Source organism: Stutzerimonas kunmingensis (genome assembly GCF_032106285.1).
GTDB classification, from domain to species: Bacteria; Pseudomonadota; Gammaproteobacteria; order Pseudomonadales; family Pseudomonadaceae; genus Stutzerimonas; species Stutzerimonas kunmingensis_B.
Window position 1 is genome coordinate 1 of record NZ_DAMCPO010000008.1, and the last position, 163,380, is coordinate 163,380.

Sequence of the window (163,380 nt, forward strand, 5' to 3'; positions counted from 1 at the left end):
CAAAAGCAGCGAGGGCTGAAGTCGACCGGAAATACAGGGCTACTTCAGACCTTCCCTAATATCGACGCAGGACAGGAGTGACTGTGCAATGAGTACACAGACAAGCATCGAATGGACGGAAATGACTTGGAACCCCGTGGTGGGATGTACCAAAGTTTCGCCAGGCTGCAAGCATTGCTACGCCGAAAACATGGCGCACCGGCTGCAGGCGATGGGGACGCCAGGATATGAAAACGGTTTTCGCTTGAGTCTGCGACCGGAGAAGCTTCAGGAGCCGTTGCAGCGCAAGAAACCGACGATTTACTTCGTGAACTCAATGTCTGATCTGTTCCATGAACATGTGCCAGACGATTACATCGATCAAGTCTTCGAGGTGATTCAGAAGGCCTCTCAGCACACATTCCAAATACTCACTAAGCGTGCCGAGCGCCTAGCTACATACTTCGGCAGCCGGACACCGCCTGCCAATGCCTGGCTGGGGGTGTCTGTTGAGGATCGCGAGTATGGAGTGCCAAGGATCGACTGTTTACGCCGTGTAAACGCCACTATTCGCTTTCTCTCTGTTGAGCCACTGTTGGAGGATTTGGGAGAGCTGGATCTGACTGAGATTCACTGGGTGATCGTTGGTGGTGAGTCAGGGCCGAAAGCCCGGCCGATGAAACAAGAATGGGTGGATAACATACACCAGCAATGCGATTCATTCGGCTCAGCCTTCTTCTTCAAGCAATGGGGCGGCTGGGGCTCTGATGGAGTGAAACGCTCGAAAAAGGCCAACGGGCGGCTGCTGAACGGCCAGACCTGGGATGAAATTCCGCTACTCAATCTCGCCTGATACCAAAATAAGGAATGCAGATGGCCAAGGATGAAGAGAAGTATCGTTGGGATTGGGGAACGCAGACCTTCCCGACCATTGATCCGCACAGCAGGATCAAACATCAGATTATTGATGATTACATACAGGCCTACATTGATGTTCTGATGCGGAATCAGCAGATGCCGGAGCTGGGGCTATCCATAGTTGATGGTTTCAGCGGCGGCGGCATCTACCATGACGGCGCTGGCGGCACCCACTTCGGCTCTCCAGTAATTGCACTGGAGGCCATTCAAGAATCAGAGGTGCGTAACAACCAGGGTCGCATCAAGCCGCGCACCATTCGCTCGCAGCATTATTTCGTAGATGTGAAACCTGAAAACATTGCTTGCCTGCACGCTGTACTGGCCGCTCGCGGCCATGCCTCTCGAGTGGGTAGCGATGTCCACCTGCATAGTGCCGAATTTACCCAGGCCCTGCCAATCATTGCGCAAAAGCTCAAGTTCTTCGGGAAAGGCGAACGCGTGCTTTTTCTCTTGGATCAGTATGGATACGGCGACGTACCATTTCCCAAGATCAAATGGATTTTCCAGAATCTGAGCAGTGCAGAGGTTCTGCTTACATTCAATGTCGACTTCCTGGTTACGTACCTTGCTGACCGACAGGCCAACCGCAAAGCTATTTCCAATATCGGCTTAGATCACCATGTGCCATGGAGCACGCTGAAGGAGTTGAAGGCACATCAGCCTCGAAATTGGCAATACATCATTCAGCGCTTCCTTTCGGAGGGAATCAAACAAGAAAGCGGCGCGGAGTACATGACCGTATTTTTCATCCGTCCAGCTGGCAACAACCCGATGGCCTATTGGTTTATCCACCTGGCGAACAACTACCGTGCCAACGATGTAATGAAGAAAATTCACTGGAAGTACGGCAATAATTTTTCCCATATGCTGTCACCGTCCAGTTTTTTCGGATATGACGCCAATCGCGATATCGCCGTAACTGGGCAGCCTGATCTTCTTTTGGATGAACACCATTTTGATGACGCAACGGCCGATCGCATCCGTGATGAGCTCTCAGAACTCCTCCCCAGGCAGGTTTATGATCGTGAGCGGCAGCCGTTCAGCGGACTAATGACCGGACTGACGAATTACACCATGGCCGACGAGCTACGTGTAAAGCAGGCTCTGGATATGGCGATCGCTACAGGTGATGTGCTTGCGGTCGGAAAGGACGGAAAAACGAAACGCCGCAAAGGCACAAGCATCAAATCCACTGACACGCTGATTGCCCCTCCACAGAGGCCAATGTTTTTTCTGCCGCCGGTGAAGAAGACCAAGCCCGAAAGCTGATTGCAATCGACGTGCGCACGCGCGAAGGCGGATCACGGCTCATGGTTTGCTTAAAGATTAACCAACGGAGCTTGAACCTCGGCCCGAACACAAGCATTCGTGGCGCGCGGCGGGTCAACCTTTAGTAGCGCAGTGTGGCTGCCGCTATCTGCAGGCTGCCGGGGCACTCTGGAATGAGCTTTATAGGCGATTATAAAGTGATTATAGAGCGATTATAGAATCTGATTTTTTGGCCCAATTTGAAGGCTATTAGTCCAGATAAGTCGGCTTCCAGCGCTTTCTGCGCAGGGATGTGCTTGATGCCCTGGCTGTCATTCCTGGCCACTGAGACTCCGATCCGCTTCGAGCAGGTAAGCGGTCTGGCCTGTTTACTCAGGGGTTTTGGTGTATTGCGCTCCAGCCTCAATGAGGCCTATCAGGGCCCGCGTCGGTTATGCAGGCTGTTGGATGCCAAGATCTTCGGGCTCTCGCACGGCAAGTCATGGTTACCATCATCGAGGATACGATTAGGCAGGAGCAGCCATTTCCTCAGGACTGGCTCGGGCAGCGCGTCTGCTATGTCTACGATGAACCCATTATCGAGGGCGTGACTCTGTGACCAGCACTATCAGTCTGCGAATCCTCTTGCGTGAGCGCTGGCGGGAGTGATCGTAGATGGCGATCCCGCCATGGTGGGGTTGTAGGTTTAATGGGCCCAACAGTACGCATCATAGGCACTTATGGTCTTGGCTTCGGGGCTAGTTGACTACCATAAGCGATCCCGTGCTTGAGCAGATTACCCAAGCGACTGAAAAGACCTACGAGGCATCGAGACCGGTTGCTTCAAATAACCAGTTGCTGGCCTGAGGGGGCATAGCTGCGAACAACACGAACCGGACGCATAAAAGAAAGCCGCCCGAAGGCGGCGCTGAGCGACAGGCGCTCGGACTCTTGGTTCCGCTTACTTCTTCAGCGATTGCAGGTAGTCCTTCAGGGTCTGATCGTCCGCAGATTTAACCGTCATGCCATTCGGGCCGCTACCGATGTCGGTGAACTGCTTGGCCGGCTCGCCGGTTTTCTTGAATTCTTCCAGTTCCTTAGAGCCTTCGCGGAACACCCACAGGCGGCCATCTTCGACTTCGGTGACAAAGCCAGGCTTGTCGTACTGACTGGCGAAGGCGGCGGTGGCGAACAGGCTGGTTAACAGCATTGCAGTCAAAGTCATTTTTTTCATCGCAAGGTTCCTGCTTGGGTTAGAGATGCGATGAAGCCTAAGGCTCTTCTGATGACGAAAAGATTACAACATTCATATATGTGATTAGGCAGATGTTACTGAGTATTTCTAGCTCACGATATCGGTCTGACGGCAGCAGGAAGCCAGCAAAACCAAGCTATTGACATCACTTTCCGGGGAGCTCGTGCACCGGATGATGATTTTCGCTTTACTGTATATTCGATAAAACATATATTTGCTAAACCATATTCGATTCGAGATTTGGCAATGTCTAACAAGACCCGCGTGCTGTTCGTTTGTGTGGCTAACGCTGCTCGCTCGCAACTGGCTGAAGCGCTGCTGCGACACACTGATTCCGAACGTTTCGAGGCATTCAGCGCCGGCACTGAGCCTGGTGAGGTTGATCCGCGCACCCTGGATGCGCTTGAGCACCTTGGCGTAAGCACCGAGGGGCTGCGCAGCAAGTCCATTGATGAGTTTGCCGGCGAGCGTTTCGAATACGTCATCACACTGTGCGATAAGTCGTCTTTGGAGTGCCAGGCCCTTCCAGGTGCTGGTGAGGTACTGGCGTGGAACTTTGAAGACCCGGTGACCAGCACCCAGCCCGACGCATTCCGCCACACCCTTCACGAGATACACGAGCGCATCAAGATGTTCGTGCTGGTGAAAACTAAACGTTGAGACCTTTATGGCTGACCACCTGACACCGACCACCGTATTCAAATGCCTGGCTGACGAGACCCGCGTTCGCCTGATGCTGCTCATCACCCGCGAGGATGAGTTGTGCGTTTGTGAGCTGACCTGCGCGCTGGATGAAAGCCAGCCGAAGGTTTCCCGCCACCTAGCACAACTGCGCAACTGCGGTCTGCTGGAAGATCGCCGACAAGGCCAGTGGGTCTATTACCGCCTGCACCCCAGCCTACCGGACTGGGTGATCGCTGTTCTGAAAACCACTCTGGATGCCAATCAGCATTGGCTCAGCCCGGATGCCAAACGCCTCGATGTGATGGGCGACCGCCCGCAGCGGCTCGCTGCCTGCTGCTGAGCCGCACTCTACTTTTACGAGATAGCTCGATGAAGATTTTGTTTCTATGCACCGCCAACAGCTGCCGCAGCATTCTTTGCGAGGCTGTGTTCAACCACTTGGCACCGGCTGGCATGAAAGCCTACAGCGCCGGCAGTCAGCCGAAAGGTGTAGTGCATCCGCTAAGCCTGAAAACGCTGGAGAGCGCAGGTATCTCGACTACAGGGCTCTTCAGCAAATCCAGCGATATTCACGAGAGTCTAGCCCCTGACTTCGTGATCACGGTCTGCGACAAGGCTGCCGGCGAAGCCTGCCCGGTATTTTTTGGGCCGGCGACCAAGGCTCACTGGGGGCTGGCTGATCCATCGGAATACCAGGGCAGTGAGGACGAGATCGAAGCCGCTTTTGCCGCCACCCTGGAGCAGATTAAAACCCGCGTTGAAGCCTTCCTGGCTTTACCGCTGCAGATGGATGCCGAGCAACTCAAGGCTGAGCTGGCCTTGATCGGTACGCTCTAACTCTGGAGGCATGAGGATGAGCAAAAGCCGCCTTTCATTTCTTGATCGCTACCTGACGATCTGGATCTTTCTCGCCATGGCCATTGGGGTCAGCCTGGGCAGCCTGTTCGAGGGCCTACCGGCCAGGCTCAACAGCTTGTCGGTAGGCTCGACCAATATCCCGATCGCCATTGGCCTGATCGTGATGATGTACCCGCCGTTGGCCAAGGTCAGGTATGAAGAGCTACCCGAGGTGTTCAAGGACAAGCGCATTCTCGCGCTGTCGCTGATCCAGAACTGGGTGATTGGCCCGGTACTGATGTTCGCCCTGGCGGTGATCTTCCTGCGCGATTACCCCGATTACATGACAGGCCTGATCCTTATCGGCCTGGCGCGCTGCATTGCCATGGTACTGGTGTGGAACCAGATCGCAGGGGGTAATAACCAGTACGTTGCTGGCCTGGTCGCGTTCAATAGCATCTTCCAAATCGTGTTTTTCAGCCTGTATGCCTGGATCTTCCTCGGCCTGCTGCCACCTTTGTTCGGACTACAGGGCAGCGTGATCGACGTGAGCTTTGTCAGCATCGCCGAGTCCGTACTGATCTATCTCGGCATTCCGTTTCTGGCTGGTTTCATGACGCGCAAGCTCCTGATCAGCCGCAAAGGCGAAGAGTGGTTCAACCAGCGTTTCATCCCCCGCATCAGCCCGCTGACGCTGGTCGCTTTGCTGCTGACTATCGTGGCGATGTTCAGCCTCAAGGGCGACATGGTGCTGCAACTGCCGCTGGATGTGCTGCGCATCGCCATCCCGCTGACCATTTACTTCGTGGTGATGTTCTTCATCAGTTTCTGGATGGGCAAGCTGTTGGAGGCTGACTACCCACGTACTACCGCGCTGGCCTTTACCGCTGCCAGCAACAACTTCGAACTGGCTATTGCTGTGGCTATTGCCACGTTCGGTCTGGCTTCGCCGGTGGCCTTTGCCACGGTGATCGGCCCTCTGGTGGAAGTGCCGGTGCTGATCGCCCTTGTCTGGGTGGCGCTGTGGCTCAAGCGCCGCTGGTTCGACCAGCCTCGCGCAGTACTCGCTCAGGAGTAGACGTATGTCTGAAGAACACATCCCCAATCTCGATGCTCAACTAGTCGATCTGCCCACCCTCGACAAACTCGGCGGCCCTCTTACCGTCAGGCACAAGCCGCGCATCTTGCTGCTCTACGGATCGACCCGCGAACGTTCGTTCAGTCGCTTGCTGACTGAGGAAGCCGCTCGCCTGCTGGAGCACTTCGGTGCCGAAACTCGAATATTCAATCCATCTGGCCTGCCACTGCCGGACGATGCTCCAGATAGCCATACCAAGGTGCAGGAGCTGCGCGAGTTGATGCAGTGGTCGGAAGGACAAGTCTGGTGCTCGCCGGAGCGTCACGGCTCGATGACTGCCGTATTCAAGGCGCAGATCGACTGGGTTCCGTTGGCCATGGGTGCAGTCCGCCCAACTCAAGGTAAAACCCTAGCGGTGATGCAAGTCTGTGGAGGCTCGCAATCCTTCAACGTGGTCAACCAACTGCGTGTACTTGGCCGCTGGATGCGCATGTTCACCATCCCGAACCAATCGTCTGTCCCGAAGGCTTTCCTGGAGTTCGATGAGACTGGCCGGATGAAACCCTCGGCTTTCTATGACCGCGTAGTGGACGTGATGGAGGAGCTGGTGAAGTTCACCCTGCTGCTGCGTGAGCGTTCCGACTACCTGGTTGACCGCTATTCCGAGCGAAAGGAATCGGCAGAAGAACTCTCGAAACGCGTTAATCAACGTTCCATCTAAAGGATTTTTTGATCGTGCAACAGCATCCGTACTCCGTGTTGACCTCCGAGCAGGTCAAAGGCCAACTGATCTTCACGCCGTGCCCTGGTACCAAAGACACATCGGTCGCTGAGGCGCTGGACACTCTCAAAGAGGCCGGTGCTTCAGCCTTGCTGACCCTGATGCCCACCGAAGAACTGACCCAGAACGAAGTCGAAAATCTGCCTGGGCAGTGTCAGCAGCGCGACATCGAGTGGTTCCACCTGCCGGTGGAGGACGATCAGGCGCCCGGTGAGCGATTCCAGGCGGCGTGGGACGTTAATCGCGAGCGGATCAAGCAGTTGCTCACGGAAGGTAAGAACATTGCCATTCACTGCAAAGGCGGGTCGGGTCGTACCGGCCTGATTGCCGCACAGCTGCTGATCGAGTGCGGGGTGCCATTGCGCGAGGCAGTCAGTGAAGTGCAGGCGCTGCGCCCCCGTGCGATTCAGCACCCAGCGCATACCCACTACATCAGCCAGTTTGACTCCGCCCAGTCGTAATTGCCCGCAGCTAGCCGCCCCGAGAGAACACAAACATGAGCATCAAAGTAGGTATCAACGGTTTTGGTCGTATTGGTCGTCTCGCCCTGCGTGCAGCCTGGAGCTGGCCAGAGTTCGAGTTCGTGCAGATTAACGATCCGGCAGGTGACGCAGCGACTCACGCCCACCTGATCAACTTCGATTCGGTGCATGGCCGCTGGAACAACGAAGCCAGTTCCGAGGGTGATCATGTCGTGATCGGTGGCAGGCGCATCAAGGTCACCGCCAATAAGGCGATTGCTGACACCGATTGGTCGGGCTGCGATCTGGTCATCGAAGCCAGCGGCAAGATGAAAACCGTTGCAGTGCTGCAGGCCTACTTGGATCAGGGGGTGAAGCGTGTGGTGGTGTGCGCGCCGGTCAAGGAGAAAGGTGCGCTGAATGTGGTCATGGGCGTCAACCAGCATTTGTTCGACCCCGCTCAGCATCGCATCGTTACCGCTGCGTCCTGCACCACCAACTGCCTAGCTCCTGTGGTCAAGGTCATTCACGAGAACCTGGGTATTCGCCACGGCTCGATCACTACGATTCACGACCTGACCAATACCCAGAGCATCCTCGACCAGCCGCATAAGGATCTGCGTCGTGCTCGTGCCTCGGGCATGAGCCTGATCCCGACTACCACGGGTTCGGCCACGGCCATCGCAGAGATCTTCCCCGAGCTGCGCGGCAAGCTGAATGGCCATGCCGTGCGCGTACCGCTGGCAAACGCTTCTCTCACCGACTGTGTGTTCGAAGTCGAGCGCGCCACTTCTGCAGATGAGGTCAATGCGCTGCTCAAAGCCGCCGCCTATGGCCCGCTGAAGAATATTCTCGGCTACGAGGAGCGCCCCCTGGTCTCCATCGACTACCGCACCGATCCGCGCTCGTCGATCATCGATGCGCTGTCGACCATGGTGGTGAATGATACACAGGTGAAGATCTACGCCTGGTACGACAACGAGTGGGGATACGCCAACCGTGCTGTAGAGCTGGCCAAATTGGTCGGTTTGGCCGATTAACAGGGAGCGATCATGTAGGCGTTGTCAGCCCTTTCCCCGGAAGTGCGCCAGTATCTGCTGGTCACCGGCAATTACTGGGCCTTTACCCTCACCGACGGTGCGCTGCGCATGTTGGTGGTGCTGCACTTCCACACGCTGGGCTACACGCCGCTGCAAATCGCTGCGCTGTTCCTGTTCTACGAGATCTTCGGCGTTATAACCAACCTGGTCGGCGGCTATCTCGGGGCTCGGCTGGGCTTGAATCGCACCATGAACATTGGCTTGGGCCTACAGGTTGTGGCGTTGTTGATGCTCACTGTGCCCGTCGCCTGGCTAACCATCCCTTGGGTGATGGGCGCGCAGGCCATGTCGGGTATCGCCAAAGACCTCAACAAGATGAGCGCCAAGAGTTCGATCAAGCTGTTGGTGCCTGACAACCAGCAAGGCACGCTCTACAAGTGGGTGGCGATCCTCACTGGCTCGAAGAATGCGCTGAAAGGAGTTGGCTTTTTCCTCGGCGGTGCGTTGCTGGCATTGATGGGGTTCACGGGCGCAGTGCTGGCGATGGGCGCCGTACTGGCCCTGATCTGGATAGCTAGCCTGTTCCTGCTGAAGAAAGACCTGGGCAAGGCCAAAGCCAAGCCCAAGTTCCGCGACATCCTCTCCAAGAGCCGGGCGATCAACATTCTCTCTGCGGCCCGGCTGTTCCTCTTCGGTGCCCGTGATGTGTGGTTCGTGGTGGCCTTGCCGGTCTACCTGAGCACCGTGTTTGGCTGGGACTTCTGGCTGGTGGGCGGCTTCCTGGCGGCTTGGGTCATCGGCTACGGCATCGTGCAGTCGTTCGCCCCGAACATCACCGGGAAAAAACGTGGTCATGTCCCCGATGGGCGAGCTGCTTTTGTTTGGGCGTCACTGCTGGCTGGCTTACCTGCGGCTATTGCCCTTGGTCTTTCGGCGGGGTTGTCGCCTCAGGTTGTGCTGCTGGGTGGGCTGATGCTGTTCGGCGTTCTGTTCGCTGTGAACTCGTCGCTGCACAGCTACTTGATCGTCAGCTACGCCAAGGAGGATGGCGTGTCGCTGGATGTGGGCTTCTACTACATGTCCAACGCGCTGGGGCGACTGATCGGTACGTTACTCTCGGGCTGGGTATTCCAGGCTTATGGTCTGGAGGCCTGCCTGTGGGTTTCCAGTGCGTTTGTGCTGGCCGCTGCGCTGATTTCCATCGCCTTGCCCAGGCACCTCGATGCGGCTCCGCAGGCCTGATCAAGCGGCTCAGAGCGGAGGCCCTCAGGCCTCCGCCGTTGCCAAAAACTGTTCGATCTCGGTTGCGGTGCTACGTGCCGTACGGGTCACCCCGATCAGGGTTGCTGAAGCCGATCCCGTCCATTCGCCATAGCCCACCAGCCAGAGCCTGGGTTCGTGGACGGCGCGAGTCCCCTCAACCTCGACTCGCCCCTCATCGTTGATCAGCCCCAGGTTGGTCAGGTGACCCAACGCGGGTTTGAAGCCGGTGCACCAGATCACTGCATCGACCATGGTCTCCGTGCCATCGGGCCAAACCACACCATTACGGGTGAAGCGTGTGAAGGGGCGAACTGCGTGCAAGACGCCACGTTCACGCGCTTCGACCACGGGCAGTACCATCACCACATCGCCCAGCCCGCCCACTGGTTGTTCGATGACGCGACCTTCCTGCTGGGCTTTCCAGCGGTCGGTCGCTCGCTCGAACAACACACGACCATCGACATCATCGGGCAGAAACAGCGGCTCGGTGGGCGTCACCCAGGTGGCATCGGCCACTTTGGAGACCTCTGCCAGGATCTGTGCCCCGGAGTTTCCACCGCCTACCACCAGCACCCGTTTGCCTGCGAACGGCTGGGCCTCGACATAGTGGGCCGAATGCAACTGCTGGCCGCGGAAAAACTCGGTACCCGTATAGTTGGGGATATGGGGATTGCTCCAGGTACCAGTAGCACTGACCACTGCCTTGGCATCCCAATGCCCTTGCTCGGCATGGACGCGCAGCGCGCCATTGATGCGTTCGACCGAGGTGACTCGCACTGATCGCTCGACCGGGAACTGGTAACGCGCCTCATAGCGTGTCAGGTAGTCGATGACGTGATCACGCGTCGGGTAACCCTCTTGAACTGGCGGCATCATCCAGCCGGCAATCGAACTCCAAGTCGCCGGCGAGAACAGTCGCAAGGAGTCCCAGCCATGACGCCAAGCCCCGCCAGGGCCATCCTCGGCATCGAGCATCACAAACGACAACCCCGTACGCCGCAGAAAGTACGCGGTGGTCAACGCGGCTTGGCCGCCGCCGATGATGACTACATCCCACTTATTTTCAGGGCGAGCTTCCACTGAGGGACTCCAAACAGACCGATTGCGCAGTGTAATCGCCCGAGTCAGCCTGAACGCTGATCTATCTCAGGCAATTACCTGCTCAGTTGCCTTCGCGATCTGACAACTCATTTACTCTATGTTCTGGAACCAGATCGACCAACGGAGCGATCATCATCTGAGCAGTTCGAACCCAGGAACTCAACGTCTCGAGATCTAATAGCACTGATTCGGCTACCTCCCAGACGGAGGACTCCTCGGTCGTAACTGGCGGTAGAGTGCCTTCGACCAACGCCTGGGCCATCGTATGCAGCTTCAGCAACTCGTCGCGTATAGCAATCATCCCACCCAGCTCAGCCAGGCTAGTGTCGAGTCGATCGACCAAACCGAGTAGCTGTGACGTATCGAAGCTGTTGCGTAGCTTCTCCAATGCGGCGGCGTCCACCTCGCCGCACGGCGTAACGTGAAAGGATGCGGGAGGAATTTTGATCATGGGGCCAACTCGGTATCGGCCTGGCGGGGCGTGCTGACACGCAGCGAGCCGGCGGCTTGTTGAAACACCGAATCCTTGATCCAAGGCTCCGGTGGCCGATTGAGCTTGAGGTTGAACTCGCCGAAGCGTTTGACGTTGCTGGTCAGGTAGGGACTTAGGAACGACACGTCCTCATCAGTAAACTGCCAGCCCTCGCGTGCCAGTTTCTGCAGGATACGCATCATGTCCACAGTGTTCTGCAGGATCACCGACGAGGCCACCATGTCGTTGTAGCGCAGTCGCTTCTGTTGCTCGTCCGGATCGTTCTCAGCAATCACATCGCCGCCGAAGGACAACCACTTGGAGAATCCGTTGTAGGACTCGATCTTGTTGGTGTTTGCCGTGACTTCCTGGCGCAGCTCGCGGCTACCGATCCAGTTGAGCAGGAATATCGTGCGGATCACGCTGCCGAGCGCCTGTGCCGCGTGGTAGAGCTTGTTGCGCCTGCTGTAGGAACCGAGTTTTCGCAGCAGCATAGGCGAGGAAATTTTGCCGGCCTGGATTGATAGCGCGACCTGCATCAGATCCTGCCAGTGGGTTTCGATCAGGTGCCAGTCGGCAGTATCGGTGAACAGGCGGTTGATGTGCTTGTATGATACGCCGCGATCCGGCCGGCACATCACTAGGTCGCGCCAGTTGCGGATACGCGGCATCAGGTTGATGCCCAGCAGATGGGTGAAGGCAAACACCGTGGCCGACTGCCCTTGGGTGTCCGAGTACACCGTATCGGGTTCGACGCTGAGGTCTATTTTGAGTAGCCCCTCGATCACATAGATCGCCTCCCAGATACCCGGCGGGATGAAGTGCTGGAACACGGCGATGTAGTTGTTGGCCACATGCCGGTAGGCCACAGCCCCCATTTTGCGGTAGCGGAAGTGGTAGCCGGCCAGCAGATTGTCGTCATAGAAGTCGAACTGCGTACCGTCCGCGGCCACTGCCTTGCCATCGCCCCAGAGTTTGGGCAGGTCAAGCTGTAGGTAGAGTTCCACCAACTCGCGGTTGGCCTTGTCCAGCTTCTCCAGCGAGAGGTGACGGCGATTCGTGTAGGACAGCATGTGTGGCGTTACATTACCGGCCAGATGCCGCGCGGCTTGGTTAGGGCCTAGGTTGCAGCCCATGGCGAAGATCGTCATCAGGTAGCGCTCGGCAGGTTCTTTGAGCTTCGGCTCGTTACCGGACATAGGCCCGAAATGCCGAGTGAACTGAATCCAATGCTCGATGTTGGCCATTATGTCGAGCACATGTCTGGCCGGCATGCGCTGCATGAGCGCAGTCTGTAGCGAGATAGCCGAGGGCGGGATATCTCGAGCGGTCACTCGGCGGAGAACCGGCTCGCCGGTTTCGTTGATCGATACGTCCCCTCGGCATGATGGGAATTTCTCGTCTAGTTGCTGCGCTGTTTCCTCAAGCTGGGCCTTGAGAGAGGCAACAAACTCCTTCGCTGTACCAGGCATCCCCATTTTTTCGCAGTAGGCCGGTAGTCGCTGGAGACATTCTTCCCAGGGCAGCAACTGCTTGCGATAGTCGGCGAAGGATTCCGACCCTTGCACGCACATGTCGCCGGATCGCAGCTCGCTGGCCAGGTAAGAGAAAACGCAAACCTCCAGATAGCGCCGGTTGGTCGGTGGTCCCTCACTGGAAGGACGGCGAACGACCTTGACCCAGCGATCCGACGCAAACGACAAGTCAACGTGCTCGTCGATCCACTCTCGGTGTAGGTTCTCGCTGTCCTGGATCAATTGAAGTGCCTGAATCAGCGACCGATCCTGAGTCGTGGGCTCCAGTTGAAGAAGGTGGCTGAGGCGGAACAACAGCGATCGATGGGATCTGAAGTGCTTCCAGATCAGCGGCAGGTAGTTGTTACCACCGGTAGCCTGAACTTCGGCGCAAGTCTCGCGCAACCGATCCAGATTGCCATCGGGGGAGAGGTATTCGCGAATCAGGCTGCCGGCCTCCTGATCATCCGGTTCTTGAACCAGAATCTGCACCACGCCGTCCAGGGTCGCCGCCAACTGCTCCAGCTTCTGGCGTTGCCTAGCCTGGATTTGCTCCAACTCCTCCTTGGCGCGTTTATGAATCGTCGAAATCCGTCGGATGAACATCTCGGCCAGGTGATCTCGTGTCCGCACGCGCATGCGATAGATCAAAGCCAGCATCAGCGTGTAGCGTTTCGGTAGCGAGCAGTCTTTCAGCTCGGAGACGTCCGATGCTGCTGCCTGGGCAGCGAAGTGGCGGATCTTAGTATCGACGATGCCCTCAAATATAGCGTCGAGATTCCCGAAGCTTTCCAGCCAGGCCAAGTGATCGATCAGTACTTCCAAGTGCTTGCGGGACGGCTTCTTGGGCGCCTGCTTCAGGGCATTGAAGTCGCTTTGGCGTCGGCCGAAGTCAGTGTCGAGCAGTTCTTTCAGCTTGTAGATCACCTCGATTGGGGTTCTGGTTACCACCAGGTTGAATATTTTGTCCTGGGCGTCTGCCCGCGCGTGCTCCGCCAGGTCGTTCAGGGTCGAGTAGGCGGGCAGCTCATAATTTTGACGCAGTAGTTCGTCGATCACCGCATTGATAATGTCCGCACGCTGTTCGAGGAGAGGAGCCATCAACTGCGCATGCGCGACTGCAATGCCCTGACCATCAGAGCCATAGAACGGCTGCACCCCGAGCCGCTCTCGCACTGCGTTCATATGACGGTAAAGCTGCATCCATTTGTAGGGCGATAGGGCGACCTTACTGCGCAGGCCTATTTGAGTACGGATGAAATCAACGACTGGCTCAGGTACCTCAGCGATTTCTGGAAAGTATCGGAGTACCTGGAAGGTCTTGAACAAAACAGCGAGGTTCAGTCGGAATGCAGCATTGGCGCGACTTTTGATCCAGGTAACTTCTTCCTCGGAAAATGTGAATTCGCGCTGCAGCTCGGCCCTTGAATACGAGCGCGACAGAACTGGATAGGCAGTACGTTCGAGGGATGCCATGGATCACTCCTTTCCTGAGTCAACTGGAAAAGATAGACCACGCATCTGAAACAGCCTTTTCTGTAGAAAATATCCTTTAAAAACATAACTCTACAGACCAAATGAATGAATTTTCTCCTTATCTCGGCATGACCCCAATACCAGAGAGGGAAAGGACCAGAAGGTGGCGATGGCAAGCACGGCCATTACCACAAACTCAATTTAACATAATATAGATTATGCGAAACACTACCTTGCGCCTTAGGCGTTGCCCACCACCAGATCACCTCCAGCTTTTCGCCTCAATATCTCCAAAGCGCTTCAGCTCTCAGGTGAATCCTTTGCCTGCGCATGCTGGCTGTTCGGCTGATTAGTTTCCGCATTTCGAAACGTCGAGCGAAATTCGCTGGGTTTGAGTCCGGTCTGCTTCCGAAAGAAACGGCTGAAGTATGCCGCGTCGTCGAACCCCAGGTCGCGGGCGATCTGCTGGATGTCGAGCGTGGTATACGCCAGCTGACGTTGTGCTTCGCGAACGACTCGCTCGTTGATGATCGCAGTCGGTGATTCACCCAGACCTTCGCGGGTGGCTCGGCCCAGTGTGGCTGGCGTGATTCCCAGCGCTTCGGCGTACAGACCAAGCGGCCAATGCTGTCTGAAATGCGTGTCGACCAACGCGCGAAACTGAATCAGCAGCTGGGACCGCCTGCCATTGGCTGGGCGAGCTATCGGCACTGGCTGTTCCAGCCGGACGACATGTACGAGCAGCGCGAGCAACAATGCGTGCCCTGCGGCGACATTGCCGCGTTCCTGACTGTGCGCTTCCGCCTGGATCAGCTGGATCAGCGGCCATATCGGCTCTTCGCCGTCTGCATCCCACGGCAGCGGCACCACTGCCGGGCGTTGCATCAAGGCCAGCAGGTCGCTGGACAAAATCCGCGCCATCGACTCCAGCGGTCGCTGTGCTGCCGTGATGACCGGCCCGTCGGTTTCGGGACTGTAGCGAAAGGCATGCACGGTGCGCTGCGGCAGCAGGATCAGGCACGGCGCACGGAAGCCCATGCGGCTGTTCTCCAGGGAAACTTCGCCCTCGCCACTTCGTACATAGACGATCTGCAACAGTGAGTCATGCTGATGCGGCTTGATTTCGCGCTGATGCATGTCGCCGCGTTCGTTGATCCATTCCAGATGCAACAGGTCCTGCCATACGGGCAATGCAGCCTGGCCGTACAAGGCGTAGTTGGGAATGCGTTTGCTCATGAATTCCTGCCGTGGTGCCGGTATCCGGCGCGGAAAAATGCACTAATCGTCCTAGTGGTTGTTCAGTCTGTCATACGTCTTTGACGTTAAATGTAACCATCTGTGTTGCAGCGTGACGGCCGCGCCCTCTCCCGCCCTTGGTCCACGCCCCAAAAAACGAACTCTATGAATATGCCAACCTGGCGCGAATGGCTGTTTTCGGCCAAGGCGCTGATTGCCGCCCTGCTTGCGCTGTACATCGCTCTGGCGATACCGCTGGAAAACCCTTACTGGGCCATGGCCTCGGTTTACGTCGTGTCGCATCCGTTGTCCGGGGCGACACGTTCGAAGGCGATCTATCGCGCGCTGGGCACGCTGCTCGGTGCAGCCGCATCGGTCGTGCTTCTGCCGACGTTCGCTCAGCAACCGGTGATGTTGAGCCTGGCGATCTCGTTGTGGATCGGCGCCCTGCTCTTTCTCTCATTGCTGGACCGCTCGCCACGCAGTTACATCTTTCTACTCGCCGCCTATACGGTGCCGCTGATCAGTCTCGCCGAGGTCAATCACCCATCGACCATCTTCGATGTCGCCCTGGCGCGTTCCGAGGAGATTCTGCTCGGTATCGTCTGTGCCAGCGTGGTAAACGCCGTGCTGTTTCCCAGCCGCATCGCGCCGACCCTCGCGGCGAAGATGCACCTGCTGCTGCGCGATGGGCGCGGTGCCGTCAGCCGGATGCTCAATACCCACCACCTGGGCGAAGCCGACCAACGTGCGCTGAATGCGCTGCTGGTGGATGTGATGGGGTTGGATGCAATGATCAGCCATCTGAGCCACGACAGCAGCAGTCATCTCTCCACCGTCCATGCTCGCGAATTTCGCGCGCGTATGGCGATGTTGATGCCGCAACTGATCTCCACCGCGGACTCGCTGCACCGGCTTCAGGCTGAGCTACAGGGCTTGCTGCCGGAACTGGTGGATTACCTGCAGCAGGTGGATCGCTGGATTCAGTCCGATGCCGAGGCTGTGCACGGCGAGCACCTGCGAGAACGCAGCCTGCAGCTGGCAGCCTGGCTGGGCGACAGCCATCCGGCGCATGCCCTGGCGATCGACAGCGGCCTGCGCCAGCTAGGCGCGTTGATCGACCTGTGGCAGGACTGCCTCGACCTCTACCAGCAGTTCCATGAGGGCCATCCCGAGGCGGCACCGGCGCTGCGCTATCACGTACAGCAACTGGTCGGCGGGCCACGCCACTATGACTACGGCCTAATGGCATTCACCGCGGCTTCGGTAGCGCTGTCGGTGTTCTGCCTGAGCATGCTGTGGTTCGTTTCCGGTTGGGAGCACGGCTATAGCGGCGTGTTCATCGCCGCGGTGGCAGGCTGTTTCTTCGCCAGTCAGGACAATCCGGCGCCGTTCATCAAGTCGTTTATGGTCGCCACGCTGATCTCCTCCACGGCCGCCGGCGTCTACCTCTTCGCGTTGATGCCCAACGTGCACGATTTCGGCAGCCTGGCCATCCTGCTCGCCGTGCCGCTGCTGTTGCTCGGCACCCTCGCCGGTCGGCCGCAACACGCCGGGACAGTGATCGTGATTGCGGTGCAGACGATCTCCAACATCACCCTTCAGGACAGCTACCGCGCCGATTTCCAGCTGTTCGCCGACATCGCACTGTCCACTGCGCTGGGCGTGCTCTTCGCCTTCGTCTGGGCCCGCCTGACCCGGCCGTTCGGTACGCTCTGGGCTGCGCGGCGATTGGTACGCCACGGCTGGCTGAGCCTGGCGGCGCTGGCAGACCTGCGACGTTGGCGCAACGAAGCCGATGATGCCTCGAGTTTCATCGACCGTATCGCCCAGCTGCTGCCACGCCTGGCTCAGCTGGATGACGATCGCCTGGCGCTGAATGACGCCACGCGCGAGCTGCGCGTCGGTTTTCGCCTGCTGGAACTGCGTGAACTGCGGCCGGCGCCCGCCATCGAGCAGAAGCTGGAGCCGGTGCTGGGCATGATCCGCGCGCATTTCCTTGCGTGCGCCACCGCGCGTAGCCAACTGCCGGCACCGGAGCCCTTACACGACGCCCTCGAGGCCGCATTGCTGGATCTGCAGCGCGATGCTTCGCCCAGCGCACACCAGGCGGCGCAGGTGGTGCAGGTGGTGCACGGCTTGCGACTGGCGCTTTTCGCCGACGCATCGGCCAGCGTGCGTGCGGCACCGGGAGGCCCGCCACCCGAAGCCGGCCTTTCCCCCGCTGGAGCGCACGCATGACCGGTCACCTCGATGTGTACGGCGTCTATGTGCCGGTCCTGCTGGTTGCCATGCTGGCCGCCTATGGCATCAAGAGCCTGCTCGCCACCGTGCTGCAGCGTACAGGCTTCTACCGCTGGGTCTGGCATCCGCCGCTGTTCAACCTCGCCCTGTACATCATCGTGCTCGGGGCCCTGTTCAATCTCCTTCCCCGGATGTGAATCGTGAAGAAATGGATACCCGCCGCCGGCTCGGTGCTGCTGACCCTGCTGGCGGTCGTCATCGCCGTCGTCGTCAGCCTGCACCTGTGGGACTACTACATGGAGGCACCCTGGACCCGCGACGGCCACGTGCACGCCGACATCATTCAGGTCGCACCGGATGTTTCCGGGCTGGTGACCGAACTGCACGTGCGCGACAACCAGAAGGTCAGCCGCGGCCAGGTACTGTTCGTGATCGACCGGGCACGCTTCGAACTGGCGGTCGACGAAGCCCGCGCCACAGTGCTCGAACGCCGCGCGCAGCTGGACCAGGCGCAACGCGAAGCCAGGCGTAATCGGGTGCTGAAAGAGCTGATCGCCGCGGAAACCGTCGAGATCGGCGACACCCAGGTCAAGCGCGCCGCTGCCGCCCTGTCCACGGCTGAGGCCGCCCTCGGCGTGGCGCGTCTGGATCTCGAACGCACCACCGTGCTCAGCCCGGTGGATGGCTATCTCGGCGACCAGACGATGCGCGTGGGCGATTACGTGAAAACCGGTACACCGGTGCTGTCGATCGTCGATACCGATTCACTGCGCGTCGAAGGCTACTTCGAAGAAACCAAGCTGCACGCCATCGAGATCGGGCAGCCGGTGGACATCCACATCATGGGCGAAGCGCAGCATCTGCGTGGCCATGTGCAGAGCATCGCCGCAGGGATCGAGGATCGCGACCGTGTGCGCGGCAACTCGCTGCTGCCCAATATCGACCCGAGCTTCAACTGGGTGCGCCTGGCGCAGCGAATTCCGGTTCGCGTTGTGCTGGACGACGGCCAGCAGAGCGACATCCGCCTGGTGGTCGGCCGTACGGCGACGCTGTCCGTGCTGCCGTGGTCGCGCGACACATCGGCGACGGTCAGCCAATGAGTCGCGCGGCATACGCACTGCCGTTCGCGCTGACTGCGCTGCTCGCCGCATGCAGCGCGGTGGGCCCGGACTACCACGTGCCAGACCAAGCCGTGGCCTTGCAGGCTGCTGCGCAGAAACCCTTCGATCTGGCCGGCAACGAGCGGGTCGAACAGGCGCCGCTGCCAGACGACTGGTGGCAGCTCTATGACGACCCGACGCTCAATCGGCTGGTGAGTGAAGCCCTGATCGGCAATGCCGACGTGCGCCAGGCCTATCACAACCTGCATCGCGCCTATGAAGGCTTCCAGATGGCGCACCACGCGCAGGAGGTCGTGGTCGGCGGCAACGGCTCGGCTGCACGCGGCCAGCTGTCCAGCGAAGCCCTGGCCCTGGAGGAAAAACTTCCAGTGATGAACCTCGCCGACGCCGGCCTCAGCGTGGGTTACCAGCTCGATCTGTTCGGTCAGCTGCATCGCGCCGCGGAAGCTGCGGGGGCCGATGCCGACGTCAGTGCGGCGCTGCTCGACACGGCCCGCATAACTGCAGTGGCCGGGGTGGTACGCAGCTACATGACGGCCTGTCATGCCAGCGAGGAACTGACGATAGCGAAGCATTCACTGGCGATTCAGCAGCAACAGCTGGATGTCGCCGAGCGCCTGTTCGTGGGCGGTCGTGGCAGCGAAGTCGATGTGTCTCGCGCCCACGCCCAGCTGGAGGCTCTGCGTGCCGAGCTGCCGCCATTCGAATCGAAGAAGGCGGCCGCGTTGTATCAGCTCGCCGCCCTGCTCGGCCGCACGCCCGGAGCCCTTCCCGAGACGGTTACCGCCTGCAGTCACGCACCGCAGCTGCGCCAGGCGATTCCGTTGGGTGATGGCACCGCCCTGCTCAAGCGCCGCCCGGACATCCGGGCGGCCGAGCGCGCACTCGCCTCCGCTACGGCACAGATTGGCGTCGCCACGGCGATGATGTATCCGCAGGTCAGTCTCGGCGCTGCGGCCGGTTACACCGGAATGCTCGAACACCTCGGTAATCCGGTAACCCGTCGCTGGGAATTCGGCCCGTCGATCAGCTGGCATTTTCCGACCCGGGTTGATCGCGCGCGCGTTCGCGCCACCGAGGCCGGAGCCGCTGCCGCCCTCGCCCGCTTCGACGGAGTTGTGCTCGACGCACTGCGGGAAACCCAGACCCTGCTCACGCACTACGCTCACGACCTGCATCGTGACCAAGCGCTGCGCGAAGCGCGCGATGCCGCGCGAGACGCCGCGGACCACACGCGCCGGTTGTATCAGGAAGGACGACTGGCCTATCTCGACAGCCTCGACGCCGAGCGCACCCTCGCAACGGCCGAATCCGCCCTGGCGGCGTCCCAAGCCCAACTGTCGCAAGACCAGGTGAACCTGTTCCTCGCGCTGGGCGGCGGATGGCAAGGCACGCCAACCGCATCGGCGCACGCTGAAAATCCATCGCCGGGCGTGCCTGGCCAATAACCCAGAGAGGCCTTACTCGATGGACATGCTGCAAGCGATGCGGGTATTCGTCCGGGTAGTCGACGCCGGCAGCTTCACCGCCGCGGCGAAGCTGGCCGACACGTCCACCGCGCAGGTTTCCCGCCTGGTGGCGGAGCTGGAGAACCACCTCCACGCGCGCCTGCTCAACCGCACCACGCGGCGGTTGGCGCTGACCGAGGTCGGCGCACGTTTTCTCGAACGATCGCGCGAGATCCTGGCTCAGCTGGACCAGGCACAGGAGGAAGCCTGCGGGGCCCATCTGACCCCGCGCGGGCGCCTGCGCGTGCACTCGACGACGGGGCTGGGCATCCAGCTGCTGGCAGGGCTGGCCGGAAGATACGGTGAGCGCTACCCCGAAGTGAGCCTCGACCTGACCCTTTCGCAACATCAGCCCGATCTGCTGGAAGCCGGACTCGACGTCATCATCACGCTTTCCCGCGAGCTGCCGGATTCCGAGCTGATCGCCCAGAGACTGGGCGAGGTTGGCAATGTTGTCTGCGCGGCGCCCGGCTATCTCGAGCAGCATGGCGTACCGCAGCAACCGCGTGACCTGCAACAGCACCGCTGTCTGCGCCTGGCGGACCCGGTCTTCGCGGATGAATGGCGCTTCATCGCAGACGGTGCCGAAGACGTGATTCGCCCTGGCGAAGGGTTCAAGGTCAACGTGGCTGAAGCCATGGCCAGCGCGGCAGAAGCCGGCATGGGCATCTGCCTGCTGCCCGACTATGTCGCGGCTCCGGCGCTGCAGCGCGGCGCACTGCTGCGCCTCTTGCCGCGCTATCGTCTGCAGGAAAAGCAGATCCACGCGCTCTACCCGTCCCGGCGTTTTCTCGACGCGAAGATCAAGACCTGGGTCGACTTTCTCGCGCTGGAGCTGCCGCGCGCATTCGCCGACTACCGCCGCATCCTGCAGGACCCGGCCCATTGGGCCTGATTGATTGTTGCGCGGCGGGTAAAGGTGCTTCACCGCTCGCGCGGTTTTTCCCCTCCTGGTCGCTCACTAAAATTGCCGGGTGGCAACGGACACTAGAAGCCAGTCCGCTCCTTCGCCGGTCGAGCGCTCCTTCGATCGGGCGTCCTGCCACCTTTTGGCTGCTTTTCCTCGTGGCAGCCTCGTTTATTTCCCGGCGTCTGCCATCCGGCAGGCGCTGCACGCAAGAAACGCCTGCCTTCGCCCCCGTCGCAGCGACCTGGGCCCGCAGGCACTCTGGAGGTTACCTGTGAACAAACTGATCTGGATTGCCGGCCTGGCACTCAGTGCCCAGCTGGCGTATGCCGCCGATGAACCCAAGGCCTATCAATATGGCGACAAGCTGGACATCGCCAAGGTCATATCAATGGACGTGCCTGCTGGCGGCTGCGAGGTCGTGACCGCCCGGATGACCTATGTGGATTCCAAGGGCGAAACCCACGAAACCACGTACCTGCGTCAGGGCCCGGATTGCCACGATTTCTGAGTCCGGCGCGAGCTGCTACAGCTAAGCGTACGCCGCTTGCGGCACTGGCACAGGCTGTGCGCGGCAGGTCAGGTGCGCGCCGGGATTCGGCACGCGAACCAGACGGTTTTGAATCGCGGTTCTGAAAGAGGCAGAACGGTTTCGGCTGTTTTACTGTCCGAGCCCCAGGCGCTCATTACATTCAGGACCGCATGACCATTTCGATTTCAACCTTCCGCTCGGCATGCAGCCCTGCCGCTACCCGACCAGTTCCTGGCAACACCCGCCCATTCATGGCGGCAATCGTCGCAGCAGCGTTGCTCGGTCTTGCCGGTTGTGGAACCCAGCAGCCGACGACTCCGGCGCCCAAGCCGGAAGAAGTCCGGGCCAGGATCGCTCGCCTGATCCCCGCCAACATTCCTGATCGTCAGGGTTGGGCTCAGGACATCTACACAGCCTTCGATGCGCTGGATATCCCGCCGAACGATGAGAACATCTGCTCGGTACTGGCCGTGACGGTGCAGGAGTCGACATTCCAGGCGACCCCGCCCGTGCCCGGCTTGGCGAAGATCGCGCGAGAGGAAATCTACCGTCGTGCCGGCCGCCTGCACGTCCCGCAGTTCGTGGTGGATGCGGCGCTGGACGTGAAGTCGCCCAACGGAAAGACCTATAGCCAGCGTCTCGCGGCCGTGCGCACCGAAGAGCAGTTGAGTGCGATCTTCGATGACTTCCTCGGCATCATGCCGCTCGGCAAGCAACTGTTCGGCACGCTCAACCCGGTCAAGACCGGCGGCCCGATGCAGGTCAGCATCGCCTTTGCCGAAGACCGCCGATGGACCTACCCCTATGAACGGCAAGGCTCGATTCGCGACGAAGTCTTCACGCGCCGCGGTGGCATGTATTTCGGCATCGCCCACCTGCTCGACTACCCGACCAGCTATCGCGAACCGCTGTACCGCTTCGCCGACTTCAATGCCGGCTGGTACGCCAGCCGCAACGCCGCGTTTCAGGCCGCAGTCAGCCGTACCAGTGGCATCAAGCTGGCCCTCGACGGCGACCTGATCATTCACGGCAGCAGCAAGGCCGGCCAGACCGAGCGTGCAGTTCGCGCGCTGGCAGGCAAACTGGAAATGAGCGATACGGCGATTCGCAACGCACTGGAGCGCGGTGACACCCATGGTTTCGAGAAAACCGACCTCTATGAAAAGGTCTTCGCACTGGCCGAAAAGCGCGCGGGTAAGCCGCTGCCTCGGGCGGTGCTGCCGGGAATCCGGCTGGAAAGCCCGAAGATCACCCGCAACCTGACCACCGCCTGGTTCGCCAACCGGGTCAATGACAGGTACCTCGCGTGCATGAAGCGCGCCCGCTACTAGTGAGTAGCCTGCATGGCCGGCGATCGCTGCATGGCACCACACTGAAGTTGTCACTGGCCCAGGCCGTAGCGCGCATAACGAGCGCTACGGCAACCGACCATTGAGAATGTAGCGCGGCCGTCTGACGGCCGCATCAGCGCGGCTCAGCGCTGGGTTATGGACGTGCTGTTGCCAGTGCCGTTCTGGATGATGGCGGCGCTCGGCGGCGCGGCGAATTCCGTCAGTTGATTGAGCACGGCGACGTTGGCATCGCCGGTCTGGCTGATCGAAGCCGTGCCATAGGCGGCATGTTGCACCACATCGATCTCGTTGGCCGAACCGTTCTGCGCGATGTCGAGCACCGGACCGTCAAAACTCTGGTCAATGTTGACGCGATTGTCGTTGCCGGCCGAGGTCCCTCGAATCGTTCCGGTTCGCGTGCCCTGCCTCGCCGTCAGCTCGTTGCCGATTCCGTTCTGGGTAAAGCTGAGGTTGCTGAACCCCGCCCATTGCACCACTTGCGCACTGTTAGCGCTGCCGACCTGCGCCAGGTTGACCTCGCCCGTGTAGTAACGGCCACCCACCTGGGTAACCGCGGCCTCGTTGAAAGCGCCGTCCTGATCAACGGTGACTCCCCCGCCATAGGCGAACACGTTCTGGTCGATGGTGATCCGGTTGCCGCTGCCGATCTGCTGGGTAGTGGCTGTCGCAGCACCGGTCTGAGTGACTTCGGTGAGATTGTTCGTGCCGAATGTGCGACTTTCCAGCCCGTTGGCATAGAACAGCTGCTGGACCCGATGGATGTTGCGTGCGCCCTGCTGGTGGATGGTCGCTTGGGAGCCGTTACCGTCGGCCTGCACGACTTCGGCGACATTCTCATCTCCCAGCTGTACGACCGCCGCCGAATGCCCGAAGTTATAATCGCTTGCCTGATACACCATCGCCTGGTTGCCCATCCCCCGTTGGAGGAGCTCCAACTGCGTGGGCTGCAGCGTGGTTTCGCCGCCGCCCTGCTCTACTCGCGAGAAGTTCGCATCCCCTTGCTGCAGCAATAAGGCCGAATTCGAGCCCCCACGCTGCTCGAGGATGACCTCGTTATCGTTTCCGGTCTGGGTGGTTACGGCCTGTGCCGAGGCCAAGCCCGGCAACGAGCCGAGCAGGAAACAGGCGATAAGCGGTTTATGCGCGAACATGCGGGACACTCCTTTGAATATTGTTGTTGGCCGACATCATGCTGGCCTTGTCTGGCGCCTCCCTCACCGTTACCGCTCCCCTGAACAGGCCGATTGTTTGCCCGGTGGCGCCACCCGGGTATCGCCCTATCGGTGTAGACCGACCAGTGTTTAGACGAGCGGCGGATTAAGTCGACATGCCCAGACGTTCGCGCATCTGCGCGGTGATGGTCTGCCTGACCCGCGTCATATCCGCCCAGGGATCATCGTCGCCCTGTTCCTGCAGGCGCTCCAGCAGGTTGCGTACGGTCCAGAGATTGGCGCCCTTGAGGTCCGCCAGTTCTTCGCGGTGGATCGGCACGGAAACCGGCAGGCCCTCGCGGGCACGCACCGAATAAGGGGCGACGGTACTGGCGCCACGGCTGTTGCGCAGGTAGTCGATGAAGATGCGTCCAACCCGGTTCTTCGGCCCGCTTACGGCGGAAAAATGCGACGGCAGCAGCTTTGCCAGGTACTTGGCGATGGCCTGACTGAAGGCCTTCACCTCGCTCCAGCCGTGTACCGGATCGAGCGGTACGACGATGTGGATGCCTTTGCCCCCGCTGGTCTTGAGGAACGAGGTCAGGCCGATCTCGTCCAGCAGCGTCTGGGTCAGCTGAGTGGCTTCGAGCATGCTCTTCCAGGGCAGCGCCGGGTCCGGGTCGAGGTCGAGCACGAAGCGATCCGGATGCTCCAGTTCGGGCGCTACCGCGTTCCAGCAGTGCAACTCGATGGTGCCCATCTGCGCGGCTCCGACCAGCGCTTCGGCGCTGTCGATCACCAGTAACGCACCGTGCTTCGGGTCTAGCCCCGGGTCGAGTTGGGTGATGTGCGGGATGGCCAGTTTGTCGGCGTGCTTCTGGAAGAACAGCTCGCCGGTGATGCCCTCCGGGGCGCGCACCAGGGCCAGCGGGCGCGCTCGCAGCTGCGGCAGGGCCCAGGGCGCGATCTGCGCGTAGAAGCGGGCCAGTTCGATCTTGGTGATGCCGCTGCTGGGGTCGATGACCCGCTCGGGACTGGATATCTTGATCCGCCCGCTGCCGATGGGGTCGGTCTGCCGCTGCTCGGCTTTGCTGCTACGACTGGCGGGCTTGGCTCGTTCATGGGTAATGGCGTCGGCGGGTTTGTCCGAGCGCAGGCCATGGAATACCGAATGGCGGACCACGCCTTGGCGGGTCATCTCCGCGTAGGCAACCTCGCACATCAGTTCGGGTTTGAGCCATTGCGCGCCGCGCACATCGGCAGTAGGTGCCGCCTTGGCCAAAGGACTTTTGTCGGTTTCCAGCTTCTTCAACTGCTTGTGCAGACTTTTCAGCGTGGCCTGATTGAAGCCCGTGCCGACCTTGCCTGCATAGAGCAGTTTTCCGCTGTCGTCATGCAGCCCCAGTAACAGCGCGCCGAACCCGGTACGCGTGCCTTTCGGCTCGGTGTAGCCGACGATGATGAATTCCTGCCGGTTGCTGCACTTGATCTTGACCCAGCTGCTGCTGCGCCTGGAGGTATAGGAGCTGCCCGCTCGCTTGCCAATCAGGCCTTCGAGCTTCATCTGGCAGGCACTTTCCAGAATGCTGTCCGGCTGCTCGGTGAAATCCTCGGAGAAACGCAGCAATGCACTGTCGCTGCCTTCCAGCACTTCACGCAACGCCGCGCGACGCTGTTCCAGCGGCACATCCCGCAGGTCCATGCCGTTCAGATAGGGCACGTCGAACAGGTAATAAAGAATGCTCCCACTGCGTCCGGCTTCGAACGCGTTCTGCAATGCCTGGAAGTCCGGAGCGCCCTCCTCGTTCGGCACCACCACTTCGCCGTCGAGCCAGCCGGATTCAAGCCCGAGTCCGGCAAGCGCGGACGCCTGCTGCGGCATCTTCGCCGTCCAGTCATGGCCGTTGCGGGTGAACAGCGCGACCTTGCCGGCGTCGATACGGGCGAGCATGCGGTAGCCGTCGAACTTGATCTCGTAGCGCCAGTCGCCGCTCGGCACGGCGTCCACCAGCGTTGCCAGCTGCGGCTTTAACGTCTCCGGCAATTCGGCCGGGACGGCCCCTTCCAGCTTTACCGCGTCGCTCTTCTTGCGTGACGCTCGCTTTCTTGCCGGCGCCTTGACTGGCTTGGCCGGCGCTTCCGCAACGCGAGCCTTGGCCGCTCCGCGTTTGCGTGGGACCAGCGTGCGATCGCTGAGCACGCTGTTCGGCTCGGCGGTGACGACGTCGTACTCACCCTCCTCGCGCGCGGCCTCGTCACGGGACTTGATCAGGAACCACTGCTCCTTCTTGCCATCGATGTGCGTGCGCACCAGATTCCAGCTGCCGGCGAGTTTTTCGCCCTCGAGGCTGAACTTGAGCTTGCCCTTGCGATAGCCCTCTTGTGGATCACCCTGCGGTATCCACACGCCGCGATCCCAGACGATCACATCGCCCGCGCCGTAATGCCCGGCCGGAATGGAGCCCTCGAACGTGGCATATTCCAGCGGGTGATCCTCCACATGCACTGCCAGCCGGCGCACGCTCGGGTCAAGGCTGGGGCCCTTGGGGATCGCCCAGCTCTTCAGCGTGCCATCCAGCTCCAGGCGAAAGTCGTAATGCAACCGCGTGGCGTCGTGCTTCTGGATGCAGTACTGCAGGCTCTGGACCTTGCGTGACCTGCCGCGTGCCTTACCCGACGGCTCGGGCGTGGCGGCAAAATCGCGCATGCGCTGGTATTCGTCGAGCGCCATGGCTGACCTCCGGCAATGTCCCGCGATTACTCGAGCTTGCCAGCGTCGGTGGAACTGTCGTCAGCCCCGCCGGGCGCCGAATGCCGGCTCGGGTCAGTGGATTTTTCCTCGCTTCCCGGCTGCGGCGCCACCAGCCGGCCATCTTCGGTCACGGTGCGTCCCTGATCGTCCTGGCGGGTTTCGACTTCCTCCTGCGGCGTCGGGTTGCCCATGGGGCTCGGCCGTGAGCCGGTGTCGTCCCGCGGAGTGCCAGCAGGAAACTGGGCCATGGCCGGTAGCGCAACCATGGCGCTCAGGATTGCCGTGAGCATCGTTTTCTTCATCTCGGTTCTCCGCTTAAGGACGACGTACTTAATTTGGTCATCCCCTGCTGGTATGAAGTTCAGCAGGGACAGATCGAGCCGTCCGACGGGTTCCGACAAGCGGCACTGGCCGGAAACTGCCGTGTAGAGCAGTTGCCGGACTTAATCCGCCGGATGGACAGATCGCCGCATTTACAACCGGACAAGCACTGCTACGGTTGAATGACGTTGGGAAAACCAGGGGTGCGCAGCGATCGCTTTACTGCGCTCAAGTCACCTTCCTACATAGGGAGGATTTATGAATACGCGTCTTCCGCTGTTCAAGATCGAAGCGATCCTGCACACCTACCTTCGCCCATTCCAGTGCGAATGCCGCGACGATTCCGACAACTCACTCCGCGTGCGCCTCTTTCAGGAATCGCCAGACGAAGAACTGACCGTTCTCGGCATTTCCTACGATCAGTGCCGCGATGCCGCCAATCTGGTGCGTCTGGCGCAGGAACTGCGCATTGAAATGTGCGTCACGCGTAGCTCGCTGCCCGCCGAAGGCAAACAGCTCAGTCACGTCGAATGAGCCTCGCTTAGCGAGGCGTGCGGACGATCCGGCTGCTGGCGGTCTGGCCGCGCGCCATGTATTTCAGGAATAAGTCGTGGCCATAGCTGTGGCTGTGGGTGGCCTTCTGGCGGCCGAAGCGTTGCCAGGCGCGTTCATGGAGATAGAACACCAGGGTGTTGCACAGCGGCTCGATCAGCGCGACCGCCCCGCCGATCACCAGGCTCCCAGTGAGGGCATAGACGACGATGAACGCTGTCGCGAAATGCAGCACAGCGAAGGTCAGGGTTTTCAGTAGTGGGCGTTGTCTCATGGGCAGCTTCCACCAAGCGCGTGGCCGCGAGTGGTCACGCGCTTCGGCTCCAGTTGAAAGGATTCGCACCCGGCCGATCAACAGCCGGGCGCTCGGCGCAGGTGCTTAGCGCTTGGCCTCGACATGCGGCTCGGCCGCACGAGTGAGATAGGCCTGGGTCAGCTCGGCCAGGTGGTCGCGTAGCCAGTCGGCCATGGCCACCTCCTCCACCAGGATGCGCTCGCACACTTCCTTGGTCTGCATGTCACCGACCGCTTCGGCGGCGGCGATGAGGATCTTGTAGGAGGCGATCTCGAGGTTCTCGAACACGTAGCCCATCTGCGCGCCCTTGACGATCTCATCATTGACCATCATGCCGCCCATGGCCTGCCCCATCGCCATCATCTTGCCGCCCAGGTCCTTGAGGCCGGAGTAGGACTTGTCATAGCGCTGCAGGCAGCCTTCGATCAGCTTGGCCTGGTTCTGGGTTTCGGTAATGTGCTGTTCGATCCGCGCCTTGAGTTCGGGGTAGTGCTCGATGCGGCTGGCCTGCTTGTTCAGCATGGTTTCGGCCTGCGCCTCCATCGCGTGCGCATCGCGCAGCCATTCGATGAGGCGTTCGGTACGGACGTCATTGCCGGTCTGTGCACTCTGCATGGTTCAACTCCAATCGGGTCAGAAAATCGGGTCGTGCTCTGCAACCCGCTTGGAATTTGTGAAACATCCCGCCCATAGGAGTTCCGCCCACCCGTCCGGCGCACCTCTCGGCTGCACGCCCTGAACTTTCGCCGCCGGCTGTCTGTCTCTGCCCCAGACCTCTGGCCAACCGGAACGCCCGCTATCGAATTTCCAGCCTTTCTCCTGCAGTGGGATCACTACATCAGCCAGCCGGCGCTGCGCACCATAGCCGCGGCGCTGTTCGTGGCATTGGTCCTGAGTCTCTTCGGCCGGCTACTGACCGCCCTGACGCTACGCCTGGCGCGAGCCTTCCTGTTTACCCGGGAGCTGTCCGAGCAACTGGAAAAGCCCGTCCGGCTACTGTTGCCACTGGTAGGGGTGCAGGGCGTATGGACGTCTGCGCCGAACGATCTGCATTTCATCGACGCGGCACGGCATGTCACCACGCTGCTGATAATCGCCACCCTCACGTGGCTGGTGATGCGCTCGCTGCGTGGGCTGCAGCAGTTCATTCAGCTGCGCAATCCGGTGGATGTGGTCGACAACCTTCGCGCCCGGCAAATACAGACGCAATCACGTGTGCTGCTACGCACCCTGACCTTCTTTGTGCTGTTGATTGGCGCGGCGGCCATGCTGATGACCTTTCCCGGTGCCCGCCAGTTCGGTGCCAGCCTGCTTGCCTCGGCGGGCCTTGCGGGCCTGGCGGTGGGCTTTGCCGCGCGGCCAGTGCTGGCCAACCTCATCGCCGGCGTGCAGATCGCCATGACCCAGCCGATCCGCCTGGACGATGTGGTCATCGTCGAGAACGAATGGGGTCGCATCGAGGAAATCACCGGCACCTACGTCGTCGTGCGGATCTGGGATGACCGGCGGCTGATCGTGCCGTTGCAGCACTTCATCGAGAAACCGTTTCAGAACTGGACCCGTCGCGGGTCCAGCCTGATCGGCACGGTTTTCCTTTGGGCCGACTATTCGCTGCCACTGGAGCCGCTGCGCGAAGAGCTGCGCCGGCTGTGCAAGGAAGTGCCCGAGCTGTGGGACGGCCGGGTCTGCGTACTGCAGGTCACCGACACCAGCGAGAAATCCATTCAGCTGCGGGCCCTGGTGAGTTCGCCGGATTCGTCGCGCAACTGGGACCTGCGCTGCCACATTCGCGAAAGCCTGCTGAGCTTCATCCAGCGGCAATACCCGCACTCGCTGCCGCAACTCCGCGCTGACCTCAGCGTCGGCCACAAGCAGCGCGTCGATACATCGCAGCCCGAGCATGTCGAACCGGAGCGCCAGCCGCCGGTGTGACTAGTCGCCCTCGAGTCCCTCCAGCTTTTTCAGCAACTCGGCGTATTTAACCGGTAGCTGGGTGAGTCCGTGTCGCGCGGCCTGCTTGCGGATCGCGACCCGGTCGCCATCGAACTGCACCGTTTCGCTCACCACCACCTGCCGCTCGCCCCGCATCAGTGCATAGGCGTAGCACTGGGTGCCACCCTCATCCTCCTGGTCATCGTCCGCAACACCGGTATTCGACACGGCAAGGGTGGCGACGCTGGCGTTCAGCGCGCCGATAGCCATCTCGCGCGCGACCTCCTCGCTGGTCAGGCCGAATCGCTCGATGGTTTCGAAGTCCACCTTGAGCAGGCGGTTCTTTGCCTTGGGTGAATAGACCACGAAGCCGCTGTCGAGCACCTGGCCGCAACCCGGAATATCGCCCATCAGCGAAGCCATCAAACCGCAGGTACAGGACTCCGCGGTGGTCAGCGTCAGTTCCTCGCGTTGCAGAAAGTCAACGACTCGTTCGATCTCTTGCATGTTTTTTGCTCCGACCATTCCAGGTTCAACGCCTTCACGACTCTGTATTCGGAGCAAGTTGGCTGGTTGCGAGTTCCGGCAGTGGTAGTTGATCGGGTTTTCAAGAACTTCTACCGCGACGCCGGGTCTGGTTTCTGGTAGGGCCAGTGAAGCCCCACCTGCCTTCGCGGCAGCTCCGAACTAGATTTCAGCCTGGTCGTGTTCATGGTATGTGGCGGTCATCAGATCGTTGCATAGGAGAAATATGCTCGTAGCTGGCGCCGGCACCTGGAACGCCGGGGCTCTGGGGAGATCGTGATGAGTATTGCCGCTGTGAACGCCCTGCCTGTCGGACTACCGAAGGCGCAACCCGCCATACCCCTGGTTACTCGCCCTGCCCTGCAGATTCGCAGTAGCCACGATGACAAACGCAAGATTCTGTTCGTCACCTCCGAACTGACCGATCTGGTCAAGACCGGTGGGCTCGCCGACGTGTCGGCGGCACTGCCCCGGGCATTGGGCGCACGCCACGATGTGCGCGTGCTGATCCCCGGCTATTCGCAGGTAATCAACAGCGGTCACGCCATCCGCACGGTTGGCTCGCTGGGCGGCTATGCCGAGATTCCCGGCTGCCGCATCGGCCGGATGGACATGCCCGACGGCCTGATCATCTATGTGCTGATCTGCCCGGAACTCTATGAGCGCGAAGGCTCGCCATACGGTGACGCCGATGGCAACGACTGGCCGGACAATCCGGTGCGTTTCGCTCGCCTCGGACTGGCCGCTGCGGAAATCGCCGCCGGTACCGCCTGCATCCGCTGGGCGCCCGAGCTGGTGCACGCCCACGACTGGCCAGCCGGTCTGGCGCCCGCCTACATGCACTGGCGCGGGTTGAACACGCCCAGCGTCTTCACCATTCATAACCTCGCCTACCAGGGCAACATCGATATGGCGCAGCGGCGTCTGCTGGGAATCCCCGCCGAGGCCTGCGACCCGGAGCGCATGGAGTTCTACGGCAAGCTGTCCCTGCTCAAGGCCGGGATCGCCTATGCCAACCGCGTGACCACGGTGAGCGCTACCTACGCCGAGGAAATCACCACGCCGGAATTCGGCTGCGGCATGGAAGGCTTCCTCAGCATGAAAGCCCGGCAGGGACTGCTCAGTGGGCTGCTCAACGGCATCGACGAAAGCTGGGAGCCGGAAAGCGATCCCTATCTGGTTAAGGGTTTCAGCGCACGCAACTGGGAAGGCAAAAAGGCCAATGCCGCGTATATCCGCGACTCGTTCGGTCTCGAGCATTGCCATGCACCGCTGTTCGCCGTGGTCTCGCGCCTGGTGCACCAGAAGGGTGTCGACCTGACCCTCGACGTGGCGCATGCCATCGTCGAAGGCGGCGGCCAGCTGGCCATCCTTGGCCAGGGCGATCACCAGATCGAGCATCAGGTTCGCCAGCTCGCGGCCCAGTACCCCGGCCGTGTCGCGGCCCACATCGGCTTCAACGAAACCGATGCGCGCCGCCTGTTCGCCGGCAGCGATTTTCTGCTGATGCCGTCGCGCTACGAGCCGTGCGGCCTCAGCCAGATGTATGCCCAACGCTATGCCTCATTACCGGTCGCACGTCGCACCGGCGGGCTGGCCGACTCCATCGATGACGGCATCACCGGGTTCCTGTTCAACGAATCCAATGTCAACAGCTACCGGCAGGCCGTCCAGCGGGCGCTGGCGATCCATCAGCATCCTCAGCTGCTGGCCGCCATGCGTTGCCGGGCGATGGGGGCCGGCTTTTTCTGGCGTCACGCCATCGAACCCTATGACGCGCTGTACCGGAAATTGCTCGGAGAGCGCCGCGAGGTTCGTCTTTTAATCTGAAGAGGTCGTTCAATGCAGAAGCAGCGTGCCCATATCGGGCATCACGGGCCAGAGTTGCTGGAAGACGGGACCACCCGCTTCCGACTCTGGGCGCCCGATGCGCAAAACGTCAGTCTGATCGTTGTAGGCGCACAAACGCTGCCGATGACCGCCACTGAAGAAGGCTGGTTCAGCATCGATGCCCCTTACGGGGCCGGTACGCTCTACCGGTTTCTCATCGACGACGAACTGCATGTGCCCGACCCCGCCTCGCGGGCGCAGGCGGGTGACGTGCATGCGCCGAGCCTGGTGGTCGATACCCATGACAACTATCTGTGGCGCAACAGCAGCTGGCTCGGTCGTCCCTGGCACGAGACGGTGCTGTACGAAACCCATGTCGGTCTGTATGGCGGTTTCGCCGAGATGGAAAAGCACCTCGCCGGGCTTGCCGACCTCGGCGTGACGGCCATCGAGCTGATGCCGATCGCCGAGTTTCCCGGCGACCGCAACTGGGGTTACGACGGCGTTCTGCCCTACGCGCCGGAAGCGGCCTATGGCAGTCCGGAAGATCTAAAGCATCTGATCGATACCGCCCACGGCCTCGGCCTGATGGTGTTTCTCGATGTGGTCTACAACCACTTCGGCCCGGACGGCAATTACCTCGGCCGCTACGCCAAACACTTCTTCCGCCACGACCAGCAGACGCCCTGGGGCGATGGCATCGATTTCCGCCGCCGCGAAGTCCGCGACTTCTTCATCGACAACGCGCTGATGTGGCTGATGGACTACCGCTTCGACGGGCTGCGCTTCGATGCCGTGCATGCCATTCCCGACCGCAGCTTCCTCACCGAGCTGGCCGAGCGCGTGCACGCCACCGTGGAACCCGGTCGTCATGTGCATCTGGTGCTGGAGAACGAGGACAATCGCGCCAGCCTGCTGACCCAGGGCTTCACCGCGCAGTGGAACGATGACGGCCACAATGTGCTGCATGCGCTGCTCACCGACGAAAGCCAGGGCTATTACGCCGACTATCACCAGGACGCGACCAGCAAACTGGCGCGCTTTCTTGGCGAAGGCTTTGTCTACCAGGGGCAGAACAACCGCCGTGGCGAATCCCGTGGCGAGCCCAGTGCGCACCTGTCACCGACCTCGTTCGTGCTGTTCCTGCAGAACCATGACCAGACCGGCAACCGCGCCTTTGGCGATCGCCTGGTTACGCTGGCCGATGCCGACGCGCTCAGGGCTGCCACCGCCGTCCTGCTGCTTTCCCCCATGGTCCCGCTGTTGTTCATGGGCGAGGAATGGGGCTCGCGACAACCTTTCCTGTTCTTCACCAGCCATCACGGCGAGCTGACCGATGCAGTGCGTGAAGGCCGCCGCAACGAATTCGCCGAGTTTTCCGAGTTCGCCGACGAAGCCACCCGCGAGCGCATTCCCGATCCCAACGCCGTATCCACGTTTGAGCAGTCGCGGCCGGACTTCGGTGCGCAGACGCAACCGGGGCACGCCGAGTGGCATGCGCTGTACCGCCAGCTGCTGAGCATCCGCCATGCCGAGATCGTGCCGCGCCTGCCCGGTAGCGCCTTTCTCGGTTGCAGCGTGCTGGGCGATGCCGCTGTGCTTGCACGCTGGCAGCTGGGTGATGGCAGTCAGCTGCGCCTTGAGCTGAACCTAGGCGAACAAGCCGCTCTACTGCCCGCCTCGTCTAGCGCAGCGCAGCTGCTGTTCGCCAGCCGTGCGTTGGATGCCACGCCCGACCAATTGCCGCCTCGTATGGCCAAGCTGTATCTGGAGAAAGCCAAATGAGCGACGAATCCCTGATCCGCCTGGCGGAAGCCGCCGGGCTCTCCATCGACTGGGTCGATGCCGACAACCGCGAACAACGGGTCGAGCCGGCCGTACTGCGTGACGTACTGACCTGCCTCGGGCTGGCGGCGGAAACCGATGCAGATATCGAAGCCAGCCTCGAGATTCTCGCTCACAAGAACAACCACGGCGGCGTGCCGCCGCTGCTGACCTGCGATCAGCACGCTGCACTGGACCTTTCCGCCTACTTTCCGGCGACCAGTCGTTTCGAGTTGCAAGCAGAAGATGGCGGTGTTCAGCAGGGCACGCTCGACAACCAGGCGCGCCTGCCAGCCATCGACACGCCCGGCTACTACCGGCTGACCATCGACAAGTATCAGCTGACCGTGGCTATCGCCCCGCTCTCCTGCCCCACAGTCGCCGAGATCGCCGGGGCGGACGCCTGGGGCCTGACGGTGCAGTTATACGGGCTGCGCCGCGCGGACGATGGTGGCCTGGGCGACACCCAGGCACTGGAGGCGCTGGTCAGCAACGCCGCTGCCCACGGAGCCGATGCGCTTGGAATCAGTCCAGTGCACGCCATGTTCGGCGCGCATATCGATCAGTACAGCCCTTACTCACCGTCGAGCCGGCTGTTCTTCAACGTGCTGCACGCCGCGCCGGGTTCGATCCTTGGTGAGCGGCCGTTGCGCCAAGCGATCGAGACTTGCGGGTTAGGTGAGGAATTGAAACGGCTCGAGCGCCTGGAGCTGATCGACTGGCCGGCCGTGGCGCAATCGCGGCATCGCCTGTTGCGGCAGCTGTTCGACGACTTCAGCAAGGGCGGCAACGCCCTGCAGGTGGATTTCGACAGCTTCCGCGCGAGCGGTGGCGAGGCGTTGGAAAACCACTGCCGCTTCGAAGCCCTGCACACTCATTTGCGGGACGCACAGGGCCACACGCAGCACTGGAACGACTGGCCAAGCGAATACCGCGATCCCTCCAGCCCGGCCGTTGAGGCCTTTGCCCGGGAACATGCCGATGAGGTGAGTTACCACGCCTTTGGCCAGTGGTTGATGGCCCGCGGCCTGGAACGTGCCCAAGTCGCCGCGCGCAGCGCCGGTATGCGCATCGGGTTGATTTCCGATCTCGCCGTCGGCGCCGATGGCGGCGGCAGTCAGGCCTGGAGCCGCCAGGCCGAGCTGTTGGCATCGCTGAGTGTTGGCGCGCCGCCGGACATCATGAATCGCGATGGCCAGAACTGGGGCATTTCCGCTTTCTCGCCTTGGGGCCTGCGGCAGAACGGCTTCCGTGCCTATATTGAAATGCTGCGCGCCAACCTCGCCCATGCCGGCGGCATGCGTATCGACCACGTGCTGGGCCTGAAGCGTCTCTGGGTTGTACCCGCCGGTGCCGACCCGAAGCGCGGCGTGTACCTCAACTTTCCCTTCGACGACATGCTGCGCCTGCTCTGCCTCGAGGCCTGGCGCCACCAGGCGGTGATCCTCGGCGAAGACCTCGGCACCATTCCCCACGGCCTGCGTGACGTACTCGCGGCACGGGGGATCCTCGGTATGCGGGTGCTGCTGTTCGAACAGCACGACGGCCATTTCCAGACGCCTGCCCAGTACCCGGCGCAGGCGCTGGCAACCAGTACCACCCACGATATCCCGACCCTGACGGGCTGGTGGCACGGTCACGATATCGACTGGCGCATCAAGGTCGGCCAGGTGCCCGAATCGGACCGTGATGCCCAGTGGCAAGCGCGTGAGAAAGAACGCGCAGGGCTGAATCGTGCGTTGTGCGAGTACAGCGGCAAGAACCCGGACGTGCTGCTGAACGCCGAGGAGGCGGTCGATGCCGCCATCTGCTTCCTGGCGCACACCCCTGCGCCGCTGGTACTGGTTCCAGTTGAAGATGCGCTCGGTCTGGAAGAACAGACCAACATGCCCGGCATCGTCGAAACCCATCCCAACTGGCGTCGCCGTTATCCCGGCGACAGTGCAACATTGCTCGACAGCCCGGCCAGTAGCCGCCGGCTGGCGTCCTTTGCGCAGGCCCGTCGTAACCATCGTGGAGCTGCGCATCGATGAAAGACCTAACCGCAACCCTGAGACTGCAGTTTCACCGCGACTTCACCCTAGACGACGCTACTGCGCTGGTCGACTACTTCGCGGAACTCGGCATCAGCCACATCTATGCGTCCCCATTGCTGACCGCCCGCCCCGGTTCCATGCACGGCTATGACGTGATCGACCCGACCCGCATCAACCCTGAACTGGGCGGCGAACCGGCGTTGCAGCGTCTGGTGGAGGCCCTGCGCGGCAAGGGCATGGGGCTCATCCTCGACATCGTCTCCAACCACATGGCGGTCGGTGGCTCGGGCAACGCCTGGTGGCTGGACGTACTCGAGTGGGGCCGCCGCAGCCCGTACGCGCAGTTCTTCGACATCGAGTGGAATTCGCCGGACCCCCTGCTCGAAGGCCAGTTGTTGGTGCCCTTCCTTGGCAGCGACTATGGCGAGGCGCTGCAGCAGGGCACCGTGAAGCTGCGCCTGGACGTTGATAACGGCTCGCTGTACGCCGAGCATTACGAGCACCGTTTTCCGATCACCCCGCCGAGCTACGGCGAGGTGTTGCGTGCCGCCGATCATCCGCAGCTGCGTACCCTGGCGCAGCACTTCGATGCCCTGAAGACCGAGCCCGCGCCGTACCAGGCCGCTCGCTTGCTACGCACCGAGCTCGCCGAGCAGCTCCAGGACGCCAGCGCCCGCCAGGCGCTGGAGCAGGCGCTCAACTGCTACGACTCCACTACCGATGACGGCTTCCGCCGCCTGCACAGCCTGCTTGAACGTCAGAACTATCGGCTGGCCAGCTGGCGGACCGCGGGTGACGACATCAACTGGCGGCGCTTCTTCGACATCAATGAGCTGGGCGGCCTGCGCGTCGAACGTCCGGTGGTGTTCGAGGAAACCCACGCCAAGATTTTCGAGCTGATCGGCGATGGCCTGGTCGACGGCCTGCGCATCGACCATATCGACGGGCTAGCCGACCCGCGCGGCTATTGCCGACGCCTGCGCCGGCGTGTCGATCGGCTGAATGCCGGGCGCCCGCAGGACGCGGTGCAGGATCACGTGCCGATCTACGTCGAGAAGATTCTCGCCGGCGGCGAGCGGCTGCATGACGACTGGGGCGTGGACGGCACCACCGGTTACGAATTCATGAATCAGGTGTCGCTGCTGCAACATGACCCGGCTGGCGAATCACTTCTGTGCTCTTTTTGGAGCGACACCAGCGGACGCACCACCGATTTCATGGAAGAGGCTCGCCAGGCTCGCCAGCTGGTGCTGACCGGCCCGCTAGCAGGCGACTTCGAAACCGTCGCCCTGTCGCTTTTGCAGGTCGCCCGCGGCGACGTGATGACCCGCGACATCACCCTCGGCGCGATTCGCCGCGCCCTGCTGGAGCTGATCGTCCATTTCCCGGTGTATCGCACCTACATTGCCGCACCGGGACGCCGCGAGGCCGATGAACCGTTCTTCCAGCAGGCGCTGGACGGCGCGAAGACGACCTTGAGCGAAGCCGACTGGCCGTTGCTCGAGCATCTGCAGCGCTGGCTCGGCGGCGAAAGCCTGCGGCAACTGCCGCGTAGCCTGCGCAAGATTCGCCGCTACGCCTGCACACGCTTCCAGCAGCTAACGTCGCCGGCTGCGGCGAAGGCCGTGGAGGATACCGCCTGCTACCGCTCCGGCATTCTGCTGTCGCGCAACGATGTCGGCTTCGACCCGCAACATTTCAGCGCACCGCTGCAGGCCTTCCACGACGAGTGCCTGCAACGCGCCGAGCACTTCCCGCGCAACATGCTGACCACCGCGACCCACGACCATAAGCGTGGCGAAGATACCCGCGCGCGCATCGCGGTAATCAGCGAGCGCGCCGAATGGTTTGCCGGCAAGGTGCGGCGCTGGCGCGAGATGAGTGCCAGCCACATCCAGCAGCTTGGTGACGGTGCGGCGCCCTCGCCCGGCGATGAGCTGATGCTGTTCCAGATTCTGCTCGGCAGCTGGCCGCTGGACCTGCGGGCCGACGACAAGGCGGCGATGGAGCAGTACTGCACACGCATCCTGCAATGGCAGGAGAAAGCCCTGCGCGAGGCCAAGCTGCGCACCACCTGGAGCGACCCCAACAGCGATTACGAAAGCGCCTGCCGCCAGCACGTCGAGTACCTGCTACTCACCGGCGAAGGTGCACCATTACGGGACGAAATCGCTGCGGCCGCTGCCGAACTGGCCCCTGCCGGTGCGTTGAACAGCCTTGTGCAAAGTCTGCTGCGCATGACCACCCCCGGCGTGCCCGACCTCTATCAGGGCACCGAGTACTGGGACTTCAGCCTGGTCGATCCCGACAATCGACGGCCGGTGGACTTCACTGCACGGCAGCACAGCCTCGCCAGCGCGGCCTCACTCGATGAGCTGCTGCAAAGCTGGCACGACGGTCGCATCAAGCAAGCCGTGATCCGCCGCACACTGCAGCTGCGTCGACGCTACCCGCGGCTGTTCAGCGAAGGCCGCTATCTGCAGCTTGCGGTTTCTGGCGAGCAGGCCGAGCAGCTGCTGGCATTCGCCCGCGAGCTGGAAGGCGAGTGGGTGGTAGTCGTGGTGCCGCGGCTGGCAGCGGATCTGCTGGGGGATCGTGGAGTACCGAGCATTCCGGCGCAGCGCTGGAGCAACACCCGGATCGAACTGCCCGAGGCGCTAAACGGTAGTGAATTCGAGCGACTTTTCGACGGAGCGACAGTCTCATCCCAACAAGCCAGCCTAGAGGTTGCGCGCGTTCTGGACGGACTATCGGCGGCCGTCCTGCATACGTCTATGACCGCAAATGGAGAATCCCAACAATGAGTTCAGAAGAGCAACGTATCCGCGAGTTCGCTTATCAGATCTGGCAATCCGAGGGTTGCCCGGTAGGGGAAGATGAGCGCCATTGGGCCATGGCGCGCAAGCTGGTCGAGGCCGAACACGGCGCTGCCGATGCCAAGCCTGCCAGCCGTCCACGCAAGACCGCCACCAAACCCACCGACGCCACACCCAAAGCCAAGAGCAAGACCAAGGACGTTAAGGATGCGAAGGACGCCCCGGCGGCCAAGCCCCGCGCGAGCCGTGCTGCACCCAAGGCTGGCACCGATGCCAAGGCCGGCACCCCCGAAACCATCAAGAAAACACGCACCCCGCGGGCAAAGAAGGAAAGCTGACCGGCGGCAGGCATCTTGTCGGCGTGGGACCGGTCGAATGATCGTTCGCGCCGATACCCGCCTCGGCACGCCATCCGGAATCCGCCTTTGGAGATTTCATGAGTAAGAAGAAGCCCTACGTGCCGCAGGTTACGACCCCGTCCAGGATCAGCGAGGGCTTGCCCTTCCCGCTCGGGGCAACCTGGGACGGCCTGGGGGTCAATTTCGCGATTTTCTCCGCCCATGCCACGAAGGTTGAGCTCTGCCTGTTCGACTCCAGCGGCGAGGTCGAACTCGAGCGTATCGAGTTGCCCGAGTACACCGATGAGATCTGGCACGGCTACCTGCCGGATGCGCATCCCGGGCAGATCTACGGCTACCGCGTATACGGTCCGTACGACCCGGAGAACGGCCATCGTTTCAACCCGAACAAGCTGCTGATCGACCCCTATGCCAAGCAACTGGTAGGCGAGCTGAAATGGTCCGAAGCGCTGTTCGGCTACACCATTGGCCACCCTGACGGCGATCTCAGCTTTGACGAGCGCGACAGCGCCCCCTTCGTGCCCAAGTGCAAGATCATCGATCCTGCCTTTACCTGGGGCCGCGATCACCCCGTGCAGGTGCCTTGGGACAAGACGATCATCTACGAGACCCATGTACGCGGTTACACGATGCGCCATCCGGCGGTAGCGGACGATGTGCGCGGCACCTTCGCCGGCTTCAAGACGCCGGAAGTGATCGACTACATCCGCAAGCTTGGCGTCTCCTCGATCGAGCTGCTGCCGATCCATGCCTTCGTGCAAGACCAGCATCTGCTCGAAAAAGGCATGGCCAACTACTGGGGCTACAACAGCATCGCCTTCTTCGCGCCGCACCCCAAGTATCTGGCCAGCGGCAAGATCACCGAATTCAAGGAGATGGTCGCGCACCTGCACAACGCCGACCTCGAGGTGATTCTCGACGTGGTCTACAACCACACCGCCGAGGGTAACGAGCGCGGCCCGACCCTCTCCATGCGCGGCATCGACAACGCCTCGTACTACCGCCTGATGCCGGACGACAAGCGCTACTACATCAATGATTCCGGCACAGGCAACACGCTGGACATGAGCCACCCGTGCGTACTGCAGATGGTCACCGACTCGCTGCGCTATTGGGCGACCGAGATGCACGTGGATGGCTTCCGCTTCGATCTGGCGACCATTCTCGGCCGCGAACACGATGGTTTCGACGAGCGCCACGGCTTTCTTGTCGCCTGTCGCCAGGACCCGGTCCTGGCCAAGACCAAACTGATTTCCGAGCCCTGGGACTGCGGCCCCGGCGGCTATCAGGTTGGCGGTTTCCCACCGGGCTGGGCCGAGTGGAACGACCAGTTCCGCGATACGGTGCGCTCGTTCTGGAAAGGCGACGACGGCCAGCTGGCTGATTTCGCCAGCCGTCTCACCGGCTCCGGCGACCTGTTCAACCAGCGCGGGCGGCGCCCGTTCAGTTCGATCAACTTCGTCACCGCCCATGACGGCTTCACGCTGAAGGACCTGGTGTCCTACAACCACAAGCACAACGAGGACAACGACGAAGACAACCGCGACGGCAGCGACAACAACCTGTCGTGGAACCATGGCGTCGAGGGGCATACCGACGACCCGGAGATCAACGAGCTGCGCTATCGGCAGATGCGCAATTTCCTCGCCACGCTGCTGTTCTCCCAGGGCACACCGATGATCGTCGCCGGTGACGAGTTCGCCCGAACACAGCACGGCAACAACAATGCCTATTGCCAGGACAGCGAGATCGGCTGGGTCAACTGGGACATCAGCGAAGACAGCTACGGCCTGCTGGGTTTCGCCCGTAAGCTGATCCGCTTGCGCCAGCGCTTCCCCATGCTTCGCCGTGGGCGCTTTCTGGTCGGCGCCTACCACGAAGAGCTCGGTGTGAAGGACGTGACCTGGCTGGCGCCGAATGCGGAGGAAATGTCCATCGAACAGTGGGAGGACGCACACAACCGCTGCATGGGCATGCTGCTTGACGGTCGAGCCCAGCCCACGGGCATCAGACGCGCAGGCTCCGACGCAACGCTGCTGATCATCGTCAACGCGCATCATGACCTGGTGAATTTCACGCTGCCGGAGGTGCCGCAGGGTATCTACTGGAATCGCCTGATCGACACCAACCACCCGACCGCTCGACCGGAACGGTTCGACTTCAACGACGAATACGCCGTGACCGGCCGTTCGCTGCTGCTGCTCGAACTGATCAAGTCCGACGAGTGAGCAAAGGCGCCTCGGCCCAGTGGCCGGGGCACTTATGCTGGCTTTCTCCGGGACCGCGTGCCTGGCATTCACTGCTGCCCCTTCCACACCAACTTGTTTTGTGGGGAGCGCGGGGCCGCCAGGCCTCGACCGCGAAGCGGTGCTTCAACAGTTCAGTGGCACGGCTGGCTTGGCGTCCCTGAATGTCGCCGCGCGGAAATCGAGCTATAGACGCCCTTCCCACCTCACGCCAAGCCCATAACGGATGTGGGAGCGGTCTCGACCGCAAAGCTCCTGTACCGCCACAGACTTAGTCCCGCGCCCACGCGCAAAAAACGACACGCGGTAGTGAACCTCATCGCGTGACTCAAGTCCCAAAACCAGCGCGGCCCCCTAACCAACCCAACGGATTCGTTCTGCTCGTCGCCGGCAGCCTTGTCTTTTCCGTGATGGATCACACGTCATGCTCTCTCTGCGACCGCTTTTTTATCCCTTTCTATTACTGCTCGGGCTGGCACCTCTGGTGCCGGCCGTGGCCGCCAACAACCAGGCAAAAGCCGATAAACCGGGCTCGGTGCGCCTGTTCATCAACCGTGCCGGCAGCGGCAAGGCGATGGACGTCAGCAACACGCTGGAAGTGCCGGTCGAGGTCACCTTGCGGCTGACGCGCATGGTCAATGTGGCCGGCGTCGGCAAGGGGGTGATTCGCAAGACCATTCCGGCCAACAGCCGCGTTCGCGTGGCTACCCTGAGCAAGCGCAAGGCCGGCGGGCCAATCATGTTCAAGCATTCGTTCAGCTACGCGATGCTGTTCTCGCCGGAGCCGGATCAGCCTGACTCGGTTTCGGTCGAAGGGCCGGCGTATGCGCTGCCCTGGCAAGGCGGGCCGTTCCGCATATCCCAAGGCGCTGGCGGCGACTTCAGCCATAACTCGCCGAGCGGTCGTTATGCGGTGGATATCGCCATGCCTGTCGGCACCCCTATCGTGGCGGCTCGGGCGGGCACCGTGGTGAAGATTCGCAACGGCCAGGGCGGCCGGTTTCCCGACCCGGCCGGCAACTACGTGCGCATCGAACACGAAGACGGCACCCACAGCGCCTACCTGCATCTGAGCCGCGGATCGGTGCGGGTCAAGCCAGGGCAGCAGGTCAAGCTCGGCACGCTGTTGGGCAAGTCCGGCAACACCGGCCGCAGCACCGGACCACACCTGCACTTCGTGGTGCAAAAGGCCTATGGCAGCTCGATGTTGTCGATCCCCTTCCGCTTCAACCAGCCGGTCAGCTCGCTGCCCAACTTTGCGCTGAGCAGCCAGTGAAGCCAGACCCTCCGGTTGCGCGGCAAATGGCGCCATGCGGCGTTGCGGGACTTGGCAAGGGAACTCCATTACCTGTGTCCCGCGCCTGCGGAACGCCGCCCGGCCATGGCACCGTTTGGCGCAGCGACGCGGCTTGCGACGAAACGGGAACAGACCCTAGAGCATGCGCTGCATGATGTCGTCGCGCTTGACCAGGCGGTGATACAGCGCAGCGCCGATATGCCCGAGCACCAGCAGAACGGTGAGCCAGGCCAGCGGTGAATGCACGCTGCCGAGCGAGGCGGCCCAGGCGATCTCCGGGCCTTTCTCCACCAGTTGCTGGCCGAACACCTTGACCCCGTAGCCATTGCCGATCAGATACAGCAGACCGCTGATCGGCATCAGCAACATGCAGCCGTACAGTGCCATGTGACCGCCCTTGACCAGCCATGCTGTGGCCGGGTCGTGCGGCGGGCGCTGTTTGAGCTGGCTCGCCGCCCAGACGATGCGCACCACCATCAGTACCAGCAGCACCGCGCCAAGGGAAACATGCCAGGGCACCAGGGTCTGCCCGACCCAGTGCTCGCCTTCGGCGATGCGGTCGCCCAGCTTGAGAAACTGCCAGACGATCAGCAGTGCCATCAGCCAGTGGAATGTTCGCGAAACCGTGCCATAGCGACTTCTGGAGTCGACCGCCGTGTTCGCGTTCGCAGCGGCTCCGGGCGGCTGGCCCGCTTCGGATTGCCAGTCGATCTGCAGGCGCTCTTCTCCCGCCATGCGCGCCAGGTGATCGGCCACAACCTTCTGCAACTGCTGCGTCTTGTCCTGATCGGCTGATTCCAGGTGCGCGTTCAGGTATCCCTCAACGGCGCGCAGATCGCAGCGGCCGATCGGCAGCTCGATGACCCCGCCCTGCTCGTCCAGCTGTACGGGAAACTTGTGCCGCCAGTGGTTGCAAAGCCGCTTGATCAGCCGCTGCGGGTTCTCGGCCGCGATACGGGCATGTGATCGATACATCGCTTGTTCTCCTGTAGAAATTTGCCCTGTCAGCCGAAGCGATAGGCGGACAGCATGGTGTGCATGACGCGGTCACTGAAGACCTTGCGTCCGATGGAGTCTCCACCCGCGCCGGCCGCCACCAGCAGCGGAAGCAGATGTTCCTCGGCGCGCGGCGGATGGCAGAGGCGTGCCGACGGCGCCTGTTCCCAGCGTTGCAGCGCGAGATCGCGTTGCTCGGGCGCGGATTCGACCGCGGCGCTCAGCCAGCGATCGAACTCGTCGGAGATCGGTGCAAAACGCGGGTCGCCGTAGCCGCGCATGTTGTGAAAGCTCATGCCGCTGCCGACGATCAGCACCCCGTCCTTGCGCAAGCCCTGCAAGGCACGACCGGCCTCGATATGTGCCTGCGGGTCGAGGTCGCTGCGCAGCGAAAGCTGCACCACCGGGATATCCGCGTCGGGAAACATCAGCTTCAGCGGGATGAACATGCCGTGGTCGAAGCCGCGCTGTGCGTCCTCATGGCCACCGAGCGAAGCGTCTTCGAGCAGACCGGCGATACGCGCAGCCAGCCACGGCTCACCTGCAGCCGGATAGCGCAGCTCATAGGTGTGCGGCGGAAAGCCGTGATAGTCGTAGACCAACGCCGGCCGCGCAGCGCTGGTGACGCTGAACGTCGGCTGCAGCCAGTGCCCGGAAATCAGCACGATGGCCGTCGGTTTCACCGGCAGTGTCGCCGCGATGCCCCTGAGGAAATCAGCCATGGCGTTCCAGGCGGTCGGCGGGTTCCACTCCATGAAGAAGCAAGGCCCGGCGCCATGCGGCACGAACAGCGTCGGCATGGTTCGATCAGTTGCAGGATCACTGGCAATCATCAGCGGACTCCGTGAAGGACGTGCGACCAAGCATGACCTACACTCGGCGGTGAGAGAACCTGCTAAAAAGAACACACAGTTTTAACCAGGAGTAGGAACCGCGATGCTCGACAGAATCACTGGCATGCGCGTATTCGCCCGCGCTGCCACGGCTGGCAGCCTCTCGGCGGCGGCGCGCCATCTGGAAATGTCGCCAGCGATGGCCAGCAAGCATGTCGATGCGCTGGAGGCCCGTCTCGGGGTCAAGTTGTTCCACCGCAGCACCCGTCGCCTGAGCCTGACCGAGGCCGGCAGCAACTATCTGGAGGCCTGCCAGCGCATCCTCCCGGAGATAGAGGAAGCCGAGGCCAGCGTTGCGTCGCAGCGGATCGAGGCCACCGGGCTGTTGCGCATGAATGTGCCGCTGACGTTCGGCACGCAATTCATCGCCCCGCTCATTCCGGAGTTCAGCCGTCGCCATCCCGCGGTGAAAGTGGAACTCGGCCTGACCGACAGCCGGATCGACCTGATCGATGGCGGCTGGGACATGGCCGTTCGCATTGGCAGGCTGCAGGACAGTCCCATGCAGGCCCGCCAGCTTGCCGATTCCCCATTGCTGGTCTGTGCCGCGCCGCGCTATCTGGATGAGCGAGGCGTGCCGCGCAGCGTCGCCGACCTGGGGCAGCACAACTGTCTCGGCTACAGCCTGGCGAGCCTCGCCGCGGGCAAGGTCTGGCCGTTCGGTCGCAATTCCGAAGTGCGGATCGCAGTCAACGGCGACCTGGTCGCCAACAACGGTGAAGCCCTGGTGGCCGCCGCGGTCGGTGGACAGGGTGTGATCTACCAGCCGCAGTTCATTGTCGCCAAAGCGTTGCGCAGCGGTGAACTGGTCGCCCTCGAGCTGGATCAGCCGTGCGTCGAGCTTGGTGGAATTCACGTGGTCTACCCGCCCGATCGACGTCCTCCGGCCAAGGTCCGGGTGATGATCGATTATCTGGTCGACGCATTTTCCGCTGACCTGCCGTGGAGCCTGTCGCCGGACTGAATCCGCTCTACTTCAGCCGCAAGACCACGGTCCAGAGCGCAGCCCGCACGCTAAAACTGCCACCACCGCGATAGAAAAGGTGAACCGCTACTGCGCGCAAAAGTCGGAACAGATGTGCGTATCGGCGATTGCGCACCTGTCTGGGCGAATTGGAGTGGTTATGAAAGCGGTCAACCCCATTACCGGTGCAACGCCCTGCGTAGCAGCTACCGCCGCCAGTAATCCGGCACGCGCCTCGTCTGTCCTGATTGCACGGTAGGGCCGGCCCATGGCGAACATTCATATCGGCATATCCGGCTGGCGTTACGCGCCCTGGCGTGGCGATTTCTACCCCAAGGGGCTGACGCAGAAGAAGGAACTGCAGTTCGCCTCGCGCGCGTTGAGCAGCATCGAGATCAATGGCTCGTTCTATTCGCTGCAGACCCCGGAGCGCTATGCCGACTGGTACGCCGATACGCCAAAGGGCTTCGTTTTCAGCATCAAGGGGCCGCGCTACATCACCCACGTACGCCGTCTTAACGACGTGGAGAAACCGATCGCCAACTTCTTCGCTTCGGGAATCTTCCAGCTCAAGGAAAAACTCGGGCCGATCCTCTGGCAGTTCCCGCCTTCGTTCAAATTCGATGCGGAACTGTTCGAGACTTTCCTTCGCCAGCTGCCCCACGACACCGAAGCCGCGCTGGCCATCGCCAAAGGATGCGAGCCCCGCATGGAGGGGCGCAGCTACCTGTCCATCGACCGCAAGCGGCCGATGCGGCACGCGGTGGAAATCCGCAACGCCAGTTTCGCCGAGCCCGAATTCATCGACCTGCTGCGCAAGTACCGGGTCGCGCTGGTGGTGGCAGACACCGCCGGCAAGTGGCCGCACCTAGAAGACCTCACCAGCGACTTCGTCTACATCCGCCTGCATGGCGCCGAGGAGCTCTATACCAGCGGTTACACCGATGCCGCGCTGGACCACTGGTGTCAACGCATCCAGCGCTGGAGCGACGGCGACCAGCCCGATGACGCGCGACTGACCAGCCCGCGCAAGCCGCGGCCGCGCAAATCCCGCGCGGTGTACTGCTATTTCGACAACGACGTGAAGGTTCGCGCGCCCTATGACGCGCGGCAACTGCTGCGCCGGCTCGGCCTGGATAAACACCTGCAGGCCACGCCTGGCCAACTGGAAGGAGCAATGGTTTGACTCTGGACAAAAATCACCCGATCGAAAGCGCCGACCTCGATGCCCACATGGCGACAGCGGTCAATTCGATCCGCATTCTCACGGTCAATACGCACAAGGGCTTCACCGCACTCAACCGTCGCTTCATCCTCCCCGAGCTGCGTGAAGCGGTGCGCAGCGTCTCGGCGGATGTGGTGTTCCTGCAGGAAGTTCTTGGCACCCACGACAAGCACGCGTTGCGCTTTCACAACTGGCCGTCCACGCCACAGTACGAGTTTCTGGCCGACAGCATCTGGACCGATTTCGCCTACGGCCGCAACGCGGTCTACCCGGACGGCGACCATGGCAACGCCGTGCTGTCGAAGTTTCCGATCATCCGCTACGAGAACCTCGACATTTCCATCGCCGGCCCGGAACGCCGCGGCCTATTGCATAGCGTGCTGCAGGTGCCGGGGCACGACGAGTTTCACGCGATCTGCGTACACCTTGGGCTGCGCGAGTCGCACCGTCAGCAGCAGCTGGAACTGCTCTGCAACCTGCTCGACTCGCTGCCCGAAGGTGCGCCGGTGGTGGTCGCGGGAGACTTCAACGACTGGCGACTCAAGGCCACCAGGACCCTGGACCGCTGTGCTGGCCTGTATGAGGTCTTCGCCGTTTCCCAGGGTCAGGTGGCGAAAACCTTCCCGGCACGCTGGCCGATGCTGCGCCTGGACCGCATCTATGTGCGCAATGCCAGCAGCCACGATGCGCGAATCCTCGGTAACAAACCCTGGACGCACTTGTCCGATCATCTGCCCCTAGCGGTGGAGATACATCTATGAGTTACCACTGGAGAGACGGGAATCGCCTTCAGTTACTGGAAAACGGCGAAGAGTTCTTTCCTCGAGTGTTCGAGGTCATCGCCCAGGCCAAGAAAGAAGTGCTGCTGGAAACCTTCATCCTGTTCCAGGACAAGGTAGGCGCAGAGCTGCAGAAAGCGCTGATCGCCGCCGCGGAAAACGGCGCCAGCGTCGATGTGACCGTGGACGGCTACGGCTCGGCGGACCTGTGCGGTGATTTCGTCACCGCCATGACCCGCGTCGGCGTGCGTATTCACATGTTCGATCCCGGCAAGCGCCTACTCGGCCGCCGGCTCAACGTGTTCCGGCGCATGCATCGCAAGATCGTCGTGGTCGATGGCGAGGTCGCCTTCATCGGCGGCATCAATTTCTCCGCCGATCACCTGGGTGACTTCGGCCCGGCCGCCAAGCAGGACTATGCCCTGCAGGTGGAAGGTCCCGTGGTGCGTGATATCCACCACTTCGCACTGGCGCAGATCGCACCGGACAAGCCGACCCATCGCTGGTGGCGGCGGCGCATGCGGCATCAGACGCCGGGTTACGGTGGCGTCAGCCGTGGCGAGGCGCGGGCGTTGTTCGTCATCCGCGACAACGACCAGCACCGCAACGACATCGAGCAGCACTACCTGCAAGCGATTCGAGATGCTCGCTCCAGGTTGTTGATTGCAAACGCCTATTTCTTCCCCGGTTATCGTGTGTTGCGGGAAATCCGCAACGCCGCGCGGCGCGGGGTGCGGGTGCGGCTGATCCTCCAGGGCGAGCCGGACATGCCCATCGCCAAGTTCGGCGCGCGCATGCTCTACAACTACCTGATGCGCGACGGCGTGGAGATCCACGAGTACTGTCGCCGCCCGCTGCATGGCAAGGTCGCGCTGGCCGACTACGAGTGGTCCACTGTCGGCTCGAGCAACCTCGATCCGCTGAGTCTGTCGCTCAATCTGGAGGCCAACCTGATCATTCGTGATCATGTGTTCAACCGCCACCTGCACGAGCGCCTCGATCACCTGCTGCAGACCGACTGCCGGCGTATTCCGCTGGAGCGGATCGTCCGCGGTTTCTGGTGGCGTGCGCCGCTGGCCTTCCTGATCTTCCACTTCCTGCGGCACTTCCCGGGGCTGGTCAGCCTGTTCCCCGAGCACAAGCCACGCCTGGAGCTGATCGATCCGGACACCACCCGCCCACTCGATCCCGTCCCTTCTCCCCTGCAGCGAGACCACCAATGAGCCAGACCAATCAGGCCGAGGCAAAGAGCGGCTGGCGCCGACGCTGGCCGCTGATCAAGAAGATCCTCACCTATGTGTTCTTCGCACTTGTCGTCGGCCTGCTAGTCGGTCTCGCGCGCAACCTCGATTGGGGTGAGGTCTACAAGACCCTGCGCAACTACCAGGCACAGACGCTGTGGATGGCTGGCGCTGCCGCTTTTGGCAGCTACCTCGTGTACTGCTTCTTCGATGTGCTGGGCAAAGGCTACGCACGGCATGACCTGCCGATCCGACAGATCCTGCCGGTCACCTTCGTCTGCTACGCCTTCAACCTCAACCTGAGCGCCTGGGTCGGCGGCATCGCCCTGCGTTTCCGTCTGTACTCGCGCCTGGGGCTGAAACCCTCGCAGATCACCCGGGTGTTCACCATGAGCATCCTCACCAACTGGCTGGGCTACATGTGGCTGGCCGGAATGATCTTCGCCATGGGCTGGATTCAGCCGCCGGCCAGCTGGGAAATCGGCTTCACCGCCCTGCGGGTGCTTGGCGTCGGCCTGCTGGTCGCGTGTGTGGTGTATCTGTGGCTGTGCGGCTTCTCCAAGCGTCGCTCGTGGACCATTCGCGGCCACGAGATTCAACTGCCTTCGCTGCGCCTGGCGCTGATCCAGCTGGTGCTGGGCGCCGCCAACTGGTCGCTGATGGCGCTGGTGGTGTACTTCATGCTTTCCCAGAAGGCCGCCTATCCCGAAGTGCTGGGTATCCTGATGATCAGCAGCATCGCCGGCGTGGTCACCCACATCCCGGCCGGGCTCGGCGTCATCGAGGCGGTATTCGTGGCAATGCTCGCCGACGAGATGAGCAAAGGCGCCATCGTCGGCGGTCTGATCGGCTACCGGGTCATCTACTTCCTGATCCCCCTGCTGTTCGCCACCCTCGTCTATGTGGTGCTCGAAGCCCGGGCGAAGAAGCTGCGCAGCAGCAACCAGGCCGGCGACCAGCAGACTGTCTCTCAGGAAACGAGCTGAAGGTCAGCGAGGGCGATCTCCGAAAGACCGCGATTCGAGATGTGCTCCGTTCGCGGCCAGGGTCGCAGCCATAAATGCGGATACCTGAACGGAGCCAAGGGGAACAGCCTCACCGGTCGGTTCTGTCAGCAGCTCTATCCACGAAAGGCTCGAACGCAGCGTCCGTGGCAGTGGCAGTGGCAGTGGCAGTGGCAGTGGGCTTGACCGCTAGTTGGAATCCGCAACTCGTCCTCCAAGGCCACACACTCAATGAGTGCTAGACCGTGACCATCGCGGTGCAGCCTAGCCGCATCGCTCTGCAAGTGCCTTAGAGCGCACAAGCCGCGATAAAGCGGATTGTCCTACCCGCAAAAAAACGCCGCTCAGGTTGCCCCGAGCGGCGCTCTTCAGTGCGGCAGCCTTACACCTGCGGCCGCAGTACCAGGACGCCGAGCGGCGGCAGGGTCAGTGACAGCGAGACCTTCTCGCCGTGGCTCTCGATCGGCTCGGCGAGCATGCCGCCGCCGTTTCCGGTGTTCGAGCCGCCGTAGCAGGCCGCGTCGCTGTTGAAGACCTCCAGCCACTTGGCCTCTACCGGAACGCCGATGCGGTAGGCCTCACGTACCACCGGCGTGAAGTTGGCGACCACCAGCAGCGGGTGCCCGGTCGAACTCTTGCGCAGCCAGGCGAACACGCTGTTGGCGCGGTCATCGCCGATCAGCCACTGGAAACCCTGCGGGTCGCTGTCCAGTTCGTGCAACGCCGGCTCCTGGCTGTACAGTCGGTTCAGATCACGCACCAGGTTCTGCACGCCACGGTGATCGGCCTCTTCGAGCAGATGCCAGTCCAGCTCGCGGTCATGGTTCCACTCGCGCCACTGGCCGAACTCGCTGCCCATGAACAGCAGCTTCTTGCCCGGGTGCGTCCACATGAACGACAAGTAGGCGCGCAGGTTGGCGAACTTCTGCCAGCGATCCCCGGGCATCTTGTCGACCAACGAGCCTTTGCCGTGGACCACTTCGTCGTGGGAAATCGGCAGGACGAAGTGCTCGGAATAGGCGTAGACCATGCTGAAGGTCATCTTGTCGTGGTGGTACTGCCGATTGATCGGGTCTTCCTGGATGTACTTCAGCGAGTCGTGCATCCAGCCCATGTTCCACTTGTAGGAAAAGCCGAGGCCACCTTCGCTGGTGGGCTTGCTGACCCCCGGAAAGGCTGTCGATTCCTCGGCGATCACCAGCGCGCCAGGGGTTTCCGTAGCCACCACGTCGTTCAGATGGCGGAGGAAGTCGATCGCCTCGAGGTTCTCGCGCCCGCCGTGGCGGTTGGGAATCCACTCGCCGTCCTTGCGCGAATAGTCGCGATAGAGCATCGAAGCCACCGCATCGACACGCAGGGCATCGACGTGGAATTCGCGCAGCCAGTGCAGCGCCGAAGCGAGCATGAAACCGTGCACCTCGGTGCGGCCGAGGTTGTAGATGTAGGTATCCCAGTCCTGATGGAAGCCTTCGAAGGGGTGTGCGTATTCGTACAGCGCGGTGCCGTCGAATTCGCCCAGGCCATGGGCGTCGGTGGGAAAGTGCGCCGGCACCCAGTCGAGGATCACACCGATGCCGGCGTTATGGCAGGCGTCGACGAACTCGGCGAAATCATGGGCGTTGCCGTAGCGCGCGCTCGGCGCGAACTGCGAGAGCAGCTGGTAGCCCCATGAGCCACCGAAGGGATGCTCCATGATCGGCATCAGCTCGATGTGGGTGAAGCCCATGTCCACCACGTAGGGAATCAGCCGCTCGGCCAGCTCGTGCCAGTCGTACAGGCGGCCATCGTCACCACCGTCACGTCGCCAGGAGCCCGCATGCAGCTCGTAGATGCTCATCGGCGCCTTGACCGACTGGCGCGCGGCGCGCTGCTGCAACCAGCCATGGTCCTTCCACTGGTAGTCCAGCGGCCGGGCGATGACCGAAGCGGTGCCCGGCGGGTGCTCGGTTGCCAGGGCGATCGGGTCGGCCTTGAGCGGCAGGATGCCGTTCGGCCCGAGAATCTCGTACTTGTAGGTATCGCCCGGCTGCAGGCGCGGGATGAACAACTCCCACACGCCGGACGGAAAGCGCAGCCGCATCGGGTGACGGCGACCGTCCCAGCCATTGAAGCTGCCGACGATCGACACTCGGCGCGCGTTGGGCGCCCACACGGCGAAGCGCACGCCCTGCACACCGTCGACTTCCAGCACCTGCGAGCCGAATACCCGGCCGATCTGCCGGTGATTGCCTTCCGAGAATAGGTGCATGTCCAGCTCGCCCAGTTGCGGGCCGAAGCTGTAGGGGTCTTCGGTGATCTGCTCGCCGCCGGCCCAGCGAATCTTCAGCAGGTAGGGTTGCTGATGTGGCAGGCGGATAAAGAAGAATCCGGGCACCTGCCCCTGCTCCATCACGGCAAGCAGTTGCTCATCGCGATCGAGCACTTCGGCACCCAGGGCATTGGGCAGGTAGGCGCGAATCACGATTCCCTCGCCGTCAGGATGTGGCCCGAGAATGGAAAACGGGTTGCCATGCTCGGCTCGCACCAGTGCGTCTACATCGGCGTCGCTGGGCATCAGGGTTTCCCCTGGCATGGTCAGAACCGGACGATCAGTCATTGGAGCCTCCATCGAAAAGCTGTTGTGCCAGGGCCAGCAATCCCTGTAGCGGGACGGGCAACCAGGTTGGTCGGTTCTCCGCTTCGTAAACGATCTCGTAAGCGCATTTTTCCAGGCTGAACAGCAGCAGTGCAGCATTCGCGCCATCCGCGTCGCGCCAGTCGTGCGGCAACTCGGCGGTGGCCTCGCGGTAGGCTTCGAGGAAGGCCGCCTGCGCACTGCTCTGGTAACTCGCCGCGATACGCTGCCGCGCCTGATCGGCCTCGGGCGTACTGTCGCTGATCTGCGCCCCGCGGATGGTCATGGCCGCGGCGTACTCGAACGAACGCAGCAGGCCTGAGACATCCTTGAACGGACTATGTTTGGCGCGGCGCTCATCCAGCGAGCGGGCCGGCTCCCCTTCGAAGTCGATGAAGTAGGCATCACCCTGCACCACCAGCACCTGGCCGAGGTGCAGGTCGCCGTGGACACGGGTCCGCACGCCACCAACGGTTCTAGCAGCCAGACGTTGCACTTGTTCGAGCAGCTTGTCGCGCCGCGCCAGCAGTTGGCCGAGCGCGGTAGCCTCCTTGCGATCGAAGCTCGAGCGATGTTCCTCGAGGCGCTGCAGAGCTTGCTCCAGCTGCGCGCTGACGCTCTGCTCCCACTGCTTGGTGTCGGCTGTGCTGGTGCTTTCGTAGGCGAAGGCCGGATCTTCGGTCTGCGTGGCCAGCGCCATGTGCATCTCGCCGAGCCGCTGACCGAGCAGGCGATTGAAGGCCTGCAGTTCGTCGAGGGCGCTGAACTGGTTCTCGTGCATCGACACGCCGCCCGCGATTTCGTCACGCACCGCGCGGTCGAGGTTGTTCAGCGTCCACACCCAGGCATCGCCCTGGCTGTCGAGGAAGTGCTGGATCACCATCAGGGCAACCGGCTCGCCCTGCTTGTTGATGCGGCTGACCTGACCGAGCATGCCGGAGATATGAGCGAAGCCGCGTTCAGTGAGGAAACCGCCCATTTCCAGTTCAGGGTGGACGCCCGGTGCCACGCGACGGAGCAATTTGATCATCACCTTGTTGTCGATGATCGCCGAGCTGTTCGACTGCTCCGCAGAGATGAAGCGCACCTCGGGATGCGCCGGCAATTGCAGGTCGGCCAGTTGCGGCATCGACACGAAGCGGATCTCACCGTCGTTGCAAGGCAGCACCAGCTCGTCGCGCAGGCCCTGAATGACCGCGGCGCTGAACTGCTCGAGGGCGAAGGCATCGGTCATCAGGCCGACCTGCGGCCCGCGGCGTACCCGCGCCAGGGCCAGTTGCTGCGGCAATGCGACCTCGAATTCGGTCTCGGCCAGAAAACCCAGCGGCAGCTGGTACAGATCGCTGCGCCCGGCGGATTCCACGCAAAGCTCGCTGAGCAGAACCGGGCGATTCGGGTCGCCGAATGGCACGCAGTAGCTGATGCGGACCAACTCGATCGCCACGTCCTTGGCGGCAAACCAGCGCCGTTTCGGCAGATAGGCTGGTAGCGCTTCGGTTTCCAGAATGCGCCGGTTGGCGGCGGTCAGGGTATCCAGGCGCTTGAGTACCAGCGTCTGGAAGTCCGGCATGGTATCCACCGGCTCCTGGTGCCAGCTCGGCATCTGGTTGGTCAGCGCGAGCTGGAACCAGTAGAAGCCGTATGGCGGCAAGGTCAGCAGATACGGCAGCTGACCGATGGGCGGGAAGGCACTGCCGCCGACCATCTCCACCGGCACCATGCCGGCGTACTGCGACATTTCCAGTTCTGCGGCCTGGGCCGAGCGCGAGACGTTGGCGACGCAGAAAATGATCTCGGTTTCGCCGTTCGCTCCGGTGAACTCGCGCATGTAGGCGAGGATGCGGCGGTTGCTCGGCGCGAGCATCTTCAGGGTGCCGCGGCCGAAGGCCTTGAACTGCTTGCGGATGGTCAGCATCCGCCGCGTCCAGTTGAGCAGCGAATGCGGATCGCGCTGCTGGGCCTCGACGTTGATCGTGTAGTAGCCGTAAAGCGGGTCCATCACCGGTGGCAGCACCAGGTTCGGTGGGTCGGCGCGGGAGAAACCGCCGTTGCGGTCCACCGACCACTGCATCGGCGTGCGTACGCCGTCGCGGTCGCCGAGGAAGATGTTGTCGCCCATGCCGATCTCGTCGCCGTAGTAGATCACCGGAGTGCCGGGCATGGAGAGCAGCAGGCTGTTGAGTAACTCGATCCGCCGGCGATCACGCTCCAGCAACGGCGCCAGGCGCCGGCGTATGCCCAGGTTGATCCGTGCACGCTTGTCCGAGGCGTAGTAGTTCCACAGGTAGTCGCGCTCCTTGTCGGTCACCATCTCCAGCGTCAGCTCATCGTGGTTGCGCAGGAAGATCGCCCACTGGCAGTTCTCCGGGATGTCCGGGGTCTGGCGCAGGATGTCGGTGATCGGGAAGCGGTCCTCCTGAGCGATGGCCATGTACATGCGCGGCATCAGCGGGAAGTGGAAGGCCATGTGGCATTCGTCACCCGGGCCGCCGTCTTCGCCGCCGAAATACAGCTGGGTGTCTTCCGGCCATTGGTTGGCTTCGGCCAGCAGCATGCGGTCGGGATAGTTGGCGTCGATCTCGGCGCGGATCGCCTTGAGCACCGCGTGGGTTTCCGGCAGGTTCTCGTTGTTGGTGCCGTCGCGCTCGACCAGATAGGGAATCGCGTCAAGGCGCAGACCGTCGATGCCCATGTCCAGCCAGTAGCGCATCACCGCCAGCACGGCCTTCATCACCTGCGGGTTGTCGAAATTGAGGTCCGGCTGGTGCGAATAGAAGCGGTGCCAAAAGTACTGCTTGGCCACCGGATCCCACGTCCAGTTGGATTTCTCGGTGTCGAGAAAGATGATCCGTGTGCCGTCGTACTTCTTGTCGGTATCCGACCAGACGTAGAAATCCCGCGCTGCCGAGCCCTTCTTCGCCTTGCGCGCACGCTGGAACCAGGGGTGCTGGTCGGACGTGTGGTTGATGACCAGTTCGGTGATCACCCGCAACCCGCGCTTGTGTGCCTCGGCGATGAAGCGCCGGGCGTCGGCCATGCTGCCGTATTCCGGATGCACGCCGCGGTAATCGGCGATGTCGTAACCATCGTCACGCCGCGGCGACGGATAGAACGGCAGCAGCCAGATGGTGTTCACCCCAAGGTCGGCGATGTAATCCAGCTTCTCGATCAGGCCGGGGAAGTCACCGACGCCGTCGTTGTTCGAGTCGTAGAAGGACTTCAGGTGCACCTGATACACCACCGCGTCCTTGTACCAGAGCGGGTCCTTGATGAAAGCGGCGGGTTTGCGCGGTTTTGCCATGTTCTTCATTCCTGTCGCGGTGTGAAGGCCCAGGCCGGATCGGCGCATTAGGCAACGGCAGAGCAACAGCTGAATTCACATCAACAAAGCGTTATAAACGTATGATTCAAATGAATTAACAGCTGCGCCCGAGAAATTACTTGAGGTCCGGGTCCGGCTCCTGTGCGGTCAGGCGCCAGATGCCGAACGGCAGATGCCAGGGTTCGATCCGCATCCACTGGGTCTTGCCGTACCAGCTCCAGCGATGGCCATTCATCAGGTCCTCGCCCTGGGTATGGGCGTCATCCGGCAGGCCGAGCTCCCACAGCGGCAACTCGAAATTCGCTTCCTGGGCGTTGTGCGGATCGAGACTGATGGCCACCAGAATGAAGTTCGACAGGTCTGGTGTGCGCTTGCCGAAGTAGAGGATGTTGTCGTTCCAGGCCATGTAGGCCTTGAAGCCCAGGTGCGTCTGCAGTGCCGGGTTCTGCCGTCGGATGCGGTTGAGCTGGGCGATCTCGGCGATGATGTTGCCCGGTGCGTGGTAGTCGCGGACGCGAATCTGGTACTTCTCCGAGTCCAGATACTCTTCCTTGCCCGGAATCGCCGCCGACTCGCATAGCTCGAAGCCCGAGTACATGCCCCACAGCCCCGAGCCCATGGTCGCCAGCGCGGCGCGGATCAGGAACCCGGCGCGGCCGGAGTCCTGCAGGAAGAACGGATTGATGTCCGGCGTGTTGACGAAGAAGTTGGGCCGATAGCAGTCTCGCAGCGGGGGCTCGTTCAGTTCGGTGAGGTACTCGCTCAGTTCCGCCTTGGTGTTGCGCCAGGTGAAGTAGGTGTAGCTCTGGCTGTAACCGATCTTGCCCAGACGCGCCATCATGCCGGGGCGAGTGAAGGCCTCGGAGAGGAACATCACGTCGCGGTCGCGCTCGCGGATATCGGCGATCAGCCACTCCCAGAACGGCAGCGGCTTGGTGTGCGGGTTGTCGACCCGGAACACCTTCACGCCCTGCTCCACCCAGTGCCAGACCACGTCACGCAGTGCCAGCCAGAGGTCTGGCATGGCATCTTCGGCATAGAAGTCGACGTTGACGATGTCCTGATACTTCTTCGGCGGGTTCTCGGCGTATTTGATCGTGCCGTCCGGGCGCCAGGAGAACCAGCCCGGGTGCTCTTTCAGCCAGGGGTGGTCCTGCGAGCACTGGATGGCGAAATCCAGGGCGATCTCAAGGCCATGCTCGCGAGCCGCTGCGACCAGCTCGCGGAAATCATCCAGCGTGCCCAGCTCGGGATGGATGGCGTCGTGGCCGCCCTCTTCGCTGCCGATGGCATAGGGACTGCCCGGATCGTTCGGCCCGGCGTGCAGGCTGTTGTTCGGACCCTTGCGGTGCTGGCGACCGATCGGGTGGATCGGCGGGAAATACAGCACGTCGAAGCCCATGTCGCGAATTGCCGGCAGACGCTTATGCACATCACGGAAGGTGCCGTGGCGATTGGGATCGTCGGTCTCCGAGCGCGGGAACAGTTCGTACCAGCTGGCGAACTGCGCCAACGGGCGTTCCACGTCCAGCGGATACACACGGCTGCGGCTGCAGTGCTCGCGTGGGTCTGCGGCAGCCATCGCCACGGCCGTCTCCGGTGCGAGCAGCAGTGACACGCGCTCGTCATCGGTATGCGCCATGCCGAGGCGGTGCATCAGATCGTCAAGCACCGCGCGGTTCTCGCCCTGGGCGCGGGCGGTGGCCTTCTCCAGCAGCAGACGCCCTTCTTCCAGCTCCAGATGCACCGGCACGCCGGCCGTGTGCTTCTTCGACAGCTCGTAGCGGTAGCTCTCGAACACATCCCACCAAGCTTCGATGACGAACTCATGCTCGGCGACCTGGGTGGGCGTGAACTGGCCTTGCCAGGCGTCGTTGCCGAGCAACTTCAGTCGTGCCCGCCGCCAGCTGGTTTCGCCTTTTTCACGCCAGCACACGGCGGCGGCCAGCTGGTCGTGGCCGTCGGCGAAAATCTTGCTGGTCACGACCACTGGCTGGCCGATGACCGCCTTGGCGGCAAAGCGCCCCTCATCCAGCACCGGCAAGGTGGATTCGATGGCGATGCGCGGCATCTGCAGGGCTTCTTCGAGTCGAGGGTGAATCGTCGCGGTAGGCTGTGCATCGCTCATCGAACGGGCTCCTGGGGCGCATGGGTTCGGGTTGCCCGAGCCGCCTCTGGACGCGTCATCGTGCGGTTCGGGAGGCGACCGGTACGGTTTTCGTCGGCTCTTTCTTCCGAGCCAAGTGACCCTGGAAAGTTCAGCCCCGGGCGGCCGTTAGCCAGCCCGTCCGGCGACCGGTCGAGCCTGGTGGAGCGCAATACGGCAGCTGCCGGTTTTAAGCCCCCCGTGAGTGTGTGCCGAACCCGACCACGCCGACGGTCGCCAGCGCCGCGAGCAGCGACGATTGGCCGGAACCTCGCCTACGTGGGCCGATCAATGCAGAACGGCCGCCAAGGCTGAGCGGGCGAACACCAGGAGAACGACGATGACTCACGTGCGACCCGATGTGCCGCAACCCGACCCGATCGTGCATGACAAGCCGGGCGATGTGCCGCAGGTGCCTTGTGCCGAGGAGCTGGACGAACACAAGCCCGGAGCGCCATATGGAAACCAGACCGTGGCGGATACCGACGATCCCCAGACGACCTGATCGTTCGCCGCCACACTGATGTCTCAACCTTTCTCCAGGCGCTTGAGCAGTGCCTGCGTCAGCCCCTGTCGAACGGCGCCGTAGCGGGCCCACGGGTCGCTGCGTAATGCCCGCAAACGCTCATCCAGGTTGCCGATGTTCCAGCGATCGGCTCTCTCCAGCTGCGCCAGCTCCTCACGCTCGACAGGCACGGATACCGCCAGCCCCGGACGCGCTCTGACCGAATAGGCGGCAACGGTGCTCGCCCCGCGCTGGTTGCGCAGGTAGTCCACGAAAATTCGCCCGACCCGATTCTGCGGGCCCATCTTGTCGACGAGCAGCGTTGGCGCCTCGCGCGCCAGCCGCTCGGTGACCGAGCGAGCGAACTGCCGGGCCAGGTCCCAGTCGTGCCGACGGTCGATCGGCACCACGACATGCATACCGCGGCCTCCGCTGGTCTTGAGAAAGGCCTGCAGCCCCAGGTCGTCCAGCAGCCGCAGCGTCAGCTCGGTCGCCTCCACCATGCTCGACCAGGGTAATGCGGGATCGGGGTCGAGATCGAAAATGACTCGATCGGGCCGCTCGACGCGATCACTGCGCGCGTTCCAGGTGTGGAACTCGACGGTACCCATCTGCACGGCCTCGATGACCGCGGTGATGTTGTCCGCCTGGATCAGCCGCGCATGCTCGGGATCGAGGTTTTTTGGCAGTGCGCGCATGTGCGGCATCTTCAGCCGACCGCAATGGCGTTGGAAAAAGCTTTCGCCGTCGACGCCTTCAGGTGCACGAACGATGGACAGTGGCCTGCCAGCCAATTGCGGCACCAATCGGTCGGCGACCGCCAGGTAGTACTCGGCCAGCGCAAGCTTGGTCGCGCCGCTGGCCTTGTCGATCACTCGCTGTGGATTACTGATGCCGACGCCGCCCACCAGCGGGCGGCCGGCGCTCTTGCGCTGCTCTGGCATGGGCTACCCCGATCAGCTCGCCTTTTTGCTGGATTTGCTGCCCGCCGCTGGCGCCTTGCGCGTGCGCGAAGCCGCCGAGGAAGATTTGCTAGTTTTGGCCTTGCTCGCAGTCTTGGGCTTGGCCGGCGCCTTTTCCTCCTCCTCGTGGTCGTCCTCTTTGCTGGCCTTGCCCGGCTTGGCAGCGAGGCTGCGCTTGAGCAGTTCGGTAAGGTCGATGACATCCGCCGAACGACGATCCACCGCTTCCTCCGGCCCGCCGACCGCTTCCAGCTTGCCTTCGCGGGCCTTCTTCTCCACCAGCTCCATGATCTGGTCCTGGAAGGTGTCCTTGTACTGTTCCGGCTTCCACTTCTCGGTCATGTCCTCGACCAGGCGCTTGGCCATGTCCAGCTCACGCTCGGCCAGGTCCGGATCGAGCGCTTCGTCCTTCAGCTCCAGGTATTCGACCCCGCGCACCTCGTCGGCCCAGCGCAGGGTGTTCATCACCAGCGCCTTACCCAGCGGCATTACCACCGCCAGGTGCTGCTTGTTGCGCAGCACCACATTGGCGATACCGACCTTGCCGGTCTGGATCAGCGTCTCGCGCAGCAAGGCGTAGACCTTTTCCCCGCGGCGGTCCGGCGTCAGGTAGTACGGCGTGTCGATGTAGAGAAAGGAAATGTCCTTGGCATCGACGAAAGCGACGATATCCACGGTCTGGGTCGCCTTGGGGTGCGCGCCTTTGATCTCGTCATCGCTGATCACGACGTAGTGGCCCTTCTCGTACTCCACGCCCTTGACGATGTTCTCGCTGTCAATGTCTTCGCCGGTGGTCTTGTTGATGCGCTTGTAGCCGACCCGGTCCATGCTGCGTTTGTCCAGCCAGTCGAAATCGATGCCCTGGCGGGTGGTGGCCGGTACCAGCGCCACCGGGATGTGTACCAGTCCGAAACTGACTGCGCCTTTCCAGATCGTGCGTGGCATGGTCGTTCTCCAAGCGTTGATGTGGCCGAGCCATTCGTTGGCCCGGCAATGGGTCAGCCGTTGACCACGGTGCCGCCGTTGACGTGGATCACCTGGCCGCTGACGTAGGCTGCATCGCTGCTGGCCAGGTAGACATACGCTGGCGCCACTTCAGCGGGCTGGCCGGGGCGCTTCATCGGCGTGTTGGAGCCGAATTCGGCGACCTCGTCGGCATCGAAGGTCGACGGAATCAGCGGCGTCCAGATCGGTCCCGGCGCGACGCCGTTGACGCGGATGCCACGCTCGGCGAGGTTCATCGACAGCGAACGGGTGAAGGCCGTGATCGCGCCCTTGGTGGCCGAATAGTCCAGCAGCTGCGGGCTGCCCTTGTAGGCGGTAACCGATGTGGTGTTGATGATCGAAGCGCCCTTGCCGAGATGCGGTAGCGCCGCCTTGGTCATCTGAAACATACCGAAGATGTTGGTGCGGAAGGTCTTCTCCCACTGCTCTTCGCTGATGTCTTCGAGCTTTTCCTGCGGGTGCTGCTCGGCGGCGTTGTTGACCAGGATGTCGAGCTTGCCGAACGCGGCGAGGGTTTCGTCGATGACCTTGCGGCAGACCTCGCGATCGGCCACGTCACCGGCGAAGGTCAGGCAGCGACGGCCGTACTGTTCGACCACGGTGCGGGTTTCCTCAGCGTCCTGATGCTGGTCGAGGTAGAGAATTGCCACGTCGGCGCCCTCACGGGCGTAGAGCACGGCCACCGAGCGCCCGATGCCGCTGTCACCACCGGTGATGATCGCCACCTTGCCTTCGAGCTTGCCCGCCGCCTTGTAGTCTTCGCCGCGGTATTCCGGGCGCGGGTTCATCAGCCCTTCCTTGCCGGGCTCGGGCTGCTCCTGCGGCGGTAGGGTCTGATTGTCTTCAGCCATGGAAAATCCTCCGTCAAGGTTATGAGCCTGTCTTCGGAGGACTTGAACGGCGCGAGAAAAGTTTCTGCGGGGCGATGAGAGGGCCCTGTACAGGGCCCTAGAAGGGTCAGTTCAGCGTCAGCACGACGCGCCCGCGTGGCACGCCGCTTTCGACATACTGGTGGGCTTCGACTGCCTGCTCGAACGGGAACTGGCGGTCGAGCTGCGGCCAGATCAGCCGGTCCACGGTGAGCTGGTTGATATGCTGCAGCGCACGCTCCACGGCTTCACGGTTCTGCTCGATGCCCAGCTCCGGCTGCCCGGTGAAGTCGCACAGGCAGTGCAGGAAGAACTTGAAGTTCTTCTTGAAGGCCGCACACACCGGCAGGGCCGTTTCGTTGCCGCCGTTCATGCCATAGAGGATCAGCTTGCCCAGCGGCGCCATGACGTCGCCGAGCAGTTTCATCTGCGAACCGCCACAGGCATCCAGCACCACGTCGACGCCGCGGCCTTCGGTCACCTTCTGCAGGCGGCCGACCAGGTCTTCCTCTTCGGTGACGATCACCGTCTCCGCGCCCAGCTCGCGCAGGTAGTCGCGGTCCTCGCTGGTGTCGCAGGTGGCGATCACCCGGCCGCCCAGCGCGTTGGCCAGCTGTACGGCTGCCGGCCCAGTGCAATGAGCCGCCTGGTTGATCAGCACGTACTGGCCGGGTTCCAGCTGAGCCAGTTCGACCAGCGCGAAATAGCTGACCAACATCGGCGTGTAGTGGATCGCCGCCTCACTGGCGCTGAGCATGTCCGGGTAACGCACCAGCGCCTGCTGCGGCAACAGCGCATGCTCGGCGTAGAGCGGATACTGATTGAGATCGTGGGCCGGGAAGCCGGCAACATGATCGCCGACACTGAAGCCCTGAACGCCCTCACCCACCGCCAGCACCTCGCCCGCCACCTCGCTGCCGACCCCGGCAGGCAGACGCGCGTGTCGTGGCGCGAGGTCCTGGCGCCAAAGCACGTCATTCCAGCTGACGCCGATGGCGCGCACGCCAATCAGCACCTCGCCTGGGCCGGCAACCGGCATCGCGCGTTCCTCGTGGCGCAACACGTCGGCCGGGCCGAACTGATGAAAACGGATGATGCGGGACATTTCGACCCCTCACTTACTACTGTGCGAACGGACTCTATCGTCAGTATCGTCACAACTCCAGTGAACGGCGTGGATTCCCATCGATAGTTCCCATGCGCAGTAATGATGGAACTACGTATGTATGCTTGCCGGCGCATTGCAGCTTTGTGCATTTCGAAAGCGGGATCGGGCATGCCGTTGGTAGCCGAAGCTGTCTAGAATGCAGACCACCCTCCAGAGCCGGACGCCTCCTGGTCCGGCTGCAGGCTCGACGTGAACCAGGTATGAATCGCAACGACCTTCGCCGTGTTGACCTCAATCTGCTGATCGTCTTCGAAACGCTGATGCACGAGCGCAGCGTGACCCGCGCAGCGGAAAAGCTGTTTCTCGGCCAGCCGGCGATCAGTGCCGCCCTGGCACGACTGCGCACGCTGTTCGACGATCCGCTCTTCATCCGTACTGGCCGCAGCATGGAGCCGACCGCCCGCGCGCTGGAGATCGCCCAGCTGCTTTCACCGGCGCTGGACTCGATCTCCACCGCCGTTAGCCGCGCCTCGACCTTCGACCCGGCAACCAGTAGCCAGGTGTTTCGCATCGGCCTGACCGATGAAGTCGAGTTCGCCCTGCTACCGCCGCTGCTGCGCCGCCTGCGCGCCGAAGCGCCGGACGTGGTGCTGGTGGTGCGCCGCGCCAACTATCTGTTGATGCCCGGCCTGCTGGCGTCCGGTGAGATATCGGTGGGCGTCTGCTACACCGAGGAGCTGCCGGCCAACGCCAAGCGCAAGGTACTGCGCCGGCCCAAGCCGATGCTGCTGCGTGCCGACAGCATTCCCGGCCGGCTGAGCATGGAGGACTACTGCAGCCGTCCGCATGCGATGGTCTCCTTTGCCGGCGACCTCAGCGGCTATATCGACGAGGAACTGGCGCTGCACGGCTGCAAGCGCAAGGTGGTCCTGGCGGTGCCGCAGTTCAACGGCCTTGCCAGCCTGCTTGCCGGCACCGACATCATCGCCACCGTCCCGGACTACGCCGCCGCGGCGCTGGCGGCCAACGGCGGCGTGCGCGCCGAACCGCTGCCGTTTCAGACCAGCCAGGATTTCGAGCTGTCCATGGCCTGGCGCGGCGCCCAGGACAACGACCCCGCCGAGCGCTGGCTGCGCTCGCGCATCCAGATGTTCGTCGGCGATCCGGATAGTCTCTGACAGGCCCGACGCCTGGGGCTTCGCGGCGCGTGCCGGGTAGCCAGGCCTGCTCACGCCAGTGATGCGCTGACCGGTTTTTCGTGGCTTCCAGCGTGGTCGCTGGGGAATGCCGCTCCGAGGCTTCGGCGGCGGCAGGGTTCATTCGCGGCCAATACTGCTCCCACGCATAGGTGAGCAATATCCTCGCGCTGCGCTGATAACGAATGCGCAACCATCACCGCCAATGATATTCACCTTTGCCTCGTTCGATTTTTGCTGAACGGCTTGACCACGCAGACTCCTGCCATCAACAAATCCGACTTGCGGAGTCAAGCATGGAACGTTCGTTCAACGCCTTGCGTTTTCCCCTTATCGCCCTGACGGTGCTGATCACCGCCGCTTGTGGCAAGGCACCGGAGGCCACCCAGTCGGGCATGCCGCCGCCCGCCGTCAGCGTCGCGGAAGTCATCGAGCAGCAGGTGACCGAGTGGGATGAACTCACTGGTCGCCTGGAAGCGCCGGAGTCGGTGGAGATTCGCCCGCGCGTGTCCGGTTTCATCGACAAGGTGGCCTTCGAGGAAGGCGCGCTGGTGAAGAAAGGCGACCTCTTGTTCCAGATCGACCCGCGCCCGTTCCAGGCTGAGGTCAAGCGCCTGCAGGCGCAACTGCAACAGGCTCGCGCCAACCAGCAACGCACCGTCGCCGAAGCCGAACGCGGCGAGCGCCTGCGCAAGAAGAACGCGATTTCCGACGAGCTCGCCGACGCCCGCGTCAGTGCCGCCAGCGAAGCCCGCTCGGCAACCGCGGCGATTCAGGCGCAACTGGACCGCGCGCAGCTGGATCTCTCCTTCACCCGCGTGACCGCACCCATTGACGGCCGCGTCGGCCGGGCGCTGATCACCGCCGGCAACCTGGTCAACGCCGGCGAGGCGCTGCTGACCACGCTGGTCTCCACCGACAAGGTCTATGCCTATTTCGAGGCTGATGAGCGTACCTACCTCAAGTACCGCGAGCTGGCGCGCAACGGCGACCGTGGCGAGGCGACCCCGGTCTACCTCGGCCTGTCCAGCGAGGACGGTCACCCGCACCTGGGCCACATGGACTTCGTCGACAACCAGGTCGACCCGCGCACCGGCACCATCCGCGGTCGCGCCGTGTTCGACAACCGTGACGGCAGCTTCACCCCCGGCCTGTATGCACGCCTGAAGCTGGTCGGCAGCGCGACCTACGACGCCGTGCTGATCAAGGACGTCGCCGTCGGTACGGATCTGGGCAAGAAGTTCGTCCTGGTACTGGCCGAAGACGGCACTGTCGCCTACCGCCCGGTCGAGCTCGGTCCCAAGCTGGAAGGGTTGCGCATCGTCCGCAGCGGCCTGGCCAAGGGCGAAAGCATCGTGGTGAACGGTCTGCAGCGGGTGCGCCCGGGCAGCCCGGTGCAGCCGGATTCGGTGCCGATGGCCGACGCCGAAACGCTGGCCACCCTGCGCCAGCAGAACCGCGCGATCAGCGAGGCGATGAAACCGCAGGTCGTCGAGCGCAGCCTGGCTCAGCGTCCTAGCAGCTGAGCACCTCCCGCAACTGACCTGAACTCCGGCGCGCCTGCCGCGCCAATCCGATCGATCCGCCAGGGCGCCAGACGCGCGCCCTACCCCGGAGTGCGCCATGAATTTCTCGCAATTCTTCATCAAACGGCCGATTTTCGCCGCCGTGCTGTCGCTGGTGATCCTCATCGGCGGGGCCATCTCGCTGTTCCAGCTGCCGATCAGCGAATACCCCGAAGTCGTCCCGCCCACCGTGGTGGTGCGTGCCAACTTCCCCGGCGCCAACCCCAAGGTGATTGGCGAAACCGTCGCCTCGCCGCTGGAACAGGCCATCACCGGCGTCGAGGGCATGCTCTACATGTCGTCCCAGGCGACCGCCGACGGCAAGCTGACCCTGACCATCACCTTTGGCCTGGGCACTGATCTGGACAACGCCCAGGTGCAGGTGCAGAACCGCGTCACGCGCACCATGCCGACCTTGCCCACCGAGGTGCAGCGCCTCGGCGTGACCGTGGACAAGGCGTCACCGGACCTGACCATGGTGGTGCACCTGACCTCGCCGGATCAGCGCTACGACATGCTCTACCTGTCCAACTACGCCGCACTCAACGTCAAGGACGAGCTGGCGCGACTGGATGGCATCGGCGATGTGCAGCTGTTCGGCATGGGCGATTACTCCCTGCGCGTCTGGCTCGACCCGGAAAAAGTCGCCTCGCGCAACCTCACCGCATCGGACGTGGTCAATGCGATTCGCGAGCAGAATCGCCAGGTTGCTGCAGGTTCTCTGGGCGCACCGCCGGCACCGGGCGCGACGGACTTCCAGCTGTCGATCAACACCCAGGGCCGTCTGGTCACCGAGGAAGAATTCGAGAACATCATCATCCGCGCCGGCGAAGACGGTTCGATCACCCGCCTGCGGGACATCGCCCGTGTCGAACTGGGCTCCAGCCAGTACGCGCTGCGTTCGCTGCTGAACAACCAGCCCGCCGTCGCCATTCCGGTATTCCAGCGCCCGGGTTCGAACGCCATCGAGATCTCCGACTCGGTGCGCGCACGCATGGCCGAGCTGAAACGCGACTTCCCGGAAGGCGTGGACTACGAGATCGTCTACGACCCGACCATCTTCGTGCGCGGCTCCATCGAGGCAGTGGTGCATACGCTGCTCGAGGCCATCGTGCTGGTGGTGCTGGTGGTGATCCTGTTCCTGCAGACCTGGCGCGCCTCGATCATTCCACTGGCCGCGGTGCCGGTGTCGCTGATCGGCACCTTCGCGGTCATGCACCTGCTCGGTTTCTCGCTCAACGCGCTGTCGCTGTTCGGCCTGGTGTTGGCCATCGGCATCGTGGTGGACGACGCCATCGTCGTGGTGGAAAACGTCGAGCGCAACATCGGCCTCGGCAAGTCGCCTGAGGAAGCGACCCGTCAGGCCATGAAGGAAGTGACCGGGCCGATCATCGCCACGGCGCTGGTGCTCTGCGCGGTGTTTATCCCGACGGCGTTCATTTCCGGCCTCACCGGGCAGTTCTACCAGCAGTTCGCGCTGACGATCGCCATTTCCACGGTGATCTCGGCGTTCAACTCCCTGACCCTGTCGCCGGCACTGGCCGCCGCACTCCTCAGGTCGCACGACGCACCAAAGGACGGCTTCTCGCGTCTGCTCGATCGGATTTTTGGCGGCTGGCTGTTCGCCCCATTCAACCGCATGTTCGACCGCGCCAGCCACGGCTACGTCGGCCTGGTGCGGCGCATCCTGCGCGGCAGCGGCATTGCGCTGGTGGTCTATGTCGGACTGGTCGGCCTCGGTTACATGGGCTTCGCCAGCACGCCGACCGGTTTCGTGCCACCGCAGGACAAGCAGTACCTGGTCGCCTTCGCCCAGTTGCCGGACGCCGCCACCCTGGACCGCACCGAGGACGTGATCAAGCGCATGTCGGAAATCGCCGGCAAGCACCCGGGCGTGGAGAACACCGTGGCCTTCCCGGGCTTGTCGATCAACGGCTTCACCAACAGCCCGAACAGCGGCATCGTCTTTACTCCGCTCAAGCCCTTCGATGAGCGCAAGGATCCGTCACTCTCGGCCAATGCCATCGCGGCAGATCTGAACGGCCAGTTCGCGCAGATCCAGGACGCCTTTATCGCTATCTTCCCGCCGCCGCCCGTGCAGGGCCTGGGCACCATCGGCGGCTTCCGCGTGCAGGTGCAGGACCGCGGCAACCTCGGCTATGAGGAGCTGTACAGCCAGGTGCAGAACGTCATCGCCAAGAGCGCGGACTATCCGGAGCTGGCCGGCCTGTTCACCAGCTATCAGGTCAACGTGCCGCAGGTGGATGCCGACATCGACCGGGAGAAGGCCAAGACCCACGGCGTGCCGATCGACGAGATCTTCGACACCATGCAGGTCTATCTGGGCTCGCTGTACGCCAACGACTTCAACCGCTTCGGCCGTACCTATCAGGTCAACGTCCAGGCCGACCAGAAGTTCCGCCTGGCACCGGAGCAGATCGGTCAGCTGAAGGTGCGCAACAACCGCGGAGAGATGGTCCCGCTGTCGACCTTCGTCAACGTCACGGACAGCGCCGGCCCGGATCGGGTGATGCACTACAACGGCTTCCTCACCGCCGAGATCAACGGCGCGGCCGCGCCGGGCTACAGCTCCGGTCAGGCCGAGGCGGCCATGGAGCGTCTGCTCAAGGCTGAGTTGCCGAATGGCATGAGCTACGAATGGACCGAGCTGACCTACCAGCAGATCCTCGCCGGCAACACCGCGATATTCGTCTTCCCGCTCTGCGTGCTACTGGCCTTCCTGGTGCTGGCAGCGCAATACGAGAGCTGGAGCCTGCCGCTGGCGGTGATCCTGATCGTGCCGATGACGCTGCTCTCGGCGATCACCGGGGTGATCCTCGCCGGTAGCGACAACAACGTGTTCACCCAGATCGGCCTGATCGTGCTGGTGGGCCTGGCATGCAAGAACGCCATCCTCATCGTCGAGTTCGCCAAGGACAAGCAGGAGGAAGGCATGGACCGGCTGGCCGCAATCCTCGAAGCCTGCCGCCTGCGTCTGCGGCCGATCCTGATGACCAGCTTCGCCTTCATCATGGGCGTGGTGCCGCTGGTGCTTTCCAGCGGGGCCGGTGCCGAGATGCGTCATGCCATGGGCGTCGCGGTGTTCAGCGGCATGCTCGGCGTCACCTTCTTCGGCCTGCTGCTGACCCCGGTGTTCTATCTGGTGATTCGTGCCTTCGTCGAGAAACGCGAAGCCCGCAAAGCGGTTTACAAGGAGGCCCGCGCATGAAGTTCTTCGCCCTTTCCCTGCTCACTCTGGCACTGAGCGCCTGTGCGGTAGGCCCCGATTACCGGGCACCGCAGCCGGAACCGGCGCGTATCGATAGCGCTTCGGCTGGCGAATACGACCACTCACGCTTCGAAGCGGCCTGGTGGCAGCAGTTCGACGACCCGACGCTGGACGCCCTGGTCGGCGAAGCCCTGGCCGAGAACCGCGAACTGCGCATCGCCTATGCCCGCCTACGGGCGGCACGGGCTATTCGCGATGACGTCAGCAATGATCGTCTGCCCACTGTCACTGCCGGCGCCAGCGCCGATATCGGCAAGGCCCAGCAACCCGGCGTGACCGAACAGCGCGTGAATGCCGAGCGCTACGACCTCGGGCTGGACATGGCCTGGGAGCTGGACCTGTTCGGCCGCATCCAGCGCCGCCTGGAATCCAGCGAGGCGCAGGCTGATGCCGTCGAGGCCGAGCTCTACCAGCTGCAGGTCAGCCTGATTGCCGAGCTGGTGGATGCCTACGGTCAGCTGCGCGGTGCCCAGCTGCGTGAGCGCATCGCCCGCGACAACCTGGCCAACCAGCGCAATTCCCATGAACTGACCGAACAGCTGCGCGAAGCGGGCGTCGGCAGCGAGCTCGACGTTCTACGCGCCGATGCCCGTCTGGCGGCCACCGAGGCCAGCCTGCCACAGCTCAGGGCGCAGCAGGCGCGTGCGCGCAACCGCATCGCCACCCTGCTCGGCCAGCGCGCCGATCAGCTCAGCGTCGACCTCTCGCCCCGCGAGCTGCCGGCAATCGCCAAGCCGCTACCGATTGGCGATCCCGGCGAGCTGCTGCGCCGGCGCCCGGACATTCGTGCAGCCGAGCGTCAGCTGGCTGCGGCCACTGCCGATGTCGGCGTGGCGACGGCCGACCTGTTTCCGCGCGTGAGTCTGTCGGGCTTTCTCGGCTTCGTTGCCGGGCGCGGCTCGCAGATCGGTTCCAGCGCGGCGCGGGCCTGGGGCGTGGCGCCGAGCATCAGCTGGGCAGCATTCGACCTGGGCAGCGTGCGGGCCCGCCTGCGTGGTGCCGAAGCCGACGCCGATGCGGCGCTGGCCAGCTATGAGCAACAGGTATTGCTGGCACTGGAAGAGTCAGAGAACGCCTTCAGCGACTACGCCAACGCCCAGCAGCGCCTGCTTTCTTTGGTCCGCCAGTCGACAGCCAGCCGCGCAGCCGCGCAGCAGGCGGAGATCCGCTATCGCGAAGGCACTGCCGATTTCCTCGTGCTGCTAGATGCCGAGCGCGAGCGCCTGACGGCCGAAGACGCTCAGGCGCAAGCCGAAGTGGAGCTCTATCGCGGGGTGGTGGCGCTGTACAAGGCCCTTGGCGGTGGCTGGGAAGTCCCCGAGCAGACGCCGCGAACGGCCGCGGCAGAGCAGTTGCAGTCCGAGGGAGGTCGCGCAGAAATGTGACACGGTGCCGCTCCCGCCGGGTTGGTTGGGGAAAGCGCTTTCAGTCGTCACCTATCTTTGGCATAAGGAGCGGCTGAAAGCCTAGAAGCGTCCTCGCGGTCGGTCCGCCTGGATGCACTGCCAACCAACCAGAATAAAGAGTCTTTCATGAAGCCGATCATTACCCTTGCCGGGCTTGTGCTGGCGGTCACCAGCGCATTCGCCCAGGCGGAGCCCATCGTCATCAAGTTTTCTCACGTAGTGGCCGAAGACACGCCCAAGGGCAAGGGTGCGCTGATGTTCAAACGCCTGGCCGAAGAGCGCCTGCCCGGCCAGGTAAGCGTCGAGGTCTACCCGAATTCGACGCTGTTCGGTGATGCCACGGAGCTGGAGGCATTGCGCAACAACGAAGTGCAGCTGCTGGCACCGTCACTGGCGAAGTTCGAGCAATACACCAAGCAGCTGCAGGTATTCGACCTGCCCTTCCTGTTCGACGATATCGACGCGGTAAACCGCTTCCAGAAGCGCACCAAGGGCAAGCAGCTGCTGCGCTCTATGGAAGACCAGAACATCACCGGCCTGGCCTACTGGCACAACGGCATGAAGCAGCTCTCGGCGACCCGCATGCTACGCCAGCCGAGCGATGCCTCGGGGCTGAGCTTCCGCATTCAACCGTCGGCCGTGCTCGAGGCGCAGTTCGGTGCTGTCGGCGCATCGACCCAGAAGATCGCCTTCGCCGATGTCTACGACGCCCTGCGTACCGGCACCGTACAGGGGGCGGAGAATCCCTGGTCGAACATCTACAGCAAGAAGATGCATACCGTGCAGCCCTACATCATCGAGAGCGACCACGGTGTGCTCGATTACATGGTGGTCAGCAACACCCGTTTCTGGATGGGCATGCCGCACAAGATCCGTTTCGAGCTGGAAGCCATCCTCGACGAGGTGAGCTACATGGTGAACCGCGAGGCCGAGGAGCTTAATCAGGCCGACCGCGAGCGCATTCGCCAGGCGGGAACGACCGAGATCGTCAGCCTGACCCCGGAAGAGCGCGAACGCTGGCGCGAAGCGATGCGTCCGGTTTGGCAGCAGTTCGAGCCGGTGATCGGCGCGGACATCATCAAGGCAGCCCAGACCGTCAATCGCAAGCAGCGCAATTGACCGCCGAAAGCGACGCCGCATAAGACGCAAAAGCCCCGCCGATCCGGCGGGGCTTTTTTTTTGGTGCCGGCTTCGCGGCCGGAATCAGGGCGCGTCCGGCGAGGTCGCAGCCGTCGGTGGCTGGTCCAGCTGCTGGCTATCCCAGCCACCGCCCAGCGCGGCGATCAGCAGCACACTGGCGGTCAGCCGATCGCCCAGCAGGGTCAGGTTGGTGCGCTCGTTGTTCAGCGCTGTGGTCTGCACCGTGGCAACGCTGAGGAAATCGACGGTGCCTGCCCGGTACTGGTTCTCGATCAGACGCAGGGACTCCTGTGCCGCCTCCAGCGCCTCGCGCTGCACCACCGCCTCCTCTTCCAGCACCCGCAGCTGCACCAGGTAATCCTCCACCTCGCGGAAGCTATCGAGCACGGTCTGCCGGTAAGTGGCCACGGTCTGGTCGTAACTGGCTTCGGCACGCTCCAGTTCGGCGCGCCGGCTGCCGAAGTCCAACAGTGTCAGCGCGAGTTGCGGGCCGAGCGACCAGAAACGGTTGGGCACACTGAACAGGTCGCTGAAGCTGCTGTTGCGGTAACCACCGCTCGCCGAAAGCGTCAGGTCCGGGTACCAGGCCGCTTCGGCAACGCCGATGTTGGCATTAGCCGCCATGACCTGGCGCTCGGCGGCGGCGATATCGGGGCGGCGTTCCAGCAGCTGTGACGGCACGGCCAGCGGCACGCCTGGCAACCCGGGGATGTCCTCGCGCACTGCAATATCCAGCTCCGAGGGCGCAACGCCGATGAGCACGGCGATCGCATGTTCCATCTGCGCCCGCTGCCAGCGCAGGTCGATGGCCTGGGCCTGGGTGCTCTTGAGCTGCGTCTGCGCCTGGGCGACGTCGGATTTCGGCACGATGCCGGCCCGATACTGGTTCTCGGTCAGGCGCAGCGAGCGTGCGTAAGCCGCGACGGTCTGGTCGAGCAGGCGTTGATGTTCGTCGATCACCCGCAGCTGCAGGTAGGTCTGCACCAGCTCGGCCTGCAGGCTCAGCCGCACTGCGGCCAAGTCTGCGGCGCTGGCCTGCATGCTGGCGCGGTTCGCTTCCAGATTGCGCCGCAGCCGGCCCCAGATATCCGCCTCCCAGGACGCACTCAGGCCCGCTTCGTAGCTTTCGCTGACGCCACTGCCGAACGAGCCGCCGCTGGTGTCAGAGCTGCCGCTGCCCTGCGCCGAACGGGTCACGCCGGCGCTGCCGGAAAGGATCGGGAACAGCTGAGAGCGTGCACCGCGTACCAGTGCCCGGGCCTGACGGAACTGGGCCTCGGCCGCGGCCAGGTTCTGATTGTCGACATTCAGTCGGGCGACCAGGGCGTCCAGCTCGGCATCGCCATAAAGCCGCCACCACTCGCCACGCTCCAGCACATCGGCCGGCGCCGCGGCTTTCCAGCCTTCGGCCTGTTTGAATTCGGTAGCCACGGGCAGCTCTGGACGTTGATAGTCCGGCCCCAGGGTACAGGCGCCCAACGACAGGGCCAGCACGGCAGCAGCGAGGGGCCGCAGGGCATGCTTCAGCGATGAGGGGTTCAGCGACGACGGATTCATAGCGGGTTTTCCAGGGCGGCATCGGTGCGAATACCGCGCCAGCTGTTGAAACGATGACGCAGGCGGTCCAGGTACAGATAGACCACCGGCGTGGTGTAGAGGGTCAGGATCTGGCTCAGCAGCAGGCCGCCGATGATGGTCAGACCCAGCGGCTGGCGCATCTCGGCGCCCTCCGCGCCGCCGAGCAGCAGCGGCAGCGCGCCGAGAATGGCAGCCATGGTGGTCATCAGGATCGGCCGGAAACGCAGCAGGCAGGCGCGATGGATCGAATCGGCGGGCGACAGCCTGTCGTTGCGCTCGAACTGCAGGGCCAGGTCGATCATCAGGATCGCGTTCTTCTTCACCACGCCGATCAGCAGGAACAGCCCGAGCAGCGAGATCAGGCTGAACTGGTCGCCGGTAAGGATGATCGCCAGCAGCGCGCCGACCCCGGCCGATGGCAGTGTCGAGAGAATGGTCAGCGGATGGATGTAGCTCTCGTAGAGGATGCCCAGCACGATATAGACCAGCAGCAAGGCGCCGAGAATCATCAGTGGCTGGCCTTGCTGGGTGCTCTCGAAGGCGCTGCCGGTGCCGCCGAGGCGGCCCTGTACCTCACTCGGCATGCCGATGGCGGCTACCGCGCGCTCGATGGCCAGGGTCGCCTGATCGAGGCTGACGTCAGGCGCGAGGTCGAAATCGATGTTCTCCGCAGCGAACTGCCCGTCGTGGCTGACTCGATCCTCCTCCAGGCTGCGTTCGTAGCGGGCGAACGCGGCGAGCGGCACGCGTCGGCCATCCTCGGTGATGATGTGGATCTGCTCCAGTACCTCGGGGTACTGCGCGTAGCTGGGGTCGATCTCCATCACCACCTGGTACTGGTTGAGCGATTCGTAGATGGTGGAAATCTGCCGCTGGCTGAAGGCGTTGTTGAGCAGCGTGGTCACCGTGCTCATGTCGATGCCCAGACGCTTGGCCGCATCGCGATCGATCTTCAGGCTGATCTGCTGCGCGCCCTCGCCGTCATTGGCGTCGATGCTGGTCAGTTCCGGCAGCGCCGACAGTGCCTGGGTGACCCGCGGCACCCAGGTGCGCAGGTCGTTCAGGTCGCTCGCCAACAACGTGTAGGAATAGGCCGAGCTGCTCTGCCGGCCACCGCCGAACTGCAGGTCCTGATCGGCCATGAGGAACATGCGCCCGCCAGGCACCTTGGGCTGGTTCTTGCGGATGCGCTCGATGACCTTCTGCGCCGAGATCTTCCGCTCGCTCAGCGGTTTGAGGCGCACGATCATGAAGGCGTTGTTGATACCGCCCTGCCCGCCGATGAAGCCCGCCACGCTCTCCACCGCCGGATCCGCCAGCACCGCCTTGCGGAAGACTTCCATCTTCGGCTGCATGACCTGGAAGGACAGGCCGTCATCACCGCGGATAAAGCCGGTCAGCTGGCCGGTGTCCTGCTGCGGCAGGAAGGTCTTTGGCACCTGCACGTAGAGCACAACGTTCAGCGCGATGGTCGCCAGCAGGCTCAGCAGCGTGATGCGACGGTGCCGCAGTGCCCAGCTCAGCGACCGGTCGTAGTGACGCAGCAACCACTGATGGGCCTGGTGGCTCCAGCGCTGCAGGCGCCCTTCCTGCGCGGGCTGATGCGGTTTGAGCCAGCGCGCGCAGAGCATCGGTGTCAGCGTCAGCGAAACCAGCAGCGAGACCAGGATCGCCGCCGCCAGGGTGATGGAAAACTCGCGGAACAGCCGCTCGACGATGCCGCCCATGTAGAGGATGGAGACGAATACCACCACCAGTGAGAGGTTCATCGACAGCAACGTGAAACCGACTTCGCGGGTGCCGACGTAGGCGGCCTTCAACGGCGACATGCCGTCGTCGATATGCCGGGCGATGTTCTCCAGCACCACAATGGCGTCGTCCACCACCAGGCCCGCGGCCAGGATCAGCGCCATCAGCGAGAGGATGTTCAGCGAGAAGCCGAACAGGTACATCACGGCAAAGGTACCGACCAGCGACACCGGCACCGCCAGCGCCGGGATCAATGCAGTACGCAGGCTGCCGAGGAACAGGAACACCAGCACGATGACCAGCGCCACCGCGATCAGCAGCGTGCGTTCGGCCTCGTGCAGCGTGGCGCGGATCACCGGCGAGCGGTCCATGGCGATGTTCAGATCGACGCTGCCGGGCATGATCGCCTGCAGCGCCGGCAGTTCGCGGCGGATGCCCTCGATGGTTTCGATGATGTTGGCGCCGGCCTGGCGATTGACGATCAGCAGCACCGCCTGCTCGTTGTTGAAGAAGCCGCTGTTGTAGCGGTCCTCCACCGAATCGCGCACCTTTGCGACATCGCCCAGGCGCAGCGCTGCACCGTCCTGGTAGCGGATGATCAGCGGTGTGTAGTCGGCCGCCTCGTGCAGCTGATCGTTGGCGCGAACCTGCCAGTGGCGGTCCGCGTCCTCGACCATGCCCTTGGGTCGGCGCACGTTGCCGTTGGCGATGGTCTGGCGCACTTCGTCCAGCGACACGCCGTACTGCTCCAGCTGCTGCGGCTGCAGCTCGATGCGCACGGCGGGCAGCGAGCTGCCGCCGACCTGGATTTCGCCGACGCCGGACACCTGCGACAGCTTCTGCGCCAGGATGGTCGAGCCGATGTCGTACAGCTCGGCCTTGTCCAGCACGTCCGAGGTCAGCGAGAGCACCATGATCGGTGCCTGGGACGGATTGATCTTGCGGTAGGTGGGCATGCTGCGCATGCCGCTGGGCAGCAGGTTGCGCGCGGCGTTGATGGCCGCCTGCACGTCGCGGGCGGCGCCATTGATCTCGCGGTCCAGGTCGAACTGGATGATGATCCGCGTCGAGCCCTGGCTGCTGCGACTGGTCATCTGGCTGACGCCGGCGATGCTGCCCAGCGAGCGCTCCAGTGGCGTGGCCACGCTGGAGGCCATGATCTCCGGGCTGGCGCCGGGTAGGCTGGCCTGCACGGTGATTACCGGGAAATCCATGTTCGGCAGCGGCGATACCGGCAGCAGGCCGAAGCTGACACCACCCAGCAACAGGATCGCCAGACTGAGCAACATGGTCGCCACGGGACGGGCGATAAAGGGTGCGGAAAGGTTCATACCCGCCCCCGCACGATCGCAGGCCGGCTCACGCTTGAGCCTCCGCCAGCGGCTCGCGGCGACGCCCAAAGCGCTGGCCGAGGCGGTCGAAGAACAGGTAGATCACCGGTGTGGTGAACAGCGTCAGCAGCTGGCTGAGCAGCAGACCGCCGACCAGCACCAGGCCGAGCGGCTGGCGCAACTCGGCACCGGAGCCGGATGCCAGCATCAGTGGAATCGCACCGAACAGCGCCGCCAGCGTGGTCATCAGGATCGGCCGGAAACGCAGCAGCGCCGCGCGATAGATCGCGTCCTGCGGACTCATGCCCTGCTGCCGTTCGGCCTCCAGGGCGAAGTCGATCATCATGATCGCGTTCTTCTTGACGATGCCGATCAAGAGGATGATGCCGATGATCGCGATCAGCCCGAGGTCGTTACCGGTCAGCAACAAGGCTAGCAAGGCACCGACCGCCGCCGAGGGCAGGGTGGAGAGGATGGTGATCGGGTGGATATAGCTCTCGTAGAGCACGCCGAGCACGATGTACATGGTCACCACCGCGGCGAGGATCAGCAGCAGCGTGCTCGACAGCGAGGCGCGGAACGCCTCGGCCGCACCCTGGAAGCGCGTCTGGATACCGGCCGGCAGGCCGATCTCCTGCTCCACCGCTTCGATCACTTCCACCGCCTTGCCGAGCGACACGCCGCTAGCCAGGTTGAACGACAGGGTCACCGCCGGGAACTGGCCGATATGGTTGATCAGCAAGGGCGCGTTGCGTTGTTCCAGCGTCGCCAGGCTGGACAGCCGCACCGGCGTGCCACCTTCGCTCTGCACGAATAGTTGCTCCAGCGCCTGCGGGCCGAGGCGGTTGCCCGCCTCTGCCTCCAGCACCACGCGGTACTGACTGGCCTGGGTGAAGATGGTGGAAATCTGCCGTTGGCCGAAGGCGTCGTACAGCGCATCGGTGATATCCGCAACCTGGATGCCCAGGCGCGCCGCGGCGTCGCGGTCGATGTCCAGATAGATCTGCAGACCGCTGCTTTGCAGGTCGCTGGCCACATCGGTCAGCTCCGGCCGCTCGCGCAGCGCCTCGACCAGCCGCGGCGTCCACTCCTGCAACAGCTCGCCGTCCGGCGTTTCGAGGCTGAACTGGAATTGCGTGCGGCTGATCCGGTCCTCGATGGACAGATCCTGCACCGGCTGCAGGTACAGCTCGATACCTGGCACCTTGGCCAGCTCCGGTCGCAGCCGGTCGATGATCTGGCTGGCAGTCAGGTCTCGCTCGCCGTGGGGCTTGAGATTGATCAGCAGGCGGCCGCTGTTGAGCGTGACGTTGTCGCCATCCACGCCGATGTAGGACGACAAGCTGTCCACCGCCGGATCGGCAAGAATCACCCGCGCCAGTGCCTGCTGGCGCTCGCTCATGGCGCGGAAGGAGATCGACTGCGGCGCCTCGCTGATGCCCTGGATCACACCGGTGTCCTGCACCGGGAAGAAGCCCTTGGGCACGGCGAGATAGAGCACGACGGTAAGGCCAAGCGTCGCAACTGCGACCAGAAGGGTCAGCGTCTGGTGGCGCAATACCCAGGTCAGCCAGCGCGAGTAACCGCCGATCAGGCGCTCGACCCAGTCAGGCTTGGCGTCGGCGGCCGTCTGCGGCTTGAGCAGCTTGGCGCACATCATCGGCGTCAGCGTCAGCGACACCACCAGCGAGATCAGAATCGCCACCGCCAGGGTGATGGCGAACTCGCGAAACAGCCGGCCGACGACGTCCTGCATGAACAGCAGCGGGATCAGCACGGCGATCAGCGAGAAGGTCAGCGAGATCAGCGTAAAACCGATCTGCCGTGCGCCCTTGAGCGCGGCGTTGAGCGGTGTCTCGCCCTCCTCCAGGTGCCGCGCGATGTTCTCCAGCATGACGATGGCATCGTCCACCACGAAGCCGGTGGCAATCGTCAGCGCCATCAAGGTCAGGTTGTTCAGGGAGAAACCGCAGACGTACATCACCGCGAAGGTGCCGACCAGTGACAGCGGCACGGCAATTGACGGGATCACCGTGGCCGAGAGCTTCTTGAGAAAGACGAAGGTGACCATCACCACCAGGAAGGTGGCGAGCATCAGCTCATGCTGCACATCGGTGACGGCGGCGCGGATGGTCTGGGTACGGTCGGTGAGCACCACCACATCCAGGCCGGCCGGCATGCTGGCCGTCACTTCCGGCAGCAGCGCCTGGATGCGTTCGACCACGTCGATGACATTGGCACCGGGCTGGCGCTGGACGTTGAGCAGCACCGCCTGGCTCTCGTTGGCCCAGGCCGCGAGGCGCTCGTTCTCGGCGCCGTCGATGATGTCGGCGACATCCTTAAGCCGCAGCGCGGCGCCATCCTCATAGGTGAGGATCAGCTCGGCATATTCCTCAGGCGTTTTCAGCTGGTCGTTGGCGTCGAGCATCGACACCCGGGTCGGGCCGTCGAAGTTGCCTTTGGGCTGGTTGACGTTGGAGCTGGTGATCAGCGAGCGCACGTCGGCCAGCGAAAGGCCGTACGCGGCAAGTGCTTCCGGGTTGGTGCGGATACGCACCGCCGGGCGCTGGCCACCAGCGATACTGACCATGCCGACGCCGTTGATCTGCGCCAGTTTCTGCGCCATGCGCGTGTCGACCAGATCATGCAGTTTGGGCAGCGGCAGCGATTCGGACGTCACGGCCAGGGTCAGCACCGGCGTGTCGGCCGGGTTGACCTTGTTGTACACCGGCGGCGCCGGCAGATCGTTGGGCAGCAAATTGTTCGCCGCGTTGATCGCGGCCTGCACTTCCTGCTCGGCCACATCCAGCGCCACGTCCAGCGAGAAACGCAGGGTAATCACCGAAGCGCCGCCGGAGCTGGTGGATGACAGCTGCTCGAGCCCCGGCATCTGCCCGAACTGGCGCTCCAGCGGTGCGGTAACGGCGCTGGTCATGACTTCGGGGCTGGCCCCGGGATACAGCGTCATCACACGGATCGTCGGGTAGTCCACCTGTGGCAATGCCGCCACTGGCAACAGCTTGTAGGCGATCAGTCCTGCCAGCAGGATTGCGATCATGCTCAGCGTGGTAGCAACCGGTCGCAGGATGAACAACCGCGAGATGTTCATCGCTCTTCGCGCTCCGCAGCCTCACCGCCCCCGAGCACCGGATTTTCCGCAGCCTGCTCGGCCATGCGCTGGCTGCCGACGACCTCCACTTCAGCGCCATCGCGCAGTCGGTCGGTGCCTTCCATCACCACCCGCTCGCCCACCTTCAAGCCGTCGAGCACCACCGTGGTCGCGCCGTTGGTAGGCCCGGCCTGCAACGTCCGTAGCTCCACCTTGTTGTCGTCGCCGACGACATAGGCGAAGGTGCCGCGCGAACCGAACTGCAGCGCCGCAGACGGAATCAACACGGCGTCACGCAGGGTCTCCACCCGCAGGCGCACGTTGACGAACTGGTTGGGGATCAGCAGCTCCGCTTCATTGTCGAAACGCGCCTTCAGTCGCAGCGTGCCGGTAGTCGCATCAATCTGGTTATCGATGCTCTCCAGCACGCCCTCGCCAAACTGGATCTTTTCACCGCGATCCCAGATCTGCACTGCAAGCTCATCGCCCTGGCGATAGCGCGTCAGCACCGGCAGCAACTCGCCTTCGGGCAGGGTGAAGCTGATGGACATCGGCTGGGTCTGGGTGATCACCACCAGCGGCGTGGTGTCGTTGGCAGCGACCAGATTGCCCACATCGAGCTGGCGCAGGCCGACCCGACCATCGATGGGCGAGCGAATCTGGGTGAACTCGAGATTCAGGCGCGCCTCGTTGACCGACGCCTGATTGGCGGCCAGCGTGCCCTGGTACTGGCTGACCAGCGCTTCCTGGGTATCCAGGGTCTGCTTGGCGATGCTGTCATCGGCGTAGAGACCGCGATAGCGCTCGAAATCCACCTGCGCGTTCTTCAGCTGCGCGCGGTTCTGCTGCAAGGTGCCCTCTGCCTGCTGCAGCGCGACCTTGTATGGGCGTGGGTCGATCACCGCCAGCAGATCGCCCTTCTTGACACGCTGCCCCTCCTCGAAACGCAGCTCGACCAGCTCGCCACCGACCCGGCTGCGCAGATTGACGGTATTCAACGGCGTCACGCTGCCGAGCGCCTTGTTGAAGACCTCGAATTCACCCTGCTCCACCTTGGCCACGCGCACGGGCACAGGCCCGCCAAACGCGCCGAAGCCCGGACGCCCGCCCGGCCGCTGAGGGGTTTCCTGAGGTGCAGGCCACAGCCACCAGACCAGCAGCCCGATGGCAGCTACGGCGAGGATGATGAGCAGCCAACGAAGGCTGGAACGCGCGGAAGAAGGATGAGCCACGGTCATGAACGGGGTTCGCTTGAAAAGGAGCGTGAACCATAAGCAGTCGCGAACCGCTCGCAAAGTGCCTTTACGGCATTTTTACGTATCGGCATGTATGAAGAGCCCCAGACAGGCCGGTGCGCGTCGGAACCATGTGCCGGGTCTTAAGTCTATTTAGCGTTCTTCTCGGGCACCGAGCTGCGAGGGGAAGAGCTGTAAGCAGGCCGTGTGGTCTGCCAGCACGTCGAATCGGACATTGTCGTGTCGCTAACGGGCCATCATCGATGGCCAGCAAGGATCAAGGAATGAATGTATCGCTGGTCATTCTGGCGTTGACCGTCGCCAGTTTTCTTCTCGGGTTTCTTCGCGATCTGTTCATCGCCCGCTCCTTCGGCCTCAGCTGGGAAGCGGACCTCATCTTCGTCGCCCTGATCCTGCCGCTGTTCTTCGAGAACTTCCTCGGCCTCGCCTTGCGCGACGCCATGATCCCTTACCTGCAGAAGCTGCGCAGCCAGTCGCAATCGCTATTCGAGGCGGTCGCGCGCTGGCTTTACTGGCGCATCATGCTGCTCGGTGGCGCGGCCTGCCTGCTGATACTGCTGACCAGCTACTGGGTGCTGAACGCCCTGGCACCGGGCTGGACACCGGAACAGGTCGCCAACGGACAACTGGTTTTCTGCGTCGGCGCGCTGCTGATCGGCGTACAGGCCGCGCTGTACTGCCAGGGCGCGTTGCTCAACATGGACAACGTGTTCGTCATGCCGATGACACGAACCCTGCTGCTCAATGCCGGGGCCATCATCGGGATTCTGCTGTTCGAACCCAGCGGCATGGTGATCTTTCTCGGCATGCTTTTGCCGCAGTTGGCCCTGATCGTCGTGCAGCACCGCCGTATTCATTACCTGCGGGGAGAGGCGCAACCGCTGGAAAAAGGTCACGGCAGTCAGTTCGGCCTGGCATTCGCCCCGGTACTGATGGCCGCTGGCGCCCAGCAGGCGTGCATTTTGGCCGAGCGGATGTTCGCCTCATTCCTTGAGGAAGGCAGCATCACCATGCTGTCGTTCGCCTTCCGCATCGTCACCATCCCGCTGACGCTGTACGCGATGTCCGTGCTTTCCGTGCTCTTTCCGCAGTTCTCCTCCAGCTGGAACGAGCAGGATCACAGCGCTCATGCCGCGGTGATTCGCAAGGGGCTGCTGGCGACGTTGCTGTTCCTCGTGCCGGCCACCGTCGTGCTTTGCTCCTTCCCGGAAGCGGTGGTCGCGGTACTGCTCGAGCGCGGCGAGTTCGGCGCCACGCAAACCCAGGCAACCGCCTCGCTGATGGTCATCTACGCGCTTGGTCTGCCGTCGATGGGGCTCGCCCTGCTCTGGGGCCGCGCCCTGCTCGCCCAGCACCAGGTTCGCCTGTTTCTGGTGATCACGCTGATCAGCTCGGCCATGACCATCGCCCTGGATGCCGCGCTTTACAAGCACTATGGCGCCGCAGGCCTGGCACTGGCCTTCTCCAGCGGTGTCACGCTGCAGGCGCTGTTCATGGGGTTGTTCGTCTATCGCGCCTCGCCCAAGGGCGCCGGTGTGGCTGTGCTCGCGCGCTGGGCCGCGACAGCAGCGGTACTGGCCGCCGCGCTGCACTTCGTGCCCCAGCCACAAGGCTTTATCGAACTCTGCGTCTATATCGGCCTGGTGCTGATCGGTTTCGCCGCCGGCGTGACCTTGCTCGGCGAGCGCGACCTGTTCAAGCCACGCTACTGGTCCATGCGCAAGGCCTGACGGCAACGCGGCGGTCCTGCATCGCCGCTCTTTCGATCATCACCGACAACAGAAACAAAAAGGCCGCTGACGTCAGACAGCGGCCTTTTTGTTTGAGCGTCGTTCAACCACCGAAGGCGAGCATTCCCATGGTGCTGATGCCTGGTGCGGTCGACCCTTTGCTCTCGACCTGGGTCATGCGCGGCTTGCGCTGCTCCAGCACGATATCCAGCGCGCGACTCGGCAAAATGTCGATGTCGTCGAAGGTGATGATCTGGCCAGGCTCGACGGCGCGTTTGAGCGCAGTCTTGCGCAGCAGACCGATCGGCACGTGATCCGGGTGCTCGGCCAGCTTGATCGCCTCGCCACGGAACTGGAAACCGCCGATGCCGCGCTCGATCAGCTCACCCGGCTTCATGGCGCGCTTGGCGATGGCCGCAACGCCGAGGGTCGGCTCGGTCGAGTTGTTGAGCAGCACACCACCGCCATTCAGCACGCGGCGCACGGTCTTGCCCACTTCCAGCGAGCAGAGGTGGAACGGACGCACCAGCGTGTAGAACGGCCCGCGGCCCAGCTTGAAGTACTCGATTGCCTGCGCCTGATCCTCGTCGTGCCTGCCCACCAGGAACACGCCGCCGGCCGGGTAGCCGGAAGGTATGACGTAGTCGACGATTGGCTGCCCTGCTCGCTCGGCCATCATGCCGAGCAGGCTGGCGCTGTCGTCCAGGTTGGTCGAGGCCAGCCCCTCCATGCCCCGACGGGTAATGGTGGCGCCCAGGCCGTTACCGATGATCACCTGCTCGATCTGCACCTTGGTGCCGTCGGTGAAGGACGTGGTCTGATCGACGCTGATCCCCTGTCGATTGGCCCAGTAGGCCATGTCTTCCGGTGACGGATCATGGTTCAGATAGCCCTTCATGTTGCCGTACACCAGCGGCTGAAAGCCCATCTGCAGCGCGTCTTCATGCAGGGCCGCAAGCGAACCTGGCTGGTCGCCCTCGGCTTCGGTGAGGAAACCCCTGCCAGCCAGGAAGGAGCCCGTGGTCACCTGCAGTTCGGCGTTGACCGTCACCACCTGTAAGCCCGCTTCGAAAGCGCGTTCGATAACTGAAGTCCCATGGAACACGTCACCGCTGCACTCGACAATCAGATCGGAATGATCGATCAGCTCGTCCAGCGAATTGGTGAGGACGTCTGCCAACGGGAAGTCAGCCATCGTTGAGAGCGGTCGGCGTGTCAGGACGCGCGAGATTTCCATGTCCGGATAGTGTTTCTTGATTAACCGCACAAAGCCGTGGGCGATCATTCCGGTTCCGGAAACACCGATTTTCTTGATCTCTGAGGTAGGCATAAACTGAATCCATTCAATGGGCATCAGCGCTATGACAGCAGCTGAGCGAAAAGATTTTTGAAAAGCTGCCTATTTGCCACTTTTGCAGACTTCTCCACACCCGCGACGCTGAAGCCGGGCGGCATGCCTGAAAGTAGTTGTCTCGGAGGGTTCACGCTAATTGACGACGACGGGCGGTTTCGCACCAACCGATGGATTTCTGTCGCCAGAAAACGAAACGGCGAGTGCTATTGAAAGCCACTCGCCGTTTCGTCGTAGCAAGGCAGATCAGCCAAGCGAGGCGATGGCTGCCTCGTAGTTCGGTTCACTGCCGATCTCGTTGACCAGCTCGCTGTGCAGGACGCGATTCTGTTCGTCGAGCACGACTACCGCGCGAGCCGCGACCCCTGCCAGCGGGCCGCTGGCAATCGCTACGCCGTAATCCTTGAGGAACTCGGCACCGCGCATGGTGGACAGGTTGATGACATTCTCCAGCCCCTCGGCGCCGCAGAAGCGCTTCTGCGCGAACGGCAGGTCGGCGGAGATGCACAGCACCACGGTGTTTTCCAGGGCATTGGCCTGAGCATTGAACTTGCGCACCGAGGTGGCGCAGGTCGGTGTATCGATGCTCGGGAAGATGTTGAGAATCTTGCGCTTGCCGGCAAGGCTCGACAGCTCGACATCGGAAAGGTCAGCGCCCACCAGGCGGAACGCCTTGGCCTGCTGGCCGGCCTGGGGAAAGTCACCGGCCACTTGGATCGGTGTGCCTTTCAGGGTGATTTCAGTCATTTGCTTCGCTCCTCGATATGAATAGGCATAAAAAAGGTCGTGGAACGCGCAGCTCCACGACCTGGGTGGTCGACACGGGCTCGTTCCAGTTGCACGACCGATGCAGCGCTGGCTGGCCTGCACCGGTCGCTATCGGACATCAGCTACGTGCGAAATATTCCTTGGTCAGCTTGACCACTACCGGACTCAGCAGCAACAGCGAAACCAGGTTGGGGATCGCCATCAGGCCGTTGAGGGTATCGGCCAACAGCCAGGCGAAGTCGAGCTGGGCGATGGCGCCGAACGGCACTGCCAGAACCCAGATCACGCGGAACGGCCAGATGGCTCGCGTGCCGACCAGGAACTCCCAGCACTTCTCGCCGAAATAGCTCCAGCCAAGGATTGTGGTAAAGGCGAAAACCACCAGCGCGATAGTCAGGATGATGCCACCGATGCCCGGCATGGCCGACTCGAAGGCTGCCGCGGACAAAGCTGCGCCGCTTTCGCCGCTGGTCCAGACCCCGGTGCAGATGATCGCCAGGCCGGTCATCGAGCAGACGATGATGGTGTCGATGAATGTACCCAGCATGCCGATCATGCCCGAGCGCACCGAGCTGGTGGTGGTTCCGGCCGCCTGAGCGATACCAGCGGTACCAAGGCCCGCCTCGTTGGAGAAGATGCCGCGAGCAACACCGAAGCGAATCGCCGCCATGACCGCTGCGCCGGCGAAGCCACCGGTTGCGGCGATCGGCGTGAAGGCGTGGGTGAAGATCAGGTCGAATGCCGCCGGAATGGCCGAGGCATTGACTACCAGCACCACGGCAGCGGCGATCAGGTACGCCAGGCACATGAACGGTACGAGCGACGCGGCGACCACACCGATGCGGCGAATACCGCCGAGAATCACCAGGCCGACGATCACCATTGTGATCAGGCCGGTCGCCCACAGCGGTACCGAGAAAGTGGTTTCCAACGCGTGGGCCATGCTGTTGACCTGCACCATGTTGCCGATGCCGAAGCCGGCCAGGCCACCGAAAATGGCGAAGGCGGTACCCAGCCAGATCCACTTCTTGCCCAGACCGTTCTTGATCGCGTACATCGGGCCGCCAACGTGCTCGCCGCGGTCGTCCTTCTCACGGTAGTGGACCGCCAGTACGACTTCGCAGTACTTGGTGGCCATACCCACCAGCGCGGTGCACCACATCCAGAACAGCGCACCCGGCCCGCCGAGGAAGATGGCCGTGGCCACGCCTGCGATGTTGCCGGTACCCACGGTCGCCGCCAGCGAGGTCATCAGCGCCTGGAAAGGGCTGATTTCGCCAGTAGCTTCGTCACCCTTGGTGCGTCCGCGCCACATCAGCGCAAAGCCGGTCGGGATGCGGGTCAACGGCATGAACTTGAGGAAGATCATCAGGAACAGACCGGTACCAAGGATCAGCACCAGCATGGGTGGGCCCCAGACGAGGCCGTTGACGCTATTGACGAGGTTATTCAGAAATTCCATTCGAGCACCTTATTTCTTATAGGCGAGTTCCCTCGCGTTAGGGTCGCGCTACCGTGGAGCCGTTGAAAAACATGACGCTTGTGGCGGTGGTTTTTCAGCGACCAGGTAACGGCGATTCCGATACGCCTCTGGAGCTTGCGCTGCGCTGAGGTCCGCGAGCGCTTTGCAAGACTCGTGCTAGAGCGTTGCGCGGTTATGACCGCGACGTTCGGAAGCGTGGATGCTACCACTGCATTCGCCCATTGGGCTCGGGGCAATCGCGCCAGATTCGATGATCGAATCGACGCGAAAACCAGACCGAACGGTCAGACCCCGACAGCTCGACTCAGTCGAGCCAGGAATGGCATGGAAAGCGAAATCAGCGTAGCCCAGTCTGGTGCGCCCGCCAGTGTGGATTGATGCAGTTTGGTGCGCCCGGCCGATGACAGCGCGAATGCTTCATCATGCCTCTGCGCCTCCTCGATCATGGCGCACCAGCGGTGTTCCGGCGCCGCGCAATCGATCAGAAGTCGCGGCGATAGAACAGGTCCAACGAGCTGGCCAATCCGCTGGCGGCTTCGAGGAAGATTCGCCGCGTCAGCTGATAGCGCAGCGCAATGGTATTCGACGGCTCGAACACGCCGACGCCATAGCGCAATGCCAGCCGTTCCGTCAGCCGCCCGGTAGCGACCACGCTGGTGCCAACGCCGGTGCCTTCGGTGTCCAGCTGGAAGTCCTGTATACCCAGGCGCTGCGCCAGGCCACCGGTGATCGACGAGCTACCCGCCAGGCCAAGGCCCAGCGCCGCCTGTGCCAGCAGGTTGCTGTCCCCGGTATCGGCACCCAGCGGCCGCCCCAGTACCAGATACGCCAGTGCCTGCTCCTGACTCATGGCAGGCTCGGAAAACACGTCGATGCGTGGCTGCTCGGCGCTGCCGGTGATGCGCAGGCCGGCGATCACATTCTCCGCATCGATACGGCGAATCGCCTCGATGTTGAGGAACGGCTGGCTGATCACGCCAGTGAACAGCAACTCGGCGCGGCGGATGGTCAGTCGCTGGCCGTAGGCTCGGTATCGGCCGTTCTTCAGCTGCAGCTCGCCACGTGCATCCAGGTTGTCGCCAATGTGCAGATAGCCGGCGAGATCGGCGGTCAGGCCGAAGCCGGAGAAGCGCAGGCGGTCCTGGCCCACCTCGACATCAATGTCCATCTTCACTGCCAGCGGGGTCGCCGGCTCCTCGGCTTCGCGGCCGATGATCACCGTGTCCTCGGAGACCTTGACCGTCGCCGGCGGTAACTCGCGAACCGTGATAGCTCCTCGCGGCACTTCGACCCGACCGCTGACCGCCAGGTCCTGCCCGCTAAGCACGATGCGCAGGTCGGGCTCGACTTCCAGGTCGGCGTAAGGCTCGACCACCACTGGCAGGCGACTGCCCTTGATCGCCAGATCCAGATCCAGTTCGTTCCGCCAGTCCAGCGAGCCGGCCAGACTGCCACGCCCCTGCTCACCGGCACGCCAATTGCCGTCGATGTTCAGCCGCTCACCCTCGATCAGCATGCGCACCCGCAGGTCTTCGAACGTCGTCGGCAACTCGCTGCCGGCGATTTCACCTTCACTCAACAGCAGCTGACCGTTGAGTGACGGCTGCCGCAGGGTGCCGGCCAGCTGGCCACTGCCATTCAGTTCGCCGCGCAAACGCTCGACCATCGGCACGAATGGGCGCGCCACCGACAGATCGAGACCACTCAGGCGAAACTCGCCATCGATCGGCTTGGCCGCGGGCCGCGGATCGATCTTCAGCTGCACGTCAAGCTCGCCCAGCTCGCCGCCCAGAAAGCGCAGCTGGCTGTCGATCCGCTCCGGCAGCAGTCGGCTGTTCAGCACCAGGGTCTGATAGGGGAAGTCGTGCCACTCGTCCACATCGCGAATGCGCAGCACGCCGGGGCCGGCGTCGACCCGAACCCGGCCATTGGGCCCGCCAGCGGGAAGATCCAGTTCGATATCGGCATTCAGTTCGCCCTGCCAGCGGAAATCTTCGGGCAGATACTCGGCCAGGGTCTGCAGTGAGAAATCGCGCAGGCGATAGCGAATCTGCGGCTCCGGCAGCAGACGCTGGTTCTCCGCGCAGAGGCTGGCGGGCCCGGAGCGCCAGCAATGCGCACCGAATTCCAGTCGGCCATCGGCGAAACGCTGCAGTGTGGCCGGCCGTTGCAGGGCCCAGTCTTGCTGCTGTGCGCTGAGCTCGCCGCGCGTCAGCCGGCCAAGCCAATCCTCACCGCGCAATCCACCATCGAAAGCCAGCGCCAGGTCGACCAAGGGACCTTGCAGCTGCAGCTCGGCCTGATGCCGTTCCGCCGTGCCTTCGGCATTGATCCGCAGTGCGCCGAGGTCCGTCTCGCCTGTGCGGACTCGCTCGGCGTTCAGCGCAAGCCGACCACGTTCCCCATCGGATAGCTGACCCTGCACGTTGAGGCGACGCAGCCGATTGTCCTGATAAGCGAGGTTGCGACCGTTCAGCTCGAGCTGCGCGCTCGGCGCCGCTGCGGTTCCCGCCAGCGTGACCTCACCGTTCACTCGCCCCCTGAGACCGGGCCACAGCTGCGCCAGGCGGCCCAGTTCCAGTTGCAGTCGACCATCCAGCGTCTGTGCCCAGGTGCCGTTGCCCTGTACGCGGTTATCGCCCATGCGCAGGTCGATGACCGGCAGATCCCAGCGCTCGCCCTCGCCGTTGGCTTGCAGCTGCAGACGAGTGTTCTGACCGCGCAGGCGCCCGGCGAGGTCGAGGCTCGCCTCGGCCTGCAGCTGCTCGTCACGCAAGGCGCCCTGGCTTTTCAGCGAACCGCCGAGATTGCCCGGCAGTTCGGCCAGCCAGTACGCCGGATCGAGTTCGCTCAGCGTCAGGTCGGCTTTCCAGTCGATGCCCGCGGCGAAGCCGACGCTCAACGAACCCGTCGCACTGCCCTGCCCGGCTTGGAGCTGCAGTTGCGGCAGATGCACCGCTTCGAGATTGCCGCTGACCGGGCTGTTCAGTGTGAAATCCCCGGCCGGGCCGGTCATGGCCGATTCGAAATTGCCGAGATAGCTGCCGTCGTCGTACTGAATCTGCGCCTTGAGCTCGCGCAGCGTCACCGGCGGCTCTTCGATCGCCGGGTAGAGCAGTCGCCAGGGAAAATAGCGCCAGAGCAGATCGGCATTCGCGGTCAGACCGTCCTGCCAGTCGACATCGCCACTCAGCCGCACATCGCGCTGCTGCCCCGCATCCAGCTCGAGCATCTCGATCTGCGCTCCGCTCGGACTGACGACGCCCTCCAGCGCCAGCCGCACTGCGCCGCCCTCGCCCGGCAGTTCGGTGGTACCGAGCAGCCGGTAGCCGTCCTGCAGGTTGCCACTCGCTGTCAGCTCCAGATCGTTCAGACGCAGGGTGTCTGGCAGATCGGGCAGCGGCTTGAACCCGTCGGCATTCAGCCGGAGCGTCGCCGGCAATTGCTCATCGAGGGCCCGCAGCTGCCCGCTGAGGGTGCCGTCGAGATAGCCCTGGCTTTGCACCTGCAACTGCAGCTGCTCGCGCAGGGCGCCATCCACGGCGATCATCAGCGCCCACGGCTGTTCGTCCGGCGACTGCAACGCGGCCTGCCCGTCCAGCGTCAACGGCCAATCACCGCTGGGCTGCAGTCGACCAGTCACTGACAGGTCCACATCCGCCCTGCGCAGGTCGAGGCGCTGGATATCCAGGCCATCCGCACGCCAATTTGCCTGCAGATGCAGATTTCGCACCTGCTCGCTTTCATTGAGCGTCACCCGGCCGATTTCGATGCGTTCGACTTGCAGCGCCAGCGGCAGATCGAGCTCAGGCAAGCTGAAGGGCTCCGCCGCCGGGTCAGGCTCGCTGGGCGGGAAGCTGAGGTCGATGTCGCCAGTGACCAGCTCGTCGATGCACAGCGTGCGCTTGAGCAGGCATACCGGCGACCAGGCAAGACGGGGCTGTTGCACTTCGACACGGCTGCCGTTCTGCTCCCAGATCAGCCGCTCGGCCTGCCAGCGCTGGCCGAGTCGGCCCTCGAACGCTTCGACCGTCAGCCCCGGCACTTGCCCCAGCAGCCAGCGGCTGCCGCTAGCGGTGCCGAGCAGCACGGCGGTGACGATGAGCACGAGCAGTATCAGCCCAAGCAGCGTCCAGCCAAGCCCACGCAGTACCCGCATCACAGCTCCGGCCCCATGGAGAAATGCAGGCGGACGCCACCGTCGCCGTCCAGCGGATGAGCGACATCGACGCGAATCGGGCCAACCGGCGATACCCAGCGCACACCGACGCCAACGGCACTTTTCAGCGTGGGAATTTCCAGCGAGTTGAAGGCGTTGCCCTGATCGACGAAGGTCGCGACACGCCATTTCTCGGCGATCGAATACTGATACTCGGCGCTGACCGCGAACTGATAGCGGCCGCCGATCTTGTCGCCATCGGAGTTGGTCGGTGACAGGCTCTGGTAATCGTAGCCACGCACGCTCTGATCACCACCGGCGAAATAGCGCAGTGATGGCGGCACGTTGACGTATTCATCGGTCCAGTTGCCGCCAAGCTGCACGCGACCGAGAAAACGATGCCGCTGGGCCAGGGTGGTCAGCCCCCGCAGCTGCACGTTGGCGTGGACCAGGTCGGCGTCGGAAAGCACCCCGGCCTTCGCTGCGGCCACTTCGAACTGCAGGCGATAGCCGCGGCTCGGATCGATACGGTTGTCGCTACGCAGGTAGCTGTAGGCGACGCCGGGCATGAGCAAGGTGCTGGTTCCGGAATCGTCCCCGAGGCGATATTCCTCGTGCTGCCACTTCAGCGACAGCACGCGCAACCAGCCGCTGGGCAGCTGGCTGTGCCATTCCGGCCCGACCTTGAGCAGGCGGCTGAGGCTGTCGGTGCCGGCGATCTCTTCATACTGGTAGCCGCCGACGAAGCGCAGCTTGTCGGTCAGTGGCGGGTCCAGCGGGATGTCGTACCAGAACCCGACGTTCTGCCGCGGCGCCGACAGTTCCGCCTCGGCCCCGTAGCTATGGCCTTGCGGGTTGACCCAGTGGCGCGTCCAGTCCAGCCGGACCCGCGGGCCGACATCGGTGGAATAACCTAGACCGAAGCCAAAGGTGCGCGGCTTGCGCGTGGTGAGCGCGACCGAAACCGGGATGCGCTGCTGGTTGGCGCCACTCGGGTTGGCATCGACGCGCACGCCCTCGAAATAGCCGCTCGACTGCAGCGCCTGGCTGAGTTCGGCGATCAGTTCGGAGTCGTACGGGGTATCCGTCTCGAACGGCACCATGCGCGCGAGCAGGTCGTCATCGAATGGCGAATCCCCCTCGAAGCGCACGTCGCCCAGGCGGTAGCGCGGCCCGCTGTCGAACACCAGCTCGACGTCGGCGACGTTCTCCCGCGGATCGACCGCCAGCCGCTGCTGGGTGAAGCCGCCACCGAAATAGCCGAAGCGCGAGGCCTGGTTGAGAAACTGCTGCTTCACCTCTTCGTACCGTCCGTGGTTCAGCACATCGCCCTGACGCAGGGTGCGTTCGGCGACGCGAAAGCCGGAGAACTCAGCGGCAGGCCCGTCCAGGCGGACGGTGACGTTGCGCAGCTTCACCGGCTCACCGGTTCGCACACGCAACACCAGCGCCGGTTCCTCGCCCTCACGCACATCGGTGCGGATGCGGCTGCGGTAGTAACCCAGCGCTTGCAACGCCTTTTCCGCCTGACTCTGCGCGACCCGGCTATAGCGCAGCAGCTCGCGCGCGTCACGGTCGCCCAGGTCGCCAATGTAGTTCTCGATATTTTCCCGGAGCGCCCGGTTCTCGGGCTCGATGCGAACGTCGAGTTCAGCGGCGCTGGCATGGATGCCGCTCAACATCACGAGTGCGGCTACCAGCGGGCCGATTCGGTTCGATTTGCACATGGCCAGCGATGCTAGCACGTGTTTCCGAGCAAGCCCGAACGTGCGGGCTAGACAGTGTGTAAGGCGATCTTGCGGCGGGGCGGGCATCGGCTGACATCGCGTGGCTTCAGACCAGTCAGACTGGCCCGCCCGGATAAAATTCGGCCACACCTAACGCGCCGCTTCCATCCGCCTGGGCGCCGGATGAAAGAAGATGTGTTCGACCACCGGGCCGACGGCGATCTGGCCGATCTCCTCGTAGCCCTGCCGCTGGTAGAAATTCAGGTAGCGTGGGTTGCCGGTATCGATAACCAGACCCTGGGAGGTTTCATCCTCGGCGCACCACTCGTGCACCGCCTGCAGCAGCTGCTCACCATATTGCTGCCCCTGAAACTGCGGATGCACACCGAGCAACGGCAGCAGATGCACTGCGCCGGTCGGCAGACACGCCAGTACCGCCGCGTGGTAGTCCAGATAGCGCCTGGTGCAGCGGAACCCGGCGGTCAGCAGCATGCGCGCGCGCCAGGCCCAGCTTTCGGTGACATCCAGCCGCCGTTGCGGCGGCGCAATCAGCGCGACGGCTATCAGCCGGTCGTCCAGCAACAGCCCGAGTGCTGGTTGCTGCTGCAGAAAATGCTGGTTTACCAGCTCCCGTACGGTCGCGCGCACGCGCTGCTGATAGCCGGGCCGGTCCGCCTCGAACAGGTAGGCAAAGGTCGGTTCGTGACGGTATGCGTGATACAGCAGCGAACGGGTTTCGCGGTCATAACCACCATCGAGCGTGCGAACCTCGGCAGACATCGGCATGGCAACTCTCGGCTTTTTCCAGAGGGATGCTTGCAACTTAGCAGCGCTTCGCCCGCCCCGCCACGCCGCCGGAGCACCTGCCGTTCACGCTGTTCCAAAGACAATGCCGTTGCTGTCCGTTTCAGCGCGAAACTTGGTAAGCACGGCGCCGCGGCTCTAGAATCGGCATTCTTTGCCCACGACAGATCGGCATCGGCAGCGCCGCGCCGGGTGTCCTTCCCCCTTGAGCCTCTGCCAGCCTTCACGGAATCCCATGAAAATCGTTTCCTTCAATATCAATGGATTACGCGCAAGACCTCACCAGCTTTCTGCGATCATCGAAAAGCACCAGCCGGACGTCATCGGCCTTCAGGAAACCAAGGTTTCTGACGAACAGTTTCCCCAGGCGGAGATCGAAGCACTCGGCTACCACGTCCACTACCACGGGCAGAAAGGCCACTACGGCGTCGCCCTGCTCTCGCGCCAGGCACCACTGGAGATCCACAAGGGCTTTCCCAGCGATGGCGAGGAGTCGCAGAAGCGCTTTATCTGGGGCCGGTTCGCCGACGCGAATGGCGAGCCTGTTACCGTGATGAACGGCTACTTCCCCCAGGGTGAAAGCCGCGCCCATCCGGTGAAGTTTCCCGCCAAGACCAAGTTCTACGCCGACCTGCAGGCGTTGCTCGAACAGCAGTTCCGCCCTGAGGAATCGCTCGCGCTGATGGGCGACTTCAATATCTCCCCGCAGGACTGCGACATCGGCATCGGCGACGTGAACGCCAAGCGCTGGCTGCGCACCGGCAAATGCAGCTTTCTCCCCGAGGAGCGCGAGTGGCTCGAGCGCCTGAAGGGCTGGGGACTGCAGGACAGCTTCCGCACCCTCAACCCGGAAGTCGTCGATCGCTTCAGCTGGTTCGACTATCGCAGCCGCGGTTTCGAGGACGACCCGCGCCGCGGCCTGCGCATTGACTACATCCTGACCACCGCAGCGCTGCACCAGCGCGTGATCGATTGCGGCGTCGACTACGACATCCGCGCGATGGAGAAGCCTTCCGACCACTGCCCGGTGTGGATCGAGCTGCGCTGACGACCGCTGCGCAATTCCGGCAGCGCCGCCCGCGCTGTCATTTATTGGTAACCGAACCGTCTTAATCTCGCGGCCTTCTACAAGGAGGTCGCGAGATGACGTCACGTGTGTTTGGACGGTTCTGGAATCGGGCACTGCCCCTGCTGCTGGTCACGCTGGGCAGCGCCTCCGGCAACAGCCTCGCCGCCCCGCCCACCCCGCCAGACGGATCGGCCCTGCTGCGCGTCCACGGCTCCAATACCGTGGGTGCCAAGCTGGCACCGATGCTGGTGGCCGGCCTGTTCGAGGCCAAGGGCCTGCAGTCGGTCCGCATCGCCCCGGCCGGCAAGGAAAACGAGCAGCGCATCACTGCCCTCGACGAGCGCGGTCGGACCGTGCAGGCACTGGTCGCCGCGCATGGCACCGGTACCGGATTCGCTGGGCTGAAAGACGGTACTGCCGATCTCGCCGCTGCTTCGCGACCGATCAAACAGAGCGAAGCGCAGAGCCTCGCCGCCCTGGGCGACATGCGTAGCGCCGGGAGCGAACAGGTCATCGCCATCGATGGCTTGGCGGTGATCATCCATCCCGACAACCCGGTGCAGTCCCTCAGCGTGGAGCAGGTGGCGCACCTGTTCGCTGGGCAGATCGCCAACTGGCGGGAACTGGGCGGCGCGGACGTTGCCGTCGAGCTGCACGCGCGTGATGACCAGTCCGGCACCTACGACACCTTCAAGGAGCTGGTGCTGAACAGTCAGGGGCAGGCATTGGCCACCAGCGCCGTGCGCTATGAATCCAACGACGCCCTGTCCCAGGCGGTCAGCCGCCGTAGCGGCGCCATCGGCTTCGTCGGTCTCGCCTCCGTCGGCAAGTCGAAAGCGCTGGCAATCACCGACGGCGATTCCCAGCCCATGCCGCCGAGCCAGGCGCTGGTCGCCACCGAAGACTACCCGCTGTCGCGCCGGCTGTTCCTCTACGCCGATCCCCAGAAGCAGTCCGCATGGACCCGCGAGTTCCTGAGCTTTGTGCACAGCCCGGAAGGACAGGCCATCGTCGAGAAATCCGGGTACGTGGCCCAGGCCATTGCGCCGATCAGACTGCCGCTACAGACGACGATGCCCGAGGCCTATCAGCAGCTGGCCAAGGAGGCACAGCGACTGACCGTCAACTTCCGCTTCGCCGAAGGCAGCGCGCAACTGGACAACAAGGCCCAACGCGATGTGCAGCGTTTGATCGACTATCTCAACAGGCACGACAAGCAGATGAACGCTGCGGTGCTGGTCGGCTTCGGCGACGCCCGCAACGATCCCGCGCGGACTGCATTGCTGTCCAAACTGCGCGCCATGGCGGTGCGTCGCGAACTGGCGCGTGGCGGCATCCTTGTAAAGGAAATCAATGGCTTGGGCGATCAACTTCCAGTGGCATCTAACAGCGAAGCGGGTCGCATCAAGAATCGCCGCGTCGAAGTCTGGGTGTACTGAAACGAGTGCAAGATCGTATCGGCCGCCAGCCGCGGGCGTACTGTCCCGGTGCAGGCGGCGGGTTTAAGCTCGGGCGATTTCCGCCAGCAGGAATCGTCCATGTACCTCGTCTGTGGTGAAGCGCTTTTCGATGTATTCGCGGCCTCGACCGACAGCCGCAGTCGCCTGCATCTGGAAGCCGTTGCAGGTGGCTCGCCGTTCAACGTTGCCGTCGGGCTGGCCCGGTTGGGCGCGCAGGCCGCGCTGCTCGGTGGGCTATCCCGCGATCATTTCGGTCAGCGCCTGCTAGCGCTGCTGCAGGAAGAAGGCGTTGCCACCGAGCATCTCGCCATCTTCGATGCGCCGACCACCCTGGCGATGGTCGCCATCGGCGCCGATGGCAGTCCGGTCTACAGCTTTCGCGGCGAAGGCTGTGCCGATCGCCTGTTGCATACCGAACAGCTGCAGCCGCTGCCTGCTGGCATTCGCGGCATCCATTTCGGTTCCTATTCGCTGGTGACGCCGCCGATTGCCGATACGCTGCTGGCGTTGCTGCATCGAGAGCATGCCCAGCGCCTGATTTCACTCGATCCGAACATTCGCCTCAACGTCGAACCCAGCCTCGAACGTTGGCGCGAGCGGGTCGAGGCATTCGCCGAACGCGCACATCTGATCAAGGTCAGCGACGAGGACCTGGCCCTGCTCTATCCGGGCGTTGCGCCAGCGAGCATCGCCCAGCGCTGGCTGGACCATCACGCAGAGCTGGTGGTGCTCACCCGCGGTGCCGACGACGCACACCTCTTCAGTCGCAAGCACGGCCAGCTTCACGTGGCAGCGCATGCGGTGACGGTGCGTGACACCGTGGGAGCCGGCGACACATTCCAGGCCGCGTTGCTCGCCTACCTGGCCGAACAGCAGCTTGACTCGCCGCACGGGCTCGCACAGATGGGACCTGCGCAACTGCAGGCCATGCTCGCCTTCGCCAGCAGCGCCGCCGCCATTACCTGTTCCCGGCGTGGTCCGGACCTGCCCTACCGATACGAAATTGTCTGACCGGTTTGGCCGTTGCGCCCTCAGCAGCTATAACCCTTCGTGGCCTTTCACGACAACGGACCCTGCATGAGAGCGTTAAAGATTACCGACCCGTCCTACGAGCTGATGGACGACCACCACGGCAACTCGCTGATCTATCGCGAGCACGGGTTCCCCTGCCCGCTGGTGCGCTGGCACAACCACAAGGAGTACGAGCTGCATCTGATCGTCGCCAGCTCCGGCAAGGTGTTCGTCGGCGACTACGTAGGTAATTTCGGCCCGGACAGCCTGTTCCTCACCGGCCCGCACCTGCCGCACAACTGGATCAGCCAGGTCGAGGACGGCGAGGTCGTGGCCAAACGCGACATGCTGGTCAACTTCACGGACGAGATGCTCGAAGCGGGCCACGCTGTCTTCTCCGAGCTGCGGACCTTCACGCCGATGCTCGAGCGCTCGCGCTACGGAATCGAGTTTCGCTGTCCGCAGACCATCGCCCAGGCACGCCAGCTGATGCAGCAGATCGCCGACAGCCGCGGCGCCACCCGCCTCGGCTATTTCCTGATCATGCTCGAGCTGCTTGCCAGGTGCGACGACTACCAGCTGCTCTCCGGCGCCACCTCGGCACAGTTGAGCGACGAGCAGCAGGCCGACCGGACCAACATGGCGGTCAATTACATCTTCGAACACTACATGCGCGAGCTGCCCCTGGAGGAAGTCGCCAGCCATCTCGGCATGAAACCCACCTACTTCTCGCGCTTCTTCAAGCGCGCCACCGGGCGCTGCTACGTCGAGTTCGTCAACAGCCTGCGCATCAGCAAATCCTGCGAACTGCTGCTCGATCAGGACAAGCCGGTCACGGATGTCTGCTTCGAATCGGGTTTCAACAACCTGTCCAATTTCAATCGCCGCTTCCAGCAGCTCAAGGGCATGACCCCATCGTGCTATCGACGCCTCGTCGAACAACGCCTGACCGAGCAGAACCTGCCCAGCTGATACGCTTCCGGCCGGCCGGCTCCAGCGCCCTGTTCCTCGCCCGCTGCTCCACTCGCGTCTTTATGATCGTGGCAAAGCCCCGCTCTTGAGCCCCTGCGACAGGTCTGGACGGTGCCGCTGCGGGCAGCCCAACGCGGTCAAGCGAGTGCAAAAAAGTATCGAAGCGAGTGCAGTCACGGCTTTGTCGCGCGGCCACTGCCGGCGTTGTAATGCCTGCCAGACGCTCGTAGCGCAGTACGCGGGTAACAACAAAAACAATAAGTGCTTCCAGGCCCTGATCTGGAAGAGGAGTCCACGAATGAAAGCATTCAACTTGCTGCTCGGTACCGCCTGCATGGCCTCGATTGCGCTGGCCCAGGCCGCCGAAACCCTCACCGTTGCCACCGTCAATAACGCGGACATGATCCGCATGCAGCGCCTCTCCAAGACCTTCGAGCAGCAGAATCCCGATATCAAGCTCAACTGGGTGGTGCTCGAAGAGAACGTGCTGCGCCAACGCCTGACCACCGATATCGCCACCCAGGGCGGCCAGTTCGACGTGCTGACCATTGGCATGTATGAGGCCTCGCTCTGGGGCGACAAGGGCTGGCTGGCGCCAATGAAAGATCTGCCAGAAGGCTACGATCTGGACGACGTATTTCCTTCAGTCCGCGAAGGCCTGTCGGTAGATGGAACGCTGTTCGCCCTGCCGTTCTATGCCGAAAGCTCCATGACCTATTACCGCACCGATCTGTTCGAGCAGGCCGGTCTGGACATGCCCGAACATCCCACCTGGACGCAAATGGCCGGGTTCGCTGAAAAGCTGCACAAGCCCGGCGAAGACCAATACGGTATGTGCCTGCGCGGCAAGGCCGGCTGGGGCGAGAACATGGCGCTGGTCACGACGGTCGCCAATTCCTTCGGCGCGCGCTGGTTCGATGAGAAGTGGCAACCCGAATTCGACGGCCCCGAGTGGACCAAGGCAGCCAATTTCTATGTGGATCTGTTGAGCAAATACGGGCCGCCGGGGGCATCGAGCAACGGCTTCAACGAAAACCTGGCCCTGTTCAACAGCGGCAAGTGCGCCATGTGGGTCGATGCAACGGTAGCGGGCTCGTTCGTCACTGATACATCGCAAAGCAAGGTCGCCGACAAGGTGGGCTTCACCTTTGCCCCGCAGGAAGACACCGACAAGGGCTCTGCCTGGCTTTACTCCTGGGCGTTGGCAATCCCGACCAGTTCGCAACAAAAGGACGCCGCCAAGCTGTTCGCCGCCTGGGCGACCTCCAAGGACTACGCCAAGCTGGTTGCTGAAACCGATGGCGTCACCAACGTGCCGCCAGGTACTCGCGAATCTACCTACAACGACGAGTACATGGCCGCAGCGCCGTTCGCCAAGATCACCCTCGAGTCGTTGAAGCAGGCTGATCCCGCCTCGCCATCGGCCAAGCCGGTTCCTTATGTCGGCATCCAGCTGGTTACCATTCCGGAGTTCCAGGCCATCGGTACCCAGGTCGGCAAGATGTTCTCCGCGGCGCTTACCGGGCAGATGCCGGTCGAGCAGATGCTGACTGCAGTGCAGCAATCCACCACGCGGGAAATGAAGCGCGCCGGCTATCCCAAGTGAGCATCCCAAAGTAGGTAACCCCTTCAACCGAAGGTGAACACCGGACAGGGCTCGCCCGAGCCCTTAAGGCCTTCTTACAGCCGGAGCACCCCCATGGCCACCTCATCCGCAGCCTTGCCCAAGGCACCTGTCACCGAAACGGCAAGCGAGCCGAGCGAGCGTAAGCCACGCCGCTTCGGCCCCAGCTGGTTCCTCGTCAGCCCGTCCGTTGCACTGTTGCTGCTGTGGATGCTGGTTCCGCTGTCGATGACCGTCTACTTTTCGGTGATCCGCTACAACCTGCTCTATCCCGGCGACAATGATTTCGTCGGGCTGGAGAACTTTCACTACTTTCTGACCGACGCCGGCTTCATGCCTGGCATGACCAACACGCTGATCCTGGTGGGCAGCGTGTTGCTGATCAGCGTCGTACTTGGCGTACTGATTTCCGCGCTGCTTGAGGCGGCGGACTTCACCGGGCGCGGGATCGTCCGCGTCATGCTGATCTCGCCGTTCTTTATCATGCCGACGGTCAGCGCGCTGGTCTGGAAGAACCTGATCTATCACCCCGTATCCGGCATTCTCGCCGCGGTCTGGAAATTCTTCGGTGCCCAGCCGATCGACTGGCTTGCCCAGCACCCGCTCGCCTCGATCGTGATCATCGTGTCCTGGCAATGGTTGCCCTTTGCGATCCTGATCCTGATGACCGCCATGCAGTCCCTCGACCAGGAACAGAAGGAAGCCGCCCGCCTCGATGGCGCTGGGCCCATCGCGATCTTTTGGCACCTGACCCTGCCGCATCTGGCACGCCCGATCGCCGTGGTGGTGATGATCGAAACCATCTTCCTGCTTTCGGTATTCGCCGAAATCTTCACCACTACCAGCGGCGGTCCCGGCTATGCCTCAACCAACCTTGCTTACCTGATCTATACCCAGGCACTGCTCCAGTTCGACGTCGGGATGGCATCGGCCGGCGGGTTGATCGCGGTGGTCATCGCCAATATCGCGGCGATCATCCTGGTGCGGATGCTCGGCAAGAATCTCACCGAAAAATACTGAGGACAGACCGATGCTGACGCTCAAACAAAGTCGCCGCCTCAATACCCTGGTAGTCGGGCTGTTCGCCTGGGCCGTGGCGCTGCTGCTGTTCTTCCCGATCTTCTGGATGCTGATGACCAGCCTGAAGACCGAGATCGACGCTTTCGCTACTCCGCCGCAGTTCATCTTCACGCCGACGCTGGAAAACTACCTGCAGATCCAGGACCGCAGCGGCTACTTCAAGTACGCCTGGAACTCGGTGATCATCTCCTTCGGTGCCACAGCCCTAGGCATGCTGATTGCGATTCCTGCGGCCTACTCGATGGCCTTCTACGAGACCAAGCGCACCAAGGGCACGCTGTTGTGGATGCTCTCGACCAAGATGCTGCCGCCGGTGGGCGTACTGGTGCCGATCTACCTGCTGGCCAAACAGTTCGGCATGCTGGACAGCCGCGCAGTGCTGATCATCATCTACACGCTGATCAACCTGCCGATTCTGGTGTGGATGATCTACACCTACTTCAAGGACATCCCGCGCGACATCCTCGAAGCGGCGCGTATGGACGGCGCAACCTTGATGCAGGAAATGGTTCGCGTGCTGCTGCCAATCAGCAAGGGCGGGCTGGCCTCGACCATGCTGCTGTCGCTGATCCTGTGCTGGAACGAGGCATTCTGGTCACTGAACCTGACGTCCTCCAATGCTGCCCCGCTGACCGCCTTGATCGCGTCCTACTCCAGCCCTGAAGGGCTGTTCTGGGCGAAGCTTTCGGCCGTATCTACCCTCGCCTGCGCCCCCATTCTGATATTCGGCTGGATCAGCCAGAAGCAGCTGGTCCGCGGCCTGTCGTTCGGCGCCGTGAAATAACGCCGCTGAGCTGAGAAGAACAATAGAGGATTCCGAACATGGCAGACCTGAAAGTCCACAACCTGAAGAAAAGCTTCGACGGCAACGACATCATCAAGGGCATCGATCTGGACATTCGCGATCGCGAATTCGTGGTCTTCGTCGGCCCATCCGGCTGCGGTAAGTCCACCCTGCTGCGCCTGATCGCCGGCCTCGAGGAGGTCAGCAGCGGCCGGATCGAACTGGATGGACGCGACATCACCGATGTCAGCCCGGCCAAGCGCGACCTGGCCATGGTGTTCCAGACCTACGCGCTGTATCCGCACATGACGGTACGCAAGAACATGTCCTTCGCCCTGGATCTCGCCGGCGCGGACAAACAGGAAGTAGCGCGCAAGATCGAGGCAGCCGCCCGCACCCTGGAGCTGGAACCACTGCTCGAGCGCAAACCACGCCAGCTCTCCGGGGGCCAGCGTCAGCGTGTCGCCATTGGCCGCGCCATTGTGCGCAACCCCAAGGTCTTCCTGTTCGACGAGCCCCTGTCCAACCTCGATGCCGCCTTGCGCGTGCAGATGCGCCTGGAGCTGTCGCGCCTGCATCAGGAGCTGCAGGCAACCATGATCTACGTGACTCACGATCAGGTCGAAGCCATGACCCTTGCGGACAAAGTGGTGGTACTCAACGGCGGACGCATCGAGCAGGTGGGTTCACCCATGGAGCTCTATCACAATCCCGCCAACCTCTTCGTCGCAGGCTTTCTCGGCACACCGAAGATGGGCTTTCTCAAGGGCCGCGCAAGCCGTGTCGAAGCCAGCGGCTGCGAAGTCGAGCTCGACGCCGGTTGTCGTCTATTCCTGCCGGTGAGCGGCGCCACGCTGAAGGCGGGCGATCCGGTCACCCTCGGCATCCGCCCGGAACACCTCAACCGTGGCAGCGAAGGCAACTGCCAGTTGACCGTGAAGGCCGACGTCAGCGAGCGGCTGGGCAGCGACACCTACTGCCACGTGGTCACCGGCAACGGCGAGCAGCTGACCATGCGCATCCGCGGCGACTTCACCCCGCGCTATGGCGAGTCGCTGTCGCTGACATTGGAAGCCAACCATTGCCACCTCTTCGACAGCAATGGCGTCGCAGTCGGCCAGTCGCTGCAACAGGCGGCCTGACCGACCCATAGCCACCCGAGCCCTGACTTACCGACAGATCGCTGCGCCCGCAATGGCAGCGATCCCGCCCCCGGCTTTTCCACATTCAAGCCCAGCGAGGCCCGAGATGAAGTTGAACGAAGCGAATCTGCCACAGCTGCCGGGCCCTATCGCGCGCCCCGACTACCGCCTGGCCGAGGTCACCACCGGCATCGCCCATATTGGCGTGGGCGGTTTTCACCGTGCCCATCAGGCAGCCTACACCGATGCGCTGATGAACACCGGCGAGGGGCTGGAGTGGGGCATCTGCGGCATCGGCACACGCGCCGAGGAGCGCGCGATGCGCGATGCACTGACCGCGCAGGACTACCTCTACACCCTGGTCGAGCTCGATGACCGGCCCGATACCGAGGTCCGCGTGATCGGCAGCATTCGCGACATGCTGCTGGTGGGCGAGGATGGTTCCGAGGCGGTGGTTGCCCGCCTGGCCGATCCGGCGATTCGCATCGTCTCGCTGACCATCACCGAGGGTGGCTATTGCATGGATGACAGCACCGGCGAATTCAACGCCAAGCTGCCGCATATCCAGCACGACCTAGAGAATCCTCGAACCCCGATTAGCGTCTTCGGCCTGCTGTGCGCAGCGTTGGCCAAACGCCGCGGACAGGGCCTACCGGCATTCACGGTGATGTCCTGCGACAACCTCCCCCACAACGGCGACGTGACCCGCAAGGCCACACTGGCCTTCGCCGGCCTGGTCGATGCCGACCTGGCCGGCTGGATCGAGCGCAACGTCAGCTTCCCCAACGCCATGGTCGACCGCATCACGCCCATGACCAGCGCGGCCCATCGCCAGGATCTGGAGCGTCAGCACGGCCTCGATGACGCCTGGCCGGTGGTCTGCGAACCCTTCGTGCAATGGGTGCTGGAAGACCGCTTCGTCGCCGGCCGTCCGGCCTGGGAAAAGGTCGGCGTGCAGTTCACCGATGACGTTTCGCCCTACGAGGAGATGAAGATCAAGCTGCTCAACGGCAGCCACCTCGCGCTGACCTACCTCGGCTTCCTGCGCGGTTATCGCTTCGTCCACGAAACCATGGCCGATCCGCTGTTCGTCGAGTACATCCGCCGCTACATGGACGAGGACGTCACCCCACAACTGGCACCCGTGCCCGGCATCGATCTCGCTCGCTACAAGCAGACGCTGATCGAGCGCTTCTCCAACCGTGCCATCGCCGATCAGCTGGAACGGGTGTGCTCCGATGGCTCGTCGAAGTTTCCCAAGTTCACCGTGCCGACCATCGACCGCCTGATCGCCGATAACGCCGCCCTGGACCGCGCCGCCCTGGTGGTCGCCGCCTGGGCGCTGTATCTGCGGGGCGCAGATGAAAACGGCGTGCCGTACCACATCCCCGATCCGCGCGCGGATTTCTGCCAGTCCCTTGTTGCGGAGGACGACGGCCTCGCCGAACGTCTGCTCGGGCGCGAGGAGATCTTCGGCACGCAGATTCCCCGTTCGCTCGCCTTCCGCGAAGCCTTCGAGCGCAACCTGCTGCGGCTGCGCACGTTGGGGGTCAGCGGCACCCTTGATCTGTTGCTGACGCAGTGACGGGGTGCGGCATGTTTCTCGGGATCGATTGCGGCACCCAGGGCACCAAGGCGCTGTTGCTCGACGCCAGCAACGGGCGCGTGCTCGGCCAGGGCTCGGCCGGCCACGATTTGATCAGCGGACCCAATGGCCGGCGCGAGCAGGACACCGAGCAGTGGACCGCCGCCTTCGCTAGCGCCACCGCCGCGGCACTCGCCGAGGCCGGAGTCGACGGCGATGCCGTGCTGGGCATTGGTGTATCCGGGCAGCAGCATGGCTTGGTTACGCTCGATGCCGCGGGCCGCGTGTTGCGCCCGGCCAAGCTCTGGTGCGACACGGAGTCGGCTACGGAGAATCAGCGCCTGCTCGACTGGCTGGGCGGTGAACAGGGTTCGCTGCAACGCCTCGGTATCGTCATCGCACCGGGCTACACGGTATCCAAGCTGCTGTGGATGAAGGAGCAGCACCCCGCGCTGTTCGCTCGCATCGCCCATATCCTGCTACCCCACGACTACCTCAATTACTGGCTGACCGGGCGTTGCGTAAGCGAATACGGCGACGCCTCCGGCACCGGCTATCTCGATGTGCGCACCCGGCAGTGGGCGTTCGACATCCTGCGGTATGTCGATCCCAGCGGCCGTCTGGAGGCGGCGCTGCCGGAGCTGATCGAACCCCATCAGCCGGTCGGCCGGCTACGCCCCGAACTTGCCGTCCGGCTGGGCCTGAACTCCCAGGCCATCGTGGCGAGCGGCGGTGGTGACAACATGATGGGCGCCATCGGCACCGACAACATCCGCCCCGGCGCGATCACCATGAGCCTGGGAACCTCCGGCACGCTCTACGCGTTCTCCGGGGAACCTCGAATCAGTCGACAGCCATCAGTTGCGACGTTCTGCTCGTCCAGCGGGGGCTGGCTGCCGCTGATATGCACCATGAACCTGACCAACGCCAACGCGGCGATACGCGAACTGCTGGAGCTGGACCTCGATGCGTTCAACGCGCTGGTGGCGCAGGCGCCGATCGGCTGCGAAGGCGTCACGATGCTGCCGTTTCTCAACGGCGAGCGCGTCCCCGCCCTGCCCCAGGCCAGCGCCAGCCTGCACGGCCTGACCGCCGACAACCTGAGCCGCGCCAACCTCTGCCGCGCCGTGCTCGAAGGCGTGACCTTCGGCCTGCGCTATGGGCTGGATCTGCTACGCGAAAGCGGCATTCGCAGCGAAAGAATCCAGCTGATCGGTGGCGGAGCGAAGAATCCGTTGTGGCGGCAGATCGTCGCCGACATGATGGCGACGCCTGTGGTCTGCACGTTCCATAGTGAGGCTGCGGCTCTGGGCGGGGCGATACAGGCCGCGTGGTGTCATGCCAGACAGCGCGATCCCGCGGCGAGCCTCGCCGAGCTGTGCCAGCGCTGTGTCAGCCTTGACGAGACCACGGCGGTCGCGCCTGACACCGCCGCGGTTCTGGCCTACGAGCAGGCCTATCGGCGCTATCGACAACTGGTGGCCAGCATCTACGGTCAGCAGACGCCACCGGACCTGACGCCGGTCGCCTCCTGAGGCGCAGCGCTCGGTTGGCAGGCAAATAGCTCATAAAAAAAGGCAAAGCCACGGCGTGTGGCTTTGCCTTTGGTCCTGCGCGCCTGGGACGACGCCTCAGCGGCTGCGCAGCGCCTCGCGCGGCACATACTTGCCCAGCTCGTGACGGGCGATGGCCACCCGATGCACCTCGTCCGGGCCATCGGCCAGGCGCAGCGTGCGCTGCATCGCCCACCAGTGCGCCAGCGGGAAGTCCTCGGAAACACCGGCGCCGCCGTGAATCTGGATGGCGCGATCGATGACCTTCAACGCAACATTGGGTGCGACCACCTTGATCTGGGCGATCTCGCTGGCGGCAATCTTGTTGCCTACGGTATCCATCATGTACGCCGCGTTCAGCGTCAGCAGGCGCGCCATGTTGATCTCGATGCGGCACTCGGCGATGTAATCGAAGTTGGCACCCAGCCGGGCCAGCGGCTTGCCGAAGGCGGTGCGGCTGACGGCGCGTTCGCACATCAGCTTCAGTGCACGTTCAGCAACGCCGATAGAGCGCATGCAGTGGTGGATGCGGCCTGGGCCAAGACGGCCCTGGGCGATCTCGAAGCCGCGCCCTTCACCGAGAATGACGTTCTCGTAGGGCACTCGCACGTTCTCCAGCAGCACCTCAGCGTGGCCATGCGGGGCATCGTCGTAGCCGAACACCGGCAGCGGGCGCAGCACCTTGACGCCGGGGGTGTCCATCGGCACCAGGATCATCGAGTGCTGGGCATGGCGCGGCGCGTCCGGGTTGGTCAGGCCCATGAAGATCATGATCTTGCAGCGCGGGTCGCAGGCACCGGAGGTCCACCACTTGCGACCGTTGATGACCCACTCGTCGCCCTCGCGCACCGCGCGGGCTTCCATGTTGGTGGCGTCGGACGAAGCCACGCCCGGCTCGGTCATGCCGAAGGCCGAACGGATTTCGCCGCGCAGCAACGGTTCCAGCCACTCGCGCTTCTGCGCCTCGCTGCCGTAGCGCACCAGCACTTCCATGTTGCCGGTATCCGGCGCCGAGCAGTTGAACGCCTCCGGGCCAAGCCCCGAGCTACCCATGATTTCCGCCAGCGGCGCGTATTCGGTGTTGGTCAGGCCGGCGCCCAGTTCCGATTCCGGCAGAAACAGGTTCCACAGCCCTTCTGCCTTGGCCTTGGCCTTGAGCTCCTCGACGATAGCGGTCGGCTGCCAGCGGTCACCTTCGGCGACCTGCTGGTAGAACACCTTTTCGGCGGGATAGACGTGAGCATCCATGAACGCTTGCACGCGCTCTCTCAGCTCTTGAACCTTCGGGGAGTAGGCGAAATTCATGGGCGACAACCTTCTGGCAGGTAATGTTTTGTAGTTTTGAATGCTAGAGGAGGCCTGGTGATTTATCTAAGCTATTTTCCTCGTGTATAAACATTCATCACCGATATATGATCGGCGAATTCCGATACACGCCGGAGAGCACAACAATGAACCTGAACAAGGTCGATCTGAATCTATTCATCGTCTTCGATGCCATCTACACCGAAGCGAACCTGACACGCGCCGGGCAGATCGTCGGCATCACCCAGCCCGCCGTTTCCAACGCCCTCGCCCGCCTGCGCGAAACCTTCAACGACCCGCTGTTCGTGCGCACCGCCCAGGGCATGGTGCCGACGCCAATGGCGCAGAACATCATCGGCCCGGTGCGCAATGCGCTGCAGCTGCTGCGGGTGTCGGTGCAGGAAAGCCGGACCTTCAGCCCGGCGCAGGCGAACAAGACCTTCCGCATCAGCATGACCGACCTCACCGAGGCGGTGATGCTGCCGCCGCTGTTCCAGCGCCTGCGCCGTCTGGCACCGAACGTGAAGATCGAGAGCATGCTGGCCAAGCGTCGCGAGACGACCAAGGAACTGGCTGCCGGCCGCCTGGATTTCGCCATGGATGCACCGCTCAATACCGACCCGCAGGTGCGCCACGTCAAGCTGCTGGAAGATCGCTACATCTGCGCCATGCGCCGTGGCCACCCGCTGGCCAAGGACAAGCTGACCCTGGAGCAGTACCTGTCGCTGTCGCACATCCATATTTCCAGCCGCCGCAGCGGGCTCGGTCTGGTGGATCTGGCGTTGGGCAAGATGGGTCTGCAGCGCAAGATCGCCCTGCGCTCACAGCACTATCTGATGGCGACCCAGGTGATCGACCAGACCGACATGGCGGTGACCGTTCCCGAGCGTTTCGCCCGGCGCCACAACCTGCACCAGGTCGATCTGCCGGTGGACATCATGCCGCTGGAAACCCACATCTATTGGCATGAAAGCACCGATCAGGACCCGGCCAACCGCTGGATGCGCGAGCAGATGATCGAGATCGCCCAGCAGGTCACCGCGCAGCAGGATCTTTGACGCGCTGGCGGGTGAAAGCCCGCCTCAGGCGCTATCGCGCATCACCACTTCGAAACCCACATCGATACAACGCTCGGCAGGCTGCTGACCTCGCATCAGGCTCAGCAGCATCTGCGCCGCCAGCTCGCCGATCTCGCCGCGGCGGGTGCGCACGGTGCTCAGCGCCGGATGCATCCATGCCGCCGCCGGCAGGTCGTTGAAACCGGCAATCGCCAGCCGCCCCGGCACGTCGAGCCCCAGCTGATGGGCGCGAAACAGCGCCCCGAGGGCCAGGTCGTCGTTGTTGAAGAACACTGCGTCGATCTGCGGATGCTGCGCCAGCAGCCGATCCAGCAACTCGGCACCAAGGCCGATGGACGACAGCTGCGGCGTCAGCAGTTCCAGGGTCGGCTCATGGCGCCCGGCCTCGCGCATCGCCTGGCGATAGCCTTCGGCCCGCTGCAGGGTCCGCGGGTCCAGCTGCGCCGCGGCGAAGGCGACGTGACGGTAGCCGCGCTCGAGCAGAGTACGGGTCATGGCCACGCCGGCTTCCAGCTGCGAGAAGCCTACGCAGTAGTCGTCCGGCCGCTCGCTCAGCTCCATCAGGGTGACCATCGGAGCCGTGTAGTTGGCCAGCACCGCACGGGCAGCTTCGCTGCGCTCGAACCCGGTGATCAGCAACCCGGCCGGTTGGTGCGCCAGATAGGCGCGTAGCAAACGCTCGTCCTCTTCGGGCCGATAGTGGCTGACGCCGATCATCATTTCGTAGCCCGCGGGCATCAGCACGCGCTGGATGGCCTCGACGGTGTCGACGAACACCGCGTTGGACAACGAAGGAATGATCACCGCCACGAGATTGGAACGCGAACTGGCCAGACTGCGCGCCGCCGGGTGCGGCACGTAGCCAAGCGCCTTGACCGCCTGCTCGACACGCTCGCGCAGAGCGTCGGATACCAGCTCCGGTTGCGACAGCGCGCGGGACGCCGACATCAGCGAGCAGCCAGCGCTGCGTGCGACATCGGACAGGGTGACCCGCTCGGCGGAGCGGCGACGGCGTGTGGTCATGCGTGATCCATTGGTTGAATGCGGCGAATTCTAGCAGCGGGCAGGCGCAGGTCACGCCCTAATGCGCAGCCTTCTCCACCTCGGCCTGCACCTGGTCGAACAGCTCCTGGCCGACCGCGTCGATCACCGTCTGGATCGCCGGTTGCGCCTGCTCGCGCATGCGCTGGATCTGTTCCGGGCTGACCTCGTTGATCTGCATGCCCCGCTCCTTCAGCGCCGCCAGGGCCTGGCTGGCCTCGTGCCGAGTATCCTCGCGTTCGGCATCACGGGCCTTTTCCGCGGCGTTCATGAGGATGCCCTGCTCGGTCGCCGATAGCCCGTCCCACCAGCGCTTGGAAACCGTGACGATCCACGGGCTGTAGACGTGATTGGTCACGCTCAGGTACTTCTGCACCTCATAGAACTTGGAGGACAGGATGGTGTTGTAGGGGTTCTCCTGGCCGTCGACCGCCTTGGTTTCCAGCGCGGTGAACAGCTCGGAGAACGGCAGCGGCACCGCGTTGGCGCCCATGCGCTTGAAGGTGTCGATGAACACCGGATTGGGCATCACGCGCAGCTTGATGCCATCGAAGTCCTCGAGCTTCTCGATCGGTCGCGCACTGTTGGTCACGTTACGAAAACCGTTCTCCCAGTACACCAGCCCGACCAGGCCCTTATCTTCGAGCTTGTCCATCACCTGCCGGCCTACCGGGCCGTCCAGTACCTGATCGGCCTGGCGCGGATCGGTGAACAGGAACGGCGTATCCCACACCGCCATTTCCTTGCTGATGCCGACCAGCGTCGCGGTCGAGCCGACCATCATCTCCTGCGCGCCGCCGATCAGTGCGTTCTGCATCTGGTCGTCGGAACCGAGGCTGGCGGAGGCGAAGGTGCGCACCTTCAGCTTGCCGCCCGAGGCCTTGGCCACTTCATCGGCCAGCAGCTTGGCCGCCCTGCCCTGATTGCTGTCTTCGTTGAGCCCGTAGCCGAAGCGGATCATGCGTGGGCGGATGTCGTCCGCGGCCTGCGCGTAACCGAGGCTGAGCGTGCTGCCGAGCAAGGCGGCAGCCAGGGTGCTGATGAGGAGTCGTTTCATGTCGGGATACCTTCTTGTTGTTGGATGTTGGGTTGTTGAACGCTGGGATTGCACGACCGGCGTTACCGCAGCCAGGCCAGCGGTACGGTGATGATCGAGGGCACGGCGATGAGCAGCCCGACGATGACCAGATAGATAAGGAAGAACGGCATCACGCCACGCACCAGGGTCTCCATGCGCAGCCGGCCGATGCCGCCGACCACATTGAGCACGGTGCCCACCGGCGGCGTGATCAGCCCGATGGAGCCGATCAGCACGAACATCACGCCGAAATACACCGGATCGATGCCGGCCTTGATCGCGATCGGCGCCAGCACCGGACCGAGGATCAGGATGGTCGGGGTCAGGTCCAGCACCATGCCGACGGCGATCATCAGCAGCATGATGGCGATCATCAGCAGTTTCGGGTCCTGCGCCAGCGGGCCGAGCATTGCAGCGATCTCGTCGGGCAGCTGCGCCAGGGTGATCATGTACGCCGACACCGTCGCGGCGGCGCAGAGGAACATCACCGAGGCGGTGGTGCGACTGGCACGGGTCAGTACCTCGACCAACCCGGCCCAGTTCAGCTCGCGGTAGAGCAACATCGAAACGGCCAGGGCATAGACCGCGGCGACCACCGCCGCTTCGGTCGGGGTGAACAGGCCGCCACGCAGCCCGCCGACTATGATCACCGGCAGCATCAGCGCGGCGGCGCCATCGACCAACACACGACGGCGCTCTGCAGCGCTGGCCTTTTCCTGCTTCGGTTCGTCGATCCGCCGGGCGATCAGCGTCCAGGCAACGATCAGGCCCATGCCCATGATCAGCCCCGGCACCATGCCGGCGAGAAACAGCTGGCTGATCGAAGTACCGGTGACCACGCCGTAGATCACGAACGGCATGGAGGGCGGGATGATCGGCGCGATGATCCCGCCCGCCGCCACCAGACCCGATGACGAACTCAACGGGTAGCCGCGCTCGCGCATCATCGGCAGCAGCAGCGTCGCCAGCGCGGCGGTATCGGCCAACGCCGAGCCGGACATGCTGGCCAGCAGCACCGAAGCGGCAATAGCCACGTAACCCAGGCCGCCACGCTTGTGACCGAAATAGGCCTGCGCCATGGCGATGATGCGCCGCGAGATGCCGCCGGCATTCATCAGTTCGCCAGCAAGGATGAAGAACGGCACCGCCAGCAGCGGGAAGCTGTCAGCACCGGCCTGAAGATTCTGCGCCAGCAGCTGCACGTCCCAGAAATCCAGATACCACATCAGCACCGAGCCAGTGAGCAGCAGAGCGAAGGCGATGGGCATGCCAAGCGTCATGAAACCCAGCAGCGATGAAAGGAAGACGACGACGGTCATGAAAGGTCCTCGGTTGGGCAGTGCCCGTATTGTTCTGAATGCGGCATCGCTTCAGTCCGCGGTGACATTCGCAGCGGCGGTGGCCGATGGCTGATCGCGCCGCCAGACATTGACCAGCTGCACCAGCGCCAATACCGCCAGCGCGACCATGCTGGCAGCCACGGGCAACATCGCCAGGCCCAGCGGGTAGCCGACTACCGGGCTGTTGATGGTCCAGCCGAACTGCATCTGATTCCAACCGCCCCAGGCCGCCAGGCAGCTCGCAGCTGCCACCAGCAGCCAGCTGAGAGAGTCGACGACGCGGCGGAACAGCCGCGGGAAGCGGTCGCGCAGCATGGAAAAGCTCATCAGCTCGCCGCGGCGCATGCTCGAAGCGACACCGACGAACACCAGCCAGACGAACGCCAGCCGCGACAGCTCCTCAGCGCCGGTCCAGCCAGTGCCGAAGGCATAGCGCAGCACCACGCTGGAAAACACCACGATGACCATGAACGCCATCAACGCGGCCATCAGCCAGTCGGTCAGGCGGTCGAAGTGCTGGGCGACCGTGCCGCTGTAGATCGGCTCGTTGGTCAAAGGTGGCGCCGTGGTAGCGCTATCAAACGGACGCGAGGAAAGATCGGCCCGGGTTTCAATAAGCTCATCCAGACCGGCGCCCTGCATCCAATCGACGATGTGGCGCAGAACGTCTTCGCGGGGCTGGCTGGCATCCACGGTCAATACGCCGGGTTCGCCCTCGGGTGATTCGAGGGTGGCGAACTGGCTGTCGACCAGGGAAATAGGCATGAAATGTCCCGGCCTGCCGCCGACGCGCTGCACGGCGGTTTCGTAATCGATGGCCAGATGGGCGAAACGCAGCTCCGGAACCGCACTGCGCAGCAACTCCCGGTAGCTGCGCTTGAGCGCCGAGCAAGCCAGCACGAAGCCGCTGCCTGCCGCTAAAGTGCGCTGCATTTCAGCGATCAGCGCGTGCAGCCACTCCACGCGGTCGGCATCGGACAGCGGCGTGCCGGCACGCATGCGCGCCACGTTCTCTGCCGGGTGAAAGTTGTCCGCTTCGATGTGCGGCAGACCGAGCGCATTGGCTACGGCGTGGCTGGTGTCCGTCTTGCCGGAACCGCTGACGCCCATGACGACCAGCACCGGAAGCGCGGAAGCCTTTGAGGTATGCACTGAAGGCATGCGAGAAATCCATTGTTTTGCTTGTTTGGCCGAATGTTAGCGCTATCACGCGGAGCGATAAAACTACCACTCGTCGACCGATCAGTCACAAATCGGCTGCATCGAAGCGGTATCCGGGTCGACATTCGCGGCGGCACGACTACAATCGCGCCCCTGTGCAATCGAGGACACCGAGCATGCCCAAAGCCATGTGCCGCCACATTCTGGTCAAGACTGAGGCCGAAGCCGCGCAGCTGAAAAAGCGCATCGCAAATGGCGAGGCATTCGACGTGCTGGCGCGCAAATACTCGACCTGCCCGTCCGGCAAGAAAGGTGGCGACCTCGGCGAAGTGCGCCCGGGGCAGATGGTGCGCAGCATTGATCAGGTGATTTTCAAGAAGCCGCTGCGCGAAGTGCACGGCCCGGTAAAGAGCCAGTTCGGCTACCACCTGGTGCAGGTGTTCTACCGCGACTGAGCCAGCGCTCAGCCAAAGCGCTGCAGCTGCATCTCCCGCAGACGGCTGAGCGTGCGGCGGAACGGGAATGCCAGATAGCCCTCGGTATACAGCTCGTCCAGTGCCACCTCGGCTTCGATATAGAGAGGAATCCGCCGGTCGTAGCACTCGTCCACCAGCGCGATGAAGCGGCGCACGGCATCATCCCGCGCGGCGAGCCTGGGCAACTGGCGATCACCCGCCGCCACCCGCGCGGCTCCATCCTCGGTGCCGCGGGCAATGCGCCCATCGCGCTGCGTGCCGCCGAGCCTAGGCACCTCACCAATCAGGATCGCTGCGAAGCGGTCGCACAGTTCAATGAAATCCAGAGCCGAGAACGGCTGCTCGCAGAGATCGGCGAAGCGGCACCAGAGCACCGATTCGCTGCGCCGCACGACGTCGAGCTGGCGACGGCTGAGGACCAGTGGCTCGATGCTGAACGCTCCATCGATCAGCGCCTCGAACGTCGCGACCAGTGCGCTGCCACTGTCGGACGGGGCGATCCAGTAGCGCTGCAGCGCAGCGCCAGGACGCAGGCGGTGATCGGCGCCACCATCCACATTCAGCACATGCATGTGCTCCACGATGGCATCGATGGCCGGCAGAAAACGCTCGCGATTGAAGCCGTCTGCGTACAGCTGCTCCGGCGGCTGGTTGGAGGTAGCAACGATCACCACGCCGTGCTCGAAGAGCACCTGGAACAGGCGTCCCAGAATGATCGCGTCGCCGATGTCACCGACGAACAGCTCGTCGAAGCAAAGCACGCGAATTTCTTCCGAAAGCTCTTTGGCCAGGGCCTTTAACGGATCAGCCGTGCCGTTGAGCTGGAACAGCCGGATATGCACCCAGCGCATGAAGTGATGGAAATGCTGCCGCCGCGACGGAACCGTCAGGCTTGCGTGAAACAGGTCCATCAGCCAGGTCTTGCCACGCCCGACCGGCCCCCATAGGTAGACGCCAAGCGGCAGATCCGCACCTGAAATCAGCGCCTCATGACAGGCCTGAAGTCCTGCAACGGCGCGCTGCTGAGCCGCGTCGGGCAAGAAACCGTCTTGCACGATGGCCTGCTGATAACGTTCAAGGGGCGAGTCGGCGTGCATGATCGTCCGGCGCAAAAGCCGCCATGGTAGCGCGCGACTGCTCAGTTGTGCCTATCCTGCAGCAGTCGCTCAACCTGGGCGCCGAGCTGCTCGAGCAGCATCGCCTGCGCCGGCAGCAGCTGCTCGTGAACACGGGTCAACGCATAGACCGGCACGCTGATGGCCGGCTCGAGCAGACGGGCCTGCACCTCGCCGCCAGTGGCGGCCAGCGCGGTGAACGGATCGACCAGCGCCACGCCCTGCCCCGCGGACACCAGCTGTCGCGCCAGCTGATAGGTCTGCACCCAGGTAACGACGCGCGGCGGCGGATCCAGCTCCTCGATGTGGCCGCGCAACAGGCTGCCCAGCGCATCGCGGGCGTCGATGCCGATCAGCGCTTTACCCGCCAAGGCCTGCAGCCGCAGCGGGCTGTGCAGTTCATCCAGCGGCCACCAGCCAGGCGGCGCGATCACGCGCATGCGTCCCTCGGCCAATAACTGACTGCTCAGTCCCGGATGCTCCACCGCCTGTGACGTCAGCCCGAGATCGGCTTCACGCAGCAACAGGGCTTCGACGATTTCCGCCGTGTGCTGCGTGGCGAGCTGACAGACCGTCCGTGGAAATCGCTCGCGCCAGGCGCGCAACGCCTGTGGCAGCAGCGCCTGAGCCAGCGCCGGCGTGCAGATCAGGCGCAGTGCGCACTCCTCGCCCCGGCCGAGGCTGTCTGCAAGCCGCCGCAGATTCTGCAGGTCGATGGCCAGGCGTTCGGTCTGCTGCTGCAACACCCGCGCCTCGGCGGTGGGCTGCAGCTTGCCGCGCACCCGGTCGAACAGCGCAAAGCCAAGTTGCTGCTCGGCATGCTTGAGAATCTTGCTCGCCGCCGGCTGGGAGATATGCAGCAGCTCGGCCGCGGCCGTCAGGCTGCCGGTTTGCAGGATCGCCTGGAACAGTTCGATATGACGCAGCCGCATGCATGTCCCCTCTTCAGTCGACCGAGCATAACCGCAGGTTATGGGCACGCTCCATCCTTTCATTGGCCGCCTCGCGGGCCCGCGGCCTAGGCTGCGCTGATCGACTCGGAGGAGCAGTTGCATGCGGGTAGCAGTCATCGGCGCAGGCGTCATCGGGCTTGCCACCGCCTATTCACTGGTGCGCCAGGGGCACAGCGTGGTGCTGATCGAACGGCGCGACGATGTCGCCCTGGAAACCAGCTTCGCCAATGGCGGGCAGCTCAGCTATCGCTACGTTTCGCCCCTGGCCGATGCCGGCGTGCCGCTGCAGGCGATTGGCTGGATGCTGCGCGGAGCCGATGCCCCGCTGCGCTTCCGGCCGCAGGCGAGCCTGCATCAGTGGCGCTGGTGTCTGCAGTTCCTGCTGGCGTGCCGGCGTTCGGTCAACCGGCGCAACGCGGCTCACTTGCTGCGGCTCGCCCTGCACAGCCAGCAGATCCTGCGCAGCTGGCGCGAGCAGGACCAGCTGGACGGCTTCGCCTGGCGCGCCAACGGCAAACTGGTGATCTATCGCGATCAACACAGCCTGCACAAGGGCGCAGCGGCCATCGACGACGAATCAGGGCAGCGGCTGCTGGACGCCGCGCAATGCGTCGACGTCGAGCCGGCGCTGACGCCGTTGGCGGCATCGCTGCACGGCGGCATCTATTCGCCCGGCGACGAGGTTGCCGATTGCCATCTGTTCTGCACCGAGCTGCTGCAGCGACTACGCGCATCACCTCGGTTTCGTCTGCATACCGGGCAATCGGTAAGCGCATTGCGCACCGAAGGCAAGCGCGTCCGCGCGGTCGTGCTCGGACACGATGAAGTCGCCGTCGACCATCTGGTAGTCGCGGCCGGCACCGGCAGCGTCGGGCTGCTTAGGCCACTGGGTATCGACCTGCCGATTTACCCGCTCAAGGGCTACAGCCTGACCGTTGGGCTGGCCGACCAGGACCGCGTGCCGCAAACCAACGTCACCGACTACGACAACAAGGTCGTCTACGCCCGCCTCGATGACCAGCTGCGCGTCGCGGCGATGGTGGATATCGCCGGCTGGGATGCCGGGCTCGACCAGCAGCGCATCGCCACCCTGCAACGTCTGGCCGGTGCGGCCTTCCCCGGCGCCGGCGACTACCAACGCGCGCGGCAATGGGCAGGCCTGCGCCCGGCGACGCCCCAAGGTACGCCGCTGATCGGCCGCAGCGGATTCGACAATCTCTGGCTCAACGTCGGCCACGGCAGCCTCGGCTTCACCCTGGCCTGTGGCAGCGCCGACCTGCTCGCCAGCGTAATCGGCGGATCACCACCCGCTGTCTCCCTGGACGGCTTGAGCCTGCCCGCCTGACCACTCAAAGAGGAAACCGATATGCCCGTTCAACGCATCGAGAGCAATCCGCGAATGTCCGCCGCAGTCGTTCATGCAGACCTTGTGTTCCTCGCCGGCCAGGTGCCGGACGACCGCAGCCTGGATGCCGCAGGACAGAGCCGCGAGGTGCTGGCGAAGATCGACCGGCTGCTGGCCGCCGCCGGCTCCAGTCGCGAAAACCTGCTCAGCGCGCAGATCTGGCTGAAGGACATCGACGCCGACTTCGCCGCCATGAACGAGGTCTGGAGCGACTGGCTGCCAGCAGGCTGCGCACCGGCACGGGCGACGGTACAGGCGCGCCTGGCCTCCCCCGAGGTGCTGGTCGAGATCATGGTGATCGCTGCGCGCGCCTGACCACAGCGGTCTATCGTTCCTGCGCCGGCCAACCACAGTTGCAACCACCCACAATACAAACAAGAGGGAACCGCAATGAACCACCAGATCCGTAACGGCCTGTTCGGCATCACCCTGGCCGGCGTGCTCGCCAGCGCCTTGGCCAGCACCAGCGTGCTGGCGCAGGAGCGCTTCGTCACCATCGGCACCGGAGGGCAGACCGGCGTGTATTACACCGCCGGCCAGTCGGTGTGCCGCTTCCTCAATCGTGCCGAGGTGAAGCCCGCCATCAAATGCAACGCACCCTCGACCGCGGGCAGCGTGACCAACATCGTGTCGTTGCACAAAGGCGAGTACGACTTCGGCTTCATCCAGTCCGACCATCAGCACAAGGCGCTGCAGGGCCTGGCGCCCTTCGACAAGGAGGGCGCCGTCGAACTGCGCGCGGTGTTCTCACTTCAGTCGGAGATTCTCACCGTGGTCGTTCGCAACGACAGCGGCATCACCGACCTGGCCGGACTCGAAGGCAAGCGGGTAAACATCGGCGTGCCCGGCTCGGGCAGTCGCGACACTTTCGAGGAGGTCATGCAGGCCAAGGGTTGGACGAACGCGAGCTTCTCCCTGGCCGCGGAACTCAAACCGGCGGAAATGGCCTCGGCGCTGGGGGACAACAACCTGGACGCCATCACCTATGTGGTCGGCCATCCAAGCGGTGCGATCCAGGAAGCCTTGACCAATGTAAAGGCCAGGATCATTCCGGTGCAGGGCGCCGAGATCGACAACCTGCTGGCCAAGGCCGATTACTACAGCGCCGTGGAAATCCCCGCCGGGCTCTACCCGGGCGTGGACGGCGCCATTCCGTCGATTGGCGGCAAGGCCGTGCTGGCGACCACCAGCAGGACCGATCCGGAGGTCGTCTATCAGCTGGTCAAGTCGGTGTTCGACAACCTCGACAGGTTCAAGCGCCTGCATCCGGCATTTGCCGATCTAAAGGCCGAAGACATGATTCGCGTCGGACTGACTGCGCCACTGCACGAGGGCGCCGAGCGTTATTACAAGGAGAAAGGTTGGCTGTAGGACGCCCACATCAGCGGGCGACAGCGCCCGCTGATGCACAGACTCAGAGCTCCACGGAGAGGCTAACGCTCAGGTTGCGCGGCTCACCCGGCATGACCCAGACATTGCTGTAGGAGCGCTCGTAGTAGGTCCGGTCGAAGGCGTTGTTCAGGTTCACGCCGAGGGTCAGCTTTTGCGTCGCCTTGTAGCGCGCCAGCAGGTCCACGGTCGTGTACGACGGCAACTCGAAGTCGCTATCGGCCTGCCCTGCCCGATCACCCACGTAGTTCACCGCGCCGCCAAGGGAGAGCCCGCTGAGATCGCCATCGAGGAATTCGTAGGTAGTCAGCAGGCTGCCGCTGTGGCGTGGCACGTTGAGCAGCCGGCTGCCACTGGCCAGGGTGTTATCGCGAGTCACCTCGGCATCCACGTAGGCATAGCCACCGATCACGCGAATCGCGTCGGTCAGCTGCCCGGCCAGCTGCAGGTCAATCCCGCGGCTGCGCACCTCGCCGGCGGCAATCTGAAAACCGTCGTTCGCCGGATCGCTGGTCAGGACGTTTTCCTTGGTTAGATGGAACGCTGCGGCGGTGAGCCCCAAACGGCCGTCGAACAGGTCGAGTTTGACCCCTGCCTCATAACCCACGCCTTCTTCCGGATCGAAAGTGGCGCCGCTGACGTCCGCACCGTTGTTCGGTTTGAATGACTGCGAGGCGTTGGCGAACAGCCCGACCTCCGGCATCAGCTGATAGAGCGCACCAACACGCGGCGTGACCTTTTCGTGGGTCTGCTCGGTGCGCCGGCCAGCAACCTCATTGTCCAGGCCTTGTTCGTAATGATCATAGCGGGCGCCGATGACGCCAAAGAGCTTGTCGGTAAAGCGAATCTGGTCCTGCAGATTCAGTGCGCGGCTATGCACCAGCTCATTGCGGTTAACCGTACGCGCGGGATTGAACGCCGGACGCGACGCACCGTAGACCGGGTTGTAGAGATCGATGTTGCGCAGATTGTTGGAGCGCAGCATGAATTCGCTCAAGGCGTAACGCTCGTACTCGGTGCCGATCAACAGCTGATGCTCGATCGAGCCGGTATCGAAACGCCCGCGCAGCTCCAGCTGGGTGATCGCGTCCTGCCAGTCGTAGTCGCGATAGCGCAGGTTGCGGGTCAGCGTGCGGCCGTCTGCTGCGACCTCTGCCGCTTCGGTGGCGTAGCCATCCATCCGGCCCTGCTTGTAGTGGCTGGCCAGGCGCAGCGTCCAGACTTCGTTGAGGTCGTGTTCGAGTTCGGCCTGCAGCGTTTCGTTGTCGTTGCTGATCGGCCCATCCGAGGGTTCGCCATAGAACGCTGAGCGGGACACCTTGCCCAGGTCGCCGCCGGGTGCAACCACGCCGCGATCGAAGATCTGGCGGTTGCGCACCACTTCTGCCTGCACCAGCAGCCGCGTATCAGGGCTCAGCTCCCAGCTGAAGGACGGCGCGACGAACTGGCGCTCAGCCTCGCGGTGGTCGCGAAAACTGTTGTTGTCTTCGATGGCGATGTTCATGCGATAGAGCATGTTGCCGTCTTCATCGAGCGGCGTGTTCACGTCCAGCGCAGTGCGATAACGGTCCCAGCGACCGGCGCTAAGATCGAGACGGGCAAAGCTGTCCAGCTGCGGGCGCTTGCTGACGATATTGATCGTGCCGCCCGGATCACCGCGTCCGTAAAGGCTGGCCGAAGGCCCCTTGAGCACTTCGACCCGCTCGATGTTGGAGGCGTCGGGCGGGTTCATGAAGCCGCGGTTGACGCTGAAACCGTCCTTGTAGAATTCTCCGGTGGTCAGCCCGCGCACGCTGTATTCGTACATGGTCAGGCCGCCGAAATCGTTCTGCCTGGCGACGCCGCCGGCGAAGTCCAGCGCCTTCTCGACGCGCGGGCTGTCCAGATCCTGCAGCACGGATGCTGGAACGACGCTGATCGACTGGGGTATTTCCTCGATGGATGTGTCGGTTTTCGTCGCGCTGCGCGAGCGTTTGGCTCGATAGCCCTGAACCGGTCCATCGGCGCGCTCCTGGTCAGCCGTGATCACGACCGAATCCAGTACCGCCGCGTCCTCTGCCACAGCCAGCGGCGCACCAGCCAGGATCAACGCCGCTCCGCAACCCGCCCATTTCACTACCGCACTTGCGTTATTCATGCTTTAACTCAGATACCTATGTTATATCGTAACAATGCTCTCTATTTGGCATCCGGGTGTCAATGAAACGATTCGCATCCGCTCAAGCTCGACGACCGCTACCGCGCGATTCCTGTTTGCCTTGTTAGCCCGTCCTTACGTCGGCGAGTGCAGCTATGCGACAATGCGCGGCTGAAGTTCGGTAGCCACCCCGCATTCATCCGGCAGCAGGCGCAAACGCCCACCGTTGTCATTCACCTCAAGAATCGCTGGATCGACCAGCTCCCTTTCGGAGCGAGCTGGACCGCTGAGTATTGGTATCGGATCGGTATCAGCCTGATTCACGCAGCCACACGTCATTGATAGGTACGCCCTTGATCTCCACCGCCAACATCACCATGCAGTTCGGTGCTAAGCCGCTGTTCGAAAACGTTTCCGTCAAATTCGGCGGTGGCAACCGCTACGGCCTGATCGGCGCCAATGGCTGCGGCAAGTCGACCTTCATGAAGATTCTCGGTGGCGATCTGGAACCGTCCGCCGGCCAGGTGATGCTCGAGCCGAACGTGCGCCTGGGCAAGCTGCGCCAGGATCAGTTCGCCTACGAAGAATTCAACGTGATCGACACGGTGATCATGGGCCATGAGGAACTGTGGAAGGTTAAGGCTGAGCGCGACCGCATCTATTCGCTACCGGAAATGAGCGAAGAGGATGGTATGAAAGTCGGCGAACTCGAAGGTGAGTTCGCCGAAATGGACGGCTACACCGCAGAATCCCGTGCCGGAGAACTGCTGCTTGGCCTGGGTATTCCGCTGGAGCAGCATTTCGGCCCGATGAGCGAAGTCGCTCCCGGCTGGAAGCTGCGTGTGCTGCTGGCCCAGGCGCTGTTTTCCGATCCGGATGTGCTGCTGCTGGATGAACCGACCAACCACCTGGACATCAATACCATCCGCTGGCTGGAAACGATCCTCACGGCGCGTAACAGCACCATGATCATCATTTCCCACGACCGCCACTTCCTGAACTCGGTCTGCACCCACATGGCGGACCTGGATTACGGCGAGCTGCGCCTGTTCCCGGGCAACTACGACGAGTACATGACCGCGGCGACCCAGTCGCGCGAGCAGCTGCTGTCGGACAACGCCAAGAAGAAGGCGCAGATCGCCGAACTGCAGACCTTCGTCAGCCGCTTCTCGGCCAACGCCTCCAAGGCCAAGCAGGCTACCAGCCGCGCCAAGCAGATCGACAAGATCCAGCTGGCGGAGGTCAAGCCGTCCAGTCGTATCAGCCCGTTCATTCGCTTCGAGCAGACCAAGAAGCTGCACCGCCAGGCAGTGACCGTCGAGCGCCTGTCCAAGGGCTTCGACGACAAGGAACTGTTCAAGAACTTCAGCTTCACCGTCGAGGCCGGCGAGCGCGTGGCGATCATCGGTCCGAACGGCATCGGCAAGACCACCCTGCTGCGCACCCTGGTTGGTGAACTGACCCCGGACAGCGGCAGCGTCAAATGGACCGAAAGCGCCGACTACGGCTATTACGCCCAGGACCATGCCCATGACTTCGAGGATGACGTCAGTCTGTTCGACTGGATGAGCCAGTGGACTCAGGGCGGCGAGCAGCTGGTGCGCGGCACCCTCGGCCGCATGCTGTTCTCCAACGACGAGATCCTCAAGTCGGTCAAGGTCATCTCGGGTGGCGAACAGGGCCGCATGCTGTTCGGCAAGCTGATCCTGCAGAAGCCCAACGTGCTGGTGATGGACGAACCGACCAACCACCTCGACATGGAATCCATCGAGGCACTGAACCTGGCGCTGGAGAACTACCCGGGCACGCTGATCTTCGTCAGCCACGACCGTGAATTCGTCAGCTCGCTGGCGACCCGCATCATCGAGCTGTCGGAGAACGGCGTGACCGACTTCAGCGGCAGCTACGACGACTACCTGCGCAGCCAGGGCGTAATCGTCTGATCCTCACCCTGCCCGCGTATCGCAGCGCCTCTTTCTTCGGAGACGGCGCTGCAGACTCATAGACAACGTCTCAGCACTGCGCCGTGCCACGCATCAGCTGGCAAAGCGGCGGGCAAGGAAGTCCAGTAGCAGCGTATTCACCCTCCCCGCCTGTTCGTTCTGAATCCAGTGACCACACGGCGCCAGTTCGTGCCGTTCCAGATCCGGCACCCATTCCGGCATCTTCTTCAGCGTATAGGCCTCGAGCTCACCAACTGGGTCATGGTCGCCGATCAGAAAAATGGTCGGCTGCGTGATCTTGCGCCCCTGCAGCGGCTCGGTAACCTGCCAGTTGCGTTCGAAGTTGCGATACCAGTTCAGCGCACCGCGAAAACCGTGCTCGGCGAACGTCTGCCGATACACCGCCAGATCGTCTTCTGAGCACCAGTCGGGCAACGGCCCCGGCTGCATGTCGTCCTCGAACAAGGTGCCGTCGGCAGGCTTGTTCTGCAGCAACAGGTTCCTTTCCTGGTAATACATCAACAGGCGCAGGGTACGATCAATGTCGGCATCCAGTTCACGCTCGGCGCGACCGGGCTGCTGGAAATAGAGGATGTAGTTGAATCGATCACCGCTGGCTTCGCGCATGATTTCGGTCGCAGGCCGCCGCGGTCTTCCGGCGAAGGGCACCGACATGGTCACCAGCGCGGTGACCCGCTCCGGCTCCAGCAACGCGAGATACCAGGCGACCATTGCGCCCCAGTCGTGCCCGATTAGCGCCACCTGCCGGTGACCGAAATGATCCATGGCCGCACGAACGTCCCCACACAGCGTCAGCACATCGTAGGCCGAGACGTCCACTGGCGCGCCGCTGAGCCCGTAGCCACGCATCTCGGGAACGAACACGCGATAACCAGCCGCCACCAGTGAATCGATCTGATTGCGCCAGGAATACCAACACTCGGGGAAGCCATGCAGCAGCCAAACAGGCCTGCCCTCTTCCGGGCCGGCGCTATAAAGGCTGAGGGATATACCGTTCAGGTCGAGCTGGAAATGGTCTGCAGTACTGTTCATGAGGCCTCCTGACTGGAGGCCTCACTATGGCAAAGCCAGGCGCGCGTGTGCGCTGTATCAGTAGGGCGAAGGCCGCGACATCCCGCCGATGGATCAGCCCTGGGCGCTGGCCCAGTCGATCAGCCCGAACTGCCAGGTAGCCAGAATCAGCAGGCCGAAGCCGATCCGGTACCAGGCGAACGCCGCGTAGCTGTGATTGCCGATGAACTTGAGCAGCGCCCGCACTGCAAGCATCGCGAAGATGAACGAGGTGACGAATCCGACCGCGAACACGGCGAAATCGCCCGGCTGAAAGAGCTCGCGGTACTTGTAGCCGGAGTACACCGCCGCGCCGACCATGGTCGGCATGGCCAGAAAGAACGAGAACTCGGTAGCCGCCTTGCGCGACAGGCCGAACAGCAGGCCGCCAATGATGGTCGACCCCGACCGCGAGGTGCCGGGCACCAGTGCCAGGCACTGGGCGAAGCCGACTTTCAGTGCCAGTGCCCAGTTCATGTCGTCGACGGTTTCGGCACGAATGATGTGATCACGCCGTTCGGCCCAGAGCATGACGACACCGCCGATCACCAGCGCGGTGGCTACGGTGATGGGGTTGAACAGGTATTCGTGGATCAGGTCGGCAAAAGCGACACCGAGGACAACTGCAGGCATGAAAGCGATCAGCAGGTTCAAGGTGAACTTCTGCGCCTGAGACTCCTTGGGCAGGCCAATCACCACGTCCAGGATCTTGCGCCGATACTCCCAGATCACCGCGAGAATTGCCCCGAGCTGAATGATGATGTTGAAGGCCAGCGCCCGCTCGCCACCAAAACCGATCAGGTCCGCAACAATGATCTGGTGACCGGTACTGGATACCGGCAGAAACTCGGTTACACCCTCGACCACGCCCAGAATCAACGCCTGAATCGCAACCCAAAGATCCATCTATTCCCCTAAAGCGATGCAGCCCATCGCGACTCAATGCAACCAAGGTATATGTCAGAAAGCCATCTGGCCGGCTGTTCTGACTCGTTCGAGAGAACTAAATTCCTCTGCAAACGAAACGGGGCTCATTTTTAGCCACGGGCGGCCGAAAAGCTATACAGGGTGCCGCGAAACGACCGCATTCAGAAGGTCGACAGCGGCGCGACAGCCCCACCGATCAGCCAGAACAAAACGATAAGAAAGTCCATCAGGAGCCCTATTCATGAATCTGCTGCGCAACGTTCCCATTAGCAAGCGCCTCTGGCTGATCCCCGTGGTCGCCGTCGTCATGCTGTTCATCCTCGGCATGCTGATGATTCAGCAGGTCCGCTCCGACTTGTATCGTGGCAAGCAGGAGGCAACTCGGAACATAGTCGAGGCTGCATCCGGCGTGCTCGAGTACTACCGGGCACAGGAGACCAGTGGCGCCATGACCACGAGCGAAGCACAGAAGGCGGCCATGGAGCAGATCCGCCTGCTGCGCTACGACGGTCAGGACTATTACTGGATCAACGACCTCGGCCCGACCATGATCATGCATCCGATGCAGCCGAAGCTGGACGGCCAGGATCTGTCGAAGATCAAGGATCCGGAAGGCAAGGAACTGTTCAACGAGATGGTCAAGATCGCCCAGCGCGAAGGTGCTGGCCTGGTCGACTACATGTGGGCCAAGCCAGGCGAAGCAGATCCGGTACCGAAGATCTCCTACGTGCAGTTGTTCAAGCCCTGGGGCTGGATCATCGGCTCGGGCATCTACGTGGACGATGTCGAACAGGAATTCTGGAACTATCTGACTCGTTTCTCCCTGATCGGCCTGTTTATCTCGGCAATCATGGCCGTGCTGGTGGCGATCCTGATCCGCAGCATCGTGCGTCCCCTGCGCCACACCATGTCGGCGATGGCGAATATCGCCAGTGGCGAAGCCGATCTGACGCGTACTCTGGACGTATCCGGCAACGACGAGCTGAGCACCCTTGGTCGTGACTTCAACCGCTTCACCCAGAAACTGCGTACCGTGGTCGGTCAGCTGTTCGAGACAGCCGGCGCGCTGGATCAATCCTCCCGTTCGCTGAGCCAGCTTTCCGGTCAGGCCCATGAGCAGAGCCAGCAGCAGATGCTGCAAATGGAGCAGGTCGCCACCGCCGTCAACGAAGTCACCTACGCCGTACAGGAAGTCGCGAAGAACGCCGAGCATGCCTCCAGCGAAGTCGGCAACGCCGAAAATCAGGCGGGCCAGGGTCAGCGCAATATCGAAACGAGCCTGCAGCAGATCGACGAGCTTTCCGCGACCATCGGCCAGGCCGTCGACGTGATTCAGTCACTGGCTGATGAAACCACCAAGATCGGTTCGGTACTGGAAGTGATCGGCTCGATCGCCGAGCAGACCAACCTGCTCGCGCTCAATGCCGCGATCGAAGCTGCCCGAGCCGGTGAACAGGGCCGCGGTTTCGCCGTGGTGGCCGACGAAGTTCGTCTGCTGGCGCAGCGTACGCAGCAATCGACTGCCGAGATACATAGCATGATCGAACGCCTGCAGAAGAACTCCGGCGCTGCGGTAAACGTGATCATGGAAAGCAACCGCGCCTCCCAGCTCACCGTAGAGCAAGCCAGCCAGGCCGGCGAGAGCCTTGGCGAAATTGCCCAGGCGCTGCGCAACCTCTCAGGCCTGAACGCATCCATCGCCAGTGCCACGCTGCAACAGTCCCACGTGGTCGAGGACATCAACCAGAACGTGACCCAGGCGGCCGGGCTGGCGCAGGAAAGCACCCTGGCTGCCGAGCAGTCCAGTGAAGCTGGTAAGCGCCTTGGCGAACTCGCCGATCAGCTGAATCGTCTGCTGAGCCAGTTCAAGGTCTGATAAACCCTTTGCCTGCGGCCCGCCAGATGAGCAAGCCGCAGGCACTTCGACGAAGCAGGCGCCCCGCCCCACGCTCCATCGCGGAGCACGCCCTGAGAGATTCGATACATTTCCCGTCGCGACAGGTTGTCGCACGGGATTTTTTTTGCGTCCCGTGCCGATTCCCTCACGCTGTGCATGGCGTTGCGAAGTTTTTCAATATTTACAGGGAGTTAGCTCAAACGTACTAAGCCGACTCGGCCAGGCGTCAACGTTATACTTTTGGCTAATTGCAAAGCCCTTCAAATTTTTTCGAACTCGCATGTGACTCGTCAGTCCTCTGGGTACATCAACTGCAATGTAAGGCCAACGCCAACGAGCTTGGCTGCAGGTATTTTGGGTATCACACAGAGAGACATGCCCCATGCACACCCCGCTGCGTATCAATGAAGCCCTTTTGATCACCGACCGCGCGTTCAAGCCCTTCCAGTGCGTTGCCTGGACGCTGCCCGAAGGCAACGGTGAAGTCAGCATCACCGTCGTCGACCGCGACGAGGCCCGTCTGCTAGGCCGCTGCAAGATGTCCAGCAGCGTGTTCACCGATCCCGTGAAGCTCGGCGAAACCCTGGAACAGACTCGCGCGCAGCTGAGCCGCGACGGCGCGCATCTGTCGCCCTGGCACATGCCAGAGTAACCATGGCTTACAACGAACAAAGGCCTGCGGCGGTGCCCCAGGCCTTTTTTCATGTCCCGAATTCGGCTACGCCAACTGCTCTACTGATCCATTCGCGTGTTTGACGGTCTTAACAGCAACACGTGAAACAGGAGAAGCTCATGAAAGGTGCAGAAGCGTACGTCAACGATCAATGGCAAAGCTGCGGCCTCGCAGACCTTCCGCAAGACCCCGGCGCCCATACCGTGATACTGCACTTCATCGTGCCGCGAGATGCCCAGATGCCGGGCCTGATAACGCATATAGGCGAAATCGCACAGCGACACCTGAGCGATTTCTATGACGGTCGAGCCGTCTGTCACAAGCCCGCAACCGGCTCGGTGGTGGGCGACGGCAGCGGTGACGGAATCAACCTAGAATTCGAGATAGCAGCCGCGCGCTGACCGTGGTGGACGTCGGCGTCAGCTAAAGCCGAGCTTGAAGAAATCGCACCGAGCGCCTGGAAGGACGATTCAAGATGACCCCCTTTGACATGCAGCGCATGCTTCTGCACGAATTTCCCTTGATGTTCGTCGCCGAAGTGGCGTTGCGGGCATTGCTGGCCTTCGTCGCCGTGTTCGTCTTTCTCAAGGTCAGCGGCCGTCGCGGCATTCGCCAGCTTTCGGTGTTCGAGCTGGTGATCATCCTGACCCTCGGCTCCGCCGCGGGCGACGTTTCATTCTACGAAGATGTGCCGTTGCTGCCGGTCGCAGCGGTGTTCGCCACCCTGCTGGCGCTGTACCGCCTCACCGTGTTCTTCATGAATCGCAGCCCGCGATTCGAAGCCTGGCTCGAAGGCCATCCAGTCACCATTATTCGCGATGGCATCTATGAGCTGCGCAGCCTCGACAGCCTGAACATTTCTGCCGATGAATTCTTCATGGAGCTGCGCCAGCAAGGGGTCGAGCATCTTGGCCAGGTCAGGCTCGGCATTCTCGAGAACGATGGCAACGTCAGCCTGTTCTTCCATGAGGACCACGCGGTACGCCCTGGATTGTCCGTCCTCCCGCCGGAATACCGACCGGTCTTCCGCCAGGTTCCGGCGGCCGGCATGTACGCCTGCAGCCGCTGCGGTTTTCCCCAGGCGCTGGAGAGCCAGCAAAGCCAACAATGCCCGCGGTGTTCCAATCCAACCTGGTCGAAGGCGCTTTCCACACAGAGATCGCGCTGATACACGGTCAGAACCGCCATCCTGCTGGCCGGTCAGTTGTTAGAGGCGCCGGAATTCGCTTCCTGGATACGCCTTCTCTACTCACTGCAGCAGGAGCACACCATGCTTGGCGACTATTCATCGATCAACGATCACCTCGACACCGCGCGCAAACATGCCGATCAGGCTGAAACCGAAGCCAAACCCGAGCTCTATCGCGAAGCCATCGACGAGCTGGTCGCAGCCATTCGATTGCTGATGCGCAACAGCAACGAAAAGGACAGTTGAGCCCATCCAAAAGCCTCGCCGGTAGCTACCCCGGCGAGGCCATAGCGGGAACGGTCATACATGCGCAACGACACTCTGATGGACGACCCGGTGCCCCTGGCCGAGGGCACTCGCCCTGTTCCTGCCGATGAGACCGGCGACACCGGTACGCTACTGTGTCCAACACTGCCGCCGGACCTGCATTACGTCGATGATTCCCAGCCGGGCATCCGCCGCAGGCGACTGCGCGGCAAGTTCGTCTACTTCGAGCCGAACGGCGAGCGCATTCGCGACGAGGAGGAAATTCGTCGCATCAACAAGCTGGCGATCCCACCCGCTTATCGTGACGTATGGATATGCCCGGATGCTCAAGGGCATCTTCAGGCGACCGGGCGCGACGCCCGTGGACGGAAGCAATACCGCTATCACACGCGCTGGCGAGAGATTCGCGACAGCGACAAGTACGAACGAATGCTCGAGTTCGGTGAAGCCTTGCCGAAACTGCGCCGCGATCTGGAAAAACACCTGGCTAGACCCGGCATGGCGCGTGAGAAGGTCATGGCCCTGGTGGTGATGTTGCTGGAGTCGACCCTGATCCGGATCGGCAACTCGCGCTATGCGAGGGACAACCGATCCTACGGGCTGACGACCCTGCGTACGCGTCACGTGGATGTCAAAGGAACATCGATCCGCTTCCACTTTCGAGGCAAGAGCGGCGTGGAGCACGAAGTCACCCTGCGCGACCGTCGGTTGGCCAGGCTGATGCGCAGCTGCATGGAGCTGCCGGGCCAGCAGCTGTTTCAGTACCTGGATGAAGATGGTCAGCGCCGCGCGGTCAGCTCCAACGACGTGAACCTATATCTTCGCGAAATGACCGGTCGCGACTTCACCGCCAAGGACTATCGCACCTGGGCCGGAAGCGCGCTGGCACTGGAACGGCTACGCAAGCTGGACGCATCCACGGAAGCCGTCGCCAAGCAAAATCTGGTCGAGACGGTGAAGCAGGTCGCCAGCCAGCTGGGCAACACCCCTGCGGTCTGCCGCCAGTGCTACATCCACCCGGCGATTCTGCAAGCCTTCAGCGCAGGCGAGCTGGCTGATGTGCGCGCCGCGCGCAAACGCAAGTGGCTCAGCGCCGAAGAGGTTGCGTTGCTGGCTTTTCTCCGCAAAGCGGCGGGCTGAAGCGCTAGTGCTGATGCAGGGTGACGCGATTGCGACCGGCCGCCTTCGAGGCATAGAGCGCCGAATCGGCCCATTCGATCAGTTGCGCATGACTGTGGGTGGGGACGCTGAGGTCCGCAACACCCAGACTGATGGTGAAGCGAATGCGGTGCTGCTCGTGCTGAACCTCGCGGCTCTCCACCGCATGCCGCAAACGCTCTGCAAAGGTCATTGCACCCTGTTTGTCGGTATCCGGTAGCAGTACCACGAACTCTTCACCGCCGTAGCGGCCAGCCACGTCCGAATCGCGCAAATTCTCGCGAATCAGCTCCGCGACCTGCTGAATCACGGTATCGCCTACCTGATGTCCATAGGTATCGTTGATCGCCTTGAAGTGGTCGATATCGAACATGACCAAAGCCGCCTGGCTGTCATAGCGGCGATGACGAGCGTAATCCAGGCGGAGCATCTCTTCCCAGTGCCCGCGGTTGTAGAGCCCGGTCAACCGGTCAGTGCTGGACAGGCGCTGCAACTCGGCATTCGCCGCCTGCAACTGGCGGCGGTTCACGGCGACATCGGTGACGTCATAGATGATCAGGCACACCTGGTCGATGCTGCCGTTGACGCCCTTGAGAGGCAGCAGCGTGGTGTTCTGGTACATGAAGTCTTCCAGCCCGGTGATCGGCTGGTAGTTCTTGAAGCGCAGCAGATAAGGGCGCTGCTCCCAGATGGTGAAAGATGGCGTACCGAGGGTCATCACGCTTTCCACCTTGCGGCGGAACCAGTCTTCATCGACTTCGGGAAACAGCGTGAAGAACGACCGATTGCGCGCATTCTCCGGCTGCAAACCGGAACGGTTTTCCATGAAAGTGTTCCAGACCTCGACACGGTAGTCGCGGTCCAGCACGACGACGCCCACGTCGATGCTCTGGACGATCGCCAGCAACCAGTGAAGCTCGTTCAACTCGGCAGAATTGCTCATGCTCAATCCATCAGGTGGGCAAGCTTGCGGGTCAGCAGCTCGACCGAATCTTCCGTGAACAACAGCAGCAGGTCAAAGTGGATATCGTGCCCTTCCAGGCTGTAGCTGATCTCGACCGCCAGGGTCTTCTTCCATCGGGCGCTATTGAGCCGGATCAGCTCGTCGATCGAAGCGTGCTGCCCCAGCACCTGCGGGTGCCCCTGGGAAAAAACCACTTCGATCTGCTCGGCGATTCCGCTGAGGCATGCGCTGATCAGCAGGCTCGACAGATCCAGGAGCATCTCCATCTCCAGGTAGTCCTGCCGCCGCATCAGCCGCGCCATGTCGGCCACTTCGGAGTCATGGAACAGCAGCAGCGCCTCGCCTGCGATACCGCCGCCGATGTAGCCCTGGCAGACGGCGGTCAACTTCTCGCCGCGCGCGGCATCGGCCAGCGCCATATGCAGCTCGCCGACTTCGAGAATATTTACATTGGGAATCGGCAACTGGATGAACACACCCAGCACCCGCGCCAGGAGTGCCGCAGCCCGCCCCATGGCGATGTTGACCACCTCACGAAAGGTATCGCGAAAACCGATCTTTTCCCCGGCGACCCTAGCGATCAGAGGCGAGACATCATCCAGCAGGCCAAGGCTCGCCAGCGTCTGATGCAGGTGCACCGAATCGGCGGGCTTCTTGATGAAAGCCAGCGCGCCGAGGGCCAGGACACGGCGCACGGCCTCATCCTGAATGTCGGCGGATATCACTATCGTCTTGCACTGCAGCCGTTCTTCGCGCAGCTGCGCGAGGACCTGATAACCATCCAGCTCGGGCATGGTGAGGTCGAGCAAGAGGACGTCGACGCCACCCTCGCGAACTTGCTCCAACGCTTCGAGGCCGGTGGCCGCCTGACTGACGTCGACCGGCCAACCGGCAGGCAGCGCTTGCAGAAGCTGCTTGCGCGCCAGCGCGGAGTCATCGCAGATCAACAGGGAAATGGCAGACATGTGGTGCGAGCTCTCGTTGCCCGATTAACCTTGGCACGAGAGCTTATCGCAGGAAAGGCGCGCTGTGCGCACCATGAAGGCAAAATAGTGGCATTTCACCTTAAAAACTGCCGAGCGGCCCGGCGGTGCTACTCCGACGGGCTGTTTCGCATCAGTAATAGGCGTTCTCGCGGTTGGTGTGATCGGTCACGTCGCGCACGCCCTTGAGCTCTGGAATCCGAGCCAGCAGGGTCTTCTCGATACCTTCCTTGAGGGTGACGTCCGCCTGTCCGCAGCCCTGACAACCACCGCCGAACTGCAGCACTGCGATGCCTTCCTCGACCACATCGATCAGCGTGACCTGCCCGCCATGGCTGGCCAGGCCCGGATTGATCTCGGTCTGCAGGTAATAGTTGATGCGCTCGTTCATCGGGCTGTCTTCATTGACCATCGGCACCTTGGCATTCGGCGCCTTGATGGTCAGCTGGCCACCCATCCGGTCAGTCGCGTAGTCGACCAGTGCATCCTCGAGGAAGGGTTCGCTGGTGCCATCGATCCAGGCCGTGAAGCTCTTCAGCGCCAGTGCAATGTCGTCAGGCTTCTCCTCGCCCGGCTTGCAGTAGGCGATGCAGGTTTCAGCATACGGGGTGCCCGGCTGGGTAATGAAGATGCGAATGCCGATGCCGGTGGTGTTCTGCTTCTCGAGCAGGTCGGCCAGATAATCGTGTGCAGCTTCGGTAATGGTGATCGCGCTCATGGGAACTCCTCGCAGACATGCGCCGCAGTGTACGCCAAACCACTGCCGCGGTTAAGTCCTAGTATTTTAGTCGGGTTAAACGTGGTCGAGTTCCGGCCGCAGTCGCCGCTCGCGGCGAATCAGAGATTTTCGTAGCGATTCATATCCAGTACGCCCGCTTCCAGTGGCTCGGTTTCTTCGAGATAGCGGGTCAAATCGTTGAAGTAATCCCAGAAACGCGGATGGCTGCGCCGCACGCCCCAGCGGTCGACCAGGCGCTCCAGCTGATCACTCCCCCTGACCTTCTCCAGGGCTGCGACAAATGCCGGCACCTCGGCAGCAGGCACATTGAAGAGGAAATTCGGATAGCTGCTGAGTACCCCTGGATACACCGTCAGGGTGTCCAACCTTGGCTGCCAGCGCAGCGACTCGCCGTACATGAAGGCGACGTTGCTGTGGGCGCGGTTGCGCAGCAGGCTGTATATCTCACGCCGATCGCCGTCGTACTCGATACGCAGCAGCGTGGCCTCCGGCAGATACTGGATCGCCGGCAAGCCTCCGGCGAGTCGGTTGGTCAGACGACTGAGCGCCTGCTCGGCCCCTTGCAGGCTCGCTGGCTGCCCTGCGCGGTAGCACTGGGTACCCTGGCAACGATTGATCGGATCGGGGGCTGCGTTGATGCCGGCGTACATTGCCAGCATCTCTCGAGCGAACGCGCGCTTCGGATCAGCCCTGTTCAGCGTCAGCAGCGAGGGTGTGGAATCGTCGATGGAGGTGTAGGCCAAGAGCAGCTTCAGCTGCCCACCCTGCTCGTACCAGCCATCGAGGATGGCCTGGCGTGAGGCGGCCGGTAGCAGCCGAAGGAAGTTCAGCTCCGCGCCGTTGCGAATCAGGTCGAAGTAAAGCCGTGTCTGGCCCTGATGGGAGACGTTGCCGAACACGTCGAAATTGACCACGAGTTGGTAGTAGGTGCGCTCGAGCAGCGGATAGTCCATCCACCAGAGCGTCTGCGGAATCTCGCCGATCAGCCCTTTGCGCACCGAGGCGCTGTCATGCTGGCGGAAGATGCTCAGCAAGGCATTGTCATTGCCGGACCAGATCTGCTTCCACTGCGCGGGCTTGCCCGCATAGGCATTCATGCGCAGCTGTTCGTACTGATTGCGCTTGACCCGGTAGCTCTTCCAGAACGCAAGCAGGTCGCCCATTTCATCGAACTGCCCGGGCATCGCCAGCAGCGGCGTGGTCTGTTCGCGATAGCGCCGGTCGGTAATGTACAGATCGTGCTGCGGGTCCTGGAAGAACACCCAGAAGTTGTCGCGAATCACGTCCGTGGCGATCTGCCCGCGGCACACCGGCCCGCGGATAAAGGTGCGGACGAAATACTCGGCGTTATCCAGCATGAACTGGTACCGCGCCTCGGCAGGAATAGCCTGGAAAGTCTTGAACGGATTGGCTCTGTGATCTGCGCCGTAACCTGGGATGGCATCCACCGTCGAGTCACCGCTGAAGAACAGCGAACGGACCCGCGCCAGCTTCGCAGCGCTGAGTGGATAGGTGATGTGCGTCTTATGCACGATCACGTCGGTAATCGGTCGCAGGCGATAGCTGAACCGGGTACCCGGATCATCGTTCGGCCGTCGCGTCGCAATGGCGTCGACCGGCTCGCCACTGGGCGTGCGCGAACGCACCAGCTGATAGAAGCGACCGCCTCCCTCCCCTTCGAAGTACAGATGCGCGATGAAAAGGTGCTCATACAACCAGCGGCCAACCAGATTGCCGCGTGCACCGGGAGTGTTGAGCAAGCGTTCCCATTCGTCGATCTGCACGGACTCGGTTGCCGAAGGCTCGGGCGGCGAACTCGCCTCGACTGACGCTCCCTGCTCCAGCCAACGCTGCAGGAGTGCGTACTCGGTATCGCTCAGCCCGGTTACGGCGAAAGGCATGCCGCCATGCATGTTGCGTCGGGCGTAGCGGTCGAATTCATCCGGCAGCGGGCAGGTGTTTTCCCGGCCGATGCCGATCTCCAGCGCCGACGGCAGCTTGGCATTGGGCGTCAGCGGCTGGCTGCGACCGAGCTCGAGCATTCGTGCCATCAGCGCAGCCTGGTTGCCCTCGCTATCGAGTACCGAATTGAAGCCCTTGCGCCGCCACGCGGCGTCGTGATCGGCGTCCAGAAACAGGCGCGTGGGCTCCTGGGCCTTTACCCGTACGCCGTTGTAGACCGGCAGCTTGTTCGCGCCGCGGGATACACCCTCACCGCTGCCGAGATTGAGCTGGCAAGGCGAGTCATAACAGGCATGGCAAGCGACGCACTTGGCGGTGAATATCGGCTGGATGTCACGCTGATAAGAGAGGGCTTCGGCGCGCGCAGCGGTGAACGAGAGGAATAGAAGGCAAGCGAGCCAGAAACGAAATGACATGCATCGAACGCCTTGAGATGAGTGCGCATTCTATTCGCCTCTGCCGGGTCACGGCCAACGCCTGCCAACCTGAATAATCTTCATGCAAAAGCGCGAAGGCTAAAAAAGCATGCAGCTTTGCTATCATTCGCGCTCTTTTGTCCCAGCTTTTCAGGTAGTCCCCATGTCCACTCGCAGCTCCCGTCTTCAGGCCCTTCAGCAAGCGCTCAAAGAGCGCATCCTGATTCTCGACGGCGGCATGGGAACCATGATCCAGAGCTACAAGCTGGAAGAGGAAGACTACCGCGGCGCGCGCTTCGCCGACTGGCCGCAAGACGTCAAAGGCAACAATGACCTCTTGCTGCTGAGCCGCCCCGATATCATCCAGGCCATTGAAAAGGCCTACCTCGACGCCGGCGCCGACATCCTCGAAACCAACACCTTCAACGCTACCCAGGTTTCTCAGGCCGACTACGGCATGGAATCGCTGGTGTATGAGCTGAACGTCGAAGGCGCACGCCTGGCGCGTGAAATGGCCGACGCCAAGACCGCCGAAACGCCGGACCGTCCGCGCTTCGTCGCAGGCGTACTCGGCCCGACCAGCCGCACCTGCTCGATCTCCCCGGACGTCAACAACCCCGGCTATCGCAACGTCACCTTCGATCTGCTGGTGGAGAACTACGTCGAGGCCACGCGCGGCCTGATCGAGGGCGGCGCCGATCTGATCCTGATCGAAACGATCTTCGACACGCTCAATGCCAAGGCGGCCATCTTCGCCGTGCAGCAGGTGTTCGAAGACGAAGGTGTCGAACTGCCGATCATGATCTCCGGCACCATCACCGATGCCTCCGGCCGCACCCTGTCCGGGCAGACCACCGAGGCATTCTGGAACTCGGTGCGCCACGCCAAGCCGATCTCCGTGGGCCTGAACTGCGCTCTGGGCGCCAAGGACCTGCGCCCATACCTGGAAGAGCTCTCCAGCAAGGCCGAAACCTTCGTTTCCGCGCATCCCAACGCCGGCCTGCCGAACGCCTTCGGCGAATACGATGAAAGCCCCGCAGAGATGGCCGCGGTGGTCGAGGAATTCGCCTCCTCCGGCTTTCTCAACATCATCGGCGGCTGCTGCGGTACCACGCCTGCTCACATCCAGGCGATTGCCGAGGCTGTCAGCAAGTACCCGCCGCGCGCCATTCCAGACATCCCCAAGGCCTGCCGCCTGTCCGGCCTGGAGCCGTTCACCATCGACCGCAGCTCGCTGTTCGTCAACGTCGGCGAGCGCACCAACATCACCGGCTCCGCCAAGTTCGCCCGCCTGATCCGCGAGGAGAACTACACTGAGGCCCTGGAAGTCGCCCTGCAGCAGGTCGAAGCCGGCGCCCAGGTGATCGACATCAACATGGACGAGGGCATGCTGGACTCGAAGGCGGCCATGGTCACCTTCCTCAACCTGATCGCCGGCGAACCGGACATCTCCCGCGTGCCGATCATGATCGACTCCTCCAAGTGGGAAGTGATCGAGGCGGGTCTGAAGTGCATTCAGGGCAAGGGCATCGTCAACTCGATCTCCATGAAGGAAGGCGTCGAGCAGTTCAAGCACCACGCCCACCTGTGCAAGCGCTATGGCGCCGCCGTGGTGGTCATGGCCTTCGACGAGGCCGGCCAGGCCGATACCGCCGCACGCAAGCGCGAGATCTGCCAGCGCAGCTACGACATTCTGGTCAACGACGTCGGCTTTCCGCCAGAAGACATCATCTTCGACCCGAACATCTTTGCCATCGCCACCGGCATCGAGGAACACAACAACTACGCAGTCGACTTCATCGAGGCCTGCGCTTTCATTCGCGACAACCTGCCCTACGCGCTGACCTCCGGCGGCGTATCCAACGTGTCGTTCTCCTTCCGCGGCAACAACCCGGTGCGCGAAGCGATCCACTCGGTATTCCTGTTCCATGCGATCAAGGCGGGCCTGACCATGGGCATCGTCAACGCTGGTCAGCTGGAGATCTACGACGAGATTCCCAAGGAGCTGCGCGACGCGGTCGAGGACGTGGTACTCAACCGCAGCGCCAACGGCACCGAAGGCTTGCTGGAGCTTGCTGACAAATACAAGGGCGACGGCTCCGTGAAGGAGGCCGAAACCGAAGAGTGGCGCAGCCTACCGGTGGACAAGCGCCTCGAGCATGCACTGGTCAAGGGCATCACCGCCTTTATCGTCGAAGACACCGAGGAATGCCGCCAGCAGTGCAAGCGACCCATCGAGGTGATCGAAGGCCCGCTGATGAGCGGTATGAACGTGGTTGGCGACCTGTTCGGCGCCGGCAAGATGTTCCTGCCACAGGTGGTCAAATCCGCCCGTGTGATGAAGCAGGCCGTCGCCCATCTGATTCCCTTCATCGAAGCGGAAAAAGGCGACAAGCCGGAAGCCAAGGGCAAGATCCTCATGGCCACAGTGAAAGGCGACGTGCACGACATCGGCAAGAACATCGTCGGCGTGGTGCTCGGCTGTAACGGTTACGACGTGGTCGACATGGGCGTGATGGTGCCGGCGGAGAAGATTCTGCAGACCGCCATCGCCGAGAAGTGCGACATCATCGGCCTCTCCGGCCTGATCACCCCGTCGCTGGACGAGATGGTCCACGTCGCCAAGGAAATGCAGCGTCAGGGCTTCAGCCTGCCGCTGATGATCGGTGGCGCCACCACGTCCAAGGCGCATACCGCGGTGAAGATCGACCCGCAGTACCACAACGATGCCGTGGTCTACGTCACCGACGCCTCGCGTGCGGTGGGCGTTGCCACGACCCTGCTGTCGAAAGAACTGAAGCCGGCCTTCGTCGAAAAAACTCGCGAAGAGTACGCCATGATCCGCGAGCGCACGGCCAACCGTAGCGCGCGCACCGAACGGCTGAGCTACGCCCAGGCGGTTGCCAACAAGCCGCAGTTCGACTGGGCCGGCTATACGCCGGTCAAGCCTAGCTTCACTGGCCGCCAGTTGCTGGAGGACATCGACCTGCGCACGCTGGCCGAGTACATCGACTGGACGCCCTTCTTCATCGCCTGGGACCTGGCCGGTAAGTACCCGCGCATCCTTGAGGACGAAGTGGTCGGCGAAGCGGCTACCTCGCTGTTCAGCGATGCCCAAGCGATGCTGAACAAGCTGATCGACGAGAAGCTGATCCGCGCCCGTGCGGTGTTCGGCTTCTGGCCGGCCAATCAGGTGCAGGACGACGATCTTGAAGTGTATGGCGACAACGGCGAGAAGCTGGCCACCCTGCACCACCTGCGCCAGCAGATCATCAAGCCGGACGCCAAGCCGAACCTTTCCCTAGCCGACTTCGTCGCGCCGAAGGACAGCGGCATCACCGACTATGTAGGCGGCTTTATCTGCACCGCGGGCATCGGTGCCGAGGAGCTGGCCAAGGCCTATCAGGACAAAGGCGACGACTACAACTCGATCATGGTCAAGGCGCTCGCCGACCGCCTCGCCGAAGCCTGCGCCGAGTGGCTGCATCAACAGGTGCGCAAGCAGTACTGGGGCTACGCTCAGGATGAGCAGCTGAGCAACGAGGAGCTGATCCGCGAACAGTACAAGGGCATCCGCCCTGCCCCCGGCTATCCGGCCTGCCCGGACCATACCGAGAAAGGCACGCTGTTCCAGTTGCTGGATGCCGACGGCATCAGCCAGGTCACCCTCACCGAGCACTACGCCATGCTGCCGACCGCAGCGGTCAGCGGCTGGTATTTCGCCCATCCCGAGGCGCAGTATTTCGCCGTCGGCAAGATCGACAAGGATCAGGTGGGAAGCTACAGCCAGCGCAAGGGCGAAGACATCGCCGTCAGCGAACGCTGGCTGATGCCGAACCTGGGTTACGACAACTGATCCCGCGGCGGGCGCCGCGAGCGCTCGCCGTCGTTCCGCTCAATGGAGCTTGCACCATGTCATCCGAAACACCGCTGCTGATCGACGAACTCGAAACCGCCGACATGCTGATCATCGACGACCTGCATGCCTGGCAGTTCGCACTGAACGAGGCGCTGCTCGATGATGCCGACGCCGCGGCCGAGGCCAATCAGCCATTCGCCAGTGACGACATCCTGTTGACCGTCGATCTGCTCGATGGCCGCACGCGTCGCCAGTGGCAGTTCAGCTACAACCAGATCATGGAAGCCCAGCGCCAACCCGATGACGAAAGCTGGCTACTGGAAGGCCCGCATCGACTGCAGTGCCTCAATGCAATCGGCGGCGAGGACGAGTAACGCACCTCTAGCCGCCTCGCCCTGCGCGGGCGCGACGGCTATTGAACTCGCAGTCGTCCCTTCTTCGGCGGCTGCCACTGACTTCGCGCCCTCCATCAACGGCCGTTCGATATAGCGAGCACCATCAGGATCGCCAGCCCACGGAGAAATTGAATATTGCGATCCTTGCCGTGCTGCGCCCCGGCATCACTCATAAGCAGTCCGATATTCGCAAGCCACCGCGACTACCAGCCATTGCCTGGGTCATTCAGATTGATTCCCTTACCTCGGGGCTTTGTTCAACACCTGGCCAGCCTCCCGCTGCGCCCTCGCCTCAACCATGAGCAGCCGATACCAGCGTCGTTCAATCCTGGCGCGCCTCACAACATGCAGCCATTGGCGGAGACGTCCGCTATGATCGCGCCCCTCATCTGCAAGCCCGGTTGCACACCATGTCGTCTCTCGAACTGATCGCCGCGCTGCTTGGCGTAATCGCCGTATGGCTGACGGTGCGCCAGAACCCATGGTGCTGGCCGATCGGGCTGGGCATGGTGTCGCTGTACGCCTGGTTTTTCCTCGACGCCGGGCTGTATTCACAGGTGTTGCTGCATAGTGTTTTCGCCGCAATGCAGCTCTACGGCTGGTGGGCCTGGACGCGAGGTGCCGCAGGCGAACACGGTAGGCCCGTGACCCTCGCCAGCCCGCGGGAGTTAGCGACAGGCATTGCCTGCGCAGTGCTCGGCAGCCTACTGCTCGGCAGTGCCATGGCGAGCTTCACCGAGGCCGCTTTTCCCTGGGTCGACGCCACCCTCACTGCATTCAGCCTGCTCGCACAACTGTGGATGGCCCTCAAGCGCCTGCAGTGCTGGGCTTTATGGATCGTCGTGGATGTGCTGTTCGTTGCCTTCTTCAGCTATCAAGGCTACTGGCTAACCGCCGGCCTCTACGCGCTGTTCACCGGACTTGCGGTCATGGGGCTACGGGAATGGCGCATGGCACGGGTGGCGACGCGATGAAGGTGCTGGTGCTCACCGGTCCGGAGTCCACCGGCAAAAGCTGGCTTGCACAGCGGCTGCTGCGCACATTCGGCGGAGTGATGGTGGGCGAATACGTTCGCCATTACATCGAGCAGACGCAACGCGACACGACGCTTGCCGACATTCCTGCGATTGCCCGTGGCCAGCTGGACTGGGAAGACGCCGCGAGAATTCAGGCACCGCATCTGCTGATTCTCGACACCCATCTGCTGAGCAACATGCTCTGGAGTCATACGCTCTTCGGCGATTGCCCCGCCTGGCTCGAGGACGAGCTGCTGGCGCGGGATTACCACCAGCACCTGCTGCTCTCGCCCGAGGGTGTCGAGTGGCATGCCGACGGCCAGCGCTGCCAGCCGGATATCAGCGAAAGACTGGAGTTCTTCGAGGCATGTCGCAGCTGGCTGGTGCAGCGGGATCGGCCCTTCGTCGAGCTCGGTGGCAGCTGGACCGAGCGCGAGTGGCAGGCGATCGCTCACACCCGTGCTCTGCTAGGCGAATGACTGGCCGCAAGCCCTATGGCTGGCGGTCGCGACGCAACAACAGGCCGATGGCAAGCACGACCAACAGGCTACCCGGCAACCAGTGCACACCCATGCGCGCCGGCTGATCAAAGAACAGCAGCAGCATCGAAACGAAGGGCACCAGGTAGCTGTAGGCCGTGACCGCACCGGGCGTGAGAACGGACGTCGCTCGCTGCTGCAGGAAAAAGGTCATGGCGCTGGAGAAAACGCCGAGGTAGGCCACCAGAAGCAGATCCAGCAGGTTCATGCGCAGCAGCGACGCCGGTTGCTCCCAGATAAAGCCCATCAGGCCGATCAGCAGCGCGCCGGCGATCAGGCTCCAGAAGGTGCGCAAACCCGCCTGCCGCGGCAAAGTGCCGTTCGCCAACCCCCATTTGCTGAGCACCGGGTACAACGCCGACGCGACACAACCGAAGAAGAAGCCCAGCTCGCCCAGGCCGAGCTGCATGCCGGAGAAATCGCCACCGTTCTCGGCCCAGGCCAGCCCAAGCGCCCCGCTCGCGCCAAGCGCCAAGATAGCCAACAGACGGCCGGCTGGCTGCTCGACACCAAGCCCGCGGCCCAGGCAATAAGCCAGTAGCGGTACGCTGACGAACAGCGTCGCCATCGACAACGCACTGACCCGATGGGCCGCCCAGAACATGGTGCCGAAAAAGCCCGCCAGGCATAGCCCCATGGCGGCGTATAGCAACAGCGTGCGCCAACTCGGTCGCCCTTCGCTCTGGCTCCAGGCCAGCGGCGCCAGGACCAATGCCGCAATGCTGAAGCGCATGGCTGTCAGCAGCAGTGGCGGCAACCCGTCAGTGAGCAAACCCACCGCGGGGAACGACAACCCGACAAATAGCGCCCAGAGCAGCATGCCCAGATGCGCGCGGGTGGTTCCGCCACGGCTATCGCTCATGCGCGCCTCCGGCGTGTGGTTGCCAAGGCTGGTGTTGATGGCGTGCGTATGGTGGCTGCGGTTCAAAAGCTCGCTCCCTGTGAATTGCCTCGCAGCCCATGGGACGATTACAGACGCGAGGGGGACCGTCGAATGACCCTGATCGAGTGACTGAGGTTCGGTTTGCGCGTCACGCTGATGGGGCGCCGGGTGACCGTATCGATGGTGATGTTCCAGAAGCCGGTACTCGGCACCACGATTTTCGCCGGGAATTTATCGAACGCCCCACCATGGTAGGTGTGCCGACCGCCGTTCTTGAAACTGCGGAAATTGGCATCGTTCATCAGGCGGATGTTGCAGGTCTGCGAGCATTCGATGACGACGATATCGTCCTCGTTGAGGTGCTCGCGCTGGTGTATGAACTTCATCGACTGCTCCGACAGCGCACGTGGCGGCAAAGCGGCCAACGATAGCATGCGCACCCGTCGAATCGGACCGGTTGTGAACCACGCGGGAGGCGCACCATCGTGCCAGGCCTGCGCGCGGGTTGTTCAGTAGCGCGGGTTGTGTATCCTCTGTGCACCTATCCAACTGCTACCCTCCTTCCATGTCCAGCACGTCACTCCCCTGCTCTTCAAGCCTGCCCGCGGGAAGCCGACTGCTGTTTCTCTTCGATACCGGATTGCTGGCCCTGTGGTGAAACGCGGCTCGCCGCGCACTTAACCCATCGCCAACCCAGTTCATCGAGGAATGCCGCCCATGCTTGCGGTCCGTAATACCGTTCAGATCGACGCACCTATCGTGCGCAACGCAACCCGTTGCGGTTTCTTCATGGCCGGCTTCGGCCTGTCCGTCTGGGCGCCGCTGGTGCCCTATGTACGCGAACGCATAGAAATGACAGATGCAGTGTTCGGCCTTTTGCTGCTCTGCATCGGCGTCGGCTCGCTGACCTGGATGCCACTGTCCGGCGTGCTGGTAAGCCGCTGGGGCATCCGCCCGGTGCAGCTGTGCAGCGTCGTGCTTCTGGCGTTGTCGCTGGCCGGCATGGCCCTGACCGACTCGATGCTGTTGCTGGCTCTGGCGCTGTTCTGCTTCGGCGGCAGCCTGGGCGTCATCGACGTGATCATGAACATTCAGGCGGTGCTGGTGGAGACTGCGGTCGGCCGTCGACTGATGTCGAACTTCCACGGCATGTACAGCCTTGGCGCCATCAGCGGCGCACTGATGCTCACCGGCCTGCTGACCCTCGGCCTGGCGCCGGAGATCGGCAGCTTTCTGATGATCGGGCTGATCGTTGCGGCGAACCTCGGCCTGGCCCGCGGCTTTCTGCCGAATCGTGCGCCGGGCGGCGGCTTTGCCTTCGTGCGGCCCACAGGCGTGGTGCTGCTCGTAGGCCTGATGTGCTTTGTCGTCTATCTGGCCGAAGGCGCCGTGCTGGACTGGAGCGCGCTTTACCTGACCGGTGAGAAAGGCCTCGAAGTGGCCAAGGGCGGCCTGGGTTACGCAGCCTTCGCCCTCATGGTGACCATCGCGCGCTTCGCTGGCGGCCCGCTGGTAAATGCACTCGGCACGGCCCGCGTCATCGCCTTTGGCGGGTTGCTCGCTGCGTTCGGCATCGGCCTGAGCCTGGCCGCCGAACACTGGGCTGTGGCGCTGATCGGCTACGGATTGTGCGGGTTGGGCTGCGCGAACGTCTCGCCGGTGCTGATTTCGTCCCTGAGCCGGCAGGACGGCATGCCGGTGCAACTGGCCGTCACCGTGGCGACCACCATCGGTTTCGCCGGAGTCCTCGCGGGCCCGGCCATGATGGGCGTGGTCGCGCATTTCAGCTCACTGGGCATGGCCTTCGCGCTGCTCGCCGTCCTGCTGGTCGGCATCGTGCCGTTCTGCCGTCGCTTCACCGCGTGACCCCGGATAGAATGCGCGCCCTATGCGAATCCCAGACCTGCAGCAACGCCTCGCCGATATCGGCGCCAAGCCCCGTCATATCGGGCGAATGACACGTGCCTGGCTCAGGGGCCTGCCGCTCAATGTCGGCCGGCGCCAACAACAGGCCGAGGACTTCCTGCCGCTGAGCGTGCGCGCAGGGCTGCCGGCGCTGAGCGCCGAGATCGACGGTCTGGCGCGGCTGCGTTCCGAACATCCGGCGGCCGACGGTTCGGCGCGCCTGCTGGTGGAGCTGACCGATGGGCAGATGGTGGAAAGCGTCCTGCTGCCGCGCGACGGGCTGTGCGTGTCCAGCCAGGTCGGCTGCGCGGTGGGCTGCGTGTTCTGCATGACCGGCAAGAGCGGACTGCTGCGCCAGCTGGGCAGTGCCGAAATCGTCGCCCAGGTTGCCCTCGCCCGACGCTTCCGCCCGGTGAAGAAGGTAGTGTTCATGGGCATGGGCGAGCCCGCGCACAATCTCGAAAACGTCCTCGAGGCCATCGACCTGCTTGGCACGGACGGCGGCATCGGCCACAAGAACCTGGTGTTCTCCACCGTCGGCGACATGCGCGTGTTCGAGCGCCTGCCGCAGCAGCGGGTCAAGCCGGCGCTGGCCCTGTCCCTGCACAGCACCGATGCGGCGCTACGTCAGGCCCTGCTGCCGCGGGCGCCACAGATCGCACCCGACGAACTGGTCGACCTCGGCGAGGCCTACGCCCGCGCGACCGGATTCCCGATCCAGTACCAGTGGACACTGCTCAAGGGCATCAACGACAACCAGGATGAGATGGATGGCATCCTGCGCCTGCTCAAGGGCAAGTACGCGGTGATGAATCTGATCCCCTACAACAGTCTGGAAGATGATGAATATCAGCGTCCCGATGGCGAGCGCATCGTGCAGATCGTGCGTTACCTGCACAGCCGCGGCGTGTTGACCAAGGTACGCAACTCGGCCGGCCAGGACATCGATGGCGGTTGCGGCCAGCTCCGCGCCCGGGCCGAGCAGGTGCTCGATCGCAAGCGACGCGTTGATCGCGGGGCCTGAACCCGCAAGCCGCAGTCACTGTCCCAGCGCAATACGATTGATGGCCCGCCCGGCCTCATACAGCAAGGAAAGCGCAAGCCGCATGCACACATTGGAACAACTGGAACGTGGTGAACTGACAGGAATCCGCCGTCTCGATCTCTCGGCCAACCTGCAGCATTTTCCCGAGGCGATCTTCGCTCTCGCCGATACGCTGGAAGTACTGAATCTCTCCGGTAACCGACTCAACAGCCTGCCGTCCGACCTGTCCCGCTTGCGCAAGCTGCGCATTCTATTCTGCTCGGACAACCTCTTCACCGAGGTGCCGGACTGCCTCGGCGACTGCGAGGAGCTGGAGATGATCGGCTTCAAGGCCAACCAGATCCGCCATCTGCCTGGCGCCGCGTTGCCGCCGGCGTTGCGCTGGCTGATCCTCACCGACAACCAGCTGCAAGCGTTGCCTGACGAGATTGGCAATTGCCGCCACTTGCAGAAACTGATGCTCGCTGGCAACCAGCTGTCTTCGTTGCCGGATACGCTGGCCAATTGCGTCAACCTGGAATTGCTGCGTATCGCCGCCAACCGCCTGCCAGCGCTGCCCGACTGGCTGCTGACACTGCCTCGACTCAGCTGGCTGGCCGCTGCCGGCAACCCCTTCAGCGACACCAGCGAAGCGATGAGCCTCGCTCGTCATTCGCTACCGGCGATCCCGCGCGAACAGGTCGTCCTGCACGAGCAGCTGGGCCAAGGTGCGTCGGGCATCATCTACCGTGCCGCATGGCAGCCGAGCGGACAGTCGCCCAAGCTAATGGCCGCCAAGCTGTTCAAGGGCCATGTCACCAGCGACGGCCTGCCCCACAGTGAGATGGCAGCCTGCGTATCCGCTGGCGCCCATCGGAACCTTATAGACGTTGCCGGGCCGCTGGCCGATCAGCCGGGCCAAACGCCGGGTCTGCTGATGGATCTGGTCGAGCCGGCCTTCCAGCCACTGGCTGGTCCGCCGTCGCTGGTCAGTTGCACACGCGATTGCTACGCCGAGGATCGAACCTTCACCGTGGAGCAGGCGCTGCGCATCGCCCGCGGCACCGCCTCGGCGGTCGCTCACCTGCATCAGCGCGGCATCCTGCATGGCGATCTGTACGCCCATAATCTGCTGGTCGACCCAACGGGCGAATGCCTGCTCAGCGATTTCGGCGCTGCCTCGTTCTTCGAGCCGGACAGTGCCACTGGCCAAGCGCTGCAACGCATCGAATCGCGCGCTTTCGGTTGTCTGCTGGAAGAGTTGCTGCAACGCTGCCCAGACCTCGAAAACGATTCGCATCGGCACACTCTGTACGAGCTACAGAATCAGTGCATGTCAGAGCAGCCAGAAGGCCGTCCAAACTTCAGTAAGCTGCACACCACTCTCGCCGCGCTCTGACGCGCTTTCCGGAGCGATCCCGCAATGAATTCACCCAAAGCAGACGAAGAACATACGCCCTACCCTAAACCCTACTCGGATGCGGCGGTTGACCAGGACCCATTCATCCGTGGTTTGAAACAGCGCCTGCCCGAGCACTTGCGTGAGTCCTTCAGCGAAGAGCAGCTCGATGCCCTGCGTGGGGTGTTCGGCGCACGGTCATGGGTCAAGCACCGTGTCGATCTGCGCGGTACGGTGAAGGTGTGGCGCGACCGCTATTACTTCGCGATCGTCGCCGGCCGCAACAAGCGAAACCTGACACGTCCCCAGCAAAATCTCTCGCTGATGGCCAAGGCTGCATTGGCAACCTTGTTCCTGCTGTTTTCTGCATTGGTAGGGCTGTTGATCCTGTACGTATTCAAGTCAGCGCTGGGGATCAACCTTTTCCCAGGCTTCTCGCTAGGGCTTTGGGACTGGCTGAAGGAGAGCATCTGAGCGTCTCAAAAACGCTCCATCTGACCGTGCGCAGACCACAGCCCTGCACTACTCTAAATGACGCACAGATAGTGGGGTATTGGTTGATCCGCTTCAATCCGCAGTCCTGCAGCTGGCAGAGCAAAGTCTTGCTTTGAACTTCCCTAGCTAATGAGGAGCTTGCGAAATGAACGATGCTTCGAAAAAGCCTTCAGTCAGTACGAACGAGAAAAACATGCCTTCGGCGTCTCAGGAGCCCTGGCGTCCCTTCGACACCCTGCGCCGACAGGTGGATCGCCTCTTCGACGACTTTGAACGTCCCTGGCATCTGCCCTTCAGCCGCCATGGTCTGGAAACCCCGCCCCTGTGGCAGGGTGGCCCCAATCGGATGCCGGCGATGGACGTTGTAGAGAAGGAAAACTCGTTCGAGATCACAGCCGAACTGCCCGGACTGGATGAGAAGGATGTGGAGGTAAAGCTGGCTGGCAACAGCCTGATCATCAAGGGTGAAAAACGCCAGGATGATAAGGAGGAACGCGACGGCTACCACCTATCCGAAAGATCCTACGGCAGCTTCCAACGCAGTTTCGCGCTGCCCGAAGGCGTAGACCGCGACAAGATCGAAGCCACGTTCGGCAAGGGTGTATTGCGCCTGTCATTGCCCAAGCAGCCGGGCACCGCCGACAACACGAAGAAAATCTCCATCAAGGCAGAGTAATGCGACGGACCGGTTTGTAGTACAGCCGGTCCTGTATTTCAAAAATAGCCTGTGCGCTCGCCTCGCTCGGCTCTCTTTACCGCATCAAGTCTTTGCGCTGGCAATGCCTTTGTACGACTAGACTCCGGAGAAACCGCGATTGGAGGCAGTCATGTCCGAGACACCAATGAAAGACGATCAGGAAAAGACTCTGACGCTTCGCGAAATGCTGAGCAGCGTTCTGGCTGCGGCACTGGGCGTACAGAGCGGCAAGAACAGGGCCCGGGATTTCAGCCATGGAAAACCCAGCCACTTCATCATTCTCGGCGTGGGTTTCACCGTTCTGTTCGTGCTGGTGATCCTGGGGTTGGTGAAACTGGTGCTCTATCTGGTTGGGAGCTGAGCTTTTACTACTGATGGCTGACCCAGAAGATCGCGGTGCCCACCGCGAGCATGATCAGACTGAAGATAGCCGCGGCGTCCACCACACTGTCGCGCTGTTCGTTTCTCACGGAAGTTCTCCTCTAGCGGTTCGATGATATCGACAGCTTCTTTGAGGCAGTTAAGACCACTGTTGTGCGTTGCTCAAGGGCAGCGGGTTATAAGTCCATTTGGCTTGGTTTGGTTCTAAACATATTCCCAAACATCACTTTTGCGTATAACCACGAGCTGGTATCGTGCCGCCCTCCCTTAATGGGTGCGCGGCCGTGCGCGCGAATGCTGTAGACAGCCTGAAAACAGGACATTTATGTACGTTTACGATCAGTACGACCAACACATCATCGAGGATCGGGTCCGGCAGTTCCGCGACCAGACTCGCCGCTTCCTGGCTGGCGAACTCGCAGATGAAGAATTCCGCCCGCTGCGTCTGCAGAATGGCCTGTACATCCAACGTTACGCGCCGATGCTGCGCGTAGCCGTGCCTTACGGGCTACTGTCCTCCACCCAGGTACGTAAGCTGGCCGAGATCGCACGTCATTACGACAAGGGCTACGCACACATCAGTACCCGGACCAACGTGCAGTTCAATTGGCCCGAGCTGGAAGACGTGCCGGAAATTCTTGCCGAGCTGGCCACCGTGCAGATGCACGCCATCCAGACCAGCGGCAACTGCATCCGCAACACCACCACCGACCAGTTCGCTGGTGTCGCCAAGGACGAGCTGATCGATCCCCGCCCGTGGTGCGAGATCATTCGCCAGTGGTCGACCTTCCACCCCGAATTCGCCTTCCTGCCGCGCAAGTTCAAGATCGCCGTCAACGGCGCGGTCAGCGACCGAGCCGCCATCGAGGTGCACGATATCGGCCTGGAAGCGGTGAAGAACGAGGCCGGCGACCTGGGCTTCCGTGTTTCGGTCGGCGGCGGCCTCGGGCGGACCCCCATCGTCGGCAGCTTCATCAACGAATTTCTGCCTTGGCAGCACCTGTTGAGCTATCTCGACGCCATCCTGCGGGTCTATAACCGCTATGGACGTCGTGACAACAAGTTCAAGGCACGCATCAAGATTCTGGTCAAGGCGCTCACGCCAGAAGTGTTTGCCGAGCGCGTCGATGCCGAATGGGCGCACCTCAAGGACGGCCCGACGACGCTGACCGAAGCTGAAGTTCAGCGTGTCAGCAAGTTTTTCGTCGATCCGGAGTACAAAGCCCTGGAAGACCAGAGCGCTGCGCTCGCCCAGCTGGACGCAGAGCATCCGGGCTTTGCCCGCTGGCGCCAGCGCAACGTGGTCGCACACAAGAAGCCCGGCTACGCGGCAGTCACCCTCTCGCTGAAGAGCACTGGCGTGGCGCCCGGCGACGTCACCGACAAGCAGCTCGATGCCATCGCCGATCTGGCCGATCGCTACAGCTTCGGCGAGGTGCGCAACTCCCACGAGCAGAACATGATTCTGGCCGATGTCGAGCAGGCCAAGCTGTTCGAGCTCTGGCATGAACTGCGCGAATTAGGTCTGGCCACGCCTAACATCGGCCTGCTGACCGACATCATCTGCTGCCCTGGCGGCGACTTCTGCTCGCTGGCCAACGCCAAGTCGATCCCAATCGCCGAATCCATCCAGCGTCGCTTCGATAACCTCGACTACCTGTTCGACCTGGGCAACATCGACCTGAACATCTCAGGCTGCATGAACGCCTGCGGTCACCACCATGTCGGCCATATTGGCATTCTGGGCGTGGACAAAAAGGGCGCGGAGTTCTACCAGGTTTCGCTGGGCGGCAGTTCCGGCCGTGACGCGAGCCTCGGCCAGATCCTCGGCCCATCCTTCGCCCAGGACTCGATGCCAGATGTGATCGAAAAGATCATCAACGTTTACGTGGAGCAGCGTACCGAAGATGAACAGTTCATCGACACTTACCGCCGCATCGGCATTGATCCCTTCAAGGAGCGCGTCTATGCAGCGAATCATTAAGAACGATCAACTGGTCGACGAGACCTGGCACCTGCTGCCCAAGGAACAGACGCTCGACGACCTGTGCAATAGCGACGATCTGATCGTGCCGTTGCATCTCTGGCTGGACCATGCCCATGCGCTGAAAGCCCGCGACGGCGGCCTCGGGGTCTGGCTCGATGCCAACGAGCAGGTCGAGGACATCGCAGACGACCTGGCGCACTTCCAGGTCATCGCGCTGAATTTCCCCAGCTTCACCGACGGCCGCCACTACTCCAGTGCCCGCCTTTTGCGCGAGCGCTACGGCTACAAAGGCGAGATCCGTGCCATCGGTGACGTACTGCGGGACCAGCTGTTCTACATGCGTCGCTGCGGTTTCGACGCATTCGCCATTCGCGCCGATCGGGATCCGGTCGACGCGCTGGAAGGCTTGAAGGACTTTTCGGTGACCTATCAGGCCGCGGCCGACGATGAGCGCCCGCTGTTCCGCCGTCGCCAGGGTTGATACCAGCCCGGTCGATTGCGACAAATGAAAAGCCCGCCTATTGGCGGGCTTTTCATTGCTTCATTGATACATCCAGAAGTTGGGGTGTTCGACCGGCGTGGTGACTACATCGGCCTTTTTTCCGGCAGCGATCTGTTTGATCTTTTCGGCGAGCTTCTTCATGAAACATTTCCTCGGTTGCGATCAGGAGTGGCGCTAGATTCCGCCAATTACCGCTGCCGAGGAAATTCATTGCCACTATCGCGGCGATAAGCCAGCACGTGTGGAATTCAGTCCACGCGGACCAGCACTCGACCCACCTGGCCGCCGGCCAGAATGCGCTCGATCGCCGTCGGCAACTCCTCCAGCCCGACCTCCTGCGAGAGGTCGTCCAGATTGGCCAGCTTCCACTGCAGCGATAGTTTGTCCCACATGGAAGCCTTGACCACCAGCGGGATCTCCACCGAATCCACGCCCAGCAGATTCACGCCGCGAAGAATGAACGGAAGCACGCTGGCCTGGAAATGCGTCCCGGCGGTAAGGCCGCAACAGGCCACGCTGGCACCGCGCTGTAGCGACTTCACCACGTTGAACAGGATGTCTCCGCCAACGGTGTCCACCGCCCCGCCCCATTGTTCCTTGAGCAACGCTTTCTCCACACCAGCCTGCAGTGCGGCGCGCTCGACGATCTGGCTAGCCCCCAGGCGAGTAAGGAAGTCCGCCTGATCAGCCTTGCCCGTGACCGCCGCAACCTTGTAGCCAAGACTGGCCAATAGCGCCACCGCTATGCTGCCAACGCCACCCGTCGCGCCGGTGACCAGCACGGACGCTTCGCCTGGCTCAAGACCCGCCTGTTCCAGCTTGTCGACGCAGAGGGCCGCGGTCAGCCCGGCCGTGCCGAGGATCATAGCCTCGCGCAACGAAAGCCCCTGCGGGCGCTTGATCACCCAGGCCGCCGGAACGCGGATGTACTGGCCGAAGCCACCGGCGGTGTTCATGCCCAGGTCGTAGCCCGTGACAATCACCTCATCGCCTTCGGCGAACTCACCGACGCTGGACGAAGCCACGACACCCGCGGCGTCGATGCCTGGCGTATGGGGAAATGAGCGGGTCACGCCGCGATTGCCGCTCGCCGATAGCGCATCCTTGAAGTTCAGCGAGGAGTAATGCACCCGAATGAGTACCTCACCGGCTGGCAGCTCGTCGGTAGTACGTTCGACGATACGGGTTTCGAAACGACCCTCGGTCGTCTCGCTGACTTGTAGTGCCTTGAAGCTGCTCATGCGGTTCCCCTTGTCATTGCCAAAAACGTTGTTCGTTCAGCCGGCTCCAGCCTTTCAGCAGGCCGTGCTCCATAACCGTACTGGCCGCCATGCCGAAGCGCTCGGGCAGGCTTTTCTTCTGTATGTAATGCAACTGGAACAGTTCCGCTTCCTGAGCGCGCTCGGCGAGATACTGATCGCTGGTCTTGAGTTCGTCCGCCAGATGCTTGCCCAACGCGGCAATGCCCAGCCACACCTCTCCCGTCGCCACGTCATCTATCGACAGGTTCTGCCGGTAACGCGCGACGAAGTTCTTAAACAGCTCGTGGGTCGTCTCCAGGTCTTCCTGGAACTTCTCGCGGCCCTTCTCGGTGTTCTCGCCGAACACGGTCAACGTGCGCTTGTACTCGCCAGCGGTCAGCACTTCGAAATCGACATCGTGCTTCTTCAGCAGTCGATGCACATTCGGCAGCTGTGCCACCACGCCAATGGAACCGAGGATGGCGAACGGTGCGGTGAGAATGCGATTGCCGATACAGGCCATCATGTAGCCGCCGCTGGCTGCGACCTTGTCGACACAGACGGTCAGAGGCACGCCGGCATCTCGAATGCGCACCAGCTGCGAGGCAGCCAGGCCATAGCCATGGACCATGCCGCCACCACTTTCCAGGCGCAACACCACCTCATCCTGCGGCGTCGCCATGGTCAGCAGCGCGGTGATCTCGTGGCGCAGGTTGTCTACTGCAGACGCGCGAATATCGCCATCGAAATCGAGAACGAAGACTCGAGCTGGAGACTCGGCCTTCCTGTTCTGCTTGGCCGCCTTCGCTTCGCGCTTGCGCGATGCCTTGAACGCGTCCTTCTCCATTACGGCCTGCTCCAGGCGCTCACGCATGGATTTGTAGAATTCGTTGAGCTTGTGCACCTCGAGGTGCCCACCACTCTGTTTGCTGCGTCCCCGCCGCATCGAAGCGAGCGCGATGAGCACGATCACGATCGCCACGACCAACGTGACGGTCTTTGCCAGGAAGCTGGCATAGTCGACAAGAAATTCCACGTATCCCCCTCGATGAGTTCCGGTCGCCGACAAACTACCTTCGGCGGCATGCCGCCAGCATACCGGCGGGCCTGTGGCGGAGCCAGCGCGAGCGATTCAAACAAACGTTCGAATTATCGTTGACACTCCTGAACGATGTCCCTACCCTCGCGAAAAACAGTGCCGGCCGGAGCAGCAGCATGGGCAGTATCTACCTGATCAGGCATGGTCAGGCGTCTTTCGGCGCAGAAAACTACGACGTGCTATCCCCGCTGGGATATCGCCAGTCCGAAGCCTTGGGTGACTACCTGGCGCAACTCGATGTGTCTTTCGATAGATGCCTGAGCGGCGAGCTGGAACGCCAGCAGGATACCGCCCGCGCCACGCTGGCGAGGCTAGGCGCTCAGCCTGAGCTTGAAGTCGATGCTGCCTTCAATGAGTTTCACGCCGATGCGGTTATCCGCGCGCATCTTCCCGACCTGCTCCAGGTGGAGCCGAATGCGATGCACATCCTGCGCAACGCCGCCGATCATCGTGCCGACTTTCAGCGCCTGTTCACCCATGTAGTGCATCGCTGGATATCCGGTGAGCATGAGAAGGACGAACTGGAGAGCTGGCAGCACTTTCTCGACCGTGTACGTGGTGGCCTGGAGCGCGTTCTCGATCAAGCCGGCAAGCGCGACCGTATCGCCATCTTCACCTCCGGTGGAACTATCACCGCGCTGCTGCAACTGATCATAGGCGTGCCGCCGATCAAGGCGTTCGAGATGAACTGGCAGATCGTCAACACCTCGCTCAGCCTGTTGAAATTTCGTGATCGGGATGTCGCACTGGCTTCGTTCAACAGCCATGCGCACCTGCAACTCCTGAAGAATCCGGAGCTCGTCACCCATAGATGAGCCCAGCCCCAAGCGGCCAAAAGCTGCGTGTACCCATAACGACCAAAAAGGAAACCCTCATGAGCAACGTCGCCGAGACTTTCAAAGGCATGCAGTCGAAGTTCAACCCCAGCGCCGCTGCCGGCCTGGATCTGGTCTTCCAGTTCAACATCACTGATGCCGAAAACTACTACCTGGTGGTCAAGGATGGCACCTGCGATCTGCAGCAGGGCGATTCCAGCGACGCCAACGTCACTCTGATCATGGACAGCGAAACCATGCAGGGCATCGTCAGCGGCGAAACCGACGGCATGCAGGCTTTCATGGCCGGCAAGCTGCGCGCCGAAGGCGACATGATGCTGGCCATGAAGCTCAGCGAACTGTTCCCAGCCTGAGGCGAAAGCTGATTGCTGAGATGCAAAGGAACCGAAGTCTCAGACTTCGGTTTTTTTATGCCAGCGATTCATACGCGGACGAATCAGGGAGCTTGATTAACCAGCAACACTCCGGCCAATAACAGCGCGCATCGCTTGGTCTACGCAACCTCGAGCATTAGATTACTGAATCATCTTGGGCACCGAACATAAGTAGAAGGGATAACAATGGCGCTTACAGATCAAACCACCCGCGTCCGTGCAGGCGAGGAATTGCCGGTCGATATCATCGACCAATACTTGAAGGCGCATATCCCTGGCCTGAACGGTACACCGCAGATTTCCCAGTTTCCCGGCGGCGCATCGAATCTGACCTACCTGCTGCAGTACCCCGATCGCGATCTGGTCTTGCGCCGCCCTCCCTTCGGACACAAAGCTAAATCAGCCCACGACATGGGCCGCGAATTTCGCATTCTCAATCAGCTCAACGAAGGCTTTCCCTACTGCCCGAAGGCGTACGTGTACTGCACCGATGATTCAGTGATAGGCGCGGAGTTCTACGTGATGGAGCGCGTCAACGGCATCATCCTGCGCTCGGAGCTGCCGCCGGAACTGAGCCTCGATGAAGGCCAGACCCGTGCCCTCTGCGAGAGCTTCATCGACAAGTTCGTCGACTTGCACAATGTCGACTATCAGGCCTGCGGCCTCGGCGACCTGGGCAAGCCGGAAGGCTACGTGAAGCGCCAGATCGAGGGTTGGAGCGAGCGCTACGAACGCGCCATCACTCCCGATGCGCCCGCCTGGGAGGCGGTGAAGGCCTGGCTGAAGGACAAGATGCCGGCGGATCACCCTAAGCCGGGAATCATTCACAACGACTACCGTTTCGACAACGTCATCCTCAACCCGGATAACCCGATGGAGATCATCGGCGTACTGGACTGGGAAATGACCACTATCGGCGATCCGCTGATGGATCTGGGCAATACGCTGGCCTACTGGATCGAAGCCGCTGATCCCCAGCCAATGCAGGCAATGCGTCGCCAACCGAGTCATCTACCCGGCATGCATACCCGGCAGGGCTTCGTCGATTACTACGCGCAACGAGCCGGGATCGAGATTCCCTGCATCGATTTCTACTACACCTATGGCCTGTTTCGCCTGGCTGGAATCGTTCAGCAGATCTACTACCGCTTCTATCACGGTCAGACCCAGGACCAGCGTTTCGCCTCATTCATCCACATGAACAAGTTGCTCGAACACAAGGCGCTGCAAGTGATCGGGCAATCGACGCTCTGAAGCTATCCAAACCCTGTGGCACGCCACAGGACCGAACAAGAAAAGAGGAACGACCATGTCCAAGACAACCCTGTTCGACCTAGACGGCAAAATCGCCTTCGTTTCCGGCGCCAGCCGCGGTATCGGCGAAGCCATCGCCAAACTGCTCGCGCAGCAAGGCGCCCATGTGATCGTATCCAGCCGCAAGATCGAAGGCTGCCAGGCGGTAGCCGACGCGATCATCGCTGAAGGCGGCAAGGCCACCCCGGTCGCCTGTCACATCGGCGAGATGGAACAGATCCAGTCAGTGTTTGCCCAGATCCGCGAACAGTTCGGCCGCCTCGATATTCTGGTCAACAATGCGGCGACCAATCCCCAGTTCTGCCACGTGCTGGATACCGATGTTTCGGCCTTCCAGAAAACCGTCGACGTGAATATCCGCGGCTACTTCTACATGTCCATCGAAGCCGGCAAGCTGATGCGCGAACACGGCGGCGGCAGCATCATCAACGTCGCTTCCATCAACGGGGTAACGCCCGGCAACTTCCAGGGCATCTACTCGATCACCAAGGGCGCCGTGATAAACATGACCAAGGCCTTCGCCAAGGAATGCGCGCAGTTTGGTATTCGCTGCAATGCGCTGCTGCCAGGCCTGACCGATACCAAATTCGCCTCAGCGCTGGTCAAGAACGAGTCCATCCTGGAGATGGCACTGCAGCACATCCCGTTGAGCAGGGTTGCCCAGCCGAGCGAAATGGCCGGTGCGGTGCTCTACCTGGCCAGCGACGCGTCCAGCTACACCACCGGTGTGTCACTGAACGTCGACGGTGGTTATCTGGCCTGATCGTTCCCGCCGCACAAAAAAGGGAGCCAAGCGGCTCCCTTTTTTTGTTTGCCCTCGCTCACCAGTTCTTCAGTGCCTCGGTCGCAGCGGCATTCACCGGTTTCGCCAGTAGCCCCGTAGGCGTCAGTTCCACGGCATAGACGGCCCCATCGGCGATTGGCATGTACTCGACACGCAGCACTTGCGGTTCTAGGAAGTGCAGATCGCGGCGTTCGAGCTGCAGCGCGTCCCATATATCCACGCCCAGAGGGTTCTCGCTCAGTACAACGCGACCATGGCGGGCGATGTTCTGTTGCTCCACGGCGAGATATCGTCCGGAAAGCCGCTCCAGTCGATACCCTGACTCCAGACCTATCAGCTCAGCCAGGCTCTTCCAGCGAAGCAGATGGAGATCGAGCTGCCATAGATCACCTTCCAGCATCACCGTTCGCGTCTCGTTGCCCTGTTCCAGGCTGACTTCGTAACGCTGCGGACCCTGGGCGTGGAAACTCACAGTGACCAGCGGCTTCTTGTCAGGCAGCGCAGCGTAGGTGCTGACGTCGTAGCCAATCAGGCCAATCAATCCGGCGAACAACAGGACCAAAAAGCCGCAAGTCCCGCGCAACCATCCCATCAGCCAGTGCCCCCCCAGTAGCAAGCGCAGCGCGACCAGCAATACGATCACAGCCAGCAGTGCGATCACGATCGCAAGCCCGAGATATTGCATAACCAAGCGTCCTTTCAATTGGGTGCGACATTATCCGCAGGAGCAATCAGAGCAGCCAGCATCTGCATGGGACAGCCATCACGCGCTGACACTCTTGTCTATCAGGACGTGGATCTCGGTCATACGAGCAAGCTCTTTCGCCGACGTGGCCAGTCGCATTATCCTCCGCTGCCGTTCTGCCTATTGAGGCCCGCATGCCCTTCGCACTTGAGCTCGCGCTCGATCCTGCCACGTTGGTGATACTGTTCGCCGTAGCTTTCACTGCCGGGTTCATCGACGCCATCGCCGGGGGCGGCGGGTTGTTGACCATTCCTGCCCTGCTGACTGCCGGCCTACCACCGCATCTCGTGCTGGGCACCAACAAGCTGTGCGCCACATTCGGCTCGGCCACAGCCAGCTACACCTTCTATCGCCGCCGACTATTCGAGCCGGGCCTGTGGCGACGAGCGCTCACAGGCACGGCGATCGGCGCCGCAGTTGGCGCAGTAGTCGCGCAGTTCATGCCGGCAAGCTGGCTTAACCAGCTATTGCCGCTGGTGGTTTCTGCCTGCGGGATCTATCTGCTCTTCAGCCATATGCCGGCCAAATCAGCCAGCGATGCAGTGCTCATCGGCCGCAGACGCCAATGGCCACAGAGCCTTTCACTGGGCTTTTACGACGGCGTAGCCGGCCCGGGAACCGGCGCCTTCTGGACGGTCAGCAGCATGCTGCTCTACCCGCTCGACCTGCTGAGAGCGAGCGGCGTGGCGCGGACGATGAATTTCGTCAGCAATGCCATGGCGCTTGCAGTATTCATAATCGGCGGTCACGTCGCCTGGGTGCTGGGCATTGGGATGGGGCTGGCCTTGATGGCAGGCGCCTACTTCGGCGCGCGCACGGCGATCCGCGGTGGCTCGCGGTTCATCCGTCCGGTATTCATTCTGGTAGTACTGGCGATGAGTCTGCGGCTAGCCTGGCAACACTGGTTCGGGGTGGCCTAGCCGACGGGCCAGATAAAGCTCGATCAGATAGCGGGCGATGGATTGGCGCGCGGGCAACGCCGGCAGGTTGTCGATGGCGAACCAACGGGCATCCTCGATTTCCTCGGGCTGCAGCACGATATCGCCACCGGCATATTCCGCGTGGAACCCGAGCATGAGGGAATGGGGAAACGGCCAGCCCTGGCTGGCGATGTACTGCGGCGCATGAATGGCCACACCGACTTCTTCTCTTACCTCGCGTGCGACGCACTGCTCCACCGACTCACCCGGCTCAACATAACCGGCCAGCGTGCTGTAGACACCAGGCGCGAAACGCGGTGAGCGCGCCAGCAACAATTCGTCTCCACGGGTGACCAGGACGATCATGCTCGGTGAAAGCCGCGGGTAGTGCTGAACTCCACAGGCTGGACAGTACATGGCACGCTCACCGGCTCGCGCCTGCATGGGCGAGCCACAGCTGCCACAGAAACGATGCTGGCTGACCCAGGTACCGATCTGCGTGGCATAGCCGAGGAGCCGGAACAGATCGCGATCGTCCTCCTGCATGAACTGGCGCAGGCCCTGCCAGCGCGCGCCTGGTACATCGGCCGGAAAGTCCAGTTCGAAAAGAAACACCGGCTCTCCGTCGAAGTGCCCCAGACCCTGTTCGCTGAGCAGCGGCAGATCCAGGCGCTTGAGCCAGTCCCGCGGAAAGAGCGCACCGTTGCCATCGAGCAGAAACTGCTGCCGGCAGTGCACCACCGCCCAGCCTCCTGCCATCGAGGGATCGAGCAGCGCCGCCTGCCAGCGCAAGCTCATCAGGCGGCTACCGGCATGCCCAGCGCGCGCACGCTCTCGCTGGCCAGATCAAGCACGCTCACGCGAGAGTCGTCACGTCGCAATACCGCACCACCTTCAAGGTAGTACTCCAGGCTGGTCAGCGCATCGGCCAGAGTTTCCAGCAGTTGCTCGGGGGGCATCTGGTTCGATTCGAGCATGTGCTTTTGAATGAAATCAGCGCAGGCGCCGATCAGGTCCGCCGCGCGCTCCTGCTCAAGAAAACGCAGACCGCCGCGCACGGCCTGCAGGCTGAACGGCACGTTGGCCAGGTGCAATTTCTCCCCGTTGGACTCGAGATAAGCGGTGATTGCCCGCTTGGCCAGCGCCAGGCCTGCGGTCGCCTCATCGATTACCACGATGCACGCTTCGGTGAGCTGGTGATTGGCAAAGGCTTCCGCTTCCATTCCGGGTCGGGCGACCTGAGGCTTGCTATCGCGTCGATCGCCGCGCTCAAGGCTGGCGACCATGCTCTCGACATACAGCACGGCATCGGCGAGACGCTGGATGACATGCGGTTCCGGCGCATGCTCCAGGCTCCAGCCAGACACGTCGCCCAGCTGCGCCTGCAGCGTGCTGGCCGCAGATGAAAGGCCAACCATGCCGAGGGTCTTGGCCATCTTCCCGAGCAGGTTATGCAGGTTCGAGTAGGCTTCCGCCTGGGCGGTGCCTCGCTCGATCAGATCCAGCAGATCCTTCAGGCTCGCCAGTTCCTCACGGATCGCCGAGGACAGCGAACGCATGACGGCCTGGCCCGGGCCGGCCAGGCGCTGGGATTCATCTTCCAGCAGGTGGTCGGTGAACGGCAGCGAACCCAGCGAGAACACCTGACGGACCTGGCTGGCGATAGGCCCATGGGTGTCCGCCAGCGCGACGACGTATAGCAGCTCCTTGAGCAGGCTGCGTGGCGCCTCGTATGCAGGGTTGCCAATGACCTGCTTGAGTTCCCGGTCCAGACGGGAAAACAGCTGCTTGCGCGACTTGCGCGGCAATAGCTGGCCGTCCAGTTGCGATTCGACAGCGGCGCTGCCGATCCAGCACAGCCGACCTCCTGGCGACTCGACGAAGAGATGATCCAGCCGCGTCAAAGCGCGGCCCATGAGTTTCAGGCTGGCTGGCAGATTCTCTTCACGAATGAAGCCAAGCAACCCGACCTGATACATCTGACGCAGCCGCCGGGCCTCGGCAACTGGCGCGACTCCCGAACGAACCGGCACGTCCAACGCAGGACGGGCATGGTCGAGCCGGACGCTGAAAAAGAAACTTTCCGGCAACGGCGGCTGCGCGCACGCCTGGCGCAGCGCGTTGATGGCTGGAAGCAGCAGCTCGGGGATTTCCTGGCGGCTGGCATCGACGCTTTCCAGATAACGCCGCAGCACATAGAGCGCGTTGCTCAGCGCGGCGAGTTGCACGTCACGGTCCTCACCAGCGCCGACCGGGATGTCGGTAGCCAGCTGCAATATCTCCTGCGCCAGCAACTCGGCGCCGGTCAGCTCGATGAGGTTGAGCGTGCCGCGTACCTGCTTGAGGTTTTCCACCGCCTGCTGCAACAGGCCGCCGTTGTTGTGATCGATGATGAAATGCTCGAGGCTCTGCTCGGCTTCTTCCATGGTGGCGAACAGTTCGTCACGTACCAGACCGAGTGAAGTAGCTCCAGTAACCATGCCTAGTGCGCCTCCCGCGCAAACGTGTGGTGACGCATCAGTCGGCAAAGTCCGGCTTCTGTTTGCTCATATGAGCGGCGATGGCGACCTTGATGTCGGCCGACTGCAGCATGGCCGCATTCCAGGTGGCGATGTACTCGAGGCCATCGTCGACCCGGTGATCGCGCATGTAACGGATCATCTCCTTGGTGCCGCGAATGGCGAGCGGTGATTTGCTGGCGATGTCACGGGCCAGCTCCAGCACGGCGTCCATCAGCATCTGCTGATCGGCATAGGTGCGATTGACCAGCCCGATGCTGCGAGCTTCCTCGCCGCTGATGGTGCGGCCGGTAAAGGCCAGTTCGCGCATCATGCCATCGCCGATGATGCGAGGCAGGCGCTGCAAGGTGCCGACATCGGCCGCCATGCCCATGTCGATTTCCTTGATCGAGAATTTCGCGTCCGCCGTGCTGTAACGCATGTCGCAAGCGGAGATCAGATCGATGGCGCCGCCCAGACAGTAACCCTGGATCGCGGCGATGACCGGCTTGCGGCAGTTGTCAACGGCATTGAACGATGCCTGCAGAGAGAGGATCTTGCGCCGCAGCTGCTCTGCATTGCGGCCGACGTCGTTGCCAAGCTGGCTGCCGACCGAAGCGAGCATCTGCAGGTCTATACCGGAAGAGAAGTGGTCACCGGCGCCACTGAGGACGACTACGCGCACTTCGTCGGTTGCATCGATCCAGTTGAAGATATCGATGATTTCCGACCAGAACGCAGCGTCCATCGCATTGATCTTTTCAGGCCGATTGATCACGACGCGGGCAATCTTGTCTGCCAACTCTACGCGGAAGGCTTTGTATTCGGTCACGCTATCATCCTCGACAGCAAGGGCGCATGGGGAGCGCCGTGGCGGGCAAACCCGTACGACGGCGGGCAACTATAACAACTGCCACCACGACGAGTGAATGTCGATGCAGACGATGTGATACAGACCACGCCGCCAGACGACCTGTTCATGCCGTTGTAGACGGTGGCGAGCATCGACGCATCATTCTTCGCGGATACAGTCGACGGTGTACACACATCCATCCGCGCCTGCCTCATGTTGCAGGCCATGAACGTCGGCATCGAACCCGGGGAAACGCTCGGCGAAATCACGGGCGAAACGAAGGTAATCGAGAATCGAGCGAGTCTCTTCGGTAAAGCGCTCGCCCGGCATGATCAACGGGATACCCGGCGGATACGGCACCAGCATGACCGCCGCGATCCGGCCCTGCAGTGCCTCGATCGGCACCGCTTCGACCTCGCCGCGAACCAGCTTGTCATAGGCTTGGGCCGGAGTCATCGCAGGCTCCGGCAACGCCGTGTACATCCTGCGCATGGCCCGCGCCGTGGCGTTTTCGCAATAACAGGCATGCAGCGCATCGCAGAGATCACGCAGCCCCATACCCGCATAGGCCGCTGCACCGGCGCGCGCAATTGATGGCAGGGCCTCGACCAGCGGGATATTGGCGTCGTAGTGACGCTTGAACTCCAGCAACTCGGTCAGCAGGGTGCTCCACTTGCCCTTGGTGATGCCCATGGAGAAAAGCACCAGCATCGAATAAAGCCCGGTTTTTTCCACCACCAGACCACGTTCCCAGAGAAACTTGCTGACCACCGCCGCCGGTATGCCACTTTCACCCAGTGCGCCGGATGCGGTAAGGCCCGGAGTGACGAGCGTGACCTTGATTGGGTCGAGCAGCACGTAATCGTCGGCGATATCGCCGAAGCCATGCCAGTCAGCCGTTGGCTCGAGAAGCCAGTCCGGGGTCACCAGCGCGTCGGCGCCGTCGACCAGTGGTGGCTGCCAGATGCTGAACCACCAGTCGTCGGCATCGATGTGCTGGCGCAGGTTGGCCAGCGCCCGACGGAAGCTCAGCGCCTCATCGAACGTCTCTTGAATCAACGAGCGTCCCGCCGGGCCTTCCATCATGGCCGACGCCACGTCCAGCGATGCGAGGATGCCGTACTGCGGCGAGGTGGAGATGTGCATCATGAAGGCTTCGTTAAAGCGATCGCGGTCGAGCTGCCGTGTCTGGCTGTCGAGCACATGGATCATCGAGGCCTGGCTGAAAGCTGCCAGCAGCTTGTGGGTTGAATGGGTGGTGAACACCAGCGGGCCCTGCTCCCGCGTATCCATGCCGTAGCGGCCGTCATAGAACTCGTGGAATGCCGCGTAGGCGTACCAGGCCTCGTCGAAGTGCAGCACTTCTACGTTGTCAGCAAGGGTGCGCTTGACCAGGTTGGCGTTGTAGCAGAGCCCGTCGTAGGTCGAGTTCGTCACCACCGCCAGCTTGACCTTCGGCGGCCGGCCACGCGCCAGCGGGTTGGCGGCGATCTTCGCCTGGATGGACTCGCGGGTGAATTCTTCCAGCGGAATCGGGCCGATGATGCCCAGCTCGTTGCGCGTCGGGCTCATGTACAGCGGTATCGCGCCAGTCATGATGATGGCGTGCAGAATCGATTTGTGGCAGTTGCGATCCACCAGCACCAGATCGTCTCGTGCGACCATCGAATGCCAGACGATCTTGTTCGCCGTCGAAGTGCCATTGATCACGAAGAACGTGTGATCAGCGCCGAAGTTGCGTGCGGCGCGGGCTTCCGCCGCCGCTACCGGCCCGGTGTGATCGAGCAACGAGCCAAGCTCGGGTACCGAAACCGACAGGTCCGAGCGCAAGGTGTTTTCACCGAAGAACTGGTGGAACGCCTGGCCGACCGGACTCTTGCGGTAGGCCACGCCCCCACCGTGTCCCGGCGTATGCCAGGAATAGTTCGACTCGCCGGTATGGCGTACCAGCGCGCTGAAAAACGGTGGCAGCAGATCCTCTAGATAACCGCGTGCGGCCCGGGCGACCTGGCGCGCCAGAAACGGCACGGTGTCTTCGTACAGGTAAAGCAGGCCACGCAACTCGTTGAGATCGGCCATTGCCTCGGCAGGCGCATTCTCGATGGTGATCTGCTCGCCCAGTGCAAAGATCGGCAGACGCGGCGCGCGGCGACGAGCGACGCGGATCAGTTCCACCACGTCGTGCAGCAGGCGCTGATTGTCACCGGCGCCTTCTGCCGCAACCAGGATGCAGGCCAGCCCATGGTGCGTGGAGGCGACGATTCGTCCCTCGTTGGAGCTTGCTGTAGGCAGGATATTGAAGCCGTCGCGCTCCAGTTCGGAAGCGATGCCACGCACTCGCTCACCGGCAACGGTATCGGCCTTTATGTCACGGTGAACGATGAGGATGGGGAATTTCAGGTCTTTGTACATGCGCACTCTCTGCGAACGATCCACCTACAGGGTAGAAGCGTCCGCAGCAAAGGAACAGCGCATTGAAACGAGCGGTTGTGAGGCAGCGTCGCAAGTAGGCGGCAATGCCGAGCCATTCAGACTTCGAGCTGAGCCCAGAGCGGAGCTGCCCCGGCGGCTTTCTCGATCGCGGCCATTCGAGCCATGTGCGCGGCAACCTCTTCTTCGGTAGCGCGCAGCACCGCAGTGCGCGGCCGATCGGCCGGTAGCCGGCGGATCGGCGTGGGCTGGGGGCGACCGCCGTCGGAACTTTCACCATCACCTGCGAGGGACAGATTGGTCTGCCCGCCGGTCATGGTCAGCCAGACGTCGGCGAGAATCTCGGCATCGAGCAGAGCGCCGTGCAGATCGCGGCCCGAGTTGTCCACGCCGTAGCGTTTGCACAAGGCATCGAGGCTGTTGCGCTGGCCCGGGTGACGCTCCCGAGCCATCAGCAGGGTATCGAGCACCGAGCAGTGGTCGGTGATCTCGGCACGCTCCTGCTGACCGAGCAGCGCGAACTCGTTATTGATGAAGCCAAGGTCGAACGCGGCGTTGTGGATGACCAGCTGCGCGTCCTTGATGAACTCGAAGAACTCGTCGGCGATATCGCGGAACCGCGGCTTGTCGACAAGAAACTCGTTGGTGATGCCGTGAACGGCGATCGCGCCCTCGTCCACTTCACGATCAGGTTGCAGATAGACGTGGTAGTGCCGCCCGGTCAGGCGGCGGCCGATGACTTCGACACAGCCAATCTCGATGATCCGGTGGCCATCGGTCACCGGCATGCCCGTCGTTTCGGTATCCAGCACTACCACCCTGTCAGTATTCGATTTGTAAATCGTCATAGCGCACTTGCCCCAAAGTAGTCACAAACACTGGCATCCAGCTCAAAATTGCTCGCGATGCCCAACGCAAAGATGTAAACCAAAAATCGTCTTCCACTCAACTGCGCAAAAATGTAAACATGCCCTACACAATCAAAACCTTCATGACAAGGTCCGGCGAGCGGTTTTCCCAGCTTTACGACACAGAGACGCCAGGCCTCCCTTTATTCTACCCGACAGCCTTTGTCGCTCGCTTCCTCCGCTCAGCCACTCACGAGACGCAGAAAGTCTATCTGGCCGTGATCAAGCGCATCTGCGAATGGGAATTTACCAAACAGGTGGACCTCGCCAACTGTTTCCATAGAAGTAAGTTTCTCACCTGTGCCCAGATTGATGACCTTGCTAACCATCTAAGAGCCAGCAAGCTCGGAGGAAAAGGCGAAGTCATCGGAAGCCCGAAGTACAACACCTATGTCGCCTATGCAACAGAGTATCTTCGCTGGCTTGCCCAAGAGGTTATTACGGACTGGAACACAGTAAACGTAAGAGCATCAATCGAAGCTCAAAGCGATATGCTCTTAAAAAAGAAAATCCGAAAAAGCGGTTCAAAATCCTCGCAAAACCGTCGTGTAGTTACCAAAAGCCTGACCACTGCCTCCAGCGGCAAATTATTGAGCCTGTTCGAGCAACCATTCGAAGGCATAACGCGCACTCAAGATCTAGGATCCAGGATACGGAATATCGTAATGCTCCGTATTCTCTACGAAACTGGCATGCGCGTCGGCGAGCTACTAGGCCTCAAGCTAAAAAACTTTAGCAATGCAACTGGCGAGGATAGTGCCACCTTAGAGATCACCCGCAATCACCATGATGAATTCGATTCAAGACTGAACCAGCCAGTTGCTAAAACACTCGGCCGTACGCTTCCAATATCGGAAAGCCTCGAGGCACAACTTGATGAATACTGCAACAACTGGCGAGCTGAAGTCGAAGGTGTCGGTTTCTCTGACGAAGACTTCATTTTTGTAATCCATCGAGCCGGGCGAACCCTAGGCCAAGCACTCCCTAAAAGTTCTTTCGACTCCGGACTTTCTAACCTCAAAAAATCCTTTCCGGCACTAACACCGATTCACCCGCACCTTTTACGCCACGATTGGAACTATCGATTCTCAATGAAAGTAGATGCGATCGGCATGTCATTTGAAGAAGAAC

Annotated in this window: 132 protein-coding genes; 78 read left to right on the top strand and 54 right to left on the bottom strand. The window is 62.6% G+C overall.

Annotation, left to right across the window (positions count from 1 at the left end; all coding sequences use genetic code 11):
- Positions 1-88 precede the first annotated feature (88 nt).
- Positions 89-832 carry a phage Gp37/Gp68 family protein gene (locus RT582_RS08315; protein WP_096006316.1) on the top strand — a complete coding sequence of 248 codons (744 nt, stop codon included), beginning with the start codon at positions 89-91 and terminating at the stop codon, positions 830-832.
- 20 nt (positions 833-852) lie between these two features.
- Positions 853-2,166, top strand: a complete 1,314-nt coding sequence (locus RT582_RS08320; protein ID WP_096006317.1) for a three-Cys-motif partner protein TcmP — start codon at positions 853-855, stop codon at positions 2,164-2,166.
- A gap of 940 nt (positions 2,167-3,106) precedes the next feature.
- Here the strand turns inward: RT582_RS08320 and RT582_RS08325 are convergent.
- On the bottom strand, positions 3,107-3,379 hold the full coding sequence (locus RT582_RS08325; RefSeq protein ID WP_096006318.1) for a hypothetical protein: 273 nt from the start codon (positions 3,377-3,379) through the stop codon (positions 3,107-3,109).
- 267 nt (positions 3,380-3,646) lie between these two features.
- Between RT582_RS08325 and RT582_RS08330 the strand changes: the two genes are divergently transcribed.
- Genes RT582_RS08330 through arsJ form a run of 8 tightly spaced genes read left to right on the top strand, consistent with a single transcriptional unit; the run spans position 3,647 to position 9,523 of the window.
- The gene (locus tag RT582_RS08330) at positions 3,647-4,060 is read left to right on the top strand and encodes an arsenate reductase ArsC (protein WP_204149530.1); all 414 of its coding nucleotides are present in this window, start codon (positions 3,647-3,649) and stop codon (positions 4,058-4,060) included.
- Positions 4,061-4,067: 7 nt separating this feature from the next.
- Positions 4,068-4,424: a metalloregulator ArsR/SmtB family transcription factor gene (locus tag RT582_RS08335; RefSeq protein WP_165671521.1), complete on the top strand. Its 357-nt coding sequence runs from the start codon at positions 4,068-4,070 to the stop codon at positions 4,422-4,424.
- A gap of 29 nt (positions 4,425-4,453) precedes the next feature.
- A complete protein-coding gene (locus RT582_RS08340) occupies positions 4,454-4,921 on the top strand; it encodes an arsenate reductase ArsC (protein WP_313477124.1) in 468 nt (155 codons plus the stop codon).
- Positions 4,922-4,937: 16 nt separating this feature from the next.
- Complete coding sequence (gene arsB, locus RT582_RS08345) at positions 4,938-5,999, top strand: ACR3 family arsenite efflux transporter (protein WP_313477125.1); 1,062 nt, start codon at positions 4,938-4,940, stop codon at positions 5,997-5,999.
- 4 nt (positions 6,000-6,003) lie between these two features.
- Positions 6,004-6,720 (top strand): arsenical resistance protein ArsH, encoded by a 717-nt coding sequence (gene arsH, locus RT582_RS08350; protein ID WP_313477126.1) that lies wholly within the window; start codon positions 6,004-6,006, stop codon positions 6,718-6,720.
- A 14-nt stretch (positions 6,721-6,734) separates the two neighbouring features.
- Positions 6,735-7,241, top strand: a complete 507-nt coding sequence (locus RT582_RS08355) for a cyclin-dependent kinase inhibitor 3 family protein (RefSeq protein ID WP_034073042.1) — start codon at positions 6,735-6,737, stop codon at positions 7,239-7,241.
- 35 nt (positions 7,242-7,276) lie between these two features.
- Positions 7,277-8,281 carry an ArsJ-associated glyceraldehyde-3-phosphate dehydrogenase gene (locus RT582_RS08360; protein ID WP_313477127.1) on the top strand — a complete coding sequence of 335 codons (1,005 nt, stop codon included), beginning with the start codon at positions 7,277-7,279 and terminating at the stop codon, positions 8,279-8,281.
- A 21-nt stretch (positions 8,282-8,302) separates the two neighbouring features.
- Entirely contained in the window at positions 8,303-9,523 is a 1,221-nt protein-coding gene (arsJ, locus tag RT582_RS08365; RefSeq protein WP_313477128.1) for an organoarsenical effux MFS transporter ArsJ, read from the top strand.
- Positions 9,524-9,547: 24 nt separating this feature from the next.
- Here the strand turns inward: arsJ and RT582_RS08370 are convergent, their stop codons facing one another.
- The 4 genes from RT582_RS08370 to RT582_RS08385 all read right to left on the bottom strand — a co-directional run bounded on the left by RT582_RS08370 (position 9,548) and on the right by RT582_RS08385 (position 15,343).
- Positions 9,548-10,624 (bottom strand): ArsO family NAD(P)H-dependent flavin-containing monooxygenase, encoded by a 1,077-nt coding sequence (locus tag RT582_RS08370; RefSeq protein WP_313477129.1) that lies wholly within the window; start codon positions 10,622-10,624, stop codon positions 9,548-9,550.
- An 82-nt stretch (positions 10,625-10,706) separates the two neighbouring features.
- Complete coding sequence (tnpC, locus tag RT582_RS08375; protein WP_096006324.1) at positions 10,707-11,096, bottom strand: Tn3 family transposase post-transcriptional regulator TnpC; 390 nt, start codon at positions 11,094-11,096, stop codon at positions 10,707-10,709.
- On the bottom strand, positions 11,093-14,107 hold the full coding sequence (locus tag RT582_RS08380; RefSeq protein WP_313477130.1) for a Tn3 family transposase: 3,015 nt from the start codon (positions 14,105-14,107) through the stop codon (positions 11,093-11,095). Before RT582_RS08380 ends, tnpC begins: the two co-directional genes overlap by 4 nt.
- Positions 14,108-14,407: 300 nt before the next feature.
- On the bottom strand, positions 14,408-15,343 hold the full coding sequence (locus RT582_RS08385) for a helix-turn-helix domain-containing protein (protein WP_313477131.1): 936 nt from the start codon (positions 15,341-15,343) through the stop codon (positions 14,408-14,410).
- Positions 15,344-15,508: 165 nt separating this feature from the next.
- On the opposite strand from RT582_RS08385, the gene RT582_RS08390 reads away from it, so the two are divergent.
- The 7 genes from RT582_RS08390 to RT582_RS08420 all read left to right on the top strand — a co-directional run bounded on the left by RT582_RS08390 (position 15,509) and on the right by RT582_RS08420 (position 22,986).
- Positions 15,509-17,584: an FUSC family protein gene (locus RT582_RS08390; RefSeq protein WP_313477132.1), complete on the top strand. Its 2,076-nt coding sequence runs from the start codon at positions 15,509-15,511 to the stop codon at positions 17,582-17,584.
- A complete protein-coding gene (locus RT582_RS08395) occupies positions 17,581-17,784 on the top strand; it encodes a DUF1656 domain-containing protein (protein WP_014820227.1) in 204 nt (67 codons plus the stop codon). Before RT582_RS08390 ends, RT582_RS08395 begins: the two co-directional genes overlap by 4 nt.
- Before the next feature lie 3 nt (positions 17,785-17,787).
- A complete protein-coding gene (locus RT582_RS08400) occupies positions 17,788-18,687 on the top strand; it encodes an HlyD family secretion protein (RefSeq protein WP_313477133.1) in 900 nt (299 codons plus the stop codon).
- A complete protein-coding gene (locus RT582_RS08405; protein ID WP_313477134.1) occupies positions 18,684-20,156 on the top strand; it encodes an efflux transporter outer membrane subunit in 1,473 nt (490 codons plus the stop codon). Before RT582_RS08400 ends, RT582_RS08405 begins: the two co-directional genes overlap by 4 nt.
- A gap of 19 nt (positions 20,157-20,175) precedes the next feature.
- On the top strand, positions 20,176-21,111 hold the full coding sequence (locus RT582_RS08410) for a LysR family transcriptional regulator (protein ID WP_313477135.1): 936 nt from the start codon (positions 20,176-20,178) through the stop codon (positions 21,109-21,111).
- Between the two features lie 286 nt (positions 21,112-21,397).
- Entirely contained in the window at positions 21,398-21,634 is a 237-nt protein-coding gene (locus RT582_RS08415; RefSeq protein WP_014820223.1) for a DUF2790 domain-containing protein, read from the top strand.
- Positions 21,635-21,825: 191 nt separating this feature from the next.
- Positions 21,826-22,986, top strand: a complete 1,161-nt coding sequence (locus RT582_RS08420; RefSeq protein WP_313477136.1) for a DUF1615 domain-containing protein — start codon at positions 21,826-21,828, stop codon at positions 22,984-22,986.
- 143 nt (positions 22,987-23,129) lie between these two features.
- On the opposite strand, the gene RT582_RS08425 is transcribed toward RT582_RS08420, so the two are convergent.
- From RT582_RS08425 to RT582_RS08435, 3 genes are all read right to left on the bottom strand, one after another.
- Entirely contained in the window at positions 23,130-24,158 is a 1,029-nt protein-coding gene (locus RT582_RS08425; protein WP_313477137.1) for a hypothetical protein, read from the bottom strand.
- A 166-nt stretch (positions 24,159-24,324) separates the two neighbouring features.
- Positions 24,325-26,889: a DNA ligase D gene (gene ligD / locus RT582_RS08430; protein WP_313240305.1), complete on the bottom strand. Its 2,565-nt coding sequence runs from the start codon at positions 26,887-26,889 to the stop codon at positions 24,325-24,327.
- Positions 26,890-26,915: 26 nt separating this feature from the next.
- Positions 26,916-27,212 (bottom strand): hypothetical protein, encoded by a 297-nt coding sequence (locus RT582_RS08435; RefSeq protein ID WP_313477138.1) that lies wholly within the window; start codon positions 27,210-27,212, stop codon positions 26,916-26,918.
- A 277-nt stretch (positions 27,213-27,489) separates the two neighbouring features.
- Between RT582_RS08435 and RT582_RS08440 the strand changes: the two genes are divergently transcribed.
- Positions 27,490-27,765 (top strand): DUF1652 domain-containing protein, encoded by a 276-nt coding sequence (locus tag RT582_RS08440; protein ID WP_014820219.1) that lies wholly within the window; start codon positions 27,490-27,492, stop codon positions 27,763-27,765.
- Between the two features lie 7 nt (positions 27,766-27,772).
- On the opposite strand, the gene RT582_RS08445 is transcribed toward RT582_RS08440, so the two are convergent.
- Together RT582_RS08445 and RT582_RS08450 are read right to left on the bottom strand one after the other, a co-directional pair.
- Complete coding sequence (locus RT582_RS08445) at positions 27,773-28,057, bottom strand: DUF2061 domain-containing protein (protein ID WP_090520248.1); 285 nt, start codon at positions 28,055-28,057, stop codon at positions 27,773-27,775.
- 105 nt (positions 28,058-28,162) lie between these two features.
- Positions 28,163-28,693, bottom strand: coding sequence for a ferritin-like domain-containing protein (locus RT582_RS08450; protein WP_023445378.1), 531 nt, complete (start codon positions 28,691-28,693; stop codon positions 28,163-28,165).
- 204 nt (positions 28,694-28,897) lie between these two features.
- Here RT582_RS08450 and RT582_RS08455 point away from each other — a divergent pair, with 204 nt between their 5' ends.
- On the top strand, positions 28,898-30,010 hold the full coding sequence (locus tag RT582_RS08455; protein WP_230357505.1) for a mechanosensitive ion channel family protein: 1,113 nt from the start codon (positions 28,898-28,900) through the stop codon (positions 30,008-30,010).
- On the opposite strand, the gene RT582_RS08460 is transcribed toward RT582_RS08455, so the two are convergent.
- A complete protein-coding gene (locus tag RT582_RS08460; protein ID WP_104097677.1) occupies positions 30,011-30,517 on the bottom strand; it encodes a CinA family protein in 507 nt (168 codons plus the stop codon).
- A 297-nt stretch (positions 30,518-30,814) separates the two neighbouring features.
- Between RT582_RS08460 and glgA the strand changes: the two genes are divergently transcribed.
- The 7 genes from glgA (at position 30,815) to RT582_RS08495 (ending at position 42,922) form a co-directional block, all read left to right on the top strand.
- Positions 30,815-32,365 carry a glycogen synthase GlgA gene (glgA, locus tag RT582_RS08465; RefSeq protein WP_313477139.1) on the top strand — a complete coding sequence of 517 codons (1,551 nt, stop codon included), beginning with the start codon at positions 30,815-30,817 and terminating at the stop codon, positions 32,363-32,365.
- A gap of 12 nt (positions 32,366-32,377) precedes the next feature.
- On the top strand, positions 32,378-34,150 hold the full coding sequence (treZ, locus tag RT582_RS08470) for a malto-oligosyltrehalose trehalohydrolase (protein ID WP_313477140.1): 1,773 nt from the start codon (positions 32,378-32,380) through the stop codon (positions 34,148-34,150).
- Positions 34,147-36,222, top strand: a complete 2,076-nt coding sequence (gene malQ, locus RT582_RS08475; protein ID WP_312442332.1) for a 4-alpha-glucanotransferase — start codon at positions 34,147-34,149, stop codon at positions 36,220-36,222. The genes treZ and malQ overlap by 4 nt, the downstream gene beginning before the upstream one ends.
- Positions 36,219-39,029, top strand: coding sequence for a malto-oligosyltrehalose synthase (locus RT582_RS08480; protein ID WP_313477141.1), 2,811 nt, complete (start codon positions 36,219-36,221; stop codon positions 39,027-39,029). Before malQ ends, RT582_RS08480 begins: the two co-directional genes overlap by 4 nt.
- Positions 39,026-39,379 carry a DUF2934 domain-containing protein gene (locus RT582_RS08485; protein ID WP_313477142.1) on the top strand — a complete coding sequence of 118 codons (354 nt, stop codon included), beginning with the start codon at positions 39,026-39,028 and terminating at the stop codon, positions 39,377-39,379. Before RT582_RS08480 ends, RT582_RS08485 begins: the two co-directional genes overlap by 4 nt.
- A gap of 98 nt (positions 39,380-39,477) precedes the next feature.
- On the top strand, positions 39,478-41,628 hold the full coding sequence (glgX, locus tag RT582_RS08490; protein WP_313477143.1) for a glycogen debranching protein GlgX: 2,151 nt from the start codon (positions 39,478-39,480) through the stop codon (positions 41,626-41,628).
- A gap of 442 nt (positions 41,629-42,070) precedes the next feature.
- Entirely contained in the window at positions 42,071-42,922 is an 852-nt protein-coding gene (locus RT582_RS08495) for a M23 family metallopeptidase (RefSeq protein ID WP_313477144.1), read from the top strand.
- Between the two features lie 156 nt (positions 42,923-43,078).
- Here RT582_RS08495 and RT582_RS08500 read toward each other — a convergent pair whose 3' ends face one another.
- Together RT582_RS08500 and RT582_RS08505 are read right to left on the bottom strand one after the other, a co-directional pair.
- A complete protein-coding gene (locus RT582_RS08500) occupies positions 43,079-43,918 on the bottom strand; it encodes a DUF2218 domain-containing protein (RefSeq protein WP_313477145.1) in 840 nt (279 codons plus the stop codon).
- 29 nt (positions 43,919-43,947) lie between these two features.
- Complete coding sequence (locus RT582_RS08505; protein WP_023445367.1) at positions 43,948-44,772, bottom strand: DODA-type extradiol aromatic ring-opening family dioxygenase; 825 nt, start codon at positions 44,770-44,772, stop codon at positions 43,948-43,950.
- 103 nt (positions 44,773-44,875) lie between these two features.
- On the opposite strand from RT582_RS08505, the gene RT582_RS08510 reads away from it, so the two are divergent.
- The 5 genes from RT582_RS08510 to RT582_RS08530 all read left to right on the top strand — a co-directional run bounded on the left by RT582_RS08510 (position 44,876) and on the right by RT582_RS08530 (position 50,027).
- Positions 44,876-45,796, top strand: a complete 921-nt coding sequence (locus RT582_RS08510) for a LysR family transcriptional regulator (protein ID WP_313477146.1) — start codon at positions 44,876-44,878, stop codon at positions 45,794-45,796.
- A gap of 268 nt (positions 45,797-46,064) precedes the next feature.
- Complete coding sequence (locus tag RT582_RS08515; RefSeq protein ID WP_313477147.1) at positions 46,065-46,982, top strand: DUF72 domain-containing protein; 918 nt, start codon at positions 46,065-46,067, stop codon at positions 46,980-46,982.
- Positions 46,979-47,782, top strand: a complete 804-nt coding sequence (locus RT582_RS08520) for an endonuclease/exonuclease/phosphatase family protein (protein WP_313477148.1) — start codon at positions 46,979-46,981, stop codon at positions 47,780-47,782. The genes RT582_RS08515 and RT582_RS08520 overlap by 4 nt, the downstream gene beginning before the upstream one ends.
- Positions 47,779-49,023 (top strand): cardiolipin synthase ClsB, encoded by a 1,245-nt coding sequence (clsB, locus tag RT582_RS08525; protein WP_014820201.1) that lies wholly within the window; start codon positions 47,779-47,781, stop codon positions 49,021-49,023. Before RT582_RS08520 ends, clsB begins: the two co-directional genes overlap by 4 nt.
- Positions 49,020-50,027 (top strand): lysylphosphatidylglycerol synthase domain-containing protein, encoded by a 1,008-nt coding sequence (locus tag RT582_RS08530; RefSeq protein ID WP_313477149.1) that lies wholly within the window; start codon positions 49,020-49,022, stop codon positions 50,025-50,027. Before clsB ends, RT582_RS08530 begins: the two co-directional genes overlap by 4 nt.
- A gap of 400 nt (positions 50,028-50,427) precedes the next feature.
- Here the strand turns inward: RT582_RS08530 and glgB are convergent, their stop codons facing one another.
- From glgB to RT582_RS08545, 3 genes are all read right to left on the bottom strand, one after another.
- On the bottom strand, positions 50,428-52,641 hold the full coding sequence (gene glgB, locus RT582_RS08535) for a 1,4-alpha-glucan branching protein GlgB (protein ID WP_041013764.1): 2,214 nt from the start codon (positions 52,639-52,641) through the stop codon (positions 50,428-50,430).
- A complete protein-coding gene (treS, locus tag RT582_RS08540; RefSeq protein ID WP_313477150.1) occupies positions 52,634-55,960 on the bottom strand; it encodes a maltose alpha-D-glucosyltransferase in 3,327 nt (1,108 codons plus the stop codon). Before treS ends, glgB begins: the two co-directional genes overlap by 8 nt.
- 136 nt (positions 55,961-56,096) lie before the next feature.
- Complete coding sequence (locus RT582_RS08545; RefSeq protein WP_313477151.1) at positions 56,097-58,109, bottom strand: alpha-1,4-glucan--maltose-1-phosphate maltosyltransferase; 2,013 nt, start codon at positions 58,107-58,109, stop codon at positions 56,097-56,099.
- A gap of 358 nt (positions 58,110-58,467) precedes the next feature.
- On the opposite strand from RT582_RS08545, the gene RT582_RS08550 reads away from it, so the two are divergent.
- Positions 58,468-58,632: a hypothetical protein gene (locus RT582_RS08550; protein WP_003285031.1), complete on the top strand. Its 165-nt coding sequence runs from the start codon at positions 58,468-58,470 to the stop codon at positions 58,630-58,632.
- A gap of 23 nt (positions 58,633-58,655) precedes the next feature.
- Here RT582_RS08550 and ligD (RT582_RS08555) read toward each other — a convergent pair whose 3' ends face one another.
- From ligD (RT582_RS08555) to RT582_RS08570, 4 genes are all read right to left on the bottom strand, one after another.
- Positions 58,656-59,576: a non-homologous end-joining DNA ligase gene (ligD, locus tag RT582_RS08555; RefSeq protein WP_313477152.1), complete on the bottom strand. Its 921-nt coding sequence runs from the start codon at positions 59,574-59,576 to the stop codon at positions 58,656-58,658.
- Positions 59,577-59,588: 12 nt separating this feature from the next.
- A complete protein-coding gene (gene ku / locus RT582_RS08560) occupies positions 59,589-60,539 on the bottom strand; it encodes a non-homologous end joining protein Ku (protein WP_041013761.1) in 951 nt (316 codons plus the stop codon).
- 53 nt (positions 60,540-60,592) lie between these two features.
- A complete protein-coding gene (locus tag RT582_RS08565) occupies positions 60,593-61,450 on the bottom strand; it encodes an SDR family oxidoreductase (RefSeq protein WP_313474866.1) in 858 nt (285 codons plus the stop codon).
- A gap of 106 nt (positions 61,451-61,556) precedes the next feature.
- On the bottom strand, positions 61,557-62,573 hold the full coding sequence (locus RT582_RS08570; protein WP_313477153.1) for a zinc-dependent alcohol dehydrogenase family protein: 1,017 nt from the start codon (positions 62,571-62,573) through the stop codon (positions 61,557-61,559).
- Positions 62,574-62,836: 263 nt separating this feature from the next.
- Between RT582_RS08570 and RT582_RS08575 the strand changes: the two genes are divergently transcribed.
- The 5 genes from RT582_RS08575 to RT582_RS08595 all read left to right on the top strand — a co-directional run bounded on the left by RT582_RS08575 (position 62,837) and on the right by RT582_RS08595 (position 71,151).
- Positions 62,837-63,754 carry a LysR substrate-binding domain-containing protein gene (locus RT582_RS08575; RefSeq protein ID WP_313477154.1) on the top strand — a complete coding sequence of 306 codons (918 nt, stop codon included), beginning with the start codon at positions 62,837-62,839 and terminating at the stop codon, positions 63,752-63,754.
- A gap of 314 nt (positions 63,755-64,068) precedes the next feature.
- Positions 64,069-65,298: a multidrug efflux RND transporter periplasmic adaptor subunit MexE gene (mexE, locus tag RT582_RS08580; protein ID WP_313477155.1), complete on the top strand. Its 1,230-nt coding sequence runs from the start codon at positions 64,069-64,071 to the stop codon at positions 65,296-65,298.
- Positions 65,299-65,395: 97 nt separating this feature from the next.
- Positions 65,396-68,566: an efflux RND transporter permease subunit gene (locus RT582_RS08585; protein ID WP_038660047.1), complete on the top strand. Its 3,171-nt coding sequence runs from the start codon at positions 65,396-65,398 to the stop codon at positions 68,564-68,566.
- Positions 68,563-70,011, top strand: coding sequence for an efflux transporter outer membrane subunit (locus RT582_RS08590; RefSeq protein WP_313477156.1), 1,449 nt, complete (start codon positions 68,563-68,565; stop codon positions 70,009-70,011). The genes RT582_RS08585 and RT582_RS08590 overlap by 4 nt, the downstream gene beginning before the upstream one ends.
- 147 nt (positions 70,012-70,158) lie before the next feature.
- Positions 70,159-71,151 carry a TRAP transporter substrate-binding protein gene (locus tag RT582_RS08595; RefSeq protein ID WP_313477157.1) on the top strand — a complete coding sequence of 331 codons (993 nt, stop codon included), beginning with the start codon at positions 70,159-70,161 and terminating at the stop codon, positions 71,149-71,151.
- 84 nt (positions 71,152-71,235) lie between these two features.
- Here the strand turns inward: RT582_RS08595 and RT582_RS08600 are convergent, their stop codons facing one another.
- The 4 genes from RT582_RS08600 to RT582_RS08615 are packed head-to-tail and all read right to left on the bottom strand — an operon-like array spanning position 71,236 to position 80,177.
- Positions 71,236-72,729 carry an efflux transporter outer membrane subunit gene (locus tag RT582_RS08600; protein WP_313477158.1) on the bottom strand — a complete coding sequence of 498 codons (1,494 nt, stop codon included), beginning with the start codon at positions 72,727-72,729 and terminating at the stop codon, positions 71,236-71,238.
- Positions 72,726-75,830 (bottom strand): efflux RND transporter permease subunit, encoded by a 3,105-nt coding sequence (locus tag RT582_RS08605; protein ID WP_313477159.1) that lies wholly within the window; start codon positions 75,828-75,830, stop codon positions 72,726-72,728. Before RT582_RS08605 ends, RT582_RS08600 begins: the two co-directional genes overlap by 4 nt.
- 28 nt (positions 75,831-75,858) lie before the next feature.
- Complete coding sequence (locus RT582_RS08610) at positions 75,859-78,939, bottom strand: MdtB/MuxB family multidrug efflux RND transporter permease subunit (RefSeq protein WP_313477160.1); 3,081 nt, start codon at positions 78,937-78,939, stop codon at positions 75,859-75,861.
- Entirely contained in the window at positions 78,936-80,177 is a 1,242-nt protein-coding gene (locus tag RT582_RS08615; protein ID WP_278433033.1) for an MdtA/MuxA family multidrug efflux RND transporter periplasmic adaptor subunit, read from the bottom strand. Before RT582_RS08615 ends, RT582_RS08610 begins: the two co-directional genes overlap by 4 nt.
- A 281-nt stretch (positions 80,178-80,458) precedes the next feature.
- On the opposite strand from RT582_RS08615, the gene RT582_RS08620 reads away from it, so the two are divergent.
- Entirely contained in the window at positions 80,459-81,925 is a 1,467-nt protein-coding gene (locus RT582_RS08620; protein ID WP_023445346.1) for a lipid II flippase MurJ, read from the top strand.
- A gap of 103 nt (positions 81,926-82,028) precedes the next feature.
- Here the strand turns inward: RT582_RS08620 and RT582_RS08625 are convergent, their stop codons facing one another.
- From RT582_RS08625 to RT582_RS08650, 6 genes are all read right to left on the bottom strand, one after another.
- Positions 82,029-83,210 carry an NAD(P)-dependent oxidoreductase gene (locus RT582_RS08625; RefSeq protein WP_313477190.1) on the bottom strand — a complete coding sequence of 394 codons (1,182 nt, stop codon included), beginning with the start codon at positions 83,208-83,210 and terminating at the stop codon, positions 82,029-82,031.
- Positions 83,211-83,522: 312 nt separating this feature from the next.
- Complete coding sequence (gene tpx, locus RT582_RS08630; RefSeq protein WP_023445344.1) at positions 83,523-84,023, bottom strand: thiol peroxidase; 501 nt, start codon at positions 84,021-84,023, stop codon at positions 83,523-83,525.
- Between the two features lie 139 nt (positions 84,024-84,162).
- Positions 84,163-85,506: an alanine/glycine:cation symporter family protein gene (locus RT582_RS08635; protein ID WP_023445343.1), complete on the bottom strand. Its 1,344-nt coding sequence runs from the start codon at positions 85,504-85,506 to the stop codon at positions 84,163-84,165.
- A gap of 502 nt (positions 85,507-86,008) precedes the next feature.
- Positions 86,009-89,686 (bottom strand): translocation/assembly module TamB domain-containing protein, encoded by a 3,678-nt coding sequence (locus RT582_RS08640; RefSeq protein WP_313477161.1) that lies wholly within the window; start codon positions 89,684-89,686, stop codon positions 86,009-86,011.
- On the bottom strand, positions 89,686-91,368 hold the full coding sequence (locus RT582_RS08645) for an autotransporter assembly complex protein TamA (protein WP_185749577.1): 1,683 nt from the start codon (positions 91,366-91,368) through the stop codon (positions 89,686-89,688). Before RT582_RS08645 ends, RT582_RS08640 begins: the two co-directional genes overlap by 1 nt.
- A 195-nt stretch (positions 91,369-91,563) precedes the next feature.
- Positions 91,564-92,199 (bottom strand): GNAT family N-acetyltransferase, encoded by a 636-nt coding sequence (locus tag RT582_RS08650; RefSeq protein WP_014820178.1) that lies wholly within the window; start codon positions 92,197-92,199, stop codon positions 91,564-91,566.
- Between the two features lie 253 nt (positions 92,200-92,452).
- On the opposite strand from RT582_RS08650, the gene xthA reads away from it, so the two are divergent.
- The 10 genes from xthA to xylB all read left to right on the top strand — a co-directional run bounded on the left by xthA (position 92,453) and on the right by xylB (position 104,479).
- Positions 92,453-93,265 carry an exodeoxyribonuclease III gene (gene xthA / locus RT582_RS08655; RefSeq protein WP_125877593.1) on the top strand — a complete coding sequence of 271 codons (813 nt, stop codon included), beginning with the start codon at positions 92,453-92,455 and terminating at the stop codon, positions 93,263-93,265.
- Positions 93,266-93,360: 95 nt separating this feature from the next.
- Positions 93,361-94,725, top strand: coding sequence for a substrate-binding domain-containing protein (locus tag RT582_RS08660; RefSeq protein ID WP_125877594.1), 1,365 nt, complete (start codon positions 93,361-93,363; stop codon positions 94,723-94,725).
- Positions 94,726-94,824: 99 nt separating this feature from the next.
- The gene (locus tag RT582_RS08665; RefSeq protein WP_255849269.1) at positions 94,825-95,757 is read left to right on the top strand and encodes a carbohydrate kinase family protein; all 933 of its coding nucleotides are present in this window, start codon (positions 94,825-94,827) and stop codon (positions 95,755-95,757) included.
- 66 nt (positions 95,758-95,823) lie between these two features.
- On the top strand, positions 95,824-96,729 hold the full coding sequence (locus RT582_RS08670) for an AraC family transcriptional regulator (protein WP_125877596.1): 906 nt from the start codon (positions 95,824-95,826) through the stop codon (positions 96,727-96,729).
- A 298-nt stretch (positions 96,730-97,027) separates the two neighbouring features.
- Complete coding sequence (locus RT582_RS08675) at positions 97,028-98,335, top strand: ABC transporter substrate-binding protein (RefSeq protein ID WP_125877597.1); 1,308 nt, start codon at positions 97,028-97,030, stop codon at positions 98,333-98,335.
- Positions 98,336-98,428: 93 nt separating this feature from the next.
- Positions 98,429-99,373 carry a carbohydrate ABC transporter permease gene (locus tag RT582_RS08680; protein ID WP_125877598.1) on the top strand — a complete coding sequence of 315 codons (945 nt, stop codon included), beginning with the start codon at positions 98,429-98,431 and terminating at the stop codon, positions 99,371-99,373.
- A gap of 10 nt (positions 99,374-99,383) precedes the next feature.
- Complete coding sequence (locus RT582_RS08685; protein ID WP_255849272.1) at positions 99,384-100,217, top strand: carbohydrate ABC transporter permease; 834 nt, start codon at positions 99,384-99,386, stop codon at positions 100,215-100,217.
- Positions 100,218-100,255: 38 nt separating this feature from the next.
- Complete coding sequence (locus RT582_RS08690; RefSeq protein WP_313477162.1) at positions 100,256-101,359, top strand: ABC transporter ATP-binding protein; 1,104 nt, start codon at positions 100,256-100,258, stop codon at positions 101,357-101,359.
- A 106-nt stretch (positions 101,360-101,465) separates the two neighbouring features.
- Positions 101,466-102,944: a mannitol dehydrogenase family protein gene (locus RT582_RS08695; protein WP_313477163.1), complete on the top strand. Its 1,479-nt coding sequence runs from the start codon at positions 101,466-101,468 to the stop codon at positions 102,942-102,944.
- 11 nt (positions 102,945-102,955) lie between these two features.
- Positions 102,956-104,479, top strand: coding sequence for a xylulokinase (xylB, locus tag RT582_RS08700; RefSeq protein ID WP_313477164.1), 1,524 nt, complete (start codon positions 102,956-102,958; stop codon positions 104,477-104,479).
- Between the two features lie 96 nt (positions 104,480-104,575).
- On the opposite strand, the gene RT582_RS08705 is transcribed toward xylB, so the two are convergent.
- On the bottom strand, positions 104,576-105,802 hold the full coding sequence (locus RT582_RS08705; RefSeq protein WP_003285077.1) for an acyl-CoA dehydrogenase: 1,227 nt from the start codon (positions 105,800-105,802) through the stop codon (positions 104,576-104,578).
- A 146-nt stretch (positions 105,803-105,948) separates the two neighbouring features.
- Here RT582_RS08705 and RT582_RS08710 point away from each other — a divergent pair, with 146 nt between their 5' ends.
- A complete protein-coding gene (locus RT582_RS08710) occupies positions 105,949-106,860 on the top strand; it encodes a LysR family transcriptional regulator (RefSeq protein WP_011913327.1) in 912 nt (303 codons plus the stop codon).
- 24 nt (positions 106,861-106,884) lie between these two features.
- Here RT582_RS08710 and RT582_RS08715 read toward each other — a convergent pair whose 3' ends face one another.
- From RT582_RS08715 to RT582_RS08730, 4 genes are all read right to left on the bottom strand, one after another.
- Positions 106,885-107,904: a LacI family DNA-binding transcriptional regulator gene (locus RT582_RS08715; RefSeq protein ID WP_313477165.1), complete on the bottom strand. Its 1,020-nt coding sequence runs from the start codon at positions 107,902-107,904 to the stop codon at positions 106,885-106,887.
- 58 nt (positions 107,905-107,962) lie between these two features.
- Complete coding sequence (locus RT582_RS08720; protein WP_313477166.1) at positions 107,963-108,979, bottom strand: TRAP transporter substrate-binding protein; 1,017 nt, start codon at positions 108,977-108,979, stop codon at positions 107,963-107,965.
- A 62-nt stretch (positions 108,980-109,041) separates the two neighbouring features.
- A complete protein-coding gene (locus tag RT582_RS08725; RefSeq protein ID WP_313477167.1) occupies positions 109,042-110,319 on the bottom strand; it encodes a TRAP transporter large permease in 1,278 nt (425 codons plus the stop codon).
- Positions 110,320-110,370: 51 nt separating this feature from the next.
- On the bottom strand, positions 110,371-111,501 hold the full coding sequence (locus RT582_RS08730; protein WP_313477168.1) for a gluconokinase, GntK/IdnK-type: 1,131 nt from the start codon (positions 111,499-111,501) through the stop codon (positions 110,371-110,373).
- A 176-nt stretch (positions 111,502-111,677) separates the two neighbouring features.
- On the opposite strand from RT582_RS08730, the gene RT582_RS08735 reads away from it, so the two are divergent.
- Positions 111,678-111,956: a peptidylprolyl isomerase gene (locus tag RT582_RS08735; protein ID WP_003285081.1), complete on the top strand. Its 279-nt coding sequence runs from the start codon at positions 111,678-111,680 to the stop codon at positions 111,954-111,956.
- Positions 111,957-111,964: 8 nt separating this feature from the next.
- On the opposite strand, the gene zapE is transcribed toward RT582_RS08735, so the two are convergent.
- Positions 111,965-113,074 carry a cell division protein ZapE gene (zapE, locus tag RT582_RS08740; protein ID WP_313477169.1) on the bottom strand — a complete coding sequence of 370 codons (1,110 nt, stop codon included), beginning with the start codon at positions 113,072-113,074 and terminating at the stop codon, positions 111,965-111,967.
- Positions 113,075-113,115: 41 nt separating this feature from the next.
- Positions 113,116-114,024: a LysR family transcriptional regulator gene (locus RT582_RS08745; protein ID WP_313477170.1), complete on the bottom strand. Its 909-nt coding sequence runs from the start codon at positions 114,022-114,024 to the stop codon at positions 113,116-113,118.
- Between the two features lie 121 nt (positions 114,025-114,145).
- Here RT582_RS08745 and RT582_RS08750 point away from each other — a divergent pair, with 121 nt between their 5' ends.
- From RT582_RS08750 to RT582_RS08760, 3 genes are all read left to right on the top strand, one after another.
- Positions 114,146-115,390 carry a D-amino acid dehydrogenase gene (locus RT582_RS08750; protein WP_313477171.1) on the top strand — a complete coding sequence of 415 codons (1,245 nt, stop codon included), beginning with the start codon at positions 114,146-114,148 and terminating at the stop codon, positions 115,388-115,390.
- 21 nt (positions 115,391-115,411) lie between these two features.
- Positions 115,412-115,765, top strand: coding sequence for a RidA family protein (locus RT582_RS08755; protein ID WP_014820160.1), 354 nt, complete (start codon positions 115,412-115,414; stop codon positions 115,763-115,765).
- Positions 115,766-115,840: 75 nt separating this feature from the next.
- Positions 115,841-116,821, top strand: a complete 981-nt coding sequence (locus RT582_RS08760; protein ID WP_313477172.1) for a TAXI family TRAP transporter solute-binding subunit — start codon at positions 115,841-115,843, stop codon at positions 116,819-116,821.
- Positions 116,822-116,864: 43 nt separating this feature from the next.
- Here the strand turns inward: RT582_RS08760 and RT582_RS08765 are convergent, their stop codons facing one another.
- A complete protein-coding gene (locus RT582_RS08765) occupies positions 116,865-118,976 on the bottom strand; it encodes a TonB-dependent siderophore receptor (protein WP_313477173.1) in 2,112 nt (703 codons plus the stop codon).
- A gap of 353 nt (positions 118,977-119,329) precedes the next feature.
- Here RT582_RS08765 and RT582_RS08770 point away from each other — a divergent pair, with 353 nt between their 5' ends.
- Complete coding sequence (locus RT582_RS08770) at positions 119,330-120,919, top strand: ABC-F family ATPase (RefSeq protein WP_014820158.1); 1,590 nt, start codon at positions 119,330-119,332, stop codon at positions 120,917-120,919.
- A gap of 93 nt (positions 120,920-121,012) precedes the next feature.
- Here RT582_RS08770 and RT582_RS08775 read toward each other — a convergent pair whose 3' ends face one another.
- On the bottom strand, positions 121,013-121,972 hold the full coding sequence (locus RT582_RS08775; protein WP_313477174.1) for an alpha/beta fold hydrolase: 960 nt from the start codon (positions 121,970-121,972) through the stop codon (positions 121,013-121,015).
- 93 nt (positions 121,973-122,065) lie between these two features.
- Entirely contained in the window at positions 122,066-122,896 is an 831-nt protein-coding gene (locus tag RT582_RS08780) for an undecaprenyl-diphosphate phosphatase (protein ID WP_014820156.1), read from the bottom strand.
- A gap of 262 nt (positions 122,897-123,158) precedes the next feature.
- On the opposite strand from RT582_RS08780, the gene RT582_RS08785 reads away from it, so the two are divergent.
- From RT582_RS08785 to RT582_RS08810, 6 genes are all read left to right on the top strand, one after another.
- Positions 123,159-124,793: a methyl-accepting chemotaxis protein gene (locus RT582_RS08785; RefSeq protein ID WP_125898409.1), complete on the top strand. Its 1,635-nt coding sequence runs from the start codon at positions 123,159-123,161 to the stop codon at positions 124,791-124,793.
- Between the two features lie 403 nt (positions 124,794-125,196).
- The gene (locus RT582_RS08790) at positions 125,197-125,466 is read left to right on the top strand and encodes a hypothetical protein (protein WP_003300411.1); all 270 of its coding nucleotides are present in this window, start codon (positions 125,197-125,199) and stop codon (positions 125,464-125,466) included.
- Positions 125,467-125,606: 140 nt separating this feature from the next.
- Entirely contained in the window at positions 125,607-125,888 is a 282-nt protein-coding gene (locus tag RT582_RS08795; RefSeq protein ID WP_313477175.1) for a hypothetical protein, read from the top strand.
- Between the two features lie 74 nt (positions 125,889-125,962).
- Positions 125,963-126,655, top strand: coding sequence for a DUF421 domain-containing protein (locus tag RT582_RS08800; RefSeq protein ID WP_090520379.1), 693 nt, complete (start codon positions 125,963-125,965; stop codon positions 126,653-126,655).
- A 102-nt stretch (positions 126,656-126,757) separates the two neighbouring features.
- Positions 126,758-126,922: a hypothetical protein gene (locus RT582_RS08805; RefSeq protein ID WP_003300414.1), complete on the top strand. Its 165-nt coding sequence runs from the start codon at positions 126,758-126,760 to the stop codon at positions 126,920-126,922.
- A gap of 60 nt (positions 126,923-126,982) precedes the next feature.
- Positions 126,983-128,083 (top strand): DNA topoisomerase IB, encoded by a 1,101-nt coding sequence (locus tag RT582_RS08810; RefSeq protein WP_090520381.1) that lies wholly within the window; start codon positions 126,983-126,985, stop codon positions 128,081-128,083.
- A gap of 4 nt (positions 128,084-128,087) precedes the next feature.
- On the opposite strand, the gene RT582_RS08815 is transcribed toward RT582_RS08810, so the two are convergent.
- From RT582_RS08815 to RT582_RS08830, 4 genes are all read right to left on the bottom strand, one after another.
- Positions 128,088-129,044, bottom strand: coding sequence for a sensor domain-containing diguanylate cyclase (locus RT582_RS08815; protein WP_023445314.1), 957 nt, complete (start codon positions 129,042-129,044; stop codon positions 128,088-128,090).
- 2 nt (positions 129,045-129,046) lie between these two features.
- On the bottom strand, positions 129,047-130,030 hold the full coding sequence (locus RT582_RS08820; RefSeq protein ID WP_313477176.1) for a response regulator: 984 nt from the start codon (positions 130,028-130,030) through the stop codon (positions 129,047-129,049).
- Between the two features lie 151 nt (positions 130,031-130,181).
- Positions 130,182-130,766 carry a Fe-S biogenesis protein NfuA gene (gene nfuA, locus RT582_RS08825; RefSeq protein ID WP_003300421.1) on the bottom strand — a complete coding sequence of 195 codons (585 nt, stop codon included), beginning with the start codon at positions 130,764-130,766 and terminating at the stop codon, positions 130,182-130,184.
- Positions 130,767-130,885: 119 nt separating this feature from the next.
- Entirely contained in the window at positions 130,886-133,165 is a 2,280-nt protein-coding gene (locus RT582_RS08830) for a fatty acid cis/trans isomerase (RefSeq protein ID WP_313477177.1), read from the bottom strand.
- A gap of 163 nt (positions 133,166-133,328) precedes the next feature.
- Between RT582_RS08830 and metH the strand changes: the two genes are divergently transcribed.
- From metH to RT582_RS08850, 4 genes are all read left to right on the top strand, one after another.
- The gene (metH, locus tag RT582_RS08835) at positions 133,329-137,021 is read left to right on the top strand and encodes a methionine synthase (RefSeq protein ID WP_313477178.1); all 3,693 of its coding nucleotides are present in this window, start codon (positions 133,329-133,331) and stop codon (positions 137,019-137,021) included.
- Between the two features lie 56 nt (positions 137,022-137,077).
- A complete protein-coding gene (locus RT582_RS08840) occupies positions 137,078-137,398 on the top strand; it encodes a DUF5629 family protein (protein ID WP_046618993.1) in 321 nt (106 codons plus the stop codon).
- A gap of 431 nt (positions 137,399-137,829) precedes the next feature.
- Positions 137,830-138,393, top strand: a complete 564-nt coding sequence (gene pnuC / locus RT582_RS08845; protein WP_278432990.1) for a nicotinamide riboside transporter PnuC — start codon at positions 137,830-137,832, stop codon at positions 138,391-138,393.
- The gene (locus tag RT582_RS08850; RefSeq protein ID WP_278445995.1) at positions 138,390-138,914 is read left to right on the top strand and encodes an AAA family ATPase; all 525 of its coding nucleotides are present in this window, start codon (positions 138,390-138,392) and stop codon (positions 138,912-138,914) included. Before pnuC ends, RT582_RS08850 begins: the two co-directional genes overlap by 4 nt.
- Before the next feature lie 13 nt (positions 138,915-138,927).
- Here the strand turns inward: RT582_RS08850 and RT582_RS08855 are convergent, their stop codons facing one another.
- Entirely contained in the window at positions 138,928-139,902 is a 975-nt protein-coding gene (locus RT582_RS08855; RefSeq protein ID WP_313477179.1) for a DMT family transporter, read from the bottom strand.
- A gap of 41 nt (positions 139,903-139,943) precedes the next feature.
- On the bottom strand, positions 139,944-140,291 hold the full coding sequence (locus RT582_RS08860) for a DUF1883 domain-containing protein (protein ID WP_172602763.1): 348 nt from the start codon (positions 140,289-140,291) through the stop codon (positions 139,944-139,946).
- Between the two features lie 283 nt (positions 140,292-140,574).
- On the opposite strand from RT582_RS08860, the gene RT582_RS08865 reads away from it, so the two are divergent.
- From RT582_RS08865 to RT582_RS08900, 8 genes are all read left to right on the top strand, one after another.
- Positions 140,575-141,723: an MFS transporter gene (locus tag RT582_RS08865; RefSeq protein WP_313477180.1), complete on the top strand. Its 1,149-nt coding sequence runs from the start codon at positions 140,575-140,577 to the stop codon at positions 141,721-141,723.
- A gap of 22 nt (positions 141,724-141,745) precedes the next feature.
- Entirely contained in the window at positions 141,746-142,786 is a 1,041-nt protein-coding gene (locus RT582_RS08870; RefSeq protein WP_014820141.1) for an RNA methyltransferase, read from the top strand.
- 82 nt (positions 142,787-142,868) lie between these two features.
- On the top strand, positions 142,869-144,185 hold the full coding sequence (locus RT582_RS08875; protein ID WP_313477181.1) for a leucine-rich repeat-containing protein kinase family protein: 1,317 nt from the start codon (positions 142,869-142,871) through the stop codon (positions 144,183-144,185).
- 24 nt (positions 144,186-144,209) lie between these two features.
- Positions 144,210-144,659: a 3-phosphoshikimate 1-carboxyvinyltransferase gene (locus tag RT582_RS08880; RefSeq protein ID WP_230357438.1), complete on the top strand. Its 450-nt coding sequence runs from the start codon at positions 144,210-144,212 to the stop codon at positions 144,657-144,659.
- A 166-nt stretch (positions 144,660-144,825) separates the two neighbouring features.
- Positions 144,826-145,356 (top strand): Hsp20/alpha crystallin family protein, encoded by a 531-nt coding sequence (locus tag RT582_RS08885; protein WP_313477182.1) that lies wholly within the window; start codon positions 144,826-144,828, stop codon positions 145,354-145,356.
- A gap of 166 nt (positions 145,357-145,522) precedes the next feature.
- Positions 145,523-145,738, top strand: a complete 216-nt coding sequence (locus tag RT582_RS08890; RefSeq protein ID WP_023445301.1) for a DUF2970 domain-containing protein — start codon at positions 145,523-145,525, stop codon at positions 145,736-145,738.
- 345 nt (positions 145,739-146,083) lie between these two features.
- Positions 146,084-147,742 carry a nitrite/sulfite reductase gene (locus RT582_RS08895; protein WP_023445300.1) on the top strand — a complete coding sequence of 553 codons (1,659 nt, stop codon included), beginning with the start codon at positions 146,084-146,086 and terminating at the stop codon, positions 147,740-147,742.
- On the top strand, positions 147,726-148,226 hold the full coding sequence (locus RT582_RS08900) for a DUF934 domain-containing protein (RefSeq protein WP_003279803.1): 501 nt from the start codon (positions 147,726-147,728) through the stop codon (positions 148,224-148,226). The genes RT582_RS08895 and RT582_RS08900 overlap by 17 nt, the downstream gene beginning before the upstream one ends.
- 269 nt (positions 148,227-148,495) lie before the next feature.
- Here the strand turns inward: RT582_RS08900 and RT582_RS08905 are convergent, their stop codons facing one another.
- Positions 148,496-149,488 carry a YhdH/YhfP family quinone oxidoreductase gene (locus RT582_RS08905; protein WP_313477183.1) on the bottom strand — a complete coding sequence of 331 codons (993 nt, stop codon included), beginning with the start codon at positions 149,486-149,488 and terminating at the stop codon, positions 148,496-148,498.
- A 13-nt stretch (positions 149,489-149,501) separates the two neighbouring features.
- On the bottom strand, positions 149,502-150,524 hold the full coding sequence (sohB, locus tag RT582_RS08910) for a protease SohB (protein ID WP_313477184.1): 1,023 nt from the start codon (positions 150,522-150,524) through the stop codon (positions 149,502-149,504).
- Between the two features lie 179 nt (positions 150,525-150,703).
- On the opposite strand from sohB, the gene RT582_RS08915 reads away from it, so the two are divergent.
- From RT582_RS08915 to RT582_RS08930, 4 genes are all read left to right on the top strand, one after another.
- Positions 150,704-151,402, top strand: coding sequence for a histidine phosphatase family protein (locus tag RT582_RS08915; RefSeq protein WP_125862075.1), 699 nt, complete (start codon positions 150,704-150,706; stop codon positions 151,400-151,402).
- A gap of 59 nt (positions 151,403-151,461) precedes the next feature.
- On the top strand, positions 151,462-151,776 hold the full coding sequence (locus RT582_RS08920) for an SCP2 sterol-binding domain-containing protein (RefSeq protein WP_014820131.1): 315 nt from the start codon (positions 151,462-151,464) through the stop codon (positions 151,774-151,776).
- A 207-nt stretch (positions 151,777-151,983) separates the two neighbouring features.
- Positions 151,984-153,051 (top strand): phosphotransferase family protein, encoded by a 1,068-nt coding sequence (locus RT582_RS08925; protein ID WP_014820130.1) that lies wholly within the window; start codon positions 151,984-151,986, stop codon positions 153,049-153,051.
- Between the two features lie 55 nt (positions 153,052-153,106).
- The gene (locus RT582_RS08930; RefSeq protein ID WP_023445295.1) at positions 153,107-153,874 is read left to right on the top strand and encodes an SDR family oxidoreductase; all 768 of its coding nucleotides are present in this window, start codon (positions 153,107-153,109) and stop codon (positions 153,872-153,874) included.
- A 58-nt stretch (positions 153,875-153,932) separates the two neighbouring features.
- Here RT582_RS08930 and RT582_RS08935 read toward each other — a convergent pair whose 3' ends face one another.
- On the bottom strand, positions 153,933-154,580 hold the full coding sequence (locus RT582_RS08935; RefSeq protein ID WP_041013726.1) for a hypothetical protein: 648 nt from the start codon (positions 154,578-154,580) through the stop codon (positions 153,933-153,935).
- A 194-nt stretch (positions 154,581-154,774) separates the two neighbouring features.
- Here RT582_RS08935 and RT582_RS08940 point away from each other — a divergent pair, with 194 nt between their 5' ends.
- On the top strand, positions 154,775-155,560 hold the full coding sequence (locus tag RT582_RS08940) for a TSUP family transporter (protein WP_313477185.1): 786 nt from the start codon (positions 154,775-154,777) through the stop codon (positions 155,558-155,560).
- On the opposite strand, the gene nudC is transcribed toward RT582_RS08940, so the two are convergent.
- From nudC to dnaQ, 5 genes are all read right to left on the bottom strand, one after another.
- On the bottom strand, positions 155,528-156,358 hold the full coding sequence (gene nudC, locus RT582_RS08945; protein ID WP_179484105.1) for an NAD(+) diphosphatase: 831 nt from the start codon (positions 156,356-156,358) through the stop codon (positions 155,528-155,530). The two genes, RT582_RS08940 and nudC, sit on opposite strands and share 33 nt — an antisense overlap.
- Entirely contained in the window at positions 156,358-158,040 is a 1,683-nt protein-coding gene (locus RT582_RS08950; protein WP_313477186.1) for a ferrous iron transporter B, read from the bottom strand. Before RT582_RS08950 ends, nudC begins: the two co-directional genes overlap by 1 nt.
- A 37-nt stretch (positions 158,041-158,077) precedes the next feature.
- Positions 158,078-158,890, bottom strand: a complete 813-nt coding sequence (locus RT582_RS08955) for a crotonase/enoyl-CoA hydratase family protein (RefSeq protein ID WP_014820125.1) — start codon at positions 158,888-158,890, stop codon at positions 158,078-158,080.
- Positions 158,891-159,070: 180 nt separating this feature from the next.
- On the bottom strand, positions 159,071-161,323 hold the full coding sequence (locus RT582_RS08960; protein WP_278390228.1) for an Orn/Lys/Arg family decarboxylase: 2,253 nt from the start codon (positions 161,321-161,323) through the stop codon (positions 159,071-159,073).
- A 116-nt stretch (positions 161,324-161,439) separates the two neighbouring features.
- A complete protein-coding gene (gene dnaQ, locus RT582_RS08965) occupies positions 161,440-162,189 on the bottom strand; it encodes a DNA polymerase III subunit epsilon (RefSeq protein WP_313477187.1) in 750 nt (249 codons plus the stop codon).
- A gap of 119 nt (positions 162,190-162,308) precedes the next feature.
- On the opposite strand from dnaQ, the gene RT582_RS08970 reads away from it, so the two are divergent.
- On the top strand, positions 162,309-163,380 hold a 1,072-nt coding region (locus tag RT582_RS08970), incomplete at its 3' end, for a site-specific integrase (RefSeq protein WP_313477188.1).

Bases quoted from the DNA above. Each gene is read 5' to 3' on its own strand.
- RT582_RS08920 (WP_014820131.1), top strand. From the start codon at position 151,462: ATGAGCAACGTCGCCGAGACTTTCAAAGGCATGCAGTCGAAGTTCAAC.
- RT582_RS08870 (WP_014820141.1), top strand. From the start codon at position 141,746: ATGCGAATCCCAGACCTGCAGCAACGCCTCGCCGATATCGGCGCCAAG.
- RT582_RS08395 (WP_014820227.1), top strand. From the start codon at position 17,581: ATGACCGGTCACCTCGATGTGTACGGCGTCTATGTGCCGGTCCTGCTG.
- RT582_RS08550 (WP_003285031.1), top strand. From the start codon at position 58,468: ATGACTCACGTGCGACCCGATGTGCCGCAACCCGACCCGATCGTGCAT.
- RT582_RS08625 (WP_313477190.1), bottom strand. From the start codon at position 83,210: ATGATCGCCCACGGCTTTGTGCGGTTAATCAAGAAACACTATCCGGAC.
- RT582_RS08730 (WP_313477168.1), bottom strand. From the start codon at position 111,501: ATGCCTTCAGTGCATACCTCAAAGGCTTCCGCGCTTCCGGTGCTGGTC.
- RT582_RS08820 (WP_313477176.1), bottom strand. From the start codon at position 130,030: ATGTCTGCCATTTCCCTGTTGATCTGCGATGACTCCGCGCTGGCGCGC.
- RT582_RS08735 (WP_003285081.1), top strand. From the start codon at position 111,678: ATGCCCAAAGCCATGTGCCGCCACATTCTGGTCAAGACTGAGGCCGAA.
- RT582_RS08785 (WP_125898409.1), top strand. From the start codon at position 123,159: ATGAATCTGCTGCGCAACGTTCCCATTAGCAAGCGCCTCTGGCTGATC.
- ligD (WP_313477152.1), bottom strand. From the start codon at position 59,576: ATGCCAGAGCAGCGCAAGAGCGCCGGCCGCCCGCTGGTGGGCGGCGTC.
- arsH (WP_313477126.1), top strand. From the start codon at position 6,004: ATGTCTGAAGAACACATCCCCAATCTCGATGCTCAACTAGTCGATCTG.
- RT582_RS08875 (WP_313477181.1), top strand. From the start codon at position 142,869: ATGCACACATTGGAACAACTGGAACGTGGTGAACTGACAGGAATCCGC.
- RT582_RS08565 (WP_313474866.1), bottom strand. From the start codon at position 61,450: ATGGCTGAAGACAATCAGACCCTACCGCCGCAGGAGCAGCCCGAGCCC.
- glgB (WP_041013764.1), bottom strand. From the start codon at position 52,641: ATGACTGATCGTCCGGTTCTGACCATGCCAGGGGAAACCCTGATGCCC.
- RT582_RS08780 (WP_014820156.1), bottom strand. From the start codon at position 122,896: ATGGATCTTTGGGTTGCGATTCAGGCGTTGATTCTGGGCGTGGTCGAG.
- RT582_RS08425 (WP_313477137.1), bottom strand. From the start codon at position 24,158: ATGTTCGCGCATAAACCGCTTATCGCCTGTTTCCTGCTCGGCTCGTTG.
- treZ (WP_313477140.1), top strand. From the start codon at position 32,378: ATGCAGAAGCAGCGTGCCCATATCGGGCATCACGGGCCAGAGTTGCTG.
- RT582_RS08420 (WP_313477136.1), top strand. From the start codon at position 21,826: ATGACCATTTCGATTTCAACCTTCCGCTCGGCATGCAGCCCTGCCGCT.
- RT582_RS08795 (WP_313477175.1), top strand. From the start codon at position 125,607: ATGAAAGGTGCAGAAGCGTACGTCAACGATCAATGGCAAAGCTGCGGC.
- RT582_RS08800 (WP_090520379.1), top strand. From the start codon at position 125,963: ATGACCCCCTTTGACATGCAGCGCATGCTTCTGCACGAATTTCCCTTG.
- RT582_RS08575 (WP_313477154.1), top strand. From the start codon at position 62,837: ATGAATCGCAACGACCTTCGCCGTGTTGACCTCAATCTGCTGATCGTC.
- mexE (WP_313477155.1), top strand. From the start codon at position 64,069: ATGGAACGTTCGTTCAACGCCTTGCGTTTTCCCCTTATCGCCCTGACG.
- RT582_RS08585 (WP_038660047.1), top strand. From the start codon at position 65,396: ATGAATTTCTCGCAATTCTTCATCAAACGGCCGATTTTCGCCGCCGTG.
- RT582_RS08930 (WP_023445295.1), top strand. From the start codon at position 153,107: ATGTCCAAGACAACCCTGTTCGACCTAGACGGCAAAATCGCCTTCGTT.
- ku (WP_041013761.1), bottom strand. From the start codon at position 60,539: ATGCCACGCACGATCTGGAAAGGCGCAGTCAGTTTCGGACTGGTACAC.
- xylB (WP_313477164.1), top strand. From the start codon at position 102,956: ATGTTTCTCGGGATCGATTGCGGCACCCAGGGCACCAAGGCGCTGTTG.
- RT582_RS08635 (WP_023445343.1), bottom strand. From the start codon at position 85,506: ATGGAATTTCTGAATAACCTCGTCAATAGCGTCAACGGCCTCGTCTGG.
- RT582_RS08925 (WP_014820130.1), top strand. From the start codon at position 151,984: ATGGCGCTTACAGATCAAACCACCCGCGTCCGTGCAGGCGAGGAATTG.
- RT582_RS08905 (WP_313477183.1), bottom strand. From the start codon at position 149,488: ATGAGCAGCTTCAAGGCACTACAAGTCAGCGAGACGACCGAGGGTCGT.
- RT582_RS08705 (WP_003285077.1), bottom strand. From the start codon at position 105,802: ATGAATTTCGCCTACTCCCCGAAGGTTCAAGAGCTGAGAGAGCGCGTG.
- RT582_RS08320 (WP_096006317.1), top strand. From the start codon at position 853: ATGGCCAAGGATGAAGAGAAGTATCGTTGGGATTGGGGAACGCAGACC.
- RT582_RS08390 (WP_313477132.1), top strand. From the start codon at position 15,509: ATGAATATGCCAACCTGGCGCGAATGGCTGTTTTCGGCCAAGGCGCTG.
- metH (WP_313477178.1), top strand. From the start codon at position 133,329: ATGTCCACTCGCAGCTCCCGTCTTCAGGCCCTTCAGCAAGCGCTCAAA.
- RT582_RS08755 (WP_014820160.1), top strand. From the start codon at position 115,412: ATGCCCGTTCAACGCATCGAGAGCAATCCGCGAATGTCCGCCGCAGTC.
- RT582_RS08665 (WP_255849269.1), top strand. From the start codon at position 94,825: ATGTACCTCGTCTGTGGTGAAGCGCTTTTCGATGTATTCGCGGCCTCG.
- RT582_RS08940 (WP_313477185.1), top strand. From the start codon at position 154,775: ATGCCCTTCGCACTTGAGCTCGCGCTCGATCCTGCCACGTTGGTGATA.
- RT582_RS08840 (WP_046618993.1), top strand. From the start codon at position 137,078: ATGTCATCCGAAACACCGCTGCTGATCGACGAACTCGAAACCGCCGAC.
- RT582_RS08775 (WP_313477174.1), bottom strand. From the start codon at position 121,972: ATGAACAGTACTGCAGACCATTTCCAGCTCGACCTGAACGGTATATCC.
- dnaQ (WP_313477187.1), bottom strand. From the start codon at position 162,189: ATGACGATTTACAAATCGAATACTGACAGGGTGGTAGTGCTGGATACC.
- RT582_RS08595 (WP_313477157.1), top strand. From the start codon at position 70,159: ATGAAGCCGATCATTACCCTTGCCGGGCTTGTGCTGGCGGTCACCAGC.
- RT582_RS08935 (WP_041013726.1), bottom strand. From the start codon at position 154,580: ATGCAATATCTCGGGCTTGCGATCGTGATCGCACTGCTGGCTGTGATC.
- RT582_RS08605 (WP_313477159.1), bottom strand. From the start codon at position 75,830: ATGAACCTTTCCGCACCCTTTATCGCCCGTCCCGTGGCGACCATGTTG.
- RT582_RS08315 (WP_096006316.1), top strand. From the start codon at position 89: ATGAGTACACAGACAAGCATCGAATGGACGGAAATGACTTGGAACCCC.
- RT582_RS08330 (WP_204149530.1), top strand. From the start codon at position 3,647: ATGTCTAACAAGACCCGCGTGCTGTTCGTTTGTGTGGCTAACGCTGCT.
- RT582_RS08815 (WP_023445314.1), bottom strand. From the start codon at position 129,044: ATGAGCAATTCTGCCGAGTTGAACGAGCTTCACTGGTTGCTGGCGATC.
- zapE (WP_313477169.1), bottom strand. From the start codon at position 113,074: ATGCACGCCGACTCGCCCCTTGAACGTTATCAGCAGGCCATCGTGCAA.
- RT582_RS08680 (WP_125877598.1), top strand. From the start codon at position 98,429: ATGGCCACCTCATCCGCAGCCTTGCCCAAGGCACCTGTCACCGAAACG.
- arsB (WP_313477125.1), top strand. From the start codon at position 4,938: ATGAGCAAAAGCCGCCTTTCATTTCTTGATCGCTACCTGACGATCTGG.
- glgA (WP_313477139.1), top strand. From the start codon at position 30,815: ATGAGTATTGCCGCTGTGAACGCCCTGCCTGTCGGACTACCGAAGGCG.
- RT582_RS08620 (WP_023445346.1), top strand. From the start codon at position 80,459: ATGAATGTATCGCTGGTCATTCTGGCGTTGACCGTCGCCAGTTTTCTT.
- nudC (WP_179484105.1), bottom strand. From the start codon at position 156,358: ATGAGCTTGCGCTGGCAGGCGGCGCTGCTCGATCCCTCGATGGCAGGA.
- treS (WP_313477150.1), bottom strand. From the start codon at position 55,960: ATGGCAAAACCGCGCAAACCCGCCGCTTTCATCAAGGACCCGCTCTGG.
- RT582_RS08405 (WP_313477134.1), top strand. From the start codon at position 18,684: ATGAGTCGCGCGGCATACGCACTGCCGTTCGCGCTGACTGCGCTGCTC.
- RT582_RS08650 (WP_014820178.1), bottom strand. From the start codon at position 92,199: ATGCCGATGTCTGCCGAGGTTCGCACGCTCGATGGTGGTTATGACCGC.
- clsB (WP_014820201.1), top strand. From the start codon at position 47,779: ATGAGTTACCACTGGAGAGACGGGAATCGCCTTCAGTTACTGGAAAAC.
- RT582_RS08440 (WP_014820219.1), top strand. From the start codon at position 27,490: ATGAATACGCGTCTTCCGCTGTTCAAGATCGAAGCGATCCTGCACACC.
- RT582_RS08530 (WP_313477149.1), top strand. From the start codon at position 49,020: ATGAGCCAGACCAATCAGGCCGAGGCAAAGAGCGGCTGGCGCCGACGC.
- RT582_RS08900 (WP_003279803.1), top strand. From the start codon at position 147,726: ATGCAGCGAATCATTAAGAACGATCAACTGGTCGACGAGACCTGGCAC.
- RT582_RS08660 (WP_125877594.1), top strand. From the start codon at position 93,361: ATGACGTCACGTGTGTTTGGACGGTTCTGGAATCGGGCACTGCCCCTG.
- RT582_RS08860 (WP_172602763.1), bottom strand. From the start codon at position 140,291: ATGCTATCGTTGGCCGCTTTGCCGCCACGTGCGCTGTCGGAGCAGTCG.
- RT582_RS08865 (WP_313477180.1), top strand. From the start codon at position 140,575: ATGCTTGCGGTCCGTAATACCGTTCAGATCGACGCACCTATCGTGCGC.
- glgX (WP_313477143.1), top strand. From the start codon at position 39,478: ATGAGTAAGAAGAAGCCCTACGTGCCGCAGGTTACGACCCCGTCCAGG.
- RT582_RS08805 (WP_003300414.1), top strand. From the start codon at position 126,758: ATGCTTGGCGACTATTCATCGATCAACGATCACCTCGACACCGCGCGC.
- RT582_RS08960 (WP_278390228.1), bottom strand. From the start codon at position 161,323: ATGTACAAAGACCTGAAATTCCCCATCCTCATCGTTCACCGTGACATA.
- RT582_RS08890 (WP_023445301.1), top strand. From the start codon at position 145,523: ATGAAAGACGATCAGGAAAAGACTCTGACGCTTCGCGAAATGCTGAGC.
- RT582_RS08545 (WP_313477151.1), bottom strand. From the start codon at position 58,109: ATGAGCGATGCACAGCCTACCGCGACGATTCACCCTCGACTCGAAGAA.
- RT582_RS08715 (WP_313477165.1), bottom strand. From the start codon at position 107,904: ATGACCACACGCCGTCGCCGCTCCGCCGAGCGGGTCACCCTGTCCGAT.
- nfuA (WP_003300421.1), bottom strand. From the start codon at position 130,766: ATGAGCGCGATCACCATTACCGAAGCTGCACACGATTATCTGGCCGAC.
- malQ (WP_312442332.1), top strand. From the start codon at position 34,147: ATGAGCGACGAATCCCTGATCCGCCTGGCGGAAGCCGCCGGGCTCTCC.
- RT582_RS08615 (WP_278433033.1), bottom strand. From the start codon at position 80,177: ATGACCGTGGCTCATCCTTCTTCCGCGCGTTCCAGCCTTCGTTGGCTG.
- RT582_RS08500 (WP_313477145.1), bottom strand. From the start codon at position 43,918: ATGTATCGATCACATGCCCGTATCGCGGCCGAGAACCCGCAGCGGCTG.
- tpx (WP_023445344.1), bottom strand. From the start codon at position 84,023: ATGACTGAAATCACCCTGAAAGGCACACCGATCCAAGTGGCCGGTGAC.
- RT582_RS08710 (WP_011913327.1), top strand. From the start codon at position 105,949: ATGAACCTGAACAAGGTCGATCTGAATCTATTCATCGTCTTCGATGCC.
- RT582_RS08760 (WP_313477172.1), top strand. From the start codon at position 115,841: ATGAACCACCAGATCCGTAACGGCCTGTTCGGCATCACCCTGGCCGGC.
- RT582_RS08340 (WP_313477124.1), top strand. From the start codon at position 4,454: ATGAAGATTTTGTTTCTATGCACCGCCAACAGCTGCCGCAGCATTCTT.
- RT582_RS08515 (WP_313477147.1), top strand. From the start codon at position 46,065: ATGGCGAACATTCATATCGGCATATCCGGCTGGCGTTACGCGCCCTGG.
- RT582_RS08505 (WP_023445367.1), bottom strand. From the start codon at position 44,772: ATGATTGCCAGTGATCCTGCAACTGATCGAACCATGCCGACGCTGTTC.
- RT582_RS08690 (WP_313477162.1), top strand. From the start codon at position 100,256: ATGGCAGACCTGAAAGTCCACAACCTGAAGAAAAGCTTCGACGGCAAC.
- RT582_RS08750 (WP_313477171.1), top strand. From the start codon at position 114,146: ATGCGGGTAGCAGTCATCGGCGCAGGCGTCATCGGGCTTGCCACCGCC.
- RT582_RS08435 (WP_313477138.1), bottom strand. From the start codon at position 27,212: ATGAAGAAAACGATGCTCACGGCAATCCTGAGCGCCATGGTTGCGCTA.
- RT582_RS08360 (WP_313477127.1), top strand. From the start codon at position 7,277: ATGAGCATCAAAGTAGGTATCAACGGTTTTGGTCGTATTGGTCGTCTC.
- xthA (WP_125877593.1), top strand. From the start codon at position 92,453: ATGAAAATCGTTTCCTTCAATATCAATGGATTACGCGCAAGACCTCAC.
- RT582_RS08670 (WP_125877596.1), top strand. From the start codon at position 95,824: ATGAGAGCGTTAAAGATTACCGACCCGTCCTACGAGCTGATGGACGAC.
- RT582_RS08725 (WP_313477167.1), bottom strand. From the start codon at position 110,319: ATGACCGTCGTCGTCTTCCTTTCATCGCTGCTGGGTTTCATGACGCTT.
- RT582_RS08570 (WP_313477153.1), bottom strand. From the start codon at position 62,573: ATGTCCCGCATCATCCGTTTTCATCAGTTCGGCCCGGCCGACGTGTTG.
- RT582_RS08485 (WP_313477142.1), top strand. From the start codon at position 39,026: ATGAGTTCAGAAGAGCAACGTATCCGCGAGTTCGCTTATCAGATCTGG.
- RT582_RS08510 (WP_313477146.1), top strand. From the start codon at position 44,876: ATGCTCGACAGAATCACTGGCATGCGCGTATTCGCCCGCGCTGCCACG.
- RT582_RS08385 (WP_313477131.1), bottom strand. From the start codon at position 15,343: ATGAGCAAACGCATTCCCAACTACGCCTTGTACGGCCAGGCTGCATTG.
- RT582_RS08895 (WP_023445300.1), top strand. From the start codon at position 146,084: ATGTACGTTTACGATCAGTACGACCAACACATCATCGAGGATCGGGTC.
- RT582_RS08915 (WP_125862075.1), top strand. From the start codon at position 150,704: ATGGGCAGTATCTACCTGATCAGGCATGGTCAGGCGTCTTTCGGCGCA.
- RT582_RS08590 (WP_313477156.1), top strand. From the start codon at position 68,563: ATGAAGTTCTTCGCCCTTTCCCTGCTCACTCTGGCACTGAGCGCCTGT.
- RT582_RS08880 (WP_230357438.1), top strand. From the start codon at position 144,210: ATGAATTCACCCAAAGCAGACGAAGAACATACGCCCTACCCTAAACCC.
- RT582_RS08810 (WP_090520381.1), top strand. From the start codon at position 126,983: ATGCGCAACGACACTCTGATGGACGACCCGGTGCCCCTGGCCGAGGGC.
- pnuC (WP_278432990.1), top strand. From the start codon at position 137,830: ATGTCGTCTCTCGAACTGATCGCCGCGCTGCTTGGCGTAATCGCCGTA.
- RT582_RS08695 (WP_313477163.1), top strand. From the start codon at position 101,466: ATGAAGTTGAACGAAGCGAATCTGCCACAGCTGCCGGGCCCTATCGCG.
- RT582_RS08885 (WP_313477182.1), top strand. From the start codon at position 144,826: ATGAACGATGCTTCGAAAAAGCCTTCAGTCAGTACGAACGAGAAAAAC.
- RT582_RS08600 (WP_313477158.1), bottom strand. From the start codon at position 72,729: ATGAATCCGTCGTCGCTGAACCCCTCATCGCTGAAGCATGCCCTGCGG.
- RT582_RS08765 (WP_313477173.1), bottom strand. From the start codon at position 118,976: ATGAATAACGCAAGTGCGGTAGTGAAATGGGCGGGTTGCGGAGCGGCG.
- RT582_RS08325 (WP_096006318.1), bottom strand. From the start codon at position 3,379: ATGAAAAAAATGACTTTGACTGCAATGCTGTTAACCAGCCTGTTCGCC.
- RT582_RS08790 (WP_003300411.1), top strand. From the start codon at position 125,197: ATGCACACCCCGCTGCGTATCAATGAAGCCCTTTTGATCACCGACCGC.
- RT582_RS08640 (WP_313477161.1), bottom strand. From the start codon at position 89,686: ATGCGGGTACTGCGTGGGCTTGGCTGGACGCTGCTTGGGCTGATACTG.
- RT582_RS08675 (WP_125877597.1), top strand. From the start codon at position 97,028: ATGAAAGCATTCAACTTGCTGCTCGGTACCGCCTGCATGGCCTCGATT.
- RT582_RS08495 (WP_313477144.1), top strand. From the start codon at position 42,071: ATGCTCTCTCTGCGACCGCTTTTTTATCCCTTTCTATTACTGCTCGGG.
- RT582_RS08610 (WP_313477160.1), bottom strand. From the start codon at position 78,939: ATGAACATCTCGCGGTTGTTCATCCTGCGACCGGTTGCTACCACGCTG.
- RT582_RS08410 (WP_313477135.1), top strand. From the start codon at position 20,176: ATGGACATGCTGCAAGCGATGCGGGTATTCGTCCGGGTAGTCGACGCC.
- RT582_RS08380 (WP_313477130.1), bottom strand. From the start codon at position 14,107: ATGGCATCCCTCGAACGTACTGCCTATCCAGTTCTGTCGCGCTCGTAT.
- RT582_RS08445 (WP_090520248.1), bottom strand. From the start codon at position 28,057: ATGAGACAACGCCCACTACTGAAAACCCTGACCTTCGCTGTGCTGCAT.
- RT582_RS08720 (WP_313477166.1), bottom strand. From the start codon at position 108,979: ATGAAACGACTCCTCATCAGCACCCTGGCTGCCGCCTTGCTCGGCAGC.
- tnpC (WP_096006324.1), bottom strand. From the start codon at position 11,096: ATGATCAAAATTCCTCCCGCATCCTTTCACGTTACGCCGTGCGGCGAG.
- RT582_RS08950 (WP_313477186.1), bottom strand. From the start codon at position 158,040: ATGGTTACTGGAGCTACTTCACTCGGTCTGGTACGTGACGAACTGTTC.
- RT582_RS08685 (WP_255849272.1), top strand. From the start codon at position 99,384: ATGCTGACGCTCAAACAAAGTCGCCGCCTCAATACCCTGGTAGTCGGG.
- RT582_RS08460 (WP_104097677.1), bottom strand. From the start codon at position 30,517: ATGCAAGAGATCGAACGAGTCGTTGACTTTCTGCAACGCGAGGAACTG.
- RT582_RS08450 (WP_023445378.1), bottom strand. From the start codon at position 28,693: ATGCAGAGTGCACAGACCGGCAATGACGTCCGTACCGAACGCCTCATC.
- RT582_RS08745 (WP_313477170.1), bottom strand. From the start codon at position 114,024: ATGCGGCTGCGTCATATCGAACTGTTCCAGGCGATCCTGCAAACCGGC.
- RT582_RS08850 (WP_278445995.1), top strand. From the start codon at position 138,390: ATGAAGGTGCTGGTGCTCACCGGTCCGGAGTCCACCGGCAAAAGCTGG.
- RT582_RS08335 (WP_165671521.1), top strand. From the start codon at position 4,068: ATGGCTGACCACCTGACACCGACCACCGTATTCAAATGCCTGGCTGAC.
- RT582_RS08830 (WP_313477177.1), bottom strand. From the start codon at position 133,165: ATGTCATTTCGTTTCTGGCTCGCTTGCCTTCTATTCCTCTCGTTCACC.
- RT582_RS08480 (WP_313477141.1), top strand. From the start codon at position 36,219: ATGAAAGACCTAACCGCAACCCTGAGACTGCAGTTTCACCGCGACTTC.
- ligD (WP_313240305.1), bottom strand. From the start codon at position 26,889: ATGGCGCTCGACGAATACCAGCGCATGCGCGATTTTGCCGCCACGCCC.
- RT582_RS08645 (WP_185749577.1), bottom strand. From the start codon at position 91,368: ATGTTGAGCGGCATCCATGCCAGCGCCGCTGAACTCGACGTTCGCATC.